Below are 180,000 nucleotides of genomic sequence, written 5' to 3'. Positions count from 1 at the left end.
TTATCTCCCCCAAGAGTCCACATCGACGGGGAGGTTTGGCACCTCGATGTCGGCTCATCGCATCCTGGGGCTGAAGTAGGTCCCAAGGGTTGGGCTGTTCGCCCATTAAAGCGGTACGCGAGCTGGGTTCAGAACGTCGTGAGACAGTTCGGTCCCTATCTGTCGCGGGCGTAGGAAGTTTGAGGAGAGCTGTCCTTAGTACGAGAGGACCGGGATGGACGCACCGCTGGTGCACCAGTTGTCACGCCAGTGGCACAGCTGGGTAGCTATGTGCGGACGGGATAAGCGCTGAAAGCATCTAAGCGTGAAGCCCCCTCCAAGATGAGACTTCCCACAGCGCAAGCTGGTAAGACCCCTCATAGACGATGAGGTTGATAGGTTCGGTGTGGAAGCGCGGTAACGCGTGGAGCTGACGAATACTAATCGGTCGAGGACTTATCCACACACTTAGCAATCATGCGTATTCAGTTTTGAAGGAATGAGACGAAAAGCTGTATTCCCGATTACTTGTAAAAAGTAATGGAGAATGCAGCTTTTTTTGTATTTCCGCCAGCACCTACAAATCTGATTCAAAAAAATACGTGCTCTAATAAAAGGAGCGTGTGCACAGCCGAGATCGGCGAGTGTGGTCATTATTGTGATTCCAGTCGATTATGCTATGCTGAATGACATACAGCTTTTTCAAATGAAAGAGGGATCAATATGCTTATTCTTGCAGTGGAGGATGAAAAAGCGCTGCTTCAAACAATTGCAGGAGTACTGACCGATGAAGGATATCAGGTGGATACGGCAGAGCGCGGAGATGACGGCTTGTTATTGGCGGAACGCGGCATCTACGATTTGTTGGTCCTGGACATTATGATGCCAGGAATGGATGGTCTTTCACTGGTAAGAACGCTGCGTGCAAAAGGTATAATGACGCCAGTTTTGTTTTTAACGGCAAAAGATAGCGTAGAGTCGAGAGTCGAGGGATTGGATGCCGGAGCAGACGATTATTTGGTCAAGCCTTTTGCGGCCGAAGAATTGACGGCGAGAGTGAGAGCCCTCTTGCGTCGACAAGGGAAACAGAACGCAGAAGGCGAGCTGGCATACGGTCCTCTATCGCTGAAGATAAATGAATATGACGGTTTTGTTGATGATGAGCCGATGAAGCTAACAACGAAGGAGTACGAACTGCTTAAGTACTTCCTGCAAAATCGGGAGCAAATATTGACGCGCCAACAAATTTTTGACCGCGTATGGGGAATTGATTCAGAAGCGAATTACGGAGTGGTCGATTTGTATGTCCACTACCTGCGCAAGAAGTTGGGTGCTTACGAAGGCTTCATCCGAACGATCCGCAATGTGGGCTACATTTTGAAAAAGGAAGACAAATGATGTTTCGGAAAACGAGGATTCGGCTCGTAACGTTGAACGTAGTAGTAGTGCTTCTCTTGTTGAACGGGCTGGGGAGTGCAGTCTACTACACGATGAAGTACCGTCTCTATTCGCAGGTGGACCGAGAAATGACCAAAGTCAGTCAAAGGCTGGCAGTTGATTCTATGCCTCGTCTCCATCGGATTGAAGACGACCCTTTTCCATACAACCGTCAGGAGAGGAAAAAGTTTAACGATCTGGATCGCCGATATGTTTTACTTGTCTGGGATAGCTTTGGTCGTGTCATCGGAACCGCATTTGGTGACCGGCTGGAGCCGGAGGAGTATGCAGAATTCCAGCATAACGGAAAAGCAGACGGAATCGAAACGAAAACAGTGAATAGACAAGTCTATCGCGTGCAGACAGTTACGGTTCCGAAAAAGGTCGTTGTAGGCAATCGGATACAGACCGCGTACCAGTTTCAACTAATTTACAATCTGGCACCTGAGCAAAATATGCTGGACAGCTTGCTGTACGTTGTCATAATCGGCGACATCATCTGTATTGTCATTGCGATCGTGGCTGGGTGGTTTTTGGCGAGAAGGGCACTCATCCCGATTCAGGTCTCGTGGGAAAAACAGCAGCAGTTTATTGCCGATGCTTCTCATGAACTGAGGACGCCGCTCACGGCCATCATGGTCAATCTGGAGAGGCTTTTCAGACACCCGGATCATACGATTGAGCAGGAAAGCGAAAAAATCATGATTGGGATGCAGGAGGCCAAGCGCTTGAGCAAGCTCGTCTCGGATTTGCTCACACTGGCTCGAAGTGATTCTAATGAGTTGCAGATCATGAATCAGACGCTACGCTTAGACGAAGTAGCGATTAAATGCACCCAGGTTTTTGCACAACTTGCCATCGTACGGGAAATTCGTCTCGAAACAGACATCCAGCAACCCATTGAGATGGTGGGAGACCAAGAACGTCTGCATCAGCTCATGGTCATCTTGCTGGACAATGCCTTGAAGTACACAAACGAAGACGGACGGATTTATGTCTCTTGCAAAAAGGAAGGCGGTCGCGTTTCGATTCTCGTAAAAGACAGTGGGATTGGGATTTCCAGAGAGGATATTCCGTATTTGTTTGATCGCTTCTTTCGGGTGGATAAAATGCGCTCTCGTGTGACAGAAGGAACAGGCTTGGGACTCTCCATTGCCAAATGGATCGTGGATGCTCACCACGGAAAGATTCAGGTCAGTAGTGAGGTAGGTATCGGAACGAGTTTTTTGGTTACACTTCCAATAAGGCCTTAAACAGATGGAAAGAACCGTGTTCCCAGCGTAGGGAATCGGTTCTTTTTTCAAATAGTGGGACAATTCCATTTAACATACTTTTATGTTTCAAATATCTCTAAATCGAGGTAAACTATAGGAAGAGAGGAGTGGCGTACTAATGAACATGACGATCACTAAAGCAGCGGTAGCATGGTTTCGGGAAGAATGGGGATGCAAAGAAGGAGACAGCATTCGTTTTTTTGTCCGGTATGGAGGCGTTAGTACGGTTCAGGATTCATTCTCGATGGGGATTGCCAAAGAGTTGCCGAATGAAATCGGCATTTCGACAGTAGAGGATGGCATCACATTTTATATGGAAAAAGATGAGTTGTGGTATATGAATGGAAGAGGGTTGATTGTCGATTATCGGCCAGAGACAGACGAAGTGGAATTTAAGCTGGATTAATCAAGGAAAATGATAGCTAGTAGATGAAGGGCTCCGGATATACGGGGCCTTTTTACATGAGCGAAAAAACTAAAATATCATACTTTACAAACAAAAATGTATGTTATATTATGGGTACATAAATGGAAAAAGGAGGAAGTTAAATGCGTTTACTTGATTCTTACTTGGAGCTTGGCATTACGGGAATGGCACGTGCAGCTGGAGCAGGATGGTTCGATGGTCATTATGGGGCAGCATTATTGGCAGGGTACTTCATGGATCGTGAGCACGATCTCCCTGAACATGTAAAAGAGGGTATTGAGCGGACATGCGAGTCCTTCCGCAAGCAAAAACCTGAATGGTTTGTTCCACTAGATCAAGACGAGCAAGCTGATCCCTCCTTGTTACAGCACGTGATCGATGGTCTCCAGCAAAATGTGAAGCAGCTTCGGACCTCAGGTCATGGACTAGCACTAGGTGTGTTGGCATTAAAAGCACTGCGCGAACGCCCTGATATGATCACTCCAACTGTGGTGGATGGCTTGGTCAAGATTCTTCAAGCGACGACAGCAGACAGGATAGACCGTTATTGGGGCATCGAGAATTACCATGGCATGACGATTGACGATGTCAAAGACGAAGTTGCGCCTTACGATACAACCGCAGAAATGGCAGAGCGGGCGTTTGACGAGCTACATTTGGTCATACCGCCGCGTGATATTAACGGAGTACGCTTTCATTTGGCAAGCGAGGTCGTCCATAACATCACACATGCTCATGCGTTAACAGATCTAGAGCGATTCGGTTATGAGGATATTGTGAAGCCTGGTATCATAAACCATCGTCTTCAAATCTATTTGAATCGCCATGTTCCTCCGTTTACTTTGGAGGATGAGGTGAAGGAGCCAGCGTTCGAGGAAATATTTTCACCGCTATACTGGGATAGACTATACAGCGATCCTCATGCACTGAAGCTTCCGTATGCTGCGTTGGATCTGCTAAAGCGGTTTCCTCCAGAGAAGAGAGCTCTTGCCGAGCGAAATTTGTGCAAGCTTTTGACGATTACGGATTAATACAATCACCTAAATAAAAAGAACAGGGAGGCCAATAGGCACTCTCTGTTCTTTTTCACTTCGATATGAGTGTCGTCTACCAGGTTGGAATGACAGTCGTAGTAGACTCCCGATTTGCATAGTAGCTTTTATGCTCGATCAGGGCATTGCGAATGGCAGACTCATTGATGTCAAAACCGATTCCTGGAGTTGTTGGTACAGCCAGCATACCAGGTGCTGCAAAATCGATGACAGGTGTCACGATATCTTCCGCAAAGTAGCGATGGGACGGGGATGTGTCGCCGGCAATCGTGAAGTTGCTAAGCGAAGCCATCGCGATGTTATGCGCGCGTCCAATCCCTGCCTCCAACATTCCTCCGCACCATACTGGTACACCGCATGTCTCACACAGGTCATGGATCTTCTTGGCATCGGTCAGACCGCCTACACGACCGATCTTGATGTTGATAATCCGGCAACTGCCGAGCTCGAGTGCTTTGCGGGCATCTTCCACCGTATGGATACTTTCGTCGAGGCAGATCGGCGTTTTCAGTTCCCTTTGCAAGGTCGCATGGTCAATGATGTCGTCATGAGCCAATGGCTGTTCAATCATGATCAAACCGAAGCCATCCAAAGCCTTCAGCATCTCCATGTCTGCCAGTGTATACGCAGAGTTTGCGTCCGCCATCAGTGGAACATCTGGTCCAAATGTGTTTCGGATCGCACGCATTGGCTCGACATCAAAGCCCGGTTTGATTTTCACTTTGATCTTTTTGTAGCCGTCACGGATGAAGCCTTCTACGCGTTGCAGCAGTTTTTCGATGGTCGGCTCGATTCCGATACTCACACCGACGTCAATCGTCGTACGAGTTCCGCCCAATGCTTGGGAGAGGGAGAGGCCGTTCATTTTGGCGTACAAATCCCAGACGGCACCTTCCAAAGCGGCTTTGGCCATGTGGTTGCGGCGCATCCAGGAGAAGAGGCGGGATACGTCATCAGGATGCTCGATCTCCCGTGAAAACAGCTGCGGGATCAAATACTTTTCGAGCATGTACCAGACCGTATCGACATCTTCCTCGTTGTAGACGGGGACGTCCATCGCGACGCTTTCGCCGAACCCGACATGGGCACCGCTATATGCACGCACCAGAATGCATTCTTTGTGGGTTTCGACTCCCATGCTCGTCTCAAAAGGGGAATTCAACGGAATTTTGATTCGTTGCAGGTCCACGCGTTCGATTTTCATGTTCATCTCTCCTCAACCGTTCATATGGATTGTCGCTCAAACGTTTTCAGTACCGTTCTTGCCAAAATCTCGATGCCGTCTAGCAGTGCTTCTTTTTCAAAAGTCATCTGCGGATGATGAAGTCCTGGTGTTAGACCACAGCCTAAACCAAGCATGGTAGCCCGAAGCTGTGGACGTTCTTTTGTGTAATAGTGGAAGTCTTCCGCGCCCGGTGTCTGAATAGGTGGCTCGAGCTTTTCTGCCCCCAAGGTTTGGGTAATGGCATCCGCCATGATCAGTCTCGCTTCTTCGTTCACTTCCGCCGCATAGACACGTTCGGTGATCTCGTAAGACAGCTCAACTTCATACAGACGGGAGACGTGCTGCAAAATGTGCTCGACACGGGCAAATAGGGCGTGAATGACTTCATTCGTCTGTGCCCGCAGGTCCAAGTGGAAATGCGCCGAGCCCGGAATGATATTGCTGCTTTTGCTACCGGCTGCGAGCTGCGTCATTTTGACGGAATAAGGGACGAGCGGATCGAGATGAATGCCTTTTAACTGCTCAACAATCGCAGCGGCTACCTCGATAGCATTGACTCCGAGATGAGGCCGTGCGCCATGAGCATCGGCACCCTTGATTTGCCCGAATACTGTACCTGCCGCTCCGTGCAGGATGGCAGAAGCAGCTGTGCCGCGTGGGATTTCCTGAATGGGACGAAGGTGTACGCCGTACAGAAAATCAATATCGTCCACTACTTGCTTGTTCAGCATCGCAAGTGCGCCATTTCCGCTTTCTTCTGCTGGTTGGAAAATGAGCTTCAGGCGCCCAGGGAGCTGGACGTTCATTGCTTGCAGTACCATGAGGACGCCTAATGCCATGGTCATATGCGCATCGTGTCCGCAGGAATGGTTCGCGGTAAAGACGCCGTTTACTTCTTGCCAGAGTGCGTCCATGTCTGCTCGTACGCCTACAGTCAATTTTCCTAGCGTCAGATCTCCCCATTCACCAACAACTCCCGTCACGTCGTCAAAGGTAGTAACGTGGCAATTGTGTTTTTTCAAGAAGTCAGCAATGAATGAGGTGGTTTGGACTTCCTCCCAGCTTATCTCTGGATGCTGGTGTAAATGCTCGTATAGAGAAAAAATGGCGGGCTGCAATTGTTTGATCGTTGTGCGCATGGTTCCTCCATCGGTTTGTTTGAGGGTAGTCGATATGTGAAGCGACGGCTACGCCAATCCACTTGACGCAGCCAGTTTTGTGAAAAGCTCATTTGTTACGAAACGCCAAATGTTACTGCTACAATGAGCGCAATTGAGGCGATCACGGCCCAACCTGCTAGCAGCTTCCAAATGAATTTGACCCATTTCTCATACGGAATGCCCGCAACAGCCAGATAGCCCATCAACGCAGAAGAAGTCGGGATAATGGAGTTGGTGACCGCATCACCATACTGGAAGGCAAGAACCGCTATCTGACGTTGGATGCCGAGCAGATCCGCAATTGGTACCATGATCGGCATGGTTGTCGCTGCCTGTCCACTACCAGAAGAGATAAAGAGATTGAGAAAGGCTTGAATCACAAACATAGCCAGGACGTTTACGGCATCTGGCAAATGACCAATCGCCGAAGTCAGACTGTTAATCATCGTATCGATAATTTTTCCGTCTTCTAAGACGACAGTGATCGCTCGGGCAAAACCGACGATTAGCGCACCAAACGTAACGGCTCTCGCACCAGCGACGAAGGAATCGAACAGCGTATTGACCGATAAACCTCCGACGAGACCAGCAACCAGGCCCATGATCAGGAAGGAAGCGGTAAGCTCTGTTAGGAACCATTCGTACTTGAATACACCGTATACGTTGAAGGCGAGGCCACAGACCATTACAAGGAACACGAGCTTGTGGCGTGCATTCAGATCTGGGATGTCTACTGTTGCCTGTTCTTGACTTGCGTGATTCTCTACGCCATAAAGCACACTCTTGGTCGGGTCTGCTTTGACACGATACGCATAGCGCATGACGTACCAGATGGCAAAAGCGAGCACGAAGACATACACAACAGCACGGAAGGTAAGACCAGAGAAGAGCGGCAATTGCGCGAGCGACTGCGCCACCCCAACCGTAAATGGATTGATCATTCCGCCCATGAAGCCGGCTGCCGCCCCCATGGTGATCATGGCTGTACCTGTTACGGCATCAAAGCCCATTGCACGAGCCAGCGCGATACCGATTGGAACGAAGATGATGCTTTCTTCTGCCATTCCCATGGTGAAGCCACCGATGGAGAAGAGGAACATGGAAGCAGGAATGAGCAGCTTTTCCCGACCCTCCAAGTGTCGGACACCTTTATTGATCCCGGCTTCAATCGCTCCGGTCTGGCGGATGATTCCGAATACACCGCTTACAATAAAGATGTAGAAAATGATTTGCGCGCCTTTTTGCATCCCTTCTGGAATCGCTTTGAACATGTCAAAGAACGAGACCGGATTACTTTCTACAGGGTGGTAGCTACCGTTGACGACGACGGTTTTGCCTGAGGCAACGTCCTTGACCCGTTCGAACTCACCAGCTGGGAGTACATAGGAAGCTAGGGCTGCCAAAATGATGATGATAAAGAGGATGGCATAGGTATGCGGCACAGAAAAACGTTTCTTTGCAGGTTTCAATGGATGTGTAGACATGAGGTCACCTCGCTTTTTTTTGCTTATGACAAGCAAGTGTCGTGCCAAGTGTCGAAATTTCCCGAATATAAGCGTTTTCAGTGGATTTTCATAGGTAAGGTAAGGGAATAAAATGAGCTTTAGGAATGTTTATTAGGTTTTATGCAGCCTAATACATCCTATTATTCATTGGGCGGAAGCTAAATCCGCCCGTGCTTTCGCAACAATTCGATACCCGTTGGGGTGATGGAGGTTCCTTGTCGGGTCGTTCCTGAACGCACCAAGCCTTGCTGCTCTAGAAGTTTTAGTTTGTGTCGCAGTGCGCTCTCCGTCCAGCCTACGGATTGTAGTTCGGGAGAGTGCGCCAATTGATAACGTCCGACTGGTTTGTTAGATACGTAATAATGATGCAAGCAATACAAAATATCCAGGTCGCGGTTGTCGTCCAAATTGGGGATAGAAGCCGTCTGCTGTTTTTGAAACAGGCTATCCGTCAATCGTTTGGGGAGATCCTGAATGCCGATGACAGGATGCTCACTTACCGTAATGGCATAGTCGACGACATTTTTCAGTTCGCGAATGTTCCCCCGCCAGTCATGGCGATAGAATAGCTCCATGACTTCTGGCGACCATGTTTTGCGAAAGCCTTGCTGCTCCAGATGCTCATCGATAAGAAGGGGAATATCACTGATTCGCTCACGCAAAGCGGGAATCTGGATCGGCAGGACAGCCAAACGATAGAACAGGTCCTCACGAAAGCCTCCTTGGGAAACAGCGTCTTCCAAATCACGATTGGTAGCAGCGATGATGCGGCAATCCACAGAGAGAATGCCTGTACCGCCCACGCGGATGACCTGCTTTTCTTGCAGCACGCGAAGCAGCTTGACCTGAATGGCCCCAGAGATGTCCCCCACCTCATCGAGAAAAATCGTCCCACCGTCCGCTTGCTCAAACAGACCGGGCTTCCCGCCTTTTCGTGCTCCTGTAAAGGCACCGTCTTCGTAGCCGAACAGCTCGCTCTCCAGCAGGTTTTCCGGCAAGGAGGCACAATTGATTGCGACAAAGGGGCCGTTTTTGCGTAGGGAGTGCTGATGAATGGCATGGGCGAACAACTCTTTTCCCGTTCCGTTTTCCCCTGTCAGCAGAATCGTTTGATTGTTTTTTGCCATCTTTTTGCCGAGCTCGATGACTTGGAGCAGCGGTTGACTTTGTCCTTTGATATCGGAAAAGGAGTACGTCGCTGTATGACCGCGCAACGTAAGAGTAGTTCGCAAGCGTTGGATTTCGGTCACGTCTTTTAGCGTACAAACGAAGCCTAAATGCTCATGCCTGCGGCGGATGCTTTGACTGCTGACGATAAATTGTTTGTGATCAATGGTTACGAGGGCGTCCTCCTGATCTTCCTGCTCAAAAAAGGGTTGCAGTAAGCTGTGCTCCTTCAACACTGTGTACGGTTGTCCAACAATAGAGGATGCATGTGGACAAAACAGCTCAACGGCGACATCGTTGATAAACGTGATCAGACCTTGTTCGTTGCAAGCGATCACGGGGTCTTTGACTGCCTGAAAAGTAGATTGCAGCTGGCTGTTTAGCTTCTGTACTTCTGCGTAGGAGGTGCCGAGCATTTTTGCGAGCTCAGACATTTCCAAGATGAAGGAAGACAAGTACTCACGCTCCCATTCACTGGGCACGCCTACCTTGCGACCGATATCAATCAAGTCATGAATGTTGATTTTGCGAAATCCGAGATCGATAATCTCCACGTGAGGAGGCAGCGGTACATCAGCGATGCTCATAATGATCGCGTACTGAAACTCGAGTTCATCAAATGTACAGCCAGGGTGAAAAGGAACGTAATTGATATGATCGACGTTCGCTTCTATTAAATTTTGGATGACCTCTTGTGCCGTCACGGGCGAATTGTTCATGACAGGGACGGTCGTCCCCGGAGGAATCTGCATCAGCGCTTTCATTTTGCGCAACTCGAAAAAACGGTTTAAAACCGTGATGGGTACGGAGTCGGCGACAGCTTGACGGGCAATTGTGTACAGCTCCGGGGATTTGGTTGTGATAAAGATATGATCGACTCCGCTCAAATCGGGAATGTGCTCATGGCTGGCATAACCGATGACTTTGCAATACGGCTCGAAATAAGCCCGCAGTTCTTTTAACAAAAATTCGAGAGTGTCCGTTCCTTTTGCAATCAAGACAATGGTGTGGTCCATGCTGCACCGCCTTTGCTCAAACAATCGTGAATGTTTTGTAATCTCATGATAGCACAATGCCTGGCTGTAATCGGATGGATTCGCTTGTATAGAGAGGAAAGACAAGGATTGATTTGCGGGCAAATGCTAGTTCAAAAAGTCGGCTTTTCAGCACCGAGAAAGTGGCGAGAGCTTGAAGAAGGAGGAGCGGAGTGTAGGGGACCTACATGAGCACCGGACTTCGAAGGTGAACGCCTCTTTCGATGTAGCAAGAGCTTCCAGAATTACTACGTGATCAAAAGCCGGCTTTTTGAACATCCGCAGCAGGGGAATGTGTTTTAATAGAAGGTAGAGAAGATCAAAAAGCAATAACAGGAGGAATCAGCATGGGGGACAGAGTGGTTCCAGAGGTGCTGCAAATGATTGGGGAAGTCGTGCCAGACGGGGTATCGATTGCGATCTCGGACGGCTCACAATACTTATACTATCAACCGAGTTCCAATATTGACTTGAAAATTACGCCAGGGGATCTCGTCCCCATAGGCTCGGCTACACATCAAGCGCTCATGGAAATGGGAAAAGTGGGGCATCAGGTGGAGAGTCGTATTTTTGGCGTGCCGTACTATGGACTCTCGCTTCCATTAGTGCGAAATGGTCAGGTCATGGGCTGTATTACCGCCATCTATCCACCTCAAAACGTTCCGCTCACAAATCCGGAGGCGCGTCTATCGTTTTTGGTCGGAAAAGGGGAGGACGGCTGGCTGCCCATTTCGTTAACGGAGATCGTCTTTATCAGCTCTCATGAAGGAAAAACGCTTCTGCATACGGCTAGTGGATCATATGCGAACAAATACAACATGGCTGAACTGGAGTACATGCTCCCGCAAGAGCGATTTGTGCGCTGTCATCGGTCGTATTTCGTCAATATGGAATCGATCGGCTTTATTCACCCGCATTTTCATTCGACGTTTTTATTGGAGATGAAGGACAAGCAAAAGACGAGAGTTCCTGTGAGTCAGTCGTACGCCAGCTCGTTTCGGCAATTGCTCGGCTTCTGAAATATCTGACAAATGAGAATGGTTCGCTGTCGTTTTTTCTTGATAGCCGCGTAAATTTTCTGTTTTGTTGAAAATCGAGTGCCCGCTCAGAATCCGTGTGCTAGTGTAAAGGCAATAAAGATGGCATGGGAGGTCACAATGATGCGGGAGCGCTTACGCGATAAACGACTGGCAGATAAAATCGTGACGGCTGAGGTAGCAGCAGGATGGATTGAGGATGGCATGACAATCGGGTTAAGTGGTTTCACGCGTGCTGGTGATGCCAAGGTCGTGCCGCTCGCATTGGCTGAGCTGGCGAAAAAAGAGAACAAGCCTTTTGGCGTAAACGTATATACAGGAGCTTCACTCGGCTCCGATGTGGATGCTGTGATGGCGGAAGCGGGGATCATCAACAAGCGATTGCCTTTTCAAGCAGATCCGGTCATGCGCAAAAAAATCAACGATGGTAGCATGATGTTCGTTGACCAGCATTTGTCGCATACAGCGGAAGCGATTCGTCAGGGAGCGATAGACGCTATCGATTACGCAATTGTGGAAGCGGTTGCAATTACAGAAGAGGGCATGATCATTCCGGCTACGTCCGTGGGGAACTCCAATATTTTCGTGGAAAATGCCATGCATGTCATCATTGAGTTGAATATGGCTCAATCGGTGGAGTTGGAAGGCATCCATGATATTTATACACCAGCGAAACAGGGAGAGCGTGAACCGATTCCGCTCACGTCCGTTGATCAGCGAATAGGCACAGCAGGGATTCCTGTCGATCCGGATAAAGTAAAAGGGATTGTCCTGACGAATCAGTTGGATTCACCCTCGACGATTGTGGAACCGGACGAAGAAACGGCGCAGATTGCGGCACATCTGATCGAGTTTTTGCGTCAGGAGGTAAAAGAGGGGCGCTTGCCGAACAATCTCGCACCATTGCAATCGGGAATCGGATCGGTAGCGAATGCGGTTTTCAACGGATTTTTGGATTCGGAATTCACGGATCTGACTGTCTTCTCGGAAGTGCTACAGGATGCCGTGTTTGATTTGCTTGATGCAGGTAAAATTTCGTTTGCCTCAGGCTGTTCGATCACGCTGACGGCTGAAAAGATGAAGCAGGTCACCGAGAATTTCGCCCAATACCGTGACAAGCTGTTGCTGCGTCCGCAAGAAATCACGAACCATCCGGAGCTGATTCGCCGCCTCGGTCTGATTGCGATCAATACCGCGATTGAAGCGGACATCTACGGCAACGTCAACTCAACTAATGTATCGGGTACACGAATGATGAACGGTATCGGCGGCTCTGGCGATTTTGCTCGCAATGCACGTCTGGGTATCTTCGTAACCAAGTCGATTGCCAAGGGTGGAAACATTTCGAGCATCGTACCGTTTGCCTCCCATGTGGATCATACTGAGCACGATGTAGACATTATCGTGACCGAACAAGGCTTGGCTGACCTGAGAGGTTTGGCTCCGCGTCAAAGAGCCATCAAAATTATCGAGAATTGTGCGCATCCGATGTACCGCGATCAATTGATGGCGTACTACGAGGAAGCACTCACACGCGGCGGGCACACCCCGCATGTACTGGAAAAGGCGTTCTCCTGGCACGTACGTTACGCGCAGGAAGGCACGATGTTGGAGAAAAAGCCAGCATTGGTCTAGGCGATTGGTTGATGAAAAAACAAACCCGTTCGGGCGTTGAAGCCTTGGCGGGTTTTTCTCGTTTCTATTGTAATGTTACGTTTTTACGCTTGTAAGCTTTCCTGCCTTTTTTCCTGAGCAAACGAAGCCCAGGCAAAGCCAAAGCCGACGAGAACGAGCAGACCGCCGACCCAGCTGATGTGAACAATACCTACATGGTCTACGATCACTCCACCAAGTCCTGCACCCAGCGCCAGCCCTAGCTGAAAGACCGAGGTGTTCATACTGAGAGCCACCTGCGAAGAGTGAGGGGACAACGTGATCAAATAATACTGCTGGGCTGGAACGGTGGTTTGCACGGCAGCTACCCAGAACATAACGGTGATGATTGCCCACGTGAACAGTTGCGAAGACAGCGGCAGGATGAGCAGGATAGCCGCATGGAGAAGCAAGCTGACATACAGCGTGGGGCGAATCCCCCATTTGTCGGTGGAGACGCCTCCGATCCGCGAGCCGGCCACACTAGCGAGTCCTGCCAAGAAAAGCGTGGTGCTTACCCAAGCAGTCGTCATGGCGGCGGTGCTCTGTAGAAGCGGAGTAATGTAGGTATAGACGGTGGAATACCCTGTGACAAAGAACAACGAGATAAATAGCGCATGGATCACCCGTTTGTTGCGGAGTGCTGCCAACTGTTTGCGTAGCGGGACGGCCTCTTCTCCTTGCTGCTTCGGCAAATAGGCCAAGATGGCGAAGAAGGGAATGAGTGTCAGGATGGCAATGAGCGTGAAAACAGGGCGCCATCCCCAGATGTCTCCCAGCATGGTGCCAAGTGGAACCCCAAGCACAAGCGAGAGGCTGAAGCCCATGAGGATGATCGCGATGGAGCTGCCTTTTTTCTCTGGGGAGGCCATGTTAGCCGCTTGCGCGAGAGCTACCACGGTGTAGATGCCTCCGCAAAGCCCCAGCAGAATGCGGGATAGCATCAATAGGGAGAAGCTTGGGCTTATGGATGCGAGCAGGTTTGCCACTATGAAAGAAAATAGCGTCCAAAGGATGAGTTTTTTGCGCTCTACTCCCGCAGTGAGTGCAATCAAGACCGGAGCTCCAAAGGCAAAAGCCAGGGAAAAGGCGGTCACTAACTGACCAGCGAGGGAGAGGGATACACCGGTGTCATCTGCGATCATGCCGATGATTCCGGTCACGATTGACTCAGCCGTGCCAATCATGAATTCTCCCAAGGCTAGCAATAGGATTAAATATTTTTTGGACAAGGTGGTTCACTCCTTGGGCTAACAAAATTGATGTAGTGACATTTTACGAAACGATTTCTATAATTTACATACATGAACCAAGGTGTTTACGATAAATGGCTTTCTATATACAAGTTATTTGGCAGGAGACACTTATGGATTTGAAAGGGTGATCTGCGTGGACCAAATCGATTACAAAATCATTAGCTTGTTGCACGAAAATTCGCGGATTCCATTCGCCGAGCTGGGGAGAATCATCGGGATGACGCAGCCCGCTGTGAAGGAGCGGGTCCGCCGTCTGGAGGAGCAGGGAATCATTACGGGCTACCACGCGTCGATCTCTCAAGAAAAGCTGGGCAAGCACACGACTGCTTTTGTCATGTTCCGCACCAAGCAATGTGCGGCGTTTATCGATTTCTGCAAGCAATCGCCGGAAGTGACGGACATGTACCGGATCAGTGGGGAGTACAACTACATGCTGAAAGTGGTAACAAGGTCGACGGAGGAATTGGTTGCCTTCTCGGAACGTACCGGGGATTTCGGTTTCTCCTATACGTTGATCGTACTAACGGCGCCGTTTGAGCAAAAAATGATGCTCGAGGAAGAGAAAATCTTCTGATTGTGCTTCTGCCGAACAAAAAAGAGGCTCCGCCGTATCAGGGCGAAGCCTCTTTACTTTTGCGTATCGTGAAAATGCTATTTTTGCCGTACATACTGCTCGTCCTTCATGAACAGACGCCAGAAATAAATAAAACCGGGTACGAGAATCGCAAAGCCGACCAAATAACAAATGAACAGAGCGTGGAACGTATCGGGATGTGTAAAGCTGGACTCAATCGTCACTTGGGGATAGACGATGTAGGGGAGGCGCGCTGCACCGTACGCATAGCTGGCGAGCAGGTATTGCGTCGTGGCGACAATGACCGCAATCCGAGGAAGATGGATGCCGAAGTATCGACGGTCTTGGGGCAGTAGGAGAGCGATATAACTAATGAAAAAGCAGACCGCCGATGCAATAAGCCAAGGCAAATAGTCGAGCATGCGGTCATATAGCCATTTTGCCTCCAGTTGCATCGTGAGCACGGTAACCAATGCCGCAAGCAACGTAATCGGACCCAGAAACACCGCATCCCGGCGGTAGACGGTGAAGGCTTGCTTTTCACCTGCGACGAAGGAGTAGTCTGCGAGAAGCAGCGACGAGAGGAAGAGTGTGCTGCTGACGGCAAGACCAATGAAAGAATAGACGTGCGGGCTGGTCAAAAACAGTCCCCAATCGAGATACTCCACACCATTTATCGTTCGAGACAACCCACCCTGTGTCACAGGAAGCACGCTGATTAACAGAGCTGGCACCAATATCCCGGTAACGCCGGAGACGATGCTGAGCATCTTGTCATACTTGTAAATCAGATGCGAAAACACCATGAACGTACTGCGAATCAGCATCAATAACACCACGAGACATCCGGGAACTAGCAGCAGGCTTCCCAATGTGTAGGTCGCGCCAGGGAAAAAGGTAACGAGCGCGACAACAATTAACACGATAAAGACATTCACGACCTCCCAGGAGGGCGAGAGATAGCGATTGGCGATTTGAGTGGCTTTGGTTTTTTCCCGATTCAAATAGATCATCGACCAAAAACCTGCACCGAAGTCGAAGGAGGCAGCGACGGAATAAATGACGACGAAAATCCAGAGCAGCGTAATGGCAATAATCGTGTCGGTCATACCGTTCCTCCGTCCACTTTTGGCTGTTCTGGCGGATCGAGCTCCAAGGGGTGGCGGCCAAAATAGCTACGGAATACGAGCAGGGTGACGATCGCGAAAAATACGTACACCGAAAGGAAAATCCAAAACAGGGTAGAGATGCCTGCTGCTTGGGTAGCGGCATCTACTGTTTTCATCACACGATAAACTACCCATGGCTGGCGTCCTGTGCAGGCAAAGATCCAGCCGAATTCAATGCCTAACAAGGCGAGCGGTCCACTTGCGACAAATACCCAAAGAACCCAGCGCGGAAACTGAGAGCGTTTCAGGAGCTTCTTCCAAGCGAAGCCGATGAAACCAACGAAGATCAATAAGCTGCCGATGATGACCATCCCGTTAAACAGCGTATGGACGTAGAGTGGAGGCCACAGCTCCTGTGGGAAATCATCCAGACCGACCACGACCTCGTCAAAGCGATTGGCTGCAAGGAAGCTGAGCGCCCATGGAATCTCGATGGCGTATTTGACTTCTTTCGTCTCGGGATCGGTAAAGCCGCCAATCGCGAGTGGGGCGTATGCTTGTGTTTCAAACAGTCCTTCCGCAGCTGCCAGCTTTTCCGGCTGGTATTTATGCAAAAGCTGTGCGGATTCATGACCGTTCAAGGCGGTTAAAAGGGAAAAGGTGCCGCCCACAATCAAGCCGGCCAAGAGTGCTTTTTGATGATACAAATAAACCTGACTGCCTTTTTCGGCGCGCAGCATTTTCCACGCTGCCACTCCAGCGACAATGAATGCCCCCGTCATATAAGCAGAGACAGTTACATGACCTGCCGTCACGATAAAGCTGGGATTGAAAAAAGCTTTCCACGGGTCCACGTCGACGATCTGCCCATCGACCATACGGAAGCCAGTTGGCGTGCCTTCGAAAGCGTGGACATTCGTAATCAGAATCGCGGAGGCCGTCGCACCAAGCAAAACCATGAACAAGCTCAACAAACGCATGTTGCGGGATAGGCGGTGAGCTGCGTAGACGTAAATGGACATAAATAAGGCTTCCACGAAGAAAGCGAATATTTCGATCTGAAAGGGCAGCGAGATCACCCTGCCGACAATCTCCATGAACCCAGGCCATAACAGGGAGAGCTGGACCCCAGCAATCGTTCCAGAGGGGATCGCGACACCTAGTAAGATCGCCTGGGCTTTTGTCCAGCGTTTGGCCATAATCTCGTAATCGCGGTCACGCGTCCGCCAAAAGAGGAGCTCCACCAGCAAGATCATGAGCGGGAGACCAACGCCCAAGGTCGCAAAAATAATGTGAAAGGCCATAGTCGTCCCGAATATGGCTCTGGTCATCACGATATCTTCCACGTTCAACTTCCTTTCTGATCGGAACCAAAAATTGTTAACGATTTCCTCGTTAATGTCCCATGAGGAGGCGGAGTTTATACGAAAAAGACCGTCACAAAAATGTGACGGTCGGGCTTGATGATAGAATAAGGGCCTTTGGAAGAATTGATTATTTACGATAGAGTGGATAATCAACTTCAGTTGGTACTTGAATCAACACCAGGCGGAGCGGAGCATCCGTGGATGCTTGGTAGATGGCTGTGTTGCTTTCCTCGGAGGAGAGAACGACAAAGTCACCTTTGGTTGCCGGGGTGTGGTTCTCGCTGACAGTTGCTTTCTCTGCAACACTTCCGTTCCCTTCTACTATGACGACTGCGTGAGCATAACCAGCCAGGAGTTCTTTTGCATACGATTTTCCAGCGGGAATCGTGATGTCGCTCATCAAGGAATCTGTGACCAACTGAATGGGCGCAGAAGATCCGATGATGTGTTTCACTTGCACACCATCAACATCCTCAGACGGAAACTCCTCATGATCATACTGATGGTAAGTCGGCGGTTGCTTCGTCGTTTGTGCGAGATGCGGTTCAAACCAGATTTGAAACATTTCCGTATCCTTGCCAAGCTCTTCTGCATGGTAAGCACCTGAACCGGTTTGCATGATCTGCGCGCCGCCTGTCGACACCTCTTGAAGATTTCCGAGCGTGTCCCGATGTCCGACTGTCCCTGTGAGGACGTACGACAAAATTTCAAAGCCGGAGTGGGGGTGCAGCGGAATTTCAAATGTCTTCAGTGATTTTGCCCATGCCCAGTAAAAAAGTGGTCCTACCCGTTTGACAACGGAGCCTTCATGAGGGAAGCCAATTGGTTTATTCTCTACGATTTCACCGTCGCCAAAATGTCCTTTTGCTTGCTCGTTCTGTGTGTAGACGCGGATTTCCATCTGATGTACCTCCCTTAGTACAATTGCTGGCTTACGGGTGGTGAGGGGTCACCATTACAACAAAACGTATGCGCCCGGACCGATCAACGCCACACCAATAACAACTGCGATTAACGTCAGGTTGTATTCGAATCCGTTTTGTGTGACCCAATATCCATTTTGACCGTGTACCTTCAGAATGGCAACCAGCATTGTGAATGCAAGCAGAATAGAACTTGCCCAGATACCTACGCCTGCCGCAAACATCAGACCGCCTGCGAGTTCAGCCAATCCAGCGACAAAGGCCATCGCTACGCCAGGTTTCACTCCGATGGACTCCAGCCAGCCACCTGTTCCTTTCAAACCATAACCGCCAAACCAGCCAAACAACTTCTGCGCACCATGACCTGCAAACGTCAAACCGATGACCAAACGAATCAATAACAATCCAGTATCCAACACTTTTCATCTCTCCTTAATTATTATTAATTAGTATATCTTTATTTTGAGATATTTGTCCAAAAAGGCTGGCGGGCCTTAGAAGGATTCCGCCAGTTTTGCTGCTTTTTCTACACCAGCTGCAACGATCTCAGCTGCTTTGTCTTGGAATTGGTTGTGACCTTCTACGATCACTTCCGTTACATTGCTGATGCCCCAGAAGCCGAGCACAGTGCGCATGTATTTGTTAGCCATTTCGATGTCAGCCATAGGGCCTTCGGAATAAACGCCACCACGTGCGCTCAACAGAGCAACTTTTTTGTCGCCCATCAGACCAACTGGACCTTCAGCAGTGTACTTAAATGTTTTGCCTGCTTGGGAGAGGTAGTCTACATACGTGTGCAGAACTGCTGGAACAGCGAAGTTCCACATAGGGAATGCGATAACCACTTTGTCAGCATCTGCAAATTGGTTCAGGTATTTGTTTACCAGGTCAGCACCTTTTTGCTCTTCAGCAGTCAGTTCGATGCCGTTTCCTGCTTTCCACATAGCAGTGAGCAAGTCATTGCCATAGTAAGGGAGGTTTGCTGCAAACAGATCCAATTCAGCGATTTCGTCGTTTGGATGTGTCTCTCTGTATGTTTTTGTGAAAGCTTCGTACAACTTTACACTTGTTGCCTGCTCAACTGGGCGATCATTTGCTTTAATAAAAAGTACTTTACTCATGGAAATTTCATTCCCCTTCCGTTTAGTAAGTGACTAACTTTTAATGTGTAAATCTTGATTTTAAGATTATTACGTTTAAGATCTTTTGTCAACACTTTTTTAAAACGATTGTGGTGGAGAGAGGGGACTGCTCATCTAATAAGAAGCCTGAGCAGTGCGTCCCAACTTTTTTAGCAGTTCAATTGCTTGACGCTGTTCTTCTGGTGTGAGACCTTCCATCGCTTTCTCAATGGAGAGTTGATGAGGAGGGAAGATTTCGGATAAGAATTGATGCCCTTTATCTGTGAGTTCCGCATAAATGACGCGGCGGTCTGCCGAACAGGGCTTGCGAATGAGCAGTTGCTTCTTTTCGAGTTTGTCCACAACGTATGTGATGTTTCCGCTGGAGATCAAGATTTTTTCGCCAATTTGCTGCAATGGTTGAGGACCTTTATGAAATAATACCTCTAGTACCCCGAATTCGGTTGGATTAAGTCCATGTTGGCGAATGTGACGATTGGAGTGAGCGGTAACCCAGTTGTATGACCTCGATAAAACTACAAAAAGATCGAGGGGATCATTTCGCAGTGGTTTGTCAGACATATGGACCCTCCTATACATCGAAATTTCGATATCTTTAATTTAAGATAATCCTACATGATCATAATCAGATTTGTCAAATTGAGATAAAAAATAAAATAAAAAACACGCCTGTACAAACAATTGTCCTTATGATAAACTTTTGTTTGTAAACGAGCTGTGAAAGCGAAACAGAAGAAAGGAGGATGACCGTGGAAAAAGACATGCAGATCCTTCATCATATCCGGCAAAATCCTTTTATCACGCAACAGGAGCTGGCTGATCTGATTGGCATCTCACGTTCAGCGGTAGCTGGCTACATCGCACAGTTGACCAAACGCGGGGAAATCAAAGGTCGGGCTTATGTACTTCGTGATGAAGGAATGATTGCTTGTATCGGTGGAGCCAACCTGGACCGCAAAGCACGCGGAAAGCAACAGGTGCGTCTACAATCATCCAATCCCGTAACGATTATGGAATCGTGTGGAGGGGTGGCACGGAATATCGCGGAGAACCTCGGTCGTCTTGGCTGCAATACGTCACTCATTACCAGCATTGGTGAGGACAAAGAAGGCGAATGGCTCTTGCAGGAGACGAAAAAGCACGGGGTGCACATCAGCCAAGTGTGGCGACTGCCTACACAGCGGACGGGAACGTATACCGCGCTTCTCGATATTGATGGCGAGATGGTTGTTTCCTTGGCGAACATGGATATTTACGATGCTCTCACACCGGAGATGTTCGCGGAAAAATGGTCGCACATTGCAGCAGCCCACGTGGTTTTCATCGATACAAACATTCCGGCGGACTGCTTGGCCTACATCATCGAACGATGCCGGGAGGAAAACATCCTGCTCTTCGTTGACCCGGTCTCTTCCATTAAAGCAAAGAAGCTCCCACAGCAATTGGACGGAGTAGAAGCGATTTTGCCGAATCGCGAAGAAGCCGAGCTGATGGCTGGCATGAAGATCACGACGATCGAAGAATGCGCCGAGGCTTGCCGCAAGATCAGGGAACGAGGCGTCAAGCACGTCATCGTGACCTTGGGCGAAGAAGGCATTTACTATCAATCCGAGGACGTTGAGGAGCATATGTCTCCATATCCAACGGAAGTGGTAGATGTAACAGGTGCGGGAGATGCGTTCGCGTCGGGACTCTTGTATGGCATTGTAAACGGAGAGTCTTTCCAGAGAGCGTGCCGCCTTGGATTGGCAGCATCGGCTCTGACATTGCAAACAGAGCAGTCCGTATCTCCTCTATTAAAAGCAGAACAATTGGAACTGGCCGTAGAACAATTCGAAAAGGAGCGATAAGAGATGAAACAATATTTGACCTTTACTGAGGAAGTACGCCACGCACTGGAGAACAACCTGCCGGTAGTTGCTCTGGAGACGACGATTATTTCGCACGGTATGCCATATCCGCAAAACATTGAAATGGCAAAAGAAGTAGAGCAAATCATTCGCGACAACGGTGCTGTACCAGCTACGATCGGGATCATGGACGGCAAAATCAAAATCGGTTTGACTGACAGCGAGCTGGAAGAGTTTGCGACGAACAAAAATGTAGCAAAAGTAAGCCGTCGCGACTTCGCGTACATTTTGGCTAGCGGTAAAATCGGTGCGACTACAGTAGCAGCTACCATGATCGCAGCTGAGATGGCTGGCATCCACATGTTTGCAACTGGCGGTATCGGCGGGGTACACCGTGAAGGCGAAATCACTTGGGACGTATCTGCTGACCTGACTGAGCTGGCGCAAACAGATGTAGCTGTAGTATGCGCAGGCGCGAAATCGATCCTCGATATCGGCCGCACACTCGAATATTTGGAAACACAAGGTGTACCAGTTGTGGGCTACCGCACAGATGAATTCCCATCCTTCTTCGCTCGCGAAAGCGGATTTGGCGTAGACATGCGCATCGATACTCCGGAAGAAGTCGGTAAGATGATGAACACCAAATGGGATCTGGGACTCAAAGGCGGTATGATTATCGCGAACCCAGTACCAGAATCTGATGCACTGAACCACCAGGAAATCGAGGCTGTGATCCAGAAAGCACTCGCAGAAGCAAAAGAAAACAACATTGCAGGTAAACAGGTAACGCCATTCATGCTCGATAAAGTGAAAAAGCTGACAGAAGGCAAGAGCTTGGCAACGAACATCGCGCTGGTGAAACACAATGCTGAAGTAGCTGCGAAAATCGCGGCAGCTTATCAGAAAGAAGCGAATCAAGGTAAATAAGAGAGATTGAACAACAAAACAGTCAAAGAAAAACGAGCCTCTAGAATCGCTTCTAGGGCTCGTTTCGTTTATTTTACTCACTCCCACCAATGTTGCATTCCACGGATTCCAACGTCCCACAGCTTAGCGTTTCCAGAAACGATAATAGTAATTTCGTTTACCTCGTTAAAAGGCAACTCCCGCAAAGCCTCTGCCCCTTGATAAGATTGTTCGTTTAACTGAGATATTTCTTGTCCATCTACGATGATTTTGGCTTCACCCTTAACGTCTCCATTGTCGGGAATACCGAAATAGAAATAAAGCCAGACATTTTCTATGTTCCCAAGAATATAGTTGTATGTTTTGGTTGCTTCACCTTCACTGCTATACACGTTCATTTTCGGCTCTATTCGCTCACCTGCTACGGTGAAGCTTGGGAGGTTCTCAGTCATAGGTGTAGTTCCTGTCACTTCTTTCATAACAGTTAATGACTGAATAGGGCCTTCTCTTTTTTTGATGATTTCAGAAACCACCATGACTCCAATTATAAGGACAACAATAGATAGAGCCGAAGTCATGAGCTTTTTATAAGAAATGTTTGAAGAAAATCCAACTCGATAGGCAACATAACCAATCGCTGCCCCTATTGTATTGGATATCACATCATTGATATCAAAGCTACCAAGATATGTTAGGGCCTGAACAGTTTCTAGAACGAGAATCGCTAAGACAAACAAGGATATGAACTTCCCAAATCTTACACGATACAACAGGGGAAATAGTATTCCAAAAGGGATAAAAGCAGCAACGTTTCCGAAATCAACAATCCATGAATAATTTAGTTCTGGAAATTTAAGTGGCACTCCTTCTGGAGCAAGGATAAAGGTGTATCCATCTACACTAGTTGCACCGTCGAGCCTGTTAAACGCAAAGAACATAAAAAATAAAATTAAAATCGTATAGCATATGGTACCAGCTAAAATGACTTTCCGTGATTTCGTTTCCATAATTTCAATCTCCTTAAAGCTATTTGTATCTGAATGATTTTACTCTGAATGAATACGTAAGTAATTAGCTGTTAGTCACATCCTTCATTTAACACAAAAAAGTGGTTAGAAATTACGAAAAAGAACAGTAAACAAACTGATGCCGGTTCAGTACAGACGCCAGCTTACAGCCCATTTAGAAAAAAATTGAAAAAAGTGCTTGATATACCCTGAGGGGGTATTGTATAGTAAAGATGTGATCAGGAAACAACGTTAGGGAAACGATACGATAAAATATACCCCTTGAGGGTATTTGGAGGGATTATAATGAGCGCCAAAACAGCAGAGGCAACAGTCGCAATCTCAGGGATGACTTGCGCAGCTTGTGCACTGCGCATCGAGAAGGGCTTGGGAAAAATGGAGGGAGTGGAGACCGCCAATGTCAATCTGGCTTTGGAAAAATCCACAGTCGTGTTCGATCCAACGAGAACGAATATCGACGACATCCGCTCCAAAATTGAATCGCTCGGCTATGGCGTCGTCACTGACAAGGTGGAGCTAAACATCTCGGGAATGACATGTGCGGCTTGCTCCACACGGATCGAAAAAGGCTTGAACAAAACAGCTGGGGTTCTGAAAGCAAACGTGAACCTGGCGATGGAAACAGCCACAGTCGAGTACGATTCATCACAGGTAAGTGTGACGGACATCATTCAAAAGGTAGAGAAGCTAGGGTATCAGGCGACGCGCAAGGAAGATGGAAAAGAAGAAGAAAAAGTAGATCGTCGCCAGGAAGAAATCAATCGGCAGACCCGCAAGTTCTGGATTTCCGCGATTCTGTCGCTCCCGCTGCTCTGGTCGATGGTGAGCCATTTTTCCTTCACCTCGTTTATCTGGCTGCCTGAAATCTTGATGAATCCGTGGGTACAGCTCGCATTGGCAACACCGGTACAATTCATCATCGGAGCACAGTTTTACGTGGGAGCTTTCAAAGCCCTTCGCAACAAGAGTGCTAACATGGATGTGCTGGTTGCTCTCGGTACCTCAGCTGCTTATTTCTACAGCCTGTGGGTCGCGATCGATTCCATCGGTGCTCATGGCGGCCACATGCTGGAGCTGTACTTTGAGACCAGTGCGGTACTGATCACGTTGATCGTCTTGGGTAAACTGTTTGAGATGAAAGCAAAGGGACGCTCTTCGGAAGCGATCCGCAAGCTGATGGGCTTGCAAGCAAAAACAGCAGTAGTCGTACGGGATGGCGTCGAAATGACCATTCCTGTAGAAGAAGTGAGACTGGGCGACGTCGTTCACGTGAAACCGGGCGACAAAGTACCTGTCGATGGCATCGTCATGGAAGGACAGTCCGCAGTTGATGAATCGATGCTGACTGGTGAAAGTATTCCGGTGGATAAAGCCGCAGGCGATACCGTTATCGGCGCCACCTTGAACAAAAACGGCTTCTTGAAGGTTCAAGCAACCAAAGTCGGAAAAGAAACGGCTCTGGCGCAAATCATTAAAGTAGTGGAAGAAGCACAAGGAACAAAAGCACCGATTCAGCGCGTAGCTGACAGCATCTCCGGGATTTTTGTCCCAATCGTAGTAGGGATTGCTATTCTTACCTTCTTGATCTGGTACTTCTTCGTTATACCTGGCAACTTCGGTGAGGCTCTGGAAAAAGCAATTGCTGTACTCGTAATCGCTTGCCCGTGCGCCCTCGGTTTGGCTACACCGACCTCGATCATGGCTGGCTCTGGACGCGCAGCTGAGTTGGGCATCCTGTTCAAAGGCGGGGAGCATCTGGAGACGGCTCACCACCTGGATACGATCGTCCTCGATAAAACAGGGACCGTAACCAAAGGCGAGCCAGAACTGACAGACGTCATCGCCATTGATATCGAAGAACAAGAGCTGCTCTCTTTGGTCGGTGCCGCTGAGAAAAATTCCGAGCACCCATTGGCTCAAGCCATCGTTCGCGGTATTGCGGATAAAGGAATCACCCTGTCCGATACAGGTTCTTTTGAAGCCATTCCTGGTTTCGGTATCCAGGCAACCGTCTCTGGCAAAGAAGTACTCGTCGGTACTCGTCGCTTGCTGGAAAAACATCAAATTTCGTACCAAGCAGTGTCTGATACCATGCTGGCACTGGAGCGCTCCGGTAAAACGGCGATGCTCGCAGTCGTCGAAGGCAAGCTCGCTGGCTTGATTGCCGTAGCGGATACGATCAAACCAACCTCCAAGCAAGCTGTTCAGCGCATGAAAGCAATGGGATTGACTGTAATCATGATGACCGGTGACAACCGTCAAACTGCCGAGGCCATTGCCCGTGAAGCAGGAATCGATCACGTCATCGCAGAAGTCCTGCCTGAAGGCAAAGCCGCAGAAGTGAAAAAACTGCAAGAACAAGGCAAAAAAGTAGCGATGGTTGGCGATGGTATCAACGATGCTCCTGCACTTGCTACCGCTGACGTCGGTATGGCAATCGGTACAGGTACAGATGTGGCTATGGAAGCAGCCGATATTACCTTGATGCGCGGCGAACTGACTAGTGTCGCTGACGCCATCGAGATGAGCAAACGCACCATTCGCAACATCAAGCAAAACCTGTTCTGGGCATTGGCCTACAACACTTTGGGCATCCCGATTGCCGCAATCGGCTTCCTCGCTCCATGGCTCGCTGGTGCCGCAATGGCCTTCAGCTCCGTATCCGTTGTACTCAACGCACTGAGACTGCAACGAGTAAAGCTGTAACAACAGTAACAAGCGGCTTTGTCCGCCTTACCTATACAACATAAAATGTAAGGAGAGATTGATCATGACAAATATCACATTGAACGTAGAAGGTATGTCTTGCAACAAATGCGTAGCGCGCATCGAGAACACATTGAAAGATCTGGGGGCAGAAGGAAAAGTACACTTGGCAGATAAAAAGGTTGATGTTTCCTACAACGAGAGCACATTGACACTCGAAGCAGTAAAAGAAGCAATCGAAGACCAAGGCTACGACGTCGTTTAATCATCGTGTCTTTGAAAAGCAAAGCTCCTGCCTGATTCATTGAGGCGGGAGCTTTTTTGTGTTGAGGTAAAAGTGGCTGTAGTGGAGGGGAAGAAGCCCATTTCCAGTCTACGCTTCGGCCTACGCCCCGCAAGGGGTTAGACTGTCCGCTACGAAATGAATGTCGGGAGCGCTTCAAAAGTAGAGTTTCGAAGATGTATTCGCAGAGGTTGAAGCTGAAAACCCCCGCCATTCATTTCTCCGCTAGGTAGGGCTCCAGAGGCGCTAGGACTGGAAATGGTCTTCTTCCCGAGCGGCTATTCTTTACATCTTGAAAGCATCGTTCAAGGGATTTGCTTCTTTAAAAAGCATGTAGAAACCCAACAGCTCGTAGAGGAAACAGGAGAAATAAGCGAAGATCTTTGGACACACCTACCGAGGCGCAGTGAAAAAAAGAGAAACTGCCTTTAGCGTCCACCTCTGAGACACATCTTGAGTGGACCACTTTGGACGCGGTTTCGCTTTTTTTCACGGAGCCGGGCACAACATGCTTCCCAGCAGGTGTTCCAAGAAGCTGAGCGTTTTCTCCTGTTTCCTCCCCACCCCACAAGCGAGAGAGAATTACGCACGATTCCTTTAATCGAATGAGCAACCGAGAGCTAATCTAATCCGATTCGTAAAGAAAGACAAAGTCCGGTTAAAACCGTGCTAAACGAACGTTCACAATAACTGGAAGCGAGCGTATAATTCAAATCACAATCACGATTCAATAGGAAACAACACATACGGCCTAGTTCCGAGATTCTCGGAAGCGGGGGAACCAATCTTTTGGGGTTAATCCTGAGTGATCAGGAGGGATGAGGAAATGTCTTCTCTGCCATCCTACCCGTCAGCTAACCTCGTCGGCCAAAGCAGGGAAGGTCATGGATGGATAAAGTCTAGGCATTTTATGCGCAACAAGGGGATTCCTTGCGGGCGTGTGATAGGCCGATGCAGGCTTTTTCTTTGGGACCTTTGTTCTGGAGAAAAAGGATGGATCGGCCTATTTTTTATGGCAATACCGATAAGCAGCTTACGCGATACAGTCGTGAAAGAAATGATGTGGATCGCTGGGAGGCAGTTGGTACGACATAAACCGCTGACAATCGAAATCAGGAAGACAGAGTACAGGGCGTCCTGAAAATGGACGCCAGGTATTACGTAAGCCTGCGGATTTTCAACACGAGTAAAAATCAAGCGTGCCTGCTTGGTTTTGCTGGAGTGTGGAAACTTCGCGGGCTTTTTACATTTACGAAAAAACGAAGGATGAGGGATACCATGCCCAAAATGAAAGTCCATCAACTGACAAAAGTGTTCGGCAAGCAGCCCGAGCTGGCCTTGAAGCTGCTGGCGGAAGGACGTACAAAAGAACAAATTTACAAGCAAACGGGCCAGTCTATCGGGGTAAATCAGGTCAGTTTTGAAGTCGAGGAAGGTGAAATCTTCGTGATCATGGGCCTGTCCGGCAGTGGCAAATCAACCTTAATCCGACTGTGTAATCGACTGATTGACCCAACGAGCGGAAGCATCGAGATCGATGGGGAAGAGATCGTGGACATGAAGGCAACGGCTTTACGTGAGGTGCGGAGGAAGAAGCTCGGGATGGTTTTCCAAAATTTCGCCCTGTTTCCTCAGCGGACGGTACGAGAAAACGTCGAGTTTGGATTGGAGATTCAACAAGTACTACCAGGGCTCCGGCAAGAAAAAGCACGGGAAGCACTCGCGCTTGTTGGATTAACCGAGTGGGAAAATGCGTACCCGGATCAATTGAGCGGAGGGATGCGCCAGCGGGTCGGATTGGCGCGGGCGTTGGCTAATAATCCAGATATTCTCTTGATGGACGAAGCGTTCAGTGCACTGGACCCGCTCATTCGAAAAGATATGCAGGATGAGCTGCTGGAGCTTCAGATGACGATGAAAAAGACGATCCTGTTCATTACACATGACTTGCACGAGGCGTTGCGGCTGGGCGATCGGATTGCCTTTATGAAAGACGGACAGATCATTCAGATCGGCCGCCCGGAAGAAATCATGGCAGACCCAGCGGATGAATTCGTGCGGAAATTCGTGGAGGATGCCGACCTGTCCAGGGTCCTCGTTGCTGAAAATGTGATGAAACGGGCAGAAGCAATCACGCCTGACAAAGGGGCGCGAGTGGCGCTGCAACTCATGATGGATAACGGCGTGTCCAGCTTGTACGTCGTGGACAAAAAGCGCACACTGCTCGGCTTGATTACGGCGTATGACGTATCACTTGCGATCGGTTCGGGAGATTCGCTGGAGACGATCATGAAAACCGACCTCCCTACCGTTTTACCTGACGCACGTCTGCACAGTTTGTTTCCGATGATGGCAGATCTGCACGTCCCGATTGCTGTAGTGGGCGAGCAGCAGCGTTTGTTGGGTGTCATCGTAAAAGGAGCGGTGTTAGGCGGGCTGGTAGGCAAAGTCAATGTCCAAGAGCACCAGAGAGCAGAGGTGATGAGTGATGGACGTCGTGCCTAAGCTACCGATTGGCGAGTGGATGGAAGGGTTCGTGGAGGTGCTGGGCCAGTACAAAGGGGTATTGTTTGATCCAGTGTCTATCGTCATTTCCACGATGGTGACTTACTGTTCCACGGTTTTGGCAGAGATACCTTCACTGATTCTCATCTTGCTGCTAGGGGCTGCTGCGTGGATTTTTGCAGGGAGAGCGTCCATGGTCTTTACGGTTATCGGACTTTCTCTCATCCACAACTTGGGGTACTGGGATGAAACGATGGAGACATTGGGACTCGTCCTCACTTCCACCATGATTTCGATCGCCATCGGGGTTCCAGTGGGCATTCTTTGCGCGAGACACGATACGTTTCGCAATCTGGTCACGCCAGTACTGGATTTGATGCAGACGATGCCAGCGTTCGTTTATTTGATTCCCGCGATCTTTTTCTTCGGCTTGGGCGAGGTGCCGGGAGTCATTGCCTCCGTTATTTTTGCTTTGCCGCCAATCGTGCGTCTCACGAACTTAGGCATACGCCAGGTCCCAGCGGAAATGGAGGAAGCGGCGGACGCCTTTGGCGCAACTGGGTGGCAAAAGCTCGTGAAAGTACAACTGCCGTATGCGAAATCGACGATCTTGGCGGGAGTCAATCAGTGCATCATGCTCGCCCTGTCGATGGTGGTCATAGCGGCTATGATCGGGGCGAAAGGCTTGGGTGCAGACGTATATCGTGCCGTTTCCCAAGTGGATATAGGAAGAGGATTCGAGGCGGGGCTATCCATCGTGATCATCGCTATCGTCTTGGATCGGCTTACTCAACATGCAGGAAAAAAGGAGAGAAATACATGATGAACAAAACGGTTCCAGCTTTACTGGCAGTGATGATGGGAGCGACAGCTTGGCTTGCAGGCTGCTCCAGCCAAAACACAAACACACAAATACCGACAGCAACGGTGATCGGTCCTATTCCTTCTGAGACGTCGGACAACGCGCTAGGAGAAAAGCTCGACTACAAAATCATCGGAATCGACGCAGGAGCTGGCTCGATGGTGAAGACAGAGGAAGTCATGAACCTGTATGGCTTGGATAAGTGGCAGCTTGTCGAAGGCTCAGATGCAGCGATGACAGCAGCTTTGATCAAGGCGTACGAAGCGAAGGAACCGATTATCATTACGGGCTGGACACCGCATTGGATGTTTAAAAAGATGGATTTGAAATATTTGGCGGATCCGAAGAACGGCTTTGGCGGAGCGGAACAAATCCATACCATCGTGCGCAAAGGGCTGAAGGAGGATCAGCCTGCTGCCTATCAATTTCTGGATAAGTTCTGGTGGGAGCCAGCCGATATGGAGTCGGTCATGGTTCAAATGATTGACGGAAAAGATCCAGAAGTGGCCGCTGCGGAATGGGTAAAAAACAACGAAGCCAAAGTAGCGAAATGGGTGGAGGGCATTAAGCCTGTTCAAAAAGAGAAACTAACTCTCGCTTATGTAGCATGGGATTCCGAGATTGCCAGCACGCATGTCGTAGAGCATGTGCTGGAGAAGAAGCTGGGGTATGAAGTCGAATTGAGTCAGGTGCAGACTGGACCGATGTGGGCAGGAGTGGCCATTGGGGATGTAGATGGGATGGTTGCGGCTTGGCTGCCGTCTACAGATAAGAGCTATGTGAAAAAATTTGGTGGGCAAATCGAGGATTTGGGTCCGAATCTCGAAGGAACCAAAATCGGACTCGTGGTTCCTTCGTACATGAACATCTCGTCCATTGAGGATCTCCAATAAGGAAGGGGAGGCGCTGCTATGAAGCATTATCTCGTAATTGGCAAGGGAGAAGCATTCACTTCTTTTGTTCAGACACTATGCTGCGACAGTTTGCCAGCTTTTTGGGGGAGGAATCCCGGTGCCTTTTCATTGACTGCGGGGCCTGGAGACAAGACGATTCAGCGTTTTTTGCCCATCTCATTTGACGAGTGCTACCGCGATCAGGAATCCTTTCTGCTCTACCATTCCGTCTACATCTTTCCCGATGAGTGGACGGAGGGACGTGACTTGCTGACACTGTTCAAGCAGTTGGGCACCTGCCGGATTTTTGTGATGACGCAGGAGCATCGGAACGCGATGTTATACAAGGCGCTCGGAGCGAATCACGTCATTGTGAGCCAGCCCGGGTATAAAGGCTACGGCTGGTTGGCTGAACAGATGAGTGGGTAAGAGAGGAATAGAAAAGGCTCCGCCTGTAAATGAAGGCGGAGCCGCATTTCGTAAAATTAGCCCAACATTTTTTCGAGGTCCTTGTCCAATACATAAACCTCGATCCGTTCACCCATTTTCGTGCTGATGTCGCTATGACTCGATAGTACCTTGTGGCTTGTCAGCTTTTCTACGATTTCTTCCGATTCTTCGCTGTACATTTCACGGAGAACCTCGCGCATTTCTTTTACGATGCGGCGACCTTTATCGTGACTGGACAGATGCTTTTCTTCGACGGTGAGAACACCTTTGAATCTGACGATGACCATATCACCGACGATGTAGGTCTTCGCTTCCTGTGGACCTCGTCCAATCAGTTCGCGCTGAAATTTTATGAATGCTTCGCTGATTTCGGCTTCCAGCTTTTTTTTGTTAGAGATGGCCAAACGCCATACCTCCCATAATTTATCATTGTGCCTAATATTACTCAGCCGTCTTGGGGCTGTCAACCTACGAAAAAAGAGGGGGAAAACATTCCTGTGGTGATCGTCTCCATTTTTGCTGTTGGTATTTTTCTATATTTGATCTATGCGTTATTGCATGTGGAGGAGCTATGAAACAATTGATAGGAAAGGCCCTGCTTGATAGTTTTCGCAAGCTGAATCCGCTTGTCATGAAATCGAATCCCGTGCTGTTTGTCGTAGAGCTCGGGACGGTTCTGATTTTGCTGATGCTGTTGTTTCCGAAGTATTTTGGTACGGAGGATCAGGTAGGGTGGAATACAGTCGTTTTTTCCGTTTTATTATTCACGGTGTTGTTCGCGAATTTTGCTGAGGCATTGGCAGAAGGACGCGGGAAAGCACAAGCAGATACATTGCGGCGAGCCAAGCGGGATACGGAGGCCAAGCGACTCAAAGCCGATGGCAGTGTGCAGGTTATTTCATCTGGCGAGCTGCGCAAAGGTGATCGGGTCTTGGTCGAAACAGGAGATATCATCCCAGGAGATGGTGACATTATCGATGGTTTGGCCTCGATTGATGAATCTGCGATCACGGGTGAGTCGGCTCCGGTCATCAAAAGGGCGGGCAGTGACCAGACGTCCGTAACGGGTGGGACACGTGTCATTAGTGACTCTATTGTCGTCAAAATTACGACGAACCCCGGGGACTCTTTTTTGGATCGGATGATTATGCTCATTGAAGGGGCCAAACGTCAAAAGGCTCCGAATGAAATTGCCTTAAATACGGTCCTCATCGTCTTCACGCTTATTTTTTTAATTGTCGTCGTCACGCTGGTTCCGATTGCTTCGTATGTGGGTATCGAGCTGGATATCTCCGTTTTAGTCGTTTTGCTCGTATGCCTCATTCCGACCACGATTGGTGGCTTGTTATCGGCCATTGGCATTGCGGGAATGGATCGTGTTACCCGCTTTGGCGTCATTGCCATGTCGGGTAAGGCAGTAGAAGCGGCTGGGGATGTCAACACGATCATTTTGGACAAGACAGGCACGATTACGTACGGAAACCGACTGGCGGCAGAATTCGTTCCTGTAGCGGGAGTCGACCAGAAGGAGCTCATGGAAGTCGCTGTGCTCACTTCGCTGTTCGATGATACGCCAGAGGGAAGCTCCGTCATGATGCTCGCCCAAGCAAACCATGTTGTCTGCGATGTCAAAGCGTACGAAGGAGAGATTATCCCGTTTACTGCCGAGGAGCGCATGAGCGGTTTGAATTACAAAGGCGTCCACTATCGAAAAGGAGCAGTTAGCGCCATCAGTGCCTATGTCAGAGAGCACGGTGGCATGGTGCCGCCAGACCTTGAAGAAAAGAGCGCGCGAATCTCGCTGCAAGGCGGTACTCCGCTCGCTGTATGCAAGGACAGTCAGGTTCTTGGCTTGATTTACTTGAAGGATACGGTGAAGCCGGGGATTCGTGAGCGTTTTGAAGAATTGCGGAAAATGGGCATCAGAACCGTGATGTGCACAGGCGACAATCCACTGACAGCGGTCACCATCGCCAAAGAGGCAGGCGTAGATGACTTCATCGCTGAGAGCAAGCCCGAGGACAAAATCAGGATTGTCCGGGAAGAGCAGGCACAAGGGAAAATGGTCGCGATGACCGGTGATGGCACGAATGATGCGCCAGCTCTGGCCCAAGCTGATGTAGGCATCGCGATGAACAGCGGGACAACGGCTGCGAAGGAAGCGGCTAACATGGTCGATCTCGATTCAGACCCGACGAAGATTTTGCAGGTCATTTCCATCGGGAAGCAGCTTCTCATGACCCGCGGCGCATTGACGACCTTTAGTATCGCGAACGACTTTTCCAAGTATTTTGCGATCATCCCTGCGATGCTGGTCGAGCAAGTACCCGAGATGCAGCTTTTGAACATCATGAACCTGCAGTCTCCGTCCAGTGCGGTTCTATCCGCACTATTATTCAATGCGATCATTATCCCACTGTTAATCCCGCTGGCTTTGCGAGGAGTGCGCTATGTGCCAATGAATGCGAACCAGCTTCTCGTCCGGAACCTGTTGATTTACGGCGTAGGAGGAATCATTTTTCCTTTTATCGGAATCAAGCTGATTGATATGGGACTGCAACTGTTCTGGTAACCAAACAGCTATGAATGACATACGGAGGTGTACTCACGTGAACGTATCGTTGCGTTCCAAAATCATGTGCGGCTTTGTCGCTGCGGCCCTGCTAATCGGAGTGCTGGGGCAGCTCTATTACACAAAGCTGGTTGAAATGAATGTGCGCTATGCCAGTTTGGGACTTGGGGAAGATGCAATCAGGCAAGTAGAAAAGAGCGTGCTTGAGGAGCTTTCCTACATCTATGTGACGAGTGTTGGAATGTTTGTTTTGATCATCGGATTGGGCTGGATCATCTCTGGCCGTATTAGCCGATCCATTCGTGTCATTGCTGATGCGACAGAGACAATGGCAGCAGGAGATTTGACGGGAGCAGAGATTCAGATCGCTATGCAGGATGAGGTGGGGCAGGTAGCGCAAGCGATTAACCAGATGGCGCGTAATTTGCGCAATTTGATCGGGCAAATCAGTACGGGAGCGGATCATGTCGCGAATGCTTCTGAGGAGCTGGCGACGAATGCCTTGCAGGCAACGGAAAACAGCCGATCGGTTGTCGTAGCGATGCAAGAGCTGGTGGATGGCGCTGGGGAGCAAATGAAAGGCTCCGATCAAACCGTCGATTCGATGGAACGCGTAGAAGAAGCTGTGAAGCAAATGGAGGAGTACGCGCAGCATGTTTTCGGATCAGCCAAAAGCGCCTCTGCGGCAGCCGAAACGGGAACGGAAGTCATCGCGAAAACCGTGCAGCAGATGGCAGACATCGCGGCTGCTTTTACCACGACCGAGAAAGCCGTGACGCAGCTGGGCACGCGATCAAGGGAGATTGAAGCGTGTGTGGCAATCATTAAGGCGATGGCGAATCAGACAAATCTTTTGGCGATCAATGCCGCAATTGAAGCGGCACGAGCGGGAGCGTCAGGCAAAGGCTTCGCCGTCGTAGCCGGGGAGGTGAGAAAGCTCGCAGATCAATCCAGGCAAGCAGCGGAGCAGATCGCTGACATGCTCGAACAGATGCGACAAGATGTTGCCCGGGCAGTAGGGTCCATCGAGGGCGGAAATACAGAGGTCGCTTCCGGCGTGACGGTCGTAAAGGAAGCAGGAGATGCTTTTGCAAAAATAAGTCTGGCGGTTCAGCAAGTATCCATGCACATTAAGCAAGTCGCGACAGGGCTGGATCATACCTCGGGCAAAACGGTGACGGTGACAGCCCAAATGGGTCAGCTGGCACAAATCGCGAAGGCGGCATCTGAGCGGGCTGATCAAGTGGCACAAGCGGCCTATCAGCAAAACAGTGCGGTGGAGGCATTTCGTGAGTGCATTGATTCACTCAGCAAGCTGGCGCACCAGCAAAAAAGTTTGATTCGCAGATTCAAGACATAGGTGATGGGTATGGGACTATGGCTAGAGCAGCAACGGATCGAGAGGCAAAAACAAATGGCGTTAAAGCTGGCTGCTGCGGTTGCCGCGCTCATGCTCGTCATCATCTTGTTGCTGCTCTTCTTGACGGAGGAAACGCGAGGAGGTGTATGGCTGGCCGGGTTAGTGCCTATCTTGATCATCATGGCTATCTGCTATCGAATGGCCCTGAGGTACGCCCGTGATACGCATCAGCTGGAACAAACGTATTGGGAGAACGAGGAAAGGAAGATTCGCTCGATATTGGAGAGCATCAAAGACGGTTATTACGAATTGGACGAGCGAGGTCGGTTTCTCGCTGTGAATCCTGCACTCTCTGAAATACTTGGCGCACCTGCGCATGAGTTGTTGGGAGCAAGCTATCAGGAGTACGTGGGCAAGCAAGATGTCCTGAAGCTAAAGCACGCGTTTCGGTGGGTGTCGCATACCGGGACGCCTGTCCAGCAAATTGACTGGGCGTTTGTCCAGCGTGACGGTCAGAGGCGCTTAGTGGAGGGCTCCATTGTGAAAATCAGCGAAAAATCGGGAGGTGTCACGGGGCTGCGAGGCATTATCCGCGACGTGACAGATCGCAGGCAGGCAGAGCAGACGATCAATCACATGGCGTACCACGATGCGCTGACTGACTTGCCGAACCGTCGACTTTTCGAGGCGGAGCTGACGATTGCGCTATCCCAGGCGAAGCAGCAAGGGCAGATGATGGCGATCCTGTTTTTTGATTTGGATCGTTTTAAATACATCAACGACTCCTTGGGGCACTATTTCGGGGACTGCTTGCTCCAGTCGCTCTCTCATCGATTAAAGGAAAATGTCGGCTCGGCAGGCATATTGGCGCGCATGGGCGGTGATGAGTTTACGATGATTTTTCCTGCGATTTCGGACGAGACAGAGGTGATTGCGTTGGCGGATCGGGTCATTGCGTCCTTGCAGTCGCCGCTTCAGGTGGAGGATCGGGAATGCATTGTTACGACGAGTATCGGGATCAGTATTTTCCCGAGAGATGGGGAGGATACGCAAACCCTCATGAAGCATGCAGATGCCGCCATGTACAGTGCCAAAGAAAAGGGGAGGAATCGGTACAACCTGTACTCGTCTACGATGAGTCTTCATGCGGCGGAACGGCTGGCAGTCGAGCAGGAGTTGCGCAAGGCGTTGGAGCGCAATGAGTTTTGCCTGCATTATCAGCCGCAGCTCGATTGTAAAACCAATCAGGTGGTCGGGGTGGAGGCACTGCTTAGGTGGAGGCATCCTGAATGGGGCATGGTCTCGCCAGCCGAATTTATCCCTCTGGCGGAAGAGACGGGCTTGATTATGCCCATTGGGGAATGGGTGCTTCGAACGGCTTGTCAGCAAAACAAAGCATGGGCAGAGGCAGGCTATCCTCCCCTGCGTATAGCGGTGAATCTATCAGCCCGCCAATTTCAGCAGGAGAATTTGGTCGGCATGATCAAACAGGTGCTCCAAGAAACGCAGATGCAGCCGCAATTCCTGGAGCTGGAGATTACGGAAAGTGCCGTCATGCAAAACGCCACGCGGTTCATCGGAATCCTACATGAGCTGAAAAATCTGGGGATATGGCTGTCCATCGACGATTTTGGGACAGGCTACTCCTCGCTAAGCTACTTGCGTGATTTTCCCATTAACCGCTTGAAGATCGATCGGTCGTTTGTGAATGATATTACAGAAAACGAAGATGCCGTCATCGCCAAGTCGATCATAGCCATGGCGCACAGCTTGCAAATGAACGTGCTGGCCGAGGGGGTGGAAAACGAAGTTCAGCTGGCTTTTTTGCGTGAGCAGCATTGTGATGAAATGCAGGGCTACTACTGTAGTAAGCCATTGCCTGCCGAGCAATTGGAAGAATGGATGCAACAATTAGGCACGACTGCTCTCGCGGTATGGGGAAAATAATTGAAAAAGGGAGAGAAACGATGAAATATCATGATCGGATGAGGCCTGATAGGTTTAAATCGCTTACACGGATAAAGAATGCAAAAATCGTGTAAAAAAGACCGAAATAGGACATTAACATCCGATTATGCCGGACGTATAATGAGACTCGTAACCAACAATTGCAAATATGGCCAAATCCCGAGGCACTCGGGAACGGAGGACCCAATCAGTAGGGGTTAATCCCACGTATGAATCGTGGGAGGGATGAGAAACTCTTTCGCCATCCTACCCGTCAGCTAACTTCGTCGGCTAAAGCGAGGGAGGTCTAAAGACCGCCTGTTTGAGGAGGCCTTTTTGTTATCCATTGAGGGACGACAAGGGTTGACTCGAAACGTTACGCAGGTCTTTTCGTTTTGCTCAAAAACGGCTAATGACCGTTTTACTCACAAGTAAATAGCTGTTTTCGGAAAAAGGAAACGGGAGACAAAACGCAAAGAAGGCAACTTCAAGTCGGCTGGGCGTTAGGTAGACCAATGAGTACTTTTTCTCCGATACAAAGGATCGTTTTATTTGCCGCGGAAGCGGGCGACTTCGTTCGTCTGTTCATCTTCAGCTCGGTCAAATGCGGCGATCTTTCGGGGAAATCGTAAGCATTGGTCTATTTTTTTCCCAAATGGCAGGTTTTTTCAAAAAAGAAGGCCTGTACAGGGGAAGCGAGAGAGACGAGTCGGCCAGACTTCACGGAATAGTTAGTACGGCAAAAAAGGAGGGACATTGCATGGACGTGGTTTCCATACTGCTCTTGGCGCTTTCATTCGGTGTATTTTTTGCACTCATCAAGTTTTGTGACGCCGTGGTAAGAGAACAGGGAGGGAAAGAGAAATGATCTGGTTGCTGCTGATTGTGGCAGGGCTTGCGATGTACCTGTGCCACGCATTGATTTACCCGGAAAAATACTAGGGGTTACCCGAATCATTCGTTTATTTGGAACCATTTTTTAGAGGGAGTAGGAGGAACTGTCGTGGACTTTATACAAATAGCGTTGGTTTTGGTGGTGCTTTTCGTGCTCGCCATACCAATGGGAAAATATTTGGCACGCTCCTTTTCGCTGGAGACGACCCGATTGGACCGTGTTTTTGGCGGGTTGGAAAAAGCGATATACAAGCTGTCTGGCATTCGTGTAGCAGATATGACCTGGAAGCAGTACGCAATGGCTGTTCTGGTCAGCAACATTTCAATGGTAGCTATTGCATATCTCTTGCTTCGTTTGCAAGGGATGCTGCCTGGAAACCCAAGTGGAATCGCGGCGATGGAGCCGTTGCTTTCCTTTAACACGGCTGTCAGCTTTTTGACGAATACGAATCTTCAGCATTACAGCGGCGAGAGCGGATTGTCGTATCTATCGCAGATGCTGGTCATTATTTACCTGATGTTTACCACGCCAGCGACAGGGATCGCGGTCGTGATGGCTTTTATGCGAGGGCTGACTGGACAACGCAGCATCGGTAACTATTACGTTGACCTGGTGCGTGCACATACACGTGTATTGATTCCACTGGCGATTGTCGTGACACTGCTCTTGGTATCCCAAGGCGTGCCGCAGACGATGGAGCCGACGGCAACAGCGACAACCATTAGCGGAACGGAGCAACAAATCGCTCGCGGTCCGGTTGCTTCACTCGTATCGATTAAGCATTTGGGAACAAACGGAGGCGGATTCTTCGGGGTAAACTCCGCGCATCCATTTGAAAACCCAACACCGCTAACAAACGTGATCGAAATTTTGTCGATGTTCTTGATCCCAGCGGCACTGCCATTCGCATTCGGTTTCATGGCGAAGAGCCGCAAGCAAGGTTGGGTTATTTTTGGAGCGATGTTCGTGATGTTCCTGGCGTTCCTCATCACGGCGTATGCCAATGAAGTAAGCGGCAACCCGGCGCTGGAGCGGGCTGGCCTGTCACAACAAATGGGCAGCATGGAAGGAAAAGAAGTCCGTTTTGGTATCGCACAAAGCGCCTTGTTCACTGCCGTGACAACAGCGGCAACGACAGGAACGGTGAACAACATGCACGATACATTGACACCACTTGGCGGCTTAGTTCCGCTCGGTGAAATGATGCTCAACTGCGTATTCGGCGGAGATGGTGTCGGAACGATTAACATTTTGATGTATGCGATTTTGGCTGTATTCTTGGCGGGCTTGATGGTAGGGCGTACGCCTGAATTCCTCGGCCGCAAGATCGAAGGAAAAGAGATGAAGCTGATTGCCATCGCGATTCTCGTTCATCCCCTGATTATTTTGGCACCAACCGCTATTGCATTAGCGACAGAAATGGGTTCATCTGCAGTGTCGAACCCAGGTTTCCACGGTATTTCACAAGTGCTGTACGAGTACACTTCTTCGGCAGCCAACAACGGTTCTGGTTTTGAAGGATTGGGTGACAACACGCCATTCTGGAACATTTCTACCGGACTCGTCATGCTGTTCGGTCGATACGTCTCGATCATTACGATGCTGGCGGTAGCAGGCTCCTTGCTCGCAAAAACGCCAGTACCGGAAACAATGGGTACACTGCGCACAGACAATAGTGTATTCACGGTGATTTTGATTGCGACTGTGGTGATCGTAGGCGCACTGACATTCCTGCCTGTGCTTGCGCTCGGCCCAATCGCCGAGTGGCTAACGATCCGTTAAAAGAGGAAGTTCAAAAGCAGACTTTTTGAACAACGAATGAAAAATGAATACTAGAGGCAAAGGAGTAATTTTCCATGAGTAGAACGCGCACGGTTGCGCTTCCTAAAGATTTGTACCAGCGGGCCTTTGTCGAGTCTTTCAAAAAACTGGACCCGCGTGTAATGATGAAAAATCCAGTCATGTTCGTGGTAGAGATCGGGTTCTTCATTACGCTTCTCCTGACGTTTGTACCCAATTTGTTTGGGGGAGCTTCGGACCCGTTTTACAACGGTGTCGTCAGCTTTATCCTGTTCGTGACGATTTTGTTCGCCAACTTCGCAGAAGCCTTGGCAGAAGGTCGCGGCAAAGCACAGGCAGAGAGCTTGAAAAAAACGAAGCAGGACACACAAGCCAAAAAAGTGGGGAAAGATGGTCGCATTCAAGTCGTCAGCTCCACAGAACTGCGAAAAGGCGATCTGGTCATAGTAGAAGCTGGCGAGTTGATTCCATCCGACGGGGAAATCGTCGAGGGTGTCGCCTCTGTGGACGAATCAGCAATTACAGGTGAATCTGCTCCGGTCATTAAAGAAGCAGGTGGCGATTTCAGCTCTGTCACAGGAGGTACACGCGTAGTCAGTGACCGCATCCGTGTCCGCGTGACGACGGATCCCGGCGAATCGTTTTTGGATCGCATGATTTCGTTGGTAGAAGGCGCGAAAAGACAGAAGACCCCGAATGAAATCGCGCTGAATACGCTATTGGTCAGCTTGACGTTGATTTTCCTGATCGTCTGCACGACCTTGCAGCCGATTGCGAACTATGTAAATGCAGCCATTCCGGTTGCGACACTGATTGCTTTGCTCGTTTGCTTGATTCCAACAACGATTGGCGGACTCTTGTCAGCGATTGGGATTGCGGGTATGGACCGGGTCACACAGTTTAACGTCATCGCCATGTCTGGTAAAGCCGTCGAGGCATCCGGTGACATCAACACGATTATTTTGGATAAAACGGGAACGATCACGCATGGTAACCGGATGGCTGCCGAGTTTGTCACCGTAGGCAACAGCAAAAGCACGGAATTGAACCGAGTAGCTGCACAAAGCTCGGTCCATGACGAAACACCGGAAGGACGCTCTGTTGTAGAGCTGGCGAAAAAACAAGGTCTGGCACCTGCTGAACTGGAATTGCCCGGCTCCGAAGGCGTGGAGTTCCGCGCTGAAACAAGAATGAGCGGGACGAATCTGGCAAGCGGCGTCCTCATTCGCAAAGGAGCCGTCGACGCCATCAAAAAATACGTGGCAGAGCAAGGGGGCAACATCCCTGCTGATTTGGATGAAAAAGCAAACCGGATTGCAACGGCTGGCGGCACGCCATTGGCTGTAGTAGAAGGTAATACGATTCTCGGTTTGATTTATTTGAAAGATACCGTAAAGCCAGGGATGCGCGAACGCTTTGAAGAGCTGCGCCGCATGGGAATTCGTACGGTCATGTGCACGGGGGATAACCCGCTGACAGCAGCGACGATTGCCCGCGAAGCTGGTGTGGACGATTTCGTAGCCGAAGCCAAGCCGGAAGACAAGATTGCGCTGATCCGCAAAGAACAAGCGGCAGGCAAGCTGGTCGCTATGACAGGTGACGGTACGAATGACGCGCCAGCTCTCGCACAAGCCGATGTTGGTTTGGCGATGAATACGGGTACAGTAGCGGCGAAGGAAGCAGCGAACATGGTCGATCTGGATTCTGACCCGACCAAAATCATCGAGGTCGTGGCGATTGGCAAACAGCTTTTGATGACACGCGGTGCATTGACGACGTTCAGTATCGCCAATGACGTAGCGAAATACTTCGCGATCATTCCTGCGATGTTCATGCTGGCGATCCCACAAATGAGTGCCCTCAACATTATGGGCCTGGCTACACCGCAAAGTGCGATTTTGTCCGCGTTGATCTTCAATGCGATCATCATCCCGATCCTGATTCCGCTGGCGATGAAAGGTGTGAAATACACGCCAATGAGCGCGACAAAGTTGCTTAGCCGCAACCTGGTGATCTATGGCTTGGGAGGAATTATCGTTCCGTTCGTGGGCATCAAGCTGATTGACTTGATTTTGGTCGGATTGAATCTGGTGTAACTTATATTGAAAAAAGAAAGCTCAGGTGAACCGATATGATATTGAAAAATTTGCGTCTCAGCCTCGTTTTGCTGCTGATTTGCGGTATTGCCTACCCGCTGGCGATGACAGGGGTTGCACAGGTTATCATGCCTGCGCAAGCAAGTGGTAGTCTCATCACCGATGCGAGCGGCAAGGTGGTTGGCTCCGAGCTGATTGGGCAGACCTTCACCGATCCGAAGTACTTCTGGGGACGCATTTCTTCTATTGATAATAATGCGTCAGGCTCTGGCTCGAACAACTACGCGCCATCCAACCCAGCCCTGATCGAACGTACGCAAAAGGATATCGCCGCATTTCTGGCAGCGAATCCTGGCGTGAAGCAGGAAGACATCCCGGCTGATTTGCTGACCAACTCCGCTTCCGGTCTGGACCCGCATATCTCGCCAAAAGCTGCTCAAATACAAGTGGAGCGTGTAGCTAAGGCGCGCAATCTCGAACCGGTACAGCTACAGGCTCTGATTGAAGCGAATACAGTGGGAAGAAGCTTGGGTGTATTCGGGGAGCCGCGTGTCAATGTAGCGAAGCTGAATTTGGCTTTGGACGAATTGAAGAAGTAAAGAATAAAGGAGGGCTGCGAGATGGTAGAGCAGTTTCGGCGAAAGTCCCCGGAGGAAATCTTGCAGTCCATCTCCAGAATGCACCGGGGCAGGCTGAAAATCATTCTGGGGGCAGTCAGTGGCTCAGGTAAAACCTATCACCTGCTAATGGAAGGGCAGACGCTTAAGAAAAAAGGGATTGATGTGGTCGTAGCTGGCTCAGGTGAGGCCACCCATCCCAAGCTGGCGCAAAAGCGGGAGGGCTTGGAGCAAATCCAGCCAATCATCTGGTATTCCCTCGGGGAAGCGAGACATGATCTGGACGTTGCAGCCATTATCGAGCGAGATCCGGAAGTCGTACTCGTAGACGGTTTGGCTCATCGTAATCGTCCAGATGCTCCGCGCCCAACTAGCCTAGACGATGTTCAGTATTTGCTGAACCACAATATTAGTGTGATTGCGACGGTCAACATTTACGAATTGGCCGGGATGAAAGAGATGGCGGAGCGACTGACGAAGGCAGAAGTGCGGATCGACCAGTGTGTCCCTGAGGATACGCTTGCCATGGCTGACGAGGTGAAATTGCTCGACGTCACGCCAGAAGCCATTCTGAAACGGCTGCAAGAAGACGATCGCAACCCGACTCGAACCAAGCATCCGTTGTTTCGCAGAGACAATCTGCATATGCTACGAGAACTCGCTCTTCGGTTCGTAGCTACGGGCGTAAACGAGGATTTGGAGGATTATCGGGAGAAGCACGGCATGGTAGGGGCTTCAGGAGCCACAGAGAAGGTGCTGGTTTCTGCCCAGTATCATTGGAATGGCTCGATATTGGTTCGGCGAGGACAACAGGTTGCCAAGAGGCTCGGCGGAGAGCTCTTGGTCGTCTGTTTTCTCCCTTTATCCAAGAAGCTGACGAAGGAAGAAGCGACTTTTAAGAGATCCATCGGAAAGCTCGTGGACAAAGTCGGAGGTACCTTTGAAGAGCAGATGCTTGCACGTGAAAAGGACGTAGCAAACGAGCTCGTCGCATATGCGATGGAGAATAATGTGTCCCGAATCGTCATGGGACAGTCCAAGCGTACGCGCTGGGAAGAGATATGGTACGGCTCCATCGTCCATAAGATTCTTCGGCAAACGAAAAATATCGATATCTTGATCGTGGCGGATCGTTCGGAGCGGGACGGTGAGCGCGTCATGCCGACCAAGCGAGAACAAGCGGTAACGGCCAATCCGTACCGCCGACTCTCCGATGAGGAGATGCAGCAAGAAATCGGTAAAATCAAGCGCGGGACGCTAAAAGTATATGTAGGAGCCGCACCTGGTGTCGGCAAGACGTACACGATGCTGAGAGAAGGCAACGAGCTCGCCGAAAATGGCATCGACGTAGTGATTGGGCTTTTAGAAACGCATGGACGAAAAGAAACCATTGAGCAGGTAGGGGGACTTCCTCTTATCCCTCGCAAGCGCATCCCGTATAAAAACGTGACGCTGGAAGAAATGGACACGGACGAAATCATCCGGCGAAATCCGGAGGTCGTACTGGTGGATGAGCTGGCACATACGAATGTGCCAGGGAGTACCTATGAGAAGCGATACCACGATGTCGAGAAGATTTTGGCTGCGGGTATTTCTGTCATATCCACAATGAACATACAGCACCTCGAGAGCTTAAACGACAGCGTCGAGCAAATCACGGGGATCCGCGTGCGAGAGACGGTGCCGGACCACATTCTGCATCAGGCAGATGAGGTAGAGCTGATCGATATTTCACCCAAAGCACTGCGTCAGCGGATGCGGGAGGGCAATATTTACGCGATGGAAAAGGTAGAGCAGTCGCTGACCAACTTTTTCAAAACAGGGAATTTGATCGCGCTTCGAGAGCTGGCCTTGCGTGAAGTGGCGGACGACGTCGACGAACGCTTGGAGGCGTGGGAGCGACGAACGCTGCGCGGGCCTTGGCGGCAGCAGGAAGTCATTTTTGTCTGTGTGAATTTGCGAGCTGACAGTGAACGTTTGATTCGCCGAGGGTTTCGAATTGCCTATCGGTTGAAGGCGTCCTGGCATGTAGCATACGTGCAGGATCATCCGTCGCTGACAGAAGAGGAAGAGACACAGCTGGCGAAGCTGAAGGCACTAACAGAGCGGCTCGGAGGTCGTTTCGAACGATACGAAGCCCCTTCCAGACGCAAGGTTTTCACCAAGCTGGTTTGGCATATGAACGAAAAAGGAACGACGCAGGTCGTCATCGGGCAGTCGGCGCGGACCCGCTGGAAGGAAATTCTCGAGGGTTCGGTCATTCAGCGATTATTGCGGGAGGTTCGACACATGGATGTGCTGGTCGTGGCCGATCACGCACCCGATATGATGTGAGGGAGGTTAATGATGGGCACAGAAAAAGAAGGGCAATGGGACCAAAGCGTGGCAGACGCCTATAGCCGTTTGGAGTGCCTGATACTAGAGCCAACTACGGAGGCAGATTTGTTTTCCAGGCTGATACGGGTATACCTGGAGGAAGAAGAGGTGCGCATACGGCAAAAGCTAAAGCGCAAATCCTCACAGCGAATCTCTCGCGTCATGCATGAGCGGGTGGGTGAGTTTTTGTCAGGGCAGTTGGCAGGGCTTTCGTTTCAAGTGATCGACGGTCTCTTGTTTATAAAGAGGGAGGAACAGTTAGTCGCGGCACTCAAATGCATTCCTGATCTCGGCAGCTACGATACGCCGTCCTGGAATGCGACACTTGCCCGTTTTGCCAAGCAGTATCAAAAGCGGTTCAAGCTGGCGCCAGAGAAGCTGTTGTTCGTTGTATGCTCGCTCGCCAAAAGCTTGGATGCAGCCCATGCCAAGGCGTTGACCGGAATTGACGTGTGGTGTGGAGCAGCGCTAACAACTCCAGCCTATCGCGATGCGTTGCAGGTGTATGTCAACAAATATGTGGAAGTCATGGACGCGCTCCCGCAGCCTGTGAACCAAGTGTATTTCTTAAGTGCAGATGTCCATCCGAATGCACTCGCTTGCCAATTGCTGCGCGGGGAGAAGGCAGCCTTGCCAGATGGCTGGCTGCGACCATCCGTCAGTGACCTCATCCAATTATTGCAAGCCAGGCTGTGATATACTTTTAAGGACATTCATACCATGAATTTCCTTGGGAGGGACTGTTTATCAACGTAAAAGTGGCTGGTATCCCGCATTTCACTGGGGCATATGTCTCTGGTACAGAATTAGCTCCGGACGCGCTTCGTACAGCAGGATTGATCGAGCAGTTGCAGCAGCATGGGTTGGATGTGCAGGATGTGGGAAACCTGCATCTTCCCGATGATTTGCCTCGCCATAATATTCCCCCAGTTCGTAATTGGCCGGCTCCGCGTATGTTGTGGGATTTGCTGCAAAAGCACGCGCAAGAGTGGCTCGATACAGACGACTTTGTCTTGATGCTCGGTGGCGATTGCAGTTTGGTCGTTGCAACGGCACAGGCTCATCAGGCTCGGTATCAGGAAAGAGCGTATCTGCTCGTGCTTGACGGTCATCTCGATACTGTAGTTCCATCGGCTTCCCGCTGTATTGGGGCAGCAGGGATGGGATTGTGGTTTTTGCTTCAGGATCGCGGACAATGGATCGAACCAAGCGGCTGGGATGCAGAGCGAATCCGCCTTGTCGGTTGCCAGCAGATGCCTGGAGAGACTTTCGGTGTTGATATCATGACCTTGGCCCAGCTCACAGAAGGGAGCATAGTGGAACGAGTTTCTCATATGCTCCAATCGATCCCGCCTGATGCCAAAATTCTCGTCCATTTCGACGTAGATATCATGCACAAAGACGCGATGCCAGCGGCCTATTCTCCAAGTGAGATTGGATTGTCGCTGTCCGAAGCGGAGGCATTGCTGGCAACTGTCTTACGAGATTCGCGCGTGACAAGTATGGAAGTGACGGAATTCTCAGGGGCAAGGGATACGACTGGCGAGTATGCGCAGAGGCTGGTAGAGTTGCTCGCACGGGCACTATCTGTACGTGCTTAATGCCCTCCCATCTATGAAATAATAAATTCAATTACTAGTGAGTTCGGCAGTCCTGATTCCTTTCAGGCTGTCGAGCTCTTTTTTTGCGCTTTCTTAGTTTTAAGAGGCAGCAAAGCCGGTGAGAAGAAAAAGCACAGGGCTCGCAGACCTTGACAACGCCTACCCAGTCGGAACTGCAAAAAGAGGACCACGCTTGTCGAACACTTCTTCCCTGAGAAACGTCCGCCCGTAGGGTGGCTTTGGCTCGACGGTCCTCTTTTTGCAGGGGAGACGGACAGTCAATCTCCCACGCTGGCGTGTCAGAGTCGAAGAGAACTGTGCTTTTTCTTCTCCTCCACTATGCCGACTCAAACCACATAAATTGGGAGGTACCGATTGAAATCAAATAGCTGGAAGACAGGATGAAGAGGCCGAAAAATGCCTCTTCTTTTTTATTTGGATAACTGAACCTAGAATTTTTTAAAAGTAGAGAAAGGTTTTTCCATTTAAACCGTATTAGCTTATGAATCAACCAAAACGGAAGCTGCGCAGCATTCCCCGCTGGCTTGATCTGTGATAGATGGAGGAGTAGCAAAATGCCGGACGATCAGGAACTAATCGAGCAAATCCTGGCTGGCGATCATGAGCAGTACAGACAAATTGTCGACAGATACAAGGGCAAGATCGTTGGCTATTTGTACAGGATGATCGGCAACATGCCAGACGCACAGGATTTGGCTCAAGACGTGTTTATCAAAACCTTTTATCGTTTACACGACTATCGGCCTGAGTACAGGTTTTCGTCGTGGCTGTATCGAATTGCGAGCAATCATTGTTTCGATGAAATGAGAAAACGCAAACGAACAGAACAGGTAGAAATCGATGAGGAGCAGCTGATTGACCCAGATACGCCAGAGACGACTTTATTGAAAAAGGAGCGGGACGCCGAGCTGGAACGCAGCATCATGCTGCTGGATGAGGAGTATCGCAAGGTATTCGTCCTATTTTATATCCATCGTCTGTCGTATCGAGAAATCAGCGAGCAACTGTCTCTCTCGGAGAGCTCCGTTCAGATGCGTTTATTCCGTGCCCGCAAAAAGATGAAGGACAGCCTGACGAAAACGATGGGAGGGGGAGCTATTTATGAAATGCTTCATGTTTAATCAATTGAAGCTATACGTAAACGATGAGCTGGCCCCTGCCGAGAGCAAAGGATTGGAGCAACATGTAGAAAATTGCCCACAATGCCAGAAGCAACTGCAAGAGTGGGTAGAAGGCATGCAGGAAGAGGATTTTACCACCATTCCGGAAGCTCCTGTACCCGATGCGTTTACAGATGAGGTCATGGATAAGCTGTCAGATGCAGTTCCTCCACGTTCTACGCGAAAGCGCTCCTCCCGAACCAGAAGACAAAGGGGTTGGGATATTGTGAAGAAGACAGGATTGGTAGTAGCAGGACTTACGGCGTTGGTGGTGACTGGAACGGTTGTATCACCTACGTTTGCGAATTATGTGAATAGCTTGTTCCAGATTGAAAAGGATTCGGATAGCGGTATGAAAAATGCTGTCAATAAAGGCCTTGTCCAAAAGCTGGAGCAAAAGGCAACCGATCAAGGAATTACCGTCGAGTTAAAAGAACTGTTGGCTGACTCGATGAGGATCGCCGTCATCTATGATGTGTACGACGAGAGCGGCAAGAAGATTGAAGATCATATTTTGAATGCGAAGCTGATTGATCAGAACGGAAAAGATTGGTTTGAGGATGATGGAGGAGATAATTCGGGAAGTCATGGAGAGTTTTTCATCACAGAGCGATTTTTGAACGAAATCTTCGAATCAACTGAGGCGACTCCTGACCAACTGACCTTACATTTAGAACAGACAGAAATCGCAGATAAGACAGGAAAATGGTCATTGGAAGTTCCGATCGATATGAAGAAAGCCAAGGAAGCGACGAAAACGGTTGCCTTCAAGGATACTGTTTTTCAATCGCCGCAAGGGCTCGGGATTGAGCTGAAAAATATCGAATTTTCCCCGAGTGCGACACGGGTCATGCTGGATACCACTTTCCCAAAATCAGCTTATTTGGAGGTTGAACGAACGTCGATCCTGTACGATCGGAAAAATCCGCGAGGCGCCATTATCACAGAGAAAGAGCGTGATCCTGCTTTTTCGGGAGAGAATATGATGTACGAAATCACCAATGAAAAAGGGGAAGTGGTAGCAGCTTGGGATATGAAATCATTGGATGATGGGCTTGATAACAAGGAGAATGTTCTTTTCACACCAAGAACAGAAGAAGAAGCGGAAGAAAGACCAGAAGGCGATGTCTTGAATTGGTGGCATACATTTGGCCCGATACAGGGAGAACAAACATTAAAGCTTGAGCTTCAGAAAATTTATGAGAAAAAACTGGCATCTCCTAAATTTGATCTGGTTCCAACAGAACTAGACAAGAAAGCTGCGACTTTCAAGGATGAGACAGGCAGTACCTTTACATTCTCTTCTTTTGCATGGGAGCCAGGTAACGGCGAAGATCTAGGTGAGGCCGTAATGACCATAGAGGGTACATTAGGAAAAGGCATAGTCGAGAACCGCGATTGGTCTGTAAAGGATGAAAATGGGAAGACTTACGCTGTGTCAGTGAGCACGGAAAGCACCAGAGACAAGGACGGACGAGTACAGATCAAAGGTGAGGTCACGATTCCGCGCTTGAAGCAAGAACCGAAAAAGCTCACGGTATCCTACGCTACCTATATGGTGGAGCATGACGTGAAGTGGAAAGTACCTTTTGAAATCAAATAGGTGGAAAGGCAAGAGAAAAAGAAGAGGCTGACAGCGGCCTCTTCTTTTTTATGTTTTACGATTTATGAATGTAAGGCCCCAACTGCTGGCGAGTAAAGGTATAACGGGAGTTTTCGTCCTTTAGCCACATATTGCCCTTCACGATGAGAATGTACACCGCAACGATGAAATAGATCGTCCCGATGATCCAGTCTGGCGTGGTTACCATGCCAGTGGAGATGATGTGCTGGATATACCATACCCCGATCGGGATGTGGAAAAAGATAACGGCGAACAAGCCCGGATTGTAGATGGTTTTCGCTTTTAGATTCGCAAAAACTCCATGCCAGATAAACTGGAAGAAGCCCATGAGAATCGGTGCCAAACCGAGCCAGATGACCGTCGGGAACAAGAGGGGAACTAGATAAAAGACATAGGCAATGACGAGGTTGATGATCATCGCAGACTGTGGATTCAGCGGATATCTCTCTGGATGGCTGCTTTTGAAAATCAAACCATTAAACAGTCCGGCAAAATATCCCGGCCAACGGTACTCTTCATACTGATGAACAAGGATGGCAATGAAGCTTAGCCACAACAGCCGCTCGATAGCAGGAATGGTACTCCATTGAATCATCAAATACAGACCAACGCCAACTGCCACTAACAGACCGAGATCAGACCAATATTTTCGCAAAAAGTCCATCTGTCTCTCCCCCTATTTCCTATTTTTCATGAAAATAGCGTGCGAATAACAAATCAATCTGTTGCTCTACGGAAGCGACCTCGATTCCAGCGCCTGTAGACAATATCGACTTGAGCAAGGCTGGCAGAAAAATCGCTCCAAAGAGTTGCATGATCATCATCATGAGAACCTCATGGTCTTCTTCGTGGGTCATTTCCTTCAAAACTCCCTCAATCTTCACAAACCCGATGCTTTTTAGAAATTGACCGTACTCATATTGCGAGGTAAATACAGCACCACCAAGCGAAAAGATTCGCGAAACCAGCTCGGGATATTGCTGGATGATCTGCACGTAGCTCATTAAAAACTGCTTGAGTCGTTCTTGGGGAAGCAGAGATGTGTTATCCAAGAGATCAAATGTAGCTGTAAAGCTGCCTAGAAATGCACTGAGGGCTTCATTGATGAGCTTATCCTTGGAACCGAAATAGTAGTTAACCAAAGCTACGTTGGTACCGGAATCCGCTGCGATTTTCCGCACCGTCACAGTCTCGAAGCCCTCCATCTTGATCAAATCCAGTGTCGATTGCAAAATTTTCGCTTTCGTTTCGCTGTTTTTATCTACCTGTGACATGATCAACCTCCTTATTTATTGGAAACAAAATTCTTTGTTAAACACCGTTTTAAACGTTGTTTAATTTGATGGTATCAGTTTCCAAATGAGATGGCAATGATTTGTTGGCACATCAGCTGAGCTTTTCGCGTATACCTAATAGGCAATGGGAAAGAGGTGACCACATATGAGCGGATGGCTCGCACTCCTGCTCGTTTCCCTGGCCATCAGCATGGACAGTGTCAGTGTAGGATTGACGTATGGTTTACGGAACATGAGAATGCCCTTTTTGTCGCTCGTCGTCGTTTCCGGTTGTTCGTTTGCTGTTGTATATGGTGTCATGCTCGTAGGCTCATCCCTCACCGAATGGTTAACACCCGAGATCGGCAAGTATATTGGTGCCGCGGTCTTGATCCTCATGGGTTTGTTTACTCTGTGGCGGCTCATTGCGACACGGTCGGGGACAGAGGCTCAGGAGTCTACTGCTGCGAGCAGCAACGCCGTCGTAGCCGCAGAAAAACAGGAAGAGCAGGAGCCCATCGTATTATTGTCGCAGTTCCGCATTTTTGGTGTCATGATCCAGATTTTAAAAGATCCGTCCAAAGCCGATGCTGACCGTTCTGGGCATATTATGGGCTGGGAGGCCGTCATGTTGGGGCTTGCCCTGTCTTTGGATGCTTTCGGCGCAGGCATCAGCCTTACGTTTTTGGGATACTCGCCACTGCTCGTCGCTCTCTGTATCGCAGTGATGAGTGCTTTACTTCTTGCGGTAGGAATTGCCCTCGGTAGGCGCGCAGGAAAAGCTAGCTGGTTGACGAGACTCACCTGGCTGCCGCCGATTTTGTTGATTTGCATTGGTGTAGCCAAAAGCTTGAAATAACCGACAAACTAATCACAGACCCGTCCAGATAAATGGACGGGTTGTTTTATTTTCTAGCTCGTCTGCATACACATGAAAATGAGTGAGAAGTGGATGGAGGAGATGTAGGTGGATACACAGCCAATTCGAAAATGGTACACGCTGGCGGCGGCCGACGTGACCGAAGCCCTTCATAGTGATGCTGCGCAAGGGTTGACTCAGCAGGAGGCGGAGCGGCGACTGGCTAAACAAGGTGCCAACCAGTTGGCTGAACAAAAGCGAAAGCCTCTCTACTCGGTCTTTGTTGATCAGTTCAAGGATTTTATGGTACTCATCCTGTTCATCGCAACACTGATCTCGTACTTCCTTGGAGAGTACTTGGATGCGATTGCGATCATCGCGATCATCCTCATTAACGGCATCCTCGGTTTTATTCAGGAGGCCAAGGCTGAGCGATCCTTGCAAGCGCTAAAGGAGCTGGCATCCCCGATGGCGCGCGTCATCCGGGGCGGGCACATTTCCATGATACCGGCTTCGCGGCTGGTACCTGGTGATCTGGTGCAATTGGAGGCCGGGGACCGTATTCCCGCAGATTTGCGTTTGCTTTCGGCCAATCGGCTAGAGGTAGAGGAGTCTGCGTTGACAGGGGAGTCTGTCCCCGTCGGAAAAAACGTGAAAAGACTGGAGACAGCCCAGGCATCTACTGTACCGCTTGGTGACCAAAAAAATCTCGCGTTCATGGGCACGATGGTGACCGGAGGAACAGGGAGCGGCATCGTCGTAGCGACAGGGATGAGCACGGAAATCGGGAAAATCGCGCACTTGATGAATACAGCGGAAGAAGCAGAAACCCCTTTGCAGCTGCGCTTGGAGCAAATGGGCAAAATTCTTGTGGTCGTCGCACTGCTGTTGACGATTGTGGTCATCGCTGCTGGTGTCTGGCATGGTCATGAGCTGTTTACGATGTTCCTCGCCGGGGTGAGTCTCGCAGTGGCGGCGATTCCGGAAGGCTTGCCGGCGATTGTGACTGTCGCGCTAGCGCTTGGCGTACAGCGGATGATCCGCCGCAATGCGATCGTACGCAAGCTCCCATCAGTCGAGACATTGGGATGCGCCTCTGTCATTTGCTCTGATAAAACAGGGACTCTGACTCAAAATAAAATGACTGTTACCCAAGTGTGGCACAGCGATTCCACGTATGAGGTGAGCGGCAGCGGCTATGCACCAGAAGGAGCCTTTCACTATCTAGGGAAAATGGTATCTCCCGCCCGTGACGGAGCGCTCTCGCAAATGATCCGAATCGCAGACAGATGCAACAACGCCCGTTTGACATGCGAGGAGCAAAGCACGCGCAATTTACTCGGGATGGGCAAGACGTCACGCTTTTGGCAAGTCGTAGGCGACCCGACAGAAGGTGCTCTCAAGGTGCTTGCCGCGAAGGCATTGGGCGGCAATACAGAGCGTAGCAACCAGAAGAATCAGGGACAGCGTGTGGAGGAGCTCCCCTTTGATTCTGACCGCAAAATGATGTCGGTCGTCGAAAAGGGGACGGACGGCGTATATTCCCTGCTGACCAAAGGCGCGGCGGAGGCATTGTTGGCGAGATCGACACACATTTTGTGGAAGGGAGAGCTCATTCCACTCTCCGCGACGCTTCGTCACCAAGTACTGGAGCAAACGGAACGGATGGCAGGCAAAGCGCTACGCGTACTTGGCTTCGCGTATAAGACGCTGCAAGGCTATCGCCCTGGACAGCCAATCGGCTCCTTGGAAAACAATCTCGTCTTTGTCGGAATGGCCGGGATGATCGATCCACCGCGAGAAGAGGTGCGCCCAGCGATCAATCTGTGCCATCAAGCAGGAATCAAGACGGTCATGATTACAGGCGACCACAAGGTGACAGCAGAAGCAATCGCCCGGCAGATTGGTTTGATGCGTGGCTACGGAGAAGTATTGGAGGGGCGGGAGCTGGATGGCATGTCAGATGAGCAGCTCGCAGAGTATGCGGAGCGCGTCACTGTCTATGCCCGTGTGTCTCCTGAGCACAAGCTGCGGATCGTCCGTGCCCTGCAAAGCCAAGGACATGTTGTTGCCATGACCGGAGACGGTGTCAATGATGCTCCTGCGATCAAGACCTCAGACATTGGGATCGCGATGGGGATTACCGGTACAGATGTAACGAAGGAAGCGGCCGATCTCGTGCTGCGCGACGATAACTTTGCCACGATTGTCGCTGCCGTCGAGGAAGGGCGTAACATCTATGACAACATTCGAAAATTCATCCGTTATTTGCTCGCGTCCAACGTAGGCGAGATTCTCGTCATGTTTTTTGCGATGCTCCTCGGGCTTCCTTTGCCTTTGGTGCCGATCCAGATCTTGTGGGTCAATCTCGTGACGGATGGTTTACCAGCAATGGCGTTGGGCGTCGATCAGGCGGAGAAAGATACGATGTATCAGAAGCCGCGCAACAAGGCAGAGAACATATTCAGCCGAGGGTTGGGCTGGAAAATTATTAGCCGTGGTTTCCTCATCGGGGCCATGACATTGCTCGCGTTCTGGCTGACGCTCAAAGAGAATCCGAATGACTTGGTGCATGCCCAAACTGTCGCTTTCGTTACGTTGGTTATGGCGCAGCTAATTCACGTTTTCGATTGCCGGAGTCAATATAGCGTTTTTCACCGCAATGTATTTGAAAACAAATACCTCGTCTGGGCCGTGCTTTCGTCGATCGTGCTCGTGATCGGTGTCGTATACATGGAGACACTCCAGCCGATCTTCAAAACAACGGATTTGAATCTGCGCGATTGGGCATTAATTTTGGTCGCGGCAGGAGTTCCTACGTTTGTCGCGGGAATCGGTGGGGTGCTTACCAGCAGCAGACAGCGCACAAGCAAAGAAAAACGTCCAGCTATGCGTACGGTTCGTCCTGACTAATCGAGCCGCCAAAGGGGAGAGGGAGCCATCGTGCGCTTGAGAAGGGGAGGATGGAAAAGACGTAGAAGAAGAATTTTCGCTGGGCTCCTACTGATTATTGTAGTATTTATCGTTTTGTTTATCGTTGTGGAACGCAGGGTAGAGCCGACGTTGATGCTGATTGCCCAGGCCAAGGCAGAGCAGGTCGCCAAGCTCGCCATTACCGATGCAGTCACCAAACGGATGTCCCAGCAGGGTGTCGACGTCAACGAAGTTGTCATTATGGAGAAAGACGAGAATGGCAGCATCAAAGCGGTGAATTTTAATTTCAAAGAGTATTCCCGGATTGTGGGAGAAACGACAGCCCGTATTCAAAATCGTTTGAAGGAATTCGAGCAGGAGCACGTCAAGACAACCATACCACTAGGCTTGGCTACCAAAAACGTCTTTCTGGAGCACTTTGGGCCTGATATTCCGGTGTCGTTCGTTCCGATTGGCGCGGTCAAAACCAAGCTGGAAACGAAGCTAAAGCAAGCGGGAATCAACATGGTGCTGGTGACTGTCTACATTTATGTGGAAGTCGATCTGCGGGTCATTATTCCGTTTGCAACCAAACAGCAAACAGTCACCACGGAAATCCCGGTCTCCGAGGCGCTGATCGTCGGCAAGGTACCAACCTATTTGTACGACAATCCATCCGGGAAGCCCGATGTGCCGATGCCGCGAACGAACCAAGTCCCAAGCAACCAGATTCCAAGCCAGCCGTGATGTTTTTCGCTTATACGCGAACGATTTACACATCTATGAAAATTTATTTGAAACGTTTCTGAAATGATGCCGTCCAATGAATAGAGACACACAAAAACAAGCAAGAACATTGGAGGCATAAACAATATGAAAACAATCCGTACAGGTATGATGACAATCGCGGCACTGGCCGTTTTGGGAACTAGCGTGGTATCTGCAACCTCCGAACCAGTAAAAGAACTTTCTGTTAACATAAACGGTCAAGCAATCGCACAAGATGCGATCTTCGATAAAGGTCAACAAACCGTACTGGTTCCACTTCGTCCTGTTGCTGAAGCCCTCGGTTTCAAAGTAAGCTGGAACGACAAGGAAAAAGCAGCAGAAGTGCAAAGAGGCGCGATCACCAGCTACGCAAAAGAAGGAGAGGATCGCTATCCTTTCGCAAAAATGTACAAAACGCTGGGAGCAGAGCCTCGCGTACTGAATGGCAGCACCTATGTGCCAGTCGCATTCGTTGACGAAATCCTGCAAGCAGACGTGAATGTAACCGATGATGCAGTGACTGTAGTGGAGGACGAAATCGCTCCTATGCGCACAGGTACCATTACGAACATCAGTAAATCCGATAAAGGCTACTCGGTTACACTGAACATCTATGAGTCTGGCATCATCCTGCACCTGACGGAAGACACCAAAATTACGGATGAAGCTGGTAAAGTGCTGAAGCCAGAAGACTTGAAGCTGGGTATGGCCGTAGATGCGACAACCGAAAAATTCATGGCGATGAGCTTGCCGCCACAAACGAGTGTGCTCAGCATCACGGTAAAAGGCGGCCTGGAGACTCAGGACGTCCTGGGAACAGCGGGAAAAGTAGCGAGCATCTCTGCTGACAAAGATGGCAACTACAAAATGCTCGTAGAGGGTCGCGGTATTACCGAAACCTCCCAAGAAAAAATCAACCTGAACATTACCGAGAAAACGGTGATCATCAATGCGCGAAACAACAAAGTACTCTCGCCAGCTGAGCTGAAAGAGGATATGCAAGTAGTAGCCTTCTACGGCCCAATGATGACGAAGAGCCTGCCACCTATCGGCACTGCTGAGAAAATCGTAGTAGAGTAAGAGAAAGAACGGGATGGCATTTGCTGTCCCGTTTTTTGCGTTCATGACTAGATTGTGTATTTCATACAGATGACGCAACCGTGTTTTTCCGTCTCTCTTTCCTCGTAGACAACAAAACCATATTTCTCGTAAAAAGGCACGACCCGGCTATTCTTCTCCAAAACGGCCAGATGCAGAGAGGTGTAGCCGTTTTCCTGGTACCAGGCGATTAACGTATCCAGGAATTCTCTAGCGTACCCGTGACTCTGGTAGGCGCTGTGCAGCATGATGAGGCCGAGCCAAGGGTGGCCATCTCGTGGATTATGCAAAATAAACTGGGCGATCCCGATGATCTCGGTACCGTGTACTTCTCTTATCGAAAAGCTGTAGGAGTCCGCAAACGCCAGATTATCTTGATGGTCTTCTGCTACTGTCTGCAGAGTGACGACCCGTTGTCCAAAGGCAAACTCCATATAATCGGGGTTTGAATTGTACACCGCTAGCAGTTCGGGGAAATCGTGTTCCGTGACGGGCTGAAAAACCAATCGAGCGCTATGGGCTGGGAAGGGAGTAGGGCTCGGCATGTCAAAAGCTCCTTTCAGTATATTTGCCATTTATCTAATTAGATGATATTCTAATTTTATAAAATGTCAATTCGAATGATGATAAGGGAATTCCCTGATACACTTTCTTTTATGGAAACTTTACAATAACGTTAGAATGATTGTCTCAAAAGGAGGAGCGCATGGGTGCGTCGAGTGAAGTGCTCTCCCTGATGCAGTCCATCTTTGCCAACGCTAGCGATGCGATCCTGGTCATTGATCATGAGGGACGAATCGTAAAGGCCAATGCTGCGTTGGAACAGATGACGGGCTGGACAGAAGAAGAGCTGATTCGAGATAAACATATTTGCGAGCTGTGTCTCGGAATGGCAACGTGTATGGAAGAAACGAGCTGCACGGATTGCTTTTTTAAGCGCGTGCAAATGCCTTCATTCGAGATGAGGCTCCGAACGAAATCCGGTGTGGATTACCCTGTCGCTGCCAGCTCAGCGAGACTAGAGGATGAATCGCAGGGGAAGCTGGTCATGATTATGCGTGATATGTCTGCGCAACAGCGAGTGGAAAAAGAGCGCTACCAGTACAAGTTAACGAATTTTGCGATCCAAGCACAAGAAGAAGAACGAAAGCGCATCGCCCGGGAGCTGCATGATGGCGTAGGGCAGGCGCTTTATAGTATTTTAGTGGGACTAAACGTAGTCAGACAACGAGAGTTGAGCGAGCTGGTTATGCAGCATGTCACGGAATTGGTGAATATGACTTCCAAGGCGATGGAGGAAGTGAAGCGCATGGCGCTGGAGCTGCGTCCGTCTGCACTGGATGATCTCGGTTTACTGCCTGCATTACGTTCATTGATGAAACGGGTGGAAAAGACGTTTCATATCCAGGTGGAGCTGCATGTTCAGGGGGAGAAACGCAGATACTCTGCTGCGATGGAAACAGCACTGTACCGGATTGTACAGGAAGCCATGACCAATACGGCAAAATACGCAAAGGCGAGCCATCTGGGAATCATGTTCGAGAATAGGGAGAAGGAAATTGTCGTTACGATTGTGGATGACGGCGTAGGGTTTGAAGTAGAGAAAACATTGAACATCGGCAAAGGTCTCGGTGTGTTTGGCATGAAGGAGCGAGCCCAGCTGCTTGGTGGTACCGTTGATATTCGCTCCGCACCCGAGGAAGGAACGACGGTGATCGTCCGAATTCCGGTGCCGAAGGAGGGGGTAGAGGATGACCATTCGCGTCTTGATCGCCGATGATCATGCGATTGTACGCTCTGGACTGGGGATGCTGATCAACGCCCAGGAGGATATGGAAGTCGTCGGTTATGCAGCTGACGGAAAAGAGGCATGTGAAAAAGCATGGGAAGTCCAGCCCAACGTCGTCTTGATGGACTTGAGCATGCCGCCTGGGGAAAACGGCTTGACGGCAACTGCCAGACTGAAGGAAACGGCACCAGACATACAGGTGCTTGTGCTTACGATGCATGATGACGAGGAATACTTGTTTCGGGTACTGCAAGCCGGTGCTGCCGGCTATATTTTAAAAAGCGCCCCTGACCTCGATTTGATCACGGCGATCCGTTCGGTCAATCAGGGCATGGCCTATTTGTATCCATCTGCGACGAAATCTCTGATCGAGGAATTTCTGCAAATGGTCAAGAACGGTGAGGAGCAGGCCAAGTACGACATCCTGACTGATCGGGAAAAAGAAGTGCTGGTCTTGATTGCCAAGGGCTTTAGCAACAAGGAAATTGCCGAGCGGCTCACTGTTTCCGTCAAGACGGTCGAATCGCATAAAGCGCATATTATGGAAAAGCTTCATCTGCGGACGCGGCCTGATTTGGTGCGGTATGCGATTAAGAAGGGCTGGCTTGATTTTGAGTAGAGTACAATCTGTTGTATATAGTCAACAGCAAAACCATATGTTATGATAAAGCTAAGAATTTAAGGCTAAAATAAATAGACCAGAGTGCTGGAACACTCTGATCTATCGTACAGTAGACGGTACCCTGTAAGGGGGATCGGCTCAGCAGAATTTAAAACGGGGATGACCGCTCAGGCCTGCTAGCTCAAGAGCGGTCATTTTTTTTGGTCAGGGCAACAACGATTGCTACAATAAGTCCAAGAAGGGCAACGATGAAGCTGCCAAATTGGAGCATGAGTGTAAACATTTCGCTAGTAATTGCCATAATCTCACCCCCCTTCCGTTTCCGACATGGGAGATGAGCCGACCACCCTTGAGAGCCGTGTCTATGTACTTATCTTAATTTTACTACTGTTCTGTGAAAGGTACTAGCTTTTATAGAAGATATTTTTAGTGGACGATCCCAATAAGGGGTCGTCTTTTTTTGTGTCGAACTTGTGACCAAAAACGGTCATAAAAAGGTCGAAATCAGGGGTTTCCCGGAACATTTTAGGGGATTTCCCCGAATTACTTCCAAGGGGTTCCAGGGGTAGAATGAAGGCGTGAAAACTACACCGCGCCCATGAGGCACGTAGGAAAGGAGAAGAGCGCGATGGAGACGCAAGTTGACAAGGCGGAGAAAGGCAAGAAATCAAAATCCAACAAGCTACAAACGAACCAGGAAGACTTGAAGGGAACGTTTGTCGCGGTTCTGATCGTCGGAGGTATCATTCTAGTCGGTTGGTTGGGTGTATTCGGGCTTTTCCTGGATAGGGCGTAATAAGGAAGTAAAGGAGGGTACTTATGCATTTGCATCGATATGAAAAAATCTGGTTGATGCTTGGCGCAGGCGGTTTGGCCTTATTTATTGTATTGTTGTGCGTCAATGCGTTTGCCATGGGGATGGCTCCGCCAAGTAATATGGAAATGATTGATCCGGAGAAGGTTACGGAGACGCCTCCTTTTGATAAACCAGGCTTGAAACAGGTAGGAGACAACGAATACGACGCTTACATGACAGCATTTGCGTTCGGCTTCGCTCCAACCAAGATGGAAATACCAGTTGGCGCAACGGTGAATTTCCACGTCACGAGTCCAGACGTTATTCACGGATTCCAGATTCCAGAGACCAACATTAACTTCATGGTTCTGCCTGGACACATCAGCTCGGCGACACACACGTTTGACGAGCCAGGCGAGTATTTGATCCTTTGTAACGAATACTGTGGCGCAGGTCATCAGGTTATGGCGACCACGATTATTGTGAAATAAAGGTAGGTGAATCCTATGGTAATCGCACGGAAGATCGACGATACAGTCCCCCATGTTCCGGTTCAGCGTTCTGCGGCAAGGCTTAGTTTGGCCTATGTGTGGGTAGCTTATATTGCATTCGGATTGGCGGCTGTGGCAGGGATGGTACAGGGCATGGTTCGTGGTGGAATCATGGAACTGCCGAGCTGGACAAATTACTATCAAATTTTGACCGCCCATGGCGTGTTGATGGCACTTATTTTTACCACGTACTTCATCGTCGGATTTATTTTCTCAGGAGTCGCCCGCACGACAGGTGGTTCCTTGCACGGAGCCGCTCTGAAATTTGGATGGGCCGGCTGGATTCTCATGACGGTAGGGACATTGATGGCTGTTGTCACCATTTTGTTGAATGAAGCCTCTGTCCTTTATACGTTCTACGCACCACTGAAAGCATCTCCGTACTTTTACATTGGTTCTGCCTTGCTCGTAGTAGGTAGCTGGCTAGCGGGATTCGGGGTTTTTGCCAGCTATCGCAAATGGAAACGCGAAAATAAAGGGAAAATGTCCCCGTTGTTCGTCTTCATGGGTGTGACTACCTATGTCTTGTGGATTACAGCGACAATTCCTGTAGCGGTTGAGGTTCTGTTCCAACTTATCCCGTGGTCACTCGGGCTGGTTCCAACGATTAACGTCATGCTCAGCCGTACGCTGTTCTGGTTTTTCGGTCATCCACTCGTTTATTTCTGGCTACTGCCTGCTTATATGGCGTGGTATGTATGCTTACCAAGAATCATTGGGGGTCACGTCTTCAGTGATTCGCTCAGTCGACTTGCCTTTCTCTGCTTGCTCTTGTTCTCCATCCCAGTCGGGTTCCACCATCAATTGATGGAGCCAGGAATTTCGCCAGCATGGAAAATGATACACGTGACATTGACGCTGATCGTCGTTATCCCGTCGTTGATGACAGCCTTCTCGATGTTTGCGGTTTTTGAAACGACCGGACGTAAAAAAGGTGGGGTTGGTCTTTTCGGATGGTTGAAAAAACTGCCGTGGACAGATGTACGCTTCTTCGCCCCATTTGTTGGGATGCTGTTCTTCATTCCTGGCGGAGCTGGGGGAATTATTAACGCAAGTAACCAGATTAACGCGGTCGTACACAATACGATTTGGGTTACGGGTCACTTCCACATCACCGTAGGAGCTGCGGTGGCGCTCACTTTCTTCGGCGTCAGCTTTTGGCTGATACCTGCATTGACTGGACGTCAGTTGACCAAGACTGCGAATCGCATGGGAATGGTACAAACGGTATTCTGGGCAGTAGGAATGTTCTTGATGTCGCTCGCCATGCACGCAATGGGTTTGCAAGGGGCTCCGCGCCGCACAGATTACACGACGTATATGGACCACCCGTTAGCTTTGGGCTGGATGGATTATCAACGTGTAATGGCGTTTGGTGGCGGACTGCTGTTCGTATCCGCGATTCTCTTGATCGCCATCTTGCTGTATCTGACTTTCTACGCACCAAAGGGAAATACAGAATATCCGATTGCCGAGACAGAGACAACGCAAGAGGTTCCAAAGATTTTGGAGCGCTGGCCTGTATGGATTGGACTCGTTGCCTTCCTGATAATTCTCGCCTACGGTTATCCGATTTTGCAACAAATTCAGCACCAGGCACCAGGCTCGCCGCCTTTTGTGACTTGGTAAGACGATAGGTATGAAAAAAGCCGCTCATTCCGTTTGGAAGCGAGCGGCTCTCCTTTTTTTAAAAAAAATCTAGCGCTGCCAATTCGGTAAAGGCAAGAATCAGATACCCGATTGCCAAAAGCCATAGGGCGAGAATTCTGAGGTCTTCCTCTTCAAATGGCATACAACTCCTCCTTTTTCTCTTGTTAACACAACATATTCAAGAGGGAGGACATTGGTTTAGCTTATGGCTCGTATATCATTTTGCGGGTCATACCGCCATCTACAATCAGCTCAGTACCTGTAATGAAATCATTGTCCTTTTGCGTCAAAAATAGACACGCACGGGCAATATCATCGGGTGTACCTACGCGACCTGCCGGATGCTGGGCATGATCCCCGGGACGAAGAGCGGCATAATCGCGGTGTTCAATCCAGCCGGGAGAGATCGCGTTGACACGAATCCCATCGGGGCCGAGTGAGACACCAAGCGCATGTGTTAAGGATAAAATGCCTCCTTTGGAAGCTGCGTATGCTTCCGAGTGTGGCTCGGACATGTGCGCCCGCGTCGAACAAAGATTAAGGATAGCGCCTCCACCATGGCGACGCATGATTTTGGCTGCTTCTCTCGATGCGAGAAAGACACTGCGCAAATTCGTGTTCAAGATATGGTCCCACGCTTCGACGGTCAGTTCATAGGGAGATTCCCATACGGACAAGCCCGCGTTGTTGATCAAAACATCGAGTCGCCCCCAGCGTTCATCGACGGTTCTCATCAATTGTTCGATCTGCGCTGGCACGCTGACGTCGATGTTGCTCGAAGTGTGCTGTACCTTTCACAGCTTCTGTCGTGTTGATTAGCGAGGTAGTTTCTTCTCCCGCTGCGCGATTGTATTCGGCGATGACGACATGTGCTCCTTCGGCAGCATACATGGTGGCGACAGCCCGTCCGATGCCTTGGCCACCGCCAGTGACGATGACAATGTTATCCGTGTATTTCATCGAGAGTGCCTCCAAACAATAGGGTATGAAGCGAAATGCAAAAAGTAATTGCAAAATGTTTGTAACGATAATAAAGTAAGTAGTATCTTTTTAACAGCGTACTATACAGTATGGAGGAGATTCAACTATGAATACAGAACTGAAAATTACCGCTGAACAGGTAATGGAAGCCCGTCACAGCGTGCGTAAATACGATCCGAATGAAAAAATTCCACAAGGCGAGCTGAACGAAATCCTGCGTCTTGCAGCAAGTGCGCCATCGTCCTGGAATTTGCAGCATTGGCGTTTTCTCGTCGTGACCGATCCTGCTATCAAAGAAAAACTGCTCCCAATCGCATACAATCAGCAGCAGGTAGTGGATGCTTACGCTACCATCATCATTCTCGGCGATCTGGAGGCTTATAAGTCTGCTCGCCCAGTTTATGATGAAGCATTGGCAAATGGATACGTTACAGAGCAAGTGCGTGAGACCATGATCGCGCAAATCGAAGGGGCTTACAATAACAACCCGGAAATCGCTCGTGATGAAGCAATTCGTAATTCGTCCTATGCAGCGATGCAACTCATGCTGGCGGCAAAAGCAAAAGGATACGACACATGCCCAATGGGTGGCTACAACCGTGATGCGCTCATTAAAGAGCTGAACATCCCAACCCGCTATTTGCCAACACTCATGCTGACTTTGGGGAAAGCAAGCGTGCAAGCCTATTCGACTTCCCGTTTTGGTTTGGATGAATTGGTCATTCAAAACAGCTTCTAATATCGTGTTCTTACAGCAAAAAACTCATCCACGCCTCATATCAATGTGGCAAGGGTGAGTTTTTTTGTAATATCTTCTCCAGGAGTGCTATTCGCTCTTCCTGCCTTATTGATTCGCCAACAACGGTAAATCCACCATAATCGATGTTCCTTGACCAAGGGCGCTGCTAACTGAAAACCGCCCGGCATGGAGTTGAATGATCTCTTTGCAGATCGCCAATCCCAGACCACTGCCGGAGAGCTTGGAGCGTCCCTTGAAAAACTTTTCTGTGACATGCGGCAGGTCTTCCGGGTTAATGCCTTCGCCAGTATCCGTGACGGTGACAAGGAGCCTATCGCCTGACAAGGAAGCTGCGATGACGATCGAGCCGTTTTGTGGCGTGAATTTCAACGCGTTGTCCAGTAGATTCACAAATACTTGCTTGAGTCTATTCGGGTCTCCCATAACCATGAGTGGGGTAGGGGGAGTCTCCAGCTTCAACTCAATTTGTTTCGAGTTGGCACGTACTGAAAATTGAAGATGCAAATCATGGAGAAGATCCCGGACATCCATGCGTTCGCGAGACAATTTCATCTCACCGGATTGAAACTTCGAGAAATCGAGCAATTCCTCGACGAGCCCGATTAAACGATCTGTCTCCTTGGAGATGACCTCCAGACCGAGCATCGTCTCTTCAGGCTCTTCCAGACCGCCCGAAATGAGTGTTTCGCCCCACCCCTTAATCGATGTAAGTGGGGTACGCAGCTCATGGGAGACAGAGGAGATGAAGTCATTTTTCAGCTTTTCGTTTTTCCCAATCTCCGCTGCCATGTAATTGAAAGTATCCGCGAGGGTTCCTACCTCATCATCGAATCGTTTTGGCGCGCGGACAGCGAAATTTCCTTCCGCCATTTGTTTCGCCGCATTCGTTAAATCTTCGATAGGGTCGACGATTCGTTTTGCCATGAGTAGGCTGAGCGCAAAAGCGAGGACGACTACGCCTGTCCCAACGCCAGCCCCGTACAAGGCAATGCGATTTACTGCTTGATAGAGCGGTTCAGCGGAGATCGTGTACCGCAGAACGCCTACAAATTCTCCACTGTACGTAAGTGGATTGGCCACTGCGATGACACGCTCCCGCGACTGCGGACTTTTCCCGATGTACAAACCACTTTGTCCCTTGAGGGCATCCATGACGTCAGGAGTATTGATGATCTCGCTGGTCTGAAAGCCGTAGGAGTTGAGAATGACTTTTCCTCCTGGGTCCAAGACCTCAATTTTGGCGTATTCCTGATTCGAAACATTTTCCAAAATGTAGCGTGCTTTGTCTTTTAACCGATAGCCAGTGGCGTACTTGTTAATAAAATTGGTGAAGGTCGTGCTGCGGGTCACTAATGCTTCGGTCGCAGTCCCAATGTAATACGTATGAACGGCCCAATAAAACAGTCCTTCCAAGAGCAGCACGATCAGAAGAAGGATCAGGCCGAAATGAAGAACCAGCCTACTCTTAATGCCTTTCATCGGGGACGTCCTTTCGCCACAGGTAGCCATATCCCCAGACTGTCTCCAGGAAAGCTGGATGAGCCGGATCGTCCTCGATTTTTTGCCGGATTCGGCGAATATTCACATCAACGATTTTTAAGTCACCGACGAAAAATTGACCCCAAACTGCTGTCAAAATCTCGTCCCGACTGATGGCTTTGTTCGCATTTTCAGCGAGTAATTTGATGATGGCAAATTCTTTTGGCGTGAGGTCAATTTCTTGTTCCGCCCGAATCAGCTTGCGTTCATCGAGCAACAGCGTGAAGGGGGCAATGTTAATTTCATTTTTGTCCTCAGCCTCAGGAATGGGTGTCAATCTGCGGTGCAACGCTTTGACACGGGCCAACAGTTCCGCAGGGCTAAACGGTTTAGAGACGTAATCGTCTGCTCCGAATTCGAGACCCATGACTTTGTCCAGCTCCTGGCTTTTAGCCGTCAACATAATGATCCCGAGGCGCGGATATTTTTTTCGCAGCTGCCCGCATACTTCGAAGCCATCAATGCCGGGGAGCATGACGTCGAGAATCGCAATGACGATGTCCGATTGTTGATCTGCGAGATCAAGTGCCTCTTCTCCGGTCCCAGCCTCGATTACCTCATAGCCCTCGCGCTTGAGATTGATGCGCACAAAATCTCGGATGGATTTCTCATCTTCCAGTAATAGAACCTTCATAGGGCAAATCTCCTTGATAAGGATTTACTATTTCACTTTATTCCCGGTTCGTCATCGGTTTGTAGAGCTGACGAACCTCCTCTGCGGTAAGCTGCATCGATCGATATTCTGCGAGAGCAGCTTTTCCAAGGGTAGGTGTCGTTTGCGGTAAAATGGCGATCAAAACTTGTTTTCCCTCTTCCTTCAGCAAAATGTAGGGAACTTGCTTTTGCTTCAATCCGCTTTCAAATTTGATCCATTCGTTTTGTGGAATGCTTTGCAGCGTTAGTAATTCTGCCTTATTTTTTCCATTCGCACCGTAATAATGGAATCGGACTAGAAGTGGATTCGTATCATGGTTGATGGAGATGGTGTATTTTTCGCCCCATTTTGCCGGAATCTTGAGGTCAAAGCTTTGTGTGTAATTTTGATAATGATCTTCGATATGTTTCAAGCCCGTTTTCCCGTCCCATTGGAAGTAGGAGGAGACCCAAGGGATTTCTGCCATGGCTAAATCCTCTGTCCCAGCGGGTTGTATCTTCGTACCGATCTCGATGATGCCATCACCGTTGATATCTTCACTTTCCAAAGAATACGGCTTGAAGGTCAGGTCCATCTCTCCTTCTATTTTTGCCAAAGGGTTGGACAGTTGTCCATTGTCCCAGAGGAGTAGTTCAGTGGAAGCAGAGTGAGCCCCTAATCCAGCATCAATAAATAGTCCGTTTCGGGTTGGTGATGCTTTTCCGATGATAGCCTGATAGTAACCATTCACATATCCGTCAAGGGCTAGCTCCGTCTTTTTTGCGATTGTGCCGTTCCCCGCCCCATACAGCTCGGCTTTGGATGTGAAGTTATTTTTATCGAGAACAACGAGAGCGAGATCCGCGTGATCATCTCCTGTCAAATCGCCTACTGCCATAATCGTATAGGGCTGCTTCATCAATTCCTGAGTCATATTATTCGCTAGCGAATAAACGGAGAGCTCCTTGTTTAAATCTTCGCCGCCTCCCATTCCAATCAGCATTTCCGGAATGTTGTCCCCAGTGAGATCTTGAAAGGAGACATAATCCAATTCGCTGCCGACACCAGTAAAGGAGGAGAGCTTTTCCCAGTTTCCTTGTTTTTGGGTAAGCACAAGCACACCGATTTCGTAATCGGTTTTTTCGGTTTTGTAAAAAGCGACGACCTCTGCAACCCCATCCCCGTTTAGATCCTGTAGGGAGACGGCACTGGCTTCTGCGGGATGAAGAGGAACAGATAATTGTGACCCAGCCGGCAAAAATTGCATGACGGCCTGATTGATCGATTTTTGATCGCCGTCTGCTGATGGGGCGCGCATCAATTCATTGGGTGTATCTGTGAGTCCGCAACCGCTAAGAAGCGAGGCGCAGAGTGCTGTCGTTACGAGCCAAGCCTTTTTCATTTCAAATGTTCCTTTCTGTTGCTGCATCCATTTGACTATATTGTAGCTTGCCCATCCCACAAAATTGTTGCAAAACGGTAAAAAAACCCGTTTTCGAGCTTTTCAAGAACAAGCGAACGTGTTCTAAGCTTCCTTATACAGGAAAAAAGTGCGAGAGAACAGGGCATATTATACTAGCAACAATTGACCTAACAAATTCGTTTAAAAATGTAGGATAGGAGTTGGATGTTATCTATACGAAGGAGGAGAAAAGGATGAAAGCATGGCACAAAACGATGGCGGCAATTCTTTGCAGCGGCGCGGTTCTCATGGCTTCGGGCGTTGGGGCTGACTCGGTTCAAGCGAGCGGCACTCAATCTCAAGCGTACGCGCAGGTAGTCTTATTACAACCAGAGCAAAACATCCCATTCACCATACAATTTGTCGATGGCTTTGTGGCAAAAGTAACGAATACAAAAACAAAAGCGACGAGCACAGTAGATATATCGGACAATAAGGCTACGTACGTGAAACAAGGAATTTATCATGCCAATGGAAAGCTGCAAAAGGAAACCAATGGATATACGCAAAAGCTGGTGGAGCTGGTACCATTCCGGGATGCGAAAGGCAACCTGCGTTACATGGGCAAGCAAACCTTGCATGGGCTGAATACGGAGGATCGGCTTGCAGTGGCAACCAGTGTGTGGAACATCGTCAATAAACAGCCGCAGCTTTTACAGGTAACGGTTCAAAAAGCAGACTGGGACAATATGCCGTCACCAGATGTGACGATCAATAGTGGCTTCAGTATGGACAGCGATAGTACCTTTGTCCTTGATACGAAGTATGCAGACGTGACCGGAGACAATATCAAGGATCTTATTTTGCTTGTAGGCGATAAAATGGGCGTATCGATGAATCAGACGGCCCATAACCTGCGCGTCGTGGTTCGCGAAGGGAAGGATAATCAGCAGACGTTTATCTCTGTAGGGAAACGCGACAGCGGTATTCTTCCAAAGCTTGCTATCACGGATGGCAATGCTGATCAGGTAAAAGATATTCTCGTCACAATGCCGACTGCGACAGGTCATGTGTACAGTCAGCTTACGTGGAAAGAAAATCGCCCGCAGCCAGTCGTCGAGCAGGGGAAATTAAATGATCGTCAGGCGTACCAGCCAGTCATTGGGGCTTATGGCGAAGCTATTGGGATGAATAAGGCGAAAAAACAATAGTGGAGTAGGCGTGGAGAAAATCAGTCAGAGTGAAATCTGGCTGATTTTTTTAATACTAATTTGCAGGCATTATGCCATCTTGAATGAAAAGGTGCGGGATTATTTGTGAAAAGGTTATTACGAAAAGAGAAAGGGTTTTTCTTCGGTTTTTTAAATCGTAATAATTACGTTTTGTATTGACTCCAGATATTTTGGTGCGTTATGATAGCTAACAAATCGTAATTATTACGTTTTGTAAAAGTTGAAAAGGAGAACCTAGCATGAACATGAACGAAAATAAAATCCCTGTCACAGTCTTAAGCGGGTACTTGGGAGCGGGCAAAACGACGCTACTGAACCATGTCCTGAACAATCGGGACGGGCTACGAGTCGCCGTAATCGTTAACGACTTGAGCGAAGTAAACGTAGACGCCTCTCTTATTCTCTCGGGCAGTGGTCTTTCACGCGTGGACGAAAAGGTCGTGGAGCTGTCGAATGGCTGCATTTGCTGCACCTTGCGAGAGGATTTGCTGGCGGAGGTAGAGCGTCTGGCTTTGGAAGGACGGTATGACTACATACTGATTGAATCGACGGGAGTAGGCGAGCCGGTTCCTGTTGCCCAGACTTTCACATACGTAGACGAAGAAAATGGCATCAATTTATCGTCGCTGTGCCGTTTGGACACGATGGTGACCGTAGTGGATGCATACCGCTTCTGGCATGACTTTTCGTCCGGGGAAAACCTTTTGGACAGAGGGCAGGCAGTTGGCGAAGAGGATACCCGTGAGGTCGCGGATCTTTTGATCGACCAGATTGAATTCTGTGATGTGTTGATTCTGAACAAATGCGATCGTGTCGCTCCAGACGATTTGATACAGCTGGAAGCCGTTCTGCGCAAGCTACAGCCAAATGCTCGCTTCATCCGAGCTGTTCGTGGGCAGGTAGACCCGCGAGAAATTTTGAATACCCATCTGTTCGACTTCGAGACTGCCAGTCAATCAGCGGGTTGGATTGCTGAGCTGCAAAAGGAAGTGCATACACCTGAGACGGACGAGTACGGAATTTCCTCCTTCGTTTATCGCGGTCGCAGGCCGTTTCATCCAGCTCGTTTTGAAAAGTGGTTGGAGGATTGGCCAGAGGAGGTCGTGCGTGCTAAAGGATTTTTCTGGTTGGCGACACGAAATGACGTGGCGATGTCGCTCAGTCAGGCGGGGCCATCCATCGAAATCGGAACAGCTGGTTATTGGACAGCAGCATTATCGACAGAAGAGCAACAAGCCATTCTGGTAGAGGAGCCGGATTGGCAGCAAACATGGCATCCCGTACATGGAGATCGAACAACAGAGCTCGTCTTTATCGGGATCGATCTGAACCAGGAGCAAATCGTGAAGCATCTCGATGCATGTCTCCTGAACGATGAGGAATACGAGGCAGACTGGAGTATGCTACCAGATCCACTCCCGACAGCAGATGCTGTAATCGAGACGACATTGTAACCAAAAAAGAGGAGGCTAACATCCATGCGCGTGAACGTTACCCTGCAATGCACTGAAACAGGAGATCGCAACTATATCACATCCAAAAACAAGCGGAATCATCCCGAGCGATTGGAACTGAAAAAATACTCCCCGCGACTAAAACGCTATACCCTTCATAGGGAAACTAAGTGATTTCAAAAAATGTCTGAAGACCATAGGCACCGTGCCCAACACCTTCTTATCACCAAAACATAAAATGTACGTGTGTCTATCGAATAAAGAATTCGCTGCAAGTCCTAGCTCTTAAACAGGAGAGGGTTCGGTATGAAAATCGTGATCATCGCCCCTGAGCAAATTCCCGTCCCCCCCATTCTTGGGGGGTCCGTCGAAATTACGATTCTGGCGATCGCCAAAGAATTGAGTAAGTGGCACTCGGTCTCGATCATCAGCAGAGCGCATTCTCGTTATCCGAAGTATTCTGTTATCGATGGAGTGCACATATATCGCGTTCCTACCGGCAGTCCTGCGAAATATTTGACCCATGTGAAAAAAATCCTGAAAAAACGCCGATTTGACGTTTTACAAATTGATAACCGTCCGGAGTTCGTCAGTCAGATTAAATCGATGTTTCCGAAAGCTACTGTGTCCTTGTATCTTCACTCGCTGACATTTGTCAACTTTCCCCATACCAGCCGGGCAGAGACCTTGGCCGGATTACGAAAAGCAGACTTGATTATCACCAACAGTTCCTCGCTTGAAAGTCGGCTTTCTGCTCGTTTTCCTAGTATGTCGAGAAAAATCCGGGTTGCATGGCTTGGCGTTGATACATCTCGCTTTTCCCCTATTCAAAAAACCTCTGATCCCCGTGCCTTCACCATATTGTTCGCAGGCAGGCTTATTCCACGCAAAGGCGTTCCTGTATTGCTTCAAGCAGTTAAGCTCGTGAATAAACAGGTAGCCCAACCTGTCAAAGTAATGATTGCAGGAGGATCACCAACAAGCAAATATGCAAGGCAATTGCAGTCGCTCTCTCGTAAATTTGGCATACATGCCGAATTTCTAGGTACGATCCCCCATTGTCATATCCATCGCGTTTTTAGAAAAGCTGATTTGTTCATTTGTCCTTCGCAAAAGCATGAATCGTTCGGACTTGTTAACGTCGAAGCGATGTCTTCCGGATTGCCAGTCGTTGCCTCGAAAAACGGGGGCATAAAAGAAGTGATTCAGCACGGTCGTTCTGGATTGCTGATCAAACAATATAAAAATCCGCAAGCCTTCGCCGATGCGATCTGTTCGCTGATCATGAATAAGCCCCTGTATTTGAAAATGAAGCAAGAAGCTCGTGAAATTGCCTTGGAGAAATTTAGTTGGCGTGCAACAGCCGATAGACTCAACCAGATATATGAATCTGAAAAAGCTTTTATCGCTGCCGATTGCCATGAACGTCAAGATTTGCACGAATGGCACGGTACCGAGCATGGCGTCCAGCCCGCGCGAATGGAAGAGGAGCCTGACAATGGTGGAGATAATGACGTGGGAAGTAATCCATGCTGTGATGCCATCCTGCAACCATCTGGCATCGTCCGCGATTGGAGTTACTTTGATGATGACACCCAAAGCATCACCAGTACCGGAGTTTTCCAAAATCTTGATGAGAGTGATGACTTCGCCGAAGCCACTTTCGATTTCTTTTCCGATATCGGCTATCAAAGGCTTGTCGATGCACTCATTTACGGTTAACTCAATGCTGGAGCGGGATCGTAGCAATCCGCATAACCTGCTCGGCTGTCTGCTCCAAGAGCGAGGCAGCTTCGCGCATCGATTGATCCAGCGTCATCGGTTTGTTGGTGATGCTGACAACGGCAGAAACGCCTTTTTCATAAAGGGTGTCGATGCCATTTCCAATGGAACCAGCGAGGACGATGACGGGAATGCCGTATCGTTGTGCGGCTTGGGCAACTCCACATGGCGTCTTTCCTTGGGCCGTCTGGAAGTCGACTTGTCCCTCACCTGTGATCACAAGATTGGCTTTGTCCATGGCTTCCGCGAGTCCGGTCGTCTCGATCACAATCTCAATTCCGGAACGCAACTGACCATTTAGAAAAGCGAGAAGGGCACCAGCGACACCACCCGCAGCACCTGTCCCAGGCAAATCGTGAATGGAGATGCCGCGGGTCTTTTCGATCAAGTCAGCGAAATGGCGCAAATGATCATCCAATTGCAGCACCATTTCCGGTGTGGCTCCTTTTTGTGGGCCGAAAACGTGAGAAGCACCATTGGGTCCAACAAAAGGATTGGTAACATCACACGCGATGACGAAGTGACAGTCAGCCAGCCGCTTATCTACCTGACTGGTATCAATACGGCTCAGTCGTGATAATTCACTACCCCCAAAAGAGAGTGGCTGATCGTCTTGATCGAGAAGCACATATCCGAGAGCTTGGAGCATGCCAGCGCCTCCGTCATTGGTAGCACTGCCACCCAATCCAAGAATGAACTTGCGGCACCCTTGATCCAGTCCGGCCGTAATCAACTGACCAAAGCCATAGGTCGTCGTGACAAGCGGGTTGCGATCTATGGCAGAAATTAAGTAAAGACCAGAGGCAGCAGCCATTTCGATTACACAGGTTACACCGTCACCCAAAATGCCGAATTCAGCAGAAATGTCCTGTCCGAGCGGGTTTTTTACCGTGGCGGTCAGTATTCTGCCATCTGTGGCATCGACCAGGCACTGCATGGTACCTTCGCCGCCGTCAGCCATCGGTTTCACGATGAGCTCACTTTGCGGGAGTACGCGTTGAATCCCTGAGCGAATGGCTTCGCCTACTTGTTTGGCAGTTAGGCTACCTTTAAAAGAGTCCGGAGCGATTACAATTTTCATGACGGTGTTCCTCCTATCAGAAAAGAGGGTATTTTTACCATGATAAAAAAGACTGTCCCCCGCGTCTATGGCGAGAAACAGTCTAGGTTGTGTTAGGCGTTCTTTTTCAATGCCATTTCTTCTGGCTGTGCCGTTTTCGAGAAGAACCATTTCATCATTGGTGGAGTGACGATGGTGGTTAAGAGTACGACGACAATCAGGACGGCAAACATGTCTTGTGTGAGCAAATTGCTCTCCAGGCCAATTGCGGCGATAATGAGGGCCACTTCCCCACGGGATACCATCGCAGCACCAATGGCCATCGAGTTTTTCCACGGGAAGCCTGTGATTTTTGCACCAAAAGCACCACCGATGAGCTTGGAAACAACCGCGATGACGCTCAGGAGAACAATCAGTCCGAGGTTTTCCAAGATGCCAGAGAACTGTGCCGTTACTCCGATCGAGGTGAAGAAGACTGGCACGAACACCGCATAGCTGATAGTCTCGACCTTGTGCGTTACTTCTTGCTTGTAATTGGTCAAGCTGATGGCAACACCGGCGATGTAGGAACCGATAATAGCGGCAACCCCTGTATATTCAGCAAAATAAGCGAACAGGAAACAGATAATGAGTGCTGCGGAAATGACCGATTCTGTAACCTGCAACGGAGCGAATTTTTTCAAAACCCAAGGGACAACCTTCCAGGAAAGAACGATGACGATGGCAAAAAACGCGACCTTTTTCAATACCACCATGCCGAGATTTACGTCGCCGCCTGCAAAGCTCATCAAGAAAGCGAGTGCCAGGATAACCAAAACGTCATCAATGACAGCGGCTCCCATGATTGTTGCGCCTTCTCTTGATTTTAGCTTGCCCAATTCCTTCAACGTTTGTACGGAAATACTCACACTGGTAGCAGAGAGCAACAGGCCAAGGAAGATCGATTCGATGTTGGAGAGACCAATCGCAATCCCGGCACCATAACCGAGTGCAAGTGGTATAACAATCCCTGCGACACCTACGCTTGTTGAAGACTTGGCGGTGCGTTTGAACTCATCAATATCGGTCTCCAAGCCCGCGATAAACATGAGCAGGATAACCCCGATTTGGCTAATTTCCTTGAGGATTTCTGTGTCTGTGACCAGCCCGAGAACGGTAGGACCTAAAACGATACCGATGAGCAGTTTCCCCAAAACGGATGGCTGTCCCAGCCGCACGCTGATGTCACCAGCGATTTTGGAGGCGATCAAAATGACAGCTAGCTGAAAAATAAGCATGTGGTTTCCCCCTTTTACGAAATAAAAAAGAGCCCGCGATCACAGCTTTCTTTTTGTCGGCTAAAAAAGACAAAAAGAACCCTATGATGACAGGCTCCTCCAGTAACGAATCAAATATTCACTTACAATACACAAATATTTTAACATACTGGGCAGAAAAAGTAAACACTTGGTGACAAATGCTCCTCAGCGTGTGAAGATAGAGCAAAAAACCGGAGGAGGAGCAGACATGGCGAAAATCAGCAAAGAGAATGCAGAGCATTATCATTGGGGCGATCAATGCGATGGCTGGCATCTGGTCAAAGGCCAAGAGCTCAGCGTCATTCATGAGCGGATGCCCGGAAATACCGCAGAAGTGCGCCATTATCACGAGCGGTCGCGTCAGTTTTTCTTCGTGCTATCAGGACAGGCTATGCTGGAAGTGGATGGCGTTCGTCATGTGTTGGGCAGGCAGGAAGGGGTAGAAGTGCCTCCAGGAGTCAAACACCAGATGAAAAACGAGGGAGCAGAGGATGTGGAGTTTCTTGTGATCTCACAGCCGACAACAAGAGGAGACCGCATCCAAGCAGAGTAAAGAAAGCCTGACCGTCAAAAGAAGCGGTCAGGCTTTTATATGCGTCAAGCTTATTTGAAATTGGTGAAATCGGACATTTGTGCGAAGATATCTGCCAATGCGTGCATTCCTTCGAATGTTTGATAAGCGAAAATAGGCAGACCCACAACAAACAACAAAGCTTCTCCGATATATTTGGCGATCATATGATCAACCTCCTTTTGGATATTCGTTACGCTACGCGATCCAAAACAAAGGAACCATATGTATCCATTTCGCCGTCTGTATGCTGTATGCGCCTGAATAAGCGAAGGCGCTGCGGTTGCCTTGCCGCCATAGGATAAGTCTCAACCAACAACGTGTTAATGGAAGGTCGGTACGTATCTGTGACGTTCTGATGTAGAGCCCGGTTTTGCAGGTAACACTGTCTGAGACAAAAAGCAGAAGTGAAGCATCCTACAAAAAGCGCGACCAAGGCGAAGAAATCCTCCAGCGAAAACAGCAGTAATAGCATATCTTCCATGGCGACTCTCCTCCCTTCGTATTCATCATTCTACTTTTGTTCACAATATCGTGCAACCCTGAAAAATCATGAGAACGGATACATTGCCAAATCTCCAATTATTTCAATTTGTTAATCGATAGGTTGACACGGTAGTTCCCAAAAGGAAGCAGGGCATCTAAAAAATGATTGAGAGCCTCTTGATCTGGGACATGTACGACCATGGTATAGCAGCCTTCTCCGCTGATGCGGTGCGCCTCGACGATCTCGCTGCGACTTTTGATAAAACCAGTGAAGAGAGAATGATCAGTAGTGGTCATGAACATGGTAACCAGAGCAGTGAGGACTGGGGCGATTTTGGCTTCATCAATGAGCGTTGTATAGCCTTGAATAATGCCTTGCTCCTCCATTCGTCTAATGCGGTTGCCGACGGCTTGACCGCTTAGATGGACCTGTTCGCCAATGTCCTTCCACTGCAATCGGCTGTTTTTGCGTAGCAAGGCAAGGATGGAGAGATCGATTGGGTCTAGCATGTGTATCTCCTTTCACGGCGAAAGTCGGTAGCCAGCAATCGTTTCGCGGCAACCGTTCACGACCTTATACAATAAATGTACATCCATTATAACGATAACGAGGAAAGGAAGAAATGACATGCAGATTCAGCTTGTACGACATGCTACCTTGCGTGTGGAATATGCAGGGCTTACATTTTTGATTGACCCGATGTTTAGCTCCAAAGGAGAAATGCCAGCAGTACCAAATACGCCGAATCAGCGCCCGAATCCAGGAGTAGAATTGCCCATATCCGTGGAGGAGGTACTCGCTGGCGTGGACGCCCTCTTGGTGACGCATACCCATTTCGATCATCTCGATGAAGCGGCCATACGCCTTCTCCCGAAGCATTTGCCTGTATTTTGCCAGCCACCGGATCTGGATAAGCTGATGCAGCATGGCTTCGAACAAGTCATTGCCATCGAAGAGGAGTATACATGGCAAGGGGTTCACTTGCATCGGACAGGTGGTCAACACGGAACAGGGGAAATCGGACAGCAGATGGGGCCAGTATCTGGCTTTGTCTTGAAGCAAGCTGGCGAGCTGACGCTGTATGTGGCGGGGGATACGATCTGGTGTGAGGAAATGGAGCAGGCTGTTGCAGCATATTGTCCAGATGCGATCGTCGTTTTCGCAGGTGCGGCCCGGTTCTTGACGGGAGACCCGATTACGATGACGAAGGAGGATATCGTCCATGTCGCAAATGCCGCGCCCAACAGCCATATCTTCGTTGCCCACATGGAGACGTGGAACCATTGCTTGCTCAGTCGCCAGGAATTGAATGAATGCTTGCAGGAAAAACAGATGTCCGGTCGCGTACATGTTCCGCAGGATGGTGAAATCATCTCTTTTCCATGAGCGATCCGAATATGAATGAAAAACAAAGCTCCGCAGGTCATAGCGGGGCTTTTGACGTTGTCGAAAAAAGGCTTATCCATCATTTGACAAACAAAAACGAACGTAATAAACTATTTTTACGTAAATGATTAATGTCATGAGGTGTTATTGTGGCGCACGAACAACTGGAAACATATGTAGTCGAGAAGCCGGAACAGGCGATGGCGCTATTGAACCCGCTCCGTGCCGAGATATTAAGCCGTTTGGCAGAGCCTGCTTCAGCAGCAGAAGTCGCACGTGGTATCAATGAAATCCCGCAGCGTGTCAATTATCACTTGAAGGCCTTGGAAAAGGTCGGATTGGTCAGGCGGGTAGGGAGTCGACAGGTGCGCAATCTCGTCGAGGTGCTTTATTTGGCGATTGCACGGACGTATGTGCTCTCGGAAGGACTGAACTGGGGCAACGATACCGTTCAGCAAATGAAGGATCAAGGATCGTTGTCTCATCTGGTCCAGACAGCAGAACGAATCAAGCGGGATGCCATGCTCTTGCTGGAGCGTTCCGATCAGGAGGTGGAGGTTCCGAGCGCCTCACTGAATGCGAGTATTCAGCTTGCCAGTGCGGAACAGCGTAGTGCTTTTGTAGAGGAATACGTCCAACTGGTGAATCAGCTTGTGGCGAAGTATCAGCCAAAAGAAAAGGGACAAGAAACGTATCAGGTGGTTCTCGCGGTTTATCCAAAACAAGGAGGAGACGAGGCATGAAGGCACAAGCTGTGGAGTCAAACAAGTCCAAACCCGTAATCGTTTGGGAAAATCGTATCCAGCCACATTCTGATCAGATCATTGCCATGCCAACCCGAAACGGAAATGGAGTTGCTGTCGAAAGAGAAGCAGCGGTTCAGACATGGTCAGTGGGTCCGGCGAGTAATCCGGCAGTCGTGACGCAGGTTTCATCTGGATTTAACAAAAAATCAGTGGCGGTTCCACAAGCAACCAGCATGCGTATGGCCGCGTAAAAAGTCGAGCGTAAACAAGCGAAGGAGGGTTTTTCATGAATCTCATCCCGGTAGTAGTCGAGCAAACGAGTTATGGAGAGAGGTCCTATGACATTTACTCCCGGTTGTTGAAGGATCGCATCATTTTTCTCGGCAGTGCCATTGATGATCAGGTAGCCAATGCAGTCGTAGCTCAGTTGCTGTTCCTGGCAGCAGAGGACCCGAAAAAAGATATTCACCTTTATATCAATTCGCCCGGAGGCTCTGTCACCGCAGGGATGGCGATTATTGATACGATGAGTTTCATTGCGCCTGATGTGTCCACGATCTGCACGGGGATGGCAGCGTCCATGGGAGCGATGCTTCTTGTAGCAGGAGCGCCGGGCAAACGGTACGCGCTGCCCAATGCAGAAGTCATGCTCCACCAGCCATGGGGAGGCAGTCAAGGACAGGCGAGCGATATCAAGATCGCAGCAGACCGTATTATGCGACATCGCAACATGCTGTATACGATCATCGCGGAGCGTACGGGAAAGACAGTCGAGCAAATCGAAAAAGATGCAGACCGTGACTATTTCCTTACCGCCGCAGAGGCGCTCGAATACGGTTTGATTGATAAAGTGATCGAAAAATTGTAGAGCTGGGGGTGCCGGGGTGAAGATCCTATTTTTGGGGGGAACGCGTTTTATCGGTCCACATGCAGTGAAGCGCTTGGCAGAAGCAGGTCATGAAGTTGCTGTATTTAATAGGGGGCTTACCCTCGGCGCAGCCTCTCTTCCACAAGGTGTCGTCTCTATTACGGGAGATCGTGCCCTCCTGGGTGAATACCGGGAGACTTTTCGTTCCTTTGCACCTGATGTCGTTATTGATCTGTTTCCGTACACAGAAGCAGATGCCCGCCTGCTGATAGAAACGTTTCAGGATATAGCTAGTCGTGTCGTGGCGATCAGTAGCTGTGACGTGTATCAGGCGTTCGGACGGGTGAACAAGATCGAATCCGGTCCGATTACGACCGAGCCGCTTACGGAGCAGTCTCCGCTTTGCGAGAAGCGCTATCCGTTCCGCGGGGCCAGACCAGATCGCGAATATTATGACAAGGTACTCGTGGAGGGAGTCGTGATGGGTCAGCAGAGTCTGCCAGGCACGATTTTGCGCCTGCCGATGGTGTATGGCCCGCATGATTACCAGCATCGCGTCTATCCGTACCTTCAGCAGATGCGTGACGGGCGTCCGTTTATTTTGCTCGAAGAAGGCTTTGCTTCTTGGCGGTGGGCACGCGGCTACGTAGAAGACATCGCGCATGCCATTTGTCTGGTGGCTACCGACGATCGAGCAAAAAATCAGATTTACCACGTAGCAGAAGAGCAATGCTCGTCGATGCGAGAGTGGATTGAACGAATCGGCAGCGTTTACGGTTGGAGTGGCAAAGTGATTACAGCGCCTTCTACTGAGTTACCAAATGAGTGGGTCCCGCAGATCGAATCGAAGCAGCATATTCAGCTGGATTCAGCAAAAATCAGGCGAGAGCTGGGGTATACCGAACAAGCTACCGCAGAGGAGTCTATGCGACGTACGATTGCATGGGAGCTCGACCATCCCCCTGAAAACATGTTACAAGAAAACAACTATATAACAGAGGATAAACTGCTCGCGAAGCTCGGCGTTTAGTATCTATCTAGTAGTTTCGTGTAAAGTCTGTTTGAACCGTCAGGATGTTGTCTGGCGGTTTTTTGTTTGCACATCAAAGTGTTTGAGGGAAGGAGGAGCTGGGTATGAACAAGAGTAGCAGATGACGGGAGGCTCACCTTGTGAAAATCAGAACGAAAATCATCCTGGCTTTTGGCGTCATATTGGCAGTTATGTTCGGTTCAGGTACGTATATGTACGTGCAAATGTTAGCAATGAAGGCATCTTACACAAAAATTATCGAAGAGGAAGAATTATTGACGGATCTGCGAGAAATGCAGTTTATCATGACGGGTCGAAATAATGACGAACGCGCCTACTTGTTAACGGGTGATGAAGAATTTCGGATGGAATTGAAGGAAAAGGCAGCAAAGGTGGACAGCCTGTTTGCCAAAATGAACAGTTCTCTTGAGTCTTCTCACCATCTTGGAGAAATGGAGGAGGCAAAGAGACTATATAATTCCTATCTGGAGTCAAGCGATAAAGTGGTAGAGGCACTGGATAAAGGTTTGCGTGAAGAAGCCATCTCTCATCATTTCGGTCAGGAACGGCAATCGAGAAAAGAAATGGATTCGGTTGTGAGTGGATTGGTTGAAGAGGTGCGTAATGAAATCAAAGTAGATCAACAGGAGCTGGCGGAGAGCGAAGGAATTTCAGCCATGATTCAGTTGTTTTTTAATGTAGTGGGAATTCTCGTTGCGATTGTGGTTGGGGGTCTTCTGATTCGCTCGATTGTAGCACCGCTGCATCGGGTGAACAAACAGCTCTATGATATCGCTGACGGAAAAGGAGATTTGACGCAAGAGTTGACCGTCTTTTCAAAAGACGAGATTGGACAGTTGGCAGGCTCATTCAACCGGATGCTAGCCAATTTACGAGAGTTGATTTCTCAGGTTCGCGAGCATGCCCAGCAGGTTGCAGCTGCGGCTGAACAGCTGACAGCGAGCTCCAAGCAAACGAGCCTAGCTACGGAACAGATCGCCATCACGGTCCAGGAAATGACGGAAGGAACGGACAGGCAATCCCAAAACGTAGAGGAGAGTCAGCAGGAAGTCGAAGAAATATCAGCAGGAATTGAAAAAATTGCAGCACGTGCGCAAAACGTGTCTGCTGCGGCTGCCAGTACCTCACAGCTGGCGACAGAGGGGGATCGAACCATCCAGCAGTCGGTTTCCCAGATGAACGGGATCGGAGAAACGATGGAGAATTTGACTGCACTGGTAGGTGGCTTGGGAAAACGCTCCGAGCAAATCGGTCAAATCGTCGAAGTCATTACGCAAATTTCAGGTCAGACAAATCTATTGGCATTGAATGCCGCCATCGAAGCGGCGAGGGCGGGCGAGCATGGCAGAGGCTTTGCTGTCGTGGCGGATGAAGTGCGAAAGCTGGCGGAGCAGGCATCTGCATCGGCACAAGAAATTTCCCAGCTGGTCGCGTCGATCCAGATGGAGACGAATGAAGCGGTCCTCACGATGGAAAAAGGCTCTCAAGAAGTATCAGATGGAATGGGAGGCGTCGCAAGAGCAGGAGAAGCGTTCTCTCAAATTCGCGATGCTGTTGTGGGCGTGACGAATGAAATTCAAGTAGTATCGACTGCTGCACATACCCTTACGGAAAGTACAGGCAAGGTCGGACAATCGATGCAGATGATTGCCAATGTAGCGCAATCGGCTGTCTCTCACTCGGTGGGAGTCTCTTCTGCTACAGAAGAACAGCTTGCTTCGATGGAGGAGATCTACTCCTCGGCTGCATCGCTGGCGAGTCTCGCGGATGATTTGGAAAAGCTGATAGGTCATTTCAAGGTATAAAGCTTCGCCACAAGAAACACCCCTTAGAATCGATTGAAAGATTCTGAGGGGTGTTTCTGCCCAGGGAAGTAAGTGCTTTGTTGCTTTTTTAGTTAAATTTCTCAATATTTCTGTAGAACATACGTTCTTATTGTGGTAAACTCCTCCTGTGGGGAAGTGAATCGCGATGCTCCGTAAAAAAGCGTTCCATTTTCGAGTTTTCCCTAATCAGGAACAAGCCGTACTCATCTCGAAAACATTGGGGTGTAGTCGCTTTGTGTTCAAGCGATTTCTTGCACGCTGGAACGAAACCTACAAACAAACGGGCAAAGGGTTAGATAGCACCGTCCTTCAATCCTCCCTCCCAAACCTCACAGATACATTCACCCGATTTTTCAAAAAACAAATGGAAGCACCGCGTTTCAAAAGCAAGAAGAATAAAGTCCAGACTTATACGACGAAGCATATGAATGCAAACATCCGAATCGACGGTAACCAAATCACGCTGCTAAAGCTTGGCTGAGTGAGATTCGCAAAATCCCGAGAGGTAGAAGGGCGGATTCTAAACGTCACGGTACGAAGGAATCAGACTGGGAAATATTTTGTTTCGGCAGTAATCGTGGCAGATGAGTCTGTCATAGCACCACTAGTTGCGCTATGATAGGGCTTACACGTCAAAAGGCGGAGGGGCAAGTATGAAACGATTCCGATTTGATCAGCAAGTAGGCAAAACGATTGATCGCTATAATTCCGTCCATGCGACGATTTCTCGTGTCATGCGCACACCTGATTCCGTTTCGATAGGATGTATCCATTTGGAGGCAGGCGGGATTGTCGGTTATCATCCGGCGCCTTGCCCTCAGCTTTTTCTTGTGGTGAGCGGTGAAGGCTGGGTACGTGGCGAAGGTACAGAGCGCATCTCGATCCAGAGTGGTCAGGCGGCATTCTGGATCACAGGAGAAGGGCACGAATCAGGCAGTGAAACCGGAATGACGGCAATCGTGATCGAAGGAGATGGACTCGATCCGGAGAGCTTTATGTCCTTGTTGGAGACGTAGCATCCGTATGTATGATGGTATTGGTTTGCCATTCCACCAACCGTACATAAGCTCATTAGACTATCCTAGAAAGACGGTGTGAAAGGCGAATGAATTGGAAAACACATATGGCACTTGGTGCCATCGCAGGCTACTGCTCCTATCCTTCATGGAAGGGCAGCGTCATTGGCGCGACAATGGCACTTGTACCTGATATCGATCAAGCAAATAGCAAGCTCGGAAACTTGATGGGACCTGTATCCAAAATGCTGCAAAAAGGATTCGGTCATCGTACAGTGACACACTCATGGGTAATATTGTTCCTTCCATTTCTGCTATTCGGTGATTCTCCGGCTGCAATGGCAGCGCTTTGGGGGATATTGTCCCATCTAATCAGCGATATGCTGGTGGGACGCATTCAGTTATTGTGGCCGTTGCGAATGGGATGGCTCGGCATTCGGGTGTCCAAGTCGATGTATCGGACTGTGGATCGAATCGTGTTTTATGTAGCGATTGTGTATATCGTGATCAAAGGTTATCAGTAAGAAGAATGGACATTGAAAAAGGATCTCCCTACAGGAGGTCCTTTTTCATTAGAACAAAAAAGCTGACACCGGTTTAGGACCGATGTCAGCTTGCTAGTAACGATTATGAGCGGATTCTTCTTATCACGAAACAATTAAGGCATCATGAACTGTTGCACGAGCTCAGCGTTTTCAGTCATGAACTTATCTGCGTTTTGCATGACTTCTTGTTGCGCTTCCATCATTTGTTGGTCAGTCACAGTAGCGAAATTGATGGAGTTGTCAGCAGTCATAGCTGGAATTTCCAGTGCTTTGCCGAATTCTGCTTTGGACTTCAGCTTGAAGCTAAAGCCTTTTGGCATATCTGGAGTAGGGTTCGAGAAGTTCACTTTTACGGTGCCGTCAGAATCTACACCATTGTCCGTCTTCGTCTCATTCACGGTAACATTACCGGTCAGAGCAACAGGGTTGGAGGAATATTCGTCTGCCACTACGAGTGCAAAGTCATACTTTCCGGTTTTTGTCTTGTCTTGCTTGGTTGTCTCAAAAGTAGTCGCGAGGTCCAGAACTGGCTGGTCAGTCTCTTTCGCCAGGATGCTGAACTTGCCCTTTGTCTTGTCTTTTTCTTCTGTCGCTCTGTACGTGAAGGACATTTCGCCATTTTTCTGATCAGACAGGTTGTGCAGGGAGTAACGGTAGTACGATTCTGCACCTTTATCGTAGGAAACACTGCTGTAGACCAGCTGATCTTTTTGCTCTTTCTCATCGAACAAGAGCTTGCGGGACAAGATTTGATGATCGCTATCCACGAGCACGACCATTCTCAATTGATCAGTTGATTTGGCGTCTGTATCTTCTGTATCCTTGATGATGTCATCGAAGGCTTGCTCGTAGTTTTTCTTGAATTCTTCTTTGCTGATTTCTTCTACTTTGTAGCCGCTATCGAGCATCAGTGTAGCCACATTGTGGTAGCGGCTGTAGATCAGGTCAAACAGCTTTTGGTCTGCTTTTGCCTTCTCTGCAATTTGCTTCGTCAGAGCCGCGCCTTCAGCGTCGTTAAAAGTAATCGTGATCTCACGTGCATCTGCCTTGAGTCCTTCTTCGGAGAAGGATACGTCTTTCTTGATGCTTACCTGGCTATCTTTGATGCTGTCAGCATACAGCAAGGCATATGGAGTCATGACCGTTTTGAGTTCATCTTGGTTAAAATTGATCGCTTCATGTAAATCGCTATAGCTTACGAAGCGCTTCGGCAGTTCCTCGCCGCCCAGCTTTTCCTTAAGTGCATCGCGATCTTTTAGGTCCATATAAGCGTATTTAGAGTAAAACTCTGGCAGTTTGAAGCCCATCACGGAATCATTCATGAAGTATTCAAGAGTAGCCAGCTTTTTATCTTGTAGGTGAACTTCCAGGTTCCCGGATTGCTGATTTTTCTGTTCATCGATGTTGCTTTGCATTACGAGCTTCGCTTTGCCCAGCATGTCGAGAATTTTTTGTGCTTGCGGGTCTGGGATCGTTGCATCTAGGGCAATTTCACTCAACTCAGTGGTGGAGTGAACTGGTTTTTCCAGGTATGGCTTCATGTAGTCTTGGTATTCCCCGTAAGCTTTGGATGCGTCGCTTGAAAACTTCATCATGCTCTCCGCTTCCGCTTGCAGGTAAATCGTTTTTGCGCTCTTAAACAAATCGAACTTGGCATAGGCGGTTCCTAATCCACCCAGCACAACGACAGCCGCTGCCCCTGCGATCAGCCATACTTTTTTACTGCTTTTGCGCGGTGGGTTCACGTTTGTTGCGGTTTCCATCTTTTCTCTCCCCTTTTGCTCTCTCTTTGGTGAGTCCAATGTGCGTAATGATTTTGCGCACTCGATTTTGTATTGTACCATAAGGGGGATGAAGGGGAACGATTTCCAGTAAAATTCTTCAAAAAAGAGGAAGAAAGACCCAAATGGTTGCATTCTTCCTTCTTTTGTATGCATATAGAACAAAGAAAAAGCGACAGCAGGGGGGAGATCACGTGGATTTTCGCGTGCTGCAAACGTTTATGGTGGCGGCTACGACAGAAAATTTTCACCAGACAGCAGAAGCATTGTTCATTGCGCAGCCTACTGTCAGCCAACATATACGACAATTGGAAAAGGAATTGGGGATCAAGCTGTTTGAACGGGTTGGCAAACGCGTTCGGTTAACGGCTGCGGGCAAACGCTACTTGCCACATGCAAAAGGACTCCTCCAACAATGGCATAACAGTATGGAGGATTTGCAGGCTTGGAGACAGGGCTATCGTGAAAAGCTGCAACTGGCTGTTTCACCGATTATTGCCCGTGCTCGTTTTTCCCATTTGCTGCACCGTTACACCAAGCTCTATCCCGATGTAGATATCTCGATTAAAATTGTCGACTCCGTGGAAATTGGCCCGCTGGTTCAAAATGGACAAGCTGATCTGGGCTTAACCCGGATGGTGCCGGGAGAATTCCAGTTGTCTACTTATCTTTTGTACGAAGATCCTGTCGTTTTTGCAGTCCCTCACAGTGGCGGAGATATGGAGGCGCCCTTGCCTGATTGGGAGCAAGAGGTGCAAGCGAACCGTTTGTTGACCCACAATCACCCGGGTTACTGGGATGAGGTGCTGTTGCTTTTGCGTCAGAGGGGGCTTTCCTTGCGTACGATGGCTGTTTCGCAGGTAGACATTACAAAGCGATTCATCGAGGATGGATTAGGCGTTTCCTTTTTGCCTCGGACGGCTGTCGATCGGGATTTGTTTGAAAACCGCTTTATTGAACTGCCCACACCTGGACTTGTTTTGCCGAAGGTCGCTTCTTATTTGCTGGTACCCAAAGCAGGGATTAGCGAGCCAGCGCAGCATTTTATGGAAATCTTACATTCCTTGTATCCACCGATGCCGCTTGTTCTGTCAGGGGGACGGACATAGAAGCTAACAAGCCTGTAAGGTAGAGGTAAGGTGAATCGATAGTTTTGATGAGCATATGTATGCTACACTGAACCCTGCTTAGAGACAGCAGGAGGGAATGACGAATATGCAGGCTGAACCAATCGCACAGAAGGATCGGATTTATTCTATTGATATTGTAAGGGGATTGGCATTGTTCGGTATTTTGCTGGTGAACTTGCCGGGCTTCATCATGTATTCGGAAGACGTTCGTATGCCAATAGAAGCAGGGATCGATGCATGGATTCGCTTAAGCTATGATTTATTCATTCAAACGAAATTTTTCGGGATCTTTTCGTTTCTGTTTGGCTTAGGTTTTTACATTTTTATGTCACGGGCTGAACAGCGTGGACAAAAAGTATTTCGTCTCTTCAGCAGACGGTTGTTCGCGATGTTTTTCATTGGTGTGATTCACGTCATTTTGTGGTTTGGAGATATTTTGACGGTGTACGCACTCCTCGGCTTTTTACTGATGCCATTTTATCGAAGAAAGTCTTCTACGATTCTAGCATGGGCAGCCAGTCTGGGAGGCGTGTACATGCTCACTCAAGGCGCGGCACTCGTACAGAAGCTCAATGGTCAAGAGGTCTATTCGTTTGTAGCATCACTTCAGACGACACTGATACCGATCTTCGTGATGTTCCTGTTTGGTTTGTATGCGGGAAAACGTGGTTTGATTGCTCAAATTCGCGAGCATAAGCCGTTGTTGAAACGAATCGCTGCGACTACTCTCGCAATCAGTCTTCCGATCGCAGCAGGGATTGTGTGGGCGAGCGGCGTTGTCTTTGGTCCAAAACTTGAACAGGTGAATAAAATATTGGTTGATCTGAGTACGCTGCCTATGGCGCTGTGCTTTATCGCCAGCTTGTTTCTGTTACTTGATCGTGAGCCGGCAAGGAAAATTCTCCAGCCGTTTGCTTACACGGGTCAAATGGGGTTAACGACTTATTTGGGTCAGACAGTCATCATGACCATTCTGATTCCTTTGTTCGGTATTACAGCAATGCCGCTCTCTTCTTGGTTTTTGCTCGCGTTGCCGATCTATGCGTTTCAATTACTCGTAAGCTGGCTGTGGCTGAAGCGTTTTAATCGAGGGCCGATGGAAAAGCTGTGGCGTTTCCTGACATACGGACGTAAAAAGAAGACGGTTCCAGCTCCTGTTAATTGATTATAAAACGCGATCAATACCCCGTTTTTCTTCTATTTCCCTTCGTGATTATGAATCGATATACTGGAGGGAAAAGAGATGAAAATGGAGTGGTGATGATGACAAAACAACATCCTTTGGCTATCGGCTTGGATGGTATCGCCGTAGCAGAAACAGACCTTAGTTTGGTGGATGGGATTAATGGACTGCTGGTGTATCGCGGTCATTGGGCGCGTGATTTGGCTATTCACCACACATTTGAGGAAGTGGCACACCTGCTCTGGTTCGGACATTTACCTAGCGAGCAGGAGTTGACTGATTTAAAAGATAAGTTCAAAGCAAACCGTGAGCTGCCGGAGCACGTAAAGGGAATCCTAAAGCTGATCCCGGCAGATGTAGATATGATGAGTGTACTGCGTACAGGTGTTTCGGCGCTGGGCAGTTCCTCGCACGGCTTCCCGCCGACGATTGATGAAGTGATTTCGCTGGCTGCCAAGATGCCGACAATCGTTGCGTATCGCTTCGCTTGTCTGGAGGGCCGCGAGCCGTTGGCACCGAATCCGGAGCTGGATCATACAGCGAACTATCTGTATATGCTCAAGGGCGAAAAGCCGAAAGCGGCACATGTTCGCGCACTGGATGCGTACCTGATTTTGACGCAGGAGCATGGCATGAATGCATCCACATTCTCCGGTCGAGTCGTTAGCTCGACCGAATCCGATCTGATTTCTTCCATTACGGCGGCAATCGGAACTCTGAAAGGTCCTTTGCACGGCGGAGCACCATCAGAAGTGACGGAGATGATCGAGGCTATCGGGACGAAGGAAAATGCAGAGCCGTGGCTGCGCAACAAACTGGAGAGCGGCGGACGTTTGATGGGCTTCGGGCACCGCATCTATAAAACGATTGATCCGCGTGCAACTGCTCTGCGCGTTGTTGCATCCGAGCTGTCGTCCAACGATCCGTGGTTCGATCTGGCGACACATGTAGAAAAAGTAGGCTTGCAGCTGCTGGAAGAGTACAAACCAGGCCGCAAGCTGAATACAAACGTAGAGTTTTTTGCCGCAGCTGTTATGCGGGCGGTTGGCTTGGACGACAATTTGTTTACACCGACATTTGCCGTGAGCCGTGTGGTCGGTTGGAGTGCGCACATCCTGGAGCAGGCAGGAAAAAACCGCATTATTCGCCCTCAATCCAATTACATTGGCACGATGCCAGAATAATCGAGACGTTTATCATGAAAGCTATCCGTTATGCGGGTAGCTTTTTTTCGTGTTTATAAATGTGGCTGCGGTGGGGAGAAGAATATTTCCAGTCTAGGCACCAGGCTCCGTCCTGCTGGGGGCTGAGACTGTCCGCTCCGAAGCGATTAGTGGGGAAACGCAAAAGTGGTAGCCGCTTCGTAGTATGGGCACGTTGCGTTTCTTTTGCCCGCTAATCGCTTCTCCGCTCGGTAGGACTCCACAAGTCGCTACGTCTGGAAATATTCTTCTCTGTCGTAACTAAAGACATTCTTCATTCTTTTAAGTCTTTTAAAATCGTAATAACACGGAAAGCTCGAAGAGGAAACAGGAGAAAAAAGCGAAGATCTTTGGTACACCGACCGAGACGGAATGCAAAAAGCGAAACACGCTCTTAAGCGTCCACCTCTGAAAAACATCCTGAAAGAACTACTTTGGACGCGGTTTCGCTTTTTGCATGGAGGCGGGCAGTGAATCCCTCAGCGGGTGGGACAAGAAGCTGAGCGTTTTCTCCTGTTTCCTCCCCAGCACTACAGCGGGACAAAGTCCTTTCACAAAGTGCAACTTGGGATTGCAGATGGTGCTTACTTTTGGCATGATAATAAAAAAAAGTAAGGAGTGGAGCAAATGGCGTTGTTGTCTACCCCGTTTCAGTTTAAAGGACTTACCTTGAAAAATCGGATTGTCATGCCGCCGATGTGCCAGTACTCTGTGGATGCACAAGATGGAACACCAACGGACTGGCATTTTGTTCATTACGTTTCTCGTGCAGTAGGCGGAACAGGTCTGCTCATCGTGGAAATGACCGATGTCGAGCCTGATGGCAGAATTTCCAACGGCGATTTGGGCTTATGGTCTGACGAACAGATTCCGGCGTATACACGAATTGTCTCCGAGGCTCATAAATATGGGGCCAAAATTGGCATACAGATTGCTCATGCTGGCCGCAAAGCGGAAGACGCAGAAGTACCTGTATCGTCGTCCGCGATTGCTTTCCCAGGGGCGCGCTACAAAACGCCACGGGCGTTGACGACAGAAGAGGTTAAGCAAATGGTCGTCAAGTTCCAGGACTCAGCGAGACGTGCGGTGGAAGCCGGGTTTGACACCATTGAAATCCACGGTGCGCACGGATACTTGGTTCACCAGTTCCACTCCCCTTTGACGAATCAGCGTGATGATGAGTACGGGCGTGATAAAGCGCTGTTTGGCGTGGAAATTATTCAGGCGATCAAAGAGGTCATTCCAGCTGACATGCCGCTGATCATGCGCGTCTCTGCCGTAGAGTACGTGGATGGTGGATATGGGCTGGATTACAGCACGGAGCTGTGCCGCCGTTACAAGGAAGCAGGCGTCGATATTTTCCATATATCCAGCGGCGGGGAAGGACCGATTGGTTCAGCAGGCCGTCCAGGTGTTCATCCTGGCTATCAAGTACCATTGGCACGCGCAATTAAGCAGGCACTGGATGTCCCGGTCATTGCAGTCGGCAACCTCGATGATCCAAAAGTGGCGGAAGCATCGATTGGCAATGGCGATACGGATTTGGTAGCAGTCGGCCGCGGCATGCTGCGTGACCCTTATTGGGCACTGCATGCGATTCGTGAGCTGTCGGCGGATGAACTGCAGCCACCGCAGCAATATTCAAGAGCGTTTTAATCGGGTAAAAGAGCGAGGGGCTTTCCTTTCGACTGCATGAGTCGGAGGAGAGCCCTTTTTTACGGGAAGTCCCTTGACACTTTTTGACAGTCGATTTAAGATAAATGTCAGTCAGTACTGACAATCAGTTCCGGGAATGAGGATAGCAATGAGCAGCAGCAAAAGTCTTACAAGCAGCGAAAAACTGATGATAGCCGCAATCGATCTCATCGCGGAAAAAGGCTACAACGGCGTAACCACGCAAGAAATTGCCACTGCGGCAGGATTGAGCGAGAAGACGTTGTTTCGTCACTTCGGCAGCAAGCGGAATTTGCTCGAAAGCGCCTTTGACCGTTATCATTACACGGAAGGACTGACAAAGCTTTTTGCGGAGAAGCTTGTGTGGGATTTGCGCGAGGATTTGCTTTTAATCAGCCGAACGTATCACGAAATGATGAACCGCAATCGGAAGATGATTTTGATTAGCATTAAGGATGAGGCCCATTTGCCCGGATTCCGCGAGCGGACCCAAAAGCACCCGCGACAGTTGATGATACTGTTTACGGATTACTTCAAAGAGATGGGCAAAAAGGGCAAGATGATCCAAACGAATCCGGAGGCACAGGCGACTGCCTTCATGGTCATGAATTTCGGAGCGTTTTTGAACGATCTGGATGGCACTAGCAATTTTTCAGGGGTATCTCTGGAGGTATTTATCGAAGAGAGTGTAGAGGTTTTCGCTAGGGGTTTGACTCCCTAGTTTTTTACCACTCGAATGTCAGTCAGTACTGACAGACAATACGTGCATAACAAAGTGAAGGGGAAGATGCGGCATGGAAGCGACAAAAGCGCAGCAAAACAGGGACATATTAATCCGGATATTGATGTTTACCTTAGTCATATCCTCCATGAGTGCTTTGGTGTTTAACATTGCACTCCCCGAAATTAGCAAGGAGTTTGGTTTGAGCATTGCGCAGGTGAGCTGGCTATCGACCGCATATGGATTGTTATACGCGATCGGAACCGTGACGTATGGCAAACTGGCGGATCGATACAAGCTCAAGAATTTGTTGACGTTTGGACTCTTGGTGTTTACGGCTGGTTCGTTTTTTGGTTTGGTCTCCGATTCCTTTGCGATGGCCCTCTTCGGAAGATGCTTGCAGGCAGTAGGGGCGGCTGTCATTCCGGCTACTGCGATGCTCATTCCTTTGCGGTACTTCCCGCCTGAGCGCAGGGGTTCTGTTTTAGGAAGAACGGCAGTAGGATTGGCTCTTGGCGGTGCACTCGGTCCTGTAATCGCGGCGTTAATCGTCAGCTTTGCCCATTGGCGCTGGCTGTTTTCCATACCGCTCCTGATCTTGCTTACGCTGCCGTTCTACCGCAAATATCTGGAGGATGAGGAGATCGCGTCTGGTGGGAAGTTTGATTGGGTGGGCGGTTCCCTACTAGCGATCAGCGTGACGTCATTGCTCTTGGGAGTAACGAATGGATCGTGGTGGTTTGCATTGGCGAGTTTGGTTACTTTGCTCCTATTCGTCGTACGAATTCGTTCGGTAGCTGATCCGTTTGTACAGCCGAAGGTTTTTGCCAACAAGCAGTATACAATCGGGATTCTAATGGCATTTCTTATAAGTGGAATGGGGATATCGCTTTATTATCTCAGTCCGCTGCTCTTGGCTCAGGTGCAGCAGCTATCGACGAGCTGGATCGGCTTTGTGATGGTTCCAGCGGCTATCGCTTCGGCATTGCTTGGTCGCGTGGGAGGAAAGCTCGCGGACAGGCGGGGGAATGTTTTTCTGTATTTCGTTGCGTCTAGTTTACTGATTGGCTGCTTTGGCTTGCTGTCGACTTTCACAAGTGCATCGGTTATAGGCATTGCGCTCTTCTTGATCCTAGGCAATGTGGGGCAGTCTTTTATGCAAATCTCGATGGCGAACTCGATCTCGAGGACGTTGACGAAGGAGCAGGCGGGAGTAGGCATGGGGATTTTTTCGATGCTGAGCTTCATTTCCATGGGGATCGCATCTGCGGTATACAGCAAGGTTATCGATCTGGGCGCGACAACCAATTGGAATCCGGTGAATCCGTATACGAGCGGCTTCATTTACAGCAATATTTATTTGATGATGGCCCTGATGCACGTGTGTCTTATCGTCTTCTACTACTTTCAGTTCGGTAGGGCCAAGGGACAAAGCCTTCTGGCAGATAGCTGACCTTTTGTTCACTCAGGCTTAAGATAATATGTGGTAGACTAAAACAAAAAAGGAAGGGGGTTCCTGTTCGTTGCGAGAGCTATCTGCCATTCGTTTTACAGAGGGAGAGCCACTGTTCATCCAAATCTATCACTTTATCAAAGACGAAATATTGCGTAACCAAATCGCGTATGAAGAATTTCTCCCCTCGATCAGAAGCTGTGCGCAAACGCTTGCTGTCAGCAAAAATACAGTGGAAGTTGCCTATCAGCTACTGGTATCGGAAGGGTACATCAGCAGCATTCCGAAAAAAGGGTACCAGGTGACGTACAAAGCAGGACCTCCTTCCGGGCAGCATGCAGCGGAACGAGAAGACTCTCGTATACCGCCGATTCGCTATGACTTTCGCTACGGCAACATCGAGCTGGGGGCATTCCCTTTTCATCCGTGGAATAAGCTACGCAACAAGCTCATTTCCAACCATCAGCGCACGTATATGGTGGAGGGGCTGGCTCAAGGCGAATACGTCTTGCGAAAGGAACTCTCGAAATTGCTACATGAAACGAGAGGAGTCCTCGCCACCCCGGAGCAGATCATTATTGGAGCCACCCCGCAACAGTTGGTGTCGATTGTCGTCCAGCTTTTGGACAGAGAGAAGCATGTGACTGGCGTAGAAAATCCGGGCTATGATGGTGCGAGAAATACGTTTCTCAACGGTGGCTACCGCGTACACGGCATTTCCTTGGAGGCAGACGGTGTATCCATCGAAGAGCTGAAGAGAAGCGGGGCTAGCATCATGTACGTGAGTCCTTCGCAGCAATTCATCAACAAAATGACGATGTCTTTGGAGAAAAGAAACCAATTGACCCTGTGGGCACAATCCTTATCGCATGCTTATTTGGTGGAGGATGACTACGAATGGGAGTTCAAATATCAAGAGAGCTACATCCCTTCGATTCAGAGTCTGTCTCCCCAAAAGGTTGTTTACATTGGGCGGCTCTCCAAAGCATTGCTGCCGCTCGTAAACGTCAGCTACGTCGTCCTTCCTTACGAGCTGTTATCGCGTTTTCACCAGCGTATGCCTGAATACGATCAGCCTGTTTCCCGCTTGGACCAGTTGACGCTAGCGGCGTATTTGTCCGATGGCTATTGGCATAGACACTTGCAGCACATGCGAAAAGACTATGTGGAAAAGCGAGAGGTGTTTCTTCAGGCGGTCGCTCGTTACATGGACGGACGTGTGGAAATAGAAGGGAAGGATACGGGGCTGCATGTATTTTTGACCGTAAAAAGTCAGCGTACGGAAGCGGAACTCATGGAGTGTGCCTATCAAAAGGGTGTAAAAGTCTACGGAACTGCCCGATACTGGCTGCATGATACAAGGGAGCATCCGACGGTTTTGCTAGGGTACGGAGCGCTGACCCCCGACGATATTCAGGAGGGCATTCGCTTGTTGGCTAGTGCCTGGTTCGAGTAACAGATCAGCTCTCTGTCCCACTCATCTTGAACGATCTGTCCCTTTGGCCTCAGACGGCTATCCATTACGATGGACAGGACAGCGACTAGAAAGGGTGGGAAAAATGAAGTTTATTTTTGATCTGGACGGGACGATCTGCTTCAAGGGTCAACCGATCTCAACAAACATTTTGGATAGCCTGCTTGCACTCGAACAAGCGGGACATACCGTAGGCTTCGCCTCCGCAAGACCGTGTCGTGACATGCTGCCTGTCCTCGATGAGCGGTTTGCCAACCATCTCCTCATTGGCGCGAATGGAGCGATGACACATCACCATGGAAGCTTGCAGGGCTGCGTGCCGATCCCGGATCGTTTGGCACATGAAATCATCAGCATTCTCGATGATTATCGCGCGCAGTATTTCATCGATGACTCGTGGAATTACGCACATAATTGTGTGTCGACCCATCCCTTTTTGAGCTATATCGATCCCAATCGGACAGCCAGCCGAGTAGACGTGGATCAACTGAATGCCGTGCTGAAAATCCTGATTTTATCGTGTGACCGTTATGAAGAATTGATGGCGAGAATCAAGGAGCTCGACGTCACGCTGCATTATCATTCGGCAGAAGGCATTCTCGACCTTACTTATCGGGGAGTGAATAAATGGGCTGCCCTGAATCGGTTCGATGTGGCAGGGGAGCCGTTCATCTGCTTTGGAAATGACATGAATGATTTGCCACTGTTTGAAAAAGCGCATCATTCCGTATTGATTGGCGAGTACGAATCGTTGCTTGCATTGGCAAAGGAAAAAATCGCCGTGGATGATCAAGTGGAGCAATCTATTGTCGCAAAATTGCGAGAGCTGGGCGAGATGTATGAGTCAGCTCTTCCGTAAACCGAAGAGGAGGCATCAAATAATGAATCCATTATTGGAGAAGAGACATCAGGCACTGCGCGAAGCAGAGACCAAAGCCGAGTTTTTATTTGCCACAATCGAAGAAAAGGGCATCATTCGCAGCGGTGTGACGGAAAAAGATATCAACAGGGAGATTTACGAGCTGGCCTTTCAATTGTTCGGGATCAAAAAATATTGGCATAAGCGAATTGTGCGAGCGGGAAGAAACACGCTGTTTCCGTACCGAGAAAATCCACCGAACTTGACTGTCTCACCCGATGATATTGTCTTTCTCGATTTCGGGCCCATTTTTGAGGACTGGGAAGCCGATCTCGGGCGGACGTATGTGCTTGGAAATGATCCGGTAAAACAAAAGTTGCGCGACGATATTGAAAAAGCGTGGGACGAGGGCAAGGCTTACTTTTTGTCTAAGCCGGATATTACGAGCAGCGAGCTGTTTACTTACGTGTGCGAGCTAGCTAAACAATATGGCTGGGAGTTCGGAGGGCCGCACGCAGGGCATCTCATCGGCGAATTCCCGCATGAAATAATTCAGGGGGAGGATATCGTCAACTATATTCACCCTGACAATCACAAGCCAATGAGTGAGCCAGATCATAACGGACACCCACGCGATTGGATCTTGGAGGTTCATTTTATTGATCGGGAACGAGAAATTGGGGGATTTGTAGAGAAGCTGTTGACGGTAGAGTAACAAGAAATAAGAAAACGCCTTTTCCAAATTGAAGTGCACCCCTTAAAGTAGACATTGGAAAAACCCCTGTGGTTTACCGATGAACTTTAGGGGGTGCATTTTTTTATGGCAGCTAAAGGGCAAAAGTTTATGAGCTATCCAGAAACACTGAAAAGGGAAGCCATACGTTTACATCTTGAGGAAAAATGGACGTATAAACGAATTACAGAACATCTGGGAATTCTGGACAAAGATCGTGTGAGAAAGTGGATGAGAAAGTATAGACAGCTTGGAGAGTTTGGACTCCTAGATCAACGTGGACGTCGGGAGACGTATATTGACCAGGACCGTCATGTTCAAAAATTAAAGCGTGAAAATGAAATCCTAAAAAAGTGTTTGGAAATCTGGGTACGGGAGGTGTAAGGAAGAAATATCACATGGTGGAGACATTGTCTTCAATCTTCATGGTAACTGAGATTTGTAAGGCTTTAGGTGTCTCGAGAAGCGGATATTATAAATACCTCTCCACTAGAAAACAGAACAAGGACAAAGCTTTGAAAGAGAAAATCAACATGATCTATAAGCAAAGGAAAGGAATTTACGGCTACCGCAGAATTCAAGCAGAACTAGTACGCCAGTATGGTTGTAAAGTAAACCATAAAAAAGTGTTACGGTTGATGCAAAATCTGGGGATTAAAGCAGTTATTCGCCGGAAACGTGCCCATATCACCACTTTTCAAGCCATTGTTTCCGATGGACGTGTAGCCGAGAACATGCTAAATCGTAATTTCGTTGCTCAGAGACCAAATCAAAAATGGGTAACTGACGTTACCCAATATCGAATCGGAGATGAACGCATCTATCTCTCAGCAATTAAAGATTTGTGTACGCGCGAAATTGTTGCCTATCATATCAGCTCTCGAAACGACAATGCGCTTGTTCTTCAGACTTTCAAGAAAGCATTTAAAACACAAAAAGACGTGACTGGTGTGATCGTTCACAGCGATCAGGGTCACCAGTACACGTCTCATGCATACCACGACATGCTGCCTACGGTTGGCGCCAAAATCAGCATGTCACGACGAGGCAATTGCCTAGACAACTCCTCGATGGAGAGCTTCTTTTCTCATTTGAAAACCGAAGCTCTATATCCCTATGATATACGAGATGTACAAGATGCTCAAAGAAGAATTGAGGAATATATCCATTTTTACAACGAAGAACGTCTTCAACTGAAATTAAAAAAACTGACGCCTAGTGAATTTAGACGTCAGTTAGCGGCCTAACGGCCGGGGTTTTTCTTACTGTCTACGAAATGGGGTCTTGACCAAATCAGGAGAGGGCGTTTTCTATGTGACTTTTCTTTGGCTAACTAATACATCACCATGTTCCCGGTCTTTTTCATATGCTTCTCCGCTTGCTTCAACAACACGACGGTCGCTGTCACGAGCACCAGCAGAACAGCGGCTAGAAGTCCCATACTCGGCAGCATTGTTTGCAACGACGCTCCCTCCATCAGCAGCTCGCGAATCAACTGAAGCGCGTAGGTCAGGGGAAAGCAAAAGGAAATGACCTTGGCCCAAACCGGAAAGGCCATCGGGGGCAGACGGACACCGGAAAAGATCAGCATCGGCTCATCCAGCACGGTGTACAGAAAGCTCGAATCGCGTGAAAACAGAAAGAGCACACAGAGAAAGCCGCCCCAGACGATGGCCGATACCAGTAAAATGAGGAAGGCGAGTGGAGGAGCCCACCAGCCGCTCAGCTGAATGCCATCGACAAAAAACAAGGCTAACAGGACAAAGCAAAAGAACAGCCAGACCCCCTCGATCAGCGAGGAAAGCGAACGCCCATACAGAAAAGCGAGTCGGTTGACCGGGCTGATGAAGATCATTTCCATGGTTCCTGCTTGCCGTTCAAAGCTCATTTGCCATGACGACTGCACCAGGCACCAATAAAAGATATAGCCTAAATAGCCAGTCAACAGGAACAGCGGCAACTGCTCATAGCTGATGAACCGGGCTAGCGGGGAATCAGCTCCCATCCGGAACGGAGCAAACGAATAATACGCGGTAACGAAATTGATGACGGGCCAGACCAAGAGCGAGAAGTAGACCATTTTGCTGTGAAACGAATGACGATGCTCCTTGATGATTTCGGCCAAAAGCAGGCTGCCTAGCTGTTTCATGCGCCCCTCCGATCTGCCATGTGCAGGATGACGTCCTCCAGTGATGGCTGTTGCGTGGAGAGACGCAAGATAGGGGATTGGTGAGCAGCCAAGAGGGAAAGCAGCGGAGTCGTCATATCCGTTTTTCCCCGTAACGTCACTTCCCAGGTCTGCTCGTCTGTTTCTGCGATTTCACGCGAGCCGCCGTAATCTTGAGCCAGCTGGCGCAGATCGTAATCGAGCGAGTCGGAAAGAGCGGGGATCACTACCTGCAAGGCGGTATCCAGGTGGAGCGATTTGGTCAGGTGCTCCGGTGTATCATGCGCTACAAGCCTTCCTTTATCGATGATGTATACCTCGTCGCAAAGCTCTTCTACCTCATGAATGTAGTGGCTGGTCAACAGAATGGCTTTTCCATGCTGAGAAGCGAGCTCACTCACATGCTTGCGAAGCTGTCGGGCGATGGGGGCGTCCAAGCCGAGAGTCGGTTCGTCAAGGAACAGGTAGCTCGGATCATTGATCAGGCCGCGGGCGATTTGCAGTCGCTGCTTCATGCCTTTGGAATAACGCTCGACAGGGGTGTTGGCCGCCTCATACAGGCCAACCTGCAAGAGCAATGAATCGATCCGATTGCGCAAGGCCTGCCCTTGCAAACCGTACAGACTGCCGAAGTATTGCAGGTTTTCCCGCCCTGTCAGCCGCCAGTACAGCATGCGCTCGCCCCCTGCGATCATGTTGACCTTGGCTTTGACGAACCGATCGTCCTTTACCACGTCATACCCGTCTACCGTGATCGTGCCGCTGGTTGGGGTGAGCAGTGTGGAGCACATCTTGATCGTTGTTGTTTTCCCTGCGCCATTAATGCCTAACAATCCAATGATTTTGCCGGGTACCATGCGAAAAGACAGATCAGCGACTGCCTCGACCTCTGTCCATTGCTGGCGAAACCAGTCTTTTTTCTCCTTCACCCGGTATACCTTCCGTACATTTTCTGCAATCAACATGATCCTTGTCCTCCTCGTTATCCAAAAATCGATTCCATGACGCGTTTTTCCATCCGACGTATACCCCACACCCCGATGACGAGATAGATGAGGGACAGGGCTGCCATATGAAACAGCTGTGGGGAAACAGCATGCAGCGGCGCTCCTTGAATCACGCATTGCCGAAAAGCATCCAGCGCAGGCGCGAGCGGCATGATGAGACCGAGCGGTTGCAGCCATTCAGGCAAGTACGGAATCGGAAACGTCACCCCACTGACAAAGGCCATCACGGCAAACAGCGTGTTTTGTGTGATGTACGTATCGCGGAACCAAAGCATGAGACTACCTAATACGAGCGCCTGGCAAAAGAAAGCCCCTGTAGACAATATCCAGACAAGGACGGCGCTCCATACGTTTGTATGAGAGAGCGTGAGTCCGAACAACGCCCCTACAAGTACAATCACCGAAAATTCAAACAAAGTACGCATGAGCTGTTGGGCGACATTCCCCAAAAAGTACCCCCTGCGCAAGGACGGAGTGAGCAAAACCGCCTCCAAGGTCCCTTCCCGTAGCTCCGTAATGAGTGAGCGGCTGACATTCATCAAGGTCGAGACGGCAAACGCATAAAAAGCTCCGCCGAGGATGGCGTACGACAAGTAATCGGACGAGCCGGTGAGATGTGCGAAGTTCTCGTCCAACTGCCCGGCAAATACATAGTGATAGGCGAAGAAGGCGAACAGCACCGTATACACCCCGGAAAAAATGTGGCCGATGACAAACGACCACGGATAGGCACGAATCATTACGCGGGTATTGCGGATAAAGGTAGCTTTGGCAACATGAAGCACGTTATTTCCTCCGTTCTGGGGGATGTGATGAAGCAGGTGGAAAGACAAGTCCGGGAACAGGCATATCGATGAACTCATGCAGATCGACAGCGAGTTGTTCTAGCCGTGATGCAATCGCGCGGTAAAATACATACCGTCCCCGCCGTTCACTCCAGATAAAGCCTGTGTCTACCAACAGATTCAAGTGCTTGTTGACGGCAGGCTCACTGATGTTGTGCAGGTCAGCCAACTGCTGCGTGCAGTAAGGATGAGCCAATAACGATTTGAGAATCGCCGTCCGCGTCGGATCACTGAACACCTTCATTTTGTTGATGAAGTCAGCGGGAATCACCGAGGTGGATCTGGTGCCGGGAACGTCAACGGATAAGCCCACCGAGATGTGGTCATCGTAAATGCCGAGCAACAAATGCGGCGAGACAAAAGTAGAGACACGCAAATGGATACGAGCTAGCTCCGAATAGCCAAATGTGTACGTTTTTGCTTTATGAAATTGCAAGAAGTCTTCGTGCACCTTCAAGCGCGGGTGTACCTGCGACAAAAATGGAATCGGATCAAGCTTGATCTGCTCTTGTGCTTCATGTACGGCGCGGACGAGCCATGGTTGAATCCGCCGTTCTTCTGTCTGGAAAATAGGCAGGCAGTCGTAGCAAAACTCCAGAAAACTGCGCTTGGTCGAGAGTGGATGGCGCAAAAGCTCCCGATGCTCCGGTTTTAGTTCATCAAAAATCTCGTCCGTACGTCCTTGCATCCAAGCGTGAAGTTGTCTGGGATGATAGACGGGACCGATCATGAGTTGGGCAAACTCGCCTGCATCCATCGCCTGTACACGCTCCAATGCGGCCTCGACGGAATGCTCAAAACACTCCTCCCAAGGCGCCAGGAAGTCCATGGCATCGAGAAACTGATTGGACATGGAACTAAAATAGTGAAGCTTTTTCAAGAGCGGGGCAGGTAAAGCAGTGAGCAACTCCTCCGCCCAATGCAAGCGGGAGGTGTGATGCTCCGGCTTGGCAAGCACATGGAGACTTAAGAAAAACTCATAGCCGGGTATGTATGCGACATGAAGATGCTTACGCAGCCAGTCAGGTAAATCTTGCACCGAGCATCCTCCTTTCTTGTTCAATTAACCATCTGGTGAATTCAATTTGAGAGTGGGCAAAATTGAAGAAATTATGCCGGAGGGGCATCTCGATGTCAAGAGAAAAAGAAAACAACCACGGCTAACGGGTAGCACGTGGTTGTGGAACGGTATTACGTTTCGGAAAAACGAGAGTCGAGCGTCTGCACGGCTTGCTGCATCGCTGTCAAATCCGCTTCGGGAAGCGACTGCTCCTGATAGCGATATTGCTGATAGTAACGGGTGATGCGAGCAACTGCATCCAGCTGGCCTGCATCTAGCAAGGACTGTTCGCGCAGGCGATTGAAAAACTCTTGGGGTGTCTCATGCAACTCGATTGGCATCCCTTGCTTCTCCATGAGGACGAGGAATTGATAGTAGGCGTACCTGGTGGGATCATCCTCTGGGCCAACGGGCTGTTTGAACCATTTAGCAGAGTCTTCCTCAGCACTTTCTTTACTGGAAGAGGGGGGAACAGTGGTTAACATAGTGTTTTGTGCAGCCGCCACTTCTTTTTCCCGCGTAATCGTCCCTTTGAAGCGCTTTTTCCATATGTATCGGCCGAGCAGGATCACACAGGTGAGGATGAAGGCAATGATTAAGTATGGCTGCAGAACAGAAAAGAGTGATTCTCCGAGCTGTATCTGTACCGCGGGATTATCTGCTTTTTGCCCTGTACTTTCCATGAGTATCTTCATGCCTGCCTGTTTTTGGTTCGCCCTCTCGTACAAACGTTCAAACAATTCCACAATGAAAATAAGCACAGGCTCAAAGAGCGTATACAGTCCAGTGCTGACAGGTCCTTTTATCCAACTCCAGATCCAATAGAGGAGACCAAGTACGATAGAACCGATAGCCAAATAACCTGCGATCAAAAGAATACGAGTGCCAAGCACTTGGCTGCCAAGTAGCAAGCTAATGCGAGCAGGCAGCCTCGTAGAAAGCGATCCTTCCCGCAGCACGAACGCCACAATCGCCATCAAAATATAGCTGAGAGTAATGAGGACGAGCATGGAAAAAGAGGCTGCGAGCGAATAGGAACCCGGGTCAACGATAGAGGTGTAAAGTACTGCTATCACGAGCTGTAACAAGCCCGCCATCAGCGCCAGAACAAATCTGCGTTGCAGACTGTCATGTCGATAGCCTTCCGATGCAGCACTTTGTACTCTCCAAAAATAAACAGCAGCCAGTATAAGCGCGATGAGCCAGGAATCGTAGAGATAGAAGCTGCCCATTCCTATGACAAACACAAGGGGATACAGCAACAGATGGAGCATAAAGCGACCGCCACCACTATGGTACAGCCAGCTTCCCGCCATGAGCAGGATCGCTGCGACTAGGCAAAACGAGAGCAGTTGACCAAAGCCTGCTGTCATATACCCAAATAAGATCAGGAAAACGCCCATCAGCATGGCCTCCAGCCAAAACGCGAGCGTCCAGCGGCCCATCAAGGAGAGTGTCATCTCATCATCACGCTCCTTTTTTTCAAGCGAGCATGCTCAAAACGCTGGATGGTGACAGGGTCAAAAGAAACATCCAGCACCGCAACCTGATGACCGCGTTGAACAAGGCGCTCCGCCGAGGCTTGTACAGATAGGTCCATTCGTGGTGTCACAATGAGAATGGCTTCTTTCCCTGGTGCCCCCTCTAACCGGCGAAGAACAGTCGTCAGTGGCGTTGTCACAAAATGATGGATTTGCGCCAGTTGAGTCATGACGTGCAGGTGGTGCGCCTTGCCACTTCCCGCAGGCAAATGAAAATGCTCACGTCCTCGTTGCTTCACGGTGAGGTACAGCTCGTATCCGACTGATTTTCTCCTGCACAGGCCAGCCAAAGCCGCAAGACACGAGATCGTCCGTTCATTGGTGGTATCGTTGTACTTTTGCATCATTGGTTCATAGGAGGGCAGGATATGCCCGACGATTCGCCAGTTCGGATGGGCTGTATACTCGAAAAGACGCGTCTCAAGTGAACCTGTTTTGGCGGTTGCCTTCCAATGGATGTGCTTGAAACGGTCGCCTGGCATGTACGACCGAACGCCACGCTGAAAAGTGACATCGTCCTGTTGGCGCTGACGAGAAAGCCGATTCCCGTCCGGTTCCGTTTCAGCGAGCACGACGGGAGAAAGAGCAAGAGGCAACGGATAGACCAGCAAGGAAAAGGAAATCGACAATGTCATAGCGGTAGGCTCCTCGCCCAATAACGGCAATGTCTCGGATTGAACATCCGTGAGCCAGACCGTGCCTCGCTTGTTCGGGATGAGAATCAAGGTGCGTGTGGCACTTTGTCGTATCGGCAGATCAAACCGCAGGCGAACGCTCGTCCGATGATTGAGGATTCGCACCTCGTCTGCACCTTCCACAAAGACATGCTCCGGCAGTGTGAAGCGAAGCCAGGTAGCAGGCAATGGTAGCCACGAACGATTATGCAAGCGAACTGTAACGTGCACGGGTGTCCCTGACAGGACACGCGTTTGATCACTGGACCATTCGAGTGACACCCATTGGGACATGGACTTGACCCACCAATCTTGTGCAGCGGGGAGAAAAAAGAAAAAGCCCCCAAACAGAAAGAAAAACCAGTGGCCGGAAAAAACGGCGAAGAGCAGCGATACAAAACCGATTACGTGAAAGGTTTGCTTGGTGATCATAGCGCTACACGCTTTCTTCGACGGGAGCGGGGACGCTGGTCAAGATTTGCTCCACGACTTCCTGCTCTGTCACATGCAGCTCTGCTTCCATGGAGAGGCGAATGCGGTGAGCTGCCAGACTTGGGAACACCACTTTCACATCATCCGGCAAGACATAAGTACGACCAGAAACGAACGCGTAAGCCTGAGCGGATCGCAACAGGGCGAGCATGGCGCGCGGACTAATGCCCACCTCAACAGAACGATGCTGGCGAGTCGCTTCCGTCAGATCGATGACATAGTCTTCCACCGGTTGGCTGACATGAATGGTCGTGACCTCGCGTTGCAGAGCCGCAATTTGCTCGACAGTGATGACCGGCTCGACGGCCTCTAATGGGGAGCCACTGCGGAATCTCCGCAAAATTTCTTTGGCATCCTCTCGCGTACCGTAGCCAAGAGACAGCTTGAAAAGGAAGCGGTCCAACTGTGCTTCCGGCAATGGATAGGTTCCTTCCGATTCAATCGGGTTTTGGGTAGCAATGACCAGCATGGTCGATGGAAGTGGCAGGGTGACGCCTTCGATTGTAACCTGGCGTTCCTCCATGCTTTCCAGCAAGCCGGATTGAGTCCTGGGAGTGGCCCGGTTTATTTCATCTGCGAGCAAGACATCCGCAAAAACAGGTCCCTTGCGCAGTTCGAATTCACTTGTTCGCTGATTGAATACGTGTAGACCGACGACATCAGATGGCAGTAGATCCGCAGTAAATTGCAGGCGGTTGTAAGAGCCGCCAATCGCTTGCGCCAATGTTTTGGCAAGCACGGTTTTTCCCATTCCGGGCAAGTCCTCCAGCAATACGTGACCACGGGCGAGCAGGGCCGTTACCAATAGGCGGATCTGGCTTTCCTTGCCCACGATGACGCTGCTGATAGCATGCTGAAGGTTATCCAATGTCGGATGAGTCATGAAAATTCTCCTTTTCCCATTCAAAATTTAGGAGGCATACGGTTTTTATTATATATGGAATATCCTGTTAGTTACAAATTTTCGAAATAGTATTCCCGTCAGCGCGGCAAGCACGATGACGGCGCCTACAGAGATGTAAAGAGGGCGAATCCCTACCTGATCGCTCAGCTGTCCACCAAGCCAAATACCGACGGGCATCGTCGCACGCACGATGAGTAGGCGGACAGACAGTACACGCCCCATTAGCTCGGAAGGAACGTGAAGCTGATACAGGCTTGTGCTATGTACTTGGAAAAAGGGAGCAAACAGACCAGCCAGTAGTTCGATGGTGATTGCGAGCCAGAGGTCATGGGTAAAGCCTATCGCAACAAAGCTTGAGCCGCCTAATACCAGTGATCCCAACATGATCAGGGGCTGCCCAAGGCTGCTACGGAAGCGAGGCACGAGCAAAGAGCCGAAGAAATATCCCAAAGGATACCCAGCCAAAAACAAGCCTACATGAAACGAAGTGCCTTGCAGTTCGCCGGCTACAAAAGGCAGGTTTAGTACGAGTGTGACTCCGACAGCAAATTGGACGAGAGCTGAGTACAGGCCAAGCCAGAGCAAAAGGGGCTTTTGCCAAAAAATCGCAAGACCGGCCTTAAACATAACGAGCCACGATTGCTTCTTGTTGGCGGTATCTGCTGGGGCGATTGGACAAAGAACCAGAAAGAAACCGCTGAGTACATAGCTGATCGCGACCAATGCGAGTACGGACTCACCACCGATACTCGCCACGAGAATCCCGCCCAACGGAGGTCCTGTAATCAAGGCAATTCGTAGGACACTATCCAAATAGGCATTGGCTTGGAGGAGCTGCTCTCTTTTGACCAGAGCAGGGAGGAGCGACTGGCTGGCTGGCACATATAGCGGTTGAACGAGACCGTTGATCAAGGCAGTGAAATACAAAGGCCAGAGTGATTCTGTCCCGGAAGTAATGACCGCAAAGGACAAACAAAACGCAGCAGCTCGCATCCATTGAGAAAAAATCATGACACGCTTCTTGTCGAATCGGTCGATGTACGGTCCGGCAACCAACTGAATCGCTAGCGACGGCAAGAAATACAGCAGCCACATCTGTCCGACCGCACCTTGTGAGCCTGTTGCCTGATAGATTAACCAGCTATTGGCGAGGGTACCGAGTGAGGCGCCGAGTTCTGATATGAGCTGACCGAAAAGAATCCAACGATAAGAACGCTGCTGCCAGACAGAGGCTTGTACCGCAGTTTGGTTCATGGGGTGCTCCTGTCCAGGAATTCATCCCACATCAGGGGGAGCTTGTCCAGCGTATGACGGCGGAGTCTGTAACGGGAGCCTGCCGTTTCAACGAGATGGGCAGACCGCAGCATGGACAGGTGATGGTGTACTGTCGATTTCGCCATGGAGAGTTGATCTGTTATCTCTTGCAGACTCAGGTCCTTTTCCGCCAGCATTTTGACCATGCGCAGCCTATGCTCATCACCGAGTGCTTTTAAGGCTTGCACCAGTGAAGGGGGTGGCTGATTAGGATCTACAGCATCGTGCAAATTTTCGTCGGCAACAGGGTAATAAAAAATTTTCGTCCCGACAGCATCGGCCTGTACGGTCCACGGGCGATAGATCGCTTGTGGAATCAGCAGTACGCGTGTCACGGCAGGCTCAGGGAGGTAGCTCGATCCCGTAGCATACTCTACCAAGGCTTCCGGGTTGAACTTTCCTAGCTTGCTTTGCTTTTGCGCCCAATCCCTTTCTAGCATGCGAACGATTTCTTCCTCACGCGGCTTGATATGAGTGATATACCAGCCTTCCATCAATCGGAGAATATGACTCCGCAGCTCTTCTGCATCAACGGAAGTAATATGTCCGATATACGCTTCAAAAAAGAGGTGCGCACGGCACGCTTCCTGCAAAACGGTGCAATCCTCCTTGCTTCCTTGTGCAGCCTTTCGACGTGCTTCCTGCATATTTTCACCAAGATAAGGGAGGGCCTCATATCGGAGCTGTTCTGTTGAGAGCTCTCTGACATAGGAGAGAAATGAATCCACATCTGTGAAAGGGCAAAGATCGAGCAGTTGCAAAAGCGTCTTCCACGTGTTGTGCTCCTTCGCATAGTCGACTTCTTGCCGTACAGAGGGTGACAGCTCGTCCAACAGTTGACGCCAGTAGGCAGGAGGGTGTTCCATCGTGTGATGCAATTGATCGTAGGTAGCGGCAGCGATTCCCAAGGCTGCTTCGAATAAAGGAGAATACGAGATCTCCACGCGATATGTTGTCCGTTCACTTCCGATATTTAAAACTTTCACGTCTATCCACTCTCCCAAAATTTTCTTGAATGATAATATTATAAAAATACCGAATGAAAAGTTCAATTATTTTCGAACGAAAATAAAAAAGTAAAAGAAGAATCACAAACCTCTATCCAAAGAGATCACGTGATTCTTCTTTTCTTGTAAAGGTATGTTAACCTACCGTAGATAATTGCAACGCACGCTGCAAGGCTTGCTCCAGATCAGAGATGATATCGTCGATCGATTCTGTGCCGACGGAGAGGCGAATGAGTCCCGGAGTCACTCCGGCTGCTGCCTGCTCTTCTTCTGTCATTTGCTGATGTGTTGTGCTAGCTGGATGAATGATGAGTGACTTGGAGTCCCCGACATTTGCGAGATGGGAGAACAGCTTCACTGATTCGATCAATGTTTTTCCTGCCTCAATGCCACCGCGAATTCCAAAGGTCAGGATCGCGCCAGCACCTTTTGGCAAATATTTTTGTGCCAATTCATGCTGGGAGTCTGACTCCAGCCCTGGATAGCTCACCCACTCTACGGCAGAGTGATTGGTGAGGAATTGAGCTACTGCCAAGGCGTTCTGGCTATGCCGCTCGATGCGCAGATGCAGTGTTTCTAATCCTTGCAGGAACAAGAAGGAGTTGATTGGGGCGACAGCCGCTCCGATATCGCGTTGGAGCTGGACGCGCGCCTTGATAATATAGGCGAGTGGACCGACTGCCTCTGTATAGACGACGCCATGGTAGCTTGGGTCTGGTGTAGTCAGACCTGGGAATTTTCCGTTGTTCCAGTCAAATTTTCCTGAGTCTACGATAATACCGCCAATTGCTGTTCCGTGGCCGCCGATGAATTTGGTGGTAGAGTGCACGATAATATCGGCCCCGTGTTCAAAAGGACGGCACAAAATCGGAGTCGCGAAGGTGTTGTCCACGATCAAAGGCACGCCATTTTCGTGAGCAATATTGGCGATCGCCTCGATATCAGCGACATCAATGCGCGGGTTGCCGATCGTCTCGCAAAACACGGCTTTTGTCTTTTCATTGATATAGGCACGGAAATTTTCCGGATTGGATTGATCAGCAAAATGAACCTTGATCCCGAGGCGGGGAAGAGTGTGAGCGAACAGGTTGTAGGTACCGCCGTAGAGGCTGCTGGAAGCGACGATCTCGTCTCCTGCATGCGCAATATTTAAGATGGCGAATGTAATGGCAGCTTGCCCGGATGCGGTCGCGAGTGCGCCTACACCACCTTCGAGCAGGGCAACACGCTTCTCAAACACATCCTGTGTCGGATTCATGATGCGTGTATAGATATTCCCAAACTCTTTTAAGCCAAACAGGTTGGCAGCATGCTCCGTATCACGGAAAACGTAGGAGGTCGTCTGATAGATCGGAACAGCACGTGAGCCTGTTACAGGGTCAACCTCCTGTCCACCGTGTACCGCAAGTGTTTCTGGCTTCCATTGTTGTTGATCGGACATGTCCATCTCTCCTTTTACTATGGGAAATCGGCTAATAAAAAACGGAGCATTCTCCTGAGAAGAAGAAGGCTCCGATCATGCACGGGCTTGTGTTCATCTCTCAGAATCACTGGATTCTGCAGGAATTGGCACCATGCAGCTAGTCTGCTGGTTGCCGGGTTTCGTAGGGCCTGTCCCTCCACCGCTCTTGATGAGAAAAGTTGTTGTCGTAATTGTATGAAAATATCCCCTTGCTGTCAACGCATAATAGTAAGTTATCAGGGAGGTTTTTATGTATATATAGATGAAAGTTGTTCACTCATGCCATTAATTTGTAACGCTTTTGCCTCAAGCTGTTCACATCCCGTGTGGCTACTGTCGCAGCCAAATAGGAGATAATGGTAGAAAATAGGGAGCATGGATGCAGCGTGAAGCCAAGTGCTCTTCGCGTTAGAAAAGTAAAAAAGCGTGTGATATCATGGAGGTGGTTACAACTGATCTGATCGTACATATAGGAGGATAAATAGCGATGAGCCATGGAGTAAAGGAAATGACACCACAAGAGCTGTTGGAAAAGCTGGATGCCAAAGAGGAACTGCAAGTCATTGATGTACGTGAAGTAGATGAGTGGAATGCAGGTCACATTAAAGAGGCTAAGTTGATCCCACTCGGCTTTTTGCCGCACCGTATCGATGAGCTGGATAAGAACATTCCGATTGTGATGGTTTGCCGCAGTGGTGCCAGAAGCAATACAGCTACAGAGTATTTGAGTGCTCAAGGGTATGACGTGGCGAATATGGTTGGCGGCATGCTCGCATGGCCAGGTGAAGTGGAACAGTAAGAAGGTATAGAAACAGTGTGAATGCCTCCCGTGTGTAATCAGGAGGCATCTCGCATGGGACAAGCAGGGAGGAACAACCCGTGAGTGAAGGAACACAATTGCAGCAGGAATCTGCGATGAAAAAACATTGGTTTCCTGTGTTAGCTGGTATTATCCTTTTGGCTATCGTCGGTGTATTTGGTTATAAGTACATGACAGAAGAGAAGATCGAAGTGTTGAAGCCCATCGCGGATTTCACCTTAGACAACAGTGACGGAACAACCTATACATTTAATGAAAGTGCTGGCAAAGTACGACTGGTGGAGTTTATGTTTACCAAGTGCCCGGATATTTGTCCGGCTACTACGTACAACATGGCCAAGCTGCAAGATCAGTTGAAGGAAAAGGGACTGTTCGGAGACAAAGTAGAGTTTATCTCCATTTCCTTTGACCCTGATAACGATACGCCGGAAGTCTTGCAGGAGTACGCAGCCAAGTTCAAGGCAGATCAGAGCGGCTGGAAGTTCCTGCGCGGGGACGCTCAGGCTGTAGAGAAAGTGACGAAGGATTTTGGTCTGATGGTCATGAAGCAGCCAGATGGTTCTTATGCTCATACGGCTCGCATGTTCCTTGTGGATGGAGATGGAAACATGCGCCGCGCGTACGGGATGGCAGCTGACATGGACATGGAAGTCATGATGAAAGAGATGGAACAGCTCGCTGACTAGCGAGTCTCCTCATAGGAGATGTTTACGACATCTTCTGTCTGATTCACGAATTCAATATGAATGAGTAACGCCCACCTGCGATTGCCTTCTTGAAGCAAGAGCTTAAACGTCTCTTCCGACGTGGTGGGCGTTTTTTGTTTTCGTCCGACATGCAGGTAGTCCACAATTTGAGCGTTTGGATATCGCTTCATCGTCTCCTGCATCGCGAGCCTGCCCCATTTTGCATAGGGAGGCTGGGCATAGGTAGGGAACGGCTGAAAGAGGAACAGGAAAAGTACAGTGGAGAGAAGGGGCATCATGTTCCGATAACAATATAGGCGACGAGCGGCTTGCACTTGCTTATCCCTCTCCTTTTCGAAATGGTTTGCCATGTATTTTGAAGACTTTTCGGAATATCATTCGTAGAAAATAATGACAATGAAATGCGGGAGGTTTTCGATGCATTACTTGCTCATTCCCTTATTTGGCCTTCCTATTTTGGTGGGGGTTCTTGCAGTCATTTTTCAAAAGCCTCCTTTCTGGAAAAAATGGGGGCTCACGATTGCTTCTGCCGTATTGATTTACGGAGGCTGCTTCGCTGCGAATGTATATTGGCAAATGAAGTATGGCATTCCGGTGTTACCCACGGAGTCCGACTTGGAGGTATTTTGTTTTTTTGATCATGATGAGAAAACAGTTTTGGAAAATGAACCTCGTTTTTCTATGCACAGCTTTTGGTTTGTTTAGCTTTTTTGCTGCTGCTTTTTTAGGCATGGGGCCCTTTTTGAAAAAGGCGGAGTACGTCACCGTCGTACAAAAAGCAAAAGACCAGTGGAAAGCGGCGAAGATGGACAATGAGAAGCCGATTGATCTCGCCATCGTATACAGCAGACAAGACTGTACCAAAAATTGTGCTGGGTATCCGTATACAAGTCTGATCCTGGTACGGAATCAGTCGGATCAGCCGTTGGAGATCGACTTGAAACTGCGATTGCAAAACAAAAGTGGCGCCGTGTTAAAAGAAATCGAAGCCGTACCACTAAAGCTCTCTTCAGGAGAAATTACGGAGGTATGGACGGGCGATTCCTATGAAAAGCATGACTTTTGGGCGAGGGCAAGTGTCGTTACCGATGAACGAGTTACCGACTTGAAGTATCAGTATTAAATTATTGACCGAAGATGAATGTGTGGAATAGTCAAGACTGGGTGAAACGAACGTCTTACGTTGTGATATAATAAGAATGGCATGCTTGGTTCGGGTTCCCATAATCATGCACGACGATGTTAGGAGGAAAGAGAGTGAGCGACGTTAAGATTTTCGCGATGGGCGGCCTCGGCGAGATCGGAAAAAATATGTACTGCGTCGAGTATGAGGACGAAATCATCATTATTGACTGCGGGGTAAAGTTCCCCGAGAATGAAATGTTTGGTATTGATCTGGTTATCCCGGATATTTCTTATCTGAAGGACAACCAGCATAAGATAAAAGCACTTTTGTTGACGCACGGACATGAGGATCACATCGGAGCGATTCCTTATATTTTACGGCAAATCAAGGTGCCGATTTACGGTGGTCGTCTGACCCTGGGCTTGGTCAAGGCGAAGCTGGAAGAGCACCGTTTGCAAAATGAAGTGAAGCTGATTCCAATTTCGGAAGATACGGAAATTCCTTTTGCCAAGCTGAAGGCGACATTCTTCCGTACGAACCACAGTATTCCGGATTCCCTGGGAGTTGTGCTCTATACACCTGAGGGAATGGTCATTCACACGGGTGACTTCAAGTTTGACATGACACCAGTTGGCCAAACAACGGAGTACGGAAAAATTGCACGCATTGGTGCGAGCGGTGACGTCTTGGCGCTTTTGTCCGACAGTACGAACAGTGAGCGTCCTGGATTTACGATGTCGGAGAGAACGGTAGGGGAAGGGATTCTCGATGTGGTACGCAAAGCGCGTGGACGCATCATCCTGGCTACCTTTGCTTCCAACGTGCATCGCCTGCAACAAGTGGTAGACGCTGCCGAGCAATGCAATCGCAAAGTGGCGGTTATTGGTCGCAGTATGGAAAAGGTTTTCTTGATTGGACAAGAGCTGGGTTACATCCAAATGCCAGAGGGCATGTTGATTGATATTAAGCACATCGACAACTACGCGGACAACCAAGTGCTGATTATTTGCACGGGTAGTCAAGGTGAGCCGATGGCAGCGTTGACCCGGATTGCTTCCGGATCGCACCGTACAGTTTCCATTTATCCAGAAGATACGGTTATCATTTCCGCATCCCCGATTCCTGGGAACACGATCAACGTCAGTCGCACGATAGACAAGCTGTACCGTGCAGGTGCCAACGTGGTATTGAGTCATGCATTTGACATCCACGCATCTGGACATGGCAGCAGTGAAGAATTGAAGCTCATGCTCAACTTCATTCGTCCGAAATATTTCATCCCGATTCACGGGGAATACCGGATGCTCAAGACTCACTCCAAGCTGGCTCAACAAGTTGGGATCGAGGAGAGCAACATCTTTATTATGGACAACGGCGAAGTGCTGAATTGCAACCGCGAAAAAGCGTGGCTCAGCAAAGTACAAGCAGGGATTGTCCTCATTGATGGCAGTGGTATCGGCGACGTCGGAAATATCGTTCTGCGCGATCGCAAGCATTTGGCTGAGGATGGCTTGATGGTCGTGGTTGTCAGCCTCGATATGAAGAACTTCAAAATTTTGACGGGCCCAGATATCGTGAGCCGCGGCTTCGTTTACGTACGCGGTTCGGAATCCTTGATTCAGGAAGCGACACAGCTCGTTCGTGGGCGTCTGCAGGAAGCATTGGATAAGAAAATCAAGGAATGGTCTGAGCTGAAGTCACAGATTAATGAAGTGATCAAGCCGTTCATTTACGAAAAAACAGGCCGTAACCCAATGATTCTTACCATTTTGATGGAAGTGTAGCTCCTGCTTTCTCGGGTAGGCGCAGTCGGGGTATAATAGTAAGTAAGTTGAATACGTGATATAAAGGAGAGGTTGCCCAATGATGTCTTATGAAGCATATATGAGCCAAGTAATTCAACCGATGCGCGATGAGTTGACTCGCAACGGTTTTCAAGAGCTTCGCACTGCTGAAGAAGTAGAGCAAGCACTGCCAAATGCAAAAGGCCTGACACTTGTTGTCGTGAACTCGGTTTGTGGCTGCGCAGCAGGACTCGCTCGTCCAGCAGTTGTACATTCCTTGAATCACGCTACAAAACCGGATAACATCTTCACTGTATTCGCAGGTCAAGACAAGGAAGCGACTGCAAAAGCACGCGAATATTTCGAAGGCTATGCACCGTCTTCCCCATCCTTCGCGATCATGAAAGATGGTAAAATCATGACCATGGTCGAGCGTCATCAGATCGAGAACAACGAACTGGCAACAATCGCTGGCCTGTTGACCAACGCTTACGACACTTACAAATAAGAAGTACGAAACATCGCGAGGCGCTCGGCAACGGGCGTCTTTTTTTGTACTGGGATTGATTTCCTTCTTTTATTATACTAAAATGTTTAATAAGTATAATAATGGAGGGGGAGAGAGAATGAGTAAGCTAGTAGTGATTACAGGTGTGACACGTGGTTTGGGTAGGGCGATGGTCGAGCGTTTTCACGAAGCAGGCTGGGCGGTTGCAGGCTGCGGTCGTTCGGAAAAAGAGGTGCAAGGACTGCGTCAGCAATTCGGAGATCAGCATCATTTTTCTGTCGTCGACGTTTCGGTAATGGAGCAGGTGGAAAAGTGGGCAGAGGAAATCAAAGTCGAGGTGGGCGTTCCCGATTTGTTGATTAACAATGCCTCCATTATAAACCGGAACAGCCCAGTCATTGGGCTTGCGGCAAGCGAGTTTTCGAGAGTGATGGACATCAATGTGAATGGTGTTTTCTATGTAATTCGCGCCTTTTTACCGTCTATGGTTCAGCGCGCAAATGGCGGAGTCGTCGTAAATATCAGCTCATACTGGGGAAGAAACGGGGAAGCGTTTTTATCGCCGTACTGCGCATCGAAGTTCGCCATCGAAGGATTGACGCAATCATTGGCAGCTGAATTGCCTGAGGGAATGGCAGCAGTGGCGCTTGATCCAGGAGGCAGTATCGATACTTCCATGCTCCAATCATGCTCACCAGAAGATGTGGACACGGCACCGAATCCGGTAGAGTGGAGCCGTGTGGCGGTACCGTACATCATGGGACTTGGTCCGCAAGACAACGGAAAGTCGCTTACCTGCCCGCCAGTGAGAAACAACTGAATATCGTTGCTATTGTTTTTACCAAGCTGCCGAGAATCCCTTGGCAGCTTTTTGGGTATAAAAAAATCTCCCGTCGATGGGAGACTTTATTCATGATGGTACGATAAAACTCGAAGGGAAGCTAGCGGTGCGCTTTGAGAAAAATGATGTGAAGGAAATATCAGTTGTGCTCGATCGTGTAATAAAAGAGAACAAAGTCGATTGGGAAGTGCCAATCAAGGGAGAAAAGAAGTAGTGTAATGAACAAGCCGCTCGGTCCTGTAAAAGGATCGGGCGGCTTCTTTGCAGTTGAAATCAGTATTTAGCAACCTCTGCTTGTTTTTCCCGATGAAAATAAGCATGTAACAGACAGAGCAGAACCGAACCCGCAGAGACAAGCGTTGCCAAGAACAGGGTTGGATTAATGCCACCATGGTCATACATGAACCCCATAGCTAAAGGCCCCAGCAGCCTTCCACCAGTTGTAATCGCCCCAACTACCCCCAAATAAAACGGTGCATTCTCCCCAGTTTTTTCCGATATAAAGGTAGGAATAGTGGGCGAGATGAGCATTTCTCCAAATGTAGTGATAACCATTCCGACAACAAATGCGTAATAACTACCGTGGTAAGCCAGCATACACCCAAAACCGACAGCATACGCGATGGCACTGACGACGAGTTGGGCAGACAAGCTCTGATTCAACAGCCGCTTGATCCAGGATGTGATGGGTTGGCCGGCAAAAATGATAATCCCGTTGATAGTCCACAGCCAGCTATACGAAGACAAAGGCATACCTTGTTCGGTAATATAAGGAGCGACGCCTGTGTTCCATACCGTATTGGAAAAGAAAATGAATGCTGCGCCCAATGCCATAAACAAGTACAATTGGTAGCGGAATAGCAGGGTAAAGTTGTTTTTCTCACGGTGTTTTTTCTGTTCCTCCTGTTGCTCTCCGACCAGTTCCTGATGAGATATGTTCTTCATAAAAAGGAAGAAGAACAAGGCAAACAATAAGGTGCTCGTGCTGTTGAACCAAAAAGTAAGCTGGAAGGATAGAGTGGCAATAACGCCTGCCAATGCGGTTCCGATTGCCATTCCCAAATTATTACCGACGTAGACGATATTAAATAATTCGCGACGCTGTTCCTTCCAACGGAAACCAATAAATGCTTGAATGGCTGGAAATGACAGGTTGAACGTAAAGCCAAGCCCCATCATGAGAATCAAGTAGACAGGCCAGCTCTGAACGAAAGGAATGGAAAATTGAATAAGTCCTTGAAAAATCAATGCACCGACAATGAGACGCTTGGCACCTAGTCGATGAAACAACGAGCCGCCGATGAATTGGCCGAAGATTCCAGCCAGAGATTGGATCATCAGGACGAATCCAGCTTCTGTCATCGAGCGTTGCAAAATGGTATGTACGTATAAGGTAGTAAGTGGCCACATAAAGGCACTCCCGGAGGAGTTAATAAAGCTGGCGATGAGGAAGAAAATGGCCTCACGTGGATAGCGATTGAGAAAAGCTGACGGTGATATCACGCGATTGCACCCCTTATCATTAAGGATAAGAATAGTATATCGAATATTCAAAACTTTGTAAATTAAAATGTTTACAATGTCGCAGGTACCCAAATATAGGCTGCTCCACTTTTGTCGAATTCGAGTATACTAGACAAAGTGGAGAGATGACATCAACTGAGGATATAGAGAATAAAGGTGGACTTTATGAAAATATGGAAACGAGTGTTGCTTCTTTTGCTTGTCGTGATGGCTACGACAGCTGGATACTACGGATACTCTTTTTATCAATTTGCTCAAAATATTCAAGAGCCTAACATCGCACCGCCTAGTGGTGGGAATTCCACCAAAGCAGCAGAAATACCAGAGTGGGATGGCAAGGAACGCGTCAATATTCTGCTGATGGGAGTAGACCGCAGAGGAATGAAAAATAACGGGCTTCCTCGTTCTGACTCCATGATGCTGGTCAGCATCGATCCTACGGGGAAACGTTATGACATGTTTTCAATCCTACGTGATACGTATGTAGATATTCCCGGTAGAGGTAGCTCGCGGATCAACTCTGCGATTGTAGAAGGTGGACCTGAGCTAGCAATGGAAACGGTTAGTCAGTTCACTGGAATTCCAGTAGATCGTTACGTGATTACTGACTTTGAAGGCTTCAAGGCTCTGATTGATGCAGTAGGCGGAGTCGAGATCGATGTAGAAAAAAATATGTATTATCATGACCCGACAGACAAAGGTGCTTATGATATTAATCTGAAAAAGGGTCTGCAAAAGCTGGATGGAGACAAAGCCTTGCAATATGCTCGTTTCCGCCATGATGCGACCTCCGATTATACACGGACGGAGCGTCAGCGGAAATTGATGACGGCAGTCGTGGATCAGATGAAGAATGGTACGACGCTGATGCAGCTTCCTACGATTTTGAAGGAAGTAACACCGTATGTTCAAACCAATATTAGTTCGGTGGACATGCTGAAGCTGTCTGCACTCGGATTAAAATTGAATACGTTAGAGCCTGGTAACTATCAGTTGCCGCCGATGGGGATGTTCCGTGAATCGCACCGTGCAGGTTCCGTTCTGGTTCCGGATGTCGATCAGGTTCAGTCGTTTGTCCAAGAAAAAATTGCACCTCCTACAGAAGCAACAGATCAACCTGAGGGAGAAAAGAAAAGCAGCACGCAAAACTAAGCGTGCTGTTTTTTGTGTTTTTTAGGAAAAGGATCCATCTATCGTTCAAAGAGAAGAGGGATGGCAAATATGACGCAGGCCGAATGGAGAAAGATGTACAAAGATGCGACGTTTCGCTTTCACGTAAAGTCGACAATCATTCGCAATGGCGTCATGGATTAAAAAACTTTTCCTTCTATTACTATTGACGTGATATTTCCGAAAAGGATATAATCCGTTTTGTATCATGATGAAACCAAAAAAACGAACATAATATACGTAGATATCTTTCTTATCAAGAGAGGCGGAGGGACAGGCCCTATGAAGCCCGGCAGCCGGTTCATTTTCGAATGAACGTCGCGGTGCCAATTCCTACAGGATTATTTTGATCTTGTATAGATGAGAAGGGTGGATGCGAACGTATACATTGCGTTGCAGCCCCTTTTTCGTTTATTGAAAAAGGGGTTTTTATATTTTATTAAGATTGTGGTCGGGAGGTGGATGCGTTGATCCAACTGCGTCATTTGCATAAAAGCTATCAAGTACAAGGTAAAACCATCCCAGCATTAACGGGGATCGACCTTTCCATAGAGCAAGGAGAAATATACGGGATTATCGGACACTCTGGTGCAGGGAAAAGTACGTTGATCCGGTGCATCAATTTGCTGGAGCGCCCAACTTCAGGGGAAGTTATTGTGGACGGCGTCGATTTGACAAAGCTGGATGAAGGGAAGCTGCAAGAAAAGCGCCGCTCAATCGGCATGATTTTTCAGCACTTCAACTTGCTGTCTTCTTCGACAGTCGGCGAAAATGTCGCTTTTCCGCTCAAGCTGGCCAAGCGTCCGAAGGCAGAGATTGATAAGAAAGTAAACGAGCTGCTGAAGCTGGTTGGCTTGGAGGCGCATAAGGACAAATATCCGACCCAGCTGTCTGGCGGACAGAAGCAGCGTGTCGGAATCGCCCGGGCGCTCGCGAATGATCCAAAAGTGCTGCTCTGCGACGAAGCTACATCGGCTCTCGATCCGCAGACGACGAACTCCATTCTGGCACTGCTCTTGGACATCAACCGCAAGCTGGGGTTGACCATTGTGTTGATTACCCATGAGATGCACGTCATTCGCTCCATTTGTGATCGTGTTGGCGTGATTGATGGAGGAAAGATCGTCGAGTCGGGTAACGTACTGGATGTATTCCTTCGTCCGAAGCATCCAACGACACAAGAATTCGTGGAACAAGTAGCGGATTCTACAGAGCTGCGCGAAGCAGTTGAGCACGAAAAGGCTTCGGGGATCCGCACCATTGCTCGTGTCACCTTCCTCGGAGAAAAAACGTACCAGCCAATCCTGTTCCAAACGATGCAAGAGACTGGTACGGTGTTCAGCATTTTGCAGGGAACGATCTCCCGCATGAAGGATACGCCGTATGGTCAGTTGGTGATTGAACTGGAAGGCGATGTTGCACAGAATCAAAAGACCATTGAGACGCTGCGCCAACGTGGCTTGGAAGTAGAGGTGATATAAATGGACTGGACATTCGAGAATGTGGATTGGGCTGAAATCGGCGTAGGTACGATGGACACGCTCACGATGCTCGGCTTTTCCACCCTGTTTACCGTCCTGATTGGTTTGCCGTTGGGCATCATTCTGTTTTTGACTTCACGCGGACAGCTTCTGCAAAACCGCACTTTTTATACGATCGCATCATTCGTTGTCAACGTATTACGTTCGGTACCGTTTATCATTTTGATGATCTTGCTGATTCCTGTGACGAAAATGATCGTAGGAACTTCACTCGGCGTACTTGGTGCCATTCCGCCGCTCGTATTTGGTGCCGCTCCGTTTTTCGCGCGTTTGGTGGAAACCTCTCTGCGTGAGATTGATAAAGGTGTGATTGAGGCTGCACAATCTATGGGGGCTTCCAATTGGCAGATCGTCTGGAATGTCCTTTTGCCAGAGTCTAGATCGGGCCTGATCGCGGGTATTACGATCACGACGGTTACGCTGGTCTCCTATACAGCGATGTCTGGGGTAATTGGCGGTGGTGGTTTGGGTGACTTGGCGATTCGATACGGATACCAACGTTTCCAAACCGATGTCATGATTGTGACTGTTGTTATTTTGCTGGTGATGGTACAGATCTTACAATCGCTGGGGGACCGTCTGGTTCTGAAATTCAGCCGTAAGTAGGATTTTTCCATATAGGGTTTCAAATAATAAGATAAATACATGCAAGGGGGAAATCATTCATGAAAAAGCTAGTCGTATCTGTACTTTCTACTGTGTTGGCATTTTCTTTGGCAGCTTGCGGAGGCAAAACGGAAACAGCACCCGCTCCAGCTGAAGGTGGCGCACAAGGCGGACAACAGGAAGTAACATTGAAGGTAGGCGCTTCTCCCGTTCCACACGCAGCAATCTTGAAATTCGTTCAACCAAAACTGAAAGAACAAGGCGTGAACTTGGAAATTAAAGAGTTCACCGATTATGTACAACCTAACGTTCAAGTGAACGAGAAACAACTCGACGCTAACTTCTTCCAGCACAAGCCTTACCTGGAAGACTTCAATAAAGGACAAAACATGAACCTGGAGCCAGTAGTGGCTGTACACATCGAGCCATTCGGAGGTTACAGCAAAAAAGTAAAATCTGTGGATGAATTAGCTGATGGCGCAACAATCGCGCTGCCAAACGATCCAACAAACAGCGGTCGCGCACTCGCACTCTTGGAGAAAAACGGCGTGATCAAGCTGAAAGAAGGCGCTGGCATCAGCGGTACAGTGAAAGACGTTGTTGAGAACAAGAAAAACCTGAAGTTCAAAGAAGTAGAAGCAGCAATGCTGCCGCGCGTTCTGGAAGAAGTAGATCTGGCATTGATCAACACCAACTATGCGCTGGAAGCAAAGCTTGTTCCAACCAAAGACGCCCTGTTTATTGAAGATAAAGATACTCCATACGCAAACTTCTTGGTAGCTCGTCCTGACAATAAGGATTCTGAAGCAATTCAAAAGCTGGCAAAAGCACTGAACTCACCTGAAGTGAAAAAGTTCATTGAAGATGAATACAAAGGCGCGATTATTCCAGCGTTCTAAAGTAGAAATAATTGATTGATCAACAAAAGCCCAACTGGCCTAGTAGCTGGTTGGGCTTTACTTTTGTTTACAATATAATGAATTTTCATAAAATTAAATTAAATCTATAGCAACCCTGTTTTCAACCCAATTCCCGTCGAGTATATTGTGTTTGAAATGAGAAAATATAGATAAGGGGGAATTTTCTGATGAAAAGAAATCTCAAGTTGTTTCTTGGCGCGATGCTGGTCGCCGGAACCGTGTTATCTGGATGCTCCACGAGTACGCAGCCATCAACGGCAACCCCTCCAGCTGAGGGAACCGCAGCGACCGCTGAAAAGCCTGCAAATGCAAAGACGCAGGTATTTCGGGCGAACATTATGAGTGAGCCTGCGACAGCGGACCCTGGTCTAGCGAAGGATACCACTGCGGGAGCGATCGTTCGTGCTACGTTTGATGGCTTGACTCGCTTCGATGCAAACGCAAAGCCAGTGAATTCGGTAGCATCCGATGTAAAGATCTCTGATGACAAACTGGTGTATACGTTCACGCTCCGTGACTCCAAATGGAGCAATGGTGATCCAGTAACTGCCCATGACTTCGTGTATGCATGGAAGCGTGCCCTCGGCAAGACATTTGGCGCGGAGTATGCCTATCAGTTGTACTACATTAAAAATGCGCAGCTGATTCACAAAGGTAAGGCGAAGCCCGACGAACTCGGTGCGAAGGCAATCGATGACAAAACACTGGAAGTCACGCTTGAGAATCCAACGCCTTACTTCCTGGAGCTGACGGCTTTCTACACGTACTACCCGGTTAACCAAAAAGTAGTGGAGGCCAATCCAAAATGGGCAAACGAAGCGGCGACGCACGTAAGCAACGGTCCATATAAGATGACAGGGTGGGAACACAAGAGCAAGATCGTGCTTGAAAAGAACGAGCACTACTGGGATAAAGACGTAGTGAAGCTCGATCGCGTTGAGTTCGCGATGATCGAGGACGATAATACAGCCCTGTCCATGTTCGAAAACGGTGAGCTGGATTGGGCAGGTCAGCCACTCGGCGGACTTCCTACCGATGCGATCCCGACACTGAGAGACGCGGGCAAACTCGTTGTTCATCCAAAAGCGACGATGTACTGGTACAAACTGAATACGACAAAAGGGCCGCTCAGCAATGTGAAAATTCGTAAAGCCTTGGCATACTCGGTTGACCGTAAAACCATCGTAGATAACATCACACAAGTGGGCCAAGTGCCAACGATGGGGATGTTGCCGCAATCCATGATTATCAATAAAGATGGCTACTTCAAAGATAATGATGTAGAAACGGCCAAAAAGCTGTTGGAAGAAGGTATGAAGGAGCTTAACGTGACAACGCTGCCTCCGATCACCTTGACTTACAATTCAAGCGACAGACATAAGAAAATTGCTGAGGCGCTTCAGGACCAATGGAAACAAAAACTTGGCATTGAAGTAAAGCTCATGGTGAAGGAGGCCACTGTTCACATACAGGATATGCATGAACTTAATTACGAAATAGGCCGTATCGGCTGGAATGCAGACTTTAATGATCCAATGAATTACCTGGAAATGTTCCGTGATGGTAATACAGGCAACAACGACACGGGCTGGGAAGACCCGCGCTACCAAGAGCTGCTGAAACAGGCATCGGTAGAAACTGATCCAGAGAAGCGCAAGCAGCTGTTTGGAGAGGCTGAGCAAATCTTCATGGATGCTATGCCTTTGATCCCCATGTTCACAGATGTCGATGTCTGGGTACAAAGCGACAAGGTGAAAGGCGTTCAAGTGGATGGACTCGGATTTATCGATCTGAAGTGGGCAGAAATGACGGAGTAACGAACTTAACAAAAATCCCGAGGCCAACGAAATTGCTGGTCTCGGGATTTTTTTGTATTAGTAGCCAAAATCAAGTGTCTTGCCTGTCTCCGCATACGTCTTGATCGACGAGAGCATCATCGGCCAATTGTTGCTGGCACTTGCGTGGGAAGGGTGGTCTTCTGTCCAATGATCATGGATCAGTGTCAGCTTGGTGCAGCCGCCAACCGGTTCCAAGGTAATGGTGACGCGAGTCTGCAATTCCGCATGATTCTCGTAATACGCAGGACCAGGATGTTCAGTGAAACTGAAAATGTGATGAGGTTCGAACTGCAAGATTTTCCCGTATACATGCACCGTGTCGTCACCAGCTTTTCCCGGACCAACGTAAGCCATCTCATCGCCTACTTGAAAAGTCGAGCGGATCGTACAGCCAAAGAAAGTACTCTTTACGCCTTCATCGGAAGTAAGCACATGCCAGACCTGCTCTGGCGTAGCATTAATGTAGAAATCGAAGCGAAGATCCATCGTTTTACCCCCTGATTTTTTCATTTGGGAATTGTAATCAAGTCTCCCAACTACTACTCTTACTATAAGAAGAATTCGGTAGTGTGTATTGTAAAAACACGACAGGAGGCGCGCCTTGGAAAATCAGACTGCCAAGTTCCCAAAGGGTGTACTGCATGCCATGATTGGACAGAAGAAATTTTCGCTAGATAGATACGAGCCATCTGCCGAAATTAGCTACTTCGTGCAGCACTACTGGGTCGTCCGGTGGGATTTGCGTACAGAACTGCCTCACTCGCAAACGGTATTGGCTCATCCCAATGTGAATCTGGTGTTTGAAAAAGGAGCAACGGGCATTTTTGGTGTAGCACGCACGACTTCCTCGCATCTATTAGAGGGACACGGTCACGTTTTCGGTGTGAAATTCAAGCCCGGAGGTTTTTATCCGTTTCTGAATGCCCCGGTATCAAAGCTGAGTGGCACTTCTACGAGTCTGGAAGCCGTATTTGGTGTTGCAACCGAGCAGCTTGAGAAAGAAGTGCTGAGCTTGCCAGATGATCAGCAAATGGTGAAAACGGTAGAAGCCTTTCTATTCGAACATTTGCCGAAGCCTGACCCGAATGTAGCGCGCATCAGTGAAATCGTCAGGATGATCCAGGCAGATCGAGCCGTACTCAAGGTCGAGGATGCGGTACAGTTGACCGGAATGAACTTGCGGACGATGCAGCGTTTATTTGATCGGTACGTAGGCGTTAGCCCGAAGTCGGTCATCCAACGATACAGACTGCATGAGGCGGCAGAGCAGATTGACCAGGGAACGGTCCAAGATTGGCTGGACCTGTCTACCTCTCTTGGCTACTACGATCACTCTCACTTCATTCGAGATTTTCGAGCAATCGTCGGTGTAGCACCGAACGAGTATCGACGAGCCCATATTTAATCATAGTGAACCCCTTCGCCTTCTGGCTGGAGGGGTTGTTTTCATGCTGCATAAATTTTTATGTACGAGGCATACTTCTTCATGATGAAAATACCAAATTTATTTCCTTTAATAGAATTTGATGTTTGAATAAAACATAATTAATTTTACTTAAAATGTCTTCAATATTACTAAAAATGCAGTATATTTGTGGAGTAGCTTTCAATGAAGTATTACCGATAGAAAAAAGGGGGTCAACACCGTGAAAAAAAGCGTTTTTGCAGCAATGAGTTCTATCCTAGTTTTGAGTGCGGCGCTGGCAGGTTGTGGCGGCGGCGAGAAAGCAGGCGAGCAAGGTAACAAACCTGCTGGTGAGCAAACAAGTGGACCTAAAGAATTGAGAATGAACATGATGTCCGAGCCACCAACTGCTGACCCTGCATTGGCTGAGGATTCTACTTCCAGTGCGGTTCTGCGTGCAACATTTGATGGTCTCACTCGTATTGGCGAAGATGGCAAACCACAACCATCTGTAGCAGAAAAAATTGACGTATCCCAAGATGGTCTTACTTATACATTTACCCTGCGTGACAGCAAATGGAGCAATGGAGAGCCAGTTACTGCAAAAGATTTCGAATTCGCTTGGAAGCGAGCGCTCGATCCGAAGACAGCATCTAACTACTCCTACCAATTGTATTACCTGAAAAACGCAGAAGAATACAACAAGGGCAAAGCAAAAGCTGATGATGTTGGCGTAAAAGCGACAGACGATAAAACACTCGTCGTGACTTTGAAAAACCCAACCCCATTCTTCTTGGAGCTGACTGCGTTCTATACGTACTACCCAGTTAACCAAAAAGTAGTGGAAGGCAGCGATAAATGGGCGGGCGAAGCAGCTACACACGTAGGTAACGGTCCATTCAAAATGGAAACATGGGAACATAAGAGCAAATTGGTTCTCGTGAAGAGCGATACCTACTGGGATAAAGACGTTGTAAAACTCGACAAACTCAACTTCTCCATGGTTGAAGATGCAAATACAGAGCTGTCTATGTTCGACAATGATGATTTGGATTGGTCCGGAGCACCTTTGAGCGCACTTCCTACCGATGCGATTCCTGCATTGAAAGAATCCGGTCAAATGCAAACACGCCCGATCGCGGGTACGTACATGTACAAATTCAATACGGAAGTTCCGCCGTTCAACAACGCGAAAATCCGTAAGGCGTTTGCTTATGCAATCGATCGTAAATCTATCATCGACAACATCACGCAAGCAAACCAAGAACCAGCTATGGGTCTGATCCCGCCAACAATGGCAGTGGCAACAAGCCCGTACTTCAAAGACGGCGATGTAGAAGTAGCGAAAAAATTGCTGGAAGAAGGTATGAAGGAAGAAGGCATTACGAAAATGCCGACCCTGACACTTTCCTTCAACACGTCTGAAGGTCACAAGAAAATTGCCGAAGCGATCCAAGACCAATGGAAAAAAGCACTCGGCGTAGACATTAAGCTGGAGAACAAAGAATGGAAAGTATTCTTGGAAGATGTAAACCAAGGTAAATTCCAAATCGCACGTTCTAGCTGGACTGGTGACTACAACGATCCATACACGTTCTTGGACCTGTTCAAGGACAAAGATGGCGGTAACAACGACACGAAATGGGAAAATCCGAAGTACAAAGAGCTGTTGAACCAGTCTGCTTTGGAACAAGACCCAGAAAAACGCAAACAAATCCTGGCACAAGCAGAAGCCATTTTCATGGACGAAATGCCAGCAATGCCAATCTACTACTACACTCATTCTTATGTGAAAAAAGACAAAGTAAAAGGTGTAGTACTCGACGGTCTCGGTTTCGTAGACTGGAAATGGGCAGACATTCAATAAGAAAAAGTGCATAACTCGTTGTAAAAAAGGAAGGGTGCTACGGCACTCTTCTTTTTTTGTAAATCATTTATAAGAGAGAAACAATCGAGCAGAGGATTAACGATACTATTAGAAATTATAAAATTATTAATTAAAATACTATTGTCACTTTACTGAATGTGGGCAAAATTGGGTGAATGAAAAAATAGATCAATAAATGAGGTGTGAATCCTCAACCCTGAAAAAGCTTGATATTATGCGGTTTTCCTTAAAGATATCGAGGGAGGGATGTTATGGAAAATTTATTTATCGATCAATATATTTTATAATTTATTAATTCTCTTTATAAATAAATAAAAATTTATTAAATCATTCTAAAACATATTTAAAAAATATATAAAACCATGTATATTGATAAAAGATTTAGAAAAGGGGGATTACTTGTATGAAAAAGAATGTTTTCGTGGCAATGAGTTCTATCCTCGTTCTTGGTGCGGCACTCGCAGGATGCGGTGGCGGAAACCAGGCGGCACCAGCAGATAGCAATGCATCGGCAGGAAAGACAGAAAATTCTGCACCAGCAACTGGCTCTAAATTACTGAAACTGAACCTGCACTCCGAGCCACCAACAGCTGACCCAGGTATTGCGGAAGATACAACTTCCAGCACAATCATCACAGCTACCTTCGAAGGTCTGACTCGCGTTGGTAAAGACGGTAAATATGCTCCAGCAGCAGCAGAGAGCTATACTGTTTCTGAGGACGGTAAAAAATATACATTTAAAATCCGTGATAACAAATGGAGCAACGGCGATCCTGTATCCGCAAAAGATTTCGAATATGCGTGGAAACGCGCTCTTAATCCAAAAACAGCTTCCAACTATGCATACCAACTGTACTATGTGAAGGGCGCAGAAGCCTACAACAAAGGCAAGGGTAAAGTAGAAGAAGTTGGCGTAAAAGCAGTTGACGATAAAACACTCGAAGTAGAATTGGCGAACCCAACTCCATTCTTCCTGGAGCTGGTTGCATTCAAAACATACTTCCCTGTTAATCCAAAAGTAGTAGATGGCAATGAGAAATGGGCTACCGATGCGAAAACAGTTATTGGTAACGGTCCATTCAAAATGGATTCTTGGGAGCACAAGAGCAAGCTCGTAGTTTCCAAAAACGACAACTACTGGGATAAAGACAATGTAAAATTGGACAAAATCGAATTCTCCATGGTAGAGGATGAGAATACCGAGCTGTCCATGTACGAAAACGGTGAACTGCACTGGGCAGGTGCTCCAACATCTGCGTTGCCAACAGACGCGATCCCAGCTTTGAAAGAATCCGGTAAAATGACAACTCAGCCAATCGCGGGTACTTACTTCTACCGTTTCAACACAGAAAAACCACCGTTTAACAACGTAAAAATCCGTAAAGCGTTTGCCTATGCGATCGATCGTCAAAGCCTGATCGACAACATCCTGCAAGCTGGTCAATTGCCTGCAACAGGCTATGTACCACCAAGCATGGCACTGAACAAAGACGGTTTCTACAAGGATAATGACATCGAAGCAGCGAAGAAATTGCTCGAAGAAGGATTGAAAGAAGAGGGTCTCACCAAATTCCCGGCACTTACTCTCTCCTTCAACACTTCCGAAGGTCACAAAAAGATTGCTGAGGCAATCCAAGACCAATGGAAGAAAAATCTGGGCGTAGACGTGAAGCTCGAGAACAAAGAGTGGAAGGTATACCTGGATGACGTACACCAAGGTAAATACCAAGTGGCTCGTGCAGGCTGGTTGGGTGACTTCAACGATCCAATCAACTTCCTGGAAATGTTCAAGGAAAAAGACGGCGGAAACAACGATACTCGTTGGGAAAATCCGAAGTACAAAGAACTCCTGAACCAATCCGCTCTGGAGCTAGACCCAGAAAAACGTAAAGCTATCCTGGCGCAAGCGGAGCAAATCCTGATGGATGAAATGCCAATTATGCCAATCTACTACTACACACAATCTTGGGTGAAAGACGACAAGGTTCAAGACGTAATCATCGATGGTCTGGGGGCTGTAGATTACAAATACGCAGATATCGCAGAAAAGAAATAATAGCTGTGCCTGTAAAAGAAGAGCGGTGTTATACTCACCTCTCTTCTTTTTTTGTCTATTTAATATCCAAAATTTTACACTTTTAATGTATACTAATTTTCGGAAGATTTTCATTAAGAAAATAGGGGTGTGTATGATGAAAAAGAGTGTTTTTCTGGCTTTGAGTTCAGTCCTCGTTTTCGGTGGAATGATGACAGGGTACGAAGGTGTTGTCCAAGCAGCTGAACCTAAAGTTTTAAGAATAAATCTGCAATCGGAGCCGCCTACAGCAGACCCAGGAATTGCGGAGGATACTACCTCTAGCACGATCATCACTGCTATATTCGAAGGTCTGACACGTCTCGGAAAAGACGGTAAGGTGCACCCAGCCGCGGCAGAGAGCTATACCGTTTCTAAGGATGGGAAGACTTATACTTTCAAGATTCGTGAAGCTAAATGGAGCAACGGCGATCCAGTAACGGCACGTGACTTCGAATATGCTTGGAAACGTGCACTCGATCCAAAGACAGCATCTAACTACGCCTACCAGTTGTATTATGTGAAAGGTGCAGAAGACTTCAACAAAGGGACCGGCAAGGCGGGAGACGTTGGGGTAAAGGCGATTGACGATAAGACGCTAAACGTGGAACTGACAAACCCGACACCATTTTTCCCGGAGCTGGTTGCTTTTAAAACATACTTCCCTGTGAACAAGAAGGTAGTCGAAGGCAACAAAAAATGGGCTGACGAGGCTAAGACGGTTGTTGGCAACGGACCATTCAAAATGGAAACTTGGAAACACAAGAGCAATCTGACTGTCGTAAAAAACGAGAAGTACTGGGATAAAGCCAATGTAAAGTTGGATAAGATCGAATTCTCCATGATAGAAGATGAGAATACGGAATTGTCCTTGTTTGATAACGACGAACTGGATTGGGCGGGTGCTCCAATGTCCTCGCTGCCAATCGACGCACTTCCGGTTTTGAGGGAAACGGGCATCTTGAAGACACAACCAATCGCCGGTGCCTACTTTTACCGTTTCAATACAGAGCAAGCGCCTTTTACCAACGCAAAAATTCGTAAGGCGTTCGCTTATGCAATTAATCGTGAAAGCATCACCGCCGATATCATGAAAGCTGGTCAAGTACCTGCAACAGGCTATGTACCACCGAGCATGGCGTTGAACAAAGACGGTTACTTCAAAGATAATGACCTCGAAGTTGCAAAGAAATTACTGGTAGAAGGTATGAAGGAAGAGGGTATCTCCAAACTTCCGTCAATCACACTCTCCTTCAACACATCCGAAGGCCATAAAAAGATCGCAGAAGAAATTCAGGATCAATGGAAGAAAAACCTCGGCGTAGATATCAAGCTCAAAAATTCAGAGTGGAAGGTATACTTAGAAGACGTACACGAAGGTAATTATCAAATCGCTCGTGGAGGCTGGCTGGGTGACTTCAATGATCCCATCAACTTCTTGGAAATGTTCCAGGAAAAAGACGACGGAAATAACGATACACGTTGGGAAAATCCAAAGTACAAGGAGCTCCTGAACCAATCTGCTCTGGAGCAAGACCCAGAGAAGCGTAAAGCAATTCTCATGCAGGCTGAGCAAATCCTGATGGATGAAATGCCAATCATGCCAATCTACTTCTACGCGAACTCTTGGGTGCAGAACGAGAATTTGAAAGATGTAGTGATGGATGGGTTTGGGGATATTGACTTCAAATATGCGGACATCACAAAAAAATAAGAATGCAGGAGAAGAGGGCTATTTTCGTGTCCCTCTTCTTTTTTTCAGTCTCATGGACAAATGACCAATCCATTACGCCCTTGGCTACATAGAGTAAAAAGGAACTAACTGCAACTAGGGGGGATATGGATGGATATTGGTTCTTTGCTCAACATTGTAAAATCAATTCCTAAGGAAAAGCTGAGGACGGATGCGGGAATCAAGGAAGTCATTCGTGAAATGGCCAGAAAGTCAGGGAAAAAATTGACCGAGCAAGAGGTTAACAGTTATGCTGCGCAGTTTCGTCAGATGCAGAAAACAGAAAATGTCGGAAGTCTGTTGAATAAGCTTTCGAAAAAAGGTGTCACTGCAAAGGATTTGGATAATATAAAAAAACGGTTTAGATAAGGGGGTAGAGTGAGGCGGGAGGTGGGATTATCGTTGAGAAAATGAAAGCGAAAAAGAAGCAGGCTGTCCCTAGGGGCACTTTGCAAGAATCGATCAACAAACTTGCGGATGCACAGCATTCAAACAATGCCCAAATGATGAGAGAAATGAGTCAGGTGCGACAGGAGCTACAGGATATGAAGAATACACTGGGGCGTCTTAAACAGGCACCTCCAAGAAGTACAGGAGAACGTCGAGGTCTGCTGTTTGGAGGACGACGGAATACCGCTCAAGTGGAAGCTGTACCCCAACCACAAAAGCCTGCTATTTCTATCGAAGATTTACTGCCGCTTTTACCGTATCTAGGCGACGCTATTCCCCAATTGAAAAACCCAAAGGTAGCTGACTCCATTAAGGTGCTGTCAAATCCAGCTGTGATTTCGCTGATACAGCAATTTCTTGCCAACGGTGGCTTGAACATGATAAAAAAACCGGTTCAAGAAGTAAGTAGGCAAGAGAGAAGGGGATTTTTTCGATAACAAATATCAGTTATAAAGACTGTCTCGCGGGCTTGCGGAGGCGGTCTTTTCATTTTGGTACCAAAAGACTATAAACTTTACAGATCATCTAGCGTCTAATAGAATGGTGAACGTTGCACATTGGCTGACGCCACATAACGAAGAAAACAGACATCACGGAGGAGGTCAGGATGAAGAGACGATTTTACCCTCTGCTTTTTGCGCTGCTGGTCCTGCTGCTAATCCCCGGTTGGGCGGTTGCAGCAAGCAGTGCCTCAGAGGAGGCTGTCAATCTCATGATTGGTGGACAAGCAGTGAATGCTGAAGTGCCGCCAGTCATCAAGAATGGACGCACGTTGGTTCCCGTCCGTGTCATCGCCGAAGGGCTAGGTGCAAAAGTGGATTGGAATGACGCTACTCGAACAGCTGTCATTTCCAGAGGCACACAGCAGCTCTCCCTTACACTTGACTCCCGTACAGCAGTGTTGAACGGCAAACAAGTGAAGCTCGATACGCCGCCTGTTATTTCACAAAAGCGTATGCTGCTGCCACTGCGTTTTGTCGGGGAGTCACTTGGTGTTACAGTCGGGTGGGACAACAGCACACGAACTGTCATTGCGAACGAAACACCACAGGTCAAGCTGAATGGCAAGGCACCAACCCAGCCGATCAAGCTGTATCAAGTGGAAGACACGATGTACGCGTCCGCACAGGCTGTAGCTGAGCAAGTGGGACAAAAAGGCTTTGCGTGGAAAAGACCTGAGCGCGGGATGACGATTGATGATCAGTTGGTTCTCCCATTACGTCAATTGGAGGACGAGCTTGGAGGGTCATTTGCGTGGGACAAGAAAAATAATCAGGTTGAGATCGATCGCCTCAATATTTTGAAAGATGTATCTGAGGACGGCGACCGTGTTCGTATTGAAACGACTATACCTGTCATTCCTCAGTCCTTTGTGATGACAGGTCCTCATCGGATCGTCTTGGATCTCCCACAAACAGCATTGGATGATGATTTAATCGAAGATCTAAAACGTCAAGACGAGAAAAACGATAGCGTAGGCGAATCTGAGGAAGTAGCCTCTGCTGATGATGAAGACCAAGGCACAGATTCAGATTCAGATTCAGATTCTGACGAACTGAATCAGGCAGAACAAGCGAAAGAAGAACCTCTCATCGCTAACCTGCGTTACAGCCAATACAGTGCATCTCCTGACACGGTTCGCGTCGTTATTGAGCTAAACCAAAAGAGCACGTATGAGCTGGCTTACACGAAAGACGGTATCGAAGTAAAATTGACGCCAAAACCGAAGAAAACAGGCTACCTGATCGTCGTTGATGCCGGTCATGGAGGAAAAGACCCAGGCACGAAGGGCTCCACTGGCAACAATGAAAAAGATTACAATTTGGCTGTCTCTAATAAGATTGTGGCTTTGCTGAAGCAATATCCAGAGTTTCAAGTCGTTCCCGTCCGCACGACGGATGTGTTTTATGAACTGTCAGAGCGTGCCGCTTTTGCCAATGAGTTAGATGCCGACTTGTTCTTGTCTATGCATGCCAACGCATTCCCGAAACCGACGGCTGCAGGAACAGAAACTTTCTATTATAATGAAAACAGCAAAGACTTTGCCCAAGTGGTACATAAACATTTGCGTGGGGCAACGCAGTTCCCGGATCGAGGCGTCAAGCAGAGCGGCTTTTATGTGATCAAAAACACGAAAATGCCTGCTGTGTTGACCGAAACTGGCTTCCTCTCCAATCCACAGGAGAATGCGCAGCTGACGAATTCGGCATTCCAAGATAAAATCGCGAAAGCCATTGTTGCGGCTATTCGTGAATACTACGAGTCTTATCAGTAAGGGGGCTTTTCACGATGAAAAAAAGTCGAGCGATCTGGATGGCAGCGTTAGTGATGCTGCTTTTGGCCGGATGTGGGCAAAATGCGACAGAAACACCACAGCCAACCACACCAGTAGAACAGCCATCTGGTTCAAACACTGATCCATCGACAACAGAGCCGACTCTGAAAAAGCAAATGGTCACCGTTTACTATTCAGATAATAATGTGATGGAGCTGCAAAAAGAAGAGCAAGAGATCACGTTTGCAGAAGATATCGAGAAGTACAAAAAGACACTTGCCCTGCTGGAGACGCCTGTAAAGCCAGACGTGCACATTCCACTGTGGAAAGACTTCAAGTACCATTCGATCACACTTGATAAAGGAACCCTGAAAATTGACGCAGATAGCAAGAATCAGTTCAATATGGGTTCAAGTGGCGAGACGATGGCTTTGGATGCGTTGAAGAATACATTCTTTCAGTTCTCGGAAGTAAAGGAGATTGTCTTCTTGGAGGATGGCAAGAAAGTAGAAACGCTGATGGGGCACGTAGATCTCTCCGAGCCACTGAAACGAGACAATTAATTCATCACATAAAGGCGGCACATCCTGTTAATCGGGATGTGCTGCTTTTTTTCTCGTATAGTGGCTGTCGTGGGGAGAAGAATATTTCCAGACTAGGCTCCAGGCTCCGTCCTGCTGGGGGCTGAGACTGTCCGCTCCGAAGCGATTAGCGGGGAAACGCAAAAGTGGTAGCCGCTTCGTCGCATGGGCACGTTGCGTTTCTTTTGCCCGCTAATCGCTTCTCCGCTCGGTTGGACTCCACAAGTCGCTACGTCTGGAAATATTCTTCTCTGTCGTGACTGATTACATTCTTCAATCTTATTTTAAGGCTTTTAAAACCTCGAATAGCACGGAAAGCTCGTAGAGGAAACAGGAGAAAAAAGCGAAGATCTTTGGTACACCTGGTATTATCCCCTCATGGTAGACAGTAAAAAAAGAGTTCATGATATCATGTACTCAACACTGTTGACCGGAGGGGTTTTTTCATGCCACCCAAAAAAGGACAAGTCTTTGTGCGTTATAGCGATGAGATCAAGAAAGAAGCTGTTCGACTACGACTTGAAGAGCGGTTAACCTATGCGAAAATTCGAGAAAGATTAGGGATTAAGGGCGATGCCCAAATCATCGTCTGGGTTCGTAGACATCAAAACGGAGAGTCGTTTGAGGATTATCGGGGGAGCTGGGGGAGGAAGAAGTTTAGCAATCTTGAAGAGGAAAACGCCTACTTGAAAGCTCATTTAGAATATCTAAAAAAGCTCAATCCGAATCTACACGGGGAGGGAAGTTGGATAAGCAAGCCCGGTTTCGTACCATTGAAAAAATGAGTCATACCTATTCCGTCACGATGCTATGTAAGATTGCGGAAGTATCGCGAGCAGGTTACTACAAGTGGAAGACGATCTTGAAGCCCCGTGCTACTCATCGTGTTGAACGAGATACCGACCTGAAGGAACATATTCTTGCCATTCATCGACTTCGTCCACATTTCGGCTATAAACGGATGCGTACAGCTCTACACAAAGAGGGATTTACAATGAATCACAAAAAAGTGCGTAGACTCATGCGGGAACTAGAAATTCGCTCCGTTATTCGGAAGAAGCGCCCCTTTGCGGGGCGTAAGCCATCAGTTGTTTTTCAAAATGTTCTCAATCGTGAGTTTGCAGCAGAAACGATATTGAAGAAATTAGTAACGGACATTACCTTTATTCGAATTGGACATCAATTTGTATACTTATCGGTCATTTTAGATTTGTGCAACAACGAAGTTGTGGCCTGGGAGATGTCTTCTAACAACGATTTACAACTTGTTCTTCGTACAGTAGAACATGTAAACGCGAAAGGTGCTATTCTTCATTCCGATCAAGGATATCAATACACAACGAAAACGTACAAGAATCTACTTGATGATAAAGAGCTTATTGGAAGTCATTCAAGAAGAGGGAATTGTTACGATAACGCCTGCATCGAGTCCTTCTTTTCCCATTTAAAAACAGAGAAACTCTACCTTGAAAGACCAGCAAATGAAACGAAAGCTCGGAGAATGGTAACGGAATATATCAACTACTATAACCAAGATCGTTTCCAGAAAAAGCTCGGCAATCTCTCCCCTGTAGAATACCGAGAAGCGATTGCCGCATAAAAATTTACTCTTTTTCACTGTCTATTTGACAGGGCTATGACCAACCGACCGAGACGGAATGCAAAAAGCGAAACACGCTCTTAAGCGTCCACCTCTGAAAAACATCCTGAAAGAACTACTTTGGACGCGGTTTCGCTTTTTGCATGGAGGCGGGCAGTGAATCCCTCAGCGGGTGGGACAAGAAGCTGAGCGTTTTCTCCTGTTTCCTCCTCACCCCAACAGCCGGACATCATTTTTTATGTTGGCGTTTCTTCGCGATCCGTGAATAGAAACTTGATGGCATATACCCCAAACAAGCCTACTATCGTATACACGATTCGACTTACGATAGACTCCGCTCCACCAAACAAGCTTGCGACTAAATCAAATTGAAATAACCCGATTAATCCCCAGTTCAGGGCACCAATGATCACAAAAAGCAAAGCTAGCCGTTCCACATGGACACCCCCACCAAAAGAATAGGGACAGTATTCCCATGTTTGCGTCGTTTTACAACAGGAATCCCGGGATCTTTAAGAAAGCTTTACATTCACAACATAATACGACAACATTCCCGCTGTATAGTTTGTACTTGTAAGAGAGAAAAAAACAAACCGAACCTTTTAAGGAGGATTTTCATCCAATGAAAAAACTCAGCAAAATGTTTATTGCGCTGACATGTGTAGGGGCATTACTCGCGGGGTGTGGAAGTGGCAACACAGCACAGACACCAGCACCAGCGCAAAAACCAGCTCAGGAGCAAAGCAACTCTGGTTCGACAACAAAAACTTCCGGTGAACCTGTAACAGCAGTGGGTTCAACCGCTTTACAGCCTCTGGTCGAGCAAGCGGCCAAAGACTTTATGGCAAAAAATGCAGGCGCACAAATCCAAGTACAAGGCGGAGGAAGCGGCACGGGCTTGAGCCAAGTAGCAAGCGGTGCAGCAACGATCGGTAACTCCGATATTTTCGCAGAAGAGAAAAAAGGCATTCCAGCAAACGAACTGGTAGACCATAAAGTAGCGGTTGTCGGTATGGCAGCAGCAGTAAGCCCGCAAGTAAAAGTAGACAACTTGACTAAGCAACAATTGATCGACATCTTCACTGGTAAAATCACCAACTGGAAAGACGTTGGCGGTGAAGACATGAAGATCACGCTGGTTAACCGTCCGAAATCTTCCGGAACTCGCGCGACATTCAGCAAATTCGCGTTGGATGGTAAAGAAGAAGCAGAAGGTATCACAGAGGATTCCTCCGGTACTGTTCGCAAAATCATTGCTGAAACACCAGGTGCAATTGGTTACTTGGCACTGTCCTACTTCAATGACTCTGTAAAAGCTCTGAAATTGGATGGCGTGGAAGCAAATGCAGAAAACATTACATCGAACAAATATCCAGTATGGGCGTACGAGCATATGTACACCAAAGGTGAAGCAACTGGCGATGCAAAAGCGTTCCTCGACTTCATCCTGACTGACGAAGTACAGAAGAAAACTGTAACAGAATTGGGCTTCCTGCCAATCACAGATATGAAAGTGGAACGTGATGCAGAAGGCAAAGTAACACAAAAATAAGCGTTATCATCAACAGCAAAATAGAGGGGTAGGGGGGCCTTCCCCTCATTTTGCTTGCGTACAGTCGTTTTCTTTCCAGGAGGGAGAACATGAGCCATCGTACTGAAGGGGTAAATACAGAGCGTAAATCGATGATTGCGCAAAAAATGCTGACAACGAACAAGCGTCAAAAGACAGAGAATATTACTGGCAAAACCATTGCGATGATTTGTGCGGGTTTGCTCGTTATTGTTGTTTTATCGATCACCTATTTTATTGCTTCAAAAGGGTTGTCGACGTTCTTCGTCGATGGAGTAAGCTTCAAAGAATTTTTAACCCATGACAAATGGGACCCAGAAGGTGAACCATCCGCGTATGGTGTCCTGCCTTTTATTCTTGGTTCGTTTTTCGTAACGGCACTGGCTGCTTTGATTGCCGCACCACTCGGAATCGGCGCCGCTATTTTTATGACAGAGATCTTTCCGGGCTTCGGGAAAAAAGTATTGAAGCCGGTAATCGAGCTGTTGGTTGGTATCCCATCGGTCGTTTACGGTTATGTTGGACTAACTTTGCTTGTTCCATTTATTCGCGAACAATTTGATGTTCTTGGCTTCAGCTTATTGGCAGGGGGACTTGTTCTTGCCCTGATGATTTTGCCTACCATTACGAGTGTGGCAGCAGATGCCATTGAGGCTGTTCCGCAAGACTTGCGCAACGCTTCGCTCGCGTTGGGTGCTACTCGCTGGCAAACCATTTGGAATGTCGTGTTGCATTCCGCGCTTCCTGGCTGTTTGACGGCCATTGTTTTGGGAATGTCTCGTGCTTTTGGAGAAGCTTTGGCTGTGCAAATGGTTATCGGTAACACAACGAAGCTGCCAGGCGGTTTGCTCGAACCGATCAGTACGCTCACTAGCGGTATTACATTGAACATGGGGAATACGATTCAAGGAACTCCGTATAACAACGCTCTCTGGTCAATGGCTTTGCTGCTCTTGGCGATGTCTTTCATCTTTATCGTGATTTTGCGCCTGTTGGGCAGAAAGAGGTTGGCGAAATAGATGAAAGCGAGACTGATGGACCGCGCTGCTACTGTTGTTTTGACACTGATTGCCGTACTGATTATCGGTACCTTGGTGGGACTATTGGGCTTCATTCTCTCACAAGGCTGGCATAAGCTGAATCTCGACTTTTTGACCTCTCCACCGGATATTGTCAATGCGGGTGGCGGGATTGGACCACAGCTTTTCAACTCGTTGTACTTGCTGGTCCTGACCATGCTGATCGCGTTGCCGCTCGGGATCGGAGCAGGCATTTATATGGCTGAATATGCGCCGGATAACAAGATTACACAGTTTATCCGCATGAGTATAGAAGTATTGTCTTCTCTTCCGTCTATCGTAGTTGGTTTGTTTGGATTGCTCGTATTCGTAAATATGACTGGCTGGGGTTATACCCTGTTTGGTGGAGCACTTGCGCTGACGGTATTTAACCTGCCACTCTTGGTTCGTGTAACAGAGGATGCACTGCGCAACGTACCACGTAGTCAAAAGGAAGCGAGTCTCGCGCTTGGTATTACCAAATGGCGTACCATCGTGTCTGTCATCCTTCCAGCAGCACTCCCAGGTATCCTTACAGGTGCCATTCTGGCATCTGGCCGTGTATTTGGGGAAGCGGCTGCCTTGCTGTTTACAGCGGGGATGTCTTCACCGAATCTGGATTTCACCGACTTCTCATTGAATAGTACGACCTCACCGTTGAACCCGTTCCGTCCTGCCGAGACATTGGCCGTGCATATTTGGAAGGTAAACAGCGAGGGGCTGACACCGGATGCGCGTGATGTCGCAGATGGCGCATCTGCTGTTCTGATTATTGCCGTCTTGCTCTTTAACCTTTCCGCTCGTTGGTTCGGGAATTGGGTTTACAAAAAGATGACGTCAGGATCAAACTAAGAAGAGGTAGGTGGCAGCCATGTCCGTACTGACCATGCAAGAAACGATCATTCAGACGAATAACGTGAATGTATACTACGGAGAGAAGCACGCCGTAAAAAATATATCAATGGATATTGAACGCAACTCCGTGACGGCCTTTATCGGTCCGTCCGGATGCGGGAAATCGACGCTTTTACGGAGCTTGAACCGGATGAATGATCTGGTTCCTTCTTGTCGTGTAGAGGGTTCCATTATTGTAGATGGTATCGACATTAACAGCTCGCAAGTAAACATCGAGAGTCTGCGCCAAGTGGTAGGAATGGTGTTCCAACGAGCGAATCCATTTTTTAAATCGATCTATGAAAACATCGCATTTGCACCGCGTTTCCACGGAATGACCAATAGACGTGATTTGGATGAATTGGTTGAGTCGAGCTTGCGAAAAGCAGCGCTTTGGGACGAGGTAAAAGATCGTCTTCGCGACTCAGCGCTCTCCCTTTCTGGTGGACAGCAGCAAAGGCTTTGTATCGCGCGTGCCCTCGCAATGCAGCCGACCATTTTGCTTTTGGACGAACCGGCTTCCGCTCTCGATCCGATTTCTACCATGAAAATCGAAGAGCTGGTCATGCAGCTAAAAGATGAGTATACGATCGTGATCGTTACCCATAACCTTCATCAGGCAGCGCGAATTTCTGAGAAAACTGCCTTCTTCCTGATGGGTGAGCTGATCGAGATGGATGAGACAGGGAAAATCTTCACTTCACCTGAGAACGAAAAAACCGAAGCATATATTAGCGGACGATTTGGTTAATAGAAAAGAAAAGCCCTCCCGAGCACATGTGGGGACTGACCCCTTAAAGTGAGACAAATCAAAACACCTTCAAGAGAACTAAACCATGTCGTAAGATATGGGGACAATCTTGGAGGTGTTTTTGCATTGACAACTAGAGTGAGTTACCCAGTAGAAGTTAAGAAGCAGGCGATTCAAATGAGGTTGGCAGGTGTTCCAGTGAAGGAGGTTATGGAGAGACTCGGAATCCGCAATGTGACTCAGTTAAAGGTCTGGATGAAGTGGTATCGAGAGGGTGAACTTCATCGACTAGAACAACCTGTTGGCAAACAATATAGCTTTGGCAAAGGCCCTGAGTACACTTCAGAGCTTGAGAAAGTGAAAGCAGAAAATCGATTTTTGAAACAACAACTGGACGTGTTAAAAAAGTACAAGGAGTTGGAAAGGAGGTGTCACCTAAAAGCGTGGTCAAATGGATGGACTCCATCAGAGGAGAAGTAACTATTACTCAAGCTTGCGCTTGGTTGGGTATTGCCCGATCCACCTATTATCGATGGAAGTCGGTGTTTAAAACGAAACCGAAGGATCTCATAATTGAAAAGATTCGGGAGCTATGTTCCCTACATAAATTCCGCTATGGCTATCGAAAGATCACGGCACTCCTTCGGAATGAACAGCTAATTAATCACAAGCGTGTGCAGAGGATTATGCAAGCGGAACAACTGCAATGTCGAGTACGCATCAAGAAACGTAAACCAACGGGACAACCTTCACAATCAGCTGAGCATCTACTACAACGTCAATTTCATGCCGAAGCTCCGTTGCAAAAGTTAGTGACGGATATTACATATTTGCCGTTTGGTGGGAAAATGTTGTACTTATCAAGCATCTTAGATTTATACAACGGGGAGATTGTTGCTTACTCCATAGCAGATAAACAAGACACTTCGTTTGTCTTAGATACATTGAATCAACTTCCTAATCGACCAGGAATGATGCTACATAGTGATCAGGGTAGCGTATACACGTCTCAAGCTTACCAAGAAGCAGTTAAAGGAAAAGGCATTACCATGAGCATGTCCCGCAAGGGAATGCCCGCTGATAATGCCCGCTGATAATGCCCCAATCGAATCGTTTCATTCCACGCTAAAGTCAGAAACGTTCTATCTCGAAGGCCTTACAAGTACAACGACGGCAATCGTTGTACAAACCATTCGAGATTATATTACCTACTATAACTCAATTCGTATTCAAACGAAACTAAACAACCAGTCGCCGGTTGAATTCCGAGGACTGGCTGCTTAAACTTGTAAGGTGTTTTGATCCCTGTCCTAGAAACGGGGGTCAGTCCCTGTGCTTGCGGGAGGGCTTTTTCTTATCATTATGTATGTCTTTGGAGAGAGGGACTGTCTTCCGCTCTGAAAAATTTGATCGCTTGCTCTAGATCCTCAACGATATCTGCCAAACGCAGGGAGTCATCAAGAAATTGCTCCGATAAGGATAGACTTTCTTGATTGGCGGCTACGGCTTGCTGTGTACCTGATACGACTTGCTGTGCAGAGGCAGATAGATTGTCTACCCGCTGTGAAATGGCTTGGCTCTGTGTCGAGATTGTTCCTGTGAGCATTCTGATCGATTCAAATTGCGCAGTCAACGCTTCGCTGAGCTCGATCGTATTGTGAAAGATAGAAGCGGCCTGGTGCAAGGTTTGAATGCCATTGACAGTAGCATGATCGGTCGTTTGCAAGCAGGTGGCTACGTGCTCCATTCGTTCTTCCCCTGATTCAATTACCTTTTGAATACGGGCCGATGCCTCTTCGGTCTGGTCGGACAGCAAGCGAATCTCGTCTGCTACGACGCTGAAGCCGACTCCGGCTTGTCCAGCCCTGGAAGCTTCGATTCGGGCATTGAAGGACAAAAGCTTGGTTCGCTTGGAGATGGCGGAAATCAAACCGAGCATTTCGTTGATGTCGCTCATGCTATCTCTCATGGAGGACATGGCATCCATAGAAGCCTTCATATCTTCTGAGATACTGTGCATATTTTCTTTTAGCAAGTCAATGGAGGTTGCTGCTTTGGTATTTTGCTGACGTGATTCCTGGCTCTGTACGATTGCTTTTTCCATGGAGTCTGTGATCCGAGACATTTCTTGCGTGATGCCGGCCATTGTGGCGTGGATATCATCGATCTGCTCTTGCTGGTTGTCCATTTCTTGGGCAAGCCGCTCTGTTACGGATACGACTTCTGACTGCATGGCGTGAGAATGGCGGGAGCCTTTTCCCACATGATCGGCTACTTGTTTGACGTCTGAGATAACATACTGGATTTTACCGATGATTGTCCGGATTTGTTCACTCATTCGATTGAAGCTGTCAGCCAGCTGGCGAATTTCATCATTGCTTTGTACCTGCATGGTTTGCAGGAGATCGCCCTCGCTAAAGGCGGACATTTTTTGTTGTGCTTCCTTTATTGGCTTGATGATTCGACGTACGTACACATACAGCATTAGTGCGAGTGCAGCGAGTCCGACGAGTGAGACGGCCAAAATGGTTAGTTGAAGGCGGCGGACCTCTTTTTTTACCTCGGATACCGACTGTGCGACGATCACTCCCCATTTCAAGGAGGGGTCAAATTGATAGGCGGCAAAAGAGTCTACTCCACTGATCCTGCTCGGTTCGTAGCCAGATTGACCAGCGGTGACGTTTTGCACGATCGCAAGCTCCGAGAGAAGGGGACGCTGCAACGCGTAGGATTGATCGGGATGAGCGACCAGTTTGCCTTGTTGATCAACGATCATGGCATATCCGGTTTCCCCCAGTTTAATCTGCCCGATGGATTCGCTCAGCTTCGGGACAGAGACAAATGCCACGACGACGCCTACGGGCTCCTCGTCGTCATTGCGCAAAGGGAGTGAGACGGCGATCTTTGGAAACTCTGTCTCGGAAAACTGGAAGACATCTGAGACAAAAACCCCCTGCTGTGGTTGATTCAATGCGCCCTCATACCAGTCCATTTTTCGCGGATCGTAGGAACTGTCGAGGGGGGATCCCGGAAAGGTTAAATACCGTCCGTCTGTGGTGACGATCTGTAATTCGGAAATCGTAGGATTGCTGGCCGACATATCTGTAAAGATGCCAAAGATCTGACTGTTGGTGACCTTACTGTTTTTATAAGTGGAAGCAAATGATTGCAAGGCGGTTACGATGTCATAGACCCTGCTATGTACTTTCTGTAGAGCTGCACCTGATGCCTCGTGTAATTGCTGCTTTGTTTTTTCATTGAGTGTGGCTTCGGATTGATAGCTGATGAAGAAAGCGGCGATTGCCATCATGCAGACTACCATCCCCATAATGCCTGCGAACAGCCTGGTGAAAATTGAACGATAATGAAACGACGAGTGACCCCATAGTTTTCTTATGCCTGGCATTCATTGTTCTCCCCTTATTCGTCAAAACGTTCAGTTTCATTGTAGGGGGTACCTAGAGGAGCGTATATGCTTTACCAGCAAGATTTACCATAACTTAATGTAAAATGACCTATGTAAAAAGTCCCAGAACAAAAACTTTATCGAAACTTAATAAACATCACACGGAACCCTAACATTGGTGCGCTATAGTGGGGAAGTAAAAGGACGTAACAATCACGAAGGAGCGAAGACCGTATGAGCGTTATTTCGGTGAGAGAGTTGAATCTCTTCTACGGTAATAAGCAAGCCCTCTATCATATAAATCTGGATGTAGAGCCTGATTCCATTACAGCCTTAATTGGCCCGTCCGGCTGCGGTAAGTCTACATTTTTACGGACGTTGAATCGAATGAACGATTCTGTACCGAACACCAAAATTACGGGAACGGTAAAAGTGTTCGATGAGGATATTTATAGTAATCGTGTGGAAGTGGAGCGACTTCGCAAAAATATCGGCATGGTGTTTCAGCATCCGAATCCTTTTCCGAAGAGCATCTATGACAACATCACGTACGGACCGAGACTTCATGGCATGAACGATCGTAACAAGCTGGACGAGTTGGTAGAGACAAGCCTCAAGGCAGCAGCGCTTTGGGATGAAGTGAAGGATGTATTGAAAAAGCCAGCAACAGGGCTTTCTGGTGGACAGCAACAACGCCTCTGTATCGCTCGGGCACTCGCTGTTCAGCCACAGATCATTTTGATGGATGAGCCAACCTCTGCTCTGGACCCAATTTCGACAGCTAAAATCGAAGAGCTGTTGGAAGAGCTGAAGAACCGTTATACGATTGTAATCGTGACGCACAACATGCAGCAGGCAGCACGTATTTCCGATAAGACTGCGTTTTTCTTGAATGGAGAGCTAGTCGAGTTTGACAGTACCCCGACGATCTTCCAAAATCCTCGTGACAAAAGAACAGAGGATTACATTACCGGACGTTTCGGATAATTCAATAGGCATGATGGAAGAAGAGCGGACTTTTCGAAGTCCGCTCTTTTTGATTTTAAAACATTTATAAATGTAACCCGAATCTCTTTAACTCAATGAAAATACCTTCCAATCGTTTCCCTTTCTCCGTTAACGTATATTCCACGCGCGGAGGGACTTCCGGAAACACCTTCCTTTCCAATATGCCGTGCTCCTCCAATTCCTTCAGTCTGAGCGACAGTGTTTTCGGACTAATCCCATCCATGGATTTCAGCAGGTCGCTGAAACGCAGCGTTCCTTCGATAAGCAGGTCCCGAATGATTAAAAAGGTCCATTTGGTCCCTATTACGTCAAGCGTTTTGGCAATGGGGCAAGGTTGGCCTGGGGTTCCTTTGTTCAGTTCAATTGGCTCAAGAACGTTCATCGGAATATCCTCCGAAAAATTTTTATAGGGTTATTTGGCTATTATAGCGCAATAGTATCTTTTCGGAAACTATATGAATTAAATATCACTACTTCCGTAAATGAAGTTAGTGTTATTACAATATCAATGTGAACCGATACTTCCACTCTAAATAAGGAGCTGATTAGAACAAAGTGATTCCACGTACCAAAACAATTAGTTCGATAGCTGGTATTGCTGTCATCTTCGGGACGATGCTGTTCGCAACAGCATGCGCTACTGATTCGAAAACGTCTGCTTATGATAATCAAACTGCTGTGTTGTCCTCCAAGACAGACATTCAACTATTGAAGGATCTTCCTCAACCCGTTTCAATGACGATTGACTCCTCATTGAACGCAACGCAAGCTACCGAAATGGTACAGGCTGCTCAACGTTTCTACGGATTCTGGAACACTGGGAATGAGGATCTCATTGCACAAACAGTTTCTCCAAGCTTCATAGATAACACGTTGCCGAAAGGAAGACCTCAAGGACCCGATGGCTTGTTATTCGCTTCTCGCAACTTTCGGAAAGCAGTTCCCGACTTGCAATGCAAAATTGAGGATTTACTGGTAGTGGGGGACAAGGTGACAGCTCGTCTTTCCTTTACGGGTACGAGCAAAGGCGAGTTTATGGGAAAACCTTTGACCGGGAAGCCTATTCAATTTATGGCGATCGATGTTTTACGCATCAAGGATGGGAAGCTGGTTGAAGACTGGCACCTGGAAGACAATTTAACTTTTATGCAACAAATTGGCGTTTTAGCGGAAAATTGAACGTCCTAACATAAAGGAGATGTAAAAAATGAAAAAAATCCTTATCATCAATGGTCACCAAAAATATGGCTCATCAGAAGGAAAACTGAACCAAACGTTGACGGATCATATGGTGAGTCTGCTCGAAAAAGAGAACCAAGTACGAACTACCATTATTCAAAATGGATACAAAATGGAAGAAGAGCACCAGAAATTTCTCTGGGCAGATATGATCATTTATCAAACCCCCATCTACTGGTTCAGTGTCCCTGGGTTATTGAAAACATATATGGATGAAGTATATGCGTACGGCTTGTTTTTCAAAGGTGCTAATCAATACGGAAGAGGCGGCTTATTAACCGACAAAAAATATATGTTCTCGACGACTTGGAATGCTCCAGAAAAAGCATTTAACGATCCGACCCAATTTTTTAAAGGGGAAAGCCTGGAAGATGCAATCAGCCATTTGCACCGCGTACAGGAATTTTTAGGCATGCAACCTGTAAAGAGCTTTGCTTGCTATGATGTCATCAAAAATCCGCAGATCGATCAATTTGCATCCGAACTCGAGGCGCATCTCAAACAAGTATTGAGTTTCTAAATGAAAATCTCAAAGGAAAGGGGAGAGATCCTATCATGTTGCACAATCAAAAGATAGTAATCATCGGCGGAAGCTCTGGAATTGGTTTGGAGACAGCCAAACAGGCAATAGCGCTTGGAGCAGAAGTGATCATTGCGAGCCGCTCCGAAGATAAATTGCAGAAGGCAAAAGATAGTCTAGGCTCCAAGGCCTCGGCGTATACGCTGGATACCACCGATGAGCAGCAAGTGCAGGCCTTTTTTGAAAAAGTAGGCACGTTTGATCATCTGGTTGTCAGTGCTGCGGAAACATCTGGCGGTTCATTCCTTCAAACGGATACAACCCAAGCGCGGAAGTTGTTCGAAAACAAATTTTGGGGTCAGTACTACGCGGCGAAGTACGGAGCGCCGAAGATTTCAACAAATGGCTCCATCACCTTATTCTCCGGGGTCGTCGCCTACAAATCGATGATTGGTTCGTCTGTGCTTGGCGCAGTCAATGCGGCGGTTTCGAATCTGGGGCAAACCCTCGCTTTGGAACTGGCACCAATCCGAGTGAATATCGTTTCACCTGGCATAATTGATACGCCATCACGCAGCAAAATGCCTGAAGATGTGCGCGAAAATTTCTATGCAACATTGGCAGACAAGCTCCCTGTGAAGCGAGTTGGACAAGCGAAAGACGTTGCACAAAGCGTACTATACCTGCTCCAAAATAGTTTTGTAACCGGAACTGTACTTCATGTAGAAGGTGGCCACATCTTACTTTAAAGGATTCCATTACCGGACGTTTCGGATCATTTCAATTTGTAGTATGGTAGGAGAGCGGACTTTTCGAGGTCCGTTCTTTTTGGTTTTTGGAAAGGAGATACTTGCAGTGGTTTGGATTTCATTCTTCCTTTTTCTGATCACGTTGACATTGGTCATCTGGCAACCGCGTGGGCTGTCGATTGGTTATCCGGCTGTCGGTGGAGCACTGTTGGCTTTGGCGATCGGGGTAGTCACGATCGGTGATGTCGCAGAGGTAACCTCTATTGTTTGGAATGCGACGCTAGCGTTAATCGGGATTATTATCATCTCGCTCGTATTGGACGAAATCGGTTTTTTTGAATGGGCTGCGCTCCATATGGCTCGATTTGCCAAAGGAAATGGTCGGCTTATGTTCGTTTATGTCATCCTGCTTGGTTCACTCGTATCCGCCTTGTTTACGAATGATGGGGCAGCCCTGATTTTGACACCGATTGTGTTGGCACAGGTGCGGGCATTAAGGCTGGATGGGAGAACGGTTTTGGCATTTGTCATGGCGAGCGGGTTCATTGCAGATACGAGTTCTTTGCCCTTTGTGATTAGCAATCTGGTGAATATTGTTTCCGCTGACTATTTTGATATTGGCTTTGCTGCGTATGCGGCCAAAATGGTCATTCCGACTTTGTTTTCGATTGGTGGAAGTCTGCTGGTTTTGTACCTATATTTTCGCAAAAGCATCCCGGCGCAGGTTGACCTTTCCCATCTGAAAAATCCGAAGGAAGCAATTCGCGACCAGAGAATGTTTCGTCTGGCGTGGCCGATTCTTGGGGTCTTGCTGATTGGCTTTTTTATTAGCGAGTCTATCCATACGCCTGTGTCTATCATCATTGCGGGGGCAGCCATCATTTTTTGCCTGGCTGCAAGAAAAAGTGAAGCGATCGCCATGCGGCGGATTATGAAAGAAGCACCGTGGGTAGTCGTTGTTTTTTCGATTGGCATGTATGTCGTGGTGTGGGGGCTGCACAACGCGAGATTGACTGACTTGGTCAAGGACACCTTGGATTGGTTCATGGCGCATGGTTTATTGGCAACGACCTTGGGAACGGGCTTTCTCGCTGCTGTTCTTTCCTCTGTGATGAACAACCTTCCGACAGTCATGTTCAACGCGCTGGCAATTGCAGGGACCCAGGCAGACGGAGTGTTGCGGGAAGCAATGATCTACGCGAATGTGATCGGAAGCGATTTGGGGCCGAAAATGACCCCGATTGGATCACTGGCGACTTTGCTCTGGTTGCATGTTTTGGGACGCAAAGACGTGACGATTACGTGGGGGCAGTACTTTCGGACGGGGGTTATTTTGACCGTACCGACATTGATGGTAACCTTGCTTGGATTGTATTTGACGTTGGTTTATTTTTCATAGGGAATGAAAGCCTGCTGGTTAATTGAAGTGCACCCCTTAAAGTAGACATTGGAAAAACCCCTGTGGTTTACCGATGAACTTTAGGGGGTGCATTTTTTTATGGCAGCTAAAGGGCAAAAGTTTATGAGCTATCCAGAAACACTGAAAAGGGAAGCCATACGTTTACATCTTGAGGAAAAATGGACGTATAAACGAATTACAGAACATCTGGGAATTCTGGACAAAGATCGTGTGAGAAAGTGGATGAGAAAGTATAGACAGCTTGGAGAGTTTGGACTCCTAGATCAACGTGGACGTCGGGAGACGTATATTGACCAGGACCGTCATGTTCAAAAATTAAAGCGTGAAAATGAAATCCTAAAAAAGTGTTTGGAAATCTGGGTACGGGAGGTGTAAGGAAGAAATATCACATGGTGGAGACATTGTCTTCAATCTTCATGGTAACTGAGATTTGTAAGGCTTTAGGTGTCTCGAGAAGCGGATATTATAAATACCTCTCCACTAGAAAACAGAACAAGGACAAAGCTTTGAAAGAGAAAATCAACATGATCTATAAGCAAAGGAAAGGAATTTACGGCTACCGCAGAATTCAAGCAGAACTAGTACGCCAGTATGGTTGTAAAGTAAACCATAAAAAAGTGTTACGGTTGATGCAAAATCTGGGGATTAAAGCAGTTATTCGCCGGAAACGTGCCCATATCACCACTTTTCAAGCCATTGTTTCCGATGGACGTGTAGCCGAGAACATGCTAAATCGTAATTTCGTTGCTCAGAGACCAAATCAAAAATGGGTAACTGACGTTACCCAATATCGAATCGGAGATGAACGCATCTATCTCTCAGCAATTAAAGATTTGTGTACGCGCGAAATTGTTGCCTATCATATCAGCTCTCGAAACGACAATGCGCTTGTTCTTCAGACTTTCAAGAAAGCATTTAAAACACAAAAAGACGTGACTGGTGTGATCGTTCACAGCGATCAGGGTCACCAGTACACGTCTCATGCATACCACGACATGCTGCCTACGGTTGGCGCCAAAATCAGCATGTCACGACGAGGCAATTGCCTAGACAACTCCTCGATGGAGAGCTTCTTTTCTCATTTGAAAACCGAAGCTCTATATCCCTATGATATACGAGATGTACAAGATGCTCAAAGAAGAATTGAGGAATATATCCATTTTTACAACGAAGAACGTCTTCAACTGAAATTAAAAAAACTGACGCCTAGTGAATTTAGACGTCAGTTAGCGGCCTAACGGCCAGGGTTTTTCTTACTGTCTACGAAATGGGGTCTTGACCAAATAGTCAGCAGGCTTTTTCTATTCATCATGCTGCTTGCAGTGAAATAGGCAGAATAGGACCTGACAAGGACGGAAAAAATAGGCGCAACCTACGTAAAAAGGAGGATGTTTCCATGTGGCATGGCTGGCCGATCGAACGCGTACTCATTCTTTTTGCTGGATTGGCGTTTGCCCTGATTGCGGTTCAGGTCACACTTTTTCACTCCAGACAAAACTTCCGACATTGGGCAATGTGGATTCCTGTGCTTGAGCTCCCTGTATTTGCGGTTACTGCTATTGTTTTATCGTTTGTGAATGCGGGGTGGCTACGTTGGGTGTTTGCCTTGATGATGGTGGTTGGCATGGTTGGGGGGTTGTACGGAGCTTATTTGCATACGGTCGGGGTTGGGCAGCGTGTGGGAGGTTATTCACAAGGTCAAAATTTTCTCGTCGGTCCTCCTGTGATTCTTCCTTTACTGATCACGGCAATGTCAGCATTAGGGCTTCTTGCGCTGTTTTGGTAAAAATCGTTTTGAAGGGGTGAGAGGACATGGAGAAGCCTGGACGTTACCCATCCTATGATGTTTGGGACCAGCATACAGAGTGGGATGCTCACACCAGGAAAGTAGTAGGGGCCAGAAAAATGCCCGCGATCGCCAATCAATTTTTTACGAAGCCTGAATCCTTAGTCTTGCAGACAGTTGTAGGCGTATTGGTCCATGATCACCGTTTGGAGGTGCTGACCTTTGTGGTGGAGCATCTGGATAATACAACGGCTAGTAATATCGGTGAGTCGCAACGAAAGGTCGGAGTTCCACCCAAAAAAGAGCTCTACCGCTCGGGCTTGAAAGGGATTGATGCGGAGAGTCATGCGGCTTATGGAACTGACTTCGTTGCGTTGAAGCTAGACCAGCAGGAAGCCGTTCTTCAGCACGTCGCGAATGGGGGTATCCAAAGCCAGGAGGCGTGGACAGACTTAGCTCCCGTAGATTTTTTCAAGGTGTTGCTGCATGACACAGTTAGCGCTTACTATTCACATCCGTTGGTCTGGTCGGATATCGGCTACGGCGGACCAGCTTATCCGCGCGGCTATGTACGGGTGGAAAAAGGATTGACGGACCCATGGGAGGCGAAAGCAAATGACGAGTCATGACCATCATACGATTACTCATCGCCCCACTCCTGTGGATCAAAGAAAATACGCCGATGACGCAGATGTATGCATCGTAGGCGCTGGAGCGGCAGGGGGCGTGCTGGCTTATGAGCTGGCAAAGGCTGGGTTGCGCGTGGTCGTACTGGAAGCAGGGCCGTTTTGGGACCCGCAACACGATTTTGCCAGTGATGAGCTGTCGATGCGGAGATTGGCCTGGCAGGAAACGAGGCTGGTAGCAGGCAATGACCCGCTGCGTTTGGGACATAACAACTCAGGACGGGGAATTGGGGGAGGCACCGTGCATTTTACGGGGGTGTTCCTGCGTTTCCACGAGAGTGATTTTAAGACAAAGACCGTAGACGGCGTAGGGGAAGACTGGCCGATTACGTATCAGGATCTTGCCCCGTATTACGACAAGATTGAACGTGAAATTGCGGTCTCAGGTCCGAATCATTTTCCGTGGGGTTCCTTCCAAGGCCCGTATCCGTACCCTGTTCGGGAGCCAATCAGTGCCAATGCCCAACTGTTCCGGGAAGGGTGTGAGAAGCTGGGGATCGAGAGTGTGGTCGCCCCTCTGGCGATTTTATCGGCTCCCTTTGATGGACGTCCCCCCTGTATCAATCGTGGCTTTTGCAATCAAGGATGCATGCCGAATGCCAAGTACAGCGGGTTGATTCATCATATCCCCAAAGCGATAGCGGAGGGGGCAGAGGTGCTGTCCGACTGCATGGTGACAGAAATTTTGATGGCTGGCGACCGGGTCAGCGGTGTGTTGTTCAACCATAATGGTTTGACGCACAGGCAAATGGCTCGTGTAGTCATTTTGGCCGGATTTGTGGTGGAGACTCCCAGATTGCTGCTCAGTTCGGCGAATGCCCAATTTCCGCAAGGGCTGGCGAATTCAAGTGGATGGGTAGGAAAAGCTATTATGCCTCACTCCAGTCATGATGTATACGGACGACTCCCGGAGGAAGTGCGATTGTATAAGGGAACACCTGTCCTTGCTTTGACCCAGCATTTTTACGAGACGGATCGGGAACGAGGATTTGCCCGCGGATATACGTTGAGTGCACACGGGGCGCGTCCGGTCGGGATGGCGGCTGCCATTGCTGCCGAGAGGGAAGACGGCTCGTATTTATGGGGAAAACAGCTTCGAGAGACCATGCTGGATTACAATATGTACGCGCGGATCACCTTGGTCGGGGAAGTACTGCCTCATCCTGATAACAGAGTGACGCTCTCTGGGGAAAAAGATGAATACGGAATGTCGATCCCTACGGTAACGTTCAGTTATCAGGAGAACGACAAACACCTGTACAAGCATGCTATTGGGCAAATGAACCGGATTGTAGAAGCGATGGGGGGACAGCCAGAGCATGTGGTATCTGATACCGCTCATCTCATGGGGGGATGTCGAATGGGGAATGACAGGGAAACCTCTGTTGTGAATGAATATGGGCAGTCACATGACATACCCAATCTTTTCATAGCGGGTGCTTCTACGTTCGTTACCTCGAGTGGCAGCAACCCGACAAATACAGTCATGGCGCTGGCTGCGCGCACTGCAGACAAGATCATTGAGGCGATGAAAAAGCAAGATGTATAAGCAGGATTCACATAACTTTTGCGTTCTATCTTCCCCATCATATAAGCCATATAGTATACTGATAAGCAGATATGTAAGGCAAAGGTGGGTATCCTTATGGAAATGGATTTGATGCAGGTTCTGTTTTTGTCAGAGACTTATAAGCTACTTGGTGACAAGACACGCTTGACGATCATGGCTCTCCTGCAAGTACAGTCCTTATGTGTCCGTGATCTCGTGGAAATTTTGCAAACTTCCCAGCCTTCTGTTTCCCAGCACTTGGCTAAGCTAAAAACTCATGGTTTGGTCAAAGAGCGCCGGAAGGGACCATGGGTTTATTACTCCGTCAATGCGGAATGCAGTCCTGAAGTGAAGCAAATTTTGTCTAACTTGCCGGACATGTCGCCAGTCGTCAAACAAAAATCAGTTACAAGTGAACCTTCATTTGGCTGATCAGTCGTAAAAAGCGTTGGATCAATTGAGATCCAACGCTTTTTTTAGTTCTTCCTTGTCAAATCCATGGATGACAATTTGCTCGCCGTTTTCCTTTTCAATGTAGGTTACAGGTGTCATGCTGGCGCCTAATTGAATGGCTTCCTGGAAATAAGCCTCGTTTTGACGGATGTCTCTGTCTTCGAAAGCAATGTTGTTTGAAGTCAGCCACATTTTTTCTTCCTGACAAGGACCGCAAGTGACTTGGGTATAGATAATAACCTTGTGAGCCATACAGAATCGCTCCTTTCAAAAGCAGAGTAGAAACCTTGCTCTTTCCAATATGAATGATCGGTCGCGACAAAGCAAGTGAGCAACAGCACGATTTGGAAAAATGAGGATGGATACGTACATAGGGGGCTGTACAAATTATATTCAGTGACGTCGAGGAGGTGAAAGTAACGATGCCTAAACAAAACAAACAAGCGGGTATGGGCAAAGCGAACCAAGCTAGCCAAGCAGCAAACACTGCAACTGAATTCGCAAGTGAAACAAACGCAGCAGCGGTTCGTAGTCAGAACCAACAATCCGCACAACGCGCTGCTTCCCAAGGCGCTGCGACTGAGTTCGCGAGTGAGACAAATGTTGCGGAAGTTCGCCGTCAAAACCAACAATCGGCTGCACAACAATCTTCTGGCCAAGCTACTGAGTAGGAGCCAGCGGACAAAAGCCCTCGCAATTTGCGGGGGTTTTCTTATATTTTTACGTAAAGTCTATTCGTGGAATGTGGTTTCTATCCTCACACTTGCAAAAGCGTGGAAGTGGATGATACTGTGATTCGTAAATCAGCCCACTAGGAGGCAATTGCTCATGATCATTGGAACAGGCGTAGATATTGTGGAAATAGAGCGAATCGCTACTTTGATAAAAAGACAAGAGCGTGCGATCAAACACTTTTTGACTACAGATGAACAACAGCTCCTGCATGGAAAGGCAGAGACGAGACAGGCGGAAATGGTTGCAGGCAGATTTGCTGCCAAGGAAGCGGGAGCAAAGGCTCTTGGTACAGGCATTGGTGCTGTACTCAGCTTTTTGGATATGGAAATCCTCCCGAATGATTTGGGCAAGCCGATCATGACCATAAAGCACGAGGTGTACAGCAAACTCGATCTGGACCCTGCTCGCGTTCATATTCATGTGAGCATTTCGCATAGCCAGACACACGCGATTGCACAAGTAATTGTAGAAGAACGATAGATGTTTTGAACAACCTCGATAAACTTGTCTGCATATTGGGACGAGGATGGACATACATTTATATCGCGTAGATCAGGAGGGACTACCTGCTCTTACACAGGAAGGCTAAGTCTGTAGCCGATCCAAGCGATATATCGCCAACTTCGTATCCATTCGCAACCATTGACACGATATGCGCTGCATGGGCGAGAGACTGACAGATTTCCCAGGAAATAGACAGGGATGCCCTTCTTTGTCGAAAATATTGACAAGGAGGAGTTCATTGAATGAAACGGGTAGCTTTACCACTGGTGTTATTGTTGGTTTTCACCCTGTTCCTCGGCGGTTGTTTCGGTCAGAAAACACCAGAAGATGTGGTGAGCGACCTGAACGGTACGCTGGGAAAAATGTCTGGGTACAAGTCTCAGGCTGTTTTGACCATGCAGACAGGCTCTACCCCCATGGAGTACGATGTTCAGGTCTGGTATGAAAAGCCAACCAACTATCGGGTAGCTCTCACCTCGAAGCAGCGTGGCATTACACAAATCATCTTGCGAAACAATGAAGGAGTCTTTGTACTGACCCCGCATCTGAACAAGAGCTTCCGCTTCCAAAGTGGCTGGCCTGAGAACAACGGACCGTTGTATCTATACGAAACGCTGGCCAAGAGCATTATCGATGACACTGAGCGCCAAATGAAGATGGATGAAAAACAGTATGTATTCGAAGTGAAAGCGAACTACAGCGGCAATCGTTCTTTGACCAAGCAAAAAATTTGGCTGACAGAAGATTTCAAACCGACGCACGCTGAAATTATGGATGCTAGCATGAATTCGCTTGTACGAATTGATTTCACTGATTTTTCGTTCAACCCTATGTTTGACAAAGACGCCTTTGACAAAGAGCGCAACATGACAACAAGCTCGTTGACAACGATCCCAACAATGGCGCCAGCAAATGGACAGGTCGTGAAACAGCCGAACAGCCAATTCGGTGTCATCGTCCCTACGTATATGCCAGAAGGGGTTAAGCAAGGTGATATTGAGCCAGTTACCCGTGATGGGGAGAGAAGAGTCATCTTGACCTACAAGGGAGCCTACAACTATAAGGTAATCGAAGGACGCCCGACAGCAGCATCTGTGTCGTATGAGCAAGGTATGCCTGTGAACCTCGGCTTTACGGTTGGTGTGCTTGCGCAGACAGGTGAAAATCAGCGACTTCTGACGTGGGAGCTCGACGGCATCGAATATACAATCGCGGGGGATCTTCCTGAGGAAGAAATGGTGAATGTCGCACAGTCGACATATGGCCTCAGCGCGAAATAAAAGTGTGGGAGAGGGGACGGTGAATGCCGTCCTCTTTTGCTATTTTTGGGGGAAGTGGCTGTAGCGGAGGGGAAGAAGCGCATTTCCAGTCTACGCTTCGGCCTACGCCCAGCAAGGGGTTAGACTGTCCGCTCCGGATTGAATGTCGGGAGCGCTTCAAACGTAGAAGTTTCGATGAAGTAGTTCATAAGTGAAGCTGAAATTCCCCGACATTCAATCCTACGCTCAGGTGGGCTCCAGAGGCGCTTGGACAGGAAATGCACTTCTTCCCAAGCAGCTTTGTCCCACTATATAAGAAAAATACCCCCCTGTTGATACTCAAAGGATGAACTTCCTAAGTTTTTAAAGAAACGATGAATCAAAAAAGCTGGCGAAAAGAAAAAGCACAGGGCTCGCAGACCTTGACAAAGCCTCCCCCAGTCGTAACTCCAAAAGGGGACCACGCTTGTCGAACACTTCTTCCTTGAGAAACTTCCGCCCGTAGGGTGGCTTTGGCTCAACGGTCCCCTTTTTGGAGTGGAGACGGCCAGTGAATCCCCCTGCAGGCGTGTCAGAGTCGAAGAGAACTGTGCTTTTTCTTTTCCTCCACTATGTTGACTCATCTCACAACTACTCCTCGATTTTCCCTCAAGTTTTCCTTTTTTCTCAAACGGGAATCTAAAAATACCCATGTACACTTGGTCTTGTACCAAAGAGCAAGCACACTACACGAGCAAAGACGAAAGGGTTGAGTGTATATGTTTAGCAAAGCGAAAATGGGAATGCTGATGGGAACGATGGCAGTGGTTCTGAGTCTGGGTAGCATAGGCGGAGCAATGGCAGCCGATTCAGCAAAACCAACTTCATTGAATAAACCGGCAGAAGTAAAATTCAAAACAGGCAAGATGGGCCACCACGGTGGAGTGGGCTTCAATGAAAACTTCAAAGAAAATAGAGAGCTGCTCTCACTGTTGAAGCTAGATGCTGACAAGCTGAAAGAAGAGCTTGCGGCAGGGAAAACACTCGCAGCGATTGCACAAGCTCAAGGAGTCGACACTGCCGATGTAGTAGCACTTCTGGTTGAACAGCAAGAGGCCAAACTGAAGGAAGCAGTAGCAGCAGGCAAGATGAAGCAGGAGCAGGCATATAAGCTGTCTGAAAATCTGAGCGATCGCGTAAAAGAACAGGTAGAAAAAGCGAAACCGGATAAAGGCTTCGGCAAAGGTGGGTCAGGCAAAGGTGGGTTCATCGGTGGCTTCGAGAAAAACGAAGAACTGCTGTCCCTTTTGAAACTGGATGCCGCTAAATTCCAAGAACAACTGAAAGCGGACAAATCGCTGGCTGCTATCGCAGAAGTTCAAGGCGTATCTGTGGATGATCTGGTGGCTTTGTTGGTAAAACAACAGGAAACCAAGCTGAAAGAGGCGGTAGCGGCAGGCAAGCTCACGCAGGAGCAAGCAGACAAAATGAATGAGAATGCCAGTGAGCGGGTAAAAGAAATGGTGCAAAACACGCATCAAGGACGTGGACCGGGTAAAGGAATGGGCTTCGAGAAAAATAATGAAGAACTGCTGTCCCTCCTCAAGCTGGATGCAGACAAACTGAAGGAAGAGCAAAAAGCAGGGAAATCGCTGGCTACCATCGCAGAAGCGCAAGGTGTATCCGTGGATGATCTGGTAGCGCTTTTGGTCAAACAACAAAAGGCTAATCTGAAAGAGGCGGTAACCGCCGGGAAGCTGACACAGGAACAAGCAGACAAAATGAATGAGAATGCCAGTGAGCGGGTAAAAGAAATGGTGCAAAACACGCATCAAGGACGTGGACCGGGTAAAGGAATGGGCTTCGAGAAAAATAATGAAGAACTGCTGTCCCTCCTCAAGCTGGATGCAGACAAACTGAAGGAAGAGCAAAAAGCAAGGAAATCGTTAGCAACCATCGCTAAGGAGCAGGGCGTAGAAGTGGATGACGTCATCGAGCTCTTGGTAGGTCAGCAAGAAGCCAAGCTGAAAGAAGCAGTAAAGGCAGGCAAGCTCACACAGGAGCAAGCAGACAAGCGCAGCGAGGAATTGACAGCGATGGTGCAAAAGATGGTGGATGGCAGCTTTGAAAAAGTCGTTTTCCCAAGACATGAAAAAGGGAAAAAAGACCAGGGGGAAACCATGTAGAAAAGTCAGCAGGTGGGAGCTAATCCCATCTGCTTTTCTATTTTCTCGGGATTGGTCGATGAGGGCCGCTTTGTACATAAAAACCAACGTGCGAATGAGATGAAAGGACAATCCGCGAATTGACACACAGCGGGAAAACACGATACATTCAGAGTAACTTATTGAATGAGGTGGCATGCTTTACATGAAGAAACCGTCTAACGAAGTTTTGTACGAGGAAGCATCGACCTACAAAGACATGCTCCTGCGAAAAAGCTGGAAAATGCGCATTAACGAGACTGTCATGTTTGTGCTGGGGATGATGATTCTCGCTCAATTTTTCCCGACCAATGACACGAGATTCAAAGTGCTTGTTTTTGCCATTGCCATTGCTGTTGTTGGATTGTCTCCGTTTATGTACAAATCGGTATTACGTCCGGTGTACAAGCTGACCAAGACTCACCTGATCATATCCATGTCAGGGCAGGAAAAGAGCTACCCGCTGTCAGAAGTCGAGCAAATTTATGAAGGCCGTCATTTTTATCGTGTAGGCGGCAAAAAGGAATCACTGATGGTTTCCAGGCAATTTCTCAGTCATTTAAATGAACGCTTGTTTTACTATAAAAAAGGGAACAAGAGGAGATAGGAATGAAATCGTTTTGTCGTGACACTTGGGTAGAGGTTGATTTGGATGCCATCCGGGCGAACCTTGAGACATTCAAACGCCATTTGCCAGAAAAAACGGGTATTATGGCTGTTGTGAAAGCAGACGGGTATGGTCATGGCGCTGTCCATGTCGGAAAAGAAGCGTTGGCGAGCGGTGCAGATTCACTTGCAGTCGCATTGCTCGATGAAGCGCTTATTTTGCGGAGAGCAGGGATCACTGCGCCGATTTTAGTGTTGGGATACACACCTGTCGAATCCATTGTCACTGCAAGCGAGCTGGAAGTGGAGTTAACCGCTTACAGCGTCGAATGGATCACGGAAGCGAACGACATTCTTCAGAAAAACGATCGCAAGCCTGTCGGGATTCATGTGAAGGCCGATACGGGAATGGGACGTTTGGGCGTTCGGACAACGGAAGATTTGCTTGCGGTTGTAGGTGCCCTTGAAGAATGCTCAAAGCTTAAGTGGACAGGCATTTTTACGCATTTTGCCTGCGCGGATGAACCAGATACAACCCATGTGCGACGACAACACGACTTGTTTCAATCCTTTTTGCAAGCACTGCGTGAAGCGAATAAAACATTGCCGACCGTTCATTGCTGCAATACGGCTGCGGCTATCGCATTTCCCGATTGGGGGTATGATACGATTCGTTTAGGCATAGGTTTATACGGATTGTATCCTTCTGTGTACATGAAAGAACGTGCGGATGTTATTCTTGCCCCCGCCCTGGCGCTCAAGACCAGAATTGCCCACGTAAAGAAGGCAGATGAGCCATTCACGGTCAGCTACGGTGCTACGTATGCAGCAAAGCCTGACGAGTGGATTGCAACGCTGCCGATCGGATACGCAGATGGCTATTCTCGCCTTTTGTCCAATCGTGGTGAGGTATTGTACAATGGATCGCGCTACCCGATTGCAGGCAGAGTTTGCATGGACCAAATCATGGTCAGCCTGAATTCGACAGAAGCAGCGGTCAATGATGAGGTCGTCTTGTATGGCAAGCAGGGGGACGAGGAAATCTCCTTGGATGAAATTGCCGAATTGCTGGGAACAATCAATTATGAGGTTCCATGTATGCTGAATTACCGAATTCCGCGCCTCTATTTGCGCGACCAGAAAGTAACTGACGTATTTCACCCATTGACGATGAAGCACTCGTCCCGTGAAAATGTAAATAACTAGCAAGGGAAATCAGCAGGAATTTTCCCGTGGAACACGAATACTAGTTAAGCGAAAAAGCTGGCTTTTTTGGGTAAACGAAGTCTTCACCTACACCTTTGGATTGTTTACACTCACGTTTTCTCACCGAAAAAGCGACAGTAGGTATATTTTTGCAATGGATTCGACATAATGGTATTGTTCATATTGGCTGTTCTTTCTAGAACCAGCATAGCGGATGGAAGTTACGGTCATGGTTGGAGGTGGATTTGTCTTGTCGAAGTCAAACACGAAACGCATCATGATCAGCTTGCCACAACACTTGCTTCAGGAAGTGGATGGCGTTATTCAAAAGGAAAAATCCAATCGCAGCGAGTTTATTCGTCAAGCGATGCATTTGTATTTGAAAGAGCGAAAAAAACGCACAATCCGTGAGACCATGCAAAAAGGGTACATGGAGATGGCGAAGATCAATCTGAATATGGCATCGGAGGCTTTTGGCGCTGAAGAAGAGGCTGACCATACTCTTGTCCGCTTAGTTAGCGGGGTGTGACTGGTGATTGTCAAACGTGGCGATGTGTTTTTCGCGGACCTGTCCCCGGTCGTTGGCTCTGAGCAAGGAGGCGTACGGCCTGTTTTAGTCATTCAAAACGACATTGGAAATCGATTTAGTCCGACGGTCATCGTCGCAGCCATTACGGCGCAGATTCAAAAGGCGAAGCTGCCTACGCATGTGGAAATTGACGCAAAAACTTATGGATTTGATCGTGACTCCGTTATTCTATTGGAACAAATACGAACCATTGACAAACAACGTCTAACTGATAAAATTACGCATCTCGATGACGAGATGATGGATCGGGTTAATGAATCCTTGCAAATCAGTTTAGGACTCATTGATTTTTAACGTGTGAAAAAAGATCAGACTAATTGATAGGAAAAGCCACTTGAGTGAAGCAAGTGGTTTTTTGCTGTCAAATTTGCAGGGATTTTATAGGTGCACAGCGAACTGTTCGAAAAGAGAATATAAGACAAAATGTGACACAATATGATTTATTTTTCGAGGTAGAGAAAAAACTCATTTCTACCTACCAAGCGAGGCGGAAGGGGTTTTTTTGGTTGTGGCAGACTATTTTCCTGAGACAATCAATATAGAACAAGAATCAGACATCGTGACGGCGCGGCAAGTGGGGCGAAATATGTCGAAGTTGTTTGGCTTTGGCACGATCACGCAGTCCCGCATTGCCACGTCAATCTCTGAATTGGCTCGCAATATTTATTTGTATGCGGGTACGGGGACGATCACCATTTCGCCGATTGAGCGCGAAGGAGTGATCGGCTTGCAAATAACAGCGAATGACAGCGGTCCAGGGATTCCTGATATTCGCCAGGCGTTAGATGATGGCTATTCGACTTCAGGTGCCCTCGGGGCCGGATTGCCGGGTGTCAGGCGCATGATGGATGAATTTGAGATCCACAGTACCCTGGGAGAAGGAACGCGTGTCGTTGTTGTGAAGTGGAGCGATCAAGCAAAGGAGGAATGAGATAAATGGTAACCCGGAGCTTCCAGGAAGAGTATGTAAAAATTCTTCGGGATTACCTGAGTGCTCAAGGGGAGGACCAGCTTTACGGAGCCCAGCAGTTGGGCAAATGGATGCTTTCTCAAGATATTTCGCCAGAAGAAATAACTGATTTGCATGCGCAAGCACTTGAGCAGCTCGGGGAAGTGCCAGAGTTTGTGCGCTCCTCCTTCTCCATTTTGACAGAGGTCATGATTGAATATGGGAACGAGCACCGATCCGTAAACAGCTGGCGCAATAGGCATCAGCAGATGGAATCAGAAATAGCCGTGGCAAAAGCGATGCAGCAATCACTTTTGCCAAGTGAGGTTCCAGTCTATCCAGAACTAGAGATTGGCGTAGTGAGTATTGCAGCGAAACAAATCTCGGGCGACTATTACGACTTCATTGAACAAACCGAAGGTCGTTTCGGCGTCGCCATAGCAGACATTACCGGTAAAGGAATGCCTGCTGCGATGTGTATGTCGATGGTGAAATATGCGATAGACAGCCTTGGACAAATGGAGCTGGGTCCCGAAGAAATGCTGCACCATTTAAACCGAATCGTGGGAAGAAATATTGATCCGAGCATGTTTGTGACGATGATGTTTGGAAGTTACGACTCGAAGGAACACTGTTTCCGTTATGCGATGGCAGGACACGAGCCAGGATTTTTGTACAGGTCGGCCGAAGGGAAGTTTTACGATCTCGATGGGCGAGGGAATGCACTCGGTTTATGCCCAAACAGTGAATATGAGGTTCAGGAGATTCGTTTAGAAATAAATGATGTTCTGATTCTTCTGACGGATGGTGTAACAGAATGCAAAAATAACCGATATTATTTGCAAAGGGAAGAGCTTGTACACCATTTGCAAAAAGAGGTGGGCGAATCTGCCCAAAAGATGGCAAACGGCCTGTACAATAGACTGCTTCTGCTCTCCCAGTTTGACCTGCTGGATGATTACACCATGATTGTACTTCGAAGAACCTAAGCAACGTACGGGGGGTAGACGCAGATGGACCTGCTAATTAAGACAACGAGCCTTGAAACTGAGCACCGAGTGGTCCTTGGTGGAGATATTGATGCTTTTACAGCACCGAAAGTTAAGGAAACACTCATGTCACTCGTCAACAAACCGGATATCAATCACATAACGGTTGATTTGGAAGCAGTAGAATACATGGACAGTACCGGAATTGGAATTTTCATCGGGATTATGAAAGAGTGCATCCAACGAAATCGTACATTTGAGGTGCACAAATTGTCTCCGCGTGTGGAAAGGCTATTTCGCATTACTGGCTTATACGATCATATTGCCATCCGCAAAGGAGAGAGCGAGTAATGGGTCCAAATCGACCTCAGGCAGACGTGATTCAATTGACTTTGCCAAGCAAGGCGGAGTATTTGGGAGTAGCGCGTCTGACTGTATCCGGTATAGCCAACCGTATGGGCTTTTCTTATGAAGAGATTGAGGATATCAAGCTTGCCGTCGGAGAAGCATGTACGAATGTAGTAAGACATGCATACAAGGAAACAGAGAATCCTGGCTCCATTCATATCCAATGCCACGTTTATGAAGATCGATTGGTGATCGAGGTAAGCGATCAGGGCGTTGGATTTTCAAATGAGCTCATTGCTGAGCAACTGACGCCGATTTATGCAGGGAAAAGCATAGAGGATTTGGATGAGGGCGGGCTCGGGCTCTATCTCATTCACACGCTTATGGATGAGGTGGAGACACGCTCTGAATCAGGGGTAGTAGTCTCCATGACCAAGTATGTTCGGCAGGATGGGGTGGCTGGAAATGACTGGACAATCTCGGAAGCAGAAATATAGTCCAGAGGAGTTGAAGGAGCTCATCCACCTGTATGGTGAAACAAAAGATCCTGCGATACAGGAACAACTGGTGAGGGCCTATACTCCTCTTGTGGAATCGTTAGCGAAGAAGTTTGTTCGCGGACAAGTCATGTATGAAGACCTCGTGCAAGTCGGACTAATCGGCCTGCTTGCTTCCTTTCGTCGGTTCGACCCTAGCTTTGAGCGGACATTTGAGAGCTTTGCGATCCCGACCATTGTTGGGGAGATTAAGCGCTATATTCGGGACAAGACATGGAGTGTCTATGTTCCGCGAAGAGTAAAGGAACTGAGCCCGAAGATCAAACGGGTGGTCGACGAGCTCACGATCAAGCTACAGCGTTCTCCCCAAATTGCGGACATTGCCAACAGCCTCGGCGTTACAGAGGAAGCGATTCTGGAAACCTTGGAGATGGGGCGCAGCTATCATTCTCTCTCTATGGACAGCGAGCTGGAAGCGGATCTGGATGGCAATACCATTTCTTTACTCGACCTAGTGGGGTCGACAGAAGAAGGGTACGGAGCAGTCGAGCAGAATCTGATGCTGGAGCGGGCCCTGCAAATTTTGGATCACCGTGAAAAAGAAATCATACAATTAACTTTTTATCAAAATTTGAGTCAGAAGCAAGCTGGGGACATCATGGGGATGTCGCAGATGCATATTTCCCGCCTTCAGCGCAGGGCGTTGGGCAAGCTGAGAGAAGCATTGAAAGTGGAACAGCTGGAAACCGCGACGTAGAGGGGCCAAGTGGCTCCTCTTTTTTCTTCCCTTTTTCCAGTCCTTGTTAGCAAATGTGGTACAATAAACGACGAAGAATGAGCGCAGGAGGACAGGTATGGAGCTTACGTTGATGATCCAGACAATCGCCCAAGATACGGGTGTCAAACCTCACCAGGTGGAGCGCACGGTTGCCCTCCTGGATGAAGGAAACACGGTTCCTTTTATTGCCCGCTACCGCAAAGAAATGACGGGGCAGCTAGATGAAACACAAATTCGAGCGATTGAGGAACGCGTTCGCTATTTACGCAACCTGTCAGTGCGGAAGGAAGAAGTCGTTCGGCTCATCGATGAGCAAGGCAAGCTGACGGACGAGCTGCGCGCAGCTATTGAGCGTGCGACAAAGCTGCAAGAGGTAGAGGACCTGTACCGCCCTTACCGCCAAAAACGCCGCACGCGTGCAACCATGGCCAAGGAGAAGGGACTAGAGCCACTTGCCAACTACCTCATGAGCTTACCGAAAACCGGGAATCCGGAAGAAGAAGCAAAACCATACATCAACCCGGAAAAAGGCGTAGAGACGACTGAGCAAGCTCTGCAAGGAGCAATGGACATCGTGGCGGAACTTCTGTCTGATGACCCAGAAATTCGCCAGTGGGTTCGCCAGCGCTCCGTGCAAAAAGGATTGCTTCTGACTGAGCAGAAAGCCGAAGAAGCAGACGAGAAAAATATATACCAAATGTATTACGCATATAGTGAGCCTCTGAAAAAGGTCGTTCCACATCGGGTACTGGCCATCAATCGGGGAGAAAACGAAGGCATTTTGAAGGTTTCCATTGAAGCACCTGTCGCAGAGATTGTGGCTTGGATGCAAAAACGCACCATTCCTCGTGATACAGTAGCCCGCGATCTGCTGACTTTGACAGTCGAGGACGCATATAAGCGTCTGATTGCCCCTTCTATTGAACGAGAGGTGCGCGCCGAGTTGACAGAGGCAGCCGAGGAACGTGCAATTCACATCTTTGCAGAAAACCTGCGCAATTTGCTGCTTCAACCGCCTGTAAAAGGAAAAGTCGTACTTGGCGTCGATCCGGCGTTTCGGACAGGCTGTAAGCTCGCCGTTGTAGACGAAACCGGCAAACTGCTGGAGGTTGCCGTCGTTTATCCGACCCCTCCGGCCAATAAAGTGGCTGAAGCTACAGTGAAAGTGAAGCAGTTGATCGAAACCTATGCAGTTACGGTTGTCGCGATTGGCAACGGTACTGCTTCGCGCGAGACAGAACAGTTCATTGCCACGCTACTGAAAGAGCTGAAGCGAGAGGTAATGTACATCATCGTGAACGAGGCAGGTGCATCCGTATATTCCGCATCCACCCTGGCCAAGGAAGAATTCCCGGACCTGGATGTAGCAGAGCGAAGTGCGGCCTCAATCGCGCGTCGCTTGCAGGACCCGCTCGCTGAGTTGGTCAAAATCGATCCGAAGTCCGTCGGGGTTGGTCAGTACCAGCACGATGTTTCCCAATCGAGGCTGGCAGACAGTCTGCAGTTTGTGGTTGAGTCTGCCGTAAACCATGTCGGAGTAGATGTGAATACCGCTTCTCCTTCTCTATTGCAGTATGTATCAGGGATCAGCCGTCAAGTGGCGGGGAATATCGTGAAAAAACGGGACGAGGTCGGGAAGTTCACGGAGCGCTCCCAGCTGAAGGCGGTTCCGCGCTTAGGTGCCAAAACGTACGAGCAGTGTATCGGGTTTCTCCGCGTGATGGATGGAGCGAATCCACTGGACAAAACACCGATTCACCCGGAATCGTACGATGCGACCCACCAGCTATTGTCGATGCTGGGTATTAACGCTCAGGAGATCGGCAGTGAGAACTGCAAGGAGCGCGTGCAGTCTTTGGATGTAAAAGAGACTGCTGCGAAGCTCGGGATTGGCGAGCCTACGCTGCAAGACATTGTGGACAGCCTCTTACGTCCTGGTCGCGACCCGCGTGACGAGCTGCCAAAACCACTCTTGCGAAGTGATGTCCTCCAGTTGTCTGATCTGAGTGTGGGCCTGAAGCTGCAAGGTACTGTGCGCAACGTGGTCGACTTCGGAGCGTTTGTGGATATCGGTCTGAAAAATGACGGACTCGTGCACATTTCCCGTTTGAAGAAGGGCTTTGTGAAACATCCACTTGAAGTAGTGACCGTTGGCGATATCGTAGATGTGTGGGTAGTAGAAATTGACGAGAAACGTCAGCGTGTAGGGATGACCATGATCGCGCCAACGGAAGGATAACCGCTCCTCCTTCTTCAGGTTCTCGCCACTTTCTCGGTGCTGAAAAGACGACTTTTTGAACATGAACTAAAAGGCGGCCTCCTGTCAGTCAGGGCGGCCGCCATTTTTTTCTAAATATAAGAACCAGCAACTGTTGAGCACACGAATTTGGCGAACGTCCTTCCCATTAAAGGCACGTTGCAACTGCCTGCGCATCCATTGTGGCATGAAAGTACCTCCTGGAGAGATTCGTCTATAGGCAATGTATGCGCAGAGACGAGCAGGAGGTGCCTACAATTTTCATTTACTCTTCTTCTTCGTGCAAATACTCCAATTGAGCTTGTAGGGCACGGATCTCTGTCAATAAAGAGATGAGCGGATACTCTGTCTCTTGTAGGGCAGCGAAGCGGCGCTCCAGACCACTGACGTACTCCAAACCATCCACGATCGAAAGCCCGCTCTCTAACCGATCTACATCCGCACAGTCTGCCAGAAGCGTAGGCAATTCTGGGCGCTCTGTGATCGTCAATTTGTCAATTTCCTTGTAAAGTCGTTTCAATAGAGCGATTAATTGGTACATATGCGTTTCTGGCAACGAGACAAACTGTAGTCCGTCACTGGACTGCAACAACAAATAGCGCATGAGCTCCTCCACCATTCTGTCTACCGTTTATTTGTGAAAAACGTCTCGACGTTTTTCATTAAACAGGATATGACCGCATGCGGTCGTCAAATAAACGGTCACAACCGTATATTTGCACTCAGTGTAGCCTATCTGTCTGGCACTTTTCAACTGGAACTGCTATGGTGAAAAGAAGGAAGCGGAGGAGATGAGATGACCGATACGGAACTGCAAATGCTGGTAGAGCAGATATCCAGCGAATTTTTTGCCAAGCCCTTTCGCCATCAGGCCCGCTTTAACAGCAGATTGCGCACGACTGGCGGTAGGTACTTGCTGCGCTCGCATGACATTGAGTTGAATCCAAAGCATTTGCAGGAGCATGGTGCGGAGGAATTGATTGCGATCATTAAGCATGAGCTTTGCCATTATCATTTACACATAGAAAAGCGCGGGTATCGCCACGCTGATCGGGATTTTCAACTACTTCTGCGTCAGGTGGGGGGAAGCCGATACTGCCAACAGGTAGGAAACGGTCGGACGACCCTGCCTTACCGCTACGAGCTGGTATGCAAGGCATGTGGCATGAGCTACAAACGCAAACGAAAGATGAACCCGAGCCGCTATCGTTGCGGACGCTGCAAAGGAAAGCTGCTGTTGCGCGAGCTAACGACGTAAAGAGTCAGAGGCGGTTGGCTTTCTTGCGCGTCTTTTGACAGCAGGGGTATAATGAACAGACGAAAAATGTTTTCCGCGAAGGAAAAGGAGCGCTTGAAGTGGCACACGACGAATTTTCCCTGATCCGGCAATGGACGAGTCGTTCTGCGGGGCAGGAAGGGAACGGTTTGACTGTCGGGATAGGGGATGATGCCGCTGTCTTCTCCCCAGCGCCAGAAATGGAAGTCGTGGCTTGTTGCGATGCGATGGTGGAGACGGTTCATTTTTTGAAGAAAACGATGAATCCTAGTGATATCGGATATAAGGCTGTTATCAGCAATGTGAGCGATGTTGCAGCGATGGGCGGGGTTGCCCGGTATGCGCTTGTCAGTATCGCGGTAAGTCCTCAATGGACGCCTGACGAATGCCAGCAAATCTATGAAGGTATTTACGAGGCTTGTCAGGCATATGGGGTTCGTGTCATTGGTGGCGATACCGTTTCTGCGCCTGATGCCCTACACCTGAGTGTTACCGTACTGGGCGAGGTGGAAAAAGGGCGTGCCATTCGTCGTTCACAGGCAAAGCCTGGGCAGCTTGTTTTTGTTACAGGGCATGTCGGAACTTCTGCAGCAGGACTACATCTTCTCCTGCAAGGCGAGACTGCTGAAAGAAGCGTTTCTTTACCTTGGGAGACATTGATGGATGCTCATCAGCGTCCCGTTGCCCAAATAAAAGCGGGCAGACTGCTCCTAGAATCAGGGGCATGCAGTGCGCTGAATGATGTAAGTGATGGACTTGCGTCTGAGCTGTGGGAGATTGCCGAGGCGAGCGGCGTATCGATTTTGGTCGATGCTGCAACGGTACCGATCCATGACGAAGTGCGGGAGTATGCACGGCACGTAGAGAAGGATCCGCTGGAATGGGCTTTTTATGGCGGTGAAGATTATCAATTGGTCGGAACGCTTGCGAAAAGTCACTACGAAGCCGTAAGCAAGCAATTTGCCGCTAGTGGTGTACCGTTTACTGTCATCGGTGAGGTGGTAGGGAAAAGGTATGAGCCAGAATTGATGCTTCAGCGCGATGATCAACAGCTCCCGTTGCCCAAAGCGGGATTCAACCATTTTAGGAGTGGATGAAAGAGATGAGCTATACATGGAGGCTCACGGGAGCGCAGGAGACGCAGCGCTTTGCCGAGCAACTGGCAAGTCTGCTTGTACCAGGTGACTTCCTCGCGATGGAGGGAGATCTGGGAGCGGGCAAGACGACTTTTACCCAGGGGTTGGCCAAAGGACTAGAAGTCCGACAAGTAGTGAACAGTCCGACCTTTACTATCATAAAAGAATATCAGGGGCGCTTGCCGCTTTATCATATGGATGTCTACCGGGTAGGCGATGACCCAGACTCTCTTGGTCTGGACGATTACTTTTTTGGAGAAGGTGTCTGTGTAGTAGAGTGGGCCTCTTTGATCGAGGATGTCCTGCCGACAGATCGGATGACCGTCTTCCTACGTAGAGAAGGGGAGGAACAGCGGATGATCGAGCTGGTTCCTCAAGGGAATCGTTATGTGAAATTGTGTGAGGAGTTTGATTTTGATGCGCGTACTGGCGATTGATACATCGAATCTGGTGCTAAGTGTAGCTGTGGTAGAGGAAGAGCGGGTCTTGGCCGAAATGACGACGAACCAGCAAAAAAACCATTCCGTGCGTCTGATGGACTGCGTCAGTGAACTGCTCGATGCAACAGGAACAGCGCCAGAGGAACTCAGCGGTTTCGGGGTGGCAAACGGACCGGGCTCCTACACGGGTGTAAGAATCGGCGTTGCCTCTGCGAAAAGCATGGCTTGGTCACTGAATGTGCCAGTCATCGGTGTATCCAGCCTGGAGGTAATTGCCATGAATGCCACAGGCTTCTCTGGATTGATTGTACCGCTGTTCGATGCGCGCAGAGGTCAAGTGTATACCGGCTGTTATCGTTCCGATGGCATGGAGGCGTTGCGAGCGCAGTCCACAGAACAAATCATCCTATTGCGAGAATGGCTGCCACTGTTGAGAGATCAAGCGCAAGGAGAGCCGATCTTGTTCTTGGGTGAAGATGTAAGGCTGCATCGGGAGACGATTGTGCAAGAGCTCGGGAATCAGGCGCAATTTGCTTCTCCAGCATTCAATCACCCGCGTGCTGCCCATATCGGCTATGTGGCACTGCGCAAGCTTCAAGGCGGCGGAAATGCGCATGAACTGGTTCCGGAGTATTTGCAACTGGCAGAAGCAGAAGCGAAGTGGCTTGCCCAAAAGCAGGCGGGGGCCGTAAAGGAGTAAAAGCATGAGTCAACCAATCGATTTGGAATATCGTTATATGACGATGCAGGACGTTGGGGCTGTGGCAGAGCTGGAGCGCTTGGCTTTTACAACTCCATGGCCGCATGATGCATTTGTCAACGAGCTGACGAGAAATCCAAATGCACGCTATGTAGTCGTCGCTCACCAAAATCGGATTATCGCTTATTGCGGTATGTGGATTGTGATCGATGAGGCACATATTACAAATATTGCCGTCCATCCATTATATCGTGGAAAAAAGGTTGGATTGGCACTGATGATCAAAATGATGGGTGTTGCCAAGCTGCAGGGTGCCCATAGCATGACGCTGGAAGTTCGACCTTCGAACACAGTTGCGCGGAACATGTATATCAAGCTCGGCTTTAAAGAGCATGGGCGGCGCAAGAGATATTATTCGGATAACAATGAGGACGCAATCATTATGTGGGTGACATTGTAATGAAAAAGACGTATACGTCGCGCTACGAGAAGCGCATACAGCAAAAATACGAAGCACATAGGGAATCAGGTGCTCCTACTTATATTTTAGGAATTGAAACAAGCTGCGACGAGACATCGGCTTCTGTCATCCGTGATGGCCGAGAGGTGCTGTCGAACGTCATTGCTTCCCAAGCCGATATCCATAAAAGGTTTGGCGGAGTCGTGCCGGAGGTGGCTTCTCGCAGACATGTAGAGAATATTACGCTTACCATCGAAGAGGCTCTAACCGAGGCTGGGAAAACGCTGGATGACATCCAGGCAATTGCGGTGACGTACGGGCCTGGGCTTGTCGGAGCCCTGTTAGTTGGCGTGGCAGCAGCAAAAGCCATTTCCATGGCCAGAGGCATCCCGCTAATTGGCGTGCATCATATCGCAGGTCATATTTACGCGAATCGTCTGGTGCAAGAAATGGAGTTTCCGCTGATCGCACTCGTCGTATCGGGCGGGCATACGGAGCTTGTCTGGATGAAGGAGCACGGTCAGTTCGAGATTTTAGGGGAAACGCGAGATGACGCTGCAGGGGAAGCGTATGACAAGGTAGCACGAGCGCTGAATATGCCATATCCAGGCGGACCTCATATTGATCGTCTCGCACATGAAGGGGAGGCAAATGTACCGCTCCCTCGTTCATGGCTGGAGCCAGATTCCTACGATTTCAGCTTCAGTGGCTTGAAGTCAGCTGTGCTCAATACGTTGCACAATGCAGCTCAGCGAGGAGAGACGATCGAACCGGCGAATCTGGCTGCGAGCTTCCAAGACTCGGTAACAGAGGTGCTCGTAGAAAAGACGATTCGGGCAGCTCGTTCTCATGGAGCGAAGCAGGTACTGCTGGCCGGGGGCGTCGCGGCGAATCGCGGATTGCGTGATCGACTGCAAGCAAGGTGCGAGGCAGAAGGAATTCCGTTGGTGATTCCACCGTTCTTACTATGTACGGACAACGCTGCGATGATTGCGGCAGCAGGCTTTATCAAGTATGAAAAAGGACAGTTTGAGGGGCTTGATTTGAACGGAGTCCCAAGCTTGTCGCTTTCTGAGCAATAGAGTGACCGGATGAAAAGCATCTCTGAGGTTGAATCAGAGATGCGTTTTTTGTTTGTTTAAACGAAGGGCTTCTTCCTACGAGGCCTTGATCAACATTTAAATACACAATTTAAACCCCAAATATACTAAGGGACCATCCAAGATGGATAGTCCCACATACTCATTCCTTACTTGCCACTCTTCACATCCTCAAAATTAGGACCTGCTTCGTCTCACGTCAGCATCTTTTCCAGCCAAGGGAGTAACTCTTTAGATTTATCCACATCATAGGATAACTTTCTGGATTGTTCACATATACTCCTGTGAATACTGGTGATAACACGAGAAAATGACCGGGAAAACCGCATGTACTCTGTGGATTATTCTGTGGAAAATGTGGATAAAAAAGTCGAGTTATCAACAGGAGGTAGACTCGTGAGAAAGAAACTCGCGCTGATTTGCTTGTTGTTCTTGATATTGTTTCTAGTTACAAATATAGGAAAACCATTGGTAGCAAAGGAAAAACAACAGGTCATCATGCTGTTTGTGGAGGGGATGTCGTTTCATGATCTGGAGCAGCTAAAAAAGTTATCTACTGTGGATAAATGGTTGGATGATGCAGGAGCTGGGGCTCTGTCCATAAGAACACCCGGATCGCGCACAGCCGCGAACGGCTACCTGCTCATGGGGAGCGGCGGTCAAGCGTTTTACTCTGAAAAGAGCGGGACAGGCTATCATCCGTATGAAGCGCTATCGTCCAGGGAAACAGCCGGTGAACGGGCGCAAGAGCTGGGCAGTGATCAGGCGCAGGCGGTGGTGCGCTCCTCGATCATTTTTCCGGGTATTTTCCGGCTCTTGGCAGATAATCGGGAGAAACCGTATTCTGCGCAAATCGGGCTCCTTGGGACCGAGCTTGCTGCAAACAACATTCAGGTCGCTTTATACGGAAACGGTGACTATGAGGATATCCGACAGAGACATGCCGTTCTGTTTGCGATGGATCAGCAAGGAAGGGTTCCGACAGGGGACATTTCTACAAAAAGCATGGAGCTCCTTCGCGGCTATCCGTACGGGATCAAGACAAACTACGCTTACCTGCTTGAGAAAATCCATAGTGAGCGTCAAGCGGGCTTGATCATTGCTCAACTCTCAGATTTATCCCGGTTATACCAGTTGAGTGCGGATATGGACCCAGGTCAGTTTACCCGGCAGTATCAGCGTGTTTTGCGTGACTTGTCCTTTTTCCTTGACCAGCTCCTTGTGGAACGTAAACCACACCAACGCATTGTATTGGCATCACCAGCCGTCAATCATGTGGCGACAAAAGAAAAGGCTCTCTTAACTCCAGTGTTCATTTGGGGAGAGAAAGCGAGTGGAGTTTTGACATCAGCTACCACGAGGCAGTCGGGATTAGTCAGTGGACTCGATGTGGTACCAACCGTACTGTCTTGGCTGGATGTACCCGTACCAAAAGGGTTGGCTGGTCATGTCATACGTATCGAAAAAGGGAGTGGTCTCACTGCCCTTCAGAATCAGGTAGGCGAGATTCATCATACATATGCGACACGGCCAGCAGTGCTCTATACCTACGTCATGCTGCAGATTGTCATTGTAGGGTGTGCCGTCGTTCTTTGGTGGTTTGGGCGGAAGCGGGAATGGGCAGGTCTTTTGCGGCTTCGTAGAGGAATACGTCTCGCGCTGCTGGCTTTATTATGGTTTCCCGCATTGCTTTTGGCAGAGAGCCTGCTAGACTGGCAGGTTTCTGGCGCGGTAGTCTTGGGGGGGCTTATCATGACTGCCCTGATCGCGGCTTTTTGGCAGGAAACCCACGCTCTCCCGCGAATCGTGATGACGGTTAGCGGAGTGACGACAGCCATTTTGCTGGTAGACGGATGGACGGGCGCTCATTTGATGCGGCAATCGTACCTCGGGTATGATCCAGTAATCGGAGCGAGGTTTTACGGGCTAGGAAATGAATACGAAGGGGTCCTGATCGGCAGCACGATCATGCTTGTGGCTTCGCTGTACGAGAGAATGCGTGGGGGACAAAAGGAGCTAACTAGGGAAAATAAATGGTTGCCTGCTGTCTCCGCAGCCATATACAGTGTCGTGCTTTATTACATGGTGGCACCGAACCTAGGAACGGACGCAGGCGGTTTTCTCGCGGGGCTGATTGGATTTTCCGTGGCATTGTCACGGCTTGAGGGCTGGCGAATCGGCAAAAAAGGCCTCCTTCTGTTGGCAGGCGGCCTAGTTATGGGAGTATGCAGTTTGATGGCGATCAGTCTCATGTCAGATCAGCCCTTGACTCATGTCGGACGGCTTTCTCAGCAGATTGTACATGGTGAATGGTCCGAGGTAGGGCAGATGATTGAACGCAAGCTGGCGATGAATCTCCGTTTGATTCGCGTTTCCATTTGGAGCAAAGCATTTGTCGTCTCCCTGATTGCATTAAGCGTTCTCAGCTTGAAAAACGACCGCTTTTTGCACCATTTGGCGAAGGACACGCCTTACTTAGTCAAAGGCTTTGCTGGTGTCATTGTCGGTGCACTGGCTGGGTTGATCCTCAATGACTCAGGCATCGTCACAGCAGCCACCTGCATTACCTTTCTAGTGGTGCCTGCTCTCTATGCCGCCTTGGAGGAGCCTGTGCAGGAGCGCTGTTCTACATGAAGACGGGATTACTCCTCTGATAGCGCGCTCCACTCGTCATACAACTGCTCTAGTTCTTCTTTGGCAGCATGGATTTGATCGTTGCGTTCTTTTGCCTGCACATGATCGCTATAAATTTCCGGGAGACATAGCTCTTCCTCCCATTTGACAATGTCAGCCTCTCGTTTTTGGATCGTGACCTCAATTTCTTCCAAACGGCGCTGACGTTGACGTTCGCGACGTTTCGCTTCCTTATCTAGCTCATAAGAGGATTTCTCAGGCTGTGCCGATACGGTACCGCCTTGTTTTTTTGAGGGCTGTGCTGCTTGTTCGGCTGCGAGTTCTTCCAGTTCCTGCTTTTTCTCCACGAAGTAATCATAGTTACCCAAATAGCTGGTTACGCCATCACCTGTCAGCTCTAGTACACGGGAGGCAATCTTGTTTAAGAAGTAACGGTCATGGGAGACGAACAGGATCGTACCCGGATAATCGTAGAGGGCATTCTCGAGCACTTCCTTGCTGAAAATATCCAAGTGGTTCGTCGGCTCGTCGAAGATCAGGAAGTTTGCTTGCTTCAGCATGAGCTTTGCCAGAGAGACGCGTGCACGCTCTCCTCCAGAAAGGTCGCTGATCTTCTTTTGTACATCATCACCGCTAAACAAGAAGTTGCCGAGTAAGGTGCGGACGTCCTTTTCCTGCATGTTCGGGTACTCATCCCAAATTTCGCCCAGCACCGTATTCCGTTCGTTCAGGTTACGATGCTCCTGGTCGTAGTACCCGATCGTTACATTGCTTCCGAAATGAATATCGCCACGCAGCTTAGGCAACTGTTCCACAATCGTTTTTAACAGTGTCGATTTCCCGATACCATTGGGACCGACCAATGCCACACGCTCCTCGCGCTCGATTTCAAACGTAAGGCCCTGAGAAAGGACAGCATCCGGGTAGCCAATCGCGACGTTGTTTGCTTTCATCACAATGGTGCCGCTCATTTTCGCCACATCAAAGGAGAAGTGGACGGATTTGTTGTTCATGATTGGCTTGTCCAAGCGGTCAATCTTTTCCAACGTCTTGCGTCGGCTCTGTGCTCGTTTGGTCGTCGTAGCCCTAGCGATGTTTCGCGCGATGAAATCCTCCAGCTTGGCGATCTCTTCCTGCTGCTTTTCGAATCGCTTCAAATCCTGTTCGAGCCGAGCTGCCTTTTCATCGAGGAAGCGGCTATAGTTACCGACATAGCGGGTAGCGCGTGTCCGTTCGATTTCATAGACAACGGTCACGAGCTTGTCCAGAAAGTAACGGTCATGGGAAACTACGAGAATGGCACCCTGGTAGTTTTGCAAATACGTCTCCAGCCAAGTCAGTGTCTCGATGTCCAGATAGTTCGTCGGCTCATCGAGCAGGAGAATGGTGGGAGATTGGAGCAGCAGCTTGGCGAGTGCCAGACGAGTCTTTTGTCCGCCGCTCAATGTGCGGATCGGCGTCGTGTAATCGAAGTCCGCAAAGCGCAGGCCGTGCAAAACCCCACGTATCGCACCCTCGTAGCTGTAGCCGCCCTTTTCCTTAAAGGCTTCCGAGCGGTGAGAGTAATTTTCCAACAGTTGCTGGTAACGTTTCTCATCAGCGAGAATAGCCGGGTCGCCCATTTTGGCCTCGAGCTCACGAAGCTCCAGCTCTTCTTTTTGTAGATGGGAAAATACGGAGAGCAACTCATCCCAAATCGATCGTTCCGATTCAAGGCCACTGTTTTGTGCCAAATACCCGAGTGTAACATCCTTTGGAATGCGGATAATTCCTTTGTCATAGCTTAGCTCGCCGGCGAGGATCTTCATCAGAGTCGATTTGCCTGCACCGTTTACGCCAACCAGACCAACCCGTTCCCCGGTTTGAATTTGCAGGGAGATGTCTTGTAGAATGGTTTCGATACCGTACGTTTTTTCTATATGTTCAGCTTGTAGCAAAATCATCGGATTCACCTCTTTATATACTAATGCCAGTGTAGCCTAGAGAGAGCGCATGGGACAAGCCTCGTGGGAATGTCCCATGCACGTTACGAGAGAGGGAAGAGGTTGTCATGGACCAAAAAACGAATAAAAAACAGCTGCGAAGCCATATTTTGGAGAGACGCAAGTCCATGTCTGCAAGGGAACGGGAGCAGTTTTCCAGAGAGGTATGCGATCATTTGCTGTCTCATGAAAGGCTGGCTGATGCCAAAGCAATCATGGCTTTCCATCCTTTTGGAGATGAACTGGATATTCTGCCCTTTCTACATGAGGCAAAAAAGCGAGGCCAAGACATATGGCTGCCGCTCACAAACGTTGCCGATAGACGTCTCATTCCCTATCGGTATACAGGACCGCACATGCTAAAGCAAGGAGTCTACGGGATTTGGGAGCCGGACCCTGCTTTGGCAGAAGAAGCGGACGTATCACACTTGGATGCGCTCCTTGTTCCCGGCGTTGCTTTTGACAGCAAGGGCGGACGTATGGGGTATGGCGGTGGTTATTATGACCGCTTTCTGGCAACGCTGAAAAAGCTCCCGTTCTTGGTTGGAGTCGGCTTTTCTATTCAGGTTGTGGAGCATGTACCGCTAGAGTCTCATGATGTTTTGTTAGATGAAGTTGTCACCGAAAAAGGTCTTCTGCATTTTTGAATGTTTTGTGTCAGTAGCTTTTTCATGCCTTCTACTGTCGCGAATGGTGCTATCCGCCAAGGAAAAACGACGAGACGTTTTTGACAGAAAAGTGTACAATACTATCGAATGAGAAACCGGAGGAATGTATCGTGAGCAAGTGGAAGGTAGGCGTTATTTCTGCAAGTGATTCGATTGCCAGAGGAGATCGTGTGGACGATCGTATGCCAATCGTTCGTCATCTGACAAGGGAATGGCTTCACGTAGATGTCGCTGTATACCGTGCCGTTAGTGATGATATGGAAGATTTGCAAGAACATATGATTGAGCTCGTAGACCGCGAAAAATGCGATCTGTTGATTGTTACGGGGGGCACGGGGCTTAGCCCGCGTGACGTTACGCCAGAAGTGACAGCGTGGGTCATTGACAGACCAGTCCCAGGCTTGGCCGAAGAAATGCGCCGTGCTGGTTTGAAGCAATCCCGCCGGGCGATGTTGACCCGGGCAGTTGCGGGAACGAGGGGTAATTCGTTGATTATCAACCTCCCAGGTAATCCGAAAGGAGTAGAAATCTGTTTCAATGCGATTGGCGATATGCTATCCGACGCTTTGCACATTTTGCAAGGAACGGGAGAAGCAAATGAAGATTGGGGAGGATTGCATTGGTAGAAAAACCTCAGATGCGGGAAGTGCCAGTGCGTGAAGCGATCGGAATGATGCTTCCTCACGATATGACGCAAATCTTGCCTGGAGAATTCAAAGGACGCTTGTTTAAAAAAGGGCATGTTGTCACCGAGGCGGATATTGAGCCGCTGTTGTCGATTGGCAAAGAACATATTTACGTGCTGGAGATGCCAGAAGGCTACATCCATGAGGAAGAAGCAGGCATTCGTATCGCGAAGGCTGTATCCGGACCAGGCTTGACCTTGACGCCTCCTTATGAGGGCAAGGTGTCGATGAAGGCTGCGAGAACCGGTTTGGCCAAAATCAACGAGGAAGCTGTCCATGCGTTGAACAAACTCGAAGGAATTGCGTTCTCCACGATTTACGGCGATCAGGTCGTGCATCCGGGACATACATTGGCTGCTACGAGAATCATCCCGTTAATTATGGAAGAGTCTCGAATCATCGAGCTGGAGCAACTGGCCAAACAGTTTGACGAACCGATTGTACAAGTAAAAACGTTTCAGGATAAAAGAGTGGGGCTTGTTACGACAGGGGGAGAAGTTTTCTCTGGCAGGATTGCAGACAAGTTCGGTCCTGTGATTCGAAACAAGGTAGAAGCTCTCGGCTCTACTCTAGTAGACCAGCGTTTTGCGCCAGATGACAAGGAAGCGATCGAACAACAGATTCATTCGTTCCTCGATGAAGGAGTCGATCTGATCTTGGTCACGGGTGGCATGTCTGTCGATCCAGATGACCGCACGCCGGGAGCGATTGCAGGAGTAGGAGCGGAAGTAGTGCGCTACGGTACGCCGATGCTGCCGGGCTCCATGCTAATGGTTGCTTACAAAGGCGATGTGCCGATTCTCGGTTTGCCGGGAGCGGTCATGCATGAAACGTTTACTTCCTTTGATGTATTTTTGCCGCGCATTTTGGTTGGGGAGCGAATAGTCGCTTCCGATATGACAAGACTCGGATATGGTGGTTTACGAAAGTGCTAGCTGGTTAGACTGGCAAATAACGAAAAGCAAACGACTTCACAAGAAAAAGGAGTGAACACGTATGAGCTCAATCGGGATTCCTGGATTAATCTTAATTTTAGTTTTAGCCTTGGTGCTTTTCGGTCCGAAAAAGCTTCCAGAATTGGGGCGTGCGGTAGGTCATACTTTGAAAGAATTCAAAAATGCTACGCGTAGTCTGACGAGCGACGATGAAGACGACGATGAGGAGAAAAAGCGCAAGGAGCTAGCCTCCAAAGAAGCGTCTGCGAAAACAACGCCTGTTGTCACTGAGAAGGAAGCAACGGAGCGGGAGCGAATTGAACGCGAAGTTCGTGAAAAAATGGAACGCGAGCGCTTGGAAAAAGAAATCCGCGAGAAGCTGGAGCTAGAGCGCCTGCAAATGGAAAAAGAACAGAAGAACGCGTAACAGGTAAGGTTGGTGGTTACCATGAAGGATCAGGAAATGACAGTGGTAGAACACCTGACGGAACTGCGCAAGCGCATCATATGGGTGCTGGCCGTGTTTATTGTCGCACTGGTCGTCGGGTTTTTCCTCGCCGGTCCACTCGTGGATTATTTAAAGCAAGAACCGATTGCGGATGGCGTGCCCATTGTCTCGTTGCATCCGTCAGACGCACTTCGTGTTTACATGCAGGTTGCCTTCATAGTGGGCGCTGTCATCACACTGCCTGTAGCACTTTATCACGTTTGGCGTTTTGTTTCGCCAGGGATGGAAGTACAGGAAAAGCGCGGGACGCTTTATTTCATCCCGGCGGCTTGTTTTCTGTTTATCGTTGGTATCCTGTTTGGCTACTACGTCGTTTTCCCGATGGTCATGCAGTTTATGACCAGTATTACAGCATCGATGGGCGCAGACCCGAACTACGGAATCGCGCAATACTTTGGCTTCATGTTTAATATGGTCATTCCGTTCGGCATACTGTTCCAACTGCCGATTATCGTCATGTTCCTGACGAGACTGCGCATCCTCAATCCAATGAGGCTGGCAAAGGCACGACGCTACGCTTACTTTGCACTAGCTGTAGTCGGGATTACCTTAACACCTCCTGAGATTGTCAGTGATATTCTCGTGATCATCCCTTTGCTGTTGCTGTACGAGCTGAGCATTTGGCTATCCCGTGTTGTATATCGCAAGCAATTGAAAGAACAAGAAGCGTGGGAACAAGAATACGGCAGTCTGGAAACAAACGAACCCGTTCAATAATGAGCGTTGAAAAAAGTCTTCTGTCCCGAGTGGCAGAGGACTTTTTTTGTATTTCAGCAGAAATTGGGAAATACTACGGAAGTTATGATCCGGGAGGTGCTGAATATGTGGCTGATCGTATGTTTGGCGTTGCTCTTTTCTGGGAGTACTGCTAATGCCGCCGGGCTGGGGGAGCCTATCGAGCTGTTTGATACGGACAAGCAGCGCGTTGTGGCTAGCTTTGAAAATACATCTGGCTTTCAGGAGGAAGCCCAGCAAATTTTGCAGAGTGTGAGTGGACGGGTGTTGGAGTTTAATCCATCGTTGGATTCCGCCATGATCGTGAAAATTCCGCTTGTCCCCCCAAAGCCAATAAAGCTAAAATCCGCTAATCTCGATGCGATGATTGCAGAGATGTTTGTCATCATGCCCAAAAAAGGGGAGCGTCGTCCGTGGCTGATTCTGCACACGAAAGAATATGAGACGGTCGTTGTGGAGTTTACCGAAAAAGTTGACCATCTGAGAGAGCAGGTGAAATTGCCGTAAAGTGGCGCTTCTTCTTGCAAAAACAAGCCCGGTCGTCCATAAAAAGCGACGAAACCGGGCTTTTCGATTATTTCATGGGAGTGAGGAAGGTTTGGGTGAAGTAGTCTGTATATACGCCCACTCCTAATTGGGTAAAGCCTTTTTCGAGTACGTTTTTGCGATGACCTGGACTGTTCATCCAGCCTTCATGGGCTTCGATGGCATCTGTGTAGCCTGCTGCAATATTCTCTCCGGCCATGCTGTAAGCGAGAGAGGCACTTTTCATGCGGTCAAATGGATTACTGCCGGTAGTCACAGAGATGTGATCAAAGAAATTGTTGCCCTCCATGTCTATGCTGTGTTTTCGTGCCACATCGGCAGCTTTTTCGTTCCATTGAAGGGGCGCAAGCTTGTATCGGTAGCGGGAGACATTGACCAGATCGAGGATTTGCCGTTCAGATGCAGCATTGACTTGCTCTCGTTCACCGACACGAAGCGGCGGGGGATCAAAATTGGGTGCCTGACCTTGATAGGTCCATTTCGTTTCGTAAAAACTGCCGCGCAATAGCATTTGCGTATCCATCATACGTACGGCGGTGACTTTGTTGCCATTCTGCTTGTCCAAGTAATAAATGAAGGGGGTGCCGTCTTTCATAACGAGAGGGCGTTGCTGCTTTTGATTGGTAATCTGGATTTGTGCCCCCTGAAAAGAGAAAGAAACAATGTTGTGTACATCCAACTGACGCTCGAGTGATTGCTGGCTGGTGCCAACTCCGATGTTTCCGAGCTTTGCTGTCGGAGCAAGAGAGTACACATCGACGACTTTGTCATCTGCGATGCCGACTTGAATGTATCGGGCAGGCTCACGATTGTACACCCACCATTGAAAGCCGAGACTGCTTGGCTCTTTGCGGGCAGGCTCACCTAACAGTTTGTGTACTTCCTTAGAAGAAATGCCAAGAGCTATATCGAAAATCGTGTTAGGCTTCTCCTCTCGAATGGGTGCTGCAGGTGGTTTGGTTGTTGCAGGCTTTTGGGGAAGCGACAGAGAGGCAGGGACTGCATCGGGTGTAGTCTGTTTTTCAGGTTGTCCGATTGAGAATACAGGAGGTTGACCGACCCAAGCAGTTTGGGAAGTTTCATCCCAACCGATAGGCTTATTCAAGTGGCGACTGATCATGGACAGAGGTACATATAGCGTTCCTTCGTATTCTAAGGAAGCTGGTATTTCCTTGCCATCCTCCGTGTAGTACTCGGGCTTTTCGTTTGCGACGATTTCACGGCCATCCCAATAGATGGAGGCTGGGTTAAGGTTGACACGTATAAAGGAAGTAGTATCCGAAGTGAAGAGACGGCTGATTCCCAAGACTCCCAGGGCAATTAAGCCAATCCAGAGCCATTTGTGCATGGAACAATTCCCTCCTTGGCGAGCTTGCCTGATTCTATGCTTCATTTATATGAGCGTGTCCGAATACTAGAACCTTTTTGCTAGAGAATGCAATTTAATAGGAGGAAGAGTAGTCAAGCAGTTGCATATGGAAAAAAGTGAGGGAAACTACTTGCAAAGTACATAGTGATTCATTATTATAGGAATTGGGTGTTAGCACTCATAACAGTCGAGTGCTAACAACAGAAATATTGTTTACCTACATTTTTTGAGGAGGGTGTTTTTAGTGCTTAAGCCATTGGGTGACCGTGTGGTAATCGAAGCTATCTCCAAAGACGAAACGACTGCAAGCGGTATCGTTTTGCCTGATTCTGCAAAGGAAAAACCGCAAGAAGGCCGCGTAATCGCAGTAGGTTCTGGCCGTGTTGCTGACAACGGCGAGCGCATCGCTTTGGAAGTAAAAGAAGGCGATAAAGTAATCTTCTCCAAATACGCTGGTACTGAAGTAAAGGTAGACAACAAAGAATACCTCGTGCTGCGCGAATCCGATATCCTCGCGATCATCGGTTAAGGCTCTTAACATAGGAAGTCGAACGAATAAACACATAACAGGAGGTAGAGATTAGATGGCTAAACAAGTCAAATTCTCTGAAGACGCTCGCCGCTCCATGCTCCGCGGTGTTGAAACTTTGGCAAATGCGGTTAAAGTGACCCTCGGTCCAAAAGGCCGCAACGTGGTTCTTGAGAAAAAATTCGGTTCTCCGTTGATCACTAACGACGGTGTTACCATCGCGAAAGAAATCGAACTGGAAGACGCTTACGAAAACATGGGTGCGCAATTGGTTAAAGAAGTTGCTACCAAAACCAACGACATCGCTGGTGACGGTACAACAACTGCAACTGTACTTGCTGCAGCTATGATCCGTGAAGGTCTGAAAAACGTAACTGCTGGCGCTAACCCAATGGTTATCCGTCGTGGTATGGAAAAAGCAGTTCGTGCAGCTGTAGAAGAAATCAAATCCATCGCGAAGCCGGTTGAGAACAAATCCTCTATCGCGCAAGTAGCTGCTATTTCCGCTGACGATCCAGAAGTTGGTAACCTGATCGCTGAAGCAATGGAAAAAGTGGGCAAAGATGGCGTAATCACTGTTGAAGAATCCAAAGGATTCGTAACAGAGCTGGAAGTAGTAGAAGGTATGCAATTTGACCGTGGCTACGCTTCCCCTTACATGATCACTGACACTGACAAGATGGAAGCGGTTCTGAACAACCCTTACATCCTGATCACTGACAAAAAAATCTCCAACATCCAGGAAGTTCTGCCTGTACTCGAGCAAGTCGTACAAAGTGGCAAACCACTCCTGATCATCGCTGAAGATGTTGAAGGCGAAGCGCTCGCTACTCTCGTAGTGAACAAACTGCGTGGTACCTTCACAGCTGTAGCGGTTAAAGCTCCTGGCTTCGGCGATCGCCGCAAAGCTATGCTGCAAGACATCGCTGCTCTCACTGGCGGTGAAGTAATTACAGAAGAGCTGGGTCTGGACCTGAAATCCGCTAAGCTGGAGCAACTGGGCCGCGCTGGCAAAATCGTGGTTACAAAAGAAAACACAACTGTTGTTGAAGGTGCTGGCGACAAGGCTTCCATCGAGGGCCGCGTAACGCAAATCCGTCAACAAATCGAAGATACTACTTCCGATTTCGATCGCGAAAAACTGCAAGAGCGTCTGGCTAAATTGGCTGGCGGTGTAGCAGTAATCAAAGTCGGTGCAGCTACTGAAACCGAACTGAAAGAGAAAAAACTCCGCATCGAGGACGCTCTGAACTCTACTCGCGCAGCAGTAGAAGAAGGTATCGTACCTGGTGGTGGTACTACTTTGATCAACGCAATCAAAGCGGTTGAAGCGATCAACGTAGGTGGCGAAGAGGCTGTAGGTGTACAAATCGTACTCCGTTCCCTGGAAGAGCCAGTTCGTCAAATCGCTGCGAACGCAGGACTCGAAGGTTCTGTAATCGTAGAGCGTCTGAAAAAAGAAGCAGTGGGCATCGGCTTCAACGCTGCAACTGAAGAGTATGTAAACATGCTCGAAGCTGGTATCGTTGACGCGGCGAAAGTTACTCGTTCCGCACTGTCCAACGCTGCATCTGTAGCGGCTATGTTCCTGACTACAGAAGCAGTAATTGCTGACAAACCAGAAGAAAACAAAGCTCCTATGGGCATGCCAGATATGGGTGGCATGGGCGGTATGGGCATGATGTAAGAAAGCGGCTCGCCGTTTTCTTCAAAGAGAGGCAGACAAATCGTCTGTCTCTTTTTTGTGCTTGGCTTAATGCTGCCAATGAAACTGGCGATGGTGGGGATAGTTCATCTGATCGGAGTGTGGGATGACTTCTTTTAGCCGCTTATCTATTTAAGCGAAGAATTTAGCACCATTCCGTTAGGCGTGCTTACACTATTTGGGGAGTACGACACAGCTCATCATTACCGATGATTTGCTTCCAAGCAATTTATCGAAGGACTTACGTCGGGGGCGATAAAATGAGCAAACGCTGGATTAGCTTTGATCTGGATGGAACCTTGATGCAAAACCCATTTGGAGCGTGGGTATTTCCGGAGATTGCGCGTGTAATCTCCGGTCAGTTAGGAAGAGAGCATGATATTGTTTCAGAAATGGTAACCGAGCATGAGCGGCGTATGTCCCAAGAACGCTACGTAGAAGCGTATGATTGGGATGATATCCTTGTTAGTAGATGCGATGCATTGTGTATAGAAAAAAAGATTGATATTGAATCGCTGGTTCGGAAACACTCTGTAATGCCCAAGGTTGATTTGCTCGAGGATGGAATTCCCCAGATGCTCGAGGAGATAAAGAGGCGAGGCTTTTCGTTGGCAGTGGTCACAAATGGCTTTTACAAGTTTCAGGCACCAGTAATGGAGGCATTAGGTTTGCTGGATTACTTTGATGAGATCATT

At 48.6% G+C, this 180,000-nt stretch carries 174 protein-coding genes, 1 rRNA gene, 3 pseudogenes and 4 riboswitches (2 of these 182 cut by a window edge); of the genes and pseudogenes, 130 read left to right on the top strand and 48 right to left on the bottom strand.

What is annotated here, in order from left to right; genetic code table 11:
- From HP399_RS29255 to HP399_RS29235, 5 genes are all read left to right on the top strand, one after another.
- A 23S ribosomal RNA gene (locus HP399_RS29255) occupies positions 1–443 on the top strand (it extends 2,486 nt beyond the left edge of the window).
- A gap of 259 nt (positions 444–702) precedes the next feature.
- On the top strand, positions 703–1,377 hold the full coding sequence (locus HP399_RS29250) for a response regulator transcription factor (protein ID WP_007728963.1): 675 nt from the start codon (positions 703–705) through the stop codon (positions 1,375–1,377).
- On the top strand, positions 1,374–2,669 hold the full coding sequence (locus tag HP399_RS29245) for a sensor histidine kinase (RefSeq protein WP_173620971.1): 1,296 nt from the start codon (positions 1,374–1,376) through the stop codon (positions 2,667–2,669). The genes HP399_RS29250 and HP399_RS29245 overlap by 4 nt, the downstream gene beginning before the upstream one ends.
- Positions 2,670–2,808: 139 nt before the next feature.
- Complete coding sequence (locus HP399_RS29240) at positions 2,809–3,096, top strand: HesB/YadR/YfhF family protein (RefSeq protein ID WP_007728959.1); 288 nt, start codon at positions 2,809–2,811, stop codon at positions 3,094–3,096.
- 143 nt (positions 3,097–3,239) lie between these two features.
- Entirely contained in the window at positions 3,240–4,148 is a 909-nt protein-coding gene (locus HP399_RS29235) for a hypothetical protein (protein ID WP_173620970.1), read from the top strand.
- A 76-nt stretch (positions 4,149–4,224) separates the two neighbouring features.
- On the opposite strand, the gene menC is transcribed toward HP399_RS29235, so the two are convergent.
- The 4 genes from menC to HP399_RS29215 all read right to left on the bottom strand — a co-directional run bounded on the left by menC (position 4,225) and on the right by HP399_RS29215 (position 10,242).
- Positions 4,225–5,373, bottom strand: coding sequence for an o-succinylbenzoate synthase (menC, locus tag HP399_RS29230; protein ID WP_173620969.1), 1,149 nt, complete (start codon positions 5,371–5,373; stop codon positions 4,225–4,227).
- A gap of 20 nt (positions 5,374–5,393) precedes the next feature.
- Entirely contained in the window at positions 5,394–6,533 is a 1,140-nt protein-coding gene (locus HP399_RS29225) for a M20 peptidase aminoacylase family protein (RefSeq protein ID WP_173620968.1), read from the bottom strand.
- Between the two features lie 95 nt (positions 6,534–6,628).
- The gene (locus HP399_RS29220) at positions 6,629–8,038 is read right to left on the bottom strand and encodes a YfcC family protein (protein ID WP_173620967.1); all 1,410 of its coding nucleotides are present in this window, start codon (positions 8,036–8,038) and stop codon (positions 6,629–6,631) included.
- A 179-nt stretch (positions 8,039–8,217) separates the two neighbouring features.
- On the bottom strand, positions 8,218–10,242 hold the full coding sequence (locus HP399_RS29215) for a sigma 54-interacting transcriptional regulator (RefSeq protein WP_173620966.1): 2,025 nt from the start codon (positions 10,240–10,242) through the stop codon (positions 8,218–8,220).
- 365 nt (positions 10,243–10,607) lie between these two features.
- Between HP399_RS29215 and HP399_RS29210 the strand changes: the two genes are divergently transcribed.
- Both HP399_RS29210 and HP399_RS29205 read left to right on the top strand, forming a co-directional pair.
- Complete coding sequence (locus HP399_RS29210) at positions 10,608–11,279, top strand: LytTR family DNA-binding domain-containing protein (protein WP_173620965.1); 672 nt, start codon at positions 10,608–10,610, stop codon at positions 11,277–11,279.
- Positions 11,280–11,420: 141 nt separating this feature from the next.
- On the top strand, positions 11,421–12,932 hold the full coding sequence (locus tag HP399_RS29205) for a succinyl-CoA:acetate CoA-transferase ScpC (protein WP_173620977.1): 1,512 nt from the start codon (positions 11,421–11,423) through the stop codon (positions 12,930–12,932).
- 83 nt (positions 12,933–13,015) lie between these two features.
- On the opposite strand, the gene HP399_RS29200 is transcribed toward HP399_RS29205, so the two are convergent.
- Entirely contained in the window at positions 13,016–14,182 is a 1,167-nt protein-coding gene (locus HP399_RS29200; RefSeq protein WP_173620964.1) for an MFS transporter, read from the bottom strand.
- 157 nt (positions 14,183–14,339) lie between these two features.
- On the opposite strand from HP399_RS29200, the gene HP399_RS29195 reads away from it, so the two are divergent.
- Positions 14,340–14,780, top strand: coding sequence for an Lrp/AsnC family transcriptional regulator (locus tag HP399_RS29195; protein WP_069851918.1), 441 nt, complete (start codon positions 14,340–14,342; stop codon positions 14,778–14,780).
- Positions 14,781–14,857: 77 nt separating this feature from the next.
- Here HP399_RS29195 and HP399_RS29190 read toward each other — a convergent pair whose 3' ends face one another.
- From HP399_RS29190 to HP399_RS29165, 6 genes are all read right to left on the bottom strand, one after another.
- Positions 14,858–15,889, bottom strand: coding sequence for a cytochrome d ubiquinol oxidase subunit II (locus tag HP399_RS29190; RefSeq protein ID WP_173620963.1), 1,032 nt, complete (start codon positions 15,887–15,889; stop codon positions 14,858–14,860).
- The gene (locus tag HP399_RS29185) at positions 15,886–17,220 is read right to left on the bottom strand and encodes a cytochrome ubiquinol oxidase subunit I (protein WP_217367912.1); all 1,335 of its coding nucleotides are present in this window, start codon (positions 17,218–17,220) and stop codon (positions 15,886–15,888) included. The genes HP399_RS29190 and HP399_RS29185 overlap by 4 nt, the downstream gene beginning before the upstream one ends.
- A 163-nt stretch (positions 17,221–17,383) precedes the next feature.
- Positions 17,384–18,157, bottom strand: a complete 774-nt coding sequence (locus HP399_RS29180) for a pirin family protein (RefSeq protein WP_173620961.1) — start codon at positions 18,155–18,157, stop codon at positions 17,384–17,386.
- A gap of 54 nt (positions 18,158–18,211) precedes the next feature.
- Positions 18,212–18,598: a DoxX family protein gene (locus tag HP399_RS29175; RefSeq protein ID WP_173620960.1), complete on the bottom strand. Its 387-nt coding sequence runs from the start codon at positions 18,596–18,598 to the stop codon at positions 18,212–18,214.
- A gap of 75 nt (positions 18,599–18,673) precedes the next feature.
- Entirely contained in the window at positions 18,674–19,300 is a 627-nt protein-coding gene (locus HP399_RS29170) for an FMN-dependent NADH-azoreductase (RefSeq protein WP_173620959.1), read from the bottom strand.
- A gap of 135 nt (positions 19,301–19,435) precedes the next feature.
- Complete coding sequence (locus tag HP399_RS29165; RefSeq protein ID WP_173620958.1) at positions 19,436–19,882, bottom strand: MarR family winged helix-turn-helix transcriptional regulator; 447 nt, start codon at positions 19,880–19,882, stop codon at positions 19,436–19,438.
- Between the two features lie 188 nt (positions 19,883–20,070).
- On the opposite strand from HP399_RS29165, the gene HP399_RS29160 reads away from it, so the two are divergent.
- Positions 20,071–21,171: a carbohydrate kinase gene (locus HP399_RS29160; RefSeq protein ID WP_017247166.1), complete on the top strand. Its 1,101-nt coding sequence runs from the start codon at positions 20,071–20,073 to the stop codon at positions 21,169–21,171.
- A gap of 3 nt (positions 21,172–21,174) precedes the next feature.
- Positions 21,175–22,101, top strand: a complete 927-nt coding sequence (locus HP399_RS29155; RefSeq protein ID WP_007728920.1) for a pseudouridine-5'-phosphate glycosidase — start codon at positions 21,175–21,177, stop codon at positions 22,099–22,101.
- Positions 22,102–22,178: 77 nt separating this feature from the next.
- Here the strand turns inward: HP399_RS29155 and HP399_RS29150 are convergent, their stop codons facing one another.
- A complete protein-coding gene (locus HP399_RS29150; RefSeq protein ID WP_173620957.1) occupies positions 22,179–23,087 on the bottom strand; it encodes a VanZ family protein in 909 nt (302 codons plus the stop codon).
- 306 nt (positions 23,088–23,393) lie between these two features.
- Between HP399_RS29150 and HP399_RS29145 the strand changes: the two genes are divergently transcribed.
- The 6 genes from HP399_RS29145 to HP399_RS29120 all read left to right on the top strand — a co-directional run bounded on the left by HP399_RS29145 (position 23,394) and on the right by HP399_RS29120 (position 30,786).
- The gene (locus tag HP399_RS29145) at positions 23,394–25,814 is read left to right on the top strand and encodes a heavy metal translocating P-type ATPase (protein ID WP_173620956.1); all 2,421 of its coding nucleotides are present in this window, start codon (positions 23,394–23,396) and stop codon (positions 25,812–25,814) included.
- Between the two features lie 64 nt (positions 25,815–25,878).
- Positions 25,879–26,079 (top strand): cation transporter, encoded by a 201-nt coding sequence (locus tag HP399_RS29140; protein WP_173620955.1) that lies wholly within the window; start codon positions 25,879–25,881, stop codon positions 26,077–26,079.
- Positions 26,080–26,835: 756 nt separating this feature from the next.
- A riboswitch (cyclic di-AMP (ydaO/yuaA leader) is annotated at positions 26,836–26,982 on the top strand.
- Positions 26,983–27,375: 393 nt separating this feature from the next.
- Positions 27,376–28,602, top strand: a complete 1,227-nt coding sequence (locus tag HP399_RS29135) for a quaternary amine ABC transporter ATP-binding protein (protein WP_217367904.1) — start codon at positions 27,376–27,378, stop codon at positions 28,600–28,602.
- Positions 28,586–29,425, top strand: coding sequence for an ABC transporter permease (locus tag HP399_RS29130; RefSeq protein ID WP_173620954.1), 840 nt, complete (start codon positions 28,586–28,588; stop codon positions 29,423–29,425). The genes HP399_RS29135 and HP399_RS29130 overlap by 17 nt, the downstream gene beginning before the upstream one ends.
- A complete protein-coding gene (locus tag HP399_RS29125) occupies positions 29,422–30,357 on the top strand; it encodes a glycine betaine ABC transporter substrate-binding protein (RefSeq protein WP_173620953.1) in 936 nt (311 codons plus the stop codon). Before HP399_RS29130 ends, HP399_RS29125 begins: the two co-directional genes overlap by 4 nt.
- An 18-nt stretch (positions 30,358–30,375) precedes the next feature.
- A complete protein-coding gene (locus tag HP399_RS29120; RefSeq protein WP_173620952.1) occupies positions 30,376–30,786 on the top strand; it encodes a hypothetical protein in 411 nt (136 codons plus the stop codon).
- Positions 30,787–30,842: 56 nt separating this feature from the next.
- On the opposite strand, the gene HP399_RS29115 is transcribed toward HP399_RS29120, so the two are convergent.
- Positions 30,843–31,211, bottom strand: coding sequence for a Na-translocating system protein MpsC family protein (locus HP399_RS29115; protein WP_173620951.1), 369 nt, complete (start codon positions 31,209–31,211; stop codon positions 30,843–30,845).
- Positions 31,212–31,378: 167 nt separating this feature from the next.
- Between HP399_RS29115 and kdpB (HP399_RS29110) the strand changes: the two genes are divergently transcribed.
- From kdpB (HP399_RS29110) to HP399_RS29060, 12 genes are all read left to right on the top strand, one after another.
- Complete coding sequence (kdpB, locus tag HP399_RS29110; RefSeq protein WP_173620950.1) at positions 31,379–33,379, top strand: potassium-transporting ATPase subunit KdpB; 2,001 nt, start codon at positions 31,379–31,381, stop codon at positions 33,377–33,379.
- Between the two features lie 37 nt (positions 33,380–33,416).
- Complete coding sequence (locus HP399_RS29105; protein ID WP_173620949.1) at positions 33,417–34,739, top strand: methyl-accepting chemotaxis protein; 1,323 nt, start codon at positions 33,417–33,419, stop codon at positions 34,737–34,739.
- A 9-nt stretch (positions 34,740–34,748) separates the two neighbouring features.
- Positions 34,749–36,686, top strand: a complete 1,938-nt coding sequence (locus HP399_RS29100; RefSeq protein ID WP_173620948.1) for a putative bifunctional diguanylate cyclase/phosphodiesterase — start codon at positions 34,749–34,751, stop codon at positions 36,684–36,686.
- A gap of 161 nt (positions 36,687–36,847) precedes the next feature.
- A riboswitch (cyclic di-AMP (ydaO/yuaA leader) is annotated at positions 36,848–36,994 on the top strand.
- Positions 36,995–37,550: 556 nt separating this feature from the next.
- The gene (gene kdpF, locus HP399_RS31230; RefSeq protein WP_111914364.1) at positions 37,551–37,628 is read left to right on the top strand and encodes a K(+)-transporting ATPase subunit F; all 78 of its coding nucleotides are present in this window, start codon (positions 37,551–37,553) and stop codon (positions 37,626–37,628) included.
- Between the two features lie 61 nt (positions 37,629–37,689).
- Entirely contained in the window at positions 37,690–39,363 is a 1,674-nt protein-coding gene (gene kdpA / locus HP399_RS29095; protein ID WP_173620947.1) for a potassium-transporting ATPase subunit KdpA, read from the top strand.
- 74 nt (positions 39,364–39,437) lie between these two features.
- Positions 39,438–41,477: a potassium-transporting ATPase subunit KdpB gene (gene kdpB, locus HP399_RS29090; protein ID WP_173620946.1), complete on the top strand. Its 2,040-nt coding sequence runs from the start codon at positions 39,438–39,440 to the stop codon at positions 41,475–41,477.
- A 35-nt stretch (positions 41,478–41,512) separates the two neighbouring features.
- A complete protein-coding gene (kdpC, locus tag HP399_RS29085) occupies positions 41,513–42,076 on the top strand; it encodes a potassium-transporting ATPase subunit KdpC (RefSeq protein ID WP_173620945.1) in 564 nt (187 codons plus the stop codon).
- 21 nt (positions 42,077–42,097) lie between these two features.
- Positions 42,098–44,428 carry a universal stress protein gene (locus HP399_RS29080; RefSeq protein ID WP_173620944.1) on the top strand — a complete coding sequence of 777 codons (2,331 nt, stop codon included), beginning with the start codon at positions 42,098–42,100 and terminating at the stop codon, positions 44,426–44,428.
- A 12-nt stretch (positions 44,429–44,440) separates the two neighbouring features.
- On the top strand, positions 44,441–45,166 hold the full coding sequence (locus HP399_RS29075) for a hypothetical protein (protein WP_173620974.1): 726 nt from the start codon (positions 44,441–44,443) through the stop codon (positions 45,164–45,166).
- A gap of 62 nt (positions 45,167–45,228) precedes the next feature.
- Entirely contained in the window at positions 45,229–46,071 is an 843-nt protein-coding gene (locus HP399_RS29070; RefSeq protein ID WP_173620943.1) for an arginase family protein, read from the top strand.
- A gap of 575 nt (positions 46,072–46,646) precedes the next feature.
- The gene (locus HP399_RS29065) at positions 46,647–47,213 is read left to right on the top strand and encodes an RNA polymerase sigma factor (protein ID WP_173620942.1); all 567 of its coding nucleotides are present in this window, start codon (positions 46,647–46,649) and stop codon (positions 47,211–47,213) included.
- Positions 47,194–48,855 carry a DUF4179 domain-containing protein gene (locus tag HP399_RS29060; RefSeq protein ID WP_173620941.1) on the top strand — a complete coding sequence of 554 codons (1,662 nt, stop codon included), beginning with the start codon at positions 47,194–47,196 and terminating at the stop codon, positions 48,853–48,855. The genes HP399_RS29065 and HP399_RS29060 overlap by 20 nt, the downstream gene beginning before the upstream one ends.
- A gap of 55 nt (positions 48,856–48,910) precedes the next feature.
- Here the strand turns inward: HP399_RS29060 and HP399_RS29055 are convergent, their stop codons facing one another.
- Entirely contained in the window at positions 48,911–49,540 is a 630-nt protein-coding gene (locus HP399_RS29055) for an HXXEE domain-containing protein (protein WP_173620940.1), read from the bottom strand.
- A 19-nt stretch (positions 49,541–49,559) separates the two neighbouring features.
- A complete protein-coding gene (locus HP399_RS29050; protein WP_173620939.1) occupies positions 49,560–50,150 on the bottom strand; it encodes a TetR/AcrR family transcriptional regulator in 591 nt (196 codons plus the stop codon).
- A gap of 166 nt (positions 50,151–50,316) precedes the next feature.
- Between HP399_RS29050 and ytaF the strand changes: the two genes are divergently transcribed.
- The 4 genes from ytaF to HP399_RS29030 all read left to right on the top strand — a co-directional run bounded on the left by ytaF (position 50,317) and on the right by HP399_RS29030 (position 55,770).
- On the top strand, positions 50,317–51,009 hold the full coding sequence (gene ytaF, locus HP399_RS29045) for a sporulation membrane protein YtaF (protein ID WP_173620938.1): 693 nt from the start codon (positions 50,317–50,319) through the stop codon (positions 51,007–51,009).
- A gap of 108 nt (positions 51,010–51,117) precedes the next feature.
- Complete coding sequence (locus tag HP399_RS29040) at positions 51,118–53,922, top strand: calcium-translocating P-type ATPase, SERCA-type (RefSeq protein ID WP_173620937.1); 2,805 nt, start codon at positions 51,118–51,120, stop codon at positions 53,920–53,922.
- A gap of 30 nt (positions 53,923–53,952) precedes the next feature.
- Positions 53,953–54,669 (top strand): sporulation protein YunB, encoded by a 717-nt coding sequence (gene yunB / locus HP399_RS29035; protein ID WP_173620936.1) that lies wholly within the window; start codon positions 53,953–53,955, stop codon positions 54,667–54,669.
- Between the two features lie 126 nt (positions 54,670–54,795).
- Positions 54,796–55,770, top strand: a complete 975-nt coding sequence (locus tag HP399_RS29030) for a copper amine oxidase N-terminal domain-containing protein (RefSeq protein WP_173620935.1) — start codon at positions 54,796–54,798, stop codon at positions 55,768–55,770.
- A 47-nt stretch (positions 55,771–55,817) separates the two neighbouring features.
- Here HP399_RS29030 and HP399_RS29025 read toward each other — a convergent pair whose 3' ends face one another.
- Entirely contained in the window at positions 55,818–56,333 is a 516-nt protein-coding gene (locus HP399_RS29025; RefSeq protein WP_173620934.1) for a GNAT family N-acetyltransferase, read from the bottom strand.
- Positions 56,334–56,494: 161 nt separating this feature from the next.
- On the opposite strand from HP399_RS29025, the gene HP399_RS29020 reads away from it, so the two are divergent.
- Positions 56,495–57,568 (top strand): PAS domain-containing sensor histidine kinase, encoded by a 1,074-nt coding sequence (locus HP399_RS29020; protein WP_173620933.1) that lies wholly within the window; start codon positions 56,495–56,497, stop codon positions 57,566–57,568.
- The gene (locus tag HP399_RS29015; RefSeq protein WP_173620932.1) at positions 57,540–58,196 is read left to right on the top strand and encodes a response regulator transcription factor; all 657 of its coding nucleotides are present in this window, start codon (positions 57,540–57,542) and stop codon (positions 58,194–58,196) included. The genes HP399_RS29020 and HP399_RS29015 overlap by 29 nt, the downstream gene beginning before the upstream one ends.
- Before the next feature lie 184 nt (positions 58,197–58,380).
- Here HP399_RS29015 and HP399_RS29010 read toward each other — a convergent pair whose 3' ends face one another.
- On the bottom strand, positions 58,381–58,500 hold the full coding sequence (locus HP399_RS29010; protein WP_228088406.1) for a putative holin-like toxin: 120 nt from the start codon (positions 58,498–58,500) through the stop codon (positions 58,381–58,383).
- 327 nt (positions 58,501–58,827) lie between these two features.
- Here HP399_RS29010 and HP399_RS29005 point away from each other — a divergent pair, with 327 nt between their 5' ends.
- The 3 genes from HP399_RS29005 to HP399_RS28995 are packed head-to-tail and all read left to right on the top strand — an operon-like array spanning position 58,828 to position 61,175.
- A complete protein-coding gene (locus HP399_RS29005; protein ID WP_173620931.1) occupies positions 58,828–58,995 on the top strand; it encodes a cytochrome c oxidase subunit 2A in 168 nt (55 codons plus the stop codon).
- A gap of 23 nt (positions 58,996–59,018) precedes the next feature.
- On the top strand, positions 59,019–59,486 hold the full coding sequence (locus HP399_RS29000; protein ID WP_007726119.1) for a cytochrome c oxidase subunit II: 468 nt from the start codon (positions 59,019–59,021) through the stop codon (positions 59,484–59,486).
- 15 nt (positions 59,487–59,501) lie between these two features.
- A complete protein-coding gene (locus HP399_RS28995; RefSeq protein ID WP_173620930.1) occupies positions 59,502–61,175 on the top strand; it encodes a b(o/a)3-type cytochrome-c oxidase subunit 1 in 1,674 nt (557 codons plus the stop codon).
- A gap of 224 nt (positions 61,176–61,399) precedes the next feature.
- Here HP399_RS28995 and HP399_RS28990 read toward each other — a convergent pair.
- Positions 61,400–62,156, bottom strand: a pseudogene (locus HP399_RS28990) (SDR family NAD(P)-dependent oxidoreductase).
- 127 nt (positions 62,157–62,283) lie between these two features.
- Between HP399_RS28990 and HP399_RS28985 the strand changes: the two are divergent.
- Positions 62,284–62,916 carry a nitroreductase family protein gene (locus HP399_RS28985; protein ID WP_173620929.1) on the top strand — a complete coding sequence of 211 codons (633 nt, stop codon included), beginning with the start codon at positions 62,284–62,286 and terminating at the stop codon, positions 62,914–62,916.
- Between the two features lie 105 nt (positions 62,917–63,021).
- Here the strand turns inward: HP399_RS28985 and HP399_RS28980 are convergent, their stop codons facing one another.
- The 3 genes from HP399_RS28980 to HP399_RS28970 are packed head-to-tail and all read right to left on the bottom strand — an operon-like array spanning position 63,022 to position 66,512.
- A complete protein-coding gene (locus HP399_RS28980) occupies positions 63,022–64,416 on the bottom strand; it encodes an ATP-binding protein (RefSeq protein WP_228088404.1) in 1,395 nt (464 codons plus the stop codon).
- Positions 64,403–65,110 carry a response regulator transcription factor gene (locus tag HP399_RS28975; protein ID WP_144618057.1) on the bottom strand — a complete coding sequence of 236 codons (708 nt, stop codon included), beginning with the start codon at positions 65,108–65,110 and terminating at the stop codon, positions 64,403–64,405. Before HP399_RS28975 ends, HP399_RS28980 begins: the two co-directional genes overlap by 14 nt.
- 37 nt (positions 65,111–65,147) lie before the next feature.
- Positions 65,148–66,512 carry a VCBS repeat-containing protein gene (locus HP399_RS28970; RefSeq protein ID WP_173620927.1) on the bottom strand — a complete coding sequence of 455 codons (1,365 nt, stop codon included), beginning with the start codon at positions 66,510–66,512 and terminating at the stop codon, positions 65,148–65,150.
- 254 nt (positions 66,513–66,766) lie between these two features.
- On the opposite strand from HP399_RS28970, the gene HP399_RS28965 reads away from it, so the two are divergent.
- From HP399_RS28965 to HP399_RS28950, 4 genes are all read left to right on the top strand, one after another.
- The gene (locus HP399_RS28965) at positions 66,767–67,723 is read left to right on the top strand and encodes a hypothetical protein (RefSeq protein ID WP_173620926.1); all 957 of its coding nucleotides are present in this window, start codon (positions 66,767–66,769) and stop codon (positions 67,721–67,723) included.
- Positions 67,724–67,983: 260 nt separating this feature from the next.
- Positions 67,984–69,198 (top strand): GTP-binding protein, encoded by a 1,215-nt coding sequence (locus HP399_RS28960; protein ID WP_173620925.1) that lies wholly within the window; start codon positions 67,984–67,986, stop codon positions 69,196–69,198.
- Between the two features lie 24 nt (positions 69,199–69,222).
- Positions 69,223–69,372, top strand: coding sequence for a 50S ribosomal protein L33 (rpmG, locus tag HP399_RS28955; protein WP_007726139.1), 150 nt, complete (start codon positions 69,223–69,225; stop codon positions 69,370–69,372).
- 132 nt (positions 69,373–69,504) lie between these two features.
- Positions 69,505–70,920: a glycosyltransferase family 4 protein gene (locus HP399_RS28950; protein ID WP_173620924.1), complete on the top strand. Its 1,416-nt coding sequence runs from the start codon at positions 69,505–69,507 to the stop codon at positions 70,918–70,920.
- Between the two features lies 1 nt (position 70,921).
- Here HP399_RS28950 and HP399_RS28945 read toward each other — a convergent pair whose 3' ends face one another.
- Both HP399_RS28945 and HP399_RS28940 read right to left on the bottom strand, forming a co-directional pair.
- Positions 70,922–72,061, bottom strand: a complete 1,140-nt coding sequence (locus tag HP399_RS28945; protein WP_173620923.1) for a glycerate kinase — start codon at positions 72,059–72,061, stop codon at positions 70,922–70,924.
- A gap of 92 nt (positions 72,062–72,153) precedes the next feature.
- Complete coding sequence (locus HP399_RS28940) at positions 72,154–73,317, bottom strand: cation:proton antiporter (RefSeq protein WP_173620922.1); 1,164 nt, start codon at positions 73,315–73,317, stop codon at positions 72,154–72,156.
- 229 nt (positions 73,318–73,546) lie between these two features.
- Here HP399_RS28940 and HP399_RS28935 point away from each other — a divergent pair, with 229 nt between their 5' ends.
- Positions 73,547–73,891, top strand: a complete 345-nt coding sequence (locus tag HP399_RS28935) for a cupin domain-containing protein (protein ID WP_173620921.1) — start codon at positions 73,547–73,549, stop codon at positions 73,889–73,891.
- Between the two features lie 50 nt (positions 73,892–73,941).
- On the opposite strand, the gene HP399_RS31055 is transcribed toward HP399_RS28935, so the two are convergent.
- From HP399_RS31055 to HP399_RS28925, 3 genes are all read right to left on the bottom strand, one after another.
- Positions 73,942–74,076, bottom strand: a complete 135-nt coding sequence (locus HP399_RS31055) for a hypothetical protein (protein WP_007726154.1) — start codon at positions 74,074–74,076, stop codon at positions 73,942–73,944.
- Positions 74,077–74,102: 26 nt separating this feature from the next.
- On the bottom strand, positions 74,103–74,393 hold the full coding sequence (locus tag HP399_RS28930; protein ID WP_106652617.1) for a hypothetical protein: 291 nt from the start codon (positions 74,391–74,393) through the stop codon (positions 74,103–74,105).
- A gap of 98 nt (positions 74,394–74,491) precedes the next feature.
- Positions 74,492–74,905: an Lrp/AsnC family transcriptional regulator gene (locus tag HP399_RS28925; protein ID WP_173620920.1), complete on the bottom strand. Its 414-nt coding sequence runs from the start codon at positions 74,903–74,905 to the stop codon at positions 74,492–74,494.
- Positions 74,906–75,023: 118 nt separating this feature from the next.
- Here HP399_RS28925 and HP399_RS28920 point away from each other — a divergent pair, with 118 nt between their 5' ends.
- From HP399_RS28920 to HP399_RS28880, 9 genes and pseudogenes are all read left to right on the top strand, one after another.
- Positions 75,024–75,782, top strand: coding sequence for an MBL fold metallo-hydrolase (locus tag HP399_RS28920; protein WP_173620919.1), 759 nt, complete (start codon positions 75,024–75,026; stop codon positions 75,780–75,782).
- Between the two features lie 149 nt (positions 75,783–75,931).
- A complete protein-coding gene (locus HP399_RS28915) occupies positions 75,932–76,525 on the top strand; it encodes a winged helix-turn-helix domain-containing protein (RefSeq protein ID WP_007726169.1) in 594 nt (197 codons plus the stop codon).
- Positions 76,522–76,779: a hypothetical protein gene (locus tag HP399_RS28910; RefSeq protein WP_173620918.1), complete on the top strand. Its 258-nt coding sequence runs from the start codon at positions 76,522–76,524 to the stop codon at positions 76,777–76,779. The genes HP399_RS28915 and HP399_RS28910 overlap by 4 nt, the downstream gene beginning before the upstream one ends.
- Before the next feature lie 35 nt (positions 76,780–76,814).
- Positions 76,815–77,396 (top strand): ATP-dependent Clp endopeptidase proteolytic subunit ClpP, encoded by a 582-nt coding sequence (clpP, locus tag HP399_RS28905; protein WP_007726172.1) that lies wholly within the window; start codon positions 76,815–76,817, stop codon positions 77,394–77,396.
- A gap of 16 nt (positions 77,397–77,412) precedes the next feature.
- Positions 77,413–78,426, top strand: a complete 1,014-nt coding sequence (locus HP399_RS28900) for an NAD-dependent epimerase/dehydratase family protein (protein ID WP_173620917.1) — start codon at positions 77,413–77,415, stop codon at positions 78,424–78,426.
- A 140-nt stretch (positions 78,427–78,566) separates the two neighbouring features.
- Entirely contained in the window at positions 78,567–80,252 is a 1,686-nt protein-coding gene (locus tag HP399_RS28895; protein WP_173620916.1) for a methyl-accepting chemotaxis protein, read from the top strand.
- 166 nt (positions 80,253–80,418) lie between these two features.
- Positions 80,419–80,850 (top strand): annotated as a pseudogene (locus tag HP399_RS28890) (helix-turn-helix domain-containing protein); the annotation flags it as partial.
- 76 nt (positions 80,851–80,926) lie between these two features.
- Positions 80,927–81,289, top strand: coding sequence for a cupin domain-containing protein (locus HP399_RS28885; RefSeq protein WP_173620915.1), 363 nt, complete (start codon positions 80,927–80,929; stop codon positions 81,287–81,289).
- Between the two features lie 89 nt (positions 81,290–81,378).
- Complete coding sequence (locus HP399_RS28880) at positions 81,379–81,813, top strand: metal-dependent hydrolase (RefSeq protein WP_173620914.1); 435 nt, start codon at positions 81,379–81,381, stop codon at positions 81,811–81,813.
- Positions 81,814–81,947: 134 nt separating this feature from the next.
- Here HP399_RS28880 and HP399_RS28875 read toward each other — a convergent pair whose 3' ends face one another.
- Positions 81,948–83,597, bottom strand: coding sequence for a DUF6583 family protein (locus HP399_RS28875; RefSeq protein WP_173620913.1), 1,650 nt, complete (start codon positions 83,595–83,597; stop codon positions 81,948–81,950).
- Positions 83,598–83,809: 212 nt separating this feature from the next.
- Here HP399_RS28875 and HP399_RS28870 point away from each other — a divergent pair, with 212 nt between their 5' ends.
- The 11 genes from HP399_RS28870 (at position 83,810) to HP399_RS28820 (ending at position 95,291) form a co-directional block, all read left to right on the top strand.
- A complete protein-coding gene (locus HP399_RS28870) occupies positions 83,810–84,724 on the top strand; it encodes a LysR family transcriptional regulator (RefSeq protein ID WP_007726190.1) in 915 nt (304 codons plus the stop codon).
- 97 nt (positions 84,725–84,821) lie between these two features.
- The gene (locus HP399_RS28865) at positions 84,822–85,910 is read left to right on the top strand and encodes a DUF418 domain-containing protein (RefSeq protein ID WP_228088402.1); all 1,089 of its coding nucleotides are present in this window, start codon (positions 84,822–84,824) and stop codon (positions 85,908–85,910) included.
- 98 nt (positions 85,911–86,008) lie between these two features.
- Positions 86,009–87,112, top strand: a complete 1,104-nt coding sequence (locus HP399_RS28860; RefSeq protein WP_173620972.1) for a citrate synthase/methylcitrate synthase — start codon at positions 86,009–86,011, stop codon at positions 87,110–87,112.
- A 645-nt stretch (positions 87,113–87,757) separates the two neighbouring features.
- Positions 87,758–88,786, top strand: coding sequence for an NADH:flavin oxidoreductase/NADH oxidase (locus tag HP399_RS28855; RefSeq protein ID WP_173620912.1), 1,029 nt, complete (start codon positions 87,758–87,760; stop codon positions 88,784–88,786).
- A gap of 148 nt (positions 88,787–88,934) precedes the next feature.
- Positions 88,935–89,525, top strand: coding sequence for a TetR/AcrR family transcriptional regulator (locus tag HP399_RS28850; protein ID WP_228088400.1), 591 nt, complete (start codon positions 88,935–88,937; stop codon positions 89,523–89,525).
- 73 nt (positions 89,526–89,598) lie between these two features.
- A complete protein-coding gene (locus HP399_RS28845; protein WP_173620910.1) occupies positions 89,599–90,978 on the top strand; it encodes an MFS transporter in 1,380 nt (459 codons plus the stop codon).
- 70 nt (positions 90,979–91,048) lie between these two features.
- Entirely contained in the window at positions 91,049–92,434 is a 1,386-nt protein-coding gene (locus HP399_RS28840; RefSeq protein WP_173620909.1) for a MocR-like pyridoxine biosynthesis transcription factor PdxR, read from the top strand.
- Between the two features lie 103 nt (positions 92,435–92,537).
- Positions 92,538–93,311, top strand: coding sequence for an HAD-IIB family hydrolase (locus HP399_RS28835; protein ID WP_173620908.1), 774 nt, complete (start codon positions 92,538–92,540; stop codon positions 93,309–93,311).
- A gap of 22 nt (positions 93,312–93,333) precedes the next feature.
- The gene (locus HP399_RS28830) at positions 93,334–94,026 is read left to right on the top strand and encodes a M24 family metallopeptidase (RefSeq protein ID WP_173620907.1); all 693 of its coding nucleotides are present in this window, start codon (positions 93,334–93,336) and stop codon (positions 94,024–94,026) included.
- 105 nt (positions 94,027–94,131) lie between these two features.
- Positions 94,132–94,428 carry a helix-turn-helix domain-containing protein gene (locus HP399_RS28825; protein ID WP_173621503.1) on the top strand — a complete coding sequence of 99 codons (297 nt, stop codon included), beginning with the start codon at positions 94,132–94,134 and terminating at the stop codon, positions 94,426–94,428.
- A gap of 14 nt (positions 94,429–94,442) precedes the next feature.
- On the top strand, positions 94,443–95,291 hold the full coding sequence (locus HP399_RS28820) for an IS3 family transposase (RefSeq protein WP_173621502.1): 849 nt from the start codon (positions 94,443–94,445) through the stop codon (positions 95,289–95,291).
- 86 nt (positions 95,292–95,377) lie between these two features.
- Here the strand turns inward: HP399_RS28820 and HP399_RS28815 are convergent, their stop codons facing one another.
- From HP399_RS28815 to HP399_RS28770, 10 genes are all read right to left on the bottom strand, one after another.
- On the bottom strand, positions 95,378–96,193 hold the full coding sequence (locus HP399_RS28815) for an ABC transporter permease (RefSeq protein ID WP_173621282.1): 816 nt from the start codon (positions 96,191–96,193) through the stop codon (positions 95,378–95,380).
- Positions 96,190–97,176, bottom strand: a complete 987-nt coding sequence (locus HP399_RS28810) for an ABC transporter ATP-binding protein (RefSeq protein ID WP_173621281.1) — start codon at positions 97,174–97,176, stop codon at positions 96,190–96,192. The genes HP399_RS28815 and HP399_RS28810 overlap by 4 nt, the downstream gene beginning before the upstream one ends.
- A gap of 17 nt (positions 97,177–97,193) precedes the next feature.
- Positions 97,194–98,003, bottom strand: coding sequence for an ABC transporter permease (locus HP399_RS28805; RefSeq protein WP_173621280.1), 810 nt, complete (start codon positions 98,001–98,003; stop codon positions 97,194–97,196).
- Between the two features lies 1 nt (position 98,004).
- The gene (locus HP399_RS28800) at positions 98,005–99,102 is read right to left on the bottom strand and encodes an ArsR/SmtB family transcription factor (protein ID WP_173621279.1); all 1,098 of its coding nucleotides are present in this window, start codon (positions 99,100–99,102) and stop codon (positions 98,005–98,007) included.
- Between the two features lie 152 nt (positions 99,103–99,254).
- Positions 99,255–100,583 carry a DUF4129 domain-containing protein gene (locus tag HP399_RS28795; protein WP_173621278.1) on the bottom strand — a complete coding sequence of 443 codons (1,329 nt, stop codon included), beginning with the start codon at positions 100,581–100,583 and terminating at the stop codon, positions 99,255–99,257.
- On the bottom strand, positions 100,580–101,770 hold the full coding sequence (locus tag HP399_RS28790) for a DUF58 domain-containing protein (RefSeq protein ID WP_173621277.1): 1,191 nt from the start codon (positions 101,768–101,770) through the stop codon (positions 100,580–100,582). The genes HP399_RS28795 and HP399_RS28790 overlap by 4 nt, the downstream gene beginning before the upstream one ends.
- Before the next feature lie 4 nt (positions 101,771–101,774).
- On the bottom strand, positions 101,775–102,713 hold the full coding sequence (locus HP399_RS28785) for an AAA family ATPase (protein WP_173621276.1): 939 nt from the start codon (positions 102,711–102,713) through the stop codon (positions 101,775–101,777).
- Between the two features lie 48 nt (positions 102,714–102,761).
- Entirely contained in the window at positions 102,762–103,988 is a 1,227-nt protein-coding gene (locus tag HP399_RS28780) for an MFS transporter (protein WP_173621275.1), read from the bottom strand.
- Positions 103,985–105,034 (bottom strand): ArsR/SmtB family transcription factor, encoded by a 1,050-nt coding sequence (locus tag HP399_RS28775; RefSeq protein ID WP_173621274.1) that lies wholly within the window; start codon positions 105,032–105,034, stop codon positions 103,985–103,987. Before HP399_RS28775 ends, HP399_RS28780 begins: the two co-directional genes overlap by 4 nt.
- Positions 105,035–105,191: 157 nt before the next feature.
- The gene (locus HP399_RS28770; RefSeq protein ID WP_173621273.1) at positions 105,192–106,496 is read right to left on the bottom strand and encodes a homocysteine synthase; all 1,305 of its coding nucleotides are present in this window, start codon (positions 106,494–106,496) and stop codon (positions 105,192–105,194) included.
- A gap of 90 nt (positions 106,497–106,586) precedes the next feature.
- Positions 106,587–106,693, bottom strand: a riboswitch (SAM riboswitch).
- 311 nt (positions 106,694–107,004) lie between these two features.
- Between HP399_RS28770 and HP399_RS28765 the strand changes: the two genes are divergently transcribed.
- Together HP399_RS28765 and HP399_RS28760 are read left to right on the top strand one after the other, a co-directional pair.
- On the top strand, positions 107,005–107,316 hold the full coding sequence (locus HP399_RS28765; RefSeq protein WP_173621272.1) for a rhodanese-like domain-containing protein: 312 nt from the start codon (positions 107,005–107,007) through the stop codon (positions 107,314–107,316).
- An 80-nt stretch (positions 107,317–107,396) separates the two neighbouring features.
- Positions 107,397–108,023 carry an SCO family protein gene (locus HP399_RS28760; protein WP_173621271.1) on the top strand — a complete coding sequence of 209 codons (627 nt, stop codon included), beginning with the start codon at positions 107,397–107,399 and terminating at the stop codon, positions 108,021–108,023.
- Here the strand turns inward: HP399_RS28760 and HP399_RS28755 are convergent.
- The gene (locus HP399_RS28755) at positions 108,020–108,394 is read right to left on the bottom strand and encodes a YqzG/YhdC family protein (protein ID WP_217367943.1); all 375 of its coding nucleotides are present in this window, start codon (positions 108,392–108,394) and stop codon (positions 108,020–108,022) included. The two genes, HP399_RS28760 and HP399_RS28755, sit on opposite strands and share 4 nt — an antisense overlap.
- Before the next feature lie 67 nt (positions 108,395–108,461).
- Between HP399_RS28755 and HP399_RS28750 the strand changes: the two genes are divergently transcribed.
- The 5 genes from HP399_RS28750 to HP399_RS28730 all read left to right on the top strand — a co-directional run bounded on the left by HP399_RS28750 (position 108,462) and on the right by HP399_RS28730 (position 112,282).
- Positions 108,462–108,749, top strand: a complete 288-nt coding sequence (locus tag HP399_RS28750) for a hypothetical protein (RefSeq protein WP_228088398.1) — start codon at positions 108,462–108,464, stop codon at positions 108,747–108,749.
- A 37-nt stretch (positions 108,750–108,786) separates the two neighbouring features.
- The gene (locus HP399_RS28745) at positions 108,787–109,167 is read left to right on the top strand and encodes a hypothetical protein (RefSeq protein ID WP_228088397.1); all 381 of its coding nucleotides are present in this window, start codon (positions 108,787–108,789) and stop codon (positions 109,165–109,167) included.
- A 116-nt stretch (positions 109,168–109,283) separates the two neighbouring features.
- Positions 109,284–110,954, top strand: coding sequence for a ribonuclease J1 (gene rnjA / locus HP399_RS28740; RefSeq protein ID WP_173621269.1), 1,671 nt, complete (start codon positions 109,284–109,286; stop codon positions 110,952–110,954).
- 79 nt (positions 110,955–111,033) lie between these two features.
- Complete coding sequence (locus HP399_RS28735; RefSeq protein WP_007721164.1) at positions 111,034–111,462, top strand: BrxA/BrxB family bacilliredoxin; 429 nt, start codon at positions 111,034–111,036, stop codon at positions 111,460–111,462.
- A 118-nt stretch (positions 111,463–111,580) separates the two neighbouring features.
- Positions 111,581–112,282, top strand: a complete 702-nt coding sequence (locus tag HP399_RS28730) for an SDR family oxidoreductase (protein ID WP_173621268.1) — start codon at positions 111,581–111,583, stop codon at positions 112,280–112,282.
- A gap of 294 nt (positions 112,283–112,576) precedes the next feature.
- On the opposite strand, the gene HP399_RS28725 is transcribed toward HP399_RS28730, so the two are convergent.
- A complete protein-coding gene (locus HP399_RS28725; protein WP_173621267.1) occupies positions 112,577–113,806 on the bottom strand; it encodes an MFS transporter in 1,230 nt (409 codons plus the stop codon).
- Positions 113,807–113,992: 186 nt separating this feature from the next.
- Here HP399_RS28725 and HP399_RS28720 point away from each other — a divergent pair, with 186 nt between their 5' ends.
- From HP399_RS28720 to HP399_RS28700, 5 genes are all read left to right on the top strand, one after another.
- Positions 113,993–114,979, top strand: coding sequence for an LCP family protein (locus HP399_RS28720; protein ID WP_173621266.1), 987 nt, complete (start codon positions 113,993–113,995; stop codon positions 114,977–114,979).
- A gap of 268 nt (positions 114,980–115,247) precedes the next feature.
- A riboswitch (SAM riboswitch) is annotated at positions 115,248–115,364 on the top strand.
- Positions 115,365–115,464: 100 nt separating this feature from the next.
- Complete coding sequence (locus HP399_RS28715; protein ID WP_173621265.1) at positions 115,465–116,478, top strand: methionine ABC transporter ATP-binding protein; 1,014 nt, start codon at positions 115,465–115,467, stop codon at positions 116,476–116,478.
- Entirely contained in the window at positions 116,479–117,144 is a 666-nt protein-coding gene (locus HP399_RS28710) for a methionine ABC transporter permease (protein WP_007721152.1), read from the top strand.
- A gap of 59 nt (positions 117,145–117,203) precedes the next feature.
- Positions 117,204–118,043, top strand: coding sequence for a MetQ/NlpA family ABC transporter substrate-binding protein (locus tag HP399_RS28705; protein ID WP_173621264.1), 840 nt, complete (start codon positions 117,204–117,206; stop codon positions 118,041–118,043).
- 188 nt (positions 118,044–118,231) lie between these two features.
- Positions 118,232–119,881, top strand: coding sequence for a peptide ABC transporter substrate-binding protein (locus HP399_RS28700; protein WP_173621263.1), 1,650 nt, complete (start codon positions 118,232–118,234; stop codon positions 119,879–119,881).
- Positions 119,882–119,938: 57 nt separating this feature from the next.
- On the opposite strand, the gene HP399_RS28695 is transcribed toward HP399_RS28700, so the two are convergent.
- Positions 119,939–120,388 (bottom strand): SRPBCC family protein, encoded by a 450-nt coding sequence (locus HP399_RS28695; RefSeq protein ID WP_173621262.1) that lies wholly within the window; start codon positions 120,386–120,388, stop codon positions 119,939–119,941.
- A gap of 115 nt (positions 120,389–120,503) precedes the next feature.
- On the opposite strand from HP399_RS28695, the gene HP399_RS28690 reads away from it, so the two are divergent.
- The 9 genes from HP399_RS28690 (at position 120,504) to HP399_RS28650 (ending at position 131,907) form a co-directional block, all read left to right on the top strand.
- On the top strand, positions 120,504–121,307 hold the full coding sequence (locus HP399_RS28690; protein ID WP_173621261.1) for a helix-turn-helix domain-containing protein: 804 nt from the start codon (positions 120,504–120,506) through the stop codon (positions 121,305–121,307).
- A gap of 241 nt (positions 121,308–121,548) precedes the next feature.
- Positions 121,549–123,174: a peptide ABC transporter substrate-binding protein gene (locus HP399_RS28685; RefSeq protein ID WP_173621260.1), complete on the top strand. Its 1,626-nt coding sequence runs from the start codon at positions 121,549–121,551 to the stop codon at positions 123,172–123,174.
- A gap of 424 nt (positions 123,175–123,598) precedes the next feature.
- A complete protein-coding gene (locus HP399_RS28680) occupies positions 123,599–125,251 on the top strand; it encodes a peptide ABC transporter substrate-binding protein (protein ID WP_173621259.1) in 1,653 nt (550 codons plus the stop codon).
- A gap of 136 nt (positions 125,252–125,387) precedes the next feature.
- Positions 125,388–126,983: a peptide ABC transporter substrate-binding protein gene (locus HP399_RS28675; protein WP_173621283.1), complete on the top strand. Its 1,596-nt coding sequence runs from the start codon at positions 125,388–125,390 to the stop codon at positions 126,981–126,983.
- Between the two features lie 129 nt (positions 126,984–127,112).
- Complete coding sequence (locus tag HP399_RS28670; protein WP_173621258.1) at positions 127,113–127,370, top strand: hypothetical protein; 258 nt, start codon at positions 127,113–127,115, stop codon at positions 127,368–127,370.
- A 41-nt stretch (positions 127,371–127,411) separates the two neighbouring features.
- Positions 127,412–127,888 (top strand): hypothetical protein, encoded by a 477-nt coding sequence (locus HP399_RS28665; protein WP_173621257.1) that lies wholly within the window; start codon positions 127,412–127,414, stop codon positions 127,886–127,888.
- A gap of 170 nt (positions 127,889–128,058) precedes the next feature.
- Entirely contained in the window at positions 128,059–129,726 is a 1,668-nt protein-coding gene (locus HP399_RS28660; protein ID WP_173621256.1) for an N-acetylmuramoyl-L-alanine amidase family protein, read from the top strand.
- A gap of 14 nt (positions 129,727–129,740) precedes the next feature.
- Complete coding sequence (locus HP399_RS28655; RefSeq protein WP_173621255.1) at positions 129,741–130,289, top strand: GerMN domain-containing protein; 549 nt, start codon at positions 129,741–129,743, stop codon at positions 130,287–130,289.
- Positions 130,290–130,753: 464 nt separating this feature from the next.
- Positions 130,754–131,907, top strand: a protein-coding gene (locus HP399_RS28650; RefSeq protein WP_173621254.1) for an IS3 family transposase whose coding sequence is annotated in 2 segments (ribosomal slippage) — positions 130,754–131,015 and positions 131,015–131,907 — 1,155 coding nt in all. Because the reading frame shifts where the segments join, the coding sequence is not laid out codon by codon here.
- Positions 131,908–132,143: 236 nt separating this feature from the next.
- On the opposite strand, the gene HP399_RS28645 is transcribed toward HP399_RS28650, so the two are convergent.
- Entirely contained in the window at positions 132,144–132,344 is a 201-nt protein-coding gene (locus HP399_RS28645; protein ID WP_173621253.1) for a DUF378 domain-containing protein, read from the bottom strand.
- 185 nt (positions 132,345–132,529) lie between these two features.
- Between HP399_RS28645 and HP399_RS28640 the strand changes: the two genes are divergently transcribed.
- The 5 genes and pseudogenes from HP399_RS28640 to HP399_RS28620 all read left to right on the top strand — a co-directional run bounded on the left by HP399_RS28640 (position 132,530) and on the right by HP399_RS28620 (position 137,464).
- On the top strand, positions 132,530–133,459 hold the full coding sequence (locus tag HP399_RS28640; protein WP_007721131.1) for a phosphate ABC transporter substrate-binding protein PstS family protein: 930 nt from the start codon (positions 132,530–132,532) through the stop codon (positions 133,457–133,459).
- 89 nt (positions 133,460–133,548) lie between these two features.
- Positions 133,549–134,496, top strand: coding sequence for a phosphate ABC transporter permease subunit PstC (gene pstC, locus HP399_RS28635; protein WP_173621252.1), 948 nt, complete (start codon positions 133,549–133,551; stop codon positions 134,494–134,496).
- The gene (pstA, locus tag HP399_RS28630) at positions 134,497–135,387 is read left to right on the top strand and encodes a phosphate ABC transporter permease PstA (protein ID WP_173621251.1); all 891 of its coding nucleotides are present in this window, start codon (positions 134,497–134,499) and stop codon (positions 135,385–135,387) included. It begins immediately after the preceding gene.
- Positions 135,388–135,406: 19 nt separating this feature from the next.
- Entirely contained in the window at positions 135,407–136,180 is a 774-nt protein-coding gene (gene pstB / locus HP399_RS28625) for a phosphate ABC transporter ATP-binding protein PstB (RefSeq protein WP_173621250.1), read from the top strand.
- Positions 136,181–136,306: 126 nt separating this feature from the next.
- Positions 136,307–137,464, top strand: a pseudogene (locus HP399_RS28620) (IS3 family transposase).
- Positions 137,465–137,540: 76 nt separating this feature from the next.
- Here HP399_RS28620 and HP399_RS28615 read toward each other — a convergent pair.
- Complete coding sequence (locus HP399_RS28615) at positions 137,541–139,586, bottom strand: methyl-accepting chemotaxis protein (protein WP_173621470.1); 2,046 nt, start codon at positions 139,584–139,586, stop codon at positions 137,541–137,543.
- 234 nt (positions 139,587–139,820) lie between these two features.
- On the opposite strand from HP399_RS28615, the gene pstB (HP399_RS28610) reads away from it, so the two are divergent.
- Positions 139,821–140,573, top strand: coding sequence for a phosphate ABC transporter ATP-binding protein PstB (gene pstB / locus HP399_RS28610; RefSeq protein WP_137031113.1), 753 nt, complete (start codon positions 139,821–139,823; stop codon positions 140,571–140,573).
- 64 nt (positions 140,574–140,637) lie between these two features.
- Here the strand turns inward: pstB (HP399_RS28610) and HP399_RS28605 are convergent, their stop codons facing one another.
- On the bottom strand, positions 140,638–140,976 hold the full coding sequence (locus HP399_RS28605; RefSeq protein WP_007721121.1) for a winged helix-turn-helix transcriptional regulator: 339 nt from the start codon (positions 140,974–140,976) through the stop codon (positions 140,638–140,640).
- A 173-nt stretch (positions 140,977–141,149) separates the two neighbouring features.
- Here HP399_RS28605 and HP399_RS28600 point away from each other — a divergent pair, with 173 nt between their 5' ends.
- The 10 genes from HP399_RS28600 to HP399_RS28555 all read left to right on the top strand — a co-directional run bounded on the left by HP399_RS28600 (position 141,150) and on the right by HP399_RS28555 (position 148,975).
- Positions 141,150–141,773 carry an ester cyclase gene (locus HP399_RS28600; RefSeq protein WP_173621469.1) on the top strand — a complete coding sequence of 208 codons (624 nt, stop codon included), beginning with the start codon at positions 141,150–141,152 and terminating at the stop codon, positions 141,771–141,773.
- 28 nt (positions 141,774–141,801) lie between these two features.
- Complete coding sequence (locus HP399_RS28595) at positions 141,802–142,353, top strand: NAD(P)H-dependent oxidoreductase (protein ID WP_173621468.1); 552 nt, start codon at positions 141,802–141,804, stop codon at positions 142,351–142,353.
- A 35-nt stretch (positions 142,354–142,388) separates the two neighbouring features.
- Positions 142,389–143,102, top strand: a complete 714-nt coding sequence (locus tag HP399_RS28590) for an SDR family oxidoreductase (protein ID WP_173621467.1) — start codon at positions 142,389–142,391, stop codon at positions 143,100–143,102.
- A gap of 106 nt (positions 143,103–143,208) precedes the next feature.
- Positions 143,209–144,501: an arsenic transporter gene (locus HP399_RS28585; protein WP_173621466.1), complete on the top strand. Its 1,293-nt coding sequence runs from the start codon at positions 143,209–143,211 to the stop codon at positions 144,499–144,501.
- A gap of 99 nt (positions 144,502–144,600) precedes the next feature.
- Positions 144,601–144,897, top strand: a complete 297-nt coding sequence (locus HP399_RS28580; RefSeq protein WP_173621503.1) for a helix-turn-helix domain-containing protein — start codon at positions 144,601–144,603, stop codon at positions 144,895–144,897.
- Positions 144,898–144,911: 14 nt separating this feature from the next.
- Positions 144,912–145,760: an IS3 family transposase gene (locus tag HP399_RS28575; RefSeq protein WP_173621502.1), complete on the top strand. Its 849-nt coding sequence runs from the start codon at positions 144,912–144,914 to the stop codon at positions 145,758–145,760.
- A 158-nt stretch (positions 145,761–145,918) separates the two neighbouring features.
- On the top strand, positions 145,919–146,308 hold the full coding sequence (locus HP399_RS28570; RefSeq protein ID WP_007721110.1) for a hypothetical protein: 390 nt from the start codon (positions 145,919–145,921) through the stop codon (positions 146,306–146,308).
- 26 nt (positions 146,309–146,334) lie between these two features.
- Positions 146,335–146,937 carry a gluconate 2-dehydrogenase subunit 3 family protein gene (locus HP399_RS28565; RefSeq protein ID WP_173621367.1) on the top strand — a complete coding sequence of 201 codons (603 nt, stop codon included), beginning with the start codon at positions 146,335–146,337 and terminating at the stop codon, positions 146,935–146,937.
- Positions 146,924–148,543, top strand: a complete 1,620-nt coding sequence (locus HP399_RS28560) for a GMC family oxidoreductase (protein WP_173621366.1) — start codon at positions 146,924–146,926, stop codon at positions 148,541–148,543. The genes HP399_RS28565 and HP399_RS28560 overlap by 14 nt, the downstream gene beginning before the upstream one ends.
- A gap of 96 nt (positions 148,544–148,639) precedes the next feature.
- Positions 148,640–148,975 carry an ArsR/SmtB family transcription factor gene (locus HP399_RS28555; protein ID WP_007721103.1) on the top strand — a complete coding sequence of 112 codons (336 nt, stop codon included), beginning with the start codon at positions 148,640–148,642 and terminating at the stop codon, positions 148,973–148,975.
- A gap of 21 nt (positions 148,976–148,996) precedes the next feature.
- Here HP399_RS28555 and HP399_RS28550 read toward each other — a convergent pair whose 3' ends face one another.
- Positions 148,997–149,248, bottom strand: coding sequence for a glutaredoxin family protein (locus HP399_RS28550; RefSeq protein WP_007721101.1), 252 nt, complete (start codon positions 149,246–149,248; stop codon positions 148,997–148,999).
- Positions 149,249–149,418: 170 nt separating this feature from the next.
- Here HP399_RS28550 and HP399_RS28545 point away from each other — a divergent pair, with 170 nt between their 5' ends.
- The 14 genes from HP399_RS28545 to HP399_RS28480 all read left to right on the top strand — a co-directional run bounded on the left by HP399_RS28545 (position 149,419) and on the right by HP399_RS28480 (position 161,878).
- Positions 149,419–149,667, top strand: coding sequence for a gamma-type small acid-soluble spore protein (locus tag HP399_RS28545; protein ID WP_173621365.1), 249 nt, complete (start codon positions 149,419–149,421; stop codon positions 149,665–149,667).
- 157 nt (positions 149,668–149,824) lie between these two features.
- Positions 149,825–150,211 carry a holo-ACP synthase gene (gene acpS, locus HP399_RS28540; protein ID WP_173621364.1) on the top strand — a complete coding sequence of 129 codons (387 nt, stop codon included), beginning with the start codon at positions 149,825–149,827 and terminating at the stop codon, positions 150,209–150,211.
- A gap of 266 nt (positions 150,212–150,477) precedes the next feature.
- On the top strand, positions 150,478–151,515 hold the full coding sequence (locus tag HP399_RS28535; protein ID WP_173621363.1) for an outer membrane lipoprotein-sorting protein: 1,038 nt from the start codon (positions 150,478–150,480) through the stop codon (positions 151,513–151,515).
- 737 nt (positions 151,516–152,252) lie between these two features.
- Entirely contained in the window at positions 152,253–153,659 is a 1,407-nt protein-coding gene (locus tag HP399_RS28530; protein WP_173621362.1) for a coiled-coil domain-containing protein, read from the top strand.
- Between the two features lie 184 nt (positions 153,660–153,843).
- Positions 153,844–154,284, top strand: a complete 441-nt coding sequence (locus HP399_RS28525) for a hypothetical protein (protein WP_007721092.1) — start codon at positions 153,844–153,846, stop codon at positions 154,282–154,284.
- Between the two features lie 2 nt (positions 154,285–154,286).
- Positions 154,287–155,489: an alanine racemase gene (gene alr, locus HP399_RS28520; RefSeq protein WP_173621361.1), complete on the top strand. Its 1,203-nt coding sequence runs from the start codon at positions 154,287–154,289 to the stop codon at positions 155,487–155,489.
- Between the two features lie 229 nt (positions 155,490–155,718).
- Positions 155,719–156,018, top strand: a complete 300-nt coding sequence (locus HP399_RS28515; protein WP_007721089.1) for a CopG family ribbon-helix-helix protein — start codon at positions 155,719–155,721, stop codon at positions 156,016–156,018.
- 3 nt (positions 156,019–156,021) lie between these two features.
- Entirely contained in the window at positions 156,022–156,372 is a 351-nt protein-coding gene (locus HP399_RS28510) for a type II toxin-antitoxin system PemK/MazF family toxin (protein ID WP_005830205.1), read from the top strand.
- Between the two features lie 208 nt (positions 156,373–156,580).
- On the top strand, positions 156,581–157,009 hold the full coding sequence (locus HP399_RS28505; protein WP_173621360.1) for an anti-sigma regulatory factor: 429 nt from the start codon (positions 156,581–156,583) through the stop codon (positions 157,007–157,009).
- A 5-nt stretch (positions 157,010–157,014) separates the two neighbouring features.
- Entirely contained in the window at positions 157,015–158,016 is a 1,002-nt protein-coding gene (locus HP399_RS28500) for a PP2C family protein-serine/threonine phosphatase (RefSeq protein WP_173621359.1), read from the top strand.
- Positions 158,017–158,040: 24 nt separating this feature from the next.
- Positions 158,041–158,367: an anti-sigma factor antagonist gene (locus HP399_RS28495; protein ID WP_173621358.1), complete on the top strand. Its 327-nt coding sequence runs from the start codon at positions 158,041–158,043 to the stop codon at positions 158,365–158,367.
- Positions 158,367–158,861 (top strand): anti-sigma B factor RsbW, encoded by a 495-nt coding sequence (rsbW, locus tag HP399_RS28490; RefSeq protein ID WP_173621357.1) that lies wholly within the window; start codon positions 158,367–158,369, stop codon positions 158,859–158,861. The genes HP399_RS28495 and rsbW overlap by 1 nt, the downstream gene beginning before the upstream one ends.
- Entirely contained in the window at positions 158,830–159,618 is a 789-nt protein-coding gene (sigB, locus tag HP399_RS28485) for an RNA polymerase sigma factor SigB (protein WP_173621356.1), read from the top strand. Before rsbW ends, sigB begins: the two co-directional genes overlap by 32 nt.
- 97 nt (positions 159,619–159,715) lie before the next feature.
- Positions 159,716–161,878, top strand: coding sequence for a Tex family protein (locus tag HP399_RS28480; protein ID WP_173621355.1), 2,163 nt, complete (start codon positions 159,716–159,718; stop codon positions 161,876–161,878).
- Positions 161,879–161,962: 84 nt separating this feature from the next.
- Here HP399_RS28480 and cmpA read toward each other — a convergent pair whose 3' ends face one another.
- Positions 161,963–162,085, bottom strand: a complete 123-nt coding sequence (gene cmpA, locus HP399_RS28475) for a cortex morphogenetic protein CmpA (protein ID WP_012684250.1) — start codon at positions 162,083–162,085, stop codon at positions 161,963–161,965.
- Positions 162,086–162,161: 76 nt separating this feature from the next.
- Positions 162,162–162,500 (bottom strand): hypothetical protein, encoded by a 339-nt coding sequence (locus tag HP399_RS28470; protein WP_007721062.1) that lies wholly within the window; start codon positions 162,498–162,500, stop codon positions 162,162–162,164.
- A gap of 192 nt (positions 162,501–162,692) precedes the next feature.
- On the opposite strand from HP399_RS28470, the gene HP399_RS28465 reads away from it, so the two are divergent.
- From HP399_RS28465 to HP399_RS28435, 7 genes are all read left to right on the top strand, one after another.
- Positions 162,693–163,154 (top strand): SprT family protein, encoded by a 462-nt coding sequence (locus HP399_RS28465; protein WP_173621354.1) that lies wholly within the window; start codon positions 162,693–162,695, stop codon positions 163,152–163,154.
- Between the two features lie 98 nt (positions 163,155–163,252).
- Entirely contained in the window at positions 163,253–164,269 is a 1,017-nt protein-coding gene (thiL, locus tag HP399_RS28460; protein ID WP_173621353.1) for a thiamine-phosphate kinase, read from the top strand.
- Positions 164,270–164,274: 5 nt separating this feature from the next.
- Positions 164,275–164,745 carry a tRNA (adenosine(37)-N6)-threonylcarbamoyltransferase complex ATPase subunit type 1 TsaE gene (gene tsaE / locus HP399_RS28455; RefSeq protein ID WP_173621352.1) on the top strand — a complete coding sequence of 157 codons (471 nt, stop codon included), beginning with the start codon at positions 164,275–164,277 and terminating at the stop codon, positions 164,743–164,745.
- Entirely contained in the window at positions 164,726–165,448 is a 723-nt protein-coding gene (tsaB, locus tag HP399_RS28450) for a tRNA (adenosine(37)-N6)-threonylcarbamoyltransferase complex dimerization subunit type 1 TsaB (RefSeq protein ID WP_173621351.1), read from the top strand. The genes tsaE and tsaB overlap by 20 nt, the downstream gene beginning before the upstream one ends.
- A 4-nt stretch (positions 165,449–165,452) precedes the next feature.
- Entirely contained in the window at positions 165,453–165,908 is a 456-nt protein-coding gene (gene rimI / locus HP399_RS28445) for a ribosomal protein S18-alanine N-acetyltransferase (RefSeq protein WP_012684257.1), read from the top strand.
- Positions 165,908–166,990: a tRNA (adenosine(37)-N6)-threonylcarbamoyltransferase complex transferase subunit TsaD gene (gene tsaD, locus HP399_RS28440; protein ID WP_173621350.1), complete on the top strand. Its 1,083-nt coding sequence runs from the start codon at positions 165,908–165,910 to the stop codon at positions 166,988–166,990. The genes rimI and tsaD overlap by 1 nt, the downstream gene beginning before the upstream one ends.
- A 414-nt stretch (positions 166,991–167,404) precedes the next feature.
- Entirely contained in the window at positions 167,405–169,642 is a 2,238-nt protein-coding gene (locus tag HP399_RS28435) for a hypothetical protein (RefSeq protein ID WP_173621349.1), read from the top strand.
- Positions 169,643–169,650: 8 nt separating this feature from the next.
- On the opposite strand, the gene HP399_RS28430 is transcribed toward HP399_RS28435, so the two are convergent.
- Positions 169,651–171,585 carry an ABC-F family ATP-binding cassette domain-containing protein gene (locus HP399_RS28430; protein ID WP_173621348.1) on the bottom strand — a complete coding sequence of 645 codons (1,935 nt, stop codon included), beginning with the start codon at positions 171,583–171,585 and terminating at the stop codon, positions 169,651–169,653.
- A gap of 107 nt (positions 171,586–171,692) precedes the next feature.
- On the opposite strand from HP399_RS28430, the gene HP399_RS28425 reads away from it, so the two are divergent.
- The 6 genes from HP399_RS28425 to HP399_RS28400 all read left to right on the top strand — a co-directional run bounded on the left by HP399_RS28425 (position 171,693) and on the right by HP399_RS28400 (position 175,663).
- Complete coding sequence (locus HP399_RS28425) at positions 171,693–172,271, top strand: 5-formyltetrahydrofolate cyclo-ligase (protein WP_173621347.1); 579 nt, start codon at positions 171,693–171,695, stop codon at positions 172,269–172,271.
- A gap of 131 nt (positions 172,272–172,402) precedes the next feature.
- Complete coding sequence (locus tag HP399_RS28420; RefSeq protein ID WP_007721035.1) at positions 172,403–172,918, top strand: MogA/MoaB family molybdenum cofactor biosynthesis protein; 516 nt, start codon at positions 172,403–172,405, stop codon at positions 172,916–172,918.
- Positions 172,912–173,913, top strand: coding sequence for a molybdopterin-binding protein (locus HP399_RS28415; RefSeq protein WP_173621346.1), 1,002 nt, complete (start codon positions 172,912–172,914; stop codon positions 173,911–173,913). The genes HP399_RS28420 and HP399_RS28415 overlap by 7 nt, the downstream gene beginning before the upstream one ends.
- A 61-nt stretch (positions 173,914–173,974) precedes the next feature.
- A complete protein-coding gene (gene tatA / locus HP399_RS28410) occupies positions 173,975–174,340 on the top strand; it encodes a twin-arginine translocase TatA/TatE family subunit (protein ID WP_173621345.1) in 366 nt (121 codons plus the stop codon).
- 21 nt (positions 174,341–174,361) lie between these two features.
- Positions 174,362–175,138, top strand: coding sequence for a twin-arginine translocase subunit TatC (gene tatC, locus HP399_RS28405; protein WP_173621344.1), 777 nt, complete (start codon positions 174,362–174,364; stop codon positions 175,136–175,138).
- 105 nt (positions 175,139–175,243) lie between these two features.
- A complete protein-coding gene (locus tag HP399_RS28400; RefSeq protein WP_173621343.1) occupies positions 175,244–175,663 on the top strand; it encodes a hypothetical protein in 420 nt (139 codons plus the stop codon).
- Positions 175,664–175,730: 67 nt separating this feature from the next.
- Here HP399_RS28400 and HP399_RS28395 read toward each other — a convergent pair whose 3' ends face one another.
- The gene (locus tag HP399_RS28395; protein WP_173621342.1) at positions 175,731–177,050 is read right to left on the bottom strand and encodes a CAP-associated domain-containing protein; all 1,320 of its coding nucleotides are present in this window, start codon (positions 177,048–177,050) and stop codon (positions 175,731–175,733) included.
- A gap of 265 nt (positions 177,051–177,315) precedes the next feature.
- Between HP399_RS28395 and groES the strand changes: the two genes are divergently transcribed.
- The 3 genes from groES to HP399_RS28380 all read left to right on the top strand — a co-directional run.
- Positions 177,316–177,600 carry a co-chaperone GroES gene (groES, locus tag HP399_RS28390; RefSeq protein ID WP_007721023.1) on the top strand — a complete coding sequence of 95 codons (285 nt, stop codon included), beginning with the start codon at positions 177,316–177,318 and terminating at the stop codon, positions 177,598–177,600.
- Positions 177,601–177,655: 55 nt separating this feature from the next.
- Positions 177,656–179,287, top strand: coding sequence for a chaperonin GroEL (groL, locus tag HP399_RS28385; RefSeq protein ID WP_173621341.1), 1,632 nt, complete (start codon positions 177,656–177,658; stop codon positions 179,285–179,287).
- Positions 179,288–179,565: 278 nt separating this feature from the next.
- Positions 179,566–180,000: the 5' portion of an HAD family hydrolase gene (locus HP399_RS28380; protein WP_173621340.1), read on the top strand. 348 nt of this gene lie beyond the right edge of the window; the window shows 435 of its 783 coding nt (coding positions 1–435); it begins with the start codon at positions 179,566–179,568; its stop codon lies beyond the right edge, outside the window.

Source organism: Brevibacillus sp. DP1.3A (genome assembly GCF_013284245.2).
Classification (GTDB): Bacteria; Bacillota; Bacilli; order Brevibacillales; family Brevibacillaceae; genus Brevibacillus.
The sequence above is the reverse complement of the archived record's forward strand: the minus strand, read 5'-3'. Positions and strand labels throughout refer to the sequence as shown.

What these genes read in the sequence shown, in the direction of transcription:
- HP399_RS29250 (WP_007728963.1), top strand. Translation starts at nt 703, where the DNA reads ATGCTTATTCTTGCAGTGGAGGATGAAAAAGCGCTGCTTCAAACAATT.
- HP399_RS29245 (WP_173620971.1), top strand. Translation starts at nt 1,374, where the DNA reads ATGATGTTTCGGAAAACGAGGATTCGGCTCGTAACGTTGAACGTAGTA.
- HP399_RS29240 (WP_007728959.1), top strand. Translation starts at nt 2,809, where the DNA reads ATGAACATGACGATCACTAAAGCAGCGGTAGCATGGTTTCGGGAAGAA.
- HP399_RS29235 (WP_173620970.1), top strand. Translation starts at nt 3,240, where the DNA reads ATGCGTTTACTTGATTCTTACTTGGAGCTTGGCATTACGGGAATGGCA.
- menC (WP_173620969.1), bottom strand. Translation starts at nt 5,373, where the DNA reads ATGAAAATCGAACGCGTGGACCTGCAACGAATCAAAATTCCGTTGAAT.
- HP399_RS29225 (WP_173620968.1), bottom strand. Translation starts at nt 6,533, where the DNA reads ATGCGCACAACGATCAAACAATTGCAGCCCGCCATTTTTTCTCTATAC.
- HP399_RS29220 (WP_173620967.1), bottom strand. Translation starts at nt 8,038, where the DNA reads ATGTCTACACATCCATTGAAACCTGCAAAGAAACGTTTTTCTGTGCCG.
- HP399_RS29215 (WP_173620966.1), bottom strand. Translation starts at nt 10,242, where the DNA reads ATGGACCACACCATTGTCTTGATTGCAAAAGGAACGGACACTCTCGAA.
- HP399_RS29210 (WP_173620965.1), top strand. Translation starts at nt 10,608, where the DNA reads ATGGGGGACAGAGTGGTTCCAGAGGTGCTGCAAATGATTGGGGAAGTC.
- HP399_RS29205 (WP_173620977.1), top strand. Translation starts at nt 11,421, where the DNA reads ATGCGGGAGCGCTTACGCGATAAACGACTGGCAGATAAAATCGTGACG.
- HP399_RS29190 (WP_173620963.1), bottom strand. Translation starts at nt 15,889, where the DNA reads ATGACCGACACGATTATTGCCATTACGCTGCTCTGGATTTTCGTCGTC.
- HP399_RS29185 (WP_217367912.1), bottom strand. Translation starts at nt 17,220, where the DNA reads ATGACCAGAGCCATATTCGGGACGACTATGGCCTTTCACATTATTTTT.
- HP399_RS29180 (WP_173620961.1), bottom strand. Translation starts at nt 18,157, where the DNA reads ATGGAAATCCGCGTCTACACACAGAACGAGCAAGCAAAAGGACATTTT.
- HP399_RS29170 (WP_173620959.1), bottom strand. Translation starts at nt 19,300, where the DNA reads ATGAGTAAAGTACTTTTTATTAAAGCAAATGATCGCCCAGTTGAGCAG.
- HP399_RS29165 (WP_173620958.1), bottom strand. Translation starts at nt 19,882, where the DNA reads ATGTCTGACAAACCACTGCGAAATGATCCCCTCGATCTTTTTGTAGTT.
- HP399_RS29155 (WP_007728920.1), top strand. Translation starts at nt 21,175, where the DNA reads ATGAAACAATATTTGACCTTTACTGAGGAAGTACGCCACGCACTGGAG.
- HP399_RS29150 (WP_173620957.1), bottom strand. Translation starts at nt 23,087, where the DNA reads ATGGAAACGAAATCACGGAAAGTCATTTTAGCTGGTACCATATGCTAT.
- HP399_RS29145 (WP_173620956.1), top strand. Translation starts at nt 23,394, where the DNA reads ATGAGCGCCAAAACAGCAGAGGCAACAGTCGCAATCTCAGGGATGACT.
- HP399_RS29140 (WP_173620955.1), top strand. Translation starts at nt 25,879, where the DNA reads ATGACAAATATCACATTGAACGTAGAAGGTATGTCTTGCAACAAATGC.
- HP399_RS29135 (WP_217367904.1), top strand. Translation starts at nt 27,376, where the DNA reads ATGCCCAAAATGAAAGTCCATCAACTGACAAAAGTGTTCGGCAAGCAG.
- HP399_RS29130 (WP_173620954.1), top strand. Translation starts at nt 28,586, where the DNA reads ATGGACGTCGTGCCTAAGCTACCGATTGGCGAGTGGATGGAAGGGTTC.
- HP399_RS29125 (WP_173620953.1), top strand. Translation starts at nt 29,422, where the DNA reads ATGATGAACAAAACGGTTCCAGCTTTACTGGCAGTGATGATGGGAGCG.
- HP399_RS29120 (WP_173620952.1), top strand. Translation starts at nt 30,376, where the DNA reads ATGAAGCATTATCTCGTAATTGGCAAGGGAGAAGCATTCACTTCTTTT.
- kdpB (WP_173620950.1), top strand. Translation starts at nt 31,379, where the DNA reads ATGAAACAATTGATAGGAAAGGCCCTGCTTGATAGTTTTCGCAAGCTG.
- HP399_RS29100 (WP_173620948.1), top strand. Translation starts at nt 34,749, where the DNA reads ATGGGACTATGGCTAGAGCAGCAACGGATCGAGAGGCAAAAACAAATG.
- kdpF (WP_111914364.1), top strand. Translation starts at nt 37,551, where the DNA reads ATGATCTGGTTGCTGCTGATTGTGGCAGGGCTTGCGATGTACCTGTGC.
- kdpB (WP_173620946.1), top strand. Translation starts at nt 39,438, where the DNA reads ATGAGTAGAACGCGCACGGTTGCGCTTCCTAAAGATTTGTACCAGCGG.
- kdpC (WP_173620945.1), top strand. Translation starts at nt 41,513, where the DNA reads ATGATATTGAAAAATTTGCGTCTCAGCCTCGTTTTGCTGCTGATTTGC.
- HP399_RS29080 (WP_173620944.1), top strand. Translation starts at nt 42,098, where the DNA reads ATGGTAGAGCAGTTTCGGCGAAAGTCCCCGGAGGAAATCTTGCAGTCC.
- HP399_RS29075 (WP_173620974.1), top strand. Translation starts at nt 44,441, where the DNA reads ATGGGCACAGAAAAAGAAGGGCAATGGGACCAAAGCGTGGCAGACGCC.
- HP399_RS29065 (WP_173620942.1), top strand. Translation starts at nt 46,647, where the DNA reads ATGCCGGACGATCAGGAACTAATCGAGCAAATCCTGGCTGGCGATCAT.
- HP399_RS29060 (WP_173620941.1), top strand. Translation starts at nt 47,194, where the DNA reads ATGAAATGCTTCATGTTTAATCAATTGAAGCTATACGTAAACGATGAG.
- HP399_RS29055 (WP_173620940.1), bottom strand. Translation starts at nt 49,540, where the DNA reads ATGGACTTTTTGCGAAAATATTGGTCTGATCTCGGTCTGTTAGTGGCA.
- HP399_RS29050 (WP_173620939.1), bottom strand. Translation starts at nt 50,150, where the DNA reads ATGTCACAGGTAGATAAAAACAGCGAAACGAAAGCGAAAATTTTGCAA.
- ytaF (WP_173620938.1), top strand. Translation starts at nt 50,317, where the DNA reads ATGAGCGGATGGCTCGCACTCCTGCTCGTTTCCCTGGCCATCAGCATG.
- HP399_RS29030 (WP_173620935.1), top strand. Translation starts at nt 54,796, where the DNA reads ATGAAAACAATCCGTACAGGTATGATGACAATCGCGGCACTGGCCGTT.
- HP399_RS29025 (WP_173620934.1), bottom strand. Translation starts at nt 56,333, where the DNA reads ATGCCGAGCCCTACTCCCTTCCCAGCCCATAGCGCTCGATTGGTTTTT.
- HP399_RS29020 (WP_173620933.1), top strand. Translation starts at nt 56,495, where the DNA reads ATGGGTGCGTCGAGTGAAGTGCTCTCCCTGATGCAGTCCATCTTTGCC.
- HP399_RS29015 (WP_173620932.1), top strand. Translation starts at nt 57,540, where the DNA reads ATGACCATTCGCGTCTTGATCGCCGATGATCATGCGATTGTACGCTCT.
- HP399_RS29010 (WP_228088406.1), bottom strand. Translation starts at nt 58,500, where the DNA reads ATGGCAATTACTAGCGAAATGTTTACACTCATGCTCCAATTTGGCAGC.
- HP399_RS29005 (WP_173620931.1), top strand. Translation starts at nt 58,828, where the DNA reads ATGGAGACGCAAGTTGACAAGGCGGAGAAAGGCAAGAAATCAAAATCC.
- HP399_RS29000 (WP_007726119.1), top strand. Translation starts at nt 59,019, where the DNA reads ATGCATTTGCATCGATATGAAAAAATCTGGTTGATGCTTGGCGCAGGC.
- HP399_RS28995 (WP_173620930.1), top strand. Translation starts at nt 59,502, where the DNA reads ATGGTAATCGCACGGAAGATCGACGATACAGTCCCCCATGTTCCGGTT.
- HP399_RS28985 (WP_173620929.1), top strand. Translation starts at nt 62,284, where the DNA reads ATGAATACAGAACTGAAAATTACCGCTGAACAGGTAATGGAAGCCCGT.
- HP399_RS28980 (WP_228088404.1), bottom strand. Translation starts at nt 64,416, where the DNA reads ATGAAAGGCATTAAGAGTAGGCTGGTTCTTCATTTCGGCCTGATCCTT.
- HP399_RS28975 (WP_144618057.1), bottom strand. Translation starts at nt 65,110, where the DNA reads ATGAAGGTTCTATTACTGGAAGATGAGAAATCCATCCGAGATTTTGTG.
- HP399_RS28970 (WP_173620927.1), bottom strand. Translation starts at nt 66,512, where the DNA reads ATGAAAAAGGCTTGGCTCGTAACGACAGCACTCTGCGCCTCGCTTCTT.
- HP399_RS28965 (WP_173620926.1), top strand. Translation starts at nt 66,767, where the DNA reads ATGAAAGCATGGCACAAAACGATGGCGGCAATTCTTTGCAGCGGCGCG.
- HP399_RS28960 (WP_173620925.1), top strand. Translation starts at nt 67,984, where the DNA reads ATGAACATGAACGAAAATAAAATCCCTGTCACAGTCTTAAGCGGGTAC.
- rpmG (WP_007726139.1), top strand. Translation starts at nt 69,223, where the DNA reads ATGCGCGTGAACGTTACCCTGCAATGCACTGAAACAGGAGATCGCAAC.
- HP399_RS28950 (WP_173620924.1), top strand. Translation starts at nt 69,505, where the DNA reads ATGAAAATCGTGATCATCGCCCCTGAGCAAATTCCCGTCCCCCCCATT.
- HP399_RS28945 (WP_173620923.1), bottom strand. Translation starts at nt 72,061, where the DNA reads ATGAAAATTGTAATCGCTCCGGACTCTTTTAAAGGTAGCCTAACTGCC.
- HP399_RS28940 (WP_173620922.1), bottom strand. Translation starts at nt 73,317, where the DNA reads ATGCTTATTTTTCAGCTAGCTGTCATTTTGATCGCCTCCAAAATCGCT.
- HP399_RS28935 (WP_173620921.1), top strand. Translation starts at nt 73,547, where the DNA reads ATGGCGAAAATCAGCAAAGAGAATGCAGAGCATTATCATTGGGGCGAT.
- HP399_RS31055 (WP_007726154.1), bottom strand. Translation starts at nt 74,076, where the DNA reads ATGATCGCCAAATATATCGGAGAAGCTTTGTTGTTTGTTGTGGGTCTG.
- HP399_RS28930 (WP_106652617.1), bottom strand. Translation starts at nt 74,393, where the DNA reads ATGGAAGATATGCTATTACTGCTGTTTTCGCTGGAGGATTTCTTCGCC.
- HP399_RS28925 (WP_173620920.1), bottom strand. Translation starts at nt 74,905, where the DNA reads ATGCTAGACCCAATCGATCTCTCCATCCTTGCCTTGCTACGCAAAAAC.
- HP399_RS28920 (WP_173620919.1), top strand. Translation starts at nt 75,024, where the DNA reads ATGCAGATTCAGCTTGTACGACATGCTACCTTGCGTGTGGAATATGCA.
- HP399_RS28910 (WP_173620918.1), top strand. Translation starts at nt 76,522, where the DNA reads ATGAAGGCACAAGCTGTGGAGTCAAACAAGTCCAAACCCGTAATCGTT.
- clpP (WP_007726172.1), top strand. Translation starts at nt 76,815, where the DNA reads ATGAATCTCATCCCGGTAGTAGTCGAGCAAACGAGTTATGGAGAGAGG.
- HP399_RS28885 (WP_173620915.1), top strand. Translation starts at nt 80,927, where the DNA reads ATGAAACGATTCCGATTTGATCAGCAAGTAGGCAAAACGATTGATCGC.
- HP399_RS28880 (WP_173620914.1), top strand. Translation starts at nt 81,379, where the DNA reads ATGAATTGGAAAACACATATGGCACTTGGTGCCATCGCAGGCTACTGC.
- HP399_RS28875 (WP_173620913.1), bottom strand. Translation starts at nt 83,597, where the DNA reads ATGGAAACCGCAACAAACGTGAACCCACCGCGCAAAAGCAGTAAAAAA.
- HP399_RS28865 (WP_228088402.1), top strand. Translation starts at nt 84,822, where the DNA reads ATGACGAATATGCAGGCTGAACCAATCGCACAGAAGGATCGGATTTAT.
- HP399_RS28860 (WP_173620972.1), top strand. Translation starts at nt 86,009, where the DNA reads ATGACAAAACAACATCCTTTGGCTATCGGCTTGGATGGTATCGCCGTA.
- HP399_RS28855 (WP_173620912.1), top strand. Translation starts at nt 87,758, where the DNA reads ATGGCGTTGTTGTCTACCCCGTTTCAGTTTAAAGGACTTACCTTGAAA.
- HP399_RS28850 (WP_228088400.1), top strand. Translation starts at nt 88,935, where the DNA reads ATGAGCAGCAGCAAAAGTCTTACAAGCAGCGAAAAACTGATGATAGCC.
- HP399_RS28845 (WP_173620910.1), top strand. Translation starts at nt 89,599, where the DNA reads ATGGAAGCGACAAAAGCGCAGCAAAACAGGGACATATTAATCCGGATA.
- HP399_RS28835 (WP_173620908.1), top strand. Translation starts at nt 92,538, where the DNA reads ATGAAGTTTATTTTTGATCTGGACGGGACGATCTGCTTCAAGGGTCAA.
- HP399_RS28830 (WP_173620907.1), top strand. Translation starts at nt 93,334, where the DNA reads ATGAATCCATTATTGGAGAAGAGACATCAGGCACTGCGCGAAGCAGAG.
- HP399_RS28825 (WP_173621503.1), top strand. Translation starts at nt 94,132, where the DNA reads ATGGCAGCTAAAGGGCAAAAGTTTATGAGCTATCCAGAAACACTGAAA.
- HP399_RS28820 (WP_173621502.1), top strand. Translation starts at nt 94,443, where the DNA reads ATGGTGGAGACATTGTCTTCAATCTTCATGGTAACTGAGATTTGTAAG.
- HP399_RS28815 (WP_173621282.1), bottom strand. Translation starts at nt 96,193, where the DNA reads ATGAAACAGCTAGGCAGCCTGCTTTTGGCCGAAATCATCAAGGAGCAT.
- HP399_RS28810 (WP_173621281.1), bottom strand. Translation starts at nt 97,176, where the DNA reads ATGTTGATTGCAGAAAATGTACGGAAGGTATACCGGGTGAAGGAGAAA.
- HP399_RS28795 (WP_173621278.1), bottom strand. Translation starts at nt 100,583, where the DNA reads ATGACACTCTCCTTGATGGGCCGCTGGACGCTCGCGTTTTGGCTGGAG.
- HP399_RS28790 (WP_173621277.1), bottom strand. Translation starts at nt 101,770, where the DNA reads ATGATCACCAAGCAAACCTTTCACGTAATCGGTTTTGTATCGCTGCTC.
- HP399_RS28785 (WP_173621276.1), bottom strand. Translation starts at nt 102,713, where the DNA reads ATGACTCATCCGACATTGGATAACCTTCAGCATGCTATCAGCAGCGTC.
- HP399_RS28780 (WP_173621275.1), bottom strand. Translation starts at nt 103,988, where the DNA reads ATGAACCAAACTGCGGTACAAGCCTCTGTCTGGCAGCAGCGTTCTTAT.
- HP399_RS28770 (WP_173621273.1), bottom strand. Translation starts at nt 106,496, where the DNA reads ATGTCCGATCAACAACAATGGAAGCCAGAAACACTTGCGGTACACGGT.
- HP399_RS28765 (WP_173621272.1), top strand. Translation starts at nt 107,005, where the DNA reads ATGAGCCATGGAGTAAAGGAAATGACACCACAAGAGCTGTTGGAAAAG.
- HP399_RS28755 (WP_217367943.1), bottom strand. Translation starts at nt 108,394, where the DNA reads ATGGCAAACCATTTCGAAAAGGAGAGGGATAAGCAAGTGCAAGCCGCT.
- HP399_RS28750 (WP_228088398.1), top strand. Translation starts at nt 108,462, where the DNA reads ATGCATTACTTGCTCATTCCCTTATTTGGCCTTCCTATTTTGGTGGGG.
- rnjA (WP_173621269.1), top strand. Translation starts at nt 109,284, where the DNA reads ATGTTAGGAGGAAAGAGAGTGAGCGACGTTAAGATTTTCGCGATGGGC.
- HP399_RS28735 (WP_007721164.1), top strand. Translation starts at nt 111,034, where the DNA reads ATGATGTCTTATGAAGCATATATGAGCCAAGTAATTCAACCGATGCGC.
- HP399_RS28730 (WP_173621268.1), top strand. Translation starts at nt 111,581, where the DNA reads ATGAGTAAGCTAGTAGTGATTACAGGTGTGACACGTGGTTTGGGTAGG.
- HP399_RS28720 (WP_173621266.1), top strand. Translation starts at nt 113,993, where the DNA reads ATGAAAATATGGAAACGAGTGTTGCTTCTTTTGCTTGTCGTGATGGCT.
- HP399_RS28710 (WP_007721152.1), top strand. Translation starts at nt 116,479, where the DNA reads ATGGACTGGACATTCGAGAATGTGGATTGGGCTGAAATCGGCGTAGGT.
- HP399_RS28705 (WP_173621264.1), top strand. Translation starts at nt 117,204, where the DNA reads ATGAAAAAGCTAGTCGTATCTGTACTTTCTACTGTGTTGGCATTTTCT.
- HP399_RS28700 (WP_173621263.1), top strand. Translation starts at nt 118,232, where the DNA reads ATGAAAAGAAATCTCAAGTTGTTTCTTGGCGCGATGCTGGTCGCCGGA.
- HP399_RS28695 (WP_173621262.1), bottom strand. Translation starts at nt 120,388, where the DNA reads ATGGATCTTCGCTTCGATTTCTACATTAATGCTACGCCAGAGCAGGTC.
- HP399_RS28680 (WP_173621259.1), top strand. Translation starts at nt 123,599, where the DNA reads ATGAAAAAGAATGTTTTCGTGGCAATGAGTTCTATCCTCGTTCTTGGT.
- HP399_RS28675 (WP_173621283.1), top strand. Translation starts at nt 125,388, where the DNA reads ATGAAAAAGAGTGTTTTTCTGGCTTTGAGTTCAGTCCTCGTTTTCGGT.
- HP399_RS28670 (WP_173621258.1), top strand. Translation starts at nt 127,113, where the DNA reads ATGGATATTGGTTCTTTGCTCAACATTGTAAAATCAATTCCTAAGGAA.
- HP399_RS28665 (WP_173621257.1), top strand. Translation starts at nt 127,412, where the DNA reads ATGAAAGCGAAAAAGAAGCAGGCTGTCCCTAGGGGCACTTTGCAAGAA.
- HP399_RS28660 (WP_173621256.1), top strand. Translation starts at nt 128,059, where the DNA reads ATGAAGAGACGATTTTACCCTCTGCTTTTTGCGCTGCTGGTCCTGCTG.
- HP399_RS28655 (WP_173621255.1), top strand. Translation starts at nt 129,741, where the DNA reads ATGAAAAAAAGTCGAGCGATCTGGATGGCAGCGTTAGTGATGCTGCTT.
- HP399_RS28640 (WP_007721131.1), top strand. Translation starts at nt 132,530, where the DNA reads ATGAAAAAACTCAGCAAAATGTTTATTGCGCTGACATGTGTAGGGGCA.
- pstC (WP_173621252.1), top strand. Translation starts at nt 133,549, where the DNA reads ATGAGCCATCGTACTGAAGGGGTAAATACAGAGCGTAAATCGATGATT.
- pstA (WP_173621251.1), top strand. Translation starts at nt 134,497, where the DNA reads ATGAAAGCGAGACTGATGGACCGCGCTGCTACTGTTGTTTTGACACTG.
- pstB (WP_173621250.1), top strand. Translation starts at nt 135,407, where the DNA reads ATGTCCGTACTGACCATGCAAGAAACGATCATTCAGACGAATAACGTG.
- HP399_RS28615 (WP_173621470.1), bottom strand. Translation starts at nt 139,586, where the DNA reads ATGCCAGGCATAAGAAAACTATGGGGTCACTCGTCGTTTCATTATCGT.
- pstB (WP_137031113.1), top strand. Translation starts at nt 139,821, where the DNA reads ATGAGCGTTATTTCGGTGAGAGAGTTGAATCTCTTCTACGGTAATAAG.
- HP399_RS28605 (WP_007721121.1), bottom strand. Translation starts at nt 140,976, where the DNA reads ATGAACGTTCTTGAGCCAATTGAACTGAACAAAGGAACCCCAGGCCAA.
- HP399_RS28595 (WP_173621468.1), top strand. Translation starts at nt 141,802, where the DNA reads ATGAAAAAAATCCTTATCATCAATGGTCACCAAAAATATGGCTCATCA.
- HP399_RS28590 (WP_173621467.1), top strand. Translation starts at nt 142,389, where the DNA reads ATGTTGCACAATCAAAAGATAGTAATCATCGGCGGAAGCTCTGGAATT.
- HP399_RS28580 (WP_173621503.1), top strand. Translation starts at nt 144,601, where the DNA reads ATGGCAGCTAAAGGGCAAAAGTTTATGAGCTATCCAGAAACACTGAAA.
- HP399_RS28575 (WP_173621502.1), top strand. Translation starts at nt 144,912, where the DNA reads ATGGTGGAGACATTGTCTTCAATCTTCATGGTAACTGAGATTTGTAAG.
- HP399_RS28570 (WP_007721110.1), top strand. Translation starts at nt 145,919, where the DNA reads ATGTGGCATGGCTGGCCGATCGAACGCGTACTCATTCTTTTTGCTGGA.
- HP399_RS28565 (WP_173621367.1), top strand. Translation starts at nt 146,335, where the DNA reads ATGGAGAAGCCTGGACGTTACCCATCCTATGATGTTTGGGACCAGCAT.
- HP399_RS28560 (WP_173621366.1), top strand. Translation starts at nt 146,924, where the DNA reads ATGACGAGTCATGACCATCATACGATTACTCATCGCCCCACTCCTGTG.
- HP399_RS28555 (WP_007721103.1), top strand. Translation starts at nt 148,640, where the DNA reads ATGGAAATGGATTTGATGCAGGTTCTGTTTTTGTCAGAGACTTATAAG.
- HP399_RS28550 (WP_007721101.1), bottom strand. Translation starts at nt 149,248, where the DNA reads ATGGCTCACAAGGTTATTATCTATACCCAAGTCACTTGCGGTCCTTGT.
- HP399_RS28545 (WP_173621365.1), top strand. Translation starts at nt 149,419, where the DNA reads ATGCCTAAACAAAACAAACAAGCGGGTATGGGCAAAGCGAACCAAGCT.
- acpS (WP_173621364.1), top strand. Translation starts at nt 149,825, where the DNA reads ATGATCATTGGAACAGGCGTAGATATTGTGGAAATAGAGCGAATCGCT.
- HP399_RS28535 (WP_173621363.1), top strand. Translation starts at nt 150,478, where the DNA reads ATGAAACGGGTAGCTTTACCACTGGTGTTATTGTTGGTTTTCACCCTG.
- HP399_RS28530 (WP_173621362.1), top strand. Translation starts at nt 152,253, where the DNA reads ATGTTTAGCAAAGCGAAAATGGGAATGCTGATGGGAACGATGGCAGTG.
- HP399_RS28525 (WP_007721092.1), top strand. Translation starts at nt 153,844, where the DNA reads ATGAAGAAACCGTCTAACGAAGTTTTGTACGAGGAAGCATCGACCTAC.
- alr (WP_173621361.1), top strand. Translation starts at nt 154,287, where the DNA reads ATGAAATCGTTTTGTCGTGACACTTGGGTAGAGGTTGATTTGGATGCC.
- HP399_RS28515 (WP_007721089.1), top strand. Translation starts at nt 155,719, where the DNA reads ATGGTTGGAGGTGGATTTGTCTTGTCGAAGTCAAACACGAAACGCATC.
- HP399_RS28500 (WP_173621359.1), top strand. Translation starts at nt 157,015, where the DNA reads ATGGTAACCCGGAGCTTCCAGGAAGAGTATGTAAAAATTCTTCGGGAT.
- HP399_RS28495 (WP_173621358.1), top strand. Translation starts at nt 158,041, where the DNA reads ATGGACCTGCTAATTAAGACAACGAGCCTTGAAACTGAGCACCGAGTG.
- rsbW (WP_173621357.1), top strand. Translation starts at nt 158,367, where the DNA reads ATGGGTCCAAATCGACCTCAGGCAGACGTGATTCAATTGACTTTGCCA.
- sigB (WP_173621356.1), top strand. Translation starts at nt 158,830, where the DNA reads ATGACTGGACAATCTCGGAAGCAGAAATATAGTCCAGAGGAGTTGAAG.
- HP399_RS28480 (WP_173621355.1), top strand. Translation starts at nt 159,716, where the DNA reads ATGGAGCTTACGTTGATGATCCAGACAATCGCCCAAGATACGGGTGTC.
- cmpA (WP_012684250.1), bottom strand. Translation starts at nt 162,085, where the DNA reads ATGCCACAATGGATGCGCAGGCAGTTGCAACGTGCCTTTAATGGGAAG.
- HP399_RS28470 (WP_007721062.1), bottom strand. Translation starts at nt 162,500, where the DNA reads ATGCGCTATTTGTTGTTGCAGTCCAGTGACGGACTACAGTTTGTCTCG.
- HP399_RS28465 (WP_173621354.1), top strand. Translation starts at nt 162,693, where the DNA reads ATGACCGATACGGAACTGCAAATGCTGGTAGAGCAGATATCCAGCGAA.
- tsaE (WP_173621352.1), top strand. Translation starts at nt 164,275, where the DNA reads ATGAGCTATACATGGAGGCTCACGGGAGCGCAGGAGACGCAGCGCTTT.
- tsaB (WP_173621351.1), top strand. Translation starts at nt 164,726, where the DNA reads ATGCGCGTACTGGCGATTGATACATCGAATCTGGTGCTAAGTGTAGCT.
- rimI (WP_012684257.1), top strand. Translation starts at nt 165,453, where the DNA reads ATGAGTCAACCAATCGATTTGGAATATCGTTATATGACGATGCAGGAC.
- tsaD (WP_173621350.1), top strand. Translation starts at nt 165,908, where the DNA reads ATGAAAAAGACGTATACGTCGCGCTACGAGAAGCGCATACAGCAAAAA.
- HP399_RS28430 (WP_173621348.1), bottom strand. Translation starts at nt 171,585, where the DNA reads ATGATTTTGCTACAAGCTGAACATATAGAAAAAACGTACGGTATCGAA.
- HP399_RS28425 (WP_173621347.1), top strand. Translation starts at nt 171,693, where the DNA reads ATGGACCAAAAAACGAATAAAAAACAGCTGCGAAGCCATATTTTGGAG.
- tatA (WP_173621345.1), top strand. Translation starts at nt 173,975, where the DNA reads ATGAGCTCAATCGGGATTCCTGGATTAATCTTAATTTTAGTTTTAGCC.
- tatC (WP_173621344.1), top strand. Translation starts at nt 174,362, where the DNA reads ATGAAGGATCAGGAAATGACAGTGGTAGAACACCTGACGGAACTGCGC.
- HP399_RS28400 (WP_173621343.1), top strand. Translation starts at nt 175,244, where the DNA reads ATGTGGCTGATCGTATGTTTGGCGTTGCTCTTTTCTGGGAGTACTGCT.
- HP399_RS28395 (WP_173621342.1), bottom strand. Translation starts at nt 177,050, where the DNA reads ATGCACAAATGGCTCTGGATTGGCTTAATTGCCCTGGGAGTCTTGGGA.
- groL (WP_173621341.1), top strand. Translation starts at nt 177,656, where the DNA reads ATGGCTAAACAAGTCAAATTCTCTGAAGACGCTCGCCGCTCCATGCTC.